At 67.5% G+C, this 219,892-nt stretch carries 224 protein-coding genes, 4 tRNA genes, 1 pseudogene and 1 riboswitch (1 of these 230 only partly in view); of the genes and pseudogenes, 145 read left to right on the forward strand and 84 right to left on the reverse strand.

Annotated elements, in window-relative coordinates:
- Positions 1–30: 30 nt before the first annotated feature.
- The 13 genes from putA to JMT67_RS12120 all read left to right on the forward strand — a co-directional run bounded on the left by putA (position 31) and on the right by JMT67_RS12120 (position 18,305).
- Positions 31–3,162, forward strand: a complete 3,132-nt coding sequence (putA, locus tag JMT67_RS12060) for a bifunctional proline dehydrogenase/L-glutamate gamma-semialdehyde dehydrogenase PutA (protein WP_201463582.1) — start codon at positions 31–33, stop codon at positions 3,160–3,162.
- An 83-nt stretch (positions 3,163–3,245) separates the two neighbouring features.
- Positions 3,246–4,040, forward strand: a complete 795-nt coding sequence (locus JMT67_RS12065; protein ID WP_201463583.1) for a class I SAM-dependent methyltransferase — start codon at positions 3,246–3,248, stop codon at positions 4,038–4,040.
- Positions 4,041–4,126: 86 nt separating this feature from the next.
- Positions 4,127–4,906 (forward strand): ABC transporter permease, encoded by a 780-nt coding sequence (locus tag JMT67_RS12070; RefSeq protein WP_182713359.1) that lies wholly within the window; start codon positions 4,127–4,129, stop codon positions 4,904–4,906.
- A gap of 26 nt (positions 4,907–4,932) precedes the next feature.
- Positions 4,933–6,090 (forward strand): chain-length determining protein, encoded by a 1,158-nt coding sequence (locus tag JMT67_RS12075; RefSeq protein ID WP_182713360.1) that lies wholly within the window; start codon positions 4,933–4,935, stop codon positions 6,088–6,090.
- Positions 6,091–6,098: 8 nt separating this feature from the next.
- Positions 6,099–6,764: an ABC transporter ATP-binding protein gene (locus JMT67_RS12080; protein WP_224764349.1), complete on the forward strand. Its 666-nt coding sequence runs from the start codon at positions 6,099–6,101 to the stop codon at positions 6,762–6,764.
- Entirely contained in the window at positions 6,764–7,654 is an 891-nt protein-coding gene (locus tag JMT67_RS12085) for a hypothetical protein (protein ID WP_182713362.1), read from the forward strand. The genes JMT67_RS12080 and JMT67_RS12085 overlap by 1 nt, the downstream gene beginning before the upstream one ends.
- 126 nt (positions 7,655–7,780) lie before the next feature.
- Complete coding sequence (gene rfbC / locus JMT67_RS12090; RefSeq protein ID WP_224764348.1) at positions 7,781–8,386, forward strand: dTDP-4-dehydrorhamnose 3,5-epimerase; 606 nt, start codon at positions 7,781–7,783, stop codon at positions 8,384–8,386.
- Positions 8,387–8,412: 26 nt separating this feature from the next.
- Positions 8,413–9,468, forward strand: coding sequence for a dTDP-glucose 4,6-dehydratase (rfbB, locus tag JMT67_RS12095; protein ID WP_183217458.1), 1,056 nt, complete (start codon positions 8,413–8,415; stop codon positions 9,466–9,468).
- Positions 9,461–10,363, forward strand: coding sequence for a dTDP-4-dehydrorhamnose reductase (rfbD, locus tag JMT67_RS12100; RefSeq protein ID WP_201463584.1), 903 nt, complete (start codon positions 9,461–9,463; stop codon positions 10,361–10,363). Before rfbB ends, rfbD begins: the two co-directional genes overlap by 8 nt.
- Positions 10,360–11,229, forward strand: coding sequence for a glucose-1-phosphate thymidylyltransferase RfbA (rfbA, locus tag JMT67_RS12105; RefSeq protein WP_201463585.1), 870 nt, complete (start codon positions 10,360–10,362; stop codon positions 11,227–11,229). Before rfbD ends, rfbA begins: the two co-directional genes overlap by 4 nt.
- Before the next feature lie 121 nt (positions 11,230–11,350).
- Positions 11,351–12,298 (forward strand): NAD-dependent epimerase/dehydratase family protein, encoded by a 948-nt coding sequence (locus JMT67_RS12110; RefSeq protein WP_182713366.1) that lies wholly within the window; start codon positions 11,351–11,353, stop codon positions 12,296–12,298.
- 49 nt (positions 12,299–12,347) lie between these two features.
- Positions 12,348–13,103: a class I SAM-dependent methyltransferase gene (locus tag JMT67_RS12115; RefSeq protein ID WP_201463586.1), complete on the forward strand. Its 756-nt coding sequence runs from the start codon at positions 12,348–12,350 to the stop codon at positions 13,101–13,103.
- A gap of 96 nt (positions 13,104–13,199) precedes the next feature.
- The gene (locus JMT67_RS12120) at positions 13,200–18,305 is read left to right on the forward strand and encodes a rhamnosyltransferase WsaF family glycosyltransferase (RefSeq protein WP_201463587.1); all 5,106 of its coding nucleotides are present in this window, start codon (positions 13,200–13,202) and stop codon (positions 18,303–18,305) included.
- Between the two features lie 13 nt (positions 18,306–18,318).
- Here the strand turns inward: JMT67_RS12120 and JMT67_RS12125 are convergent, their stop codons facing one another.
- Both JMT67_RS12125 and JMT67_RS12130 read right to left on the reverse strand, forming a co-directional pair.
- A complete protein-coding gene (locus tag JMT67_RS12125; protein ID WP_182713369.1) occupies positions 18,319–19,179 on the reverse strand; it encodes a class I SAM-dependent methyltransferase in 861 nt (286 codons plus the stop codon).
- A gap of 289 nt (positions 19,180–19,468) precedes the next feature.
- On the reverse strand, positions 19,469–20,821 hold the full coding sequence (locus JMT67_RS12130) for a glycosyltransferase family 4 protein (RefSeq protein ID WP_183217469.1): 1,353 nt from the start codon (positions 20,819–20,821) through the stop codon (positions 19,469–19,471).
- 156 nt (positions 20,822–20,977) lie between these two features.
- On the opposite strand from JMT67_RS12130, the gene argB reads away from it, so the two are divergent.
- From argB to JMT67_RS12155, 5 genes are all read left to right on the forward strand, one after another.
- Positions 20,978–21,907 (forward strand): acetylglutamate kinase, encoded by a 930-nt coding sequence (argB, locus tag JMT67_RS12135; protein ID WP_054764589.1) that lies wholly within the window; start codon positions 20,978–20,980, stop codon positions 21,905–21,907.
- The gene (locus JMT67_RS12140) at positions 21,904–22,563 is read left to right on the forward strand and encodes a pyrimidine 5'-nucleotidase (RefSeq protein ID WP_183217471.1); all 660 of its coding nucleotides are present in this window, start codon (positions 21,904–21,906) and stop codon (positions 22,561–22,563) included. Before argB ends, JMT67_RS12140 begins: the two co-directional genes overlap by 4 nt.
- A complete protein-coding gene (gene dapD / locus JMT67_RS12145; RefSeq protein WP_183217473.1) occupies positions 22,560–23,429 on the forward strand; it encodes a 2,3,4,5-tetrahydropyridine-2,6-dicarboxylate N-succinyltransferase in 870 nt (289 codons plus the stop codon). Before JMT67_RS12140 ends, dapD begins: the two co-directional genes overlap by 4 nt.
- A gap of 97 nt (positions 23,430–23,526) precedes the next feature.
- Positions 23,527–24,999 (forward strand): D-glycero-beta-D-manno-heptose-7-phosphate kinase, encoded by a 1,473-nt coding sequence (gene rfaE1 / locus JMT67_RS12150; protein ID WP_201463588.1) that lies wholly within the window; start codon positions 23,527–23,529, stop codon positions 24,997–24,999.
- A 2-nt stretch (positions 25,000–25,001) separates the two neighbouring features.
- Complete coding sequence (locus JMT67_RS12155) at positions 25,002–26,144, forward strand: AGE family epimerase/isomerase (protein WP_183217477.1); 1,143 nt, start codon at positions 25,002–25,004, stop codon at positions 26,142–26,144.
- Positions 26,145–26,196: 52 nt separating this feature from the next.
- Here the strand turns inward: JMT67_RS12155 and JMT67_RS12160 are convergent, their stop codons facing one another.
- From JMT67_RS12160 to JMT67_RS12185, 6 genes are all read right to left on the reverse strand, one after another.
- Positions 26,197–26,697, reverse strand: a complete 501-nt coding sequence (locus JMT67_RS12160) for a YciE/YciF ferroxidase family protein (protein ID WP_152949394.1) — start codon at positions 26,695–26,697, stop codon at positions 26,197–26,199.
- Between the two features lie 90 nt (positions 26,698–26,787).
- Entirely contained in the window at positions 26,788–28,722 is a 1,935-nt protein-coding gene (gene thrS / locus JMT67_RS12165; RefSeq protein ID WP_201463589.1) for a threonine--tRNA ligase, read from the reverse strand.
- A complete protein-coding gene (gene yidD / locus JMT67_RS12170) occupies positions 28,719–28,967 on the reverse strand; it encodes a membrane protein insertion efficiency factor YidD (RefSeq protein WP_054764596.1) in 249 nt (82 codons plus the stop codon). The genes thrS and yidD overlap by 4 nt, the downstream gene beginning before the upstream one ends.
- 79 nt (positions 28,968–29,046) lie before the next feature.
- Positions 29,047–29,502 (reverse strand): iron-sulfur cluster assembly scaffold protein, encoded by a 456-nt coding sequence (locus tag JMT67_RS12175; protein ID WP_182713376.1) that lies wholly within the window; start codon positions 29,500–29,502, stop codon positions 29,047–29,049.
- A gap of 50 nt (positions 29,503–29,552) precedes the next feature.
- Positions 29,553–30,218, reverse strand: a complete 666-nt coding sequence (locus tag JMT67_RS12180) for an HAD-IA family hydrolase (RefSeq protein WP_201463590.1) — start codon at positions 30,216–30,218, stop codon at positions 29,553–29,555.
- Between the two features lie 51 nt (positions 30,219–30,269).
- Positions 30,270–31,121, reverse strand: a complete 852-nt coding sequence (locus JMT67_RS12185; protein ID WP_201463591.1) for a tetratricopeptide repeat protein — start codon at positions 31,119–31,121, stop codon at positions 30,270–30,272.
- Between the two features lie 76 nt (positions 31,122–31,197).
- Here JMT67_RS12185 and JMT67_RS12190 point away from each other — a divergent pair, with 76 nt between their 5' ends.
- Entirely contained in the window at positions 31,198–32,580 is a 1,383-nt protein-coding gene (locus tag JMT67_RS12190; protein WP_201463592.1) for a leucyl aminopeptidase family protein, read from the forward strand.
- A 181-nt stretch (positions 32,581–32,761) separates the two neighbouring features.
- Positions 32,762–33,547, forward strand: a complete 786-nt coding sequence (locus tag JMT67_RS12195; RefSeq protein ID WP_201463593.1) for a C40 family peptidase — start codon at positions 32,762–32,764, stop codon at positions 33,545–33,547.
- A 297-nt stretch (positions 33,548–33,844) separates the two neighbouring features.
- On the opposite strand, the gene mmcB is transcribed toward JMT67_RS12195, so the two are convergent.
- The 5 genes from mmcB to JMT67_RS12220 form a co-directional block, all read right to left on the reverse strand.
- Positions 33,845–34,300: a DNA repair putative endonuclease MmcB gene (mmcB, locus tag JMT67_RS12200; protein WP_201463594.1), complete on the reverse strand. Its 456-nt coding sequence runs from the start codon at positions 34,298–34,300 to the stop codon at positions 33,845–33,847.
- 47 nt (positions 34,301–34,347) lie between these two features.
- On the reverse strand, positions 34,348–34,638 hold the full coding sequence (locus JMT67_RS12205) for a helix-turn-helix domain-containing protein (protein ID WP_201463595.1): 291 nt from the start codon (positions 34,636–34,638) through the stop codon (positions 34,348–34,350).
- Positions 34,635–34,994: a type II toxin-antitoxin system RelE/ParE family toxin gene (locus tag JMT67_RS12210; protein ID WP_182713382.1), complete on the reverse strand. Its 360-nt coding sequence runs from the start codon at positions 34,992–34,994 to the stop codon at positions 34,635–34,637. Before JMT67_RS12210 ends, JMT67_RS12205 begins: the two co-directional genes overlap by 4 nt.
- A gap of 109 nt (positions 34,995–35,103) precedes the next feature.
- The gene (locus JMT67_RS12215; protein WP_201463596.1) at positions 35,104–35,637 is read right to left on the reverse strand and encodes a carbonic anhydrase; all 534 of its coding nucleotides are present in this window, start codon (positions 35,635–35,637) and stop codon (positions 35,104–35,106) included.
- Positions 35,638–35,771: 134 nt separating this feature from the next.
- The gene (locus JMT67_RS12220; RefSeq protein WP_201463597.1) at positions 35,772–36,290 is read right to left on the reverse strand and encodes a lipocalin family protein; all 519 of its coding nucleotides are present in this window, start codon (positions 36,288–36,290) and stop codon (positions 35,772–35,774) included.
- Positions 36,291–36,594: 304 nt separating this feature from the next.
- Between JMT67_RS12220 and JMT67_RS12225 the strand changes: the two genes are divergently transcribed.
- Positions 36,595–38,139, forward strand: a complete 1,545-nt coding sequence (locus JMT67_RS12225; protein ID WP_201463598.1) for a methyl-accepting chemotaxis protein — start codon at positions 36,595–36,597, stop codon at positions 38,137–38,139.
- Positions 38,140–38,165: 26 nt separating this feature from the next.
- On the opposite strand, the gene JMT67_RS12230 is transcribed toward JMT67_RS12225, so the two are convergent.
- Complete coding sequence (locus JMT67_RS12230) at positions 38,166–38,714, reverse strand: GNAT family N-acetyltransferase (RefSeq protein WP_201463599.1); 549 nt, start codon at positions 38,712–38,714, stop codon at positions 38,166–38,168.
- On the reverse strand, positions 38,711–39,250 hold the full coding sequence (gene thpR / locus JMT67_RS12235; RefSeq protein WP_152949407.1) for an RNA 2',3'-cyclic phosphodiesterase: 540 nt from the start codon (positions 39,248–39,250) through the stop codon (positions 38,711–38,713). Before thpR ends, JMT67_RS12230 begins: the two co-directional genes overlap by 4 nt.
- A 131-nt stretch (positions 39,251–39,381) precedes the next feature.
- Here thpR and JMT67_RS12240 point away from each other — a divergent pair, with 131 nt between their 5' ends.
- Entirely contained in the window at positions 39,382–40,131 is a 750-nt protein-coding gene (locus tag JMT67_RS12240) for a Bax inhibitor-1/YccA family protein (protein ID WP_201463600.1), read from the forward strand.
- A gap of 52 nt (positions 40,132–40,183) precedes the next feature.
- Here the strand turns inward: JMT67_RS12240 and JMT67_RS12245 are convergent, their stop codons facing one another.
- Both JMT67_RS12245 and JMT67_RS12250 read right to left on the reverse strand, forming a co-directional pair.
- Positions 40,184–40,528 carry a DUF2794 domain-containing protein gene (locus JMT67_RS12245; RefSeq protein ID WP_201463601.1) on the reverse strand — a complete coding sequence of 115 codons (345 nt, stop codon included), beginning with the start codon at positions 40,526–40,528 and terminating at the stop codon, positions 40,184–40,186.
- Between the two features lie 295 nt (positions 40,529–40,823).
- Positions 40,824–42,194 carry a trypsin-like peptidase domain-containing protein gene (locus JMT67_RS12250; RefSeq protein ID WP_201463602.1) on the reverse strand — a complete coding sequence of 457 codons (1,371 nt, stop codon included), beginning with the start codon at positions 42,192–42,194 and terminating at the stop codon, positions 40,824–40,826.
- A 159-nt stretch (positions 42,195–42,353) separates the two neighbouring features.
- Here JMT67_RS12250 and JMT67_RS12255 point away from each other — a divergent pair, with 159 nt between their 5' ends.
- The 4 genes from JMT67_RS12255 (at position 42,354) to JMT67_RS12270 (ending at position 45,439) form a co-directional block, all read left to right on the forward strand.
- Entirely contained in the window at positions 42,354–42,653 is a 300-nt protein-coding gene (locus JMT67_RS12255) for a DUF6356 family protein (RefSeq protein ID WP_201463603.1), read from the forward strand.
- Positions 42,654–42,733: 80 nt separating this feature from the next.
- Positions 42,734–43,894 carry a 23S rRNA (adenine(2503)-C(2))-methyltransferase RlmN gene (rlmN, locus tag JMT67_RS12260; RefSeq protein ID WP_182713389.1) on the forward strand — a complete coding sequence of 387 codons (1,161 nt, stop codon included), beginning with the start codon at positions 42,734–42,736 and terminating at the stop codon, positions 43,892–43,894.
- 254 nt (positions 43,895–44,148) lie between these two features.
- Positions 44,149–44,589 carry a DUF350 domain-containing protein gene (locus JMT67_RS12265; protein WP_183217506.1) on the forward strand — a complete coding sequence of 147 codons (441 nt, stop codon included), beginning with the start codon at positions 44,149–44,151 and terminating at the stop codon, positions 44,587–44,589.
- Between the two features lie 19 nt (positions 44,590–44,608).
- Positions 44,609–45,439, forward strand: a complete 831-nt coding sequence (locus JMT67_RS12270; RefSeq protein WP_183217508.1) for a S1 family peptidase — start codon at positions 44,609–44,611, stop codon at positions 45,437–45,439.
- Positions 45,440–45,607: 168 nt separating this feature from the next.
- Here the strand turns inward: JMT67_RS12270 and JMT67_RS12275 are convergent, their stop codons facing one another.
- Complete coding sequence (locus JMT67_RS12275) at positions 45,608–48,487, reverse strand: M16 family metallopeptidase (protein WP_201463604.1); 2,880 nt, start codon at positions 48,485–48,487, stop codon at positions 45,608–45,610.
- A 77-nt stretch (positions 48,488–48,564) separates the two neighbouring features.
- Positions 48,565–49,437 carry an isoaspartyl peptidase/L-asparaginase family protein gene (locus JMT67_RS12280; RefSeq protein ID WP_201463605.1) on the reverse strand — a complete coding sequence of 291 codons (873 nt, stop codon included), beginning with the start codon at positions 49,435–49,437 and terminating at the stop codon, positions 48,565–48,567.
- Between the two features lie 144 nt (positions 49,438–49,581).
- Here JMT67_RS12280 and JMT67_RS12285 point away from each other — a divergent pair, with 144 nt between their 5' ends.
- On the forward strand, positions 49,582–50,583 hold the full coding sequence (locus JMT67_RS12285) for an NADPH:quinone oxidoreductase family protein (protein WP_201463606.1): 1,002 nt from the start codon (positions 49,582–49,584) through the stop codon (positions 50,581–50,583).
- A 153-nt stretch (positions 50,584–50,736) separates the two neighbouring features.
- On the opposite strand, the gene JMT67_RS12290 is transcribed toward JMT67_RS12285, so the two are convergent.
- Positions 50,737–51,135, reverse strand: coding sequence for a YkvA family protein (locus tag JMT67_RS12290; RefSeq protein WP_054764619.1), 399 nt, complete (start codon positions 51,133–51,135; stop codon positions 50,737–50,739).
- A gap of 55 nt (positions 51,136–51,190) precedes the next feature.
- Between JMT67_RS12290 and JMT67_RS12295 the strand changes: the two genes are divergently transcribed.
- Both JMT67_RS12295 and JMT67_RS12300 read left to right on the forward strand, forming a co-directional pair.
- Positions 51,191–51,973, forward strand: coding sequence for an SDR family NAD(P)-dependent oxidoreductase (locus JMT67_RS12295; RefSeq protein ID WP_201463607.1), 783 nt, complete (start codon positions 51,191–51,193; stop codon positions 51,971–51,973).
- 221 nt (positions 51,974–52,194) lie between these two features.
- Positions 52,195–52,269: transfer RNA gene (locus tag JMT67_RS12300), tRNA-Gly, on the forward strand.
- 72 nt (positions 52,270–52,341) lie between these two features.
- Here the strand turns inward: JMT67_RS12300 and JMT67_RS12305 are convergent.
- A complete protein-coding gene (locus JMT67_RS12305) occupies positions 52,342–52,803 on the reverse strand; it encodes a DUF3429 domain-containing protein (RefSeq protein WP_201463608.1) in 462 nt (153 codons plus the stop codon).
- 147 nt (positions 52,804–52,950) lie between these two features.
- On the opposite strand from JMT67_RS12305, the gene JMT67_RS12310 reads away from it, so the two are divergent.
- The 3 genes from JMT67_RS12310 (at position 52,951) to JMT67_RS12320 (ending at position 55,701) form a co-directional block, all read left to right on the forward strand.
- A complete protein-coding gene (locus JMT67_RS12310) occupies positions 52,951–53,307 on the forward strand; it encodes a thiol-disulfide oxidoreductase DCC family protein (protein ID WP_201463609.1) in 357 nt (118 codons plus the stop codon).
- Positions 53,308–53,310: 3 nt separating this feature from the next.
- On the forward strand, positions 53,311–54,849 hold the full coding sequence (locus JMT67_RS12315; RefSeq protein WP_201463610.1) for a cryptochrome/photolyase family protein: 1,539 nt from the start codon (positions 53,311–53,313) through the stop codon (positions 54,847–54,849).
- An 81-nt stretch (positions 54,850–54,930) separates the two neighbouring features.
- Complete coding sequence (locus JMT67_RS12320; RefSeq protein WP_201463611.1) at positions 54,931–55,701, forward strand: M48 family metallopeptidase; 771 nt, start codon at positions 54,931–54,933, stop codon at positions 55,699–55,701.
- On the opposite strand, the gene JMT67_RS12325 is transcribed toward JMT67_RS12320, so the two are convergent.
- From JMT67_RS12325 to ccmA, 6 genes are all read right to left on the reverse strand, one after another.
- Entirely contained in the window at positions 55,702–55,956 is a 255-nt protein-coding gene (locus JMT67_RS12325) for a hypothetical protein (protein WP_201463612.1), read from the reverse strand.
- 70 nt (positions 55,957–56,026) lie between these two features.
- A complete protein-coding gene (locus JMT67_RS12330; RefSeq protein WP_201463613.1) occupies positions 56,027–56,593 on the reverse strand; it encodes a DsbE family thiol:disulfide interchange protein in 567 nt (188 codons plus the stop codon).
- Complete coding sequence (ccmD, locus tag JMT67_RS12335) at positions 56,590–56,808, reverse strand: heme exporter protein CcmD (protein ID WP_182713397.1); 219 nt, start codon at positions 56,806–56,808, stop codon at positions 56,590–56,592. Before ccmD ends, JMT67_RS12330 begins: the two co-directional genes overlap by 4 nt.
- Position 56,809: 1 nt before the next feature.
- A complete protein-coding gene (locus JMT67_RS12340; protein WP_183217526.1) occupies positions 56,810–57,529 on the reverse strand; it encodes a heme ABC transporter permease in 720 nt (239 codons plus the stop codon).
- Between the two features lie 193 nt (positions 57,530–57,722).
- On the reverse strand, positions 57,723–58,430 hold the full coding sequence (gene ccmB, locus JMT67_RS12345; protein ID WP_191557908.1) for a heme exporter protein CcmB: 708 nt from the start codon (positions 58,428–58,430) through the stop codon (positions 57,723–57,725).
- Positions 58,427–59,050, reverse strand: coding sequence for a heme ABC exporter ATP-binding protein CcmA (gene ccmA, locus JMT67_RS12350; RefSeq protein ID WP_201463614.1), 624 nt, complete (start codon positions 59,048–59,050; stop codon positions 58,427–58,429). Before ccmA ends, ccmB begins: the two co-directional genes overlap by 4 nt.
- Before the next feature lie 235 nt (positions 59,051–59,285).
- On the opposite strand from ccmA, the gene acnA reads away from it, so the two are divergent.
- Complete coding sequence (gene acnA / locus JMT67_RS12355; RefSeq protein ID WP_183217532.1) at positions 59,286–62,012, forward strand: aconitate hydratase AcnA; 2,727 nt, start codon at positions 59,286–59,288, stop codon at positions 62,010–62,012.
- A 111-nt stretch (positions 62,013–62,123) separates the two neighbouring features.
- On the opposite strand, the gene JMT67_RS12360 is transcribed toward acnA, so the two are convergent.
- Entirely contained in the window at positions 62,124–62,585 is a 462-nt protein-coding gene (locus JMT67_RS12360) for a hypothetical protein (RefSeq protein ID WP_183217534.1), read from the reverse strand.
- A gap of 68 nt (positions 62,586–62,653) precedes the next feature.
- On the reverse strand, positions 62,654–63,553 hold the full coding sequence (locus JMT67_RS12365; protein WP_201464048.1) for a hydrogen peroxide-inducible genes activator: 900 nt from the start codon (positions 63,551–63,553) through the stop codon (positions 62,654–62,656).
- A 144-nt stretch (positions 63,554–63,697) separates the two neighbouring features.
- On the opposite strand from JMT67_RS12365, the gene katG reads away from it, so the two are divergent.
- Both katG and JMT67_RS12375 read left to right on the forward strand, forming a co-directional pair.
- Positions 63,698–65,968: a catalase/peroxidase HPI gene (gene katG / locus JMT67_RS12370; RefSeq protein ID WP_201463616.1), complete on the forward strand. Its 2,271-nt coding sequence runs from the start codon at positions 63,698–63,700 to the stop codon at positions 65,966–65,968.
- 113 nt (positions 65,969–66,081) lie between these two features.
- Positions 66,082–66,663 (forward strand): DJ-1/PfpI family protein, encoded by a 582-nt coding sequence (locus JMT67_RS12375; RefSeq protein WP_201463617.1) that lies wholly within the window; start codon positions 66,082–66,084, stop codon positions 66,661–66,663.
- On the opposite strand, the gene JMT67_RS12380 is transcribed toward JMT67_RS12375, so the two are convergent.
- The 3 genes from JMT67_RS12380 to JMT67_RS12390 form a co-directional block, all read right to left on the reverse strand.
- A complete protein-coding gene (locus JMT67_RS12380) occupies positions 66,650–67,423 on the reverse strand; it encodes a glutaminyl-peptide cyclotransferase (RefSeq protein ID WP_201463618.1) in 774 nt (257 codons plus the stop codon). The two genes, JMT67_RS12375 and JMT67_RS12380, sit on opposite strands and share 14 nt — an antisense overlap.
- 2 nt (positions 67,424–67,425) lie before the next feature.
- Positions 67,426–68,253 carry a TerC family protein gene (locus JMT67_RS12385; RefSeq protein WP_082382597.1) on the reverse strand — a complete coding sequence of 276 codons (828 nt, stop codon included), beginning with the start codon at positions 68,251–68,253 and terminating at the stop codon, positions 67,426–67,428.
- Positions 68,254–68,350: 97 nt separating this feature from the next.
- Positions 68,351–69,226 (reverse strand): endonuclease/exonuclease/phosphatase family protein, encoded by an 876-nt coding sequence (locus JMT67_RS12390; protein WP_233455873.1) that lies wholly within the window; start codon positions 69,224–69,226, stop codon positions 68,351–68,353.
- A 258-nt stretch (positions 69,227–69,484) separates the two neighbouring features.
- Here JMT67_RS12390 and JMT67_RS12395 point away from each other — a divergent pair, with 258 nt between their 5' ends.
- The 6 genes from JMT67_RS12395 (at position 69,485) to JMT67_RS12420 (ending at position 75,759) form a co-directional block, all read left to right on the forward strand.
- Positions 69,485–70,039, forward strand: a complete 555-nt coding sequence (locus JMT67_RS12395) for a F0F1 ATP synthase subunit delta (RefSeq protein WP_201463619.1) — start codon at positions 69,485–69,487, stop codon at positions 70,037–70,039.
- 72 nt (positions 70,040–70,111) lie between these two features.
- On the forward strand, positions 70,112–71,644 hold the full coding sequence (gene atpA, locus JMT67_RS12400; RefSeq protein WP_201463620.1) for a F0F1 ATP synthase subunit alpha: 1,533 nt from the start codon (positions 70,112–70,114) through the stop codon (positions 71,642–71,644).
- 33 nt (positions 71,645–71,677) lie between these two features.
- Positions 71,678–72,556 (forward strand): F0F1 ATP synthase subunit gamma, encoded by an 879-nt coding sequence (locus JMT67_RS12405; protein ID WP_201463621.1) that lies wholly within the window; start codon positions 71,678–71,680, stop codon positions 72,554–72,556.
- 37 nt (positions 72,557–72,593) lie between these two features.
- A complete protein-coding gene (atpD, locus tag JMT67_RS12410) occupies positions 72,594–74,129 on the forward strand; it encodes a F0F1 ATP synthase subunit beta (RefSeq protein WP_182713409.1) in 1,536 nt (511 codons plus the stop codon).
- A gap of 2 nt (positions 74,130–74,131) precedes the next feature.
- The gene (locus tag JMT67_RS12415) at positions 74,132–74,401 is read left to right on the forward strand and encodes an ATP synthase F1 subunit epsilon (RefSeq protein ID WP_054764641.1); all 270 of its coding nucleotides are present in this window, start codon (positions 74,132–74,134) and stop codon (positions 74,399–74,401) included.
- A 224-nt stretch (positions 74,402–74,625) separates the two neighbouring features.
- Complete coding sequence (locus JMT67_RS12420; protein ID WP_201463622.1) at positions 74,626–75,759, forward strand: serine hydrolase domain-containing protein; 1,134 nt, start codon at positions 74,626–74,628, stop codon at positions 75,757–75,759.
- Here the strand turns inward: JMT67_RS12420 and JMT67_RS16485 are convergent.
- From JMT67_RS16485 to JMT67_RS12430, 3 genes and pseudogenes are all read right to left on the reverse strand, one after another.
- On the reverse strand, positions 75,756–76,055 hold the full coding sequence (locus JMT67_RS16485; protein ID WP_325100335.1) for an EamA family transporter: 300 nt from the start codon (positions 76,053–76,055) through the stop codon (positions 75,756–75,758). The genes JMT67_RS12420 and JMT67_RS16485 overlap by 4 nt on opposite strands.
- Before the next feature lie 76 nt (positions 76,056–76,131).
- Positions 76,132–76,698 (reverse strand): annotated as a pseudogene (locus tag JMT67_RS16490) (EamA family transporter); the annotation flags it as partial.
- 179 nt (positions 76,699–76,877) lie between these two features.
- Positions 76,878–77,924: an aspartate-semialdehyde dehydrogenase gene (locus JMT67_RS12430; protein ID WP_201463623.1), complete on the reverse strand. Its 1,047-nt coding sequence runs from the start codon at positions 77,922–77,924 to the stop codon at positions 76,878–76,880.
- A gap of 146 nt (positions 77,925–78,070) precedes the next feature.
- Between JMT67_RS12430 and zapE the strand changes: the two genes are divergently transcribed.
- Positions 78,071–79,162, forward strand: coding sequence for a cell division protein ZapE (gene zapE / locus JMT67_RS12435; protein ID WP_201463624.1), 1,092 nt, complete (start codon positions 78,071–78,073; stop codon positions 79,160–79,162).
- A gap of 215 nt (positions 79,163–79,377) precedes the next feature.
- Here zapE and mdh read toward each other — a convergent pair whose 3' ends face one another.
- Positions 79,378–80,352: a malate dehydrogenase gene (gene mdh, locus JMT67_RS12440; RefSeq protein ID WP_201463625.1), complete on the reverse strand. Its 975-nt coding sequence runs from the start codon at positions 80,350–80,352 to the stop codon at positions 79,378–79,380.
- A 106-nt stretch (positions 80,353–80,458) separates the two neighbouring features.
- On the opposite strand from mdh, the gene JMT67_RS12445 reads away from it, so the two are divergent.
- Positions 80,459–80,860 (forward strand): HIT domain-containing protein, encoded by a 402-nt coding sequence (locus JMT67_RS12445; RefSeq protein WP_201463626.1) that lies wholly within the window; start codon positions 80,459–80,461, stop codon positions 80,858–80,860.
- A 104-nt stretch (positions 80,861–80,964) separates the two neighbouring features.
- Here JMT67_RS12445 and JMT67_RS12450 read toward each other — a convergent pair whose 3' ends face one another.
- A complete protein-coding gene (locus tag JMT67_RS12450) occupies positions 80,965–82,251 on the reverse strand; it encodes a HEPN/Toprim-associated domain-containing protein (RefSeq protein WP_201463627.1) in 1,287 nt (428 codons plus the stop codon).
- A gap of 89 nt (positions 82,252–82,340) precedes the next feature.
- Complete coding sequence (locus tag JMT67_RS12455; RefSeq protein ID WP_201463628.1) at positions 82,341–83,177, reverse strand: aldo/keto reductase; 837 nt, start codon at positions 83,175–83,177, stop codon at positions 82,341–82,343.
- A gap of 59 nt (positions 83,178–83,236) precedes the next feature.
- Between JMT67_RS12455 and JMT67_RS12460 the strand changes: the two genes are divergently transcribed.
- Both JMT67_RS12460 and JMT67_RS12465 read left to right on the forward strand, forming a co-directional pair.
- On the forward strand, positions 83,237–84,232 hold the full coding sequence (locus JMT67_RS12460; RefSeq protein WP_201463629.1) for an alpha/beta fold hydrolase: 996 nt from the start codon (positions 83,237–83,239) through the stop codon (positions 84,230–84,232).
- Positions 84,233–84,338: 106 nt separating this feature from the next.
- Complete coding sequence (locus tag JMT67_RS12465; RefSeq protein WP_152949436.1) at positions 84,339–84,947, forward strand: DUF1134 domain-containing protein; 609 nt, start codon at positions 84,339–84,341, stop codon at positions 84,945–84,947.
- A gap of 17 nt (positions 84,948–84,964) precedes the next feature.
- Here the strand turns inward: JMT67_RS12465 and prmC are convergent, their stop codons facing one another.
- The gene (gene prmC / locus JMT67_RS12470) at positions 84,965–85,879 is read right to left on the reverse strand and encodes a peptide chain release factor N(5)-glutamine methyltransferase (protein WP_054764650.1); all 915 of its coding nucleotides are present in this window, start codon (positions 85,877–85,879) and stop codon (positions 84,965–84,967) included.
- Positions 85,880–85,888: 9 nt separating this feature from the next.
- On the opposite strand from prmC, the gene JMT67_RS12475 reads away from it, so the two are divergent.
- A complete protein-coding gene (locus JMT67_RS12475) occupies positions 85,889–87,220 on the forward strand; it encodes a YihY/virulence factor BrkB family protein (RefSeq protein ID WP_233455874.1) in 1,332 nt (443 codons plus the stop codon).
- On the opposite strand, the gene hslU is transcribed toward JMT67_RS12475, so the two are convergent.
- Entirely contained in the window at positions 87,210–88,511 is a 1,302-nt protein-coding gene (gene hslU / locus JMT67_RS12480; protein ID WP_201463630.1) for an ATP-dependent protease ATPase subunit HslU, read from the reverse strand. The genes JMT67_RS12475 and hslU overlap by 11 nt on opposite strands.
- Positions 88,512–88,574: 63 nt before the next feature.
- Complete coding sequence (locus JMT67_RS12485) at positions 88,575–89,858, reverse strand: arsenic transporter (RefSeq protein WP_201463631.1); 1,284 nt, start codon at positions 89,856–89,858, stop codon at positions 88,575–88,577.
- A 79-nt stretch (positions 89,859–89,937) separates the two neighbouring features.
- On the opposite strand from JMT67_RS12485, the gene JMT67_RS12490 reads away from it, so the two are divergent.
- The 3 genes from JMT67_RS12490 to arsH are packed head-to-tail and all read left to right on the forward strand — an operon-like array spanning position 89,938 to position 91,458.
- Entirely contained in the window at positions 89,938–90,273 is a 336-nt protein-coding gene (locus JMT67_RS12490; protein WP_201463632.1) for an ArsR/SmtB family transcription factor, read from the forward strand.
- 7 nt (positions 90,274–90,280) lie between these two features.
- A complete protein-coding gene (gene arsC / locus JMT67_RS12495) occupies positions 90,281–90,718 on the forward strand; it encodes an arsenate reductase (glutaredoxin) (RefSeq protein ID WP_201463633.1) in 438 nt (145 codons plus the stop codon).
- The gene (gene arsH / locus JMT67_RS12500) at positions 90,715–91,458 is read left to right on the forward strand and encodes an arsenical resistance protein ArsH (protein WP_183217594.1); all 744 of its coding nucleotides are present in this window, start codon (positions 90,715–90,717) and stop codon (positions 91,456–91,458) included. The genes arsC and arsH overlap by 4 nt, the downstream gene beginning before the upstream one ends.
- A gap of 73 nt (positions 91,459–91,531) precedes the next feature.
- Here arsH and ppa read toward each other — a convergent pair whose 3' ends face one another.
- On the reverse strand, positions 91,532–92,092 hold the full coding sequence (gene ppa / locus JMT67_RS12505) for an inorganic diphosphatase (RefSeq protein ID WP_201463634.1): 561 nt from the start codon (positions 92,090–92,092) through the stop codon (positions 91,532–91,534).
- 127 nt (positions 92,093–92,219) lie between these two features.
- Here ppa and JMT67_RS12510 point away from each other — a divergent pair, with 127 nt between their 5' ends.
- A complete protein-coding gene (locus JMT67_RS12510) occupies positions 92,220–92,906 on the forward strand; it encodes a DUF599 domain-containing protein (protein ID WP_054764656.1) in 687 nt (228 codons plus the stop codon).
- Positions 92,907–93,167: 261 nt separating this feature from the next.
- Here JMT67_RS12510 and JMT67_RS12515 read toward each other — a convergent pair whose 3' ends face one another.
- The gene (locus tag JMT67_RS12515; protein ID WP_201463635.1) at positions 93,168–94,049 is read right to left on the reverse strand and encodes an N-formylglutamate amidohydrolase; all 882 of its coding nucleotides are present in this window, start codon (positions 94,047–94,049) and stop codon (positions 93,168–93,170) included.
- Positions 94,050–94,107: 58 nt separating this feature from the next.
- Between JMT67_RS12515 and cpdR the strand changes: the two genes are divergently transcribed.
- The gene (gene cpdR / locus JMT67_RS12520; protein WP_054764657.1) at positions 94,108–94,464 is read left to right on the forward strand and encodes a cell cycle two-component system response regulator CpdR; all 357 of its coding nucleotides are present in this window, start codon (positions 94,108–94,110) and stop codon (positions 94,462–94,464) included.
- A gap of 124 nt (positions 94,465–94,588) precedes the next feature.
- Positions 94,589–94,663 (forward strand) — tRNA-Val (locus tag JMT67_RS12525).
- Positions 94,664–94,913: 250 nt separating this feature from the next.
- On the opposite strand, the gene JMT67_RS12530 is transcribed toward JMT67_RS12525, so the two are convergent.
- Both JMT67_RS12530 and JMT67_RS12535 read right to left on the reverse strand, forming a co-directional pair.
- Positions 94,914–95,471 carry an ActR/PrrA/RegA family redox response regulator transcription factor gene (locus JMT67_RS12530; RefSeq protein WP_054764658.1) on the reverse strand — a complete coding sequence of 186 codons (558 nt, stop codon included), beginning with the start codon at positions 95,469–95,471 and terminating at the stop codon, positions 94,914–94,916.
- 108 nt (positions 95,472–95,579) lie between these two features.
- Positions 95,580–97,070 carry an ActS/PrrB/RegB family redox-sensitive histidine kinase gene (locus tag JMT67_RS12535; RefSeq protein WP_233455875.1) on the reverse strand — a complete coding sequence of 497 codons (1,491 nt, stop codon included), beginning with the start codon at positions 97,068–97,070 and terminating at the stop codon, positions 95,580–95,582.
- A gap of 44 nt (positions 97,071–97,114) precedes the next feature.
- On the opposite strand from JMT67_RS12535, the gene JMT67_RS12540 reads away from it, so the two are divergent.
- Positions 97,115–97,735 (forward strand): SCO family protein, encoded by a 621-nt coding sequence (locus tag JMT67_RS12540; RefSeq protein WP_201463636.1) that lies wholly within the window; start codon positions 97,115–97,117, stop codon positions 97,733–97,735.
- Here JMT67_RS12540 and JMT67_RS12545 read toward each other — a convergent pair.
- Positions 97,732–99,375: a peptide chain release factor 3 gene (locus tag JMT67_RS12545; protein WP_201463637.1), complete on the reverse strand. Its 1,644-nt coding sequence runs from the start codon at positions 99,373–99,375 to the stop codon at positions 97,732–97,734. The genes JMT67_RS12540 and JMT67_RS12545 overlap by 4 nt on opposite strands.
- A 31-nt stretch (positions 99,376–99,406) precedes the next feature.
- On the reverse strand, positions 99,407–100,981 hold the full coding sequence (locus JMT67_RS12550; protein WP_201463638.1) for a tetratricopeptide repeat protein: 1,575 nt from the start codon (positions 100,979–100,981) through the stop codon (positions 99,407–99,409).
- Between the two features lie 272 nt (positions 100,982–101,253).
- Between JMT67_RS12550 and JMT67_RS12555 the strand changes: the two genes are divergently transcribed.
- Positions 101,254–101,409 (forward strand): hypothetical protein, encoded by a 156-nt coding sequence (locus JMT67_RS12555; protein ID WP_183218296.1) that lies wholly within the window; start codon positions 101,254–101,256, stop codon positions 101,407–101,409.
- 22 nt (positions 101,410–101,431) lie between these two features.
- Here JMT67_RS12555 and JMT67_RS12560 read toward each other — a convergent pair whose 3' ends face one another.
- Positions 101,432–101,806, reverse strand: a complete 375-nt coding sequence (locus JMT67_RS12560; RefSeq protein WP_182713460.1) for a hypothetical protein — start codon at positions 101,804–101,806, stop codon at positions 101,432–101,434.
- Between the two features lie 139 nt (positions 101,807–101,945).
- Positions 101,946–102,596 carry a DUF1345 domain-containing protein gene (locus tag JMT67_RS12565; RefSeq protein WP_152949446.1) on the reverse strand — a complete coding sequence of 217 codons (651 nt, stop codon included), beginning with the start codon at positions 102,594–102,596 and terminating at the stop codon, positions 101,946–101,948.
- Between the two features lie 172 nt (positions 102,597–102,768).
- Here JMT67_RS12565 and JMT67_RS12570 point away from each other — a divergent pair, with 172 nt between their 5' ends.
- A complete protein-coding gene (locus JMT67_RS12570) occupies positions 102,769–104,886 on the forward strand; it encodes a malate synthase G (RefSeq protein ID WP_201463639.1) in 2,118 nt (705 codons plus the stop codon).
- 57 nt (positions 104,887–104,943) lie between these two features.
- Here JMT67_RS12570 and JMT67_RS12575 read toward each other — a convergent pair whose 3' ends face one another.
- Both JMT67_RS12575 and JMT67_RS12580 read right to left on the reverse strand, forming a co-directional pair.
- A complete protein-coding gene (locus tag JMT67_RS12575) occupies positions 104,944–106,023 on the reverse strand; it encodes a mechanosensitive ion channel family protein (RefSeq protein WP_183218292.1) in 1,080 nt (359 codons plus the stop codon).
- A 57-nt stretch (positions 106,024–106,080) separates the two neighbouring features.
- A complete protein-coding gene (locus JMT67_RS12580) occupies positions 106,081–107,955 on the reverse strand; it encodes a PAS domain-containing hybrid sensor histidine kinase/response regulator (protein ID WP_224761170.1) in 1,875 nt (624 codons plus the stop codon).
- A 191-nt stretch (positions 107,956–108,146) separates the two neighbouring features.
- Here JMT67_RS12580 and JMT67_RS12585 point away from each other — a divergent pair, with 191 nt between their 5' ends.
- The 9 genes from JMT67_RS12585 (at position 108,147) to JMT67_RS12625 (ending at position 117,873) form a co-directional block, all read left to right on the forward strand.
- Positions 108,147–108,452: an STAS domain-containing protein gene (locus JMT67_RS12585; RefSeq protein WP_082382600.1), complete on the forward strand. Its 306-nt coding sequence runs from the start codon at positions 108,147–108,149 to the stop codon at positions 108,450–108,452.
- The gene (locus JMT67_RS12590; protein ID WP_054764668.1) at positions 108,449–108,817 is read left to right on the forward strand and encodes a response regulator; all 369 of its coding nucleotides are present in this window, start codon (positions 108,449–108,451) and stop codon (positions 108,815–108,817) included. The genes JMT67_RS12585 and JMT67_RS12590 overlap by 4 nt, the downstream gene beginning before the upstream one ends.
- Positions 108,814–110,835, forward strand: coding sequence for a chemotaxis protein CheA (locus tag JMT67_RS12595; protein WP_201463640.1), 2,022 nt, complete (start codon positions 108,814–108,816; stop codon positions 110,833–110,835). Before JMT67_RS12590 ends, JMT67_RS12595 begins: the two co-directional genes overlap by 4 nt.
- On the forward strand, positions 110,832–111,344 hold the full coding sequence (locus tag JMT67_RS12600; RefSeq protein WP_201463641.1) for a chemotaxis protein CheW: 513 nt from the start codon (positions 110,832–110,834) through the stop codon (positions 111,342–111,344). The genes JMT67_RS12595 and JMT67_RS12600 overlap by 4 nt, the downstream gene beginning before the upstream one ends.
- A 23-nt stretch (positions 111,345–111,367) precedes the next feature.
- Positions 111,368–113,425: a HAMP domain-containing methyl-accepting chemotaxis protein gene (locus JMT67_RS12605; RefSeq protein ID WP_183218286.1), complete on the forward strand. Its 2,058-nt coding sequence runs from the start codon at positions 111,368–111,370 to the stop codon at positions 113,423–113,425.
- 129 nt (positions 113,426–113,554) lie between these two features.
- Positions 113,555–115,384, forward strand: coding sequence for a methyl-accepting chemotaxis protein (locus JMT67_RS12610; protein WP_183218284.1), 1,830 nt, complete (start codon positions 113,555–113,557; stop codon positions 115,382–115,384).
- The gene (locus JMT67_RS12615; RefSeq protein WP_054764672.1) at positions 115,384–115,896 is read left to right on the forward strand and encodes a chemotaxis protein CheW; all 513 of its coding nucleotides are present in this window, start codon (positions 115,384–115,386) and stop codon (positions 115,894–115,896) included. Before JMT67_RS12610 ends, JMT67_RS12615 begins: the two co-directional genes overlap by 1 nt.
- 41 nt (positions 115,897–115,937) lie before the next feature.
- Positions 115,938–116,792, forward strand: coding sequence for a CheR family methyltransferase (locus JMT67_RS12620; RefSeq protein ID WP_152949454.1), 855 nt, complete (start codon positions 115,938–115,940; stop codon positions 116,790–116,792).
- A 4-nt stretch (positions 116,793–116,796) separates the two neighbouring features.
- A complete protein-coding gene (locus JMT67_RS12625) occupies positions 116,797–117,873 on the forward strand; it encodes a protein-glutamate methylesterase/protein-glutamine glutaminase (RefSeq protein ID WP_054764674.1) in 1,077 nt (358 codons plus the stop codon).
- 89 nt (positions 117,874–117,962) lie between these two features.
- Here JMT67_RS12625 and JMT67_RS12630 read toward each other — a convergent pair whose 3' ends face one another.
- The 3 genes from JMT67_RS12630 to JMT67_RS12640 all read right to left on the reverse strand — a co-directional run bounded on the left by JMT67_RS12630 (position 117,963) and on the right by JMT67_RS12640 (position 120,627).
- Positions 117,963–119,720, reverse strand: coding sequence for a hypothetical protein (locus JMT67_RS12630; protein ID WP_201463642.1), 1,758 nt, complete (start codon positions 119,718–119,720; stop codon positions 117,963–117,965).
- 148 nt (positions 119,721–119,868) lie between these two features.
- Positions 119,869–119,944: transfer RNA gene (locus JMT67_RS12635), tRNA-Ala, on the reverse strand.
- Positions 119,945–120,165: 221 nt separating this feature from the next.
- Entirely contained in the window at positions 120,166–120,627 is a 462-nt protein-coding gene (locus JMT67_RS12640; RefSeq protein ID WP_054766821.1) for a TIGR02300 family protein, read from the reverse strand.
- A gap of 124 nt (positions 120,628–120,751) precedes the next feature.
- On the opposite strand from JMT67_RS12640, the gene aroA reads away from it, so the two are divergent.
- The 7 genes from aroA (at position 120,752) to mscL (ending at position 126,307) form a co-directional block, all read left to right on the forward strand.
- Positions 120,752–122,083 carry a 3-phosphoshikimate 1-carboxyvinyltransferase gene (gene aroA, locus JMT67_RS12645; protein ID WP_201463643.1) on the forward strand — a complete coding sequence of 444 codons (1,332 nt, stop codon included), beginning with the start codon at positions 120,752–120,754 and terminating at the stop codon, positions 122,081–122,083.
- Positions 122,084–122,087: 4 nt separating this feature from the next.
- Positions 122,088–122,414 carry a type II toxin-antitoxin system RelE/ParE family toxin gene (locus tag JMT67_RS12650; protein ID WP_201463644.1) on the forward strand — a complete coding sequence of 109 codons (327 nt, stop codon included), beginning with the start codon at positions 122,088–122,090 and terminating at the stop codon, positions 122,412–122,414.
- Positions 122,404–122,712, forward strand: a complete 309-nt coding sequence (locus JMT67_RS12655; RefSeq protein WP_191555001.1) for an addiction module antidote protein — start codon at positions 122,404–122,406, stop codon at positions 122,710–122,712. Before JMT67_RS12650 ends, JMT67_RS12655 begins: the two co-directional genes overlap by 11 nt.
- The gene (cmk, locus tag JMT67_RS12660; protein WP_201463645.1) at positions 122,712–123,356 is read left to right on the forward strand and encodes a (d)CMP kinase; all 645 of its coding nucleotides are present in this window, start codon (positions 122,712–122,714) and stop codon (positions 123,354–123,356) included. Before JMT67_RS12655 ends, cmk begins: the two co-directional genes overlap by 1 nt.
- A gap of 157 nt (positions 123,357–123,513) precedes the next feature.
- On the forward strand, positions 123,514–125,217 hold the full coding sequence (gene rpsA / locus JMT67_RS12665; protein ID WP_054764680.1) for a 30S ribosomal protein S1: 1,704 nt from the start codon (positions 123,514–123,516) through the stop codon (positions 125,215–125,217).
- 359 nt (positions 125,218–125,576) lie between these two features.
- Complete coding sequence (locus JMT67_RS12670; RefSeq protein WP_054766822.1) at positions 125,577–125,867, forward strand: integration host factor subunit beta; 291 nt, start codon at positions 125,577–125,579, stop codon at positions 125,865–125,867.
- Positions 125,868–125,890: 23 nt separating this feature from the next.
- Complete coding sequence (mscL, locus tag JMT67_RS12675) at positions 125,891–126,307, forward strand: large-conductance mechanosensitive channel protein MscL (RefSeq protein ID WP_152949462.1); 417 nt, start codon at positions 125,891–125,893, stop codon at positions 126,305–126,307.
- 323 nt (positions 126,308–126,630) lie between these two features.
- On the opposite strand, the gene JMT67_RS12680 is transcribed toward mscL, so the two are convergent.
- A complete protein-coding gene (locus JMT67_RS12680) occupies positions 126,631–127,767 on the reverse strand; it encodes an N-acetyltransferase (RefSeq protein WP_201463646.1) in 1,137 nt (378 codons plus the stop codon).
- 271 nt (positions 127,768–128,038) lie between these two features.
- Between JMT67_RS12680 and JMT67_RS12685 the strand changes: the two genes are divergently transcribed.
- Positions 128,039–129,802: a peptide MFS transporter gene (locus tag JMT67_RS12685; RefSeq protein WP_054764683.1), complete on the forward strand. Its 1,764-nt coding sequence runs from the start codon at positions 128,039–128,041 to the stop codon at positions 129,800–129,802.
- A 70-nt stretch (positions 129,803–129,872) separates the two neighbouring features.
- On the opposite strand, the gene JMT67_RS12690 is transcribed toward JMT67_RS12685, so the two are convergent.
- On the reverse strand, positions 129,873–131,945 hold the full coding sequence (locus JMT67_RS12690) for a TonB-dependent receptor plug domain-containing protein (RefSeq protein ID WP_201463647.1): 2,073 nt from the start codon (positions 131,943–131,945) through the stop codon (positions 129,873–129,875).
- Between the two features lie 144 nt (positions 131,946–132,089).
- Between JMT67_RS12690 and JMT67_RS12695 the strand changes: the two genes are divergently transcribed.
- Entirely contained in the window at positions 132,090–133,061 is a 972-nt protein-coding gene (locus JMT67_RS12695) for a TraB/GumN family protein (RefSeq protein ID WP_201463648.1), read from the forward strand.
- Positions 133,062–133,075: 14 nt separating this feature from the next.
- On the opposite strand, the gene JMT67_RS12700 is transcribed toward JMT67_RS12695, so the two are convergent.
- The 5 genes from JMT67_RS12700 to JMT67_RS12720 all read right to left on the reverse strand — a co-directional run bounded on the left by JMT67_RS12700 (position 133,076) and on the right by JMT67_RS12720 (position 136,886).
- Positions 133,076–133,381, reverse strand: coding sequence for a hypothetical protein (locus JMT67_RS12700; RefSeq protein ID WP_183218263.1), 306 nt, complete (start codon positions 133,379–133,381; stop codon positions 133,076–133,078).
- Positions 133,382–133,440: 59 nt separating this feature from the next.
- Positions 133,441–134,871 (reverse strand): metalloprotease TldD, encoded by a 1,431-nt coding sequence (gene tldD / locus JMT67_RS12705; protein ID WP_201463649.1) that lies wholly within the window; start codon positions 134,869–134,871, stop codon positions 133,441–133,443.
- 59 nt (positions 134,872–134,930) lie between these two features.
- Complete coding sequence (locus JMT67_RS12710) at positions 134,931–135,821, reverse strand: hypothetical protein (RefSeq protein ID WP_201463650.1); 891 nt, start codon at positions 135,819–135,821, stop codon at positions 134,931–134,933.
- Between the two features lie 339 nt (positions 135,822–136,160).
- The gene (locus tag JMT67_RS12715) at positions 136,161–136,340 is read right to left on the reverse strand and encodes a hypothetical protein (RefSeq protein ID WP_183218251.1); all 180 of its coding nucleotides are present in this window, start codon (positions 136,338–136,340) and stop codon (positions 136,161–136,163) included.
- Positions 136,341–136,412: 72 nt separating this feature from the next.
- The gene (locus tag JMT67_RS12720; RefSeq protein WP_201463651.1) at positions 136,413–136,886 is read right to left on the reverse strand and encodes an AAA family ATPase; all 474 of its coding nucleotides are present in this window, start codon (positions 136,884–136,886) and stop codon (positions 136,413–136,415) included.
- A gap of 98 nt (positions 136,887–136,984) precedes the next feature.
- On the opposite strand from JMT67_RS12720, the gene JMT67_RS12725 reads away from it, so the two are divergent.
- Both JMT67_RS12725 and JMT67_RS12730 read left to right on the forward strand, forming a co-directional pair.
- Positions 136,985–137,215 (forward strand): hypothetical protein, encoded by a 231-nt coding sequence (locus JMT67_RS12725; RefSeq protein WP_201463652.1) that lies wholly within the window; start codon positions 136,985–136,987, stop codon positions 137,213–137,215.
- A gap of 7 nt (positions 137,216–137,222) precedes the next feature.
- Entirely contained in the window at positions 137,223–139,043 is a 1,821-nt protein-coding gene (locus JMT67_RS12730; protein ID WP_201463653.1) for an ATP-binding protein, read from the forward strand.
- 3 nt (positions 139,044–139,046) lie between these two features.
- On the opposite strand, the gene thiC is transcribed toward JMT67_RS12730, so the two are convergent.
- A complete protein-coding gene (thiC, locus tag JMT67_RS12735) occupies positions 139,047–141,062 on the reverse strand; it encodes a phosphomethylpyrimidine synthase ThiC (RefSeq protein ID WP_233455877.1) in 2,016 nt (671 codons plus the stop codon).
- A gap of 58 nt (positions 141,063–141,120) precedes the next feature.
- Positions 141,121–141,230: riboswitch (TPP riboswitch) on the reverse strand.
- Between the two features lie 126 nt (positions 141,231–141,356).
- On the opposite strand from thiC, the gene JMT67_RS12740 reads away from it, so the two are divergent.
- The 5 genes from JMT67_RS12740 to JMT67_RS12760 all read left to right on the forward strand — a co-directional run bounded on the left by JMT67_RS12740 (position 141,357) and on the right by JMT67_RS12760 (position 149,515).
- Positions 141,357–142,322: a nucleoside hydrolase gene (locus tag JMT67_RS12740; RefSeq protein WP_201463654.1), complete on the forward strand. Its 966-nt coding sequence runs from the start codon at positions 141,357–141,359 to the stop codon at positions 142,320–142,322.
- Positions 142,319–143,164 (forward strand): ribokinase, encoded by an 846-nt coding sequence (locus tag JMT67_RS12745; RefSeq protein WP_201463655.1) that lies wholly within the window; start codon positions 142,319–142,321, stop codon positions 143,162–143,164. Before JMT67_RS12740 ends, JMT67_RS12745 begins: the two co-directional genes overlap by 4 nt.
- Positions 143,165–143,548: 384 nt before the next feature.
- Positions 143,549–144,580 (forward strand): trypsin-like serine protease, encoded by a 1,032-nt coding sequence (locus JMT67_RS12750; RefSeq protein WP_201463656.1) that lies wholly within the window; start codon positions 143,549–143,551, stop codon positions 144,578–144,580.
- The gene (locus JMT67_RS12755) at positions 144,577–146,871 is read left to right on the forward strand and encodes an autotransporter outer membrane beta-barrel domain-containing protein (RefSeq protein ID WP_201463657.1); all 2,295 of its coding nucleotides are present in this window, start codon (positions 144,577–144,579) and stop codon (positions 146,869–146,871) included. Before JMT67_RS12750 ends, JMT67_RS12755 begins: the two co-directional genes overlap by 4 nt.
- A gap of 175 nt (positions 146,872–147,046) precedes the next feature.
- Positions 147,047–149,515: a S9 family peptidase gene (locus tag JMT67_RS12760; RefSeq protein ID WP_201463658.1), complete on the forward strand. Its 2,469-nt coding sequence runs from the start codon at positions 147,047–147,049 to the stop codon at positions 149,513–149,515.
- Positions 149,516–149,519: 4 nt separating this feature from the next.
- Here JMT67_RS12760 and JMT67_RS12765 read toward each other — a convergent pair whose 3' ends face one another.
- Both JMT67_RS12765 and JMT67_RS12770 read right to left on the reverse strand, forming a co-directional pair.
- On the reverse strand, positions 149,520–150,140 hold the full coding sequence (locus JMT67_RS12765) for a hypothetical protein (RefSeq protein WP_191558743.1): 621 nt from the start codon (positions 150,138–150,140) through the stop codon (positions 149,520–149,522).
- Positions 150,141–150,218: 78 nt separating this feature from the next.
- Positions 150,219–151,349 (reverse strand): zinc-dependent alcohol dehydrogenase family protein, encoded by a 1,131-nt coding sequence (locus JMT67_RS12770; protein WP_201463659.1) that lies wholly within the window; start codon positions 151,347–151,349, stop codon positions 150,219–150,221.
- Positions 151,350–151,506: 157 nt separating this feature from the next.
- Here JMT67_RS12770 and JMT67_RS12775 point away from each other — a divergent pair, with 157 nt between their 5' ends.
- The 4 genes from JMT67_RS12775 to JMT67_RS12790 all read left to right on the forward strand — a co-directional run bounded on the left by JMT67_RS12775 (position 151,507) and on the right by JMT67_RS12790 (position 155,667).
- Complete coding sequence (locus JMT67_RS12775; RefSeq protein ID WP_201463660.1) at positions 151,507–151,941, forward strand: acyl-CoA thioesterase; 435 nt, start codon at positions 151,507–151,509, stop codon at positions 151,939–151,941.
- Between the two features lie 87 nt (positions 151,942–152,028).
- Positions 152,029–153,183, forward strand: coding sequence for a serine hydrolase domain-containing protein (locus JMT67_RS12780; RefSeq protein ID WP_201463661.1), 1,155 nt, complete (start codon positions 152,029–152,031; stop codon positions 153,181–153,183).
- A gap of 189 nt (positions 153,184–153,372) precedes the next feature.
- Positions 153,373–153,777 carry a hypothetical protein gene (locus JMT67_RS12785; RefSeq protein WP_182714879.1) on the forward strand — a complete coding sequence of 135 codons (405 nt, stop codon included), beginning with the start codon at positions 153,373–153,375 and terminating at the stop codon, positions 153,775–153,777.
- Positions 153,778–153,924: 147 nt separating this feature from the next.
- On the forward strand, positions 153,925–155,667 hold the full coding sequence (locus tag JMT67_RS12790) for a cellulase family glycosylhydrolase (RefSeq protein WP_201463662.1): 1,743 nt from the start codon (positions 153,925–153,927) through the stop codon (positions 155,665–155,667).
- 93 nt (positions 155,668–155,760) lie between these two features.
- Here JMT67_RS12790 and JMT67_RS12795 read toward each other — a convergent pair whose 3' ends face one another.
- Positions 155,761–155,958 (reverse strand): hypothetical protein, encoded by a 198-nt coding sequence (locus tag JMT67_RS12795; protein ID WP_152949480.1) that lies wholly within the window; start codon positions 155,956–155,958, stop codon positions 155,761–155,763.
- Positions 155,959–156,105: 147 nt separating this feature from the next.
- Between JMT67_RS12795 and JMT67_RS12800 the strand changes: the two genes are divergently transcribed.
- The 18 genes from JMT67_RS12800 (at position 156,106) to JMT67_RS12885 (ending at position 169,570) form a co-directional block, all read left to right on the forward strand.
- Positions 156,106–156,879 (forward strand): YebC/PmpR family DNA-binding transcriptional regulator, encoded by a 774-nt coding sequence (locus tag JMT67_RS12800; RefSeq protein WP_054764700.1) that lies wholly within the window; start codon positions 156,106–156,108, stop codon positions 156,877–156,879.
- A gap of 123 nt (positions 156,880–157,002) precedes the next feature.
- A complete protein-coding gene (locus JMT67_RS12805; protein WP_201463663.1) occupies positions 157,003–158,364 on the forward strand; it encodes a hypothetical protein in 1,362 nt (453 codons plus the stop codon).
- A gap of 58 nt (positions 158,365–158,422) precedes the next feature.
- Positions 158,423–159,118, forward strand: coding sequence for an MgtC/SapB family protein (locus tag JMT67_RS12810; RefSeq protein WP_407645739.1), 696 nt, complete (start codon positions 158,423–158,425; stop codon positions 159,116–159,118).
- Between the two features lie 94 nt (positions 159,119–159,212).
- Positions 159,213–159,731: a hemerythrin domain-containing protein gene (locus tag JMT67_RS12815; RefSeq protein WP_191555015.1), complete on the forward strand. Its 519-nt coding sequence runs from the start codon at positions 159,213–159,215 to the stop codon at positions 159,729–159,731.
- A 69-nt stretch (positions 159,732–159,800) separates the two neighbouring features.
- Entirely contained in the window at positions 159,801–160,319 is a 519-nt protein-coding gene (gene ruvC / locus JMT67_RS12820; RefSeq protein ID WP_191555016.1) for a crossover junction endodeoxyribonuclease RuvC, read from the forward strand.
- Positions 160,316–160,945 carry a Holliday junction branch migration protein RuvA gene (ruvA, locus tag JMT67_RS12825; protein ID WP_054766827.1) on the forward strand — a complete coding sequence of 210 codons (630 nt, stop codon included), beginning with the start codon at positions 160,316–160,318 and terminating at the stop codon, positions 160,943–160,945. The genes ruvC and ruvA overlap by 4 nt, the downstream gene beginning before the upstream one ends.
- A gap of 148 nt (positions 160,946–161,093) precedes the next feature.
- Entirely contained in the window at positions 161,094–162,125 is a 1,032-nt protein-coding gene (gene ruvB, locus JMT67_RS12830) for a Holliday junction branch migration DNA helicase RuvB (protein ID WP_054764704.1), read from the forward strand.
- Positions 162,122–162,382: a BrnT family toxin gene (locus tag JMT67_RS12835; protein WP_054764705.1), complete on the forward strand. Its 261-nt coding sequence runs from the start codon at positions 162,122–162,124 to the stop codon at positions 162,380–162,382. The genes ruvB and JMT67_RS12835 overlap by 4 nt, the downstream gene beginning before the upstream one ends.
- Complete coding sequence (locus JMT67_RS12840) at positions 162,375–162,650, forward strand: BrnA antitoxin family protein (RefSeq protein ID WP_054764706.1); 276 nt, start codon at positions 162,375–162,377, stop codon at positions 162,648–162,650. Before JMT67_RS12835 ends, JMT67_RS12840 begins: the two co-directional genes overlap by 8 nt.
- A 66-nt stretch (positions 162,651–162,716) precedes the next feature.
- Positions 162,717–164,183: an alpha/beta hydrolase gene (locus tag JMT67_RS12845; RefSeq protein ID WP_201463665.1), complete on the forward strand. Its 1,467-nt coding sequence runs from the start codon at positions 162,717–162,719 to the stop codon at positions 164,181–164,183.
- A gap of 3 nt (positions 164,184–164,186) precedes the next feature.
- Entirely contained in the window at positions 164,187–164,576 is a 390-nt protein-coding gene (locus JMT67_RS12850; RefSeq protein WP_201463666.1) for a hypothetical protein, read from the forward strand.
- Positions 164,573–165,043, forward strand: coding sequence for a tol-pal system-associated acyl-CoA thioesterase (gene ybgC / locus JMT67_RS12855; RefSeq protein WP_054764709.1), 471 nt, complete (start codon positions 164,573–164,575; stop codon positions 165,041–165,043). Before JMT67_RS12850 ends, ybgC begins: the two co-directional genes overlap by 4 nt.
- A gap of 29 nt (positions 165,044–165,072) precedes the next feature.
- Positions 165,073–165,498: a hypothetical protein gene (locus JMT67_RS12860; RefSeq protein ID WP_054764710.1), complete on the forward strand. Its 426-nt coding sequence runs from the start codon at positions 165,073–165,075 to the stop codon at positions 165,496–165,498.
- A gap of 35 nt (positions 165,499–165,533) precedes the next feature.
- Positions 165,534–166,631 carry a helix-turn-helix domain-containing protein gene (locus JMT67_RS12865; protein ID WP_201463667.1) on the forward strand — a complete coding sequence of 366 codons (1,098 nt, stop codon included), beginning with the start codon at positions 165,534–165,536 and terminating at the stop codon, positions 166,629–166,631.
- Between the two features lie 58 nt (positions 166,632–166,689).
- Positions 166,690–167,403 carry a CPBP family intramembrane glutamic endopeptidase, BDIM_20840 family gene (locus JMT67_RS12870; protein WP_054764712.1) on the forward strand — a complete coding sequence of 238 codons (714 nt, stop codon included), beginning with the start codon at positions 166,690–166,692 and terminating at the stop codon, positions 167,401–167,403.
- A gap of 124 nt (positions 167,404–167,527) precedes the next feature.
- Positions 167,528–168,283, forward strand: coding sequence for a protein TolQ (gene tolQ, locus JMT67_RS12875; protein WP_054764713.1), 756 nt, complete (start codon positions 167,528–167,530; stop codon positions 168,281–168,283).
- A 3-nt stretch (positions 168,284–168,286) separates the two neighbouring features.
- Positions 168,287–168,742, forward strand: a complete 456-nt coding sequence (gene tolR / locus JMT67_RS12880; RefSeq protein ID WP_183217762.1) for a protein TolR — start codon at positions 168,287–168,289, stop codon at positions 168,740–168,742.
- Positions 168,743–169,570, forward strand: a complete 828-nt coding sequence (locus JMT67_RS12885; RefSeq protein WP_201463668.1) for a hypothetical protein — start codon at positions 168,743–168,745, stop codon at positions 169,568–169,570.
- A gap of 3 nt (positions 169,571–169,573) precedes the next feature.
- On the opposite strand, the gene JMT67_RS12890 is transcribed toward JMT67_RS12885, so the two are convergent.
- The gene (locus JMT67_RS12890) at positions 169,574–170,011 is read right to left on the reverse strand and encodes a TA system VapC family ribonuclease toxin (RefSeq protein WP_054764716.1); all 438 of its coding nucleotides are present in this window, start codon (positions 170,009–170,011) and stop codon (positions 169,574–169,576) included.
- On the reverse strand, positions 170,008–170,235 hold the full coding sequence (locus tag JMT67_RS12895) for a hypothetical protein (protein ID WP_054764717.1): 228 nt from the start codon (positions 170,233–170,235) through the stop codon (positions 170,008–170,010). The genes JMT67_RS12890 and JMT67_RS12895 overlap by 4 nt, the downstream gene beginning before the upstream one ends.
- Before the next feature lie 144 nt (positions 170,236–170,379).
- Between JMT67_RS12895 and tolB the strand changes: the two genes are divergently transcribed.
- The 6 genes from tolB to ftsH all read left to right on the forward strand — a co-directional run bounded on the left by tolB (position 170,380) and on the right by ftsH (position 177,893).
- Positions 170,380–171,753 (forward strand): Tol-Pal system beta propeller repeat protein TolB, encoded by a 1,374-nt coding sequence (tolB, locus tag JMT67_RS12900; protein ID WP_152949498.1) that lies wholly within the window; start codon positions 170,380–170,382, stop codon positions 171,751–171,753.
- Between the two features lie 153 nt (positions 171,754–171,906).
- A complete protein-coding gene (gene pal, locus JMT67_RS12905; protein WP_152949499.1) occupies positions 171,907–172,464 on the forward strand; it encodes a peptidoglycan-associated lipoprotein Pal in 558 nt (185 codons plus the stop codon).
- 113 nt (positions 172,465–172,577) lie between these two features.
- A complete protein-coding gene (locus JMT67_RS12910; protein WP_152949500.1) occupies positions 172,578–173,687 on the forward strand; it encodes a DUF3667 domain-containing protein in 1,110 nt (369 codons plus the stop codon).
- A gap of 42 nt (positions 173,688–173,729) precedes the next feature.
- Complete coding sequence (locus JMT67_RS12915; RefSeq protein ID WP_201463669.1) at positions 173,730–174,572, forward strand: tetratricopeptide repeat protein; 843 nt, start codon at positions 173,730–173,732, stop codon at positions 174,570–174,572.
- Positions 174,563–175,879 (forward strand): tRNA lysidine(34) synthetase TilS, encoded by a 1,317-nt coding sequence (tilS, locus tag JMT67_RS12920; RefSeq protein WP_201463670.1) that lies wholly within the window; start codon positions 174,563–174,565, stop codon positions 175,877–175,879. Before JMT67_RS12915 ends, tilS begins: the two co-directional genes overlap by 10 nt.
- Before the next feature lie 49 nt (positions 175,880–175,928).
- Complete coding sequence (gene ftsH / locus JMT67_RS12925) at positions 175,929–177,893, forward strand: ATP-dependent zinc metalloprotease FtsH (RefSeq protein WP_054764722.1); 1,965 nt, start codon at positions 175,929–175,931, stop codon at positions 177,891–177,893.
- 72 nt (positions 177,894–177,965) lie between these two features.
- On the opposite strand, the gene JMT67_RS12930 is transcribed toward ftsH, so the two are convergent.
- The gene (locus tag JMT67_RS12930) at positions 177,966–178,580 is read right to left on the reverse strand and encodes a malonic semialdehyde reductase (RefSeq protein ID WP_054764723.1); all 615 of its coding nucleotides are present in this window, start codon (positions 178,578–178,580) and stop codon (positions 177,966–177,968) included.
- 161 nt (positions 178,581–178,741) lie between these two features.
- Here JMT67_RS12930 and JMT67_RS12935 point away from each other — a divergent pair, with 161 nt between their 5' ends.
- The 7 genes from JMT67_RS12935 (at position 178,742) to JMT67_RS12965 (ending at position 183,357) form a co-directional block, all read left to right on the forward strand.
- Positions 178,742–179,071: a YbaB/EbfC family nucleoid-associated protein gene (locus JMT67_RS12935; RefSeq protein ID WP_201463671.1), complete on the forward strand. Its 330-nt coding sequence runs from the start codon at positions 178,742–178,744 to the stop codon at positions 179,069–179,071.
- Positions 179,071–179,673 carry a recombination mediator RecR gene (recR, locus tag JMT67_RS12940; protein ID WP_201463672.1) on the forward strand — a complete coding sequence of 201 codons (603 nt, stop codon included), beginning with the start codon at positions 179,071–179,073 and terminating at the stop codon, positions 179,671–179,673. Before JMT67_RS12935 ends, recR begins: the two co-directional genes overlap by 1 nt.
- Positions 179,674–179,717: 44 nt before the next feature.
- Complete coding sequence (locus JMT67_RS12945; RefSeq protein ID WP_201463673.1) at positions 179,718–180,932, forward strand: DNA recombination protein RmuC; 1,215 nt, start codon at positions 179,718–179,720, stop codon at positions 180,930–180,932.
- 84 nt (positions 180,933–181,016) lie between these two features.
- A complete protein-coding gene (locus JMT67_RS12950; protein ID WP_201463674.1) occupies positions 181,017–181,475 on the forward strand; it encodes a hypothetical protein in 459 nt (152 codons plus the stop codon).
- Between the two features lie 11 nt (positions 181,476–181,486).
- Entirely contained in the window at positions 181,487–181,690 is a 204-nt protein-coding gene (locus JMT67_RS12955; protein WP_054764728.1) for a helix-turn-helix transcriptional regulator, read from the forward strand.
- On the forward strand, positions 181,687–182,340 hold the full coding sequence (locus JMT67_RS12960) for a hypothetical protein (protein ID WP_201463675.1): 654 nt from the start codon (positions 181,687–181,689) through the stop codon (positions 182,338–182,340). Before JMT67_RS12955 ends, JMT67_RS12960 begins: the two co-directional genes overlap by 4 nt.
- A 42-nt stretch (positions 182,341–182,382) precedes the next feature.
- Positions 182,383–183,357 carry a TraB/GumN family protein gene (locus tag JMT67_RS12965; RefSeq protein ID WP_183217783.1) on the forward strand — a complete coding sequence of 325 codons (975 nt, stop codon included), beginning with the start codon at positions 182,383–182,385 and terminating at the stop codon, positions 183,355–183,357.
- 18 nt (positions 183,358–183,375) lie between these two features.
- Here the strand turns inward: JMT67_RS12965 and JMT67_RS16415 are convergent, their stop codons facing one another.
- Positions 183,376–183,501, reverse strand: a complete 126-nt coding sequence (locus tag JMT67_RS16415; protein ID WP_255478930.1) for a hypothetical protein — start codon at positions 183,499–183,501, stop codon at positions 183,376–183,378.
- Positions 183,502–183,579: 78 nt separating this feature from the next.
- Between JMT67_RS16415 and JMT67_RS12970 the strand changes: the two genes are divergently transcribed.
- A tRNA-Gly gene (locus JMT67_RS12970) sits at positions 183,580–183,654 on the forward strand.
- 20 nt (positions 183,655–183,674) lie between these two features.
- Here the strand turns inward: JMT67_RS12970 and JMT67_RS12975 are convergent.
- The 12 genes from JMT67_RS12975 to JMT67_RS13025 form a co-directional block, all read right to left on the reverse strand.
- Positions 183,675–184,781, reverse strand: coding sequence for a tyrosine-type recombinase/integrase (locus JMT67_RS12975; RefSeq protein ID WP_201463676.1), 1,107 nt, complete (start codon positions 184,779–184,781; stop codon positions 183,675–183,677).
- A complete protein-coding gene (locus JMT67_RS12980) occupies positions 184,772–185,005 on the reverse strand; it encodes a hypothetical protein (RefSeq protein ID WP_201463677.1) in 234 nt (77 codons plus the stop codon). Before JMT67_RS12980 ends, JMT67_RS12975 begins: the two co-directional genes overlap by 10 nt.
- Positions 185,006–185,009: 4 nt before the next feature.
- A complete protein-coding gene (locus JMT67_RS12985; RefSeq protein WP_201463678.1) occupies positions 185,010–185,498 on the reverse strand; it encodes a class I SAM-dependent methyltransferase in 489 nt (162 codons plus the stop codon).
- Positions 185,495–186,490 carry a phage Gp37/Gp68 family protein gene (locus JMT67_RS12990; protein ID WP_201463679.1) on the reverse strand — a complete coding sequence of 332 codons (996 nt, stop codon included), beginning with the start codon at positions 186,488–186,490 and terminating at the stop codon, positions 185,495–185,497. The genes JMT67_RS12985 and JMT67_RS12990 overlap by 4 nt, the downstream gene beginning before the upstream one ends.
- Positions 186,483–187,433, reverse strand: a complete 951-nt coding sequence (locus tag JMT67_RS12995) for a MazG-like family protein (protein ID WP_201463680.1) — start codon at positions 187,431–187,433, stop codon at positions 186,483–186,485. Before JMT67_RS12995 ends, JMT67_RS12990 begins: the two co-directional genes overlap by 8 nt.
- Positions 187,433–187,849: a hypothetical protein gene (locus JMT67_RS13000; RefSeq protein WP_201463681.1), complete on the reverse strand. Its 417-nt coding sequence runs from the start codon at positions 187,847–187,849 to the stop codon at positions 187,433–187,435. The genes JMT67_RS12995 and JMT67_RS13000 overlap by 1 nt, the downstream gene beginning before the upstream one ends.
- Complete coding sequence (locus JMT67_RS13005) at positions 187,849–188,163, reverse strand: hypothetical protein (protein WP_201463682.1); 315 nt, start codon at positions 188,161–188,163, stop codon at positions 187,849–187,851. Before JMT67_RS13005 ends, JMT67_RS13000 begins: the two co-directional genes overlap by 1 nt.
- 79 nt (positions 188,164–188,242) lie before the next feature.
- The gene (locus JMT67_RS16285; RefSeq protein ID WP_407645745.1) at positions 188,243–188,617 is read right to left on the reverse strand and encodes a MucR family transcriptional regulator; all 375 of its coding nucleotides are present in this window, start codon (positions 188,615–188,617) and stop codon (positions 188,243–188,245) included.
- A gap of 1,667 nt (positions 188,618–190,284) precedes the next feature.
- Positions 190,285–190,749 carry a TetR/AcrR family transcriptional regulator gene (locus tag JMT67_RS13015; protein ID WP_201463684.1) on the reverse strand — a complete coding sequence of 155 codons (465 nt, stop codon included), beginning with the start codon at positions 190,747–190,749 and terminating at the stop codon, positions 190,285–190,287.
- Between the two features lie 19 nt (positions 190,750–190,768).
- Complete coding sequence (locus JMT67_RS16420) at positions 190,769–190,897, reverse strand: hypothetical protein (protein ID WP_267904151.1); 129 nt, start codon at positions 190,895–190,897, stop codon at positions 190,769–190,771.
- Entirely contained in the window at positions 190,897–191,325 is a 429-nt protein-coding gene (locus JMT67_RS13020; protein WP_201463685.1) for a hypothetical protein, read from the reverse strand. The genes JMT67_RS16420 and JMT67_RS13020 overlap by 1 nt, the downstream gene beginning before the upstream one ends.
- Complete coding sequence (locus JMT67_RS13025; RefSeq protein ID WP_201463686.1) at positions 191,322–191,765, reverse strand: hypothetical protein; 444 nt, start codon at positions 191,763–191,765, stop codon at positions 191,322–191,324. Before JMT67_RS13025 ends, JMT67_RS13020 begins: the two co-directional genes overlap by 4 nt.
- Before the next feature lie 204 nt (positions 191,766–191,969).
- Between JMT67_RS13025 and JMT67_RS13030 the strand changes: the two genes are divergently transcribed.
- Positions 191,970–192,632: a hypothetical protein gene (locus JMT67_RS13030; RefSeq protein WP_201463687.1), complete on the forward strand. Its 663-nt coding sequence runs from the start codon at positions 191,970–191,972 to the stop codon at positions 192,630–192,632.
- On the opposite strand, the gene JMT67_RS13035 is transcribed toward JMT67_RS13030, so the two are convergent.
- Positions 192,620–193,093: a S24 family peptidase gene (locus JMT67_RS13035; RefSeq protein ID WP_233455878.1), complete on the reverse strand. Its 474-nt coding sequence runs from the start codon at positions 193,091–193,093 to the stop codon at positions 192,620–192,622. The genes JMT67_RS13030 and JMT67_RS13035 overlap by 13 nt on opposite strands.
- 206 nt (positions 193,094–193,299) lie before the next feature.
- On the opposite strand from JMT67_RS13035, the gene JMT67_RS13040 reads away from it, so the two are divergent.
- Positions 193,300–193,581 carry a hypothetical protein gene (locus JMT67_RS13040; protein WP_201463689.1) on the forward strand — a complete coding sequence of 94 codons (282 nt, stop codon included), beginning with the start codon at positions 193,300–193,302 and terminating at the stop codon, positions 193,579–193,581.
- Positions 193,582–193,679: 98 nt separating this feature from the next.
- Here the strand turns inward: JMT67_RS13040 and JMT67_RS13045 are convergent, their stop codons facing one another.
- Together JMT67_RS13045 and JMT67_RS13050 are read right to left on the reverse strand one after the other, a co-directional pair.
- Entirely contained in the window at positions 193,680–193,874 is a 195-nt protein-coding gene (locus JMT67_RS13045) for a hypothetical protein (protein ID WP_201463690.1), read from the reverse strand.
- A gap of 48 nt (positions 193,875–193,922) precedes the next feature.
- Positions 193,923–194,135: a hypothetical protein gene (locus tag JMT67_RS13050; protein WP_201463691.1), complete on the reverse strand. Its 213-nt coding sequence runs from the start codon at positions 194,133–194,135 to the stop codon at positions 193,923–193,925.
- Between the two features lie 95 nt (positions 194,136–194,230).
- On the opposite strand from JMT67_RS13050, the gene JMT67_RS16565 reads away from it, so the two are divergent.
- The 27 genes from JMT67_RS16565 to JMT67_RS13190 form a co-directional block, all read left to right on the forward strand.
- A complete protein-coding gene (locus JMT67_RS16565; RefSeq protein WP_233455879.1) occupies positions 194,231–194,581 on the forward strand; it encodes a hypothetical protein in 351 nt (116 codons plus the stop codon).
- Positions 194,578–195,303: a hypothetical protein gene (locus tag JMT67_RS13065; RefSeq protein WP_201463693.1), complete on the forward strand. Its 726-nt coding sequence runs from the start codon at positions 194,578–194,580 to the stop codon at positions 195,301–195,303. The genes JMT67_RS16565 and JMT67_RS13065 overlap by 4 nt, the downstream gene beginning before the upstream one ends.
- On the forward strand, positions 195,300–196,013 hold the full coding sequence (locus tag JMT67_RS13070; protein ID WP_201463694.1) for a hypothetical protein: 714 nt from the start codon (positions 195,300–195,302) through the stop codon (positions 196,011–196,013). The genes JMT67_RS13065 and JMT67_RS13070 overlap by 4 nt, the downstream gene beginning before the upstream one ends.
- Positions 196,013–196,273, forward strand: a complete 261-nt coding sequence (locus tag JMT67_RS13075) for a hypothetical protein (RefSeq protein ID WP_201463695.1) — start codon at positions 196,013–196,015, stop codon at positions 196,271–196,273. The genes JMT67_RS13070 and JMT67_RS13075 overlap by 1 nt, the downstream gene beginning before the upstream one ends.
- On the forward strand, positions 196,273–196,569 hold the full coding sequence (locus tag JMT67_RS13080; RefSeq protein WP_201463696.1) for a hypothetical protein: 297 nt from the start codon (positions 196,273–196,275) through the stop codon (positions 196,567–196,569). Before JMT67_RS13075 ends, JMT67_RS13080 begins: the two co-directional genes overlap by 1 nt.
- Positions 196,569–197,870: a DUF7146 domain-containing protein gene (locus JMT67_RS13085; protein ID WP_201463697.1), complete on the forward strand. Its 1,302-nt coding sequence runs from the start codon at positions 196,569–196,571 to the stop codon at positions 197,868–197,870. Before JMT67_RS13080 ends, JMT67_RS13085 begins: the two co-directional genes overlap by 1 nt.
- Positions 197,867–199,735, forward strand: coding sequence for a hypothetical protein (locus JMT67_RS13090; protein ID WP_201463698.1), 1,869 nt, complete (start codon positions 197,867–197,869; stop codon positions 199,733–199,735). Before JMT67_RS13085 ends, JMT67_RS13090 begins: the two co-directional genes overlap by 4 nt.
- A 216-nt stretch (positions 199,736–199,951) precedes the next feature.
- On the forward strand, positions 199,952–200,524 hold the full coding sequence (locus JMT67_RS13095; RefSeq protein WP_201463699.1) for a transcription termination/antitermination NusG family protein: 573 nt from the start codon (positions 199,952–199,954) through the stop codon (positions 200,522–200,524).
- Positions 200,525–200,752: 228 nt separating this feature from the next.
- On the forward strand, positions 200,753–201,325 hold the full coding sequence (locus tag JMT67_RS13100) for a hypothetical protein (protein WP_201463700.1): 573 nt from the start codon (positions 200,753–200,755) through the stop codon (positions 201,323–201,325).
- A gap of 1 nt (position 201,326) precedes the next feature.
- The gene (locus JMT67_RS13105; protein WP_201463701.1) at positions 201,327–203,462 is read left to right on the forward strand and encodes a terminase gpA endonuclease subunit; all 2,136 of its coding nucleotides are present in this window, start codon (positions 201,327–201,329) and stop codon (positions 203,460–203,462) included.
- A gap of 1 nt (position 203,463) precedes the next feature.
- Complete coding sequence (gpW, locus tag JMT67_RS13110) at positions 203,464–203,694, forward strand: gpW family head-tail joining protein (protein ID WP_201463702.1); 231 nt, start codon at positions 203,464–203,466, stop codon at positions 203,692–203,694.
- A 158-nt stretch (positions 203,695–203,852) separates the two neighbouring features.
- A complete protein-coding gene (locus JMT67_RS13115; RefSeq protein WP_201463703.1) occupies positions 203,853–204,380 on the forward strand; it encodes a hypothetical protein in 528 nt (175 codons plus the stop codon).
- Between the two features lie 2 nt (positions 204,381–204,382).
- The gene (locus tag JMT67_RS13120; protein ID WP_201463704.1) at positions 204,383–206,032 is read left to right on the forward strand and encodes a phage portal protein; all 1,650 of its coding nucleotides are present in this window, start codon (positions 204,383–204,385) and stop codon (positions 206,030–206,032) included.
- 30 nt (positions 206,033–206,062) lie between these two features.
- A complete protein-coding gene (locus JMT67_RS13125; protein ID WP_201463705.1) occupies positions 206,063–207,547 on the forward strand; it encodes a S49 family peptidase in 1,485 nt (494 codons plus the stop codon).
- Between the two features lie 74 nt (positions 207,548–207,621).
- A complete protein-coding gene (locus JMT67_RS13130; protein ID WP_201463706.1) occupies positions 207,622–208,311 on the forward strand; it encodes a head decoration protein in 690 nt (229 codons plus the stop codon).
- Positions 208,312–208,380: 69 nt separating this feature from the next.
- Complete coding sequence (locus JMT67_RS13135; protein WP_201463707.1) at positions 208,381–209,460, forward strand: major capsid protein; 1,080 nt, start codon at positions 208,381–208,383, stop codon at positions 209,458–209,460.
- Positions 209,461–209,471: 11 nt separating this feature from the next.
- Entirely contained in the window at positions 209,472–209,792 is a 321-nt protein-coding gene (locus JMT67_RS13140; RefSeq protein WP_152949042.1) for a head-tail joining protein, read from the forward strand.
- A 15-nt stretch (positions 209,793–209,807) separates the two neighbouring features.
- Positions 209,808–210,497: a DUF6441 family protein gene (locus JMT67_RS13145; RefSeq protein ID WP_152949041.1), complete on the forward strand. Its 690-nt coding sequence runs from the start codon at positions 209,808–209,810 to the stop codon at positions 210,495–210,497.
- 1 nt (position 210,498) lies between these two features.
- Positions 210,499–210,933: a hypothetical protein gene (locus JMT67_RS13150; protein WP_201463708.1), complete on the forward strand. Its 435-nt coding sequence runs from the start codon at positions 210,499–210,501 to the stop codon at positions 210,931–210,933.
- A gap of 94 nt (positions 210,934–211,027) precedes the next feature.
- Positions 211,028–212,329 (forward strand): phage tail tube protein, encoded by a 1,302-nt coding sequence (locus JMT67_RS13155; RefSeq protein WP_201463709.1) that lies wholly within the window; start codon positions 211,028–211,030, stop codon positions 212,327–212,329.
- Positions 212,329–212,901, forward strand: coding sequence for a hypothetical protein (locus JMT67_RS13160; RefSeq protein ID WP_201463710.1), 573 nt, complete (start codon positions 212,329–212,331; stop codon positions 212,899–212,901). The genes JMT67_RS13155 and JMT67_RS13160 overlap by 1 nt, the downstream gene beginning before the upstream one ends.
- Before the next feature lie 8 nt (positions 212,902–212,909).
- Entirely contained in the window at positions 212,910–213,062 is a 153-nt protein-coding gene (locus tag JMT67_RS13165) for a hypothetical protein (RefSeq protein ID WP_201463711.1), read from the forward strand.
- Positions 213,063–213,112: 50 nt separating this feature from the next.
- Positions 213,113–215,728, forward strand: a complete 2,616-nt coding sequence (locus JMT67_RS13170; RefSeq protein WP_201463712.1) for a phage tail length tape measure family protein — start codon at positions 213,113–213,115, stop codon at positions 215,726–215,728.
- Positions 215,729–215,734: 6 nt separating this feature from the next.
- The gene (locus JMT67_RS13175) at positions 215,735–216,409 is read left to right on the forward strand and encodes a hypothetical protein (protein WP_201463713.1); all 675 of its coding nucleotides are present in this window, start codon (positions 215,735–215,737) and stop codon (positions 216,407–216,409) included.
- A gap of 33 nt (positions 216,410–216,442) precedes the next feature.
- Positions 216,443–217,105 carry a hypothetical protein gene (locus JMT67_RS13180; RefSeq protein ID WP_201463714.1) on the forward strand — a complete coding sequence of 221 codons (663 nt, stop codon included), beginning with the start codon at positions 216,443–216,445 and terminating at the stop codon, positions 217,103–217,105.
- Entirely contained in the window at positions 217,095–217,490 is a 396-nt protein-coding gene (locus JMT67_RS13185) for a DUF6950 family protein (RefSeq protein WP_201463715.1), read from the forward strand. Before JMT67_RS13180 ends, JMT67_RS13185 begins: the two co-directional genes overlap by 11 nt.
- On the forward strand, positions 217,490–219,892 hold the 5' portion of the coding sequence (locus JMT67_RS13190; protein WP_201463716.1) for a phage tail protein. It continues 1,419 nt past the right edge of the window; 2,403 of the gene's 3,822 nt are visible here — the first part of the coding sequence; its start codon is at positions 217,490–217,492; the stop codon falls past the right edge of the window. The genes JMT67_RS13185 and JMT67_RS13190 overlap by 1 nt, the downstream gene beginning before the upstream one ends.

The following is a 219,892-nucleotide window of genomic DNA, read 5'->3' on the forward strand; positions in this document are numbered from 1 at the left end:
TACGGCTAAAATCCACAGGATTTGTCGCCGATGACCCCGCCCGCCTTCTCACCCTCGTCCCTGGCCCTCTGGGACGAGCTGGACCATCACAAGTTCCGCGATGAAAAGGCCGTGGTCGCCGACAATCTGGCCCGCGTTCCGCTGGACGCCGCCGAACGCGCCGCGGTCGTCGCCGAAGCCGTGGCCTTGGTCGAACAGGCCCGCCGGAGCCAGAAGAAGCAGGGGGTGGTCGAAAGCTTCCTGCAGCAATTCAGCCTGGGCACCCGCGAAGGCCTGGCCCTGATGTGCCTGGCCGAGGCCCTGCTGCGCGTGCCGGACGAGGAGACGCGCGATCGGCTGATCGCCGAAAAGATCGGCTCGGCCGACTGGGCCGCGCACCTGGGCCAGTCGGACAGTCTCTTCGTCAACGCCTCCACCTGGGGGCTGATGCTGACCGGCAAGCTGGTGGATGTGGACGACCAGGCGCGCAGCGACCTGCCGGGCTTTCTGAAGCGGATCGCCGGTCGTCTGGGCGAGCCGGTGATCCGTCAGGCGGTGGCCACCGCCGTCAAGATCATGGGCGAGCAGTTCGTCGTCGGCCGCACGATCCAGAGCGCGCTGAAACGCTCGAATAGGGAAGGCTGGCTGTGCAGCTTCGACATGCTGGGCGAAGGCGCCCGGACCCTGGCCGACGCCGACCGCTATGAACGCATCTACGCCGACGCCATCGAGGCGGTGGGCAGGACGGCCAAGGGCCAAGGGCCGGAGCACGGCCATGGCGTGTCGGTCAAATTGTCGGCCCTCTCGCCCCGCTACGAGGCCACGCATGAGGACGAGGTCTGGACGAGCCTCTACCCCCGCATTCTCCACCTGGCCCAGATCGCGGCGAAGTACGACATCAACTTCACCATGGACGCCGAGGAGGCGGACCGTCTGGCCCTGTCGCTGAAACTGCTCGACCGGCTGGCGCACGAGCCGTCGCTCGGCGGCTGGACGGGGCTGGGCCTGGCGGTTCAGGCCTATCAGAAGCGCGGGCTGGAGACGATCGAGCGGGTCGCCGACCTGGCCCGCCGCTCGGGTCGCCGCTTGATGGTGCGCCTCGTCAAGGGCGCCTATTGGGACACGGAGATCAAGCGGGCCCAGGTCTTCGGCCGCACCGACTATCCGGTCTTCACCACAAAGGCGGCGACCGATCTGAACTATCTGGTCTGCGCCCGGGCCATGATCGAGGCGGCGCCGGCCCTCTATTCCCAGTTCGCCAGCCACAACGCCCATACCCTGGCCGCCGTCCGCCGCATGGCGCGGGATCGCGGCGTCGCCGTCGAGCATCAACGGCTGCACGGCATGGGCGAGGCTCTTTACGACGCGGCGCAGGAGGCGTGGAAGGACGAGACCGTCATCGTTCGCGCCTATGCTCCGGTCGGCGGACATGAGGAGCTTCTACCCTATCTGGTGCGGCGCCTGCTGGAAAACGGCGCCAACTCCTCCTTCGTCCACGCCCTGCTCGACGAGCGGGTGCCCGCCTCGGCCGTCGCGGCCGATCCCATCTCCCTGGTCGAGCAGGCGCCCGACCGCCACCCCAAGATTCCGGTTCCCAAAGACATGTACGGCGATCGTCAGAACTCCCTCGGCCGCGACTATTCCCAGGCCGCCGACCGCGAAGCCCATGCCAAGGCGCTGGAGACGGTCGACCGCGAGAAGCTGACCTCCGGCCCGATCATCGGCGGCAAGCTGCGCGCCGGGATCGACCCTCAGGCGGTGACCAATCCGTTCGACCGGTCCCAGGTGCTGGGCCATGTTTCGGAAGCGACGAGCACAGACATAGACGCCGCCGTCGAAGCCGCCGGCCGCGCCCAGATCGATTGGGACCGCCAAGGCGGAGCCAAACGCGCCGTCGTCCTTCGCGCCATGGCCGACGCCTTGGAGGCCGATCTGGACCGATTGGTCGCCCTGCTCAGCCGCGAAGCCGGCAAGACCCTGAACGACGGCGTCGCCGAGGTGCGCGAGGCCGCCGACTTCTGCCGATACTACGCCCTGCTGGCCGAGCGCGACTTCGCCGCGCCCCAGACCCTGAAGGGACCGACCGGCGAGACCAACCAGCTGATCCTGCACGGGCGCGGCGTCTTCGCCTGTATCAGCCCGTGGAACTTCCCCCTGGCCATCTTCACCGGCCAGATCGCCGCCGCCCTGGCCGCCGGCAACGCCGTCCTGGCCAAGCCGGCCGAACAGACGCCCCTGATCGCGGCGGAGGCGGTGCGCCTGTATCACAAGGCCGGCCTGAACCCCGATCTTCTGGCCCTGGTTCCCGGACGCGGCGAGACGGTCGGCGCGGCCCTGGTCGCCCATCCGGGCGTCGACGGCGTCGCCTTCACCGGCGGCACCGACACGGCCGGCGCCATCAACCGGTCGATCGCCGCCCGCCCCGGCGCCATCATTCCCTTCATCGCCGAGACCGGCGGACTGAACGGCATGTTCATCGACACCACGGCCCTAAAGGAGCAGGTGATCGACGACGTGATCCAGTCCGCCTTCGGCTCGGCCGGCCAGCGTTGCTCGGCCCTGCGCATCCTCTATGCGCCCAAGGAGTCGGCCGACGCCCTGATCGAGGGGCTGAAGGGCGCCCTGGCGGTCCAGACCGTCGGCGACCCCGCCGATCCCAAGACCGACATCGGCCCCGTCATCGACTCTGAATCGCGCCGCGCCCTGGAGGCCCACGTCGAACGTCTGGCCCGCGAAGCCAAGGTGATCGCCCGCGCCGCCCTGCCGCTGGGTTCGGAAAAGGGCGATCTGTTCGCCCCCACCATCGCCGAGATCCCCACGCCTGACTTCCTGGAGCGCGAGGTGTTCGGCCCGATCCTGCACATCTACCGCTACGAGCCGTCCGAGCTGCAATCGGTCGCCTCGCGCCTAGCCGCGCGCGGCTATGGCCTGACCCTGGGCGTCCACAGCCGTATCGAAGCCTTCGCCGCCGAGGTGACGGCCCTGGTCCCCGCCGGCAACGTCTACGTCAACCGCTCCATCACCGGCGCCGTCGTCGGCGTCCAGCCCTTCGGCGGCGAGGGCCTGTCGGGCACCGGCCCCAAGGCCGGAGGGCCGAACAGCCTGATCCGCTATGCGGCGGAAAAGGCCATCAGCGTGAACATCGCGGCCCAGGGCGGGGATCCGGCGCTGTTGAATTTGTAGGGGCGGGTTCCGGTGCTTTTCACCTTTAACCGTTCGGTTGAGCTTGTTATGGGCTGAAGCTGCTTACGCCAAAAGGATTTGGAATGTTCGGATTTTCCAGAAAGAAAGCCAGAGCCTCGGCCGGTTTCAAAAATAAAGAACATGCGGACTTAATAGCGGAAGTTAATCGGCTGAAGGCCGAGTTGGCTTTGCGTGAGCAGCAGCCTCACTTCGTTTCAGATTATACGGCCTATGTTCGCGACCTCATTCAGAAGCATCCGCTGGATGAGGCGATGTCCTATGCCGTTGGAGGCTCCTATGATGTGACCGGTTCGCTCCTGGTTGAGGTGATGGAACGGTGCGGCCTGAAGGATGGCATGTCCATCATCGACCTTGGCTGCGGTAGCGGGCGTCTCGCCAAGCACCTTGGAATAAGGTACCCAAATATTCAGTATTTGGGCATTGATATCGTGCAAGAGCTGTTGGATTATGCGGAACGGCAGTCACCAGATCATTTTCGTTTTATTCTCAATCAAACCTTGAAGCTCCCGGTCGAGGATTCGTCGGTTGATATGGTGGCGATTTTTAGCGTCATAACTCACTTGCTTCACCAAGAGAGTTTCATTTATCTCAAAGAAGCGCGTCGATCCTTGAAGCCTGGTGGGCGGATTGTTTTTTCCTTTTTGGAAAGCGATTTTAACTGGCCTATCTTCCAAGGAATGGTGGATCGTGCTGAGGCGGGGGTTCGGGACGATCAACTCAATATGATTACCGAACGCTCCCAAATCGAATCCTGGGCGCGCCATCTCCAGATGGACGTGATCAGCTACGATCTCGGCCTGCCGCATCAGGGGGACGGCCAGACGGTTGCCGTGCTCGCTGACAGGCGAGATTTCTGACCCTCGTCGAGGCTCTTGCTCTCTCCAATCGCAAGCCTATGGTGCGCCCCGCGGCGTAGTCCACGTCGTCGCATCAGCGCAGGGTCATGAGCGTTTCCAGTTTCACACGCCGTCAAGGCCGGATCATTGGCGCATTGATGATGCGCGAAATCGTGACCCGCTTTGGGCGGGAGGGGTTCGGCTTCCTGTGGCTTATTGGCGAACCTTTGCTGTTCTGCATGGGCGTGATTGTGATGTGGTCGATCATCAAGCCAGAATACGAGCACGGCATTCGCATTGCCCCATTCGTGATGACTGGGTATATGTGCCTGCTCTTGCTGCGGCATCAGATTTCGTACTCTCAGGGTGCAGTTCAAGGAAACGTAGGACTTCTTTTTCACAAGCAAATAGCAGTAATACATCTTTTTATAGCGCGTAATTTTTTGGAGTTTCTTGGTTCTACAGCCGCCTTTATTGTCGTTTACTTTGTGCTGGTGTGCCTTGGCCAGGTTTCTCCCCCGCAGAACGTTCTCTTGCTATATGCCGGGTGGGTAGTGCTCACACTCAACAGTGTCGGCCTCGCCACCGTGATGGCGGCTTTGGCGATCAGGTGGGACGTGATGGAGAGGATTGTGCCCTTGGTCACATATCTCTTAATCCCGCTGTCCGGAGCATTCTTCATGGTGTCTTGGCTGCCGAAGCAGTTCCAAGAACTCTATCTGCTGGTGCCCATACCTCATGGCATCGAGATGGTCCGTGCCGGCATATTCGGACCTTTTGTCGAGACGCATTACCATGCGCCCTATGCTTTGATATGGGCTGGGGTGCTGAATTTTATCGGCCTAACTTTGCTTGCTGACGCCCGTGATCGGGTTGATGTGGAGTAGCGTCGCTTCCTGGCCTGGAACAAGATATGACTGAGCCGAAACTCAATTACGTGGGCCCGCCGCCCGAAGCTCTGACCTACGAGCGTAGAACACCCCTGTGGAAACGCATACCATTGGCGTTCTTGCTCGTGGTCGTTGCGCCGACGGCCTTGGCGGCGGTGTATTTTCTGTTGATTGCGTCGCCTCTGTACGTATCGGAGGCACGTTTTGTTGTTCGTTCGGCCGGTCAGACGCCCAGTTCTCTAGGGCTGGCGCTTCAAGGTGTCGGATTGGGGCAGACGCATAGCGACGCATTCGCAGTTCACGAGTACATGACTTCCGCCGATGGATTGAAGGACCTCCAGAAGCGAATAGATGTGTCGTCCGTGTTGAGTCGCCCAGGTGCCGACCTGTTTTCGCGCTACCCAAGAATAGGGGAGGTTCCAAGCGAAGAAGGGCTGCTCAAGGCTTTGAACCGCTTTGTCGTAGTCGGTTACGATTCTTCGACGGGGATCAGCACTCTCGAAGTCAAGGCGTTTCGTCCCAAAGACGCTCAAAACATCGCCACTATACTGCTGGATGGCGGTGAAGGGCTGGTCAATCGGCTGAACGAGCGATCAGTAAATGATGCTGTTCGCCAAGCGCGACTGACGCGGGAGAACGCTATAAATAACCTGGCGCGCGCTCAGGCCGAGTTGACCGGCTTTCGTAACCGCCAAGCGTTCGTTGATCCGCAAACTCTTGTCACCGAGAACGCCGAACTGGTGGGTCAACTGAACGCGCGTATTGCGGAGCTCCAGGCCGAACGCAGTCAGGTAGCGTCTCAAACCCCTGAAAGTCCGCAACTTCCGGCCATTGACGCACGCATCGCCGCTTATCGCAGACAGGCGGACGCAGAGCGTTCTAAGGTGACCGGGGGGGCTGCTTCCTTGGCTCCTCAGGTCGGTGTCTATGAGGAGTTGTCATTCAACAGGGAACTCGCTACGCGCGAGGTGGCTACCGCGACCACAGCGTTGCTGGCTGCTGAACAGGAGGCGCGGCGGCAACAGGCATACCTTGAACGCGTCGTGTCGCCGAACCTGCCGCAAACCGCCCAAGAGCCCCGTCGATGGCTTTCGCTGCTGGCGGTATTCTCCACCGCAATGCTCCTCTATGGATTGGGCTGGCTGATCTGGGCTGGTGTGCGTGAACATAGGCAGGGCTGATGAGGGACTTGACCTCTTCTGTCGGTTTGTCGGTCCAAAACCTGAGCTTGACGTACCGGACTGCGATCAGTCCCGTGTTCAGTGACTTGAACTTCACCCTAGGTCGCCAAGATAGGTTGGCCATCCTGGGGCGGAATGGTCAGGGCAAATCCACCTTGATCAAACTCCTCGGCGGCGTCATGTCCCCGACGGGTGGGCGGGTCGATTGGCATATGAGCCAGTCGTGGCCTATCGGCTTCCACGGTGGTTTCCAAGGAAGCTTGTCGGGCCTCGACAACATCCGCTTCCTCGCGCGCATCTATGGGCGCCCCTTTAGGGAAGTGCGGGATAGGGTAGATGATTTTGCGGAGTTGGGCCGCTCATTGCGTCAGCCCGTGAAGCACTACTCCTCCGGTATGAGGGCGCGCTTAGCCTTCGGTTTATCTCTAGCGATCGAATTTGAATGTTATCTTATCGATGAACTGGTCGCGGTTGGCGATGCCCGCTTCCAACGCAAATGTCAGCACGAGCTTTTTGAGCGACGTGCAGAAAGAGCCTTTCTGCTTGCCTCCCACAATACAGATCTGATCTCCGGCTATTGTGATCGAGCGCTTCTGGTCGAAAGCGGCAAAACTAAGATATTTGAAGATATCGGTGAAGCTGTCGAAATCTATAAGTGGCTGAGGACTGCGTGATGCCTGAAGAGGACACTGCAGGCTGGATGCGGCGTTGTATACTGATCGGCGCTGCACGGCAGTCGGACAGATGGATATCGACACTGCAAGCTGCTGCGCTGAAAAGTGGACAAGATGTTGTTTTGCTCGATGATATACCAACCCGATCTGATTTCGGAGATGATTCGCGCATCTATCTATCTCGAGAACATCGACATTTCGCTCCGACAGAGAATGCTGATCGTGTAGTTGTGTTGGACGGCATAGACCGTTTCTCCGGAATGGGGGATATTCCTGAAGATCACGCTCGTATTCACTTGATCGAAGTTTCGCGCCAAGCAGTTGAAGCTTTATTGTGGGCGAAAACTGACGCTATTATAACCACTGCAACGGCCGATGCCGCCCGCAACGGTGAGCCGCTTGTCTTGCTAGGGTTATCGGTTGTTCCTCCGAGGTTGGAGGAATTTGGCGACGACCCGCGAGATCGCCGAGCTATTGCGGCTATAGCCTACCTTACCGGCGAGGCCCGAGAGGCTTATTGGTGTCCTGTTCATTTCATCTATGATCGCCAGCCCTTGAAGGCTAGCGAAGTCGCCGTCACTCTAGACATGACTGGGCCGCCTCGCGCTCTGTTGCGCGGGCCCTATCTTTGGGCCCCTATTGGACGCTGGAAAATTGTCGCTCGGTTTTCCATCGATGTCGATGGAGCCCGCCAAGAACTGCAGTTTCGCTGGGGGCCGCCGTTGAAACCGACCACCTTGAAAACGAGCGCAGAAAAACCTGGCATATACGAGGTAGAACTCGAAGCCGAGTGGGATGAGATTGACGGCATGGAGTTTACGATTGCTCTCGTCCACGGTTGCGTTTCTGGCGAATTAGTTTTTCTGGGGGCAACAGTATCAAGCGTATAGGGCTCGACGTCGCAAGGTTAGATGCGTCTCGCGCCTAGTTTAATTTGGCTGTACGGCCTGTATTATTTTCACCTCCGCAGTCGTTGTGTGTCTTAGGGATTTTTGAGAACTCGCCGACTCGTCGCCTTGCAGCTGCTGTTTGGATTATCTTTCGCCATGTTCTCATCGCCGATCGTTCCTCTCCAGGCGCGCCGCTTCGGCGATGCGCGAGGATGGTTCATGGAGACATACTCGGAGGCTGCCGCGTTGGCGGCAGGGATCGAGGTACGTTTCGTTCAGGACAATCAATCGTTTTCAGCCGCCGTTGGCACAATCCGCGGCTTGCACTTCCAGCGACCGCCACGCGCTCAAGCTAAGTTGGTGCGCTGCGTGCGGGGGTCGATCATGGACTATGCGGTGGATATCCGCCGAGGATCGCCGACCTATGGCCGGCATGTAGCGGCCAAGCTGACCGCCGAGGGCGGGGAGCAGTTGTTCGTGCCGGTGGGCTTCGCACACGCCTTTGTCACCCTCGAGCCGGATGTGGAGGTCGCCTACAAGGTGAGTGACGTCTATGCGCCCGATTGCGATGGCGGTATCGTCTGGAACGATCCGACCATCGGCATCGACTGGCCCCTCCCAGAAACTGGTGCGGTCCTGTCCGACAAGGACAGGCTTTTGCCGAACCTGGTCGATTTCGACAGTCCCTTTGAGTATGACGGCAGGCCGCTCGAACCCCTGCCCACGCGCTAACCTGAACACTGACTGAGAGACAATCGATGCGTATCCTGGTCACCGGCGGCGCCGGTTTCATCGGCTCGGCCCTGGTGCGGCGGCTGATCGCGCATACGGACCATGAGGTCCTGGTCTATGACAAGCTTACCTATGCGGGCGTGCTCAGTTCTCTGGAGCCGGTGGCGTCCAGCAACCGCTATTCCTTCGTCCAGGCCGACGTCTGCGACGCCGAGGCCGTGGCCAAGGCCCTGAGGGAGTTCAAGCCGGACGTGGTCGCCCACCTGGCGGCCGAGAGCCATGTGGATCGCTCGATCGACGGGCCGGGTGAGTTCATCCAGACCAATATGGTCGGGACTTTCGTCATGCTGAACCAGGCCCTGGGCTATTGGCGCGGCCTGGACGAGGCCGCCAAGGCGCGCTTCCGCTTTCACCACATCTCGACCGACGAGGTGTTCGGCTCGCTGGGCGAAGAGGGCTTCTTTACGGAAACCACCCCCTATGATCCCCGCTCGCCCTATTCGGCGTCCAAGGCGGGATCGGACCATCTGGTGCGGGCCTGGGGCCACACCTACGGCCTGCCGGTGCTGGTGACCAACTGCTCCAACAACTACGGCCCCTATCACTTCCCCGAGAAGCTGATCCCGCTGATCATCATTCGGGCCCTGAACGGCGAGCCCCTGCCGGTCTATGGCGACGGGTCGAACGTGCGCGACTGGCTGTTCGTCGATGACCACGCCCGCGCCCTTCAGGCCGTGTTCGAGACCGGAACCCCGGGCGAAACCTATAATGTCGGCGGCAACGCCGAGCGGAAGAATATTGAGGTGGTCACCGCCATCTGTTCGATCCTGGACCGGCTGCGGCCCAAGGCCGAGGGGAAGTACGCCGACCAGATCACCTATGTGACCGACCGGCCCGGCCATGATCACCGCTACGCCATCGACGCCTCGAAGATCCGCGCCGACCTGGGCTGGACCCCGTCGGTGACCTTCGAGGAGGGGATCGAGCGGACCGTGGTCTGGTATCTGGAGAACCAGGCCTGGTGGCAGGCCATTCTGGACGCTCGCTATGCGACCCAGCGACTCGGGGTCGCCCATGGCTGATCCGGTCCATATCCTGATCACGGGCGGGGCCGGTCAGGTGGGACTGGAGCTCCAGGCCGCCGCCTGGCCGGAAGGCGTCGTGCTGCACGCCCCGACGCGGGCCGAGCTGGACCTGGGCGACGCCGCCTCGGTGCGGGCCGCCTTCGCCGCCACCCCCTTCGCCGCCGTGATCAACTCCGGCGCCCATACGGCGGTCGATAAGGCCGAGGCCGAGGTCGCCGCCGCCTTCGCCGCCAACGCCATGGGCCCGGCGGTCCTGGCCGACGCCACGCGCGAGGCGGGGATCCCGCTGATCCAGGTCTCGACCGACTATGTGTTCGACGGGTCCAAGGACGGTCTCTATGTCGAGACCGATCCGGTCGGGCCTCTGGGCGTCTATGGCGCCTCCAAGCTGGCGGGCGAACTGGCGGTGCGGGCCGGCAATCCGCGCTCGGTCGTGCTGCGCACCGCCTGGGTGCTGAGCGTCCACCGCGCCAACTTCCTCAAGACCATGCTGCGGCTCGCCGCCGACCGGCCGACGTTGCGGGTGGTGGGCGACCAACACGGCTGCCCCACCTCGGCGCGCGACATCGCCCAAACGCTCCAGATCATCGCCCTGAAGATGATCGCCGACCCGGGCGCCCCGACCGGCGTCTATCAGTTCGTCAACGCCGGCGAGACCAGCTGGGCCGGACTGGCCAGCGAGATCTTCGCCCTCAGCGCCGCGACCGGCGGTCCGTCCGCCACGGTCGAGGCCATCCCTTCGTCCGAATACCCGACCCCGGCCCGGCGCCCGTCGAACTCTCGCCTGTCCACCGCCAAATTGACCCGACACTACGGAATCGCGCCCCGCCCCTGGCAGGTCGCCGTCGCCGAGATCGTCCACGAACTGCACGCCGAAAGGACCGCGCCATGAAGGGCATCATCCTGGCCGGAGGATCCGGCACCCGCCTGCATCCGATGACTCTGGTCACCTCCAAACAGCTGATGCCGGTCTACGACAAGCCGATGATCTATTATCCGCTGTCGACCCTAATGCTGGCCGGCATCCGTGAGGTGCTGATCATCTCCACCCCGCGCGACACGCCCAGTTTCCAGGCTCTGCTGGGCGACGGCTCGCAATGGGGCATGGAAATCCAGTATGCGGTCCAGCCCAGCCCCGACGGCTTGGCACAAGCCTATGTCATAGGCGCGGACTTCGTCGGCGACAGCCCCTCGGCCCTGATCTTGGGCGACAACATCTTCTACGGCCACGGCATCACCGATCTGTTCACCAGCGCCATGGCCCGGCCCGACGGGGCGACCGTCTTCGCCTATCATGTCAATGATCCGGAGCGGTACGGCGTGGTCGAGTTCGACGACCGCATGCGCGCCCTGTCGATTGAGGAGAAGCCAGCCGAACCCAAGTCGAACTGGGCGGTCACCGGCCTCTACTTCTACGACAAGGACGTGGTCGAGATCGCCCGCAGCCTGACGCCCTCAACACGGGGCGAGCTGGAGATCACTGACGTCAACCGGATCTATCTGGAGCGCGGCAAGCTTTCGGTCGAGATCATGGGGCGGGGCTACGCCTGGCTGGATACGGGCACCCCGGACAGCTTGCTGGAGGCGGCCGAGTTCGTACGTGTCCTCGAAAAGCGCCAGGGTTTCAAGATCGCCTGTCCCGAAGAGGTGGCCTTCCAGAAGGGCTTCATCGATGCCGCCAAGCTCGAAGAAATCGCAGCGAAACTAGGAAAAAGCTCATATGGCGCGTATCTAAAAAGCCTCGCTCTTCGGGCTTGAATAGATTCATGCAGCGTGGGACTACCTCGGCGTCTTGGGAATCTTCGGACAAGATATCGCCCGGCAGCTGCGGGTTTTGCATTCATTCTGAACGTATATTTATCTGCGGGCGGTCAATTTCATGGCGTTGTATGTCGTAACGGGCGGATACGGATTTATAGGTCGCGCCTTGGTGTCTCGCCTCAAAAAAGACGGTCACAGTGTCGTTATAGCATCTCGAGCGCACCATCGCGGCGATTCAAATGATGACTGGGTGGAATTTAACTTCAACGACCGCTCTACGGCCAATAACGTAACCAATGTCCGCCCAGACGGCGTTTTCCATCTTGCTTGGTCGACGACGCCGGGCACGGCGGAATCGGATCCGGTCGCCGACATCACCATCAATCTTGCCGGAACAATCGCATTGCTAGAAAGCCTTAGTGGTTTTTCAAGCATACCCATCGTTCTGATCTCTTCCGGCGGAGCAGTCTACGGTCGAACTGATGTAGAACGAATCCCAGAAGTACACCCGCTGAATCCGATTAGCATCTACGGAACAACCAAGCTCGCCATGGAGCGCTACGCACTCTCGTGCCAGAGAATGCAAGCGCTCGACATTCGCATAGCACGTATTAGCAATCCTTTTGGCCCAGGGCAGGCCCACGCCCGGCAGCAGGGAGCTGCGACTATATTCGCGCGCAAGATCCTACGCGGAGAGAAAATCGAGATCTGGGGCGACGGGAGCGTAGTTCGAGATTACATCGACGTCGACGATGTCGCTTCTGGCCTATCGGCGATCATGGCGTTGAAGGCAGAAAATCTGGATCCATACCCGGTCTTCAATGTCGGGGCGGGGCAGGGTTTGTCCTTAATGGGCTTGATTGGGCGCCTCGAGCTCGCTGCGGGCGTCAAAGCGAACCTGGCGTTTTCTGATCGTAGAGATTTTGATATTCCGAACAACGTCTTGAACGTCGAAAAGCTTCAGCTTAACGCCAAATGGAGACCTCGTGACGTGCAAGAGCGACTCGTTGCGCTTGTTAACTCGTTGCGCGATACTGACCAGCCCGAGCGCCCCACGGGCCGCTAGTGACATGGTAATTCGCCCTTCGTTTTTATGACAGTTGAATGGGAAAGCAATGAGAACTCTATTCGGTCGCGTTGCAGCTGAAGATCAAGGCGTAGATTACACGTGGTTTCGAAATAACGATTACGATCCGCCTTTTCTTCACGTGATCGACCAGGCGGATCATGAGGTCTTGGTGGCTTGGCGCGAACAGACCGCTGCTGAATGGCCTAACTCGGGATCGTCCGGCGTCGAGATGATGTCGATGCTGTCTGGCTTAATCATGTCGGCTGGGCTTTCCCGCATAGTTCAATGTGGACATTACGTCGGATTCTCGACGCTGGTGCTGGGCTTTATCTGCCGGAAAATGAATAGGAAAAAATTCCTTTACACGGTGGATTTGGATCCGAAACCTTCTGCCTACACACAGGAATGGGTAAATAGGGCGTCGTTAAACGACGACATCAAGATCGCAGTTCGCGATTCTGCGGACCCACAAAACGTCATCGAGGCGATCGAGCATTTGGGAGGACCACCCCAGCTGGTCTACATCGAGTCGTCTCATCAATACGAACATACGATGCAGGAGTTGAATTTGTGGTGGGGCGCCCTGCCACCTGGAGGCCTGATCGTCATGGACGACATCTCTCAATGGGCGGCGGAGTATGACCGAACGGGATTGGGTGGATCTCATCGTGCGGCTCTGGAATTTTGCCAGACCACGGCCGCTAACAGCGTCCTCATCAACGGGAATTTTGGGAGGGCGACCACCTACCCTATGATTTATACGGACGTTTGTGGGTTTGGATTGCTGCAGAAGCCTTATTGACCCATCATCGTATATGAACGCATGGCGAACATGCGTTAGGCAAGAGATGGCAGAGGCCGTAGTTGCCGCGCATAGAATTAAACATCGAGCAAATTTATGAGAAAAGTTGCGTTCTATGCGCCCGGTCCGATGAGAGGTTCCGGAGGGGTTGGTCGAATATACAATTTCGCCAAAGCGCTGAGTAAATCAAATTATGAATGCCATGTGTTCGTAACGAACAGCAATGGCAGGGACGCTGCGCAACTCGCACGGGAAGCAAACGACTTTTACGGAGCAACCGGATTCATCTGCCACCCGAGCACGGACGTCCCTTCCGGGGTGTTCGATCTTGCGATCGCCACGCAATGGGAAACTGCCATTTTGGTCCAGCGTATGGTCAGCCATGCAAAGGCTTACCTGATCCAAGACTTCGAAGCCTATTTCAATCCAGTTGGCGACGGCAGCGTTTTTGCGGAAAACTCATATATTCACGGTTTGAGGCCACTTACCTACGGTCGCTGGCTTGCACACAAACTGGAGACCGAGTTTGGTAGCGAGCCGTTCTTCTTCGAGTTCGCCTCCAATAACCAGGTCTTTCGATGCCAACGTCCTATGAAAGAGCGTCTGGAAGGGCCTGCTAGGATCGCCTTCGTCTTTCAAGGTGACAAGGCGCGCCGTTGTCCGCGCCTTGGCATCGAGGCGCTGGGTATCGTGAAGCATTACCGGCCCGATGCGGAAATCCTTTTTGTCGGGTCGGCCGAGCCCCCTCACCTTTGGTACGATTTCCAAAACTTGGGCAATCTGACGATTCAGGAACTGAACAGAGTTTATAATGAATGCTGCGTCGGCCTGAGTCTAAGTTCTACCAATCCCTCATGCAATCCATTCGATATGATGGCTGCGGGGCTGCCGTCGGTCGATCTTTATCGCCAGAATAATCTGTTCGACACGCCCTCGAAAGGCGTTCTGTTGGCGCTCCAGACTCCGGAATCGGTCGCGGAAGCAATACTGCATCTCCTCAATAATCCGAAAGAACTTCTCAAAAGATCAGAGTTCGGCATCAAATTTATGAAATCCAGGCCGCAAGAGCGGGAGGTCAAAAGCTTCCTCGCGGCGGTTGACGCCATTATGCGTGGTCAAGGCCACGGCGGTTCAAGGGCGGTCATCACCTCCTTGTTCTACGACAACCCTCCCGTTGTCGCGAAAGTAGACCGCAATGCATATTCGGCTAGCTTCCTTCAGAGGCAAGCGAGCGCCGGGGGCGGGTCTCGCGTGAAATCGCTGGCGCATTTCCAGTATTATCCTACTGACGAGCTAAGGTTCGAGGCGCCCGCACCGCTTGAAACGGAACAACATCTTGCACGCCAAGCTGCAATAGAGGTGGCGCCTGGAGTGCGCAGACGTCATGTGCGGATCCTGAATGCGCTAGTCCGAAAATACAATCTCGACAAACGACTTTCGCTCGACCTGTTTGACCGTGCCTACTATCTGGATGTGAACCATGATGTGATGGAGGCGGGTATGGACCCGTTCATCCATTTCGTGCGCTATGGTCATGCCGAGGGTCGTTCGCCATCGCCGTACTTCGATGCGAAGTGGTACGAAGACACTTACGCAGCGGCCTTGGCGCCCAAACTATCTGCCGTTGACCACTATCTGACAGAGGGCTCCGCGCTCAACCGTTCACCGAACGCGTTGTTCGACGCAACCTGGTATCTTGCCCGAAATCGTGACGTGGCCGAGGCTGGGCTGCATCCGCTGTTCCATTTCATACGGTATGGAGAAGCCGAGAATCGCGACCCGTCCGAGAAGTTCTCAACGGCGTGGTATCGTACGAACAATCTGGATGTCGTCGCTGCTAAACACCCGCTTTTGCTTCACTACATGCACCATGGAGAGCGGGAAGGCAGGCTACCCGTTCCTCGGACGGAGGTGCGGGGGGCGCTGCAGCGAAGCGCGCGTGAGGCGGCCCTAACGTTCGAAAACCTGTTCGATGCTGAAGTGTCGCCTAGAGATTTAGAGCCATCGACCGACCGCTCTTACGTTAATCTCTTTGAGAAAGGACCACCTTCCGGGCAGGTGTCCTTCGATATCTGGAGCACGATATTGCATCGTCGTTGCCATCCGGATGAGATCAAGCTCCGCTCCGCACGTTTTCTGCTGCTCCAGGCTTGGACCGACATCATTCCCGGGATGCGTGATGTCGTGACGCTGATGAATGCGAGGATGCGAGCCGAGAATGCGTCAGCGCCCAATGGGGATTACGAATACTCGTTCAACGTAGCTGTCCACTCTTGGCTTCAAAACGTTCTGAATACCTCATGCTCGCCGGAACGGCGCGCGCGATTAGCCAAATCCATAATCGCACACGAATTCGACGCCGAACGGGACGCTATTGAAGTCGATCCCAACACTGAGCGCACAATTCGCTCTTTGGAACAGCCAGCAATATTTATTTCCGACTTCTATATGTCGGCGCCCTTTTTAGAGAACCTTCTGCACAGCGTACAGTTGGGATCGGCTTTCTTCAGAGGCTACGTTTCCTGCGACGGCTATCAAAATAAGCGATCGGGCGCCCTTTTTGGCAAGGTGTTGAAGGACCTCAACCTTGCGCCGCATGAATTGACGCACGTAGGGGATAACCCGTTCTCGGACAAGGAACGCCCCGCATCGCTCGGCATCAACACCATCAGCTATGTGTCTTCCTCTGATGAGGAGCGCCTCAAGTGGTATGAGCAGGCCTTCCATGCCCTCTGTCTGGGCGATGTTTCCCAACACGAGCGACGCCTCCTGGCCTTGGCTAAAAGGCAATCCGCAGAGGCGTCTGGAGAGATGGAGGGGGAGGCTTTTGATCTCTACGCCGCCGGTTGTCACATCGGCCTCCTTGCATTCGGCTATTGCCTTAATGTCATGCAGGACGCGATAGTTCGACAGTCCAAGGAGGTGGTTTTCTTCACTCGAGAAGGCATTCTCTTTAAAAAGATCTATGATCTCATTGCAGAGCACAATCCATTCACGACCCCTCCGCCTCCCTCAAAGTTGCTGAGCGTAAGCCGCAGAGCCACTTTCGCGGCCTCGCTTCGATCCTTCGATACCGAAGAGCTCATGCGTCTTTGGACCATGTATTGGAAGCAGTCGCCGCTGACGTTTTCCGCCTCGCTCAACCTCGATCCAGCGATAACAGCGGCGGCGGCTAAGCGGGCGGGTCTGGATCCCCATCAGGTGGTGAAGGCGCCTTGGACAGACGCACGATTCAATAATTTGCTTTCGGACGAGAGCTTCCGCCGCCACGCCGAAGCTGAACTGGCGGCTCAGCGTGACCTGCTTCAACGCTATTTGGCGCAAGAGTTGGCTCCCGATCAGGATGAACTCCTGATCTGCGACATCGGCTGGCGCGGCACGATCCAAGACAATCTCGCGCACACGATCGGCAAGCCCGTCCGTGGCCACTACTTGGCCTTGCTCGGCTACCTCAACGAGCAGCCTGCATTTTCTAGCAAGGTCGGGTGGCTGAGCGACCTGAACAGAGGAACCGACTATCAAATCCCCGACCAGCTCGCTGTGATCGAGATGATCTTCAATGGGCTGGGCGGATCCACGGTCGGTTATGACGTGGACTCTGAAGGACAGGTCTTCCCGGTCAAGGAGATATTCGATGGTGAAGAGGCGGTGGTTCGAGCTCTAGAACCGTGCCGCGCCGGAATGACGGCGGTCGTGCGTGAACTTGCTCGCTACGTCAATCTTCACGGTCTTGTCGCCGAGAACCTCCAGAATCTCGGTCGCAAGATAGTCGACGACCTGATCGCCAGCCCTCCCTCGGCCATCGCCAACATGTTCGCGAAGCTGGAACACAACGAAACATTCGGCGCCGGCACTCTGGACGTCATGCAGAAATCGAGCTTCGAAGCGGCGATTGCGGAGCAACCAGGCGGCAGGATGCACGCTGCTTTGACGTCTTGGTTGGGGGGTCGTTGGCCAGAGGGTCTCAGTCGACAGGACATAGTGCAACAATGGTGGAAAGGCGCAACGCCTCAGGAGCGCGCGTCGGCGCCGCTTGCGATCACCAAGAGCGCGGCGCCGGCGATCATCCGATCGACCGGTTCCCGGCTTGCACTCTACCTTTCAGAAGACGGCCTTGCCCCTGAACGGCTGGACTCTGTTCTACGAACCACGCAGGGATTAGTTGATGCTGGTTTCCAAGCGGAAATCTATTGGCAAGGCGATGACGACATTACGGCCCGCCTAGACGCCAGTCTGGGGGACATGCCTGCCAGTGTAATCACCTCGTGGAGCAGCCATCGAAACGCCGGTTTGGCGTTAGCCACAGACGCTAGTTCTGCATCCTACGTCCATTCAAACGTGATTGCACAATCTCGCGGTTATCTTGTTCAAGATCACGACGGCTTGGCTGGCACGGTCGATGGATTGGTCCTTACCGAAAACAGCTACATCTACGGCCTCAGTCATTTCACCCTGGGAAATTGGCTGACCCACATGATCAGCAGCCGCTATTTCTCGCGCGCGTTTCCCGCAGGCCACGGCGTGGACACAGCAGTCTATAAATGTCGGTCGGACGTGAAGCGTGAATTGGCCGTCTGCATGCATTATCCGGCAGGACAGTCCGGCCCGTTGGCCCGGTTGGCTTTGGACGCCTTGGCTTTGCTTAAGAAAAGTCGCCCGGACGTGAGAATCATTCTTTTCGGAGCCGAAACGGGACCTCGGTTGAGTTTTGAATATGAGAATTTGGGGATGCTGCGCGACCCGAAGTTAATCAGTGATTTGTTCAACCAATGCGCAGCGGGACTGGCATTGGGGATGTCCAATCCCTCACGTATGGCTTTCGAGATGGCGGCTGCCGGATGCACTCCAGTGAGTCTTTATCGCTATAATAACGTTATGGATCTCGGTGATCGTTTCAGTGTACTAGCTTTCCAGAGCTCCCGTTCTATTGCTCAGGCGTTGTCTGATGTTCTTGAAAAGTCTCACGATGATCAAAGCTATGCGTCTTCGGTCGCAAGTCAGCTTAATGACAGAACGCTGATTTGGGAGCGGGATGCGGCGGTGGCCAACATCATTGGTGTGCTTGACGGAAAGCTCTGCGCAAGCTGGAATCCGCCAATTCTATATAAAGCAGAGCCAGTTATCGCTCCGGCAGATGACAACGCGGCCGTTCGTGCGTTTTGCCGTCAACAGCTTCCTTCTGAGGATAGGAACCTCTGGTGACGCCGAAGGCGCTTCAGCTCATTTTCGTCAGATGCAGCGCGTTTGACAAATTGCTGAATAAACTTCCGATCGCATCGTGAACATCTGAAACGCAAAATATATCCAGGCCACTGCTCGGGTGGTCTGGATTAGACAGCACAAAAGAAACAAACCGTTCCTCGGAGTGTGAATCAAGGAAAAGTAACTTCATGCCGAGTTGATTGGCTATCCATCCAATATTAGATTCTGAATGGAGGAATCTGTGTTCGGGGAATATGTAATTTTTGTCCAGCAAAGGTCCCTGTGCAATGATTATACCATCAGGCTTCATCAGGGCCTTTAATGATTCTAGGAGTGCGATTGGATCTTCTAGATGTTCTATTACATGCCACAGGAATATAGCTCCAACTTGGTGCGCGAGGGATGGTCTGTAGCTTTCAACAAAGCTGGCAATATCTTGGTTGACATAGACGTGATCTGGAAGGTCAAGGTGGGATCGGCCGATCTGAACGAGCTCGGCGCTTGCATCACATCCCATGGCTTCGTATCCGCAATCCAAAAGTGCTTTGGTGAGCAGGCCTCTACCACCTCCCAGATCAAGAACTGGCGATTCAACCCCGAAATAATCTAAATAATTTTTATAGAAATTCACCGTATTATTCATCGCCAAAGATTCACGTATTACATCTGTCTTTGTCGAGTTAGACCAATAATTGGCGTGAAAATCAGCTTGATGGCTGATTATCCCACCCTGACCTGGGGCGTAGTCGGGAACGAGCGCGCAGCAATTGGAGCAATGAAATATGGTTACAACCTTGTCCTGCTGATCCTGCGTTCGTAGGGCGACGACGAGACCCGTAAGGCCGCAGCACGGGCAGTTGTTCACTTCGGGCATTCTGAAATCACGCGCTCGGGTTTATCTGCACCGTCTAGCATCAACCTGAAAACGTTCATCTTGTCCACTTGACGTCGAAGGCGGGCTTCGCAGTCTGCAGCAATCGCACGTCAGTGGCGATATCGGGAAGCATACCAGATGATGGTCGCTTCCTTAAACGTCCTCGTCCCAGCGGTGCTTGTAGAAGCTATATTTCGCTCGTGCATTTGAAGTGGAGTAATTCGTTTCGCTCGAATAGCGTCGTCGGCCGAATCCGCCGCTTGCCCTCGGTTATATTAGAGATGCCTCGTTATCGCAGATAGACGCCCACCTTGCTGTACAGCGCTCTGAGGCGAGCATCGTAAGCATCATCGTTGAACTGCGCCGCCTGGGCTCGTCCGCGTAACGAGGCTTCCGCGCGCCAGCCGGCGTCCGCGTCGATCATCCTTATCGCTGTCGATAGGGCCTGCACGTCATAGGGATCGACCTGAATGGCGGCGTCGCCGGCGACCTCGGGCAGCGCCCCCTGGGTGGAAGTCAGCACGGGGGTGCCAAGGCTCATCGCTTCGAGAACGGGCAGGCCGAAACCCTCGTAGAGCGAGGGAAACAGTACGGCCCTGGCTCCTCGGATCAGACTGATCAGGGTGGCGAAGGACATGTATTCGTAGACGTGGATCCGATCTGAGCTTGGGCCTCCAATCGCCTTAACGTGGCTAAGCAGAGCGGTTTCAGGTTCGCTCAGCCAGCCTCGGCCGCCGACAATCACGAGAGGTGTTTTCACGCCGGACGCCAGATAGGCCTCGACCACACGTCCGAGGTTCTTTTTCGGCTCCACAGCGCCGAAATGCAGGAAATAGTCTCCCCATCCCAGCCGGAAGGTGGCCTCCAGTTCGATGACGACGTCGCGCTCCGATCGTTCGATCAGTGCCTTGGGCAGGCTAACGGCCTGATAGGTGTTGCTAACGCGATCTTCTGGAACGCCGAGCATCCGGATGACGTCCCGGCGAGTCGCTTCCGATACGACCGCGATATGATCGGCGCGCCGGGCAACCTCGCGACACAGGGCCATGAATACCGGCTTATTGTGCAGCGTCGTATGAGGAAGGCGCAACGGGATCAGATCGTGGATGGTGTAGATGTTCGGAACGTTTAGGGCCCTGAGCGGCAGCAGGGTGGTCCAGTGCATCACGCTAGGCGCCGGGGCGTCGCGAGTGGAGAAAAAACGCACCGGGGTGCTGCGGCCGTGTTTCTTGAAGGCGCGGTTGGCGTAGAAATAGAGTCGGTCGCCCGCCCAGAAACGGCTTGCGTTCGGTCGAGCCGCTTCGCCGCCGGGCCAGATGACGTCGGTGGACGGGCGCACGGGGAAGGCGGTTCGACCCGTCGGGCCGAGAAGTGTCCGAACGTCACGCTCGATCTTCTGCATAAAGCGGAGCGGTTCAGCGGGACGCTCTGGATCCAGGATGGCGACGTCGCCGAACGGCTTGACCGAGCCTATCGGGAGCGTCGGCCCGAATAGAGCCTCGGTTCTGAAGCCCAAGCGGCTCGCAGCGTCGAGCAGGTTGCGGCTGTAGGTCGCGATTCCTGTGCCTTGGGCGGCCGCCAGGTTGAAGCCGTCAATACAGATCGAGGGGCGGTCCGATCGATCAGGCGGGATTTGGGGCATTCAGTCGGGTCTCGAGCGGCGTGAGCTTGACGATCATCCCGCCTATCATGGGGCAAGACTGACTGACCAGCGATGCCTCTCCGTCTGAGCGCCCACGGCGGGACCGCTCCCTTTCCCAGTGACACCGCCGCCATCCCCCGCTATCTCGCGCCGGTGATGAACGAAACCGAGCGCCAATCCGAGGAACGCAGCTGGGAAACGGCGAAGACGCTCGCCGAGGCCCTGCCCTATATTCAGGTGTATGACCGCGAGACCGTGGTCATCAAATACGGCGGTCACGCCATGGGCGAGAGCGCCGTGGCGAAACAGTTCGCGGCCGATGTGGTGCTGCTGAAGCTGATGGGGGTGAACCCCGTGGTGGTGCACGGCGGCGGGCCGCAGATCAGCGCCATGCTGGACAAGGCGGGGGTCAAGTCGGCCTTTGTCGATGGTCTTCGCGTCACCGATCCGGCGACGATGGAGGTGGCCGAAATGGTCCTGTCCGGGGCGGTCAATAAGGAGATCGCCCACTGGATCACCATGGCGGGCAAGGAGGCGGACGTGCGCGGCGTCGGCCTGTCGGGCAAGGACGCCGGCCTGCTGACGGTCGAGAAGACCCGCCGGACCAAGCGCGATCCCGACAGTATGATCGAGCATGAGGTCGATCTGGGCTTCGTCGGGGAACCGACCAAGGTGGACCCCAAGCTGATCAAGGGGCTGATCGCCTCGGAGACCGAGGACTGGGTTCCGGTCATCGCCCCCATCGGGGTGGCCGAGGACGGCCAGACCTACAACGTCAACGCCGATACGGTGGCGGGCGCCGTGGCCGGTTCGCTGAACGCCAAGCGGATGCTGCTGCTGACCGACGTGCCGGGGGTCAAGGGGGCGGACGGCGAGATCATTCGCCAGATGACCCTGGAGGAGGCGCAAGGCCTGATCGACACCGGCGTCGCCTCGGGCGGCATGATCCCCAAGCTGGAGACGGCCATGGCGGCCGTGCGGGCCGGGGTGGAAGCCGTGGTGATTCTGGACGGCCGCCGGCCCCATGCGATGCTGGTGGAGCTGTTCACCGAATTCGGCGCCGGCACCCTGGTGAAGGCGTCTTGATCGACCTGTCGCACGTCAAGGCCTGGGTGTTCGACATGGACGACACCCTGTATCCACGCGAACAGGGGCTGATGTCCCTGGTTCAGGCGCGGATCAACGCCTATGTGGTCGAGGCCGTCGGCCTGGCGCCCCAGGAGGCGCGGCTGTTGCAGCGCCAGTTCCTGGACGAGCACGGCACCACCCTGGCCGGGCTGATGGCCAACTACACCATCGATCCCGAGGACTTTCTGAGGGTGGTGCATGAGGTGCCCCTGGACGGGGTGGAGCGAAATCCCCGTCTGGCCGAGCGGCTGAAGATTCTGCCCGGGCGCCGGTTCGTCTTCACCAATGGGGCCAGGGACTACGCCCACCGCGTTCTGGACCGGATCGGGATCGCCGACTGTTTCGACGGGGTCTTCGCCATCGAGGACGGCGATCTGACGCCCAAGCCGGCCCCGTCGGCCTTTCGTCGCATGATCGAGCGGTTCGACTTCGAGCCGCGCTGCGCCGCCTTCTTCGAGGACACGCCTAGGAATTTGGAGCCGGCCAAGGCCCTGGGGATGGCGACCGTCTTGATCGGCGACGGCCATGGAAAGCCCCTGGGCGATCATATCGACCATATCGCCCCCGATCTTCTCGACTTTCTCAACGCCCTGACTTTCAAGGACGCCGCATGACCGACCTGTCGCATCTCGAATCCGTCGTCGAGGCCGCCTGGGACAACCGGGCCGAGGTGTCGCCCGCCACAGGAGGCGAGGTCCGGGACGCGGTCGAGACCGCGCTCAACCTGCTCGATTCCGGCCAGGCCCGTGTGGCGTCGCGGGGGGCGGACGGCGCCTGGACCACGCACCAGTGGCTGAAGAAGGCGGTGCTGCTGTCCTTCCGCCTGAACGACAACCAGATCATGCGGGCCGGCCACGCCTCCACCATCCCTCTGTCGGCCGATCATCCGGCCGCCCTCGGCCCGTTCTGGGACAAGGTTGCGAACAAGTTCGGCGACTGGAGCGCGGGCGACTATCAGGCGGCCGGCTTCCGCTCGGTTCCCGGCGCCGTCGTCCGGCGGGGCGCGCACATCGCCAGGAACGTCGTCCTGATGCCGTCCTTCGTGAACATCGGCGCCTTCGTTGACGAGGGGTCGATGGTCGACGCCTGGGCCACGGTCGGCTCCTGCGCCCAGATCGGCAAGAACGTGCACCTGTCGGGCGGCGCCGGCATCGGCGGGGTTCTTGAACCGCTCCAGGCCAATCCGACCATCATCGAGGACGGCTGTTTCATCGGCGCCCGAGCCGAGGTGGCCGAGGGCGTGATCGTGCGCGAAGGCGCGGTGCTGGCCATGGGGGTCTATCTGTCCGCCTCGACCAAGATCGTCGATCGGGCGACCGGTCAGGTCTTCCGGGGCGAGGTGCCCGCCTATTCGGTGGTGGTGCCCGGCGCCCTGCCGGACGCCGACGGCGGGCCTTCGCTCTATTGCGCCGTCATCGTCAAACGGGTGGACGCCCAGACCCGCGCCAAGACCGGCGTCAATGAGCTACTGCGCGACTGATCGTCCGCCGCCCGCCTGGGCTTTGACGCCGCGGCGTCCGAGGGCGCACACTGCGTCGCGCCCGCCGTTCTGACCCCGCCTTCCGTTGAGACCTGCAATGACCGATCGGACTTCGCCGCTGGACCGTTTCACCAGTTTCGAGGGCGTGACGGTTGTGGTGATCGGCGACGTGATGCTCGACGCCTATCTCCAGGGCCACGTCAGCCGCATCTCGCCCGAGGCGCCGGTGCCGGTGGTGAAACATGCGCGGGACCGGTTCACGGCCGGCGGCGCGGCCAATGTGGCCTTGAACGCCGTGGCGCTCGGCGCTTCGGCGCGTTTGATCGGGGTGGTGGGCGATGACCAGGCCGCCGATCAGCTGCGCGCGATCGCCGAACAGGCGGGCGTCTCCTGCCGGCTGCTGGGACTGAAGGGCGGAGAGACCACGACCAAGACCCGGGTCCTGGCGGGCGCCCACCAGGTGGTCCGGATCGACCGCGAAGGCTCAAACGCCCTGTCGGCCGAGGATGAGGCCGCCCTGATCGCCCTGTTCGAACAGGCGCTGGATCAGGCGGATGCGGTGATCGTGTCGGATTACGCCAAGGGATGTCTGACCGATGCGGTTCTGGCGGCCGTGTTCGATCGGGCGCGCGAGGTCGGGGTTCCCGTCTTCGTCGATCCCAAACGTCCCGATTTTTCCGCCTATCGCGGCGCGGCCTATATCAAGCCGAACCGGTCGGAGCTGGCGGGCGCGACCGGTCGGCGCTGCGACGACGACGCGGCCGTGGGCGAGGCGGCCCGGCAGGTGGTGGACCAGACCGGCGCCAATCTGTTGGTGACCCGCTCCGAACAGGGCATGGCCTTCTATGGCGTGGACGGGGAGGCGATCCTGCTGGAGACGGAGGCGGCGGAGGTGTTCGACGTCTCGGGCGCCGGCGACACCGTCATGGCCGCCTTCGCCCTGGGTGTGGCCTCGGGCCTGCCGGTCGTGCGGGCGATGCGCCTGGCCAATACGGCGGCCAGCATCGTGGTGTCCAAGGCCGGGACGGCGGTGGTGTCCGCCGCGGAGCTGCGCACCGTGCTGAATCACCAGGATCAGCGCGACGACCATCGCGACGGACTGATCCTGTCGCGCGCAGACGCCCGGGCCGTCCGCGGCGCCTGGCGGGATCAGGGGCTTTCGGTCGGCTTCACCAACGGCTGTTTCGACCTGCTGCATCCTGGCCATGTGGCCCTGCTGCGTGAGGCCGCGAGCCATTGCGACCGGCTGATCGTCGGGCTGAACAGCGACGCCTCGGTGCGGCGGTTGAAGGGCGAGACTCGGCCGATCCAAAGCGAGGGGGCGCGCGCCGAGGTGATGGCCGCCATCCGACATGTGGACGCGGTGGTCCTGTTCGAAGAGGACACCCCCTATGAACTCATCGCCGCCCTGGAGCCCGATGTCCTGGTCAAGGGCGCGGACTATCAGGAGCATCAGATCGTCGGCGCCGGTCTGGTCAGGGCCAAGGGCGGGATCATCATCCGGGTCGAGCTGAGGGCCGGCCATTCCACCACCGGCCTGGTGGACCGCAGCCGCACGCCTTCGGCCTAGATATGAGCCCCGATCCCAGCACCGAGCTGAAGGCCGCGTCGCGCCAGGCGACGGCCTGGCTTTATGAGACGGCCCTGCCGCTGTGGCTGGAACACGGCGTCGATCGTCGGCGCGGGGGCTTCTATGAGGCCCTGTCTCACCACGACCTCAGCCCGGTCCACGACTATAAGCGGCTGCGGGTGTTGAGCCGCCAGATCTATGTCTTTTCCCAGGGGGCGCAGCGCGGCGTCTCGGACGCCGGCGCGGCGGTTGAGCATGGTCTGGATTTTTTGCTGAACCGCGCCCGCCATCCGGACGGCGGCTTCATCAGTCGACTGGACTTGGACGGGGAGGGCCTGGATCAGACGCGCGATCTGTACGACCTGGCCTTTGTCCTCTTCGCCCTGGCCCATGCCTATAGGCTGACGAGGGACGGTCGGTTGAAGGCCGAGGCCCTGGCGCTCTTGGACTTCATCCAAACGTCCATGCGCCATCCTGCAGGCGGCTATGTCGAGGCCCTGCCGCCGCGCGCCCCGCGTCGGCAGAATCCGCACATGCATCTGCTGGAGGCGGCCCTGGCCTGTGTCGAACATATGCCGGACCCTGCCTTCTCCGCCCTGGCGGCGGAACTGGTCGGCCTGTGTCGGCGACGGTTCATGGACGGGGCGCGGGGGCTTCTGTTTGAGTATTTTCAGGACGATCTGACGGCCCCGCTGCGGCCGAAAGGGCGGGCCGTGGTCGAGCCGGGTCATCAGATGGAATGGGCCTGGCTGTTGCGGGAGGCGCAGCGGCTGGGCATGGACACGAGCGCAGGCGCCGACGGCGAGGCCGAGCGGCTGGGGCGGTTCGCCCTTGCGCACGGCCTGGACCCGGCGTCGGGCCTGTTGCGGGGCGAGGTGTTCGAGGACGGCGCGATGGCCGTCGCGGGCGTCCGGCTTTGGCCGCACGGTGAATGGCTGAAGGCGGCTCTGCGTGTCCCGGCCTTGGCGCCAAGCTGGCCTGACGCCTGGGGGGCGCTGAGCCGGTTCCTGAACACCCCGACGCCCGGTCTCTGGTTCGAACAATGGGATCCGGGGGCGGGCGGCTTTTTGGACACGCCGGTTCCGGCCAGTTCGCTCTATCACATCGCCACGGCCGTGGCCGAGCTGGAGCGGGCGGACCTTTAGGACGAAGGGCGGGAGGGGGCGCAGTCCCGCCTCCCGCCTCGCTTCAAGGGTCTCAGGCGGCGCTCTTCATCGCATCCTTGTTGACGGCGGCGTCGGCGATGCCGGTCAGGTCTTCGTCGGTTTGGGATTCTTCCTGCAGGGTCTCGTCCAGCAGGGCGACGGCGTCCTTCAGACCCAGGACATTGGCCCAGCGCTTCAGCGTGCCGTAGCGGGTGATCTCATAGTGCTCCACCGCCTGGGCGGCGGCCAAGAGGCCGGCGTCGAGGGCCGGGTTGTCCTTGTATTCTTCCATGATCTCATCGCCCTCGGCCAGTATGCCTTCGATGGCGTCGCAGGTCTTGCCGCGCGGGGCCTTGCCGATGATTTCGAACACCTGCTGCAGGCGTTCGATCTGGCCTTCGGTCTGGTCCTTGTGCTTTTCGAAGGCCGCCTTCAGCTCGGGCGACTGGGCGGCGCGGGCCATCTTGGGCAGGGACTTCAGGATTTTGCGCTCGGCGTAATAGATGTCGCGAAGCGTGTCGTGGAACAGGGTGTCGAGGGTCTTCTCGGCCATGGGTCGTCTTTCGCAATGGTGATGGGGCGCGGGGGCGCACCCCATCACAAGCGATAAGGCCGGCTTATGTTCCTGTGTCGGACTCCGGGCTTAGGCGGCCGTCGCCCGCTTCAGATCCGGCGGCGTGGCCTCATCGGTCAGGATGCGAATGGCCTCCTCGACCGTCACTACCGTCTGCTCCTGGGAGCCCAGGCGGCGGATGGCGACCTTGCCCTCTTCGGCCTCCTTGCGGCCGACGACGGCGATGACCGGAACCTTGCCGACCGAGTGTTCGCGGACCTTGTAGCCGACCTTTTCGTTGCGCAGGTCGATCTCGGTGCGCAGGCCCGCCGCCTTGAATCGGTCCATGACCTCGCGGGCGTAGTCGTCGGCGTCCGAGGTGATGGTGGCCACCACCGCCTGGACCGGCGCCAGCCAGAGGGGGAAGGCGCCGGCGTAGTTTTCGATCATGATGCCGATGAACCGCTCGAACGATCCCAGGATCGCCCGGTGCAGCATGACCGGACGGTGCTTCTGGCCGTCCTCGGCGATATAGGTCGCATCCAGGCGTTCCGGCAGGACATAGTCCAGCTGGATCGTGCCGCAGGTCCATTCGCGGCCGATGGCGTCCTTGACGATGAAGTCCAGCTTGGGCGCGTAGAAGGCGCCGTCGCCCGGGGTTATGACCGGCTCGGAGCCGGCGGCGCGGGCGGCCTCCAGCATCTGGGCCTCGGCCTTGTCCCAGAACTCGTCGGTGCCGGCGCGCTGCTCGGGCCGTGTGCCCAGGCTGATGTAGGCCGTCTCCATGCCCAGATCCGCATGGACGCTGCGGCACAGTTTGATGAACTCGGCCGTCTCCTCGACGATCTGGTCCTCGCGGCAGAAGATGTGGGCGTCGTCCTGGGTAAAGCCGCGCACCCGCATCAGACCGTGCAGCGAGCCCGATGGCTCATAGCGGTGGCAGGCGCCGAACTCGGCCATGCGTAGCGGCAGTTCGCGATAGGAGCGCTGGCCCTGGTCGAAGATCTGGACGTGGCCGGGGCAGTTCATCGGCTTCAGGCTCAGGGTCTCGCCCTCGACCGTTTCGCAGACGAACATATTGGGCCGGTACTTGTCCCAGTGGCCCGAGGCCTCCCAGAATTTGCGGTCCAGAACCTGGGGCGTCTTGACCTCGACATAGCCGGCGGCGTCCAGGCGGCGGCGCATATAGGCCTCGAGCACCCGCCACAGCACCCAGCCCTTGGGATGCCAGAAGACCATGCCCCGGCCCTCTTCCTGCATGTGGAAGAGCTCCATCGCCTTGCCGACCTTGCGGTGGTCGCGCTTTTCGGCCTCTTCGAGCCGTTGCAGATAGGCGTCCAGGTCCTCCTTGGTCGCCCAGGCGGTGCCGTAGATGCGCTGAAGCTGTTCGCGCTTGGAGTCGCCGCGCCAGTAGGCGCCGGCCAGCTTGGTCAGTTTGAAGGCCTTGCCGACGTGGCGCGTCGAGGGAAAGTGCGGGCCCCGGCACAGGTCGATCCAGTCGCCCTGCTTGTACAGGGTGATGGTCTCGTTCTCGGGCAGGTCCTTGATCAGCTCGGCCTTGAACTTCTCGCCCCGCGCCTCGAAGAAGACGATGGCCTCGTCGCGGTCCCAGACCTCGCGCTCGAACTTGGCGTCGCGATCGACGATCCGGGCCATCTCCTTCTCGATGGCGGCGAAGTCGTCGGTCGAGAAGGGCTCTTCGCGGTAGAAGTCATAATAGAAGCCGTCCTCGATGGCCGGGCCGATGGTGACCTGGGTGCCGGGGAACAGGGTCTGGACCGCCTCGGCCAGGACGTGGGCCGTGTCGTGGCGGATGGTGTAGAGGGCCTCGGGATCGTCGCGCATGATCAGGCGGAAGTCGCCGCCCGTCTCCAGCACCCGGCCCATGTCGCGCTGCTCGCCGTTCAGCTCGGCCAGCACGGCCTTCTTGGCCAGGGACGGCGAGATCGAAGTCGCCACGTCCCGCGCCGTCGAACCGGCCGGATACTGACGCACCGCGCCGTCGGGGAATTTCAGATCGATCATGACTGTTCTTTTTCGTCGGTCTTCAAGGGCGGGACCGGGTCATAGCCCGAGCCGCCGAAGGGATGGCATTTACAGAGGCGGCGCACGGTGAGCCATCCCCCCTTGAGCGGTCCGTGCCGGATCAGGGCGTCGCGCCCATAGTCCGAACAGGTCGGCAGGAACCGGCACTGCTGGCCGATCAGGGGAGACAGCGTCAACTTGTAGCCTCGATGGGCCGCGCGGACGCCGCGTTCATAGAGAGACATTTGTCCCTTCGCCGGGGGCTGGATGGGTTCGCCGCGCTTATCCCCTGTCACAGCAGGGGGATCAACCGGTCAGAGCCCGTCAGGCCGCGCCGGCGAGACGAGTTCGCCCCGCCAGGGCCTGATCGACCGCCTCCAGCGTCGCCTCGATCGCCACCAGGGTCGAGGCGTGACGGGCGGGGTAGTCGGCGACCTGTTTCAGTACGCGGAGCCCTTCGAAACGACCGTCGGGGCCTTCGCCGCCGGACTTCAGCATGGCGGTCATGGCGTCGCGGGCCTCCCTGATCTCATCCGCCGAGGCGCCGAGGACGGACTGGCCCAGGACGCCGGCGGCCGCCTGGCCCAGGGCGCAGGCCTTCACGTCCTGGGCGAAGTCCATGACCCGTCCCTGGTCGTCCAGGCTCACATCGACGATCGCCCGCGAGCCGCACAATTTGGCGACCCGCTCGCCGGTCCCTTCCGGCGACGCCAGCCGACCGGCATGGGGCAGGTTGGCCGCCAGGGTCAGGATGCGCGCGCTGTAGAGGTCGTCGATCATGGCTGGAAGATAGGGGGCTGAAGGAGCGAGTGGAAGGCGTGAAACGTCCGCTAGACGCTCAGCGTCAGACCGCCGTCCGCCTCGACCACCAGGGTCGCGGTTCCATAGTCGGACAGCTGCGGGTGGTCCGTCTCCAGCGGGTGGGTCCAGGCGGCGGTCACCACCAGAACCTCCGCCCCGGCCGCCTCGCCGGCCGCGATGCCGGCCGGGGCGTCCTCGAACACCAGACAGTCGGCGACGTCCACGCCCAGCCTCTGCGCCGCCAGCCGATAGCCGGCGGGATCGGGCTTGCCGCGTTCCACGTCCTCGGCCGTGATCAGCACGGCGGGCGGTTCGACCCCTGCGGCCTTCAGCCGGGCCTGGGCCAGGGGCGCCGTAGCCGAGGTGACGACGGCCCAGCGGTCGGGCGGCAGGCGTTTGACGAAGTCGATCGCGCCGGGAATGGGGGCGACGCCCTCGACATCCTCGATCTCGCCCCGTTCGACCCAGGCGACCTCGGCCGCCAGGTCGACGCCCGGCAGGTTCTGGCGGCGGATGGTGTCGGCGGTGCGCACCCCGTGGATCGTGGGGATGAAGGCGACCGGGTCGATCCCGTGCCGTTCGGCCCAGCGGGTCCAGACGCGCTCGGCCGCCGCGGTGGAGGTGATCAGGGTGCCGTCCATGTCGAACAGGAAGGCGCGATAGGCGCGGGGGGCGGACCCGGGGGAGACGGTCATGCCCCTATCGAGCACGGCGCCGGCCGGGCGGCAAGCCGAGGTTCCTGCCGATCAGCCGCCTTTCAAGGAGGACCAGGTGCGGGCGGTGTCGCTGGTCGATGGGGCGGAGGCGACCTCCGGCTGGGGCGCGGCCGGCGTATTGCGCGCCGCCAGCCAAGCCAGGTTCTGATCGGCCAGCTCGGGGGGCAGTTCGCGGCGCAGGATCTGTTCGGCCTCGCCCATCTTGCCTTGCAGGCCCAGGGTCATGGCCAGGGTCTGGCGCACCTTGCTGGAGGCCGTCGGCTGGGCCGCAGCCCGTCGCAGCAGGGCCTCGGCGCCGGGGGCGTCGCCGTGGGTCAGGGCCGCCGTGGCGGCGTTGGTCAGGACGTCGGGATTGTCGGGCGACAGGACCAGGGCCTGGTTCCAGGCCGCGCGCGCGTCGTCGAACCGGCGCACCTGCTCATAGGCCACGCCCAGCAGGGAATAGGGCCGCCAGTCGCGGGGCGCCAGGTCGCGGGCCTTTTCCAGCGGGGCGATGCCGTAGAAGGCCTGGCCCCGGCCGATGTGGGCGCGGCCCAGCTCCAGCAGGGCGTCCAGATTGGCGGGCTGGAGGGCCAGCAGGGTCTCGGCCGTCTGGGCGGCCTGATCATAGCGGCCCAGTTCGCGCAGGGCCTGGGCCAGCTTGACCGCCGCCACGGGATCGGCCGGGTTCAGGTCGTGCTCGCCCGACCAGAAGACCGAGCGCGCCAGGGCGTCCATCCGGTCATAGGCGGCGCGGACCTCGGCCGAGGCGGGCGCGCGGGTCGCGCTTTGGACGGCGTTCTGGGGCGCGCCCTGGGTCTGAACCGGGGCGGCCGCGAGGGCGGGGCCCGCCGACAGGCTGAGAAGGGCGACGGTTGCGAGAAGGGCGGGCATGGGCGACATGGGGGGAGTCCTGACGGTTCCTCGGTCCGCCTCAGAATCGCCGGTTCGCGTCAACTCTTGGTTAAGAAGGTTCGCCATGCTCGCCCCCCATCCCCTGCTGGTCGCCGCGAACGCCGGAGAGCGGGCCGTTCCGATCCGCCTGTCGGCGCCGGGTGCGGTTCTGGACGGGGCGGCGAAGTCCTGGGCCGAACGGCACGGCTTTGCCGGCAAGGCCGGGGAACTGCTGATCGTGCCGGAGGGCGATGGGATCGGTCAGGTGCTGTTGGGGAGCGGCGCGGCCTTCGATCCGGTCCTGGCGCGCGGCCTGTCGGCGCGGCTGCCCGGCGGCTTGTACCGGCTGGAGGCCGAGCCTGAGACGGCGCGGGCGGCGGCCCTGGCCTTCCTCCTGGGGGCCTATGTCTTTGACCGCTACAAGGCCCGGCCGGATCGTCCGCCGGTTCGGCTGGTCGCGCCCGAGGGGCTGGACCTGGATGAGACGACGCGGATCGTCGCCGCCTGCGCCCTGGCGCGTGAGATGGTCGACACCCCGGCCGCCGACATGGGGCCCTTGCAGATCGAGACCATCGCCCGCGAGATCGCCGAGAGCGCCGGGGCGACCCTCACCGTGACCGAGGGCGAGGCCCTGCTGGACGAGAACTACCCCGCCGTCCACGCGGTCGGTCGGGCGGCGGCCCCGCACCGGGCGCCGCGGCTGATCGAGATCGGCTGGAAGCTGGACCAGACCGACCTGCCTCTGGTCGCCCTGGTCGGCAAGGGGGTGGTGTTCGACACCGGGGGGCTGGACCTGAAGCCCGCCGCCGGCATGCGCAACATGAAGAAGGACATGGGCGGGGCCGCCCACGCCCTGGCCCTGGGGCGGCTGGTCATGCAGGCCGATCTGCCGGTGCGGCTGGCGGTCATCGTGGCGGCGGGGGAGAATGCGGGTTCGGGCGACGCCTTCCGGCCGGGGGACATACTGAACAGCCGAAAAGGTCTGACGATCGAGATCGGCAATACGGATGCGGAGGGGCGGCTGATCCTAGCCGACGCCCTGACGCGGGCGGGGGAGCATTCCCCCGACCTGACCCTGGACTTCGCCACCCTGACGGGGGCGGCGCGGATCGCCCTGGGGCCGGAGCTGCCGCCCCTCTATACGGACGACGAGGCCCTGGCCGCCGATCTGCTGGCGGCGGGAGCCGAGGTGGGCGATCCCCTGTGGCGCATGCCCCTGTGGCCGGGCTATCGGGCGGCCCTGGACACCGAGATCGCCGACATCAAGAATGACGCCTCGGCCTGGGCGCAAGCCGGGTCGGTCACGGCCGCCCTGTTCCTGCAAAGGTTCGCCCCCGCCAGCGGCGCCTGGGCCCATATGGACATCTTCGCCTGGAATCCCCGCGCCCGGCCCGGCTTCCCCGAAGGGGGAGAGGCCCAGGCCATAAGGGCCTGCTACGCCGTGCTGAAGGCGCGCTACGGCGGTTGAGGTCAGGCCGGGCTCAGCCCGAAGGTCCACGCCCCCTGAGGCGCATCGTCGGGCGAGCCGGGGCGTAGACTGGGGGAAACGACGGGGCGCAGACAAGAATTCCACAGGAAGGCGACGCCCATTAACGGCCGATTCGGCTTCCGGGAATAAGACTGCCGCTTCAGCCAATGCGAGCCCAGGTTTGACTGACCGCCTCGATCTTCTTCCGCCCGGCGATCGTCTCGCCCGCCCGGACCTGGCCGAACAGGCGCTGGAGGGTCTGGTGCGGGCGACCGCCTATCGGGCGACCGAGGCCATGTCCTGTCGCGTGGCCGTCGCCGACGTCTGGTCGGACGGGGGCGAGCGGATCGACCAGCTTCTGCATGGCGAGATTTTCGACGTCCTGGATCGGGCGGACGGCCGGGCCTGGGGTCGGGCGCGCCGCGACGGCGTGGTCGGCTGGGTGGTTCTGGACAGTCTGTCGGCCGGCGCGGCCTTGCCGACGCGAAGGGTGGCTGCGGTCGATGCGGCCCTGCCGCTGAACGCCCTGGTGGTCGAGACGGCGGAGGGCGTTGCGGACGCCGACCTGGCGCCGATCGGAACCTTTGAGCGGGATCCTGTCTCCGTGGCCGAACGCCTGCTGGGCCGGCCGCATGAACTGGGCGCCCGGTCCTCGGTCTCGACCGACTGTTCGGGTCTGGTGCAGCAGGCCCTGCTGGCCTGCGGCCTGCCGGGGCCGCGCCGGTCCGACGCCCAGGCGGAGCTGGGCCGGGCCGTGTCGGCCGAGGCCCCGGCGCGCGGCGACCTGGTGATCTGGCTGGCGCCCGGCGGCGACCACGACTGGACCGGCCATTCGGCCCTGATGATCGACGCCGAACGGATCATCCACGCCACGGGCGGCAAGGGGGTCTTGATCGAACCCCTCGCAGAGGTCGAGGCCCGGCTGACCGCCGAAGGCTTTGCGACGGCGATCTTCCGCCGCCTCTGAGACCGGGCGGGACCGTCGGGGTTGTGACGCCCCTAAAAAGACTGTCCGATGTGTCCGATGTGTCCGATGTGTCCGATGTGTCCGATGTGTCCGATGTGTCCGGCGCCGGCCTCGGCCGGTCCTCTCGTTACTGAACTTTCAGCGCCGCTTGGAGCGATCGGAGCAGGGCCGCGCCGCCTCGGTCGGTCGGCGATGTCAAAGACCGGATCGCCAGCCTAGCCCCGGCTGCGCCCCGGTCGCGTCGAACCGCCGGCCTGTTTCGCAACCGATTGAATCGGCGGGGGACTCCTTGCGAAACTAGGGGCGTTCGTCGCGGAAGGTCCGCAGGGCGCCCAGGCGGGCGAAGGCCAGTGTCAGGGCCTTGCGTCGGGCCGGCGCCAGGGGGGTGGCCGGCGCCTCGCGCACCACCGCCCCGCCGAAGCCGTCGGCGACGATCAGCCCCGGCGCCTCGGGCAGAATCTCCTGGGGAAACTCGGGCGCCACGGCGAAATAGAAGGCGTCGCAGAAGGGGCCGTACGCCTGCCATTTGCGATCGACGCGATAGTCGTCGACGCCGGACTTCACCTCGCAGATGACGACGTCGCCGCGCGGCCCCAGGGCCATGACGTCGGCGCGTCGCCCATTGGGCAGGCCGACCTCCAGCAAGGGCGCATAGCCCAGGTCCAGCATCAGCCGCGCCGCCCCGCGCGTGACCGAAAGCGTGGTTTCCGGCCGGCTGAAGACCAGTTCGAGATGAAGGGCGGCGGCGGCCATGCCGACTTTATGTTCCGGCTATGTTCCGAACGCAAGCGGCAGATCATTCATGCCGCGCGCAGGGCGTCGCGGGCCTGGGACGGCAGTCGGGCGATGACCGACAGATAGGCGCTGGCGGTCGCATCCGGCTGACGGCGGCCCTGTTCCCAGCCCTTCAACGTCGCCAAGGGAATGCGATAGGCGGTCGCGAACGCCTGTTGCGACAGGCCCAGTCCCTCGCGGATCGCGCGCACGTCGGGAACGTCGATCGTGTGGAGGCCGGCCGGCTCGCCGGCGCCGCGCGCATGGTCGGCGGCCTCCTGCATCGCTGCGATCAGATCCTGTCCAAAGGTGCTCATTGCCTGTCTCCTTCTCTGTCCGCAGCGGCCTTGATGGCGCCGGCCAATGCGGACACCGTCCTTTTCTCATCCGACGTCAGATCGGTCGCCTGCGCCTTGGCGTAGGCCAGCAACAGGTACAGCGGGCAGTCGGGGCGATAATAGAAATAGATCACCCTGGCGCCGCCGCGCTTGCCGCTGCCCGATCGTCCCCAGCGCAGCTTGCGCACGCCGCCCGTGCCGGGGATCAGGTCGCCTGTTTCCGGATTGCGCGCCACGTAATCAATGAGCGCAGCCCGTTCCTCATCGCTCCAAATCGTTCCGGCCGAGCGCACGAAGGCCTGCGTCTCGGCGACGGTGATCGGGCGCGTCTGCATCGACCGAGATATACGTCAATGACGCCCACACTTCAATCCGGCGGCGACACTGAATCGGACCGAGAAGGACGGGGTGCGAGATTGCGCCCCGTCTTAGGCGATCTCCGCCTTACGCGATTTCCTCGACGTGGCCGTCCAGGTCCATCAGGGCCAGTTCGACCTCCAGATGGGGGTGGCGCTGTTTGATGGCGTCGCGCAGGGCGTGAAGCTCCTGCGTATGGACCGCCAGTTCCTTTTCGGGAGTGTCCACCGTCTCGGCGCCCAGGATGACCTTGTAGGCGCCGCAGTCGCGGTGGTCGATCACCACGACCTTGTGGATGTGATGCAGGTCGATGGCGACGTCCAGATGGCTCCAGAAGGTCTGGCCCCAGCTGGGGAATTTGTCGGTCAGGGCGCCCAGGGAGGCGCCGGCCAGAACGACGTGGTCGTATTTGTCGTGCAGACCGTGGCCTTCCATATAGGCGACGGTGTCGTCGGTGAGGCGGTAGTCCATGCAGGTCAGCAGCAGGATTTCCGTATGGCCCCGCGCCCGGGCTACGCCCGGCGCCAGGGTGGACAGAAGGCTGACCCCGCCGGCCATGGCCAAGAGGCCGAAGGCGCTGCGGCGGGACAGGGACGGGGTGTGGGCGCAGCAGTCGGGCATGGCGATCGCTCCGGATTGATCAGGCGATCACGGGTATCGGCGTTCGTTCAGTGCGCATAGTTCGTACCCTTCCGGAGCCGGTTGACAACCTGTCGTTAACGATCGCGCATCGGGTCCGCCTCAACCGATCAGGCTTAACGGCCGGTGCTGACGACCCGGCTCATGTCCAGCCCCAGGGCCCGGGCGCGGGCCAGCAGGCGGGCGCGATCCGCCGCCGAGGCGTTCTGGTCGCGATGCCAGATCCACCAGTCCGACTTGTTCGGGAGGGCCAGGATGGCCCAGTCGTAGTTCGGATCGTGATCCCAGACCCAGTAGTTCTGACCCGCCAGGCCGCCGAAGCTGAGCAGGCCTGGCAGGGTGAAGCGGAATTTGGCGTTGGTGGTCGTGTCGGTGATCCGGGCGTCGGCGCGCAGGGTTTCGTTGCGGCCGTCGGCGAGACGGGTGCAGGTGACGACCAGGCCGTACCGGTCGGGTCGGTCCAGGGGCGTGAAGTCGATCTGGGCCCGGCTGCAGTCCTTCTGGACGTCGTTGTGGCTGCGCTCGATCTCGAACCATCGGCCGTCGAACCGGTCCAGATCGACGGCGCGCGACTGGGCCAGGGCTGCGGACGGCGCAATGATGAGCGAGGCGGCGATTAGGGTGGCGCGAAGCATTGGGCGTTGTTCTCGTTGATCTCGCCTTGATACGCCCGACGGCGCGGCGCGGTTGCCCTCCACCCACAGCGACGCCTCAGCCGGGCGAAATCCGCAGCGAGGCGCCGGCCCGGGCCTGAAATCGAAAAATCCCGACACCTGTCGCAGTTCTGAGACAGGGGCGCTCCGCCATCTCGAACCTTGGTCTGCGGGGCAGGATGAAGTTCACGCCTCGTTAAGAGCGCCGATTGCCTCAGTAAATCGAAATAGAGACGCGAATATCGCATATGCTTAGGCCCAAAAGCATTTAGAAAGGCGAGACGAAATGTCTGACATCAGCGAGAAAATCGTCACCTGGAACGCGCAGCAGCGTGAAGTGGGCGAGGTGGTCTACAAGCGTGCAGGCAAACATCTCGAACAGGCCCTGCTGGACGCCTATCGCGTAATCGACCCGACGCTGGACGCCCTGCCTCGTGACGTGTGGGAGAACGAGAAGCGGAAGTTCGCCTTCATTTCGCGCGGCGACTTTCCGCCCGAATATTTCGAACAGCAGGCGGTGATTACCGAGAACATCTCGAGCAGCCTCGATTACGCGACCTATTTGAGCAAGACCTATGCGGCCTACGCCGCCGGCCTGGCCTCGGGGCTGATGAAGGAAAAGCCCTGGAACGAGAAGGCCGACCATGCCCTGATGCTCAGCCTGATGCGGTCGGTCTTTTCTGACGCCAGCGTCGTCATGTTCAACTATTTTCAGATCCTGAACGCCAAGGCCGACGAGGAGCGCGCCCTGGTCGAGGCGGAGCGGCGTCGCGTCGCCGAGGAGCAGGATGCGGTGGTCGCCGCCCTGGCCGACAGTCTGAACCGGCTGGCGCGCGGCGATCTGACGGCGGTGATCACCGCGCCCTTCAACGGGCGCTATCAGCAGATCAAGGACGATTTCAACGCGGCGATCGACAGTCTGCGCGAGGCCATGAGCGCGATTTCGACCTCCACCAGCGGGCTGCGGGCCGGCTCGGACGAGATCGCCTCGGCCTCGGACGACCTGTCGCGCCGCACCGAACAGCAGGCGGCCAGTCTGGAACAGACCGCCGCCGCCCTGGACCAGATCACCGCCACCGTGAAACGCAGCGCCGAGGGCGCAAAACAGGCCTCCGCCGCCGCCTCCGACGCCACCGTCGGCGCCGCCCGCTCAGGCGAGGAGATGCGCGAGGCGGTCGCCGCCATGGGCGAGATCGAGGAAAGCTCCAAACAGATCACCAACATCATCGGGGTGATCGACGAAATCGCCTTCCAGACTAATCTTCTGGCCCTGAACGCAGGCGTGGAGGCGGCGCGCGCCGGGGACGCCGGGCGCGGCTTCGCCGTGGTGGCCCAGGAGGTCCGGGCCCTGGCCCAGCGCTCGGCCGAGGCGGCGCGCGAGATCAAGGCCCTAATCGCCAACAGCACGGCCCAGGTCGAGCGCGGCGTCAAACTGGTCGGAGAGACAGGCAAGGCCCTGGGGGGGATCGTCAAGCGGATCGCCGACATCGACGGGCTGGTGTCCGAAATCGCCCAGTCGTCGCAGGAACAGTCCACGGGGCTGAACGAGGTCAACACCGCCGTCAATCAGATGGACCAGGTCACCCAGCAGAACGCGGCCATGGTGGAGGAGACCACCGCCGCCGCCGCCAATCTGCGCAACGAGGCGGGCGAGCTGGAGCGGCTGGTGGCGCGGTTCCAGACCGGAGAGGCCGCGAACCGGCCTCAGCCGGCCCAGGCCGGCCGCCACGCCCCGGCCGACAATCCGGTCGGCAAGGCCCAAAGACGGCTCGCGCTCGCCGTCGGGGCGACCCAGGGCAATGCTGCGCTCAAGGACTGGGAAGAGTTCTGACGGCGCCCCCGGGCGCCTGATCGGCTCTAGCCCGCCAGGGCGAGGCGGTTCCTGGCCCAGTCGGCGCGCGTCTGGCCCCACAGATGGACAGGCAGGTCGGCGAAGGGTTCTGGCAGGCGGGTGGGGCCGCGCGCCGTGGAGCTCAGCCGTTCAGCCAGCCGGATCGAGGCCGTATTGTCCAGGTCGATCGTGTGCACCACCTCGTCCCAGCCCAGGACGTCGAAGGCGTAGTCGATGGCTGCGGCGGCGGCTTCGAGCGCATAGCCCCGTCCCGTGGCGTCAGGGTGCAGGGACCAACCGACCTCCGGCCCCGGCCAGCCGTGGGGTCGCCACGGCCCGATCCGTCCGAGCCACCGGCCGGTGGTTTTCTCAAGCACCGAGAAGAAGCTTTCGCCGGTCAGGCTCCAGGCGCCGGCGACGGTCGCCATGATCCGCCAGGTTTCGGCCGGCGTCTTGGGGCCGCCGATGAAGCGCGTCGCATCGGGATCGGCCTGGAACTCGGCCCAACGCGGAAAGTCCTCCATCCTCGGGGGACGCAGGGTCAACCGTTCGGTCTCGATGCGGATCTCGGTCACAGCAGATACTCCCGCTCCAGCTCATAGTGACTGCCGTCGTCGGTCAGGACGCTGGAATAGAGGCCGAAACGGTCGATGCGGATCGGCGGCGAATGCAGCAGATTGTGGCCCGCCATCCAGGCGCCGATCCGGTCCGGATTGGTCTGGGGCTTAAGATAGGCCAGGGTGACGTGGGGGCGATAGTCGCGCTTCTCCAGGACGATGTTCGCCCGCTCGCCCGCCTTCCTGCAGCGACCGGCCAGGACCGACAGGGGTTCGTTGGGCGTCTCGACGCCGGCCCAAATCGTGTGGCTGCGATGGTTGTCGCCGAAGGCACCGACCCCCTTCAGCACGATCTCGAAGGGGGCGCCGGCCACGCGGGCCAGTTCGGACGCCAGGTCGTCGGCCCGCCGCTCGTCGGTCTCGCCGTAGAAGGCCAGGGTGACGTGAAGCGCCTCCAGCGGCCGCCAGCGGGCGCCGGGTAGGCCGGACTGACGCCGTTGCAGGGTCTCGCCGACGTCCGGCGGCAGGGTCAGGGCGGTAAACAGACGCAACATGCGACTGTTGGTAGCGGTCGGAACCGCCGCTTCCAAGTCCGGTTTTCCTTGCACTGGGAGCCTCGGCTTCCGATATTCAAGGCCTGTGACCGGGGAAGTCTCCCCGGCCGACTCGGAGAAGGTTCGTCGCCATGAGCGATTTCAACAACGGCTACGCCCGCCCGTTTCCGCAGACGGCCGACATGTCGGTCGACGCCGGCCTGCGCAGCTTCATGCTGGGCGTCTACAACAAGCTGGCTCTGGGCCTCGTTGTCGCGGCGGCCCTGGCCTATGTCACCGGCAATGTGCCGGCGGTGCAGCAACTGCTGTTCGGCGTGACGCCGGACGGCCGCGTCGGCCTGACGGTCCTGGGCATGGCGGTCCAGTTCTCGCCCCTGGTTCTGCTGTTCGGTTCGATGTTCTTCATGAAGAACCCCACGGCCAAGGGGGTGAACCTGCTCTATTGGGCCGTTGTCGCCTCGATCGGCGCGGGCCTGGGCATTCTGTTCCTGCGCTATACGGGCGCCTCGCTGGCCTCGACCTTCCTGGTCACGGCGGCGGCCTTCGGCGGTCTGAGCCTGGTGGGCTACACCACCAAGAAAGACCTGTCGGGCATGGGCACCTTCCTGATCATGGGCGTGATCGGCCTGATCATCGCCATGATCGTCAACATGTTCCTGCAATCCGGGACCTTCTATCTGATCATCTCGGGCCTGGGCGTGCTGATCTTCGCGGGCCTGATCGCCTATGACACCCAGCGTCTGAAGATGACCTATTACGCCCTGGGCGGTGACCAGAACGCCATGGGCGTGGCCACGGGCTTCGGCGCGCTGAGCCTGTTCATCAACTTCGTGAACCTGTTCCAGTTCCTGCTGGCCTTCATGGGCGGCAACCGGAACTGAGGTCGGTCGCAAGACGGATGCGGAAAGGGCCCCTCGCGGGGCCCTTTTTTGGTCAGTCCACCACCTGAAACTTCCGCCCGTCGAACACCTTGAGGGCCTGGGCCAGGTCGCGGCCGCGTTTCAGGATCTGGCCGCCCTCGCCGATGACGGCCCACTGGCCCTGGCGGGTCTGGAGCGCCGGGCGTTTTTCGATGCGGTACAGGGGGGCGTCGCCCGAGCGGCGGAAGACGGCGAATTCGGCGAAATCCTTGTGGCCGACCATGGCGTAGTCGCGCCAGTCGCCCTGGGCCACCATCCGGCCGTAGACCCGCAGGATCAGGTCCAACTCGCGCCGTTCGAAGAAGACCGGGCCGGCCTGTGGAGAGGGGGGCGGCGGCTCGTGCGGGGTCAGGCTCATGATCTGAACTTAGGCGCATCGGCGCGGGACGCCAGAGGGGGTGGAAAAAGCGCTTCAGACACCAAATGGCCCCGTTTCGGTCCTTCGCCCGCCCGTTTGGGCGGCGAAATAACGATCATCGGCTCGTCGGAGTTCGGAAGCGTCCGGATCCTGAACAGCCCCCCCAGCCCCCTGGATGTTTCCAACAAGGGCTCCGGCGGCCGATGCTTCCTCCAAGCGAGCGCCCGCCCTGCCGATCCCCTCCCCCTCCCAGGCAAGGCGGGCGTTTCGCTGTCTGGAGCCCGGCTGGAGCCGCTCAGGCGGGCGTCTTCTCCTCAGCCGTCTTCTCCCGGGGCGTCTTCTCCAATGTGATCGTTTGGGTGTCGCCGCCGCGCCGCACCTCCAGGGCGACGGAGCCGGCTGCGGCCTCCAGCGCCCGAGCCGCCGCGCGGATGTCCGCCGTCGCAACGCCGTCGATGGCGAGGACCAGGTCGCCGGCCAGCAGTCCGCCCTGGGCGGCGGGCGTGCCGGCCTCGACGGCCGAAACCTGAACCTCGCCCTCCACGTCCCGCAGGATGGCGCCATAGGCAAGGACGCGGTCCACGCCGACCTGGACCGGGGCCTCGACCGGCGGCTCGACGGCGAGGGCGGTCGTGGCCTCGCGCCCTCCGCGCAGATAGACGACGTTCAGGCTGGAGCCCGGCGCGGCGACGCCGACGGTGGCGTTGACGGAGCCGGCGTTGGCGACCGGTCGCCCCTGGAGGCGCAGTATGACGTCATCCTCGCGCAGGCCCGCGCGTTCGGCGGGCGAGCCGGGGGCCACATCGGCCACCACGGCGCCGCGCACGATGCCCAGCCGCATCCGGCGCGCCTGCTCGGGCGTCAGGGAGGCGAAGATGGCGCCGGTCTCGCCGCGCTTGACCTCGCCCTGGGTGCGCAGCTGGTCGGCGACATAGAGCATGATGCGGGTGGGGACGGCGAAGGCGATGCCGTCATTGCCCCCGCCCATGCCGCCCGACAGGATGGCGGTGTTGATGCCGATCAGCCGGCCCCGGCTGTCCAGCAGCGGCCCGCCCGAATTGCCCGAGTTCACGGCCGCATCGGTCTGGATATAGTCCTCCACCGCATCGCCCAGGCCCGATCGGTTCAGACCCGAGATCACCCCCATGGTCAGGGTCTGGTCCAGGCCCAGGGGGTAGCCCACGGCGAAGGCCAGGTCGCCGGTCCGCAGGGTGTCGGAATCCACCGTCTGCACCTGTTTCAGGTTCAGCGGCCGCCCGTCGGGCGTGATCCGCAGCACGGCGATGTCGGTGGCCTTGTCCGCCCCGACCAGGACGGCGTCGAACAGCCGGCCGTCGATCAGATCGACGGTGAATTTCCGCCCGTTCTCGACCACATGGTTGTTGGTGATCACCAGGCCCTGGGCCGCGTCGATGACGACGCCGGAGCCGGAGGCGTAGGGTTTGGGATCGTCCGCATCGGAACTGGGGCCGCGCGACTGGCCCAGGGTCGTCACCTTGACCACGGCCGGCAGCGAGCTTTCCAGACCTGCGGCGAAGCTGAAGACGCCGCGGCGCGCGTCATAGGGCAGGACGGTGGGCGCCGACTGGGCCAGGACGGGGCCGGCAGCGGCCAAAAGGGCGGTCGCAACAGTCAGGGAGGCGGCGGCCGAAAAGCGAAGCGTCATAGAATGTCCCTTGATCGAGCCGCGACCTTAGCCCGACTTGATCGACCTGACGATGGGCGCCGTCCCGATCGAAGGCCGTCGCGTCGGATGCGCGAAACAGGGCTTGCGCGGCGACCGTTCCCGCGTGACCATCGTCGGGCGAACACCGGGAGCCGCCGCATGAGCCAGACGACGATCGACCGCGCCCGCCGGGGCTCGACGGCGTTCGACCGCCTGTTCCGCGACCATCCGCGCGAGGTGGGCGAGACCTATCTCCAGCACATGGCCGCCTCGACCGCCTTCGCCTTTCGCCTGCTGCGGCTGGCGGGCGCCGCCTTCGCCCACGCCCTGATCCCCGGTGTGCACAAGACCACCGTCTCCACCGCCATCCGGGGCATGGCCCAGGAGATGGGCGGCCGGGCGGAGGAGGCGAAACAGAGTCGGATGCGCGACGCCGGGGTCTGGGACGTGGGGCTTTAGGGCGCTCCGACCGGCCCGGTCATGCAATTGCCGGGGTTTGTGCTATAGAGGCGGGCTAAACCGCATCCAGGATCGCCGCCTTGAGCATTACGCTCGATCTTTCCCGTGTCTCGAACGCGCCGGCCGTAAAGGCCCCCGTCAACCTGTCCGGTCTGACGCGCGCCGGCCTGCGCCAGGCCCTGATCGATGCGGGCGTCTGCCCGCCTGAAAAGGCCAAGATGCGCGCCAGCCAGGTGTGGAGCTGGATCCACCACTACGGCGTCACCGACTTCGCGGCCATGTCGAACGTCGCCAAGGACATGCAGGCCAGGCTGGCCGAGCATTTCACCCTGGCCCGGCCCGAGATCGTGGAACGCCAGGTGTCGAAGGACGGCACCCGCAAATGGCTGATCCGCACGGCGCCGGGCATAGAGATCGAGACCGTCTACATCCCCGACGTGGGTCGGGCCGGGGCGCTTTGCGTCTCGTCCCAGGTCGGCTGCACCCTGAACTGCACCTTCTGCCACACCGGCACCCAGAAGCTGGTCCGCAACCTGACCGCCGCCGAGATCGTGGCCCAGGTCCAGGTGGCCCGCGACGACCTGGAGGAATGGCCGTCGCCCAAGGAAGACCGCCGCCTGTCCAACATCGTCTTCATGGGCATGGGCGAGCCGCTCTACAATTTGGACAATGTCTCGGACGCGATCGACATCATCTCGGACAATGAGGGGATCGCCATTTCGCGGCGGCGGATCACCGTCTCGACCTCGGGCGTGGTGCCGATGATCCCCGAGCTGGGCGAGCGGACCGGGACCATGCTGGCCATCAGCCTGCACGCCACCAACGACCCGCTGCGCGACGTCCTGGTGCCGCTGAACAAGAAATATCCGCTGGACCAGCTGATGGCCGCCATCCGCGCCTATCCGGGCCTGGGCAACGCCAAGCGGGTGACGTTCGAATATGTCATGCTGAAGGGCGTCAACGACAGCCCGGATGAGGCGCGCGCCCTGGTCAAGCTGATCCAGGGCATACCGGCCAAGGTGAACCTGATCCCGTTCAACCCCTGGCCCGGCACGGACTACCAGTGCTCGGACTGGAAGACGATCGAGGCCTTCGCCGCCATCCTGAACCGCGCCGGCTACGCCAGCCCCATCCGCACCCCCCGCGGCCGCGACATCCTGGCCGCCTGCGGCCAGCTGAAGTCCGAGAGCGAGAAGCTGCGGGCGAGCGCAATCAGGAAGGCGGAGCAGGCGGCGGCGTAAGCGGCGTTTCAATCTTCCCCCGCTTGCGGGGGAAGTGTCAGTTCGTCGAGCGTAGCGAGACGGCTGACGATGGGGGAAGTCTATTTGCTTTAAGCAAGACTTCCCTCTCCGACCCTGGTCCGCTTGCGCGGACGCCGGGCCACCTCTCCCGCAAGCGGGAGAGGGTCTATGGACCGTCTCCGACACATAATGTCACCCAGTGTGTCTCAGTCGCGCTTGCGGATTAGGGCGGCAATCGGGCAAGGCGTGTGGACATGGACCCCTCACTGACGAACGTCCTGTCGAGCGCCGAGGTGCAGGCTTTCGCCTCGGGCTTTCCGGTCATGGTCACGCACCTGATCGTGACCCTGCTGCTGCTGGCGGCGGGGGCGACGGTCTACGCCCTGCTGACGCCGTGGAAGGAGATCGCCCTGATCCGCGAGGGCAATCCGGCCGCCGCCGTGGCCTTCGCGGGCATTCTGGTGGGTCTGGCCATTCCCTTGGCGGTGTCCCTGTCGGTCTCGACCTCGGTGCGGGACGTGGCCATCTGGGGCGTGGCGACCCTGGTGCTGCAGCTGCTGGCCTTCCGGATCGTGGACCTGATGCTGCACGGCCTGCCGCAGCGGATCAAGGACGGCGAGGTTGCGGCCTCGGTGGTCCTGGTCGGGGCCAAGCTGGCGACCGCCCTGATCCTGTCGGCCGCCCTGACCGGCTGAGCGGCGAACGGATCGCGTCATGCAATTTCCCCGCCTGCCGGACTGGGCCATCTACGGAGCGGTGGCGGGCGTGCTGCTGGCGGTGTCGCTGGGCCGGCGCGAGAACGCCGACGCCCCGCCCGCCCCGCCGCCGCCCGACGAGATCGAGGGCGCCCTGCTGGGCCCCATCACCCCCTTCGACACGGCCGTCACCCTGGACGCGCCGGACACGCCCTTTACGCCGAAATCCGGCACCGCCTTTTCGATCGCCGGGCGCGGTCGCTGGGTCACGGCCCGCCATGTGGTCGAGGGCTGTCGTCGGCCGGCCCTGGTGGTGGGCGGCGGCCGGGCGGTGGCGGCCGATGTGCGCCTGGCTCCCCGGGCCGACGTGGCCCTGCTGCTCACGGAAGGCGGGCCGCCCGCCCTGCCGGTCGCGGTCCAGGCCCCGCTGCGCAAGGGCCAGCGCGCCTTTCACCCCGGCTTTCCCCAGGGGCGGGCGGGCGAGGTGACCTCGCGCCTGCTGGGGCGCGAGACCCTGAAGGTGTTCGGCCGCGGCGCCCATGACGAACCGGTTCTGGCCTGGGCCGAGGTCGGGCGCACCGACGGGCTGGAGGGGACCCTGTCGGGACTGTCGGGCGCGCCGGTGATGGACGGGCGCGGGCGGGTGCTGGGCGTCACCATCGCCGAGGCGCCGCGCCGGGGCCGGATCTACACCACGGCCCCTGAATCCTTCGCCCCCGCCATTCGCGGCGAACAGCGGGCGGACGAGGCGGCGCTGGGCGAGCCGGTGACGATCGACAACTACGGCCGGGTGGCGGACGCCCTGCGCCGCGACCTGCGCGTGGCCCAGGTGGTGTGTCTGTCGGTTTGAGGCCTTCGTCTCCTCCCCATGAAATGGGGAGGGGGACCGCGCGAAGCGTGGTGGAGGGGTTGTCAACGCCGCACCGACCGTAGTGATGCGGAAAGAACCCCTCCGTCACGACGCGAAGAGCGTCGCGCCACCTCCCCGCAGAGCGGGGAGGAGACATGATGGCTGCGCCTACTTCAGCGAACCGCTGTTGAGGTTCAGTTCGCTCGCCTCGATGACCTCCAGGTTCGGGTGTTTGGTCCGCAGGGCGTCGAGGAACAGCGACCCGTCGCCGACGATCACCAAGCTGGCGCGATTGACCGGCAGGTGTTCGGCGAAGGCGGCCTGGACCTGTTCCGGCGTCACGGCGCGGACGCGGCCGGCGTAGTCGGCCAGATCGCTCATCGGCAGGTCGTAGAGGGCCAGGTTGGCGACCAGGGCGCCCAGGCCGTCGACCGTCTCCAGCGAGCGGCCGAAGCCGCCGATCAGGGTGGCCCGGCGCGGCGCCAGGTCGGCCTGGGTCGGGGTTTCCGCGCCCAGTTTGGCGATCTCGGCCAGGATCAGATCGGCCACCTCATCGGCGGTCTCGTTCTTGGTCTGGGTCGAGGCGGTGAACAGGCCCGCATCGGCGCGCGCGCCCAGGGAGGAGCCGGCGCCGTAGGACAGGCCGCGCTTGATGCGGATCTCCTGGTTCAGCCGCGACGAGAAGCCCCCGCCCAGCAGGGTATTGCCTAGAGTGAGCGGGAAATAGTCGGCGTCGGTGCGCGACACGCCGCTAATGGCGGCGACAACCGCAGCCTGACCCGCGCCGGGCTGGTTCACCACGACGATGCGCGGGGCCAGGGCCTGACCGGCCGGGGCGGCGACGGGCGCGGCCGCCTGACCCGCCGGGCGCCAGTCGCCGAACGCCTGTTGCGCCAGGGCGCGGGCGGCCGCCGGGGTGATGTCGCCGGAGAAGACCAGGGTGGCGTCCGAGGGGCGATAGCGGGCGGCGTGGAAGGCCGCGACGTCCGCCGGGGTGATGGCGGGCACCGACTGGACCGTGCCCGAGCCCGGCGCCCCGTAGGGGGCGTCGCCATAGACGACCCGGCCCACGGCCTGGCCGGCGATGGAGCCCGGCTGGCTGAGGGCGACGCGAAGATTGTCCAGGGTCTGAGCCTGCTGCCGCTCAAGCTCCTCGGCGGCGAAGGTCGGGTTCTTCACCAGATCGGCCATCAGGGCGACCGTCTGGGGGAAGGCGTTGGCCGGGGCGTTGGCGTAGACATTGGTGAAGTCCACGCCCGCGCCGGCGCCGATGGAGGCGCCCAGCTGTTCGATCTCGGTCGCGATCTCGGGCGCCGACTTGGTCTTGGTGCCCTGGGTCAGCAGGGCGGCGGTCATGGAGGCGATTCCGGCCTTGCCCGCCGGGTCGTCAGACGAGCCGGCGTCGAAGCTGAGGCGGGCCGAGACCAGCGGCACCCCGTCGGTCGGGGCGACCAGGACGCGAAGGCCGTTGTCCAGGCGGAAGTCGGCGACGGCGGGGGTGGCCGGGGCCACTTCCGCGCCGGGCTGCGGCAGAGGCGTGCGCTGGGCCTCCGGCAGCAGGACCGCCGGGGTTCCGGCCGGCGCCAGGTCGGCGACCTTGACGGGGGCGTCGACGTTCATCTTCTGAACCGAGGGCGGGTTCTGTTCGTCGGCGGGCAGATAGCGGATCGTCGACTGGCGCTGGGGCGTCAGATATTTGCGGGCGACGCGCTGGACGTCGGCGACGGTGACGGCCTGGATCTGGGCGATCTCGCGGTCGGCCGAGGCGGCGTCGCCGGTGTTGATCAGGGCGAAGCCCAGCGCCGAGGCGCGATCGTCCACTGTCTCGCGATTGCGCAGCGCGTCGGCGACGATCTCGTTCTTGGCCTCGGTCAGTTCGGCGGCGGTGACGGGGGCGTCGCGCAGCTTGGCGATCTCGGCGTTCAAGGCGGCGATCCCTTCGTCCGCCGTATGACCCTGGGCCATGATGGCCAGGGCGGTCAGATTGCCGGCCTGCTGGGCGAAGTCGGGGGTGGAGCCGATCTGGGCGGCGATCTGCTGATCATAGACCAGCGAACGGTACAGGCGGCTGCTTTCGCCGGTGGACAATATGCCGTCCAGCACGGTCAGGGCGGCGCGGTCGGCGTCGGCGTATTTGACCGTCGGCCAGCCGATCACCACGGCCGGCAGGGGGACGTTGGGGGCGTAGTAGGTGACGTCGCGCGGACCGGTCGGCTCGGGCTCGGCCACATTGTTGGCCGGCAGCGGCGTGGTCGGGTTCTTCAGCGGAACGAAATACTGATCGATCCAGCGGTCCAGCTGGGCCTGGTCGAAGTTGCCGGCGACGATCAGATAGGCGTTGTCGGGCCGGTAGTAGGTGGCGTGGAAGCGCAGGACGTCGTCCAGGGACGAGGCGTTCAACTCCTCGATCGAACCGATGCCGGGACGGCGATAGGGGCTTTCCTGATACAGGGTCTCGGGCACAAACAGGCCGAACAGACGGCCATAGGGGTTGGCCAGGACGCGCTGGCGATATTCTTCCTTCACCACGTCGCGCTCGGCGACGAAGGTCGGCTCGTCCACGACCAGGGAGCCCATCCGCTCGGCCTCGGCGAACAGCATCCGCTGCAGGTGGTTGGCGGGGACGGTCTCGAAATAGGCGGTGGTGTCGTCGGCGGTGAAGGCGTTGTTCGAACCGCCCACATCCTCGGTCAGCCGGTCGAAGGTTTCAGGCGGCAGGTTCCTGGTCGCCTTGAACATCAGATGTTCGAACAGGTGGGCGAAGCCCGAGCGGCCGGCCGGATCGTCCTTGGACCCGACCTTGTACCAGACCTGGACCGTCACGTTCGAGGTGTCGGCGTCGCGGGCGGTGTAGACCTCCAGCCCGTTCGGCAGGACCCGCTTGGTGAAGCCCAGCGGCGGGACGACCACGCCCTGCTGGGCCTGGGCCTGGGCCTGGGCCGTGGCAGGCGCAGGCGCGAGTGCGGCGGCCGGCGCCGCGAAGGCGGGCGCGGCGAGGCCCAGCAGCAGGGCCGAGGCGGCGACGGTGACGGTGAGGCGGACTTTCATCGAGATCTCCAGGCCCGGAACGCCGGGCGATGGGACCGTATCAGCCCTCGGCTGACATGCACCTTACCGAGCTGTAATTATCGTCGTTCAAACACCTCAACGCCGATCTCGCCGTCCGGCGTCAGCCAGGCGTGTTTCATTCCCTGGCTGTTGAAGGGGGCGGCGATGTTTCCGGCGGCGTCCAGGGCGATCAGGCCGCCGTCGCCGCCCATTTCGCCGATCTCGTCGATGACCGCCTGGGTCGCGGCGGCCAGGGTCTGACCCGCCGCGACGCGCCAGGCGACCTGGGCGGCGGCGGCGACGCGGATGAAATATTCGCCCTGGCCGGTGCAGGAGGTCGCGGCGTGACCGTCGGCCCAGGTTCCGGCGGCGGGGATGGGGGTGTCGCCGGCGCGGCCCGGCATCTTGCCGAAGACCCCGGCGGTCGAGGTGGCGGCGGCCAGGCGGCCGGCGGCGTCCAGCACGCAAGCGCCGACGGTGCCGTGGCTCAGGGTTCCGGGCGGATGATTGTCCTCGCCCTGACCGGCGCCCGTATACCAGGCGGCCTCGTCGGCGATCGGCTCCAGCCCCTGATCCTGGGCGAACAGGGCCGCGCCCTCGCCCACCAGCATGACGTGGGGGGTGCGCTCCATCACGGCGCGGGCCGCGACGACAGGGTTGCGAAAGCCCTGGAGGGCGGCGACGGACCCGGCCCGTTTCGTCGATCCGTCCATCAGGCTGGCGTCCAGCTCATAGGCGCCGGCCAGATTGGGCGAGGCGCCCTTGCCGGCGACATAGAGGCCGGAATCCTCCAGCATGACGACGGCGGCCGTGGCGACGTCCAGGGCGCTTTCGCCTGCGTCCAGACGCGGCTTCATGGCCTCGACCACCTGGCGCATGTGGGCGACTTCGGCGTCATAGTTGCGTTCGCGCCGGGCGCCGGCGCCGCCGTGGAGGATGAGGGCGGTCATGGTCTGTCTTTCCGAACCTGCTTTTCGTCGCCTCTTTCAATCGGGCGTGGCGCTCTTTAGCGTCGCGATGAAGGCCGCGCCATGTCGGTCGAAGACAAGCGGGCCTCAAGTCGCGCTAAGCGCGGTAGGCCCAAGGGAGGAATGATGCGTGCAGTTCTGTCCAAGGCCGCCGGCGGTCCCGAAACTCTCGTGGTCGAAGACGTGCTCGATCCGACGCCCAAGGCGGGGGAGGTGGTCATCGAGGTCAAGGCCGTGGGGATCAACTATCCCGATACGCTGATCATCGAGGACAAATACCAGTTCCGGCCCGAACGGCCCTTTTCGCCCGGCGCTGAGGTCGCGGGCGTGGTCGAGGCGGTGGGCGAGGGCGTCAAGGGCGTGGCCAAGGGCGACCGGGTTATCGCCGTGCCCGGCTGGGGCGGGCTGGTCGAACGGCTGGCGGTCCGGGCCGAGACGGTCATTCCCATGCCCGAGGCGATGAGCTTCGAGGAGGCGGCGGCCCTGATCATGACCTACGGCACCAGCTATTACGCCCTGAAGGACCGGGCGCAGCTGAAGCCGGGCGAGACCCTGCTGGTGCTGGGCGCCGCAGGCGGCGTCGGCGCCGCCGCCGTGGAGCTGGGCAAGGCCATGGGCGCCCGCGTGGTCGCCGCCGCCTCGACCAATGACAAGGTCGAGTTCGCCCTGGCGCTGGGGGCCGACAACGGCCTGATCTATCCGACGGGGCCGATGGACAAGGCGGCGCAGAAGGCGCTGTCGGGCGAGTTCAAACTGGCGACCGGCCGCGACGGCGCGGACGTCGTTTATGACGCGGTCGGCGGCGACTACGCCGATCCGGCGCTCAGGGCCATGGACTGGAACGGGCGCTATCTGGTCGTCGGCTTCCCGGCGGGCATCCCGGCCCTGCCGCTGAACCTGACCCTGCTGAAGTCGGTGTCGGTGATCGGGGTCTTCTGGGGCGCGGCCGTGGCGCGCGATCCCAAGGGCCACGCCGCCAACATGGCCGAACTGATGCAGATGTACGCCGAGGGCAAGATCAAGCCGCGCGTGTCCAAGACCTTCCCGCTGGAGAAGGCGGGGGCGGCGATCGCGGCCCTGGGCGACCGGCAGGCCCTGGGCAAGATCGTGGTGACGGTGGGGGATTAGATCAGACCCTCTCCCGCCTGCGGGAGAGGTGTCGCGGCGTCCGCGTAGCGGACCAGCGACGGAGAGGGGAGTTTCGCCGAAAGGAAGACTTGCCCCATCGTCAGGCGTGTCGCTTCGCGCCACGGCCTGACACTTGGAGCGGGGGAAGGTCGGTCATCCGCCCCTCAGCCGCTCCACCGCCTCTTCCGCCTGGTCGCGGTGGCGGCGCTTGATGTTGGCGCCCAGGGTGGCGATCAGGGCGGCGATGACGGCGGCGTCGTCGGTGTAGCCTATGCCGGCGAACAGGTCGGGAATGGCGTCCACCGGCATGACGAAATAGGCCAGGGCGGCGAAGATCATCCCCTTGGCCGGAAGCGGAGTCTGGGGATCGCGGGCGGCGTACCAGGCGGCCAGGGCCTGATCCGCGAAGGGGATGCGTGCCGCCGTGCGCTGGATCTTGGGCCAGAAGCCGCGCGTCACCCGCGCCTCATTGACCTTCACCACGGTCGGGACCAGGGCCTTTTTCGGGTCCAGGGCGTCTTCGGGCGAGACGGGTTTGGCTTTGGCGGTCATGGCCGCTAAATCCTCAAACGAAACTCAGGTTCATTACAACATAGGAAAGACCGGGATGAAACTCGACAGCAGCATCGCCGCCGTGGTCACGGGCGGGGCGTCCGGCCTCGGCGAAGGCACGGCCCGCGCCATCGCCGCCACGGGCGCCAAGGTGGCCCTGTTCGATCTGAACGCCGAAAAGGGCGAGGCCATTGCCGCCGAGATCGGCGGCGTCTTCTGCCAGGTGGACGTGACCGACGACGCCTCGGTGGCCGCCGCCTTCGAAAAGGCGCGCGCCGCCCACGGCCAGGAGCGGCTGACCGTCAACTGCGCCGGCATCGCCACCGGCATGAAGACCGTCTCGCGCAAGAAGGACACCGGCGAGATCAAGGCCCACGACATGGCCCAGTTCGAGCGCACCGTGCGGGTCAATCTGTTCGGCACCTTCCGCGTCCTGTCGCAGTCGGCGGCGGGCATGGTGACGCTGGAGCCCATGGCGGACGGCGAGCGCGGCCTGATCGTCAATACGGCCTCGGTGGCGGCCCAGGACGGCCAGATCGGCCAGGCGGCCTATTCGGCCTCCAAGGGCGGGGTCTACGCCATGACCCTGCCGATCGCGCGGGACCTGGCCCAGGAAGGGGTGCGCTGCAACACCATCCTGCCCGGCATCATGTGGACGCCGATGATGGCCGGCATGGATCAGAAGATCCAGGACAGCCTGGCCGCCGCCATTCCCTTCCCCAGCCGACTGGGCACGCCCGCCGACTACGCCTCCCTGGTGCTGGAACTGGCGCGCAACGTCTATATCAACGGCGAGTGCATCCGTCTGGACGGGGCCATACGTTTGGCGCCGCGCTGAGGCGCGGAAGGGCGCTACGCTCGCGACGCGGTCGCTCGCTGCTTGAGCGCCAAAGCACTCATGCGGCGAGCGTGGGGGCGTCCCGGCTTCGGCCGTTTAGGCGTGAATCCGGCTCAAGCAGCGCGAAGCGCGATAGCCGCAAAAAAGAGCTTGCGGTCCGCCGCAACCCTCCGCTATACGCCCCCTCCTCGACGGGGCGCACACGCGGCGCCTTACGGATTGCGGGCGTAGCTCAGGGGTAGAGCACAACCTTGCCAAGGTTGGGGTCGGGCGTTCGAATCGCCTCGCCCGCTCCATGTCGGGATGCAAAATCAGGGGCCTGTCGTTCTCGGCAGGCCCCGATTTTTTGCCTGAAACCCAGCGATGTCTCAGAGCAGGGCGGCCGCCAGCGTCAGGGCGCCGAGGCCCAGAGACAAGGGTAGCCGCAGCCCCAGCCAGCCCTGGGGCGTCAGGCCTAAGGCCTTCAGCCGGACATCGACCAGGACGCTGAGGGCGATGAAGCCGCCCAGCAGGCCCAGCGACAGTCGGAGATCGCTCTCGCCCGCCGCGAGGGGCCAGGCCGCAGCCAGGGCCAGCAGCGACGGAAGCACCGCCACGCTCCAGACCCAGGCCGGGGCCTTGCCGCGCGCGGCCGTCGCCAGGCCCCACCAGACCCCGCCCAGGAAGCTGAAGATCAGGGCGGCGTAACCAAAGGCCAAACCCAGGGCCAGGGGGCGCAGTTCGGCCCCGCCGCCGACCAGCAGGGCGACCGCCGCCGCCTGGGGCAGCAGGCCCGAGAAGCCCAGCAGGCGGGCGAGGGAGGGAAGGCGGGCGGGGGCGTTCGTGTCCATCTCGATCCGGCGTCTGTGCGGGGAGGCAAATCCGATCCCCGGCGCCGGTTCGTATATCACGATCACCGCGCGCCGCGCCTTCCGGAAGCTCTCCTCCCCGATGATCCGACGTTCAGCCCGCCCCGCGCCCTGTTCTGAACCAAGCCGATGAGCCGGCTGGTCGTCTGGCACGACGGGGCCTGCCCCCTGTGCCGCCGCGAGATCGCCCTGATGCGACGGCTGGACCGGCGCGGCGCCATCGAATTCGTCGATGTGGCGGGCGACGGGGATGTCGCCTGCCCGCTGGATCGCGAAACCTTGCTGGCCCGGTTTCATGCGCGCGAGGACGGGCGGATCCTGTCGGGGGCGGCGGCCTTTGCGGCCATGTGGCGGGCCATTCCCTTGTTGCGGCCCCTGGGCCTCGCGGCGCGGTCGCCGATTGTGCTGGCGGGGCTGGAGGCGGCCTATCGCCTGTTTCTGAAGGTGCGGCCCCGGCTTCAGGCCCTGGCGCGAAGGGCGGGGTGAGCCATGGCGGTGCTGAGACTGGTGCTGGGCGATCAGCTGTCGGACAGGCTGACCGCCCTGGAGGGGCTGGATCCCGCCGCCGATACGGTGCTGATGGCCGAGGTGCGCGCCGAGGCGACCTACGTCCGCCATCACAAGCAGAAGATCGCCCTGGTCTTCGCCGCCATGCGCAACCACGCCGAACGGCTGAGGGCCCGGGGCGTGCGGGTGCGCTATGTGGCGATCGACGACCCGGACAACAGCGGCTCCATCACCGGCGAACTGGCGCGGGCCCTGGATGCGGGTCCCTATGGCCGGGTCGTCCTGACCGAATGCGGGGAATGGCGCCTGGCCGAACATCTGGCGGCCTTCGCCGAAGGGGCGGGCCTGCCGGTGGAGATCCGCGAGGACCGGCGGTTCATCTGTTCCCACGACCGGTTCCGACGCTGGGCCTCGGGCAAGTCGCAGCTGCGGATGGAGTTCTTCTATCGCGAGATGCGGCGCGCGACCGGTCTGCTGATGGACGGCGATCAGCCGGAGGGCGGGCGCTGGAACTATGACGCCGAGAACCGCAAGAAGGCGCCGCGCGGGGTGAAGCCGCCCCAACGGCTGCGCATCACGCCCAACGCCATAGCCCAGGGGGCCATGGCGGACGTCGCCTGCCTGTTTCCCGATCATTTCGGCGCCCTGCACGACTTCGGCTGGCCGACGACGGCCGAGGAGGCCGAGACGGTTCTGGAGGATTTCCTGGCGAACATCCTGCCCGGCTTCGGCGACTGGCAGGACGCCATGGCGGAGGATCAGCCGTGGATGTGGCACGGGCTGATCTCGACGTCGTTGAACCTGGGCCTGCTTGATCCGGTGGACGTCTGCCGCCGGGCCGAGGCGGTCTATCGCGCCGGACGGGCGCCGTTGAACGCGGTCGAGGGCTTCATCCGCCAGATCCTGGGCTGGCGGGAGTTCGTGCGCGGAATCTACTGGCTGAAGGCGCCCGAATATCGGGCAAGGAACTTCCTGGACGCGGACCGGAATCTGCCCTGGTTCTACTGGTCGGGCGAAACCGACATGGCCTGCGTGGCCGATGTGGTGAGGACGACGCGGGAGAACGCCTATGCCCATCATATCCAGCGGCTGATGGTGACGGGCAATCTGGCCTTGCTGCTGGGCGTGCATCCGGATGCGGTCGATGACTGGTATATGGCCGTCTACGCCGACGCCTATGAGTGGGTGGAGATGCCCAATACGCGGGGCATGGCCCTGTTCGCGGACGGCGGGATCGTGGGGTCCAAGCCCTATGCGGCGTCGGGGGCCTATATCGACCGGATGAGCGACTACTGCGGCGGCTGCCGCTATGACGTGAAGAGCAAGAGCGGCGACGCGGCCTGCCCGTTCAACCGGCTGTACTGGGGCTTTCTGGAGCGGAATCGGGGCCGGCTCAGGGACAATCCGCGCCTGGCCATGCCCTACCGAACCCTGGACGGGTTCGGCGAGGCGAAACGGGCGGCCCTGGCGGCGGAAGCCGAGGCGTGTCGCACCCTGCTGGGCGCGACGCCCAGGGATTGAGCGCGAGCTTGGCTGGAACCTCGACGGGAGCTGCGGGATTTGCTTGGCTGTTTCCCCGTTCGAGCCAGAGAGGTCGCCTCCATGATCGCCCTTCGCCGCCCCGCCTCCCGTCTTCCTGTCCGTCTGCTGGCCGCCGCCGTCGCGGCCTCGGCCCTGTCGGCCTGCGCCTATAATGAGGCGCTCGGTCGCAACCAGCTGCTGCTGGTCGATAACGCCTCTCTGGCTCAGCAATCGAACGCCGCCTGGCGCGAGGCGATCAGCAAGCCGGGCGTCCAGACCTCGGGCGCCCAGGTCGATCGCATCCGTCGCGTCGGCAACCGTCTGGTCCAGGCGGCGGGCCTCGGCGACCGGACCTGGGACTATGCGGTCTTCAGCGAGAAGAGCCCGAACGCCTTCGTCCTGCCGTCCGGCCAGATCGGCGTGACCGACAGCCTGCTGGCCCTGGTCCAGAACGACGACCAGTTGGCGACCGTGATCGGCCATGAGATCGGCCATGTCGTCGCCAACCACGCCGCCGAGCGGGCGTCGAGCCAGGCGGCGACCTCCATCGGCCTGGCGGCCGTCGGCGGGGCGGCGGGGCGTTACGGCGACGCGGTCAACGCCTATGGCGGTCTGGCGGCCCAGTACGGTCTGCTGCTGCCCTATTCACGGCGCGACGAGCTGGAGGCCGACCGGCTGGGCGTGGACTATATGCAGGCCGCCGGTTTCCGCCCGTCCCAGGCCGTGGCCCTGTGGCGGCTGATGGCGGCCCAGCGTCAGGCCAGCATTCCGCAGTTCGCCTCGACCCACCCGTCGGACGCGACCCGGATCGACCTGCTGCAGCAATATATCGCCGGCAAGGGCTGGAGCTGATCAGACCTTGATGTCGAGATAGGTCCCCGGACGCATGATCCGGGGCGGCTGTCCGTCGGTCGATGGCGAGGGCGGGGTCGGAGGCGTCGGGCTTGCGGCGGGCGTCTGAGGCTGGATCGGAGCAGCCTGGATCGGATTGGCCTGGACCTGGTTCAGGGCCGCGCGGAAGAAGGCGGCCTGGGCGTTGCGCGCCGACGAGGTCTCGCCGCCGGACGGCGGAAGGGTCTGGGGCAAACCTGGACGAATCGCGCTCATAGCCAACCGTTAACGCATCGCGGGGCGCCAATCGTTAACAACGATCTCAGGAAAGAAGGTTAATCCCGGCTTAACGGCTGCTTTTTGAAGGCGGGGCGCGGGCCGGCGTCTGCATGGAGGCGACCAGCCGCTCGATATCGGCGTCGTTCAGCAGGGGGCCGGACTGTTTGGCGGTGATCCGGCCCATGGCGTCGACGGCGAAGGTCTCGGGCACGCCGGATATGCCCAGGTCCAGCCCGGCCCGACCTTCGCGATCGACCAGGACCATCGCATAGGGATCGCCCAGTTCGTCCAGGAAGGCGCGGGTGGCGACCGGCTCGTCCTTATAGGCCACGCCGACGACGGCGATCCCGCGCGCCTTCAGCGCCAGAAGTTTCGGATGTTCAATCCGGCAGGGGGCGCACCAGGAGGCGAAGACATTCACCAGCATGGGTCGGCCGACCCCGGCCGTCTTGAGGTCCAGATTGCCCGGGCCGGCGGTGTCGCCGGTCAGCATGGGCAGGACGGTCTCGGGGATGGGCTGGCCGACCAGGGCGTCAGGCTTGAAGGCCGGGTCGCGCTTCAGAGACCAGCCGGCGAACAGGGCGAACAGGGCGACCGCCACGACGAGCGGCAGCAGGGCCAGCCAGCGGTTCATTTTAAGGGCCCTATCGCGCTTTGCGCTGCTTGAGGACGCAGGGAGACAGCCGCGTCTGATGTCGCGCTCTGGTCTTTTTCCAGACGCTCGAGTTCCCGCTTCCATTTGCGCGAGGCGATCACGGCGCGGACCGTCAGGGCGGCCAGGACCAGGGCGCTGACGCCCCAGGCAGGCCAGACGAAGGCGGCGTAGGGCGCCATGTCGAGGTCGAGCATCTTAGGCCTCCAGCGCCTTTCGCGCGCGCAGGGTCAGGACGCGGCGGCGGCGGATCTCGGTGCGGATCGCCGTCAGCCACAGGGCCGCGAACAACACCCCATAGGCCGCCAGCATGGTCAGGAAGGGGGGCAGATAGACGGGATCCAGGCCCGAGGCGCCCGGCGTCAGGAAGCTGGCCGGCTGGTGCAGGGTGTTCCACCAGTCGACCGAGAATTTGACGATGGGCAGGTTGATCAGCCCGACCAGGCCCAGGACGGCGGCGGCGCGGGCGCCCTTCTGCTCGTCGTCGATCGAGGCCCGAAGCGCCATATAGCCGAGATAGAAGAGGAACAGCACCAGGACGCTGGTCAGGCGCGCGTCCCAGACCCACCAGGTTCCCCACATGGGCTGGCCCCACAGCGAGCCGGTGAAAAGAGCCAGGGCGGTGAAGGCGGCGCCGGGCAGGGCGGCGGCCCGGGCGGCGGCGTCGGCCAGGGCGTGGCGGAAGACCAGGGCGAAGAAGCTGGAGACCCCGAGCGCCGCATAGGCCCCCAGGCCCAGGCTGGCGGCGGGCACATGGACGAACATGATCCGCACCGTGTCGCCCTGCTGATAGTCGGCGGGCACGGTGAAGCTGAGCCAGGTTCCAACCGCCAGCAGGACGGCGGCGGCCGTCCACAGCACCGGCGTCAGCGGGCCGGTGAAGCGCATGAACCGCTGCGGATTGGACAGGCCGAACATGGTGTCAGCGATTACGCGGCGGGACGGCGGCGGGCAAGCGGCGTGTCACGGCGTCCCCTAGAGCCTGATCCGTTGAGGAGGAACCGCTTCGCGGTTCCGCTGAAACGGTGAATCAGGCTCCAGATTTAAAGCGAGAGCATGATTCACGCTTCTGTCGGAACCGCGAAGCGGTTCCGTCCGAAACGATCATGCTCTAGCCTTGGGCGTTCCTGACCGCCGCCGCCCCGGCGAAGGCGGCGACGACCCCGGCGAAGAGGACGTAGGCGGTGAGGAAGGCCAGGGCCGGGGCGGGCGACTGGCCGGACGCCGCCCGCTCCAGCGCGCCGGCGCCGAACACCACGGGCGGGATGAACAGGGGCAGCACCACGACGGCGATCAGCAGGCCGCCCCGCTTGGCGCCCAGGGCCAGGGCGGCGCCCAGGGCGCCGGTCAAGGCGAAGCCCGCCCCGCCGATCAGGGCCGACAGGGCGGCCAGGGGCGCCAGAGAAACCGGCAGGCCCAGGGCCAGGGCGGCGACCGGCGCGGTCAGGGCCAGGGGCAGGCCGACGGCGATCCACTGGGCCAGGGCCTTGATCAGAACCACCGATTCCAGCGGCAGATGGCCGATCGCCAACAGGTCCAGCGCCCCGTCCTCCAGGTCCCGTTCGAACAGCCGCTCCAGCGACAGCAGCGAGGCTAGCGCCAGGGCCAGCCAGGCGATCCCGCCCGCCACCGGCGAAAGCGTGCGCGGATCGCCCCCCGCCGCCAAGGGCAGGACGGCGGTCAGGCAGGCGAAGAAGCCGCAGGCCAGAAGCGGGCCCCCCCCGCCGCTCCAGGCCAGGTCCAGCTCCCGTTCCAGCAAGACGCGCGTCGCGCCCCGCAGGCCGGGCGGGCGGGGTTCGGCGTCCACCGGCCGGCTCACGCCAGACCTCCCAGGTCCAGGGTGCGGGCCGGGATGGGCAGGGGGTCGTGGACGGCGGCGAGGATCAGGCCGTCGGCGTCGAGATGGCGGCGCATCTGGTCGGCGAAGACCGCGCGCCAGCGGACGTCCAGCGGGGCCATGGGCTCGTCCAGCAGCCACAGGGCGCGGGGCGATCCGACCAGCCGGCCCATGGCCAGACGACGGCGCTGGCCGGCGGACAGGCGCCGAACCTCAAGGTCCAGCAGGGGCTCAAGGCCGAACGCCTCGACGGCGTGATCGAAGCCGGTCTGGGTGTGGCCCAGCCAGTCGCACTGGAAGCCCAGCTCCCGGCGCGCCGTGCGCCCGGTCTTCAGTCCGTCCTGGTGGCCGAGGAAATGCACTTCGCGCCCGCGCGCCAGATGGTCGTCCAGCCGATTGCCGTCGCCGTCGTGAAAGGCGATCTCGCCCGCGTCGGGGCGCAGCAGGCCGGCGACGGTCCGCAGCAGACTGGTCTTGCCCGCCCCGTTGGCGCCGGTCAGCGCCACGGCCTCTCCGGCCTGCAGGCGCAGGTCCAGGCCGGTGAACAACCGCCGTCCGCCGCGCGAGACGGTCAGGTCGGAGAGGGAGAGGGCGTGGATCATTGCGACATTCTCCCTCCCCCGCCGGGGGAGGGAGAGCCAGGCCGCTGTTTTGAGAACCTTTCTCAATGTCCACGTCGGGGGTGTGGACACATGGACGGTGCGATCGAGCGGGTCTATAGGCACGCTTGCCGCAGCAGGCTTTCGCCGCGCGCGCAGGGGCCCTGTGAGCCGCTGCGTCTGCCGCGCGAAGGCGCAACCGGATTGTCGGGCGGCGCTGACCAGAGGAAAACTCTCCATGCCGTCGATCGACAGCTTCAACACCCGCCAGGACCTTTCCGTCGGGCGCAAGAAATACGCCTATTACAGCCTTCCGGCCGCCGAGGAAGCGGGTCTGGCCGGGATTTCCCGCCTGCCGCGCTCGATGAAGGTGCTGCTGGAGAACCTGCTGCGCAACGAGGACGGCGTCTCGGTGACGCAGGACGACCTGAAGGCCATCGCCGCCTGGGTCGAGAACAAGGGTTCGGTCGAGCACGAGATCGCCTTCCGCCCCGCCCGCGTCCTGATGCAGGACTTCACGGGCGTGCCCGCCGTGGTCGATCTGGCCGCCATGCGCGACGCCATGAGCGCCCTGGGCGCCGACGCCGCCAAGATCAACCCGCTGGTGCCGGTCGATCTGGTCATCGACCACTCGGTCATGGTCGACCACTTCGGCACGCCCAAGGCCTTCGGCCAGAACGTCGAGCGCGAATATGAGCGCAACATCGAGCGCTACAACTTCCTGCGCTGGGGTTCGTCGGCCTTCAACAACTTCCGCGTCGTGCCCCCCGGCACCGGCATCTGCCACCAGGTGAACCTGGAGAACCTGGCCCAGACCGTCTGGACCCTGGAAGAGGGCAAGAAGACCGTCGCCTATCCCGACACCGTCGTCGGCACCGACAGCCACACCACCATGATCAACGGCCTGGCCGTTCTGGGCTGGGGCGTCGGCGGCATCGAGGCCGAGGCGGCCATGCTGGGCCAGCCGATCCCGATGCTGATCCCGGAAGTCATCGGCTTCAAACTGACCGGCCGTCTGCCGGAAGGCACGACCGCCACCGACCTGGTGCTGACCGTCACCCAGATGCTGCGCAAGAAGGGCGTGGTCGGCAAGTTCGTCGAATTCTTCGGCGACGCCCTGCCGAACATGACGATCGAAGACCAGGCGACCATCGCCAACATGGCCCCGGAATACGGCGCCACCTGCGGCTTCTTCCCCGTCTCGGCCGCCACCATCGGCTATCTGACCGCCACGGGCCGCGACAAGGCGCGCGTCGCCCTGGTCGAAGCCTACGCCAAGGCGCAAGGCCTGTGGATCGACGAGACCTCGGAAGACCCGGTCTTCACTGACGTGCTGGAGCTGGACCTGGCCACGGTCGTGCCGTCGCTGGCCGGCCCCAAGCGTCCCCAGGACCGCGTCGAACTGACCGCGGCCGCCCCGGCCTTCGAGACCGCCCTGACCGAGGTCTTCAACCGTCCCGCCGACGCTCCGCGCGCGGCCGTCGAGGGTGAAGGCTTCACCGTCGGCGACGGCGATGTGGTGATCGCCGCCATCACCTCCTGCACCAACACCTCCAACCCCTCGGTCCTGATCGCCGCCGGCCTGGTGGCGCGCAAGGCCAACGCCCTGGGCCTGAAGGCCAAGCCCTGGGTCAAGACCTCGCTGGCCCCCGGCTCGCAGGTCGTCACCGACTATCTGACCGACGCCGGCCTGCAGAAGGACCTGGACGCCCTGGGCTTCAACCTGGTCGGCTACGGCTGCACCACCTGCATCGGCAACTCGGGTCCGCTGGACCCGGCGATCTCCAAGGCGATCAACGACAACGCCCTGGTCGCCACCTCGGTCCTGTCGGGCAACCGCAACTTCGAAGGCCGGGTGAACCCCGACGTCCAGGCCAACTATCTGGCCTCGCCGCCTCTGGTCGTCGCCTACGCCATCGCCGGCTCGATGCGGATCGACATCACCAAGGATCCGATCGGTCAGGACAAGAACGGCAATGACGTCTTCCTGAAGGACATCTGGCCCACCACCCAGGAAATCGCCGACATTCAGCGCAAGTCGGTCACCCCGGCCATGTTCGCCAAACGTTACAAGGACGTGTTCAAGGGCGACAAGCACTGGCAGGCGATCAAGGTCGCCGGCGGCCAGACCTATGAGTGGGACGACGCCTCCACCTATGTGGCCAACCCGCCCTATTTCGACGGCCTGTCGATGGAGCTGACCCCGGTTCAGGACGTGGTCGAAGCCCGCGTCCTGGCCATCTTCGGCGACTCGATCACCACCGACCACATCTCCCCGGCCGGTTCGATCAAGAAGACCTCGCCCGCCGGCGTCTATCTGACGAACCACGGCGTCGAGGCGGCCGAGTTCAACAGCTACGGCGCCCGCCGCGGCAACCACGAAGTCATGATGCGCGGCACCTTCGCCAATATCCGCATCAAGAACCGAATCACGCCCGAGATCGAGGGCGGCGTGACCAAACACTTCCCGTCGGGCGACACCATGTCGATCTACGACGCCGCCATGCGGTATCAGTCGGAAGGCCGGCCGCTGGTCGTCTTCGCCGGCAAGGAATACGGCACCGGCTCGTCGCGCGACTGGGCGGCCAAGGGCACCCGCCTCTTGGGCGTTCGCGCCGTCATCGCCGAAAGCTTCGAACGCATCCACCGCTCGAACCTGGTCGGCATGGGCGTGGTGCCGCTGCAGTTCAAACAGGACGGCTGGCAGAAGCTGGGCCTGACCGGCGAGGAGATCGTCACCATCCGCGGCCTGTCCGACGCCAATGTCGGCAAGCTGCGCCCGCGTCAGGATCTGTGGGTCGAGCTGTTCCGCCCGTCGGACGGCAAGATGGCCCGCTTCCCGGTCCGCTGCCGCATCGATAACCAGACCGAGATGGACTATCTGCTGGCCGGCGGCGTCATGCCCTACGTCCTGCGCAACCTCGCGCGCGGCCCGGAAACCGAGGCGCCGATCGCGGCCGAATAGTCGGCGGCGCGCTGAGATAGAAAGAGGGCCGGCGGAGCGATCCGCCGGCCCTTTTTGTTGGGCGCCGTGCCGCGCCGGTTCTGCCTTGACGTCACGCGAACGGACCTCGCCTTACCGGACGGTCGATCCGAAGATTTGAGCACACAGGCCATGCCCGGTACGGGCGCCTGCGTCGCTTTGGTTCGGGGCTCCTGTGTAAAGCACCAGCGGCGCAACCTCGTCGATCCCAATGCGATAGCGGCCCACCACGCGATCATTGTCTGCTGGATCGGTCAACTCGAACGTGGTGACGAGATGGGCGCGATCCGGCTGTTCGATATGCGCTCTGAGGTCGAGTTCGCGATCCCCGGTGGCGCAATGGTTCAACGCCGCTCGCAGATCCTCGCTGAAATGGGGCAGGGGCATGTTGTAAAGGCTGGTCGAGGTTATGTTCATGTTGCGTACGCGCGCCTGGGCGGCGAGGTCGGAAGAAAGAGCGAATTCAGCGCCGCCGGAAATCGCTTTCGGCGTGGCGGCGCAGCCTGCGGCGCCGATAGCTAGCCCAAACATCAGCGCAACCCGATAGGCCGCCATCGCTGTCTCCGTGTGCAACCTCACCATGAAGATGTTGTAGCTCAAGCGCGAATGGCGCGCTACCGGTCTCAATCCAGCTTCAGCGCCTCGGCCAGCAGCCGGGCCTCGGCGGCGCGGCTGGAGCCGGAGCGCCAGGCGACGACGATTTCGCGGTGGGGCGGGGCGCCGTCGGCCTGGTTCTCGAACGGACGGATGGCGACGGCGGGGGTGTCGGCCAAGCCCGCCTGGACCGCCATCTTCGGCAGGAAGCTTACCCCGAGGCCCGAGCCGACCATCTGGACCAGGGTGTGCAGGCTGGTGGCGGCGAAGACGTCGTCGCCGCGCGGCGCCTCTATGTCCAGGGCCGCCAGGGCGTGGTCGCGCAGGCAATGGCCGTCCTCCAGCAGGATCAGGTCTTGGGATTTCAGCGAACCGGGACGGATCGGGCCGGGGGCCGCCAGGGCGTGGTCGGCCGGGGCGGCGGCCAGGATCTCGTCGTCGCCGATTCGGGCGTGTTCGATGCCCGGCGCCTCATAGGGCAGGGCGATGACGGCGGCGTCGATCTGACCCGCCTTGAGCGCGGCGATCAGACGCGGCGTCAGATCCTCGCGGATGAAGAGCTTCAGGTTCGGATAGGCCGTCTTCAGCGACGGTAATTTGGCGGGCAGCAGGAAGGGGGCGACGGTCGGGATGACGCCCAGCCGGAACCGCCCCGACAGCGGACGGCCGGCGTTCTGGGCAGCCTCGACCAGATCTTCGGTCCGGGCCAGGACGTCCTCGGCCCGGCGCACGGCCTCGGCGCCGACGGCGGTCATGATGACGGCGCCGCGCGCCCGCTCGACCACGGGTGCGCCCAGGATCCGCTCCAGCTCCTGCACCCCGGCGCTGAGGGCGGGCTGGCTGACGTGGGCGGCCTCGGCGGCGCGGGAGAAACTGCCGTGTTCGGCCAGAAGCTTCAGATACTGGAGTTGGCGCAGGGTGGGGAGCATGGCGCGATACATAGGCTTGGCCTATGCAAAATACAAAGACAATCGATTGGAGTTATTCTCGGCCGCGTGTCCAATATCCCTCACATCACAGGGGCCATTGAGGCGCGCCGCCCGGCGCCGTCTCGAAGCAGAAGGACACGCCGCATGACCACCGAAGCCAAATGCCCCTTTTCGGGCCGTACGACGGAGTCCGTCGCGGGCGGCGGCGTCCAAAACCGCGACTGGTGGCCAGGCCAGCTGCGCGTGGACCTGCTGAACCAGCATTCGTCCCGCTCCAATCCCCTGGGCGAGACGTTCAACTATCGCGAGGCCTTCGCCAAGCTGGACTATGAGGCGCTGAAGGCCGATCTGCGCGCCCTGATGACGGACTCCCAGGACTGGTGGCCGGCCGACTTCGGCCATTACGGGCCCCAGTTCATCCGCATGGCCTGGCACAGCGCCGGCACCTATCGCGTCGGCGACGGCCGGGGCGGCGGCGGACGCGGCCAGCAGAGGTTCGCCCCGCTGAACTCCTGGCCGGACAACGTCAATATCGACAAGTCGCGCCGTCTGCTGTGGCCGATCAAGCAGAAGTACGGCCAGGCCATCTCCTGGGCCGACCTGTTCATTCTGACCGGCAATGTGGCGCTGGAGACCATGGGCTTCCGCACCTTCGGCTTCTCCGGCGGGCGCGAGGACACCTGGGAGCCGGACCAGGACGTCTACTGGGGTCGCGAGACCACCTGGCTGGGCGGCGACGAACGCTATGCCCGCGGCTCGCACGGGGTGGACAAGCCGGCCGACGAGGCGGTTCTGGTCGCCGACGACACGGCCGACGGGGTCCAGCATACGCGCGATCTGGAGAACCCGCTGGCGGCGGTCCAGATGGGCCTGATCTACGTCAACCCGGAAGGCCCGGACGGCAATCCCGATCCGATCGCCGCCGCGCGCGACATCCGCGACACCTTCGCCCGCATGGCGATGAACGACGAGGAGACCGTCGCCCTGATCGCCGGGGGCCACACCTTCGGCAAGACCCACGGCGCCGGCCCGGCTGACCATGTCGGCCCCGAGCCCGAGGCCGACGAACTGGAGGCGCAAGGCTTGGGCTGGACCTCCAGCTACGGCAGCGGCAAGGCCGGCGACGCCATCACCAGCGGCCTGGAAGTCACCTGGACCCAGACCCCGGCCCAGTGGAGCAACTTCTTCTTCGAAAACCTGTTCGGCTTCGAATGGGAGCTGGAGAAGTCGCCGGCCGGCGCCCACCAGTGGGTGGCCAAGGACGCGGGCGAAATCATTCCCGACGCCCATGACCCGTCCAAGAAGCGTCGGCCGACCATGCTGACCACGGACCTGTCGCTGCGGTTCGATCCCGAATACGAGAAGATTTCGCGCCGTTTCCTGAACAATCCCCAGGCTTTCGCCGACGCCTTCGCCCGCGCCTGGTTCAAACTGACCCACCGCGATCTGGGCCCGCGCTCGCGCTACATCGGGCCGGAAGTCCCCAAGGAGGAGCTGGTCTGGCAGGACCCGGTTCCGGCCGTCGACCATCCGCTGATCGACGCCGCCGACGCGGCCGCCCTGAAGACGCAGATTCTGGCCACGGGTCTGAGCGTGTCCGAACTGGTCGGCGTCGCCTGGGCCTCGGCCTCGACCTTCCGGGGCGGGGACAAGCGCGGCGGCGCCAACGGCGCCCGCATCCGCCTGGCGCCGCAGAAGGACTGGGACGTCAACCAGCCTGAACAGCTCGACCGCGTCCTGAAGACCCTGGAGGGCGTCCAGTCCGCCTTCAACCAGGCCCAGGTCGGCGGCAAGAAGGTCTCGTTGGCCGATCTGATCGTCCTGGCCGGAAACGCCGGGGTCGAGGCGGCGGCGCGCGCGGCAGGCCATGAGACGACCGTCCCCTTCAATCCGGGTCGGACCGACGCCCGCCAGGACCAGACCGACGTCGAATCCTTCGCCTATCTGGAACCGGTGGCCGACGGCTTCCGCAACTATCAGAAGGCCCGCTACAGCGTCCCGGCCGAGGCCCTGCTGATCGACCAGGCCCAGCGGCTGACCCTGACGGCGCCGGAGATGACGGTGCTGATCGGGGGCCTGCGCGCCATCAACATCAATGTGCGCGGCTCGACCCACGGGGTGCTGACCGAACGGCCCGGCGTCCTGACCAACGACGTCTTCGTCAATCTGCTGGACATGGGGGTGAAGTGGACCCCGACCAGCCCGGCGCGCGACGTCTTCGAAGGCCGCGACCGCAACACCGGCGCCCTGCGCTGGACCGGGACGCGCGTGGATCTGGTGTTCGGTTCGAACGCCGTGTTGCGGGCCTTAGCCGAGGTCTACGCCGCCGCCGACGCCCAGAAGAAGTTCGTCGAGGATTTCGTGGCGGCCTGGACCAAGGTCATGGAACTGGACCGGTTCGACCTGCAAGCCTGATCGGGCGCAGAAGCAGAGGCGAAGGGGGCGGGCGTCGCAAGGCGTCCGCCCTTTTCCCTGTTCGATGAACTGTCACGCGGCGCCTCTAGACTGGGCGATAAAAGGAGGACGCCATGACCACCCTCGTAACGCTTCTGACGCCGGACTATGCGGATTGGGAGACCGCCCTGATCATGGCGGGGGCGCGCAGCCATTATGGGTTTGAGACCCTCTTCGCCTCGCCCGATGGGGAGGAGGTGGTGTCGGCCGGCGGCCTGTTGGTCGTTCCAAATCTCTCGATCGAAGACATCGAGGTGGACGAGATCGACGCCGTCCTGGTGAACGGCGGCTCCATCTGGCGCCAGCCCGGCGCGCCGGACGTCTCCGACCTGTTGCGCCGGGCGCATGAAGCCGGAAAGACGGTGGGCGGCATCTGCGACGGAACCCTGGCCCTGGCGCGCGCGGGCCTGCTGGACGACCGGCCCCATACCGCCAACGGGCCAGACAGCCTCTCCGTCACCGGCTACGGCGGGGCGGCCCATTACCGCGACCAGCCTCACGCCGTTCTGGCCGACCGGGTCGTCACGGCGGCGGGCACGGCGCCGGTCAGCTTCATGGGGGCGGTGCTGGACTCGCTGGGGCTGAAGAGCGCCGAGCTGGACGCCTATCTCAGCCTGTTCGGCGCGGAACACCTCGCCCCGGTCAGCGCAGCCTGATCTCGTACAGCTGGGGCCAGCGCTTGCCGGTGACGAACAGCCGCTTGCCCGCGGCGTCCCAGGCGATGCCGTTCAGGACGTCGTCGTTCGGGTCCAGGCCCGCGTCCTTGGGGACCAGGTCCGTCAGGTCGATGAAGGCCTTCACCACCCCGGTCTCCGGGTCGATGCGGGCGATGCGGTTGTCCTGCCACAGATTGGCGAAGACCTCGCCGTCGATCCATTCCAGCTCATTGATCTGGTCCAGCGGCCGGCCGTCGGCGGTGACGGAGATCCGGCCGGTCTCGGCCAGGGTGTCGGGATCGAGGAAGCGGATCTGATCGGTGCCGTCGCTCATGATCAGTCGGCGTCCGTCGGTGGTCAGCCCCCAACCCTCGCCCGGATAGGAGAAGCCGCCCAGGGGCGAGAAGTCCTCCAGCTTGAAGATGAAGCCGATGTGGTTGCGCCAGGTCAGATTATAGAGCTTGCCGTTCAGGGCGGCCAAACCCTCGCCGAAATAGACGGTGGGCAGGTCGTGGCGGCGCAGGATTTCGCCGTCCTCCAACCGCACCTGGCGCACCGACGACGGATAGAGGCCCGTGCTCTCGTAAAGGGCGCCGGCGTGGAAGAAGAGGCCCTCGGTGAAGGCCGTCCGGTCATGCGGATAGGCGTGCACCACCTGATAGGCCTGGGTCGGAACCTCGGCCCGAACGGGCAGGGTCGCGCCCGCCGCCAGCAGCAGGCCGACGATCAGGCCGGCGAAGCGCAGGGGCGGGCGCGGCATGGTCAGGCGCCTTCGGCGGCGGCTTCCGCCTCGGCCTTGCGGGCGCGGGCCTCGGCGCGTTCGGCTTCGGCGCGGGCGGCCTCGGCCTTTTCCTTCTTGGAGGCGGAGCGACGGCCCAGCATGTTCAGGGCCTCGACCCCGGCCGAGAAGGCCATGGCGGCGTAGATATAGCCCTTGGGCACATGATAGCCGAAGCCGTCGGCGATCAGCACCATGCCGATCATCAGCAGGAAGCCCAAGGCCAGCATGACGACGCTGGGGTTGTCGTTGATGAAGTTCGCCAGCGGGTCGGCGGCCAGCAGCATCACCGTCACGGCGACCAGGACGGCGACGACCATGATGGGCAGGTGCTCGGTCATGCCCACGGCGGTCAGGATGGAGTCGATCGAGAAGACCAGGTCCAGCAGGATGATCTGGAAGATGGCCGCCCCGGCGTTGGTGATCATCACGTCCTTCTTGTCCATGACGTCATGGGTGGGCGTGGGATCGACCGTGTGGTGGATCTCCTTGGTGGCTTTCCAGACCAGGAACAGGCCGCCCGCGATCAGGATCAGATCCTTCCACGAGAATTCGTTGCCCGCGACGGTGAAGACCGGCTGAACTAGGCCCACCAGCCAGGCGATGATCGACAGCAGGGCCAGGCGCATGACCAGGGCCAGGCCGATGCCGATGCGCCGCACCTTCTGGCGCTGATGCTCGGGCAGTTTGTTCGACAGGATCGAGATGAAGATCAGGTTGTCGATGCCGAGCACGACCTCCATCACCACCAGGGTCACCAGGGCCGCCCAGGCGGCCGGGTCGGAGAGAAGGGGCAGGATGCTGTCGAGCATGGAATGTCCAGGAGGGGAAAGGCGTCGGCGGGAACAGCTAGGCCCGGCTCAGGTTCCGATCAAGCGCGGGGGTGCGGCGCAATGGTCGCACCCTGGCTCACCGCGCGGCGAAGGTCACGTCGACCACCAAGGGGAAGTGGTCCGAGATCACCTGGCCCGAAAAGGAGTCCGTCAGGACGCCGAACCTTTCCACCGCCAGGCGGCGATCGACGAAGACATGGTCGATGGGCGCCCCGTCCGCGGCCTTGGCGAGGTCGAAGCCGTTATAGGTGGTCGAAGGGCCGAAGACGACGGGGCTGACGGTGCGGGCGTCACGCAGGCCGGCCGACACGATCCGGCGATAGGGGGCGCTGTCGGGCCCGGTGTTGAAGTCGCCCAGCAAGACCACGGCCGCCGTTTCGCCCTCGGCGGTCGCAGGCGGCAGGTCCGCAGCCAGGGCGGCGCACTGTTCACGGGCGACCACGCCGACATGGTCGAAATGGGCGTTGCGGACGTCCAGCAGACGACCGTCGGAACGGTCGCGCAGCACCACCCGCGTCAGGGTGCGGGGCAGGGCCGCGTCCCAGCCCTTCGAAGGGCGATCCGGGGTCGGCGAACACCAGAGAGTCTGTTTGCGGACGACCTCGAATCGGTCGCGTCGCCAGAACAGGGTGGTGGTCTCGCCCCCCTCGGCCCCGTCGTCGCGACCCAGGCCGTAGTGGTCGTAGTCCGGCGCTTGTTCGGCCAGATAGGCGACCATGGGAATCAGGGCCTCCTGAACGCCCAGCACGTCCGGGGCGAAGAAGGCGATCTGACGCGCCATGTGCGGGCGCCGTTCGGGCCAGTTCGGCCGATCGTCAGGGGCGTCGTAGCGGATGTTGTAGCTCATCAGCCGGATCGGCTGTGGCTCGGGCGCTGCGAAAGGCTCGGCGCGGGCGGCGGCCGTTCCCGTCAGGACGGTGACGAGAGCGATCATCAGGACGCGGAACTTCATGGCGAATCTCTAAGACGACGAGAAGAAAGACGAATGTCGCACGGGGCTATGACCGAGGTGCGACGCCGGGTGCGGCTTCTTCACCCTTCACGCAATGTTGCGAGCGGCAAAACCCCGTGCTATCAGGCGCCCGGCTTGAAGGGGGCGTATTCACCAATACGGCCTCTGTCGTGCTTTCCGCAAGCATTTCAAGCTTTTGACCGTTGCGACCCTCGCAGTCGGTCGCGACCCTGACACAACGACCTCGGACCCTAATCAGTGGCTGATGATTTCAGAACGACGGAAGTCGGCGATCGCTACGCACAGGCGCTGTTTGATCTGGCGCTGGAGACGGGGCGTCTGGACGCCGTTCGCGCCGACATCGTCTCGCTGAAGACCGCCTGGACGGAGAGCGCGGATCTGCGCCGCCTGGCGACCTCGCCGGTCATTTCGGCCGACGACCAGGTCAAGGGCCTGACCGCCGTCGCCGCCCAGGCCAGGTTCGAGCAGAACACCGTCACCTTCCTGGGCCTGCTGGCGCAGAACGGCCGCGCGCGTGATCTGGCCGCCGTGATCGCCGGTTTCGAGCGCCTTTACGCCAAACACGCCGGGATCGTGGCCGCCGAAGTGGTCTCGGCGCAGCCTCTGGACGCCAAACAGCTGGCCGCGATCAAGACCGCGCTGAACAAGAGCCTGGGCAAGGCGCCGGAACTGACCACGCGGGTCGATCCGGCCATCCTGGGCGGCCTGAAGGTCAAGGTCGGCTCGAAACTGTTCGACGCCTCGCTGAAGACCAAGCTCGACCAGATGAAGTTCGCCCTCAAGCGGGCGTAAGCCCGCTCCCGCCCAACGAATGCGCGCCTGAACGGCGCAACCGCAAAAAGACTGAAGAACAGAGAGCCCGTCATGGACATCCGCGCCGCTGAAATCTCGGCCATCCTCAAGTCGCAGATCGCCAACTTCGGCGTCGAAGCCGACGTTTCCGACGTCGGCAGCGTGCTGTCGGTCGGCGACGGCATCGCCCGCATCCACGGTCTGGACAATGTCCAGGCCGGCGAAATGGTCGAGTTCACCAAGGCCGGCGTGAAGGGCATGGCCCTGAACCTGGAACGCGACAACGTCGGCGCCGTGATCTTCGGCGCTGACGCCGCCATCGCCGAGGGCGACGACGTGCGTCGCCTGGGCGAGATCGTGGACGTGCCGGTCGGCAAGGGCCTCTTGGGCCGCGTCGTCAACCCGCTGGGCGAGCCGATCGACGGCAAGGGTCCGATCCAGTTCACCGAGCGCCGCCGCGTCGACGTCAAGGCTCCGGGCATCATCCCCCGCAAGTCGGTCCACGAGCCGATGCAGACCGGCCTGAAGGCCATCGACACCCTGATCCCCGTCGGCCGCGGCCAGCGCGAGCTGATCATCGGCGACCGTCAGGTCGGCAAGACCGCCGTCGCCGTCGACACCATCCTGAACCAGAAGAACGTCAACAAGTCCGACGACGAGAGCGCCAAGCTCTATTGCATCTACGTCGCCATCGGTCAGAAGCGTTCGACCGTCGCCCAGATCGTCAAGACCCTCGAAGAGTCGGGCGCGCTGGAATACACCATCGTCGTCGCCGCCACCGCCTCGGAACCGGCCCCGCTTCAGTTCCTGGCGCCCTTCGCCGGCACCGCCATGGGCGAGTTCTTCCGCGACAACGGCATGCACGCCCTGATCGTCTATGACGACCTGTCCAAACAGGCTGTTGCGTATCGTCAGATGTCGCTGCTGCTGCGCCGTCCGCCGGGCCGCGAAGCCTATCCGGGCGACGTCTTCTATCTGCACAGCCGTCTGCTGGAGCGTTCGGCCAAGCTGAACGAGGACTACGGTTCGGGCTCCATGACCGCCCTGCCGATCATCGAAACCCAGGCCAACGACGTCTCGGCCTATATTCCGACCAACGTGATCTCCATCACCGACGGCCAAATCTTCCTTGAGTCGGACCTGTTCTACCAAGGCATCCGTCCGGCCGTGAACGTCGGCATCTCGGTGTCGCGCGTCGGCTCCTCGGCCCAGACCAAGGCGATGAAGAAGGTCGCCGGCACCATCAAGGGCGAACTGGCCCAGTATCGCGAGATGGCCGCCTTCGCCAAGTTCGGCTCGGACCTGGACGCCTCGACCCAGAAGCTTCTGGCCCGCGGCGCCCGCCTGACCGAGCTGCTGAAGCAGCCCCAGTATTCGCCCCTGTCGATGGAAGAACAGGTCGTCTCGGTCTACGCCGGCACGCGCGGCTATATCGACGGCATCGCGGTCAGCGACGTCGGCCGGTTCGAGAAGGAGCTGCTGGCGCGCATCCACGCCAACCACGCCTCGCTGCTGGACGGCATTCGCACCAAGAAGGACCTGACCGCCGACCTCGAGGCCGAGCTGAAGGACATCCTGGCCGCCTTCGTCAAGACCTTCGCCTGAGTTCAACCGGATAAGCTGAGAGAGTAGCGCCGGATGGCCAGCCTCAAGGAAATGCGCAATCGGATCGGAAGCGTGAAAGCCACGCAGAAGATCACGAAAGCCATGCAGATGGTCGCCGCGGCCAAGCTGAAACGCGCCCAGGACCAGGCCGAAAGCGCCCGGCCCTATGCGAAGAAGATGGCCTCGGTCATCGCCAACCTGGCCGCCGGCGTCTCGGGCGCCGATGCGCCGCGCTTGCTGGCCGGCACGGGTCAGGACCAGCGTCACCTGATCGTGGTGGCGACGGCGGACAAGGGTCTGGCGGGCGGTTTCTCGACCAACGTCATCCGCGCCGCGCGCGAACGGATCAACAGCCTGATCGCGAACGGCAAGGACGTCCGGATCATCGCCGTCGGCCGCAAGTCGCGCGATCAGCTGTCGCGCCTGTACGGCGACAAGCTGGTCCGCACCTTCGAACTGAGCGAGCACAAGACGGTGGGCCTGCCCTCGGCCCAGCCCATCGCCGAGATGATCGCCACGGCTTTCGAGGACGGTCAGGCCGATGTGGTCACCCTGTTCTACAGCCAGTTCAAGTCGGTCATCTCCCAGGTTCCGACCGCCAAACAGCTGATCCCGGCGGTGGTCGAGGGCGACGCCGCCCCGATCGATCTGAACGGCGCGGTCTATGAATACGAGCCCTCGGAAGAGGAAATCCTCGAGACCCTGCTGCCGCGCAACCTGACGACCCAGATCCTGGCCGCCCTTTACGAGAACCAGGCGGGCTTCTTCGGATCGCAGATGGCGGCGATGGACAATGCGACGCGCAACGCCGGCGACCTCATCAACGCCCTGACGCTGCAGTACAACCGCAAGCGCCAAGCCCAGATCACCACCGAGCTGATCGAGATCATCGCCGGCGCCGAAGCCCTCTGATCCCGACCGAACAGACATTCCGATACGGACCCCAGCCATGACCGACACCGTCGCCCCCAAAAAGCCCGCCGCCCGCAAGCCGGCCGCCAAGAAGGTCGCTCCCGCAGCGGCCCCCGTCTCCGCCGCCGCCACGGGCCGCATCGCCCAGGTCATCGGCGCCGTCGTCGACGTCGAGTTTGACGGCCATCTGCCGGCCATCCTCAGCGCCCTGCACACCCAGAACGTCGATCAGAAGACGGGCGAGCCCTTCACCCTGGTTCTGGAAGTCGCCCAGCACCTGGGTGAGAACATGGTCCGCGCCATCGCCATGGACACGACCGAGGGCCTGACCCGCGGCCAGCCCGTCACCGACACAGGCTCCTCGATCCAGGCGCCGGTCGGCCCCGGCACCCTGGGCCGCATCATGAACGTCGTCGGCCAGCCGATCGACGAAGCCGGCCCGATCAAGACCGAGCTTTACCGTCCGATCCACAAGGAAGCCCCGAGCTTCGACGAGCAGTCGACCTCGGCCGAGATCCTGGTCACCGGCATCAAGGTCATCGACCTGATGTGCCCCTACACCAAGGGCGGCAAGATCGGCCTGTTCGGCGGCGCCGGCGTGGGCAAGACCGTGACCATGCAGGAACTGATCAACAATATCGCCAAGGCGTACGGCGGTTATTCGGTTCTGGCCGGCGTGGGCGAGCGCACCCGCGAAGGCAACGACCTGTATCACGAGATGATCGAGTCCAACGTGAACGTGGACCCGGCCAAGAACGGCGGTTCGACCGAGGGCTCCAAATGCGCCCTGGTCTACGGCCAGATGAACGAGCCCCCCGGCGCCCGCGCCCGCGTCGCCCTGACCGGCCTGTCGATCGCGGAATACTTCCGTGACGAGGAAGGCAAGGACGTGCTGCTGTTCGTCGACAACATCTTCCGCTTCACCCAGGCCGGCTCCGAAGTGTCGGCGCTTCTGGGCCGCATCCCCTCGGCCGTGGGCTATCAGCCGACGCTGGCGACCGAGATGGGCAACCTGCAAGAGCGGATCACCTCGACCAAGAAGGGTTCGATCACCTCGGTCCAGGCCATCTACGTCCCCGCCGACGACCTGACCGACCCGGCGCCCGCCGCCTCCTTCGCCCACCTGGACGCGACGACCGTTCTGAGCCGCGACATCGCCGCCCAGGCCATCTTCCCGGCCGTGGACCCGCTGGACTCCACCTCGCGGATCATGGACCCGCTGGTGATCGGCGAGGAGCACTATCAGGTCGCCCGTTCGGTTCAGGAAGTCCTGCAGCAGTACAAGGGCCTGAAGGACATCATCGCCATCCTGGGCATGGACGAGCTGTCGGAAGAGGACAAGCTGATCGTGGCCCGCGCCCGCAAGATCCAGCGCTTCCTTTCCCAGCCCTTCCACGTGGCTGAACAGTTCACCAACACCCCCGGCGCCTTCGTCGACCTGAAGGACACGATCCGCTCGTTCAAGGGCATCGTGGCCGGCGAGTACGACCACCTGCCGGAAGCGGCCTTCTACATGGTCGGCCCGATCGAAGAGGCCGTCGCCAAGGCCGAGAAGATGGCGGCGGAAGCCTGAACATGGCCGGCAAGCTGAACTTCTCCCTCGTCTCGCCGGAACGCGAGGTCTTTTCGGGCCTCGTGGACCAGGTGGATGCGCCGGGCGTCGAGGGCGACTTCGGCGTCCTGCCGGCCCACGCCCCCTTCATGACGGCCCTGCGCGAGGGCCTGGTGACCGTCTATGTCGGCGGGACCAGGACCCAGTACGACGTCAAGGGCGGCTTCGCCGACGTCAACGGCGAAGGCCTGACCATCCTGGCCGAACAGGCGACTGAGGTCGTCGCGGCCTGATCCTTTCTCAGGGTCGTAAAGAGTGAGGCCTCCCGTTTCGGCGGGGGGCCTTTTTCTTTGCCCTCTCCCGCTTGCGGGGGAGGTGTCGCGTCGATCGCGAAGCGATCCAGCGACGGAGGGGGAGGTTTCACTCCGGAAGAAGACTTCCCCCATCGTCAGCCGCCTCGCTCCGCTCGACGAGCTGACACTTCCCCCGCAAGCGGGGGAAGGGCTAGAACGCCTCCATGACCGAAGCTCTCGACATCCACGGCGTCTGCGATCCGCGTTTCGCATCGGTGAAGGACGCCTTCGCCGCCAACTTCACCGATGCGCCCGAGGGGCTGAACGAGGTGGGGGCGCGGTTCTGCTTGATGATCGAGGGGGCGCCGGTCGTCGATCTGTGGGCGGGGCACGCCGATACGGCCAAGACGACGCCCTTCGCCGAGGACACCCTGACCCCGGTCTTCTCGACCGGCAAGGCGGTGATGGCCCTGCTGATGGCCACGGCGGTCGAGGCGGGCAAGGTGGCCTATGACGAGAAGGTCTCCCATATCTGGCCCACCTTCGGCCAGGCCGGCAAGGACAAGGTCACCGTCGCCCAGCTGATGAGCCACCAGTCGGGCCTGCCCGGCTTCTCGGAGCCGGTGGAGCCGTCGCTGTGGTTCGATCCGGCGGCGGTCAACGCCCGGCTGTCGGCCCAGGCGCCCATGTGGGAACCGGGCACGGCCTCGGGCTATCATCCGGTCACGGTCGGCTATCTGGCCAATGAGGTGTTCCGCCTGACGACCGGCCGGACCATGGGCCAGGCCCTGCGCGCCGACTTCGCCGACCTGGACCTGTGGATCGGCCTGCCGGAGGACCAGCACGGGCGGGTGGCCCAGATGCGCAAACCCTCGGCCGCGCCCAGCCTGGGGACCATAGATCCGATCAAACAGGCGGCCTTCCTGGACCGGGGCTCGGCGCCGGGCGGGCGCGGCTCGGCCGAATGGCGCAAGATGGAGATCCCTTCGGCCAATATGCATGCCACGGCGGCGGGCCTGGCGCGGATGCTGGGCGTCGTGGCCAATGAGGGGATGCTGGGCGGGCGAAGGGTGCTGTCCAAGGGGGTGCTGCGCGACCTGACGCGCGAGCGGATCCACGGTCAGGACAAGGTGCTGCCCTATGTGATCAGCTGGGCGGCGGGCCTGATGCGAAACGACGGGCTGAACGTCTTCGGGCCGGGCGAGTCCCTGGGCCACTACGGCTGGGGCGGATCCATGGCCATGGCCGATCCGTCGCGGCGCCTGTCGGCCGCCTATGTGATGACGCGCCAGTCGCCGCACCTGATCGGCGACCCGCGCCCCCGGCGCCTGCTGGACGCCCTCTACGCCGCGGTCTAGACGGTTTCCGACAGGACGACTGCGCGTCGGGCGGCGCGCGACCGCTGCGCCGCGCCCAGGGCGAAGACGCCCGCTCCGGCCCAGATGAAGCCGAAGGAGACGATCCGCAGCGGGGTCAGGGGCTCGCCCGCCCAGACGCCGCAGGCGAACTGCAGCGTCGGCGCCAGAAACTGGATGAAGCCGACGGTGGACAGGGGCAGACGCCGCGCCGACCAGGCGAACAGCACCAGAGGAATGACCGTCGCCGGTCCGTTGACCAGGGCCCAGGCCAGTCCGGCGGGCGAGGAAAAGCCCATGGGCCGCCAGCCAGGCCAGGAACAGGCCGCCGAACGGCATCAGCACCAGACATTCGACGAACAGGCCGGTCTGGGCCGAGGCGGGCACGCGCTTTCTGATCACCGCATAGGCGCAGAAGGTGACGGCGAGCGTCAGTCCGATGATCGGCACATGGCCCAGGGCGACGGTCTGGACGGCCACCCCCACGGCGGCCAGGGCGATGGCGACGCCGCTCCAGCGGTCGATCTTCTCGCGGAACAGCAGGGCCCCTGCGGCCATGTTCAAGAGCGGGTTGATGTAATAGCCGAGGCTGGCCTCCAGCGTCGCATGATGGGTGGTGGCGAAGACATAGAGGCTCCAGTTGACCGCGATCATCGCCGCCGACAGGGCCAGCCAGCCGAAGACGCGCGGCGTCGCCAGCGCCTGTTTCGCCTCGTTCCACTGTCCCGCCAGCAGCAGGCCCAGCCCCGCCACGAAGACCGACCAGACCGCCCGGTGAGCCAGGATCTCGGGCGCGCTGAAGCCGTGGGCCGCCAGGGCCATGAACAGCAGGGGCAGAAGACCCCACAGGGTGTAGCAGGCGATGGCCGTGCCGACCGCGCGGGGATCGTTGGGGGAGGGGGAGGCGGTCATGGGGGAGCGCACGTGTTTTACTTTCGTCATCCTCCGGGCCGCGAAGCGGAACCGGGGGACCCAGCGGCGCGCGCGAGCGCGAACCTGTCGCAGAAGAGGTCTTTCGTATCCAGCGGCGGATGGATTTCGCCTTCGGCGCCGCTGGGTCCCCCGGTCTGCGCCGCGAAGACGCGGCTTGCCGGAGGATGACGAAAGCTAAGCGGAGCGGTTTAGACCGTGATCGAACGATACCCCGACGACGGCTTGATCGTGCCCGTCTCGTCCAGCAGTTGGGCGATCTGGACGGCGTTCAGGGCCGCGCCCTTGCGCAGATTGTCCGACACCACCCAGAAGCTCAGGCCGTTCTCGACCGTCGGATCCTTGCGGATGCGGCTGACGTAGACGGCGAACTCGCCGGCGGCGTCGACCGGAGTGATGTAGCCGTCGTGCTCCTGCTTATCGACGACCAGCACGCCCGGCGCCTCGCGCAGGACGGCGCGGGCCTCGTCCGGTTCGATGGGGCGATCGAACTCGACCGTCACCGCTTCCGAATGGCCGACGAAGACCGGCACCCGCACGCAGGTGACCGTCAGCTTGATGTTCGGATCCAGCATCTTGTGGGTCTCGTCCCACATCTTCTGCTCTTCGTCGGTATAGCCGTCCTCGTTGAAGGCGCCGATGAAGGGGATGACGTTGAAGGCGATCTGTTTGGGGAACTTCTTGGGCGTGGCGTCGCCCAGGCCGTAGATGGCCTTGGTCTGGTTCCACAGCTCGTCCATGCCTTCCTTGCCGGCGCCGGACACCGACTGATAGGTCGAGACCACCACCCGCTTGATTTTGGCCGCGTCATGCAGGGGCTTCAGCGCCACGACCAGCTGGGCGGTCGAGCAGTTGGGGTTGGCGATGATGTTCTTCTTCTTGGCGTCCTTGACCGCGTCGGGGTTCACCTCGGGCACGATCAGCGGCACGTCCGGGTCCTTGCGGAAGGCCGAGGAGTTGTCGATCACGATGGGGCCGGCCTTGCCGATCCTTTCGGACCATTCCCGCGACACCGCGCCGCCCGCCGACATCAGGACGATGTCGACCTTGGAAAAGTCGAACTGCTCGATGTCCTGGCATTTGACGGTCCGGTCGCCGAACGAGACCTCGACCCCCTTGGACTTGCGCGAGGCGATGGCGTGGATTTCATCGACGGGGAAGTTCAGCTCCTCGAGGATGTTCAGCATTTCGCGGCCCACATTGCCCGTGGCCCCGACGATCGCGACGCGATAACCCATGATGCTTGGTCCTTCGGACGCGCTACCGCTCGGCTCGGCGGAGCCTCGCTGCTTGAGCGCGATTTTGGTGATTGCGAAGTGCATTTAGGCGTTCGCAGCCGCGAAGCAATCGCTTTTCGGCGCCTGGGGCTTTAAGCAGGGCTCTCATGACCTCCCGCATCCGAAACGCCTACGACATCCGCGTGGAAGAGGGCGTTCTGACGCCCGATCCGGCCCAGGCCGAAGTCCTGGTCGCCCTTGAGCGGCTGGAGCGCGATCTGGCCCGGCGCGGCCTGTTCGGTCGCCCGCCCGAGGTGAAGGGGATCTACCTCTACGGCCCGCCGGGGCGGGGCAAGTCCATGCTGATGGACCTCTTCTATTCGGCCACGCCCGAGCCGCGTAAAAAGCGCGCCCATTTCCACGCCTTCATGGCCCGGATCCACGACCTGGTGCGCCAGTGGCGCGAGGGGGACTCCAAAAGCCGCAAGGCCGTGTTCGGAACCCACAAGGGCGACGATCCCATTCCGCCGATCGCCAAGCTGATCGCCTCCGAAGCCCGGCTGCTGTGTTTCGACGAGCTTCAGGTGACCGACATCGCCGACGCCATGATCCTGGGCCGGCTGTTCGAGGCCCTGTTCGAGGACAAGGTGGTGCTGGCCGTCACCTCGAACCGGGCGCCCGAGGACCTCTATAAGAACGGCATCAACCGCCAGCTCTTCACCCCCTTCATCGACATCATCCGCGACCGCTGCGACGTGGTGCAGACGGCGGGGGCGCGCGACTGGCGGCTGGACCGGCTCAGTTCGGCCCAGGTCTGGCACACGCCGGACGACCGCGCCGGGTTCGAGGCCCTGTGGCGCGAACTGAAGGGGGGCGAGCCGGAAGAGTCGGCGCACCTGACCGTCCTGGGGCGGGATGTCGTGGTGGAGCGGACCGTGGGGGCCATGGCGCGGGCCAGCTTTGCGGACCTGTGCGGCCGGCCGCTGGGGCCGCAGGACTATCTGGCGATCGCCGAGCGATTCCACACCCTGTTCCTGGAGGATGTGCCGATCCTGGGGCCCGCCAACCACCATGAGGCGCGCCGTCTGGTGACCCTGGTGGACGCGCTTTACGAGGCCAAGACCAAGCTGATCGTCCTGGCCGCCGCCCGGCCCGAGGCCCTCTATACCGAAGGCGTGGGGGCGTTCGAGTTCGAACGCACCGTGTCGCGGTTCAACGAGATGCAGAGCAGGGACTGGCTGGCCCACGTGCGGGAGTGACAGAAGACCCTCTCCCGCTTGCGGGAGAGGTGGGCCGGCGTCCGCGCAGCGGACCAGGGTCGGAGAGGGGAGTCTTGTTTCAACGAGAAGATTTCCCCCATCGTCAGGCGTGTCGCTGCGCGCCACGACCTGCTGCTTCCCCCGCAAGCGGGGGAAGGTCTGAGCATCCCAAAGAAAAGGGCCGCAGATCGCTCTGCGGCCCTTCGTCATCGAAATCAAGATGTGGCTTTAGCCAGCGAGGAATCGATGTCCTTGCACGCCTGGATCAGGCCCTGGACCGAGGCGACCGACTTGGCCAGCATCGCCTTTTCGTCGTCATTGGTGGTGAACTCGACCACCTTCTCGACGCCGTTCGCGCCGATCAGGGCCGGAACGCCGACGTAGAGGTCGGACAGGCCGTATTCGCCCGACAGCCAGACGGCGCAGGGCAGGACGCGCTTTTCGTCCTTCAGATAGGACTTGGCCATGGCGATGGCCGATTCAGCCGGGGCGTAGAAGGCCGAACCGGTCTTCAACAGGGCGACGATCTCGCCGCCGCCCTTGCGGGTGCGCTCGACGATGGCGTCCAGTTCGTCTTGGCTCAGGAAGCCGGCCGAGACGGCGTCGGGCAGGGGCAGGCCGCCGACGGTCGAGTGGCGCACCATCGGCACCATGTCGTCGCCGTGACCGCCCAGGGTCCAGGCGTGGATGTCCTGAACCGAGACGCCGGTCTTTTCAGCCAGGAAGTAGGCGAAGCGCGCCGAGTCGAGCACGCCGGCCATGCCGACGACCTTCTCCTTGGGGAGCCCTGAGAACTTCTGCAGCGCCCAGACCATGGCGTCCAGCGGGTTGGTGATGCAGATGACGAAGGCGTTGGGGGCGTGGGCCTTGATGCCCTCGCCGACGGCCTTCATGACCTTCAGATTGATGCCGATCAGGTCGTCGCGGCTCATGCCCGGCTTGCGCGGCACGCCGGCGGTGACGATGCAGACGTCGGCGCCCGCGATGTCGGCGTAGTCGTTCGCGCCCTTCAGGGCCACGTCCGAGCCGAAGACGGCGGTGGCCTCGGCGATGTCCAGCGCCTTGCCCTGGGGGGTGCCTTCGGCGATGTCGAACAGGATCACGTCGCCCAGCGCTTCGCGGGCGGCCACATGGGCCAGGGTGCCGCCGATCATGCCGGCGCCGATAAGGGCGATCTTCGCGCGAGCCATGGATGTCTCCGGTTATTGCGTGTGCGAAAGGGGATTAATCGTGCGGGCGGTCTAGACCCGCAAGGGCGGCGCTGCAAGGCTGGCCGACGTTCGATCAGGAGCCCCGATGACCGACTTTCGTCCAGACCCCGCCTTCGCCGCCGGCTCCATCGCCGCCGCTGAATGGCCGCTGTGTCATGTGCGGCTTCAGGACGACGCCCGCTTCCCCTGGCTGATCCTGATCCCGCGCGTCGAAGGCGCGGTGGAGCTGGAGGATCTGAGCGTCGAACAGCGGGCCGTGCTGATGGAGGAGACCGTGCGGGCCGGCGCCCTGCTGCGCCGACTGGGAGCGGTGCAGAAGCTGAACGTCGGGGCCATCGGCAATGTCACGGCCCAGCTGCACGTCCATGTGGTGGGCCGCCGCCGCGACGACGACCTGTGGCCCGATCCCGTCTGGGGGCGGGGACCGGCGGTCCCATATGCCGCTGACGAGCGGGCGCGCTTGTCGGCGTTAATCGCGGGCGGGTAGCCCACCGTCTGTTCCTTATAAGCCCCAAGTAATGGAGTTTCACCCGTTCCGATAAGCTCGGCGCTGGCGCTTGAGAGGGTACGTCCACCGATCCGGAAGGGTCACTAAAACTCCCGCTGAAGGCGGGTCCATGCCCGTAGAGAAGACGCTTCAGCTGCGCTCTCCACGAGGTTGATTAGGTGTTCCCATACGCCGACGAGATCGGCGAACTTTGCCACGGCCTCCTCCCGATTTTCGACCATTGCTAAGCCGTGGAGGAATGCCCTGGCAACGTCGGTCTTCCCCTGAACTTCGCCTTGATAAGCGTCGGCACCGGCGACGTATCCTGTCCAGCGCACCGGCCGCAATTCGTCGTTGAGGCTCAATGCTTCTGCGCCAAGGTAGAGCTCAATGCCGGCGGCAAGACCGTTGACGTTCATCGAGTGCCGGCCCTGCGGTCCGACAGTTGGATAATGACGAGCCGTTTCGCAGTCCGGCAGGCGCGTCACGATAATGTTCGGTGGCAGGGCGAGTGCCGACGCCTGTTTGAAGGAATGAACGCCAACAGTATCGTTGTCGAAGACCGCGATCATGCGGTTGGTGATGTTAGCGGCCGCGAACGCCTTTAGGAACTTCACTAGATAAACGGCACCGCCATCGACGGATAGTTCAGCATGATTGAAGAACGAGAAGTAATCGACGAGTTCCGGATATAGGATGGGAAGGGTCGCGCGGAAAATTGCAATGTCGGTGCTGCCCTCAGCGAGTATCAGGGTGGGCGTCAGCGGGTTGTAGGACTCGAAAACGCTGCGCCGTGCTTCCAATGCCAGCGGACTTTCGCTGTCATAGTATCCCGCGTCCACTAAGTCGGTCATGTCCAGCGTTACCCACTGAACATCTACGCAAGCCTCAAGCATTGCTCTTAGCGAGTAGAGAGACCCGTAGCCGTCAAAGTTCAGCCAGCCCTCGCCGCTATCATCACGAAGCTGTCTGTCGATTTCGTCGATGGGCTCTCGGTCAAAGTCGTCCTTTGCAAATCGGGTAGCCAGCACTTCAGGTACGCGGCGAATCCATTCCGCCGGCGTCAGCTGCTGCGCAGCGTTAGCGACGTCATGGCCCCAGCCATCCTTTGCATAGTCCCCCCAAGTTTCCCGCAATTCCTTCAGCCATCGGTCGAACGATTCAACGACAACTTCGCGAGTCGCGCCGAGAAGCGAAAGCCTGCGCAGGATCGTTTCGCGGGACGCTTTGTAGCGGAAGGTCGCCCGAGCCTCTCCGTTAGGTTCGTCGTCAGAGCGGTGAGACCGGTCGCGGTCGCCCTCCTGGAACAGGGCTGCGTAGTCGTCCGGCACGTAAGATTTCGCTGTGACGATCTCCATGTCATCAAACTGGATGGCGCAATAGCTCCCCATGGGCCTTCGGTCGTCCTAGCGTCTCAGTCATTCCGGAAAATTTGTACCCTAAGCCGAAGCTATGCGCTGGGTAAGTCTCCGCGCGCCCGTCAGATGATGTCCAGCGGCGTCACCCGCGTCGGCGGGGGGAAGGCGGCGTCCAGCCGCTCCAGGTCCTCGGCGTCGAACTGGATCTCCAGGGCGTCGGCGTTGGCCTCCACGTGCTCGACCGAGCTCGCCTTGGGAATGGCGATGACGCCGTCCTGGCGCAGGACGGCGGCCAGGGCCACCTGGGCCGGGTCGGCGTCGTGGCGGTTGGCGATGTCGCGGATCAGCGGATGGTCCAGCAGGCCGCCCCGCCCCAGGGGCGAATAGGCCATCATCGGCATGTCGCGCGCCTGCATCCAGGGCAACAGGTCGAACTCCACCCCGCGCGACCCCAGATGATAGAGGAGCTGATTGACGGCGCAGTCCTCGCCGCCTTCGATCTCCATCAGCCGCTCCATGGCCCGCAGGTCCAGATTGGACACGCCCCAGCGGACGATCATCCCTTCATCGACCAGTTCCTGGAAGGCGGCGACCGTCTCCTCCAGCGGGACGCGGCCCTCCCAGTGCAGCAGATAGAGGTCCAGACGGTCCGTCCCCAGCCGCTCCAGCGACTTTTCGCAAGCCAGCATCATCTTCAGTTCGGAGGCGTTCTCGGGTCGGACCTTGGACACCAGAAAGACCTCCTCGCGGCGGCCGGCGATCACCTCGCCCACCAGCCGTTCGGAGCGGCCGTCGCCGTACAGTTCGGCCGTGTCGATCAGGGTCAGGCCCAGGTCGATGCCGCGCGCCAGGGCCTGCTGTTCGGCGTCGCGCCGGGCGGGATGGTCGCCGATCTCCCACGTCCCTTGGCCCAGGGCGGGAACGGTCGTACCGTCTGCAAAGGTGACGAGGCGGGTCATGTCGGTCCTGTTCCATTCGCGGCGAAAGGCCGCCTTGGCTTGGGTATGGAGAGGTTGAGATGCGTACCCGGCTTATCAAGACCGACGGCCTTGTCCAACAGGTGCTGGAGGCGGGATATGATCAGCCTAACGCGCCCCTGGTCCTGCTGATCCACGGCTTCCCCGAACTGGGCGTCAGCTGGCGCGCCCAGGTCGAGGCCCTGTCCCTGGCGGGATACCATGTCGCGGCGCCGGACATGCGCGGTTACGGCGGCACGGACAAGCCCCAGGGCGCCGCCGCCTATTCGATCCTGCATCTGGTCGGGGACATGGTCGATCTGGTGCGGGCCCTGGGCGAACAGAGCGCCGTCGTCGTGGGCCACGACTGGGGCGCCCCGGTCGCCTGGCACTGCGCCCTGCTGCGGCCCGATCTTTTCACGGCTGTGGCCGGCCTGTCCGTGCCCTTCCAGCCGCGCCGACCCCAGGGACCGCCGACGACCGTCATGGCGGTTCTGTCCGAACGGGCCGGTATGGGCGACCTCTATATCAACCGGTTCCAGGCGGCCGACGCCCATCGGGCGCTGGAGGCCGATCCGGCGACGACGCTGAGGAAGCTGTTCTGGGCCTATGACGGGGCCACTCCGGCGTCGAAACGGGCTACCGGCTTCATGGCGCGGGGCGTCGGCCTGCTGGACAGTATCGATGACGCCGCCGACCTGCCGCCGTGGATGAGCCCGGCCCATTTCGCCGAATATGTGGAGGCCTTTTCGGCCGGCGGCTTTGACGCCCCGCTGAACTGGTACCGCGCCATCGACCTGAACTGGTCGCTGACGGCCTTTGCGCAGGAGCAGCGAATCCTCCAGCCGGCCCTGTTCATCGTCGGCGAGGACGACCCGGTGCGCCACTACGCCGGGTCGGCCGAGGCGGGGCTGAAGGACTGGGTTCCGAACCTGAGCCGGTCGGTGGTCGTGCCCGGCGCCGGTCACTGGATTCAGCAGGAAAAGGCCGAGGCGGTGAACGCCCTGCTGCTGGCCTTTCTGAAGGATCTGCCGGACGCGGACGGGGGCCAGACGTAAGCCTGCGTTAACCTTGAAGCCGCAAGTCTGCCGTAAAGGTCGGGGACGGTGCCGCGAACCTCGGCGGACCCGCCGACCCGTCTTCTCGCCGTTCTCGGAGCCCCCCATGCATCGCCGCCAAATGATCCTGTCCGGCCTGGCCACCGCCGCAGGGGCCTCGTCTCTGGGCGCCTGCGCCTCGGCGCCGGCCAATCCCAACTATCCGATCAGCTCCGACAATTCGGCGCCCGCCTACACCTTCGACGAACTGGTCGCGGCCGGGTCCAAGGAGCTGGGCATCGCCGCCGAGGTGGTGGGCGGGGCGATCGAGCGGGTCTTCGCCGACCAGGGCGATCGCCCCACCGCCTATATCGCGGGTGAGGAAGGCTCCGGGGCCGTGGTCGTCGGCGCCCGCTACGGGCGCGGCGCCCTGCACATGAAGGATCTGTCGGCGTCTCAGGAAGTGTTCTGGCAGGGGGCGTCTGTGGGTTGGGACTGGGGCGGCAACGCCAGCCGCGTCTTCACCCTGGTCTATGGCCTGTACCATCCGGACATGATCTATCGCCGCTTTCCGGGCGTCGAAGGTTCGGCCTATCTGATCGCGGGCCTGGGCGTAAACTATCAGCGGGCCGACGGCATCACCCTGGCCCCGATCCGCACCGGCGTGGGCCTGCGCCTGGGCGCCAATGTCGGCACCATGAGCTACAGCCGCCAGCGCAATCTTCTGCCCTTCTGAACCGGTTGAGGCCGACCCTATTCCTGCGGAATGGGGTTGGTGCGGGGGTCGGGGCCGTTGGTGACGACGCGGTCGCGGTCGCCCAGATCCTTGACGATCTTGACGTCCGCAAAGCCTTCCGCCTCGAACAGGGCCTTGACCTGCGGGCCCTGGTCCCAGCCGATCTCGACCGCGAAGACGCCGCCGGGCTTCAGGATGCGCCGGATCTCGGGGGCTAGGTCGCGATAGGCCTGCAAGCCATCGGGGCCGCCGTCCAGGGCCAGGTGCGGGTCGTGATCGCGCACCTCCGGGTCCAGGCCAGGGATATGGTCGGTCGGGATATAGGGCGGGTTGGACAGCACCAGGTCAAAGCTCGCGTCGCCGAAACCGGCCGCCCATTCCGTGCGCAGGAAGGTGGCGCGCTCGTTCAGATCCAGATTGGCGGCGTTCTCCTTGGCGACCGCCAGGGCCTCGGTGGAGATGTCGGTGCCCACCCCCTTGGCCGCCGTCCGCTCGGCCAGCAGGGCCAGCAGAATGGCGCCCGAGCCCGTGCCCAGGTCGACGGCGGTGAAGGCTTCGTGCCGGGCGAAGGCCAGGAGGGCGACGTCCAACAGGGTCTCGGTGTCGGGCCGGGGGCTGAGGACGTCGGGGGTGACGTTCAGCATGATCTTCCAAAAACCCTTCTTGCCGACGATGCGCGAGACCGGCTCGCGGCGCAGGCGGCGGTCGATCATGGCCGTATAGGCGGCCTGCTGCTCGGGGGTGACGATCCGATAGGGGTCGGTCAGTATGTCGGTGCGGCTGGCGCCGGCGGCGGCCTCCAGCAGCAGGCGGGCGTCGATGGCCGGGCTGTCGATGCGGCCGTCCTTCAGTCGGGCCTGGGCGGCCTTCCACACGGTCAACAGGGTCGCGGCGCCGTCGGCGGGCTTGGGGGAGAGGGGCTCGAGGGTCATGACGGCTGATTGGCCCTTCGCACAGGGGATTTCAAGCGCGACCGGGCGCCGTGGCCTGGGAACGCGGGGGGCGGCTTTCCCGTTCGCCTGCTGATGTTCAGGTTCAGATCTTCGCCGCAGCCCCGTCGTCGTCCCTGGTGGAGGTTCGTCGCCGCCGCCCTGGGCGGCCTGACCGCCGGGGCGGGCGCGGCCCATCTGCTCTACACCCAGGGGCACAAGGTGGGGGTGGAGCTGCGCCCCAAACGCCCCGAGCCCCTGCCGCCCAAGCCGCCGACGCCCGAAGACTATGAGGCCAGGGAGCCGGGCCGGGGCCGGCTGGCCAGACGGCCGGAACAGATTCCGCACAAGGGCTGGATCGACATACTGTGGCGGACGGGCGGCTCCTATTTCGGCGACCGGGTCGGTTTCGTCGCGGGGGGCGTGACCTTCTTCACCCTCTTGTCCCTGTTTCCGCTGCTGGGGAGTTTCGTCACCCTTTACGGCCTGTTCGCCGATCCGGCCGACGCCTGGAGCCGGTTGCGGTTCCTCTACGCCGTCATGCCCGACAGCATCGCCCAGTTCCTGGGCGGAGAGATGGAGCGGCTGGCCCGGAACTCCAGCGGCCAGCTGACCTTCACCCTCATCTGGACCCTGGCCCTGTCGCTGTGGACCGCCAACGGGGCGGTCAAGGTGCTGTTCTACGGGCTGAACGTCGCCTATCACGAGGTCGAGCGGCGCAACATCGTCCGCTATAATCTGCTGTGCATGGGCTTCACCATCGGGGCCATTCTGGCCCTGTTGCTGACCTCGGCCCTGGTGGTGGGGGCGCCGGTGGTGATCCGGCTGTTCGGCCTTCAGGAGGAGTGGGGCCTGTTCGCCCTTTTGCGCTGGCCCCTGCTGCTGGTCGGCTATGTCGCGGCCCTGACTCTGATCTATCGGTTCGGCCCCTGTCGGCAGAAGGCGCGCTGGCGCTGGTTGACGCCGGGCGCCCTCTTCGCCGCCTTGCTCAGCCTGACCGTCTCCTTCCTCTTCAGCTGGTATCTGACCAACTTCGTCCGCACCGACTCCTACGGCCCCCTGGCGGCCATTATGGGCTTTCTGCTGTGGACCTGGCTGTCGGTGCAGGTGATCCTGATGGGGGCGGAGCTGAACGCCGAGATCGAGCACCAGACGGCCATGGACACCACGACCGGAAAGCCTCAGCCGATCGGGGACCGGGGCGCCAAGGTCGCCGATACGGTGGGCGCGCGCCGGGGCAATCCGGCCGCCCTGGCCTTCACCCAGCGCCACGCCGAGGCCATGGCCGACCGGCTGACGCGCCGCCGCAGCCGCCGCGAGCGGGACGGGACCGCTACAGAATGAAGCGGCTCAGGTCGACGTCCTTGGTCAGCAGACTCAGCTTGTCGCGCACCGCCGCCCCGTCGAAAGTCACCGTCTGGCCCGCCAGGTCGGAGGCCTTGAAACTGGTCTCCTCCAGCACTCGCTCCAGCACGGTCTGAAGCCGCCGGGCGCCGATGTTCTCCACCGCCGAATTGGCCGCCACCGCCGCATCGGCCAGGGCCTCGATCGCGTCCTCGGTGAAGGTCAGGGTCACGTCCTCGGTCGCCAGCAGGGCCTGGTTCTGACGGATCAGATTGGCCTCGGGCTCGGTCAGGATCCGCTTGAAGTCGTCGCGCGTCAGGGCCTTCAGCTCGACCCGGATCGGCAGCCGCCCCTGCAATTCGGGCAGCAGGTCCGACGGCTTGGCCACATGGAAGGCGCCCGAGGCGATGAACAGCACATGGTCCGTCTTCACCGGCCCATACTTGGTCGAGACGGTGGTCCCCTCGATCAGGGGCAGAAGATCGCGTTGGACGCCCTCGCGGCTGACGTCGGCGCCCGAGGCCCCCTGGCGCGCCGCCACCTTGTCGATCTCGTCCAGGAAGACGATGCCCTCGTTCTCGGCCAGGATCAGGGCCTCCTTGGTCAGGCTGTCCTGATCCAAGAGCTTGTCGCCCTCTTCGGCGATCAGGGGGGCGACGGCGTCGCGGACCGTCAGCTTGACCGTCTTGGTCCGGCCGCCGCCCATCTTGCCCAGCATCTCCGACAGGTTCAGCAGGCCCACGGCCCCGCCGCCGGGGATGTCCAGCCCCTGGATCGGCGACCCCGTGTCGGCCAAGGCGATCTCGATCTCCTTGTCGTCCAGTTCCCCGGCCCGCAGCTTCTTCCTGAAGCTGTCGCGCGTCGCAGGCCCCGCGCCGGGCCCGACCAGGGCGTCCAGGATCCGGTCCTCGGCCGCCCCCTCGGCGCGGGCCCGCACCTCGCCGCGCCGCCGCTCGCGCACCATGACCAGGGCGCTCTCGACCAGGTCGCGCATGATCTGATCGACGTCGCGGCCGACATAGCCGACCTCGGTGAACTTGGTCGCCTCGACCTTCAGGAAGGGCGAACCGGCCAGTCGCGCCAGCCGCCGGGCGATCTCGGTCTTGCCGACGCCGGTCGGGCCGATCATCAGGATGTTCTTGGGCGTCACCTCGTCGCGCAGGTCCTCCGGGACCCGCTTGCGACGCCAGCGGTTGCGCAGGGCCACGGCCACGGCGCGCTTGGCGTCGTCCTGGCCGACGATATAGCGATCCAGTTCGGAGACGATTTCGCGGGGGGAAAGGTCAGTCATGGCGCTCACATAGGAGGCCGAGAACCGTTGCGGGAGAGGGCAGGGCGTCGCGGCGCTGTTTCGCTAGACCGCCAGCCTCAACGCCAGGGCGGTCAGGGTGACGGCGAGGACGGGGAGGGTCAGGATCAGGCCGATCTTGATGTAATAGACCCAGCCGATGCGGACGCCCTTTCGGGCCAGGACGTGCAGCCACAGCAGTGTGGCCAGGGAGCCGATGGGGGTCATCTTGGGGCCCAGGTCGCTGCCGATGACATTGGCGTAGATCATGGCCTCCCTCACCGGGCCGGTCGCCGAGGAGGCGTCGATGGACAGGGCGGCGATCAGGACCGTGGGCAGGTTGTTGGCGACGGCCGACAGGGCGGCGGTCAGGAAGCCGGTTCCGAAGGTCGCCCCCCAGACGCCGCCTTCGGCGAAGCCGTCCATCAACTGGGCCAGATGGCGCGTCAGCCCGGCGTTCCCCAGTCCATAGACCACCAGATACATGCCCAGCGAGAAGATCACGACCTGCCACGGCGCCTCGCGCAGGACCTTGGTCGTGCTGATCTTCGAGCCGCGCCCGGCGACGATCAGCAGCACGACGGCGCCGGCGGCGGCGATGGCCGAGACGGGAAGACCCCGAGGCTCCAGAACGAAGAAGCCCAGCAGCAGCAGACCCAGCACCAGCCAGCCGGCGATGAAGGTCGCCCGGTCCTTGATCGCAGTTCCCGGCCGGGGCAGGCGGTCCACCTCATAGGCCTTGGGGATGTCGCGCCCGAAGACGGCGAACAGGACCGCCAGGGTGGCGGCGACCGAGGCCAGGTTCACCGGAACCATGACCGCCGCATAGCGATCAAAGCCGATGTCGAAGAAGTCGGCCGAGACGATATTGACCAGATTAGAGACGACCAGCGGCAGGCTGGCCGTGTCGGCGATGAAGCCCGCCGCCATGACGAAGGCCAGGGTCGCCTTGGGCCCATAGCCCAGGGCCAGCAGCATGGCGATGACGATGGGCGTCAGGATCAGGGCCGCCCCGTCATTGGCGAACAGGGCCGAGACCGCCGCGCCGAGCAGGACCACCAGGCCGAACAGCCGCCGCCCGTGACCTGCGCCCCAGCGGCCGACATGCAGGGCCGCCCATTCGAAGAAGCCGGCCTCGTCCAGCAGCAGGCTGATGACGATGATGGCGACGAAGGCCGCCGTCGCATTCCAGACGATCCCCCAGACCACGGGGATGTCGTTCAGGGTCACCACGCCCAGCAGCAAAGCGGCCGCCGCCCCGCCCAGGGCGCTCCAGCCGATCTGCAGGCCCTTCGGCTGCCACAGCACCAGGACGATGGTGACGGCGAAGATCAGAAGGGCGACGATCATGGGGCGGATCCTAGCGCGGACCGGCGTCCGCAGCGAACCTGTAGCTTGCGCCGCGTCATATTTCTAGTATCTTGGAATAATGGAATTCGAACCCGCCATTCTCGCCCTCGCGGCCCTGGCCCAGCCCACGCGGCTGGAGGCCTTTCGCCTGCTGGTTCGCAGCGCGCCGGAGGGCCTGGCGGCCGGCGCGGTGGCGGATCGGCTGGCGGTGCCGGCCAATACGATGTCGGCCCATCTGGGCGTGCTGTCGCGGGCGGGGCTGATCCGCGCCCAGAGACGCAGCCGCTCGATCGTCTATCGCGCCGATCTGGATCGGCTGGGCGACCTGGTGCTGTTCCTGCTGAAGGACTGCTGTCAGGGCCGCGCCGAACTTTGCCAACCCCTGCTGGCCGAACTGGCCCCCTGCTGCGACTGAGGCCCCCATGGACGTCGTCATCTATCACAATCCCGCCTGCGGGACGTCTCGCAACACCCTGGCCCTGATCCGCCACGTCGGGATCGAGCCCCATGTGATCGACTATCTGAAGACCCCGCCCAGCCGGGCCCTGGTGGCGCAGATGGTCGAGCGGACGGGCGGATCGGTGCGCGACATCCTGCGCGAAAAGGGCACGCCCTATGCGGAGCTGGGCCTGGGCGACCCCGGCCTGTCGGACGATCAGCTGCTGGACGCGATCGAGGCTCATCCGATCCTGATGAACCGGCCCATCGTGGTCTCGCCCCGCGGCGTGAAACTGTGCCGGCCGTCCGAGGCGGTGCTGGACCTGCTGCCCCAGGAGGGGCTGAAACCCTTCACCAAGGAGGACGGCGAAGTGGTGATCGACGCCGACGGCCGCCGGGTCAGGGCCCCGGTCGCGGGATGAGCCGCCTTCGCCGCCTGCCCGACCCCGACCATCTTCCGGCGCTCGATCCGGCCTATCTGTCGGCGGCCCCGGCGGCGGGGCTGGGGCCGGGCGAGCCGCCGCCGCGCGTGCTGCTGCTGTACGGCTCGCTGCGCGAACGGTCCTTCTCGCGCCTGTGCGTGGAGGAGGCGGCGCGGCTGCTGCGGCGGATGGGGTGCGAGACCCGCATCTTCGACCCCTCCGACCTGCCCCTGACCGATCAGGTCGCCGGCGACGACCATCCCGCCGTCCACGAACTGCGCGAACACGCCATGTGGTCCGAGGCCATGGTCTGGTGCAGCCCGGAGCGGCACGGCCAGATCTCGGGGATCATGAAGCTGCAGATCGACCACCTGCCGCTGAACATCGGCGGACTGCGCCCGACCCAGGGCCGCACCCTGGCGGTGATGCAGGTGTCGGGCGGCTCCCAGAGCTTCAACGCCGTCAACACCCTGCGTCTGCTGGGCCGCTGGATGCGGATGATCACCATCCCCAACCAGTCCAGCGTCGCCAAGGCCTTCATGGAGTTCGACGACAACGACCGGATGAAGCCGTCGGCCTATTACGACCGTATCGTCGATGTGATGGAGGAACTGGTCCGGTTCACCGTCCTGACCCGCCCCCACGCCGCCCAACTGGTGGACCGCTATTCGGAACGCAAGGCGGCCGGCGTTCCGCTCGACCCCTCGACCGACCTGTCCGCCGTCGCCGGGCGTCGCTGACGTATCGCCCAGCAAAAAGGCGCCCTCCGGGGTCGGAGGGCGCCTGAATGCGTCTGTCTTAGTCGCCGCCCGATCAGGCGGCCTTGCCGGCCTTCTTGGCGGCCAGCTTGTCCTTGTGGGCCTTCATGCCGGCCGAGATCAGTTCGGCGGCCTCGCCGGCGTCGCCCCAGCCCTTGACCGTGACCGACTTGCCCTTCTCCAGATCCTTGTAGCGGGTGAAGAAGTGTTCGATCTGCTCGATCAGGATGGCCGGCAGCTGACGATAGCTGGCGATCTCGGTGTAGTAGGGGTTCAGCTTGTCGACCGGCACCGCCAGGATCTTTTCGTCGCCGCCGGCCTCGTCCACCATCTTCAGCACGCCGATCGGGCGCGAGCGGATGACGCAGCCGGGAACGACCGGCGTCGGGTTCAGAACGATCACGTCGCAGGGGTCGCCGTCGTCCGACAGGGTATGGGGAACGAAGCCGTAGTTGCCGGGATAGTACATGGCCGTGTGCAGGAAGCGGTCGACGAACAGGGCGCCGGACTCCTTGTCCATCTCATACTTCACCGGCAGACCGCCTTGCGGGATCTCGATGATGACATTGATGTCCCAGGGAGCGTTCGGGCCGACCGGAATGGCGTCGAGGTTCATGGCGGGTCTTTGCTGCGACTGCGAAAATCTTGAAAGCGAGGGGTGATAGGACGGGCGGGCCGCCTGGGCAAGGGCGACGTGCGTTCAGGCTCTTGCGCCCGGCGTCGGAGCGGGTTCACTAGGCGCCATGACCTGGATCGACTGGACCGCCCTGACCCTCTTTTTCGTCTGCTGGCTGGGCTATGGGCCGATCCTGAGATTCATCGCCCGGCACGGCGGCGCCCTGAACGAGGACATGGTCCATGTCCGCAATCGGTGGATGGCGGCCATGACCCACCGCGAGATCCGGCTGGTGGACAGCCAGCTGATGGGCCATTCGATCAATTCGGCCTCGTTTTTCGCCTCGACCAATCTGCTGCTGATCGCGGCGGTGGGGGGGATTCTGTTCGGCGGGGAGAGCAAGCTGGAAGGCTTCGCCGCCGTGGGGGCCGAAAACGTGCCGATCCGCATTCTGGAGGCCAAGCTGGCCCTGGTGCTGATGTGCCTGGCGCGCGGCTTTTTGGACTTCATCTGGGCCCTGCGTCAGATGAACTACGCCCTGGCCCTGATCGGGGCGGCGCCCGAGATCCAGTCCGAAACGGACCGCAAGGCCTATGGCCAGGCGGCGGGGGAGTTGCTGAACCCCGCGCTCAGCGCCTTCAGCCAGGGGGTTAGGGGCTATTATTTCGCCCTGGCGGCGGCGGCCTGGCTGTTCGGCCCGATGTGGCTGGCCCTGGGCGTGGCTTCGGCCTTCGGCCTTCTGATCTATCGCCAGGAGGCGTCGCCGGCCGCGCGCGCCATTCGCAACGCCCGCCGTCTGCTGGGAGAAGGCTGATCATTGTGCAGGCGCACAACGGGCTTCCCGCGCGGTGTGGCGCCTATGAGGCGAATTAGGACCGTAACCGCCGTAATTGCGTAACATCCTGTGACCGTCAGGACGCGCAGAGCCCTTGACCGTTTGTGCGTTGCAACCTAAGTTCTCCTCTGACGCCTCCGGGCGTCTTGCCCTTCCTGGGCGTTTCCTCCCTATAGACTTTCATGCCGCGCCTCCGGGCGCGGCTTTTTTTTTGGCTGATCGCCGATAAGTCGCGCCGGCCTAAACGCCCCAGGGCTCAGAGCACAGGGCGGCGATGACGCGGGTCAGGGCCTTGCGCGTCTTCTGATAGGCGGCGTTGGGCGCCTGGCGGCCCTCGTCCAGATACAGACGGCGGTTCAGTTCGATCTGGACGGCGTGAAACCCCTCCTGCGGCCGGCCCCAGACCTGGGTGGACCAGCCCCCGGCGTAGGGGTGGTTCAGGCCCACCCGCCAGCCCAGCCCCTGGAACAGGTCGCGCAGCCGCCGCGTCAGCCGCGGATCGCAGGCGGCGCCGTGTCGGTCGCCCAGCACCACCTCCACCCCGGCGGCCCGCGCCGGCATCGAATGCCAGTCGATCAGCAGGGCGCGCCCCTGGCGGGCCAGGGTCTGACGCATCAGGCCCTCCAGCGCCTGATGATAGGGCCGGTGGACCGCCGCGATCCGGGCCTCCGCCTCGGCCCGCGACAGGCGCCGGTCATAAAGCGGCAGGCCGTCGCCGCTGCGGCGGGGGATGACGCCGTATCCGGCTCGGGTCTTGGCCCCGACCGCACCGTCAGCCCCTTCGATCAGTTCGGGGTCCAGTTCGGCGGGGTCGCGGTTCAGATCCACATAGGCGCGGCCGATCCGGCCCTCGATCAGGGGCGCCCCGCACGCCGGCCCCGCCTGCACCAGGGCGTTGACCCGGGCGTCCTCCGCGCTCTTCAGACTGGCGTTCGCCAGGCCGGGGGCGGGCGCCATGTCCGCCGGATAGAGATCGCCCGAATGGGGCGAGGCGAAGACCAGGGCCGTCTGGGGCGCGTCCGCAGGCGGCGTCGTGATCGCGAAATTGGCGCCGGCCGGGGTCATGTCCACCGCATAGCGCGTTTCGCTGTGGAAGGAAGTCGTGCGACCGGCGAATTTCATCGCCGGTTTACCGTTGTGGGCCTAGCGTCGCTCCTCTGAATTCAAGGGGCCTTTTCGAATGGCGCGCATCCTCCTGGCCGAAGACGACAGTTCGCTGCGCGGGTTCCTGACCCGCGCCCTGGAGCGGGCGGGCCATCAGGTCATCGACTGCGAAAACGGCGACGACGCCATCGACGCCCTGGAGCACGGCCCCTACGACCTGCTGCTGACTGACATCGTCATGCCCGGCGCCGACGGGATCGAGGTGGCCCGCGTCGCCGCCGCCCGCCAGCCCGGCCTGCGCATCATGTTCATCACCGGCTTCGCCGCCGTCGCCCTGACCGCCGCCCAGGCTTCGCCCCAGGCCAAGGTCCTGTCCAAACCCGTCCATCTGCGCGACCTGGTCAATGAGGTCGAACGGATGGTGGCGGCCTGAGCGTTGAAATCGCGACGGTTTTCCAGAAATCTCGTTGCGGCGGTCAAAGCCGCTTGATGCGGGCCGGTCGTGCCGCTATACGACCGCCCTTCCCGCTCTCGAACCGATCGAGAGCCGCCACGGCGGACGCGTAGCTCAGCGGGAGAGCACTACGTTGACATCGTAGGGGTCACAGGTTCAATCCCTGTCGCGTCCACCATTCCTCCCCAAGACAATCGAAGACTTGTCGAGCCCTGCGGATGCGCCGCTCAGAGCTCCGGCTGTTATGCTGGTCGCAGCAGGGTCAGGTCGTAGCCCGGATCGCGGGCGCGGTTGATCAGGGCGTCGCGGACCTGGGGCGAAGGGTGGGGCGTGCCGACAGCAGCCACAGACAGCGGCCCGAAAGCTCGCTCACGATCGACCAGGAAGCGAAAACGACCGCTCCACGGCCCCGGCTCCGCCCTCGCCCCTTACCGCGGCGCGCGTTTCGCCAGGATGCGTTGCAGGGTGCGGCGGTGCATGCCAAGGCGGCGGGCGGTTTCCGAGACATTGTGGTCGCACAGCTCATAGACCCGCTGGATATGCTCCCAGCGCACCCGGTCGGCGCTCATCGGGTTTTCGGGCGGCTCGGGGGCCGCGTCGCCGCTCGCCAGCAGGGCCTTGACCACGTCGTCGGCGTCGGCGGGCTTGGACAGATAATCGACGGCGCCGGCCTTGACCGCCGCAACCGCCGTGGCGATGGCGCCGTAGCCGGTCAGCATCACGATCCGGGCGTCCTCGCGCCGCTCGCGCACCGCCTCGACGATCTTCAGCCCGTTGCCGTCCTCCAGCCGCATGTCCAGGACGGCGAAGGCCGGGGCCTTTTCGTTCAGCCGCAGCTGAGCCTCGGCGACCGAGGCGGCGGTGGTCACCTCGAAGCCGCGCGCCTCCAGCGCCCGCCCCATCCGGGTGCGCAGGGCCTGGTCGTCGTCCAGCAGCAGCAGGGACTTGTCGGGCAGGGCGGCGATGCGGGTCTCAAGCTCGGGCATTCTGTTCTCCTGCTGAATCAAGTCGGGGCCGGAAGTCGTTCGGTCAAGGGCGAGCGGCCGCCTGCGACGCTTCGACCCAATACGGGCGGGGACGGGGTTTGGACGCGCTCAGGCCGCCACCTCCAGCGCCGGACGGGCCCATCGCACCGCCACACGCGCGCCGCGCAGGGGGGCGCGGCCGTCGGGGGCGGCGCCCGGCCGCGGCAGGCCCTGGCCCACGCTGACCACCCCGCCGGTCCGCTCCAGCAGGGTGCGGGCGATGAAGAAGCCCAGGCCCATGCCGCCCTGGCTGGGGGCGACCGTGGTCTCCGGCCCGCCGCGCCCGGCGCCGGAGGCCGCAGCGGCGATCTGGGCCGCCAGGGCCAGGCGCGCCTTGCCGTGCGGGCGGCTGGTCACATAGGGCTCGCCCAGCCGGGGCAGGATGTCGCTGGGAAAGCCCGGCCCGTCGTCCAGAATGGCGATCTCGATCCAGCCGGCGTCGACCTGGGCCTGGACCCGCACGGTGGAGGCGGCGAAGTCGGCGGCGTTCTCGACCAGGGTCGACAGGCCGTGCACCACCTCGGGCAGGCGACGCACGCGCGGGGCCGGCTGGCCGGGCGGGGTCTTGACCAGGACCTCAAAGGCCAGGTCGAAGCCCCGGTGCGGCTCGACCACCTCCTCCAGCAGGGCCTTCAGGGCCACGTCGGCGTATAGGGCGTCGTCCCCCTCCGGCCGGCGCGACAGCTGGGCCAGTATGCCCCGGCACCGTTCGGCCTGTTGCAGGATCAGGGCCGCGTCCTCGGCGGCGTCGCTGTCGGGCGCCGAGGCGCGCTGAAGTTCCTTGGCTACGACCTGGATGGTGGCCAGCGGCGTGCCCAACTCATGGGCCGCGGCCGCCGCCAGACCGCCCAGGGCCGCCAGTCTCTGTTCGCGCTGCAGCACGTCCTGGGTCGTGGCCAGGGCCAGCTCCAGCTTCTCGGCGTCGGCCGCCACCCGCCAGGCGTAGCCGGCGGTGAAGACCACACCGGTCACCAGGGCCATGGCCATCCCCAGCCGATAGAGCAGGGGCAGGTGAAAATTCTCTCCCGGACGCCAGGGCAGGGGCTCGGACCAGAAGAACAGCACCCCCACGGCGATCAGGGCCAGAAGGCCCAGCGCCACGGCCTGGCGCGCGGGCAGGGCGGCGGCGGCGATCGTCACCGGCGCCACCAGCAGCAGGCAGAAGGGGTTCTCCAGCCCGCCGGTCAGGCCCAGCAGAAGGCTGAGCTGAAAAATGTCGAACCCCAGGTGCAGGGCCGTGGTGCGTCCGTCTGGCAGGCTGGCCTCCAGCCGCCGCACCCGCGCCATGGCGCCCACGTTCACCGCAGCGCTGACGGCGATGACGATCAGACAGGGCCACAGCGGCAGGGGGAAATGCAGCCCCTGAGACGCCGTCAGGATCGCCGCGCTCTGCCCCAATATGGTCAGCCAGCGCAGGACGATCAAAGTCCGCAGGGAAAAGCCGCGTCCCCGACGGGCGCCGTCGCCGGGGCCGGGCTGCGACAGGGCGCTGTCGACGGCCGCCGCCTCTGAAAGGGACGGCCGCCCGTGCGGCGCGATGTGGTCTTCTGTCGAGGTCACGGGCCTTCTATAGACCGGGGCCGAAGTTTTCGTCAGAGGTCGTCATGCCGCGTCGTTCCATCCTGCTGTTCGCCGGCGCCTGTCTCGCCATCGCCGCCGCCCTGGCCATCGTCACCGTGGTGGTGGTCGGCAATCGGCCCAGCGCGACCCGGGGCGAGATCGGCGCGACCGGCCAGCCCCTGGTCGGCGGCGACTTCCAACTGGTGAACCAGGACGGGCGTCCGGTGGATCAGACCATGCTGAACGGCAAATGGAGCCTTGTCTTCTTCGGCTTCACCTACTGCCCCGAATTCTGCCCCACCACCCTGGCCGAACTGGCCGCGGTGCAGCAGCGGCTGGGCGACAAGGCCGACGATCTCCAGATCGTCTTCGTCAGCGTCGATCCCGAGCGCGACACGCCTCAGCAGCTGAAGGACTATCTGTCCTCAGACGGCTTCCCCAAGGGGACCATCGGCCTGACCGGAACGCCGGACCAGGTGGCCCAGGCGGCCAAGGCCTACCGCGCCTATTATGAAAAGGTCGGCGAGGGGGAGGGCTATACGATGAACCACTCCCTGACCGTCTATCTGATGGGGCCCGACGGCCGGTTCCGCACCGCCGTCGCCTATGGCCTGGGGCCTGACAAGGCGACAAAGATCATCGAAGACGCCATGGCGCGGGGCTAACCCCGCTCCTTCGTCTTGGTGAAGGCCACCTTGGGGAAGCGTTCGCCGACATAGCCGGTCTCCCAGCTGGACTTGGCCAGGAAGACGGGGGCCTGGTCGATGTCGCGGGCCATCTGGGGGCGGTATTTGCCCATGAAGTCCTCCAGATCGGCGTCGGACGCGTCGGAGGTCGGGGCGATCCAGCGGGCCTCGGCATAGGGGCTGGGTTCGAAGACGACGTCCAGGCCGTATTCCTCGCCCAGCCGGTCGGCCATGACCTCGAACTGCAGCTGGCCCACGGCGCCGACGATGAAGTCGGCCCCGATCTCCGGGCGGAACAGCTGGGTCACGCCTTCCTCGGCCAGACCCTCCAGCGCCTTCTTCAGGTGTTTGGCCTTCAGCGGATCTTTCACCCGGACCCGTTGCAGGATTTCCGGCGCGAAATTGGGCAGGCCGGCGAACCGCACCACCCCGCTCTCCGACAGGCTGTCGCCGACCCGCAGCACCCCGTGGTTCGGAATGCCGATCACGTCGCCGGCGAAGGCGTCCTCGGCCAGTTCCCGGTCCGAGGCGAAGAACATGATCGGCGCATTGACCGACAGGGACTTGCCGGTGTTCTGCACCTTCAGCTTCATGCCGCGCTTGAAGGCGCCCGAGGCCATGCGGAACATGGCGATCCGGTCGCGGTGGTTGGGGTCCATATTGGCCTGGACCTTGAAGACGAAGCCGGTGACTTCGTCGGCGCCGGGCTCCACCGTCGTCTCCACCGGCGCCGGGGCGTTGCGGGTCTCGGGCGGGGCTTCTTTCCGGGCCTTCATGACCTTGGGCGCCGGCGCCCAGTCGCCGATCGCCTTCAGCAGTTCGTCTATGCCGAAATGGCGCAGGGCCGAACCCCACAGGACCGGGGTCATATGGCCCTCCAGGAAGGCCTGACGGTCAAAGGCCGGATAGCCGCCTTCGACCAGCTCCACCGCCTCGCTCAGGGCCTCCTGCTCGCCCGCCTCGAAATAGTGCGCCGCCTGGTCCAGGGGCAGGGCCGGGGGATGGTCGGGGTCTTCGGCGGCGCCGGCGGCCTTGCGGGCATAGGGCTGGAACCGGCCGGTCCCGACCTCGACCATGCCGCGCAGACGATTGCCGCTCTCGGCCGGCCACCAGATGGGCGCCGGGTCCAGTTGCAGCCGCGAGGCGATGTCGTCCAGCAGGGCCATCGGGTCCTGGGCCTCGCGGTCCAGCTTGTTGATGAAGGTGATGATCGGAATGTCCCGAAGACGACAGACCTCGAACAGTTTCAGCGTCTGCGGCTCGATCCCCTTGGCGGCGTCCAGCACCATGATGGCGCAGTCGGCGGCGGTCAGGGTGCGATAGGTGTCTTCCGAGAAGTCCTCGTGCCCGGGCGTATCGAGCAGGTTGAACATCTTGCCGTCGTGCTCGAACGTCATGACCGAGGCGCTGACGGAAATGCCCCGCTCCTTCTCGATCTTCATCCAGTCAGAGCGGGTGCGGCGGTTCTCGCCCCGCGCCCGCACGGCGCCGGCCGCCCGGATGGCGCCCCCGGCCAGCAGGATGTGTTCGGTCAGGGTCGTCTTGCCCGCATCCGGGTGGGCGATGATGGCGAAGGTCCGCCGGCGCGCGGCTTCTTCAGGCAGGGTCAGTGAGGACATGGCGCGCGACTAGCGCGCCCGGCGCAGAAAGTCACTCGCCGGCGGGCGCCGGGGGCGATTCCGGTTCGTCTTCCGGCGAAGGCTCGGGCTCGACGGCGGCGGCGTCCTCCGTAAGGCCGTCGAGGGTCGGCACGGCCTCGCCGTTGTTGAGCGCCGCGATCATCTGCGCCGCCCGGTCAGACGCCGCCCCGCCGTGGGGATTGTTCGCCAGGGGTTTCAGCACGGCGATCGCTTCATCCTTTTGATCCCGTTGGATCAGGGCGTCGGCATAGTTCAGACGAACCCCCGCCAACTGCGGCGCCCGCTCAAAGGCCAGACCGAGCGTGAGCATGTCGTTGTCGTTGGGATAGCCCGGCTCGCCGTGTCTCATCTCGGCGATCAGCATCAGGGTTCGATAATCGTTGTCCGTCGCGGCGTAGGCTCGACCCAGATAGACCCTGGCCTCTCGCTTCAGTGACACACGTTCCGCCTCATCCTCCGCTGCTTCCGCCAGGCGCAACCGTTCCTCGGCCAGGAATTGCAGGGCTTCGACATTGTCGGGCTCCAGTTCGACGAGCCGCTGCAGCGCCCGTTCGCCCGCCACCGTGTCGCCGAAATGCAGGCCGGCGTGACCGGCGGCCAAGAGGGCCAGGGGGTCATCGCCGTGACGCGCGGCGATCCGCGCCACCTCCTGGCCCAGGGCCGCACGATCCTCGTCCTTCACCCCGATCTTCAGTCTCTGATTGATGAGCAGCAGATCATTGGCGGATCGGGGCAGGCGCGTGACGACGATGTCGGCCGCCGGAAAGTCGCTCTTGATCACCCGCCCCATCAGCCGGCGGCTCATCAGATATTGGCGAAGCTCGGAGCGAAGCTGGGCCAGGCTCAGGCCAGTGGCGCTCTCCATGGCCTCAACCGGATCTTCACCGTCCGACACGGCCATCAGATAGGCGCTCAGCTGTCGCAGGCGGTCGGGGTCGCTGAAGAACCAGTGGGTCAGCAGCCAGGCGACCGGATAATAGGTCTCACGATAGCTGCTGCGCCTGACCTCGCCGGGACGAGAGCGCAACAGAACCTCAAGCGGCAGCCATGTGCCGTTGACCAGCCAATAGGCCCGATTCTCGCTGTAACCGCCCAGCTGAACCTCATCCGCCTCGATTTCCGCGGTCATATAGTATTCGGCGAAGCCTTCGACGAACCAACCCGGATAGGCGGCGGGGGCGCTTTCGAGCATGAAATGGTGCACATATTCGTGCAGCAGTATCTCGTTGTTTTCGCCTCGGATCGCGACGGCGAAGATGTCTTCCGAAGTGGGGAAATAGGTGCCCACGACATTCTGCGGCGTGGCGGGATTGACCCGAAGCATGCCGGAGCGTGAGCCGACCAGATAGATCGGCAGTTTGCGCAGCGGCGCCTGGTCCATGGGCAGGCCGGACCGATAGCGCATCACACGGTCGAAGGTCTCCAGCTTCTGGACATAGTCCCGGAGCGACCGTTCGCTGCCTTCGCTATGGACGATGAATCGCTCGCTTTCGGCCTTCAGCCAATCGGCGCGCGCCGCCGTCGCCGTCAGACTCAGCGTCGCTAAGGCGGCGGCCAATACGGCGACCAGTCCCGATCGTTTCATGGCTTGTTCCCCGTCCCCGCCGAATGGGACTGACGTCCATCCCGTCTCCCCCGACAACCTGAGTTGTCGCAAAGGTTGTGCGGGATCGTAAAGAGCCGCGTGCAGATTACGCGAAGAATCCTGCCCGTCGCTGCGCCTTTGCGCCACATCAAATAACCCCTCGCCATCAGCGGCTATTGGAGTCATGCTCGGCTCTGAGGAAGAGATCAGGCCGTCAGAGCCGGGCGTTCCTCTCCCGGAGCGATCCGGGTTCATAGGGAAAGGAAAAGACGATGGCTGTGATCCATCCACAAGACCGCGTTTCCGGCCTCGATCGCTCGTCCTACGAGCGCCCGCACAAGATGCACCCGGCCGTAGGGCTGGCGATGGGCTTCGGCTTCATCTTCGCCGTGGCCGCCGTCGTGCACATCCTGTTCACGGCGCTCTGACGCGGGTTTGAAGGCCGCCGCGTCAAGCGGCCAGACGGTTCCAGACGGCGCGATCGGCGGCGATCGCGTCGAGGCGACGGCCCTTGTCGTGCAGCTGTCCCATGACGGCGTCGGGCAGGGTGCAGAAGCGCGGCTCGACCAGATCGGGATTGCACCCGGCCTCGGGCGCGGCGAACAGGGCGGCGTTGACGTCCGGGCTGCGCTCGGCGATCAGCCAGGCCAGGCGGCGCGCCCGTGAGGGATCGTTGCGGTGCAGCAGCGGATCCTCGGCGAACAGCTCGCAACCCAGCTCCAGCACATAGTCGAAGCCCAGCTTCTCGAACCGGCGCGCGTCGGCGGGCGTGACCGGGCAGGCCTCGTCCAGGTCGAACACGACGTCGTTCAGAAGAAACAGCATGGGCGCGACGCCTTCGGCGATCCGGACGCGATGTCGTCCGTGATCCCCCTTCTAGCCGCCTGGGCTTGCAGTCCCGTTCACGGACGCGGTTAAGCCTTTGTGACCGGCGGGCTCAGTCCGCGCCCGTCACCCCGCCCCATCACCCCGCACCCAGGGCGCCCACCGCCAGATTGACCGCCAGGGCCACGATCACGGTGTTGAAGACGAAGGCGGTCAGGCTGTGGACGCTGGACAGCCGACGGACCCCCCGGTCGCTGATCTGCACATCAGCCGTCTGGCAGGCTACGCCGATGATCAGGGCGAAATGCAGAAAATCCCAATAGTCGGGCTGGGTCTCGCCGGGAAACATCAGGCCGCCGCGGTCCCCGCCCTCGTGGTCCCGCTGATAGAAGGCGTGGGCGTAGTGCAGGGCGAACATCAGATGGATGAAGGTCCAGGACAGGGCGACCGTCCCGAGGGCCAGCAGGCCGCCCGTCAGGGGAGAGCCGTGGCTCCGGGCCTCGCCGACCACCACGACGACGCTGGCCGCCGCCGCCAGAAGGCTGAGCGGCAGGACGGCCGCGCCGGTCTGATCCAGGGCGGCGGCGCGCCGGCGGATCGCATCGGCGTCCTGGGCCCGTGCCATCCGCGCCAGGGTGGCGGCGATGAAGACCGCGACCCCGGCGATCCAGCCATAGGCCGTCCGGGTCAAGGCGTCGTCGGCCACAGGGGTGAAGAGGGCGACGGCGATCACCACCCCCAGGCTGGCGAGGAGGACGCCGTAGAGGCGAAGGGGGCGAAACAGGCTCATGACCGCCGATCATGACGCCCGACGCGCCCTCGGCAAGGGGCCACCGAGCCCCCGCGCGCCCCTAGACGAAAAGCGAAGGGGCTGACGCGACGTGACCCTTGCGAAGCCCGGCGTGGTCGGCTTACGTGATCACGCATTGTTACAGCCTGGCCGCCGCCGGAAAGGGTTCCCCATGACCGTTTATGAAGATCGCGCTGGATTGCAGGTCGCGGCCGAACTCGCGGGCCTGATCGAACAGGAGGTCTTGCCGGGCCTGGGTCTGGACCCGGCGGGCTTCTGGTCGGGAACGGCGGCCGTCTTCGCCCGGTTCGCCCCGGAAAACCGCGCCCTTCTGGCCCATCGCGACGCCCTTCAGGCCCGGATCGACGACTGGCACGACGGGCGTCGAGGCCGGCCCTATGACGTCGCCGCCTCCCAGACCTTCCTGCGCGAGATCGGCTATCTGGTTGAAGAGCCTGAGCCCTTCACCATCGGCACGACCGGGGTGGACGCCGAGATCGCCCGGATGGCGGGGCCGCAGCTGGTGGTCCCGATTCTAAACGCCCGTTTCCTGCTGAACGCGGCCAACGCCCGCTGGGGCAGTCTGTATGACGCCCTTTACGGGACGGACGCCCTGGGCGACCTGCCGAAAGGCGGCGGCTATGATCCCGAACGCGGCGCCCGGGTCGTGGCCCGCGCCAAGGCGTTTCTGGACGAGGCCGTGCCTCTGGCCCAAGGCTCATGGTCCGATCTGACCGAGGCGGACGCCGTCGTGCTGAAGGATGCAGCCCAGTTCGTGGGACGGACGGAAGGCTCGCGCCTGTTCCGCCACAACGGCCTCCATATCGAGGTGATCGTCGATCGCGCCCATCCGGTCGGGCGCACCGATCCGGCCGGAATCGCCGATGTTGTGCTGGAATCGGCCCTGACCACCATCTGCGACCTGGAGGATTCGGTGGCCGCCGTCGATGCGGCGGACAAGGTCTGCGCCTATCGCAACTGGCTGGGTCTGATGAAGGGCGACCTGGTCGAGACCTTCGACAAGGGCGGCAAGACCCTGACCCGCCGCCTGAACCCGGACCGGGCCTTCATCGCGCCGGACGGTTCGACCCTGACGCTGAAGGGGCGTTCGCTGCTGTTCGTGCGCAACGTCGGCCATCTGATGACCACCCCCGCCGTCCGGCTGCCGGACGGGTCCGAGGCGCCGGAAGGGATTTTGGACGCCGTCGTCACCAGCCTGATCGCGCTCTACGACATCAAGGGGCTGGGCGGGCTGTCCAACAGCGCGACCGGCTCGGTCTATATCGTCAAGCCCAAGATGCACGGGCCGGACGAGTGCGGCTTCACCAACCGTCTGTTCGACGCGGTCGAGGATCTGCTGGCCCTGCCGCGCCACACGATCAAGGTCGGGGTGATGGACGAGGAGCGCCGCACCTCGGCCAATCTGGCCGCCTGCATCCATGCGGTGAGGGACCGGATCGTCTTCATCAACACCGGCTTCCTCGACCGCACCGGAGACGAGATCCACACCGCCATGCGGGCCGGCCCGGTGGTGCGAAAGGGCGACGTCAAGTCCAGCGCCTGGATCGCCGCCTATGAGGCGCGCAACGTCGCCATCGGCCTGAAATGCGGCCTGTCGGGCAAGGCCCAGATCGGCAAGGGCATGTGGGCCGCCCCCGACCGGATGGCCGACATGCTGGAGCAGAAGATCGGCCACCCCAGGACCGGCGCCAACACCGCCTGGACGCCCAGCCCGACGGCCGCGACCCTGCACGCGCTCCACTATCACGCGGTCGATGTCTTCGCCGTCCAGGCCGAGGTCGCGACGCGGCCGACGCCGGGGCTGGACGATCTGCTGACCCCGCCCCTGGCGAACGGCGTCAACTGGTCCGAGGAGGAGGTGAAGGCCGAGCTGGACAACAACGCCCAGGGCATTCTGGGCTATGTCGTCCGCTGGATCGACCAGGGGGTCGGCTGCTCCAAGGTGCCCGACATTCACGACATCGGCCTGATGGAGGACCGCGCCACCCTGCGGATCAGCTCCCAGCATATCGCCAACTGGCTGTTGCACGGCGTCTGCACCGCCGAACAGGTGGACGCGGCCCTTCTGAGAATGGCCGACAAGGTGGACGCCCAGAACGCCGGCGACCCGCTGTATCGTCCCATGGCGCCCGATCCGGACGCCAGCCCCGATACAAACCTGGCCTATCAGGCGGCCCGCGCCCTGGTGTTCCAAGGGGTGGAGCAGCCGAACGGCTATACCGAGCCCCTGCTTCACGCCTATCGACTTAAGGCGAAGGCCGCACACTGACGCCAATCAGCGTCCGTCGCCCTCGGGTGAGCGCCGGGTGTCGGGACGGAAAAGCCTTCAGCCCCCCGTTCGCCCCGGTGGGAGGTCGGGCGCGCGCTCCAGCGGCCCGTCCTCGTCTTCGGCCAGCATCAGGTCCTCGGCGGCGTCATTGTTGGCGCCGGAGGTCTGACCCTGGGCCGGACCGGGCGGCGGGGCGGGGCGGTTCGTCGCCGACCACGCACGATCGCCGTAGCCGAACCGGCCCAGCGCCTCGTCGCCCTCCAGGCCGAAGGCGCTGCGAATCCGCAGGTCGGTCTGGGGAAAGGGGACTTCGATGCCGGCGCCGTCCAGGGCGTCGGCGATCAGCCAAGTATAGGCGGCGTGCATGGCCGCCGGTCGCTTGACCGCCTCGCGCGTCGGCCAGACCAGCAGCTCGAACTCCAGCCCCTTGTCGCCGAACCCCACCAGCCAGACCTGGCTCTTGCGCGCCTCGGTCTCGGGCAGGGTGAAGGGGCTGGACCGGGCGCAGGCCAGCACCGCCTCGCGCACCCTGCCCCGATCCGATCCATAGGCGACGGCGAAGGGGACATGGATCCGCCGGGTGTCGCCCTTCAGCGTCCAGTTGGTGACCGGCTGTTCGATCAGCCGCGAATTGGGCACCAGGACATTGACGTTGTCATTGGTCCTGACCCGCGTCGCGCGCGGCCCGATCTCCATGATGGCGCCGCGAATGCCGATGTCCTCGATCTCGATATAGTCGCCGACAGAGACCATCCGGTCGAATATCAGGAACAGGCCCGAGACGAACTCCTTGACCACCCCTTGCAGGCCCAGACCCACGCCTATGCCCAGGGCGCCGGCGAAGACCGCCAGGGACGACAGGTTCAGCCCCGCCGTCGACAGGGCCGCCATGACGCCCAGTATGATCACCGCATAGCCGGACAGCCGCTCCAGCAGATACAGGGCCTGACGGCTGCGTTCGGCCCGTTCGCGCACGCGCCGCAGGGCGCGGGTGATCAGCCAGCTGACGCAGAAGGCGGCGATCAGGATCACGCCTGCGCCGACCAGACCGCCGACGGTCAGGCTGGCCCCGGCGATCCGCAGGACCGGCGACTGTTCGATCGCCTCCAGGTTCAGCTTCTCGATCGTAGAGACCATCCGCCTCAAGCGCGCGGCGAAAGGCCAAGGTTCCGCCCGCGATGACGCGCGTTTCCGTCAGTGACCCATGACGGCCTGGATTTCGCCGAACAGCCCGGCGGAGGTGAAGGGCTTGCCCAGGTGACGGTTCGCCCCGGCCTCCCGACAGGCGGCCACATGCTCCGCCTGGGTATTGGCCGTCAGCATGATGATGGGCGCCGGCGGCCGACCCGCAGCCTGTTCCCGGTCGCGAATGCGAGCGACCGCCGTGATTCCGTCCATCCGAGGCATCTGGATGTCCATCAGGATCAGGTCGAACCGTTCGCGCTCCACGGCCTCCACCGCCTCCACCCCGTCCTCCGCCATGACCACGTCGGCGACGCCGTCCAGCATCATCTCGACGATCCGCCGGTTGGTGGGGTGATCGTCGACGACCAGGACGTTCATTCGCCCTTGCGCCGCCGCAGCCCCCGGGTCGTCGCAGACGGCGGCGAGGGGGATGTCCAGCCAGAAGACCGAGCCCCCGCCCTCGCGCGGTTCGCCGTCCACCTCGCCGCCCATAGCCCTTGCCTGCTCGCGCGCCAGGGCCAGACCCAGCCCCATGCCGCCGAAGCGCCGCGTCAGGGCGTCGTCGCTCTGATGGAAGGGGGTGAACAGGGCGTCCTTCTTTTCAGGCGCGAAGCCGACGCCCGTATCCAGACAGGCGAAACGGATCACGCCGTTCTCGCGGCCTTCGATCCTCAGGCGGATCTCGCCCCGGTCGGTGAACTTCAGTCCATTCTGCAACAGGGGCGTCAGGATGCGCCCCAGGGCCTCCGCGTCGCCCAACAGCCGGGCCGGGAGGTCGGGCGAAATCTCGAGATGCAGGGCCAGACCCTTGGCCTCCGCCGCCGCGCGGTGGGGCGCGACAAGCTGTTCGGCGAAGGCGGTCGGCTCGAACGGCTCGGCCTTGGGCGCGCTGGGCGCAGCGCCCATGCGCGACACGGCCATCAGATCCTCGAAACGGTGCTGAAGCGACGTCGCCGAGGCCCGAATCATGGCGGCGATCTCGCGGATGTCGACGGTGTCGGCGCGACTGTCCAGAAGGTCGGCGCCGGCGATCACCCCGTTCAGCGGGGTGCGGATCTCGTGGGTGATGTTCGATATGAAGGCGCTGCGGGCGTGATTGGCGCGTTCGGCCTGCTCCAGGGCGGATCGCAGGGCGTCTGCGTCTCGCTGTCTCTGGGTCACGTCTTCCGCCAGGCCGATCAGATGGCGCAGACCGTCGTCGTCATAGGTGGCGACCTTGGTCGCCTCCAGATAGCGGACGCCGCCGCGGCCGTGATCCTCATGCACGGCGGTCTCTCGGCCTCTGGTCATGGCGGCGGCCGTCCATTCGGCCAGGCTCGAAGGCAGGACCTCGGCGGGCTTCAGCCCCGCCAGGCCCCCCACCCGGTCGAACAGGGTCTCTGCGGCCCTGTTGGCCAGGATGAAGCGTCCGGTTCGGGCGTCCTTGACCGTCAGGGCCAGGGGCAGGACATCGATGACCGTATTCAGAAAGGCGCTCGATTCCGTCTCGGCCGTCACGTCCTCCGACTTGGCCAACAGCCGCACGATCCGGCCTTGATCGTCGCGGACCGCGCTGACCAGGGTGTTCAGATAGAGGCCCGCGCCGTCCTCAGCGCCTTCGGACCTGGAAAGCCGGGCGCGGAAGGAGAAGGCGCGACCGGCCCGCGCCTCCCTGACCGCAAGATCCACCGAGGCGCGGCAGGCGGACGGCCATATGTCGCGCCAATCCTGGGCGGGGTCGTTCGGAGCGGAAGTTCGAAGTCGCCGCGCCGCGCTGTTGACGTAGACTATTCGCCCCGAGGGGTTAAGCAGCCATACATTCGCTGGACAAGCTTCTGCGAGTTGGGCGTGAAAAGCATCGCCTTCGTAAGCCGTCTCGGCTTGAGGAGCGAACCTGTTCAACATTGAACTCCTAAACACTCAACACGATTCAGCTCCTCAGTATGCCGCACGGAGATGAAGTCGGAGTAAATCGGGCCGGTGAAATATTGCCCGCGCAAGTCTAGGTACATCTGCGTATGGCAAGCTTGAGCGGCATTTAACCATCCACGTCAATGATGCTTCCAGTTGTAGCGCCATAGCCGTGCGGGGGATGGATGAGACGAGTGTTGGTGGATGCGGCCCTGGTGGTTCGCAATGTCGCGGGTCTGCGCCAGTCCATCCTGGACGCCTTCGAAGAGGACGACGCCGTCACCCTGGACCTGGTCGAGGATCAGGCCGTCGATCTGTGCGGCGTCCAGCTGATCGAGGCGGCGCGCCGTCAGGCCCAGGCCGTCGGCAAGACCTTGAGCCTGGCGCATCCGGGCGAGGCGTTTCGCCCGGTGCTGGAAGCGGCGGGTTTTCTGACCGAGGCGTCCGAGGACGACCTGCGGTTCTGGTTTCATGAAGGATCGGTTCAATGACGGCTTCCATCCTGACCGTTGACGACTCGCCCAGCATCCGCATGGCCTTGAAGATCGCCCTGACCGGCGCCGGCTATTCGGTCGCCGAGGCCGGCGACGGCGCCGAGGGCATCGCCAAGGCCAAGGCCAGCGCCTTCGACCTGATCATCACCGATCTGAACATGCCGGTCATGGACGGCCTGACCATGATCGAAGAGATGCGCCGCATGCCCGAACAGATGGGCGTGCCGATCGTCTTCCTGACCACCGAGTCCGACGAGGGCATGAAGGCGCGGGCCAAGGCCGCGGGCGCCACGGGCTGGCTGACCAAACCGTTCGATCCCGACCAGCTGGTGCGGATCGCTAAGAAGGTGCTGGGCCGATGAACGAAGCCATCGCCATCTTCCAGGTTGAGGCGCGCGAGAACCTGGAACTGATCGAACAGGGCCTGCTGGACCTGCTGGATCGTCCCGAAGACCGGGATCTGGTCGACGCCGTCTTCCGCGGCCTGCACACGCTGAAGGGGTCGGGGGCCATGTTCGGCTTCGACGCCTTGGCCGGCTTCACCCACCATTGCGAAACCGCCTTCGACCGGGTCCGCAAGGGCGAGGTGGCGGCGACCACGGATCTGGTCTCTGCGGTTCTGGCCGCCCGCGACCACATGCGACAGCTGCTGGAGGATCCGTCGGGCGATCACGGCGCCGCAGGCGACGCCCTGCTGGCCGATCTGGAGCGCGCAGTGCGCGAGGCTGACGGCGCCGCCGCGCCGGAGACCCCGAAGGCCGGCGCGACGACCTGGCGCGTGAAGTTCGAACTGCCCGCCGACGCCTTCCGCAACGGCGCCAACCCCCTGGCCCTGCTGAACGAGCTGCGCGACCTGGGCGAGGCCCAGGTGGTGGTCGATACCTCGCGGGTGCCGCCGCTCAGCCGGATGGAGCCGACCGACCTCCATCTGGGCTGGACCGTCACCCTGACGACCGAGCACGGCCGCTCGGCGATCGAGGACGTCTTCATCTTCGTCATGGACGAGATGACCCTGAGCATCGAAGCGGTGGACGCCGAAGCCGCCGCCCCGCAAGAGGCTCTCCAAGACGCCCCCCAAGACGCCCCGGTCCAGGCCGCCGCCGAGCCGGCTCAGGCTCCGGTTTCGGCGGCCAAGCCCGCCGCCGTCGCCCCTGCTGCGCCCGCCGCCGAACCGGCTGAAGCAGGCGGCGCCAAGGCCGCCAAGGCTGCCGAGAGCGTGCGCGTTCCGGCCGACCGCCTGGATGAGCTGATGGACCGGGTCGGCGAACTGGTCATCGCCCAGTCCCGCCTGAGCCAGATCGCCGCCGGCGGGACCGACGTGGCCCTGCGCGCCGTGTCGGAAGAAATCGAGCGCCTGTCCGGCGAACTGCGCGACACCATGATGGTGCTGCGGATGGTGCCCGTCTCGACCCTGTTCGGCCGTTTCCGCCGCCTGGTCCACGACCTGGCGCGCGAGACGGGCAAGGCGATCGAACTGTCGACCGACGGCGAGAGCACCGAGATCGACAAGACCGTCATCGAGCGTCTGGCCGACCCCCTGGTCCACCTGATCCGCAACGCCGCCGACCACGGTCTGGAGACGGCCGAGGATCGCGCCGCCGCCGGCAAGCCGGCTACGGGTCGCATCCGCCTGTCGGCCCATCAGTCGGGCGGCGAAGTGGTCATCACCATTCGCGACGACGGCCGCGGCATCGACCGCGACCGCGTCCGCGCCAAGGCCGAGAGCCAGGGGCTGATCGAGCCCGGCGCGGCGATCAGCGACCATGACCTGCTGCAGATGATCTTCCACCCCGGCTTCTCGACGGCGGCGGCGGTGACCAATCTGTCGGGTCGCGGCGTCGGCATGGATGTGGTCAAACGCACCATTGAGGGCCTGCGCGGCTCCATCGACATCGCCAGCCGGCCCGGAGAGGGGTCGGAGGTGTCGCTGCGCATCCCCCTGACCCTGGCCATCATCGACGGCCTTCTGGTTCGCGTCGGCCACGGCCGCTACGTCATTCCGCTCGACGCGGTCGAGGAGTGTCTGGAGCTGTCGCTGGACGAGGATCTGCGTTCGCGCGGCCGCAGCTTCATCTCCCTGCGCAACAGCCTGGTGCCCTTCCTGCGCCTGCGCGAGATGTTCGATACCGGCACCCCGCCCGAACTGCATCAGAAGGTGGTGGTCGTCTCGACCGGCGCCGAGCGGATCGGCCTGGTCGTCGATCAGATCATCGGCGACCACCAGACGGTGATCAAGTCGATGTCCAAGCTTCATTCCGGCCTGCCGACCTTCTCGGGGGCCACCATCCTGGGCGACGGCGGCGTCGCCCTGATCCTGGACGTGGGCCACCTGGTCGCCAAGGGCCAGCAGCAGGAGGCGCAGATGCGTGAGGCGGTATGAGCGAGACGGCTGAAACCACCGGCTGGACCGGCGCGGAGCAGATCGAGGTCCTGACCTTCGAGCTGAACGGCGAACTGTTCGCCCTGGAGGCCGTCGCGGTTCAGGAGATCATGGACCTGGCGCCAGAGACGGTGGTGCCGGGGGCCGGCGCCTTCGCCGGCGCCGTGATCAACTTCCGCGGCAAGGTCATTCCCTTGTCGGACCTGCGCGTCGCCTTCGCCATGGAGCGGGGCGAGCCCACCATCGACAGCCGCATCGTCGTCATTGAGATCGACCTGGACGGAGAGCCGACCCTGGTCGGCCTACGCACCGACAAGGTCCATGAGGTCACCACCCTGGCCCGCGCCGACGCCGAGGCTCCGCCCAGCGTCGGCATGCGCTGGCGGCCCGAGTTCATCCAATGCCTGGTCAAGCGCGACGGCGAATTCATCGTCGTCCCCGCCCTCCAGACCCTCTTCAACCAACAGCACGACGCTCGCCAGTCGACCGCGTCCGCCACCCGTCATTGACCGGTCCAGAAAGGACTCCCGCCATGCGCTTCACCATCAAGGCCAAACTGGCCGCCGGCTTCGGACTGATGATCGCCCTGCTTATCGGCGTGGCCGTTCTGGGGATGCACAGCCTGGGGCGGCTCGATGAGACGATGCATGAGGTGATCTCGGGCCCGGCCAAACGGCTGGAGACGTCGCAGTCGGCCAATATCCGTCTGCTGGAATCGATCCGGGCCGAAAAGAACCTGATCCTTTCCACAACCACGGAAGAGATGCGCCGGCATGTCGAGGCGGGCGATGCGGCGCGCAAGTCGATGGCCGAGCTTCTCGCCGTCGGCGAGGAAAAGGCGGCTGAGGCCAACAAGCCCGATTGGCAGAGGCTGAAAACTCTTTTGGCGCAAATGGGCGCTATGGAAGGCCGCATGGCCGATCTGGTCCGCGCCGGCCAGAACAGCCAGGCCGTGGCCCTGTCCAATGGTGAAGGCCGCGAGATCGCGGTCGAGATGAGCGAAATTTTCGACAAGATCGTCACGCGCAATGAGGCCGCCATGGTCAAGGCGGACGAGGACGCCAAGGCGCAATACGCCGAAACCCGCAACCTGGTCATCGGTCTGACGATCGCGGCCCTGGCCATGGCCGTCGCCTTCGCCCTGTGGATCGCCCTGGGCGTCAGCGCCGGCCTCAGCCGTCTGATGACGGTCGCCGACGCCGTCGCCATCGGCGATCTGGATCAGCGGATCGAAATTAAGTCGAACGATGAGATCAAGGATCTGGTCGAGGTGTTCAACACCATGACCGACAATCTGCGGGCCACGGCCGCCATGGCCGATCAGATCGCCATGGGCGACCTGAGCGTCGAGCCCAAGCCCCTGTCGGACAAGGACACCCTAGGTCTCTCGCTGCAAGGCATGACCCGGAACCTGCGCGCCACGGCCGCCATGGCCGATCAGATCGCCGTGGGCGACCTGAGCGTCGAGCCCAAGCCCCTGTCGGACAAGGACATCCTGGGCCAGGCCCTGCAACGGATGACGCTGAACCTGCGCACGACGGCGGCGATCGCCGACGAGATCGCCCAGGGCGATCTGACGGTTCAGCCCAAGCCGCTGTCGGACAAGGACACCCTGGGCCTGTCGCTGCAGTCGATGGTGGAGCGTCTGCGCGGCGTGGTCGCCGACGCCCTGTCGGCCGCCGACAACGTCTCCTCGGGCAGCCAGGAACTGTCGGCCACCTCCGAACAGATGAGCCAGGGCGCGACCGAACAGGCCGCCGCCGCCGAACAGGCCTCGGCCTCGATGGAGCAGATGGCCGCCAACATCAAACAGAACGCCGACAACGCCGCCCAGACCGAGAAGATCTCGCGTCAGTCGTCGAGGGACGCTGAGGCCAGCGGCGAGGCGGTCAACCGCGCCGTGGACGCCATGCGCACCATCGCCGACAAGATCGGCATCGTGCAGGAGATCGCGCGCCAGACCGACCTGCTGGCCCTGAACGCGGCGGTCGAGGCCGCCCGCGCCGGGGAACACGGCAAGGGCTTCGCGGTCGTGGCTTCGGAAGTGCGCAAACTGGCCGAACGCAGCCAGACGGCCGCCGCCGAGATCAGCGCGGTCTCGGGCGACACGGTCAAGGCCGCCCAGGAAGCGGGCGAGATGCTGCAACGTCTGGTGCCGGACATCCGCAAGACCGCCGAACTGGTCTCGGAAATCTCCGCCGCCTGCCGTGAACAGGACGTCGGCGCCAGCCAGATCAACGAGGCCATCCAGCAGCTGGACAAGGTGACGCAACAGAATGCGGGCGCCTCGGAAGAGATGTCGGCCACCTCGGAAGAACTGGCGGCCCAGGCCGAAGAGCTTCAGACCTCGATCGCCTTCTTCCGCACCGACTCGGCCGGCGGTCGCGGCGGACGGGCTCCGGCCCGCGCCCCCGCCCGCACCTCGACCTTCAAGGCGCCCGCCAAGTCCGCCGCCCGTCCGGTCGGCAAGTCGGCGTCCCCTGCGAAATCCCCGGTCCACGCCCAACAGGCCCGGGCCAAGGGCTTCGCCCTGGACCTGACCAGCGGCGGCGCCGACGCCGAGGACATGGACTTCCGGGAGAGCGCCTGATGGCAGGCCCATCGCCTTCGCCCGGTTCACGCGATCCGCGCCTGTGCCTTGCAACCACGACCGGACGAACGTCGTCCGCATCCACCTTCGGACCTTCACCGGCCTGACATCAGAAAAAGGGGCTATGAAATGCGCTTAACGATCAAAGCAAAACTGGCCGGCGCCTTCGCCGCCGTCCTGGCGATCTCCCTCATTCTCGGCGTCGTCGGCGTCATGAAGATGAGCGCGGTCAACGACCAGTCGACCGTCATCACCGAAAACTGGATGCCGAGCATCGACGCCATCCACAGCATCAATACGGCGACTTCGGACCTGCGGGCCCAGCAGTACGCCCACATCACCTCGACCGATCCGGCGCGCATGGCCGAGGTCGAAAAGGACATCGCCGCCACGCTCGACACGATCAAGAGCGAACGGGCGAAGTATGAGACCCTCATCTCCTCGGACGACGAGCGGGCGCTCTACAATCAGTTCGCCGGCAAGTTCGAAAACTATCTGCGGGACGGCGAGCGGATGCTGACCTTCTCGCGCGTCAATCAGAACGAGGCCGCCGCCCAGGCCATGCTTTCCAGCAAGCCGCTGTATGACGACATGTCGGCCGACCTGCTGAAGCTCGTGAACCTGAACGTCGACGGCGGCAAGGCCGCCAGCGTCGAAGGCGACAAGGTCTTCGCCGAAGCCCGGACGATGTTCATCGCCCTGGTGGTCGCCGGACTGGTCATCGGCGTGGTCGCCGCCCTGTGGATTTCGCGCACCGTCACCCTGGGCCTGCGCAAGGTCTCCACGGCCATTGAGGCGGTCGCCATCGGCGACCTGGATCAGGACATCAAGGTCACGACCAATGACGAGATCAAGGATCTGGTCGATACGGTCGATCGCATGACGGCCAATCTGCGCGCCACCGCCGCCATGGCCGACGAGATCGCCCAAGGCGACCTGACGGTCCAGCCCAAGCCCCTGTCGGACAAGGACACCCTGGGCCTGTCGCTGCAGTCGATGGTGGAACGCCTGCGCGGCGTGGTCGCCGACGCCCTGTCGGCCGCCGACAACGTCTCCTCGGGCAGCCAGGAACTGTCGGCCACCTCCGAGCAGATGAGCCAGGGCGCGACCGAACAGGCCGCCGCCGCCGAACAGGCCTCGGCCTCGATGGAGGAGATGGCTGCCAACATCAAACAGAACGCCGACAACGCCGCCCAGACCGAAAAGATCTCGCGCCAGTCGGCCAAGGACGCCGAACTGAGCGGCGAGGCCGTGACCCGCGCGGTGGACGCCATGCGCACCATCGCCGACAAGATCGGCATCGTGCAGGAGATCGCGCGTCAGACCGATCTGCTGGCCCTGAACGCGGCGGTCGAGGCCGCCCGCGCCGGGGAACACGGCAAGGGCTTCGCGGTCGTGGCTTCGGAAGTGCGCAAACTGGCCGAACGCAGCCAGACGGCCGCCGCCGAGATCAGCGCGGTCTCGGGCGACACGGTCAAGGCCGCTCAAGAGGCCGGCGACATGCTGCAGCGCCTGGTGCCGGACATCCGCAAGACCGCCGAACTGGTCTCGGAAATCTCCGCCGCCTGCCGCGAACAGGACGTCGGCGCCAACCAGATCAACGAGGCCATTCAGCAGCTCGACAAGGTGACGCAACAGAATGCGGGCGCCTCGGAAGAGATGTCGGCGACCTCGGAAGAACTGGCGGCCCAGGCCGAAGAGCTTCAGGCCTCCATCGCCTTCTTCCGCACCGACTCGGCCGGCGGCCGCAGCGGACGGGCTCCGGCCCGAGCTCCCGCCCGCGCCTCGACCTTCAAGTCGCCGCCCAAGCCCGCCGCCCGTCCGGTCGCCAAATCGGCGGCCCCGTCTTCGGCCAAGTCTCCGGTCCACGCCCAGCAGGCCCGGGCCCAGGGCTTCGCCCTGGACCTGACCAGCGGCGGCGCCGACGCCGAGGACATGGACTTCCGGGAGAGCGCCTGATGTCCGGCCCCGTGGAAAAAGCGGGTGCGGCTGAAGGTCAATACGTCACCTTCGGCCTGGGCGAGGAGGTCTTCGCCGCCCCGGTCGGGCTGGTGCGGGAGATCCTGACCTATCAGCCCCCGTCGCGCATCCCCAACAGCCCCGCCTATCTGATGGGTCTGACCGATGTGCGCGGCCAGGGCGTTCCCACGGCGGATCTGCGGATCCGCCTGGGGATGGCGCCGGTCGAACCGACCCTGAACACCCGGATCCTGGTCCTGGACATCCCGCTGGAGGACCGGACCCTGAGCCTGGGTCTGGTCGCCGACCGGGTGTTCGAGGTGACCAGCTTCGCCGCCGACCAGATCGAGCCCTCGCCCGACATCGGCATCAAATGGCGCTCGGACTATATCTCCGGCGTGGTGCGGCGCGACGACGGCTTCGTCGTCCTGATCGACCTGCCTCGCCTCCTGTCCACCACTGGCGATGCGGCCGATCTCGCCGCCTTCGCCCCTGTCGAACGCGCCGCCTGAGGGCGGCGCGAACGGCCCATAAAAAAGAAGAGAGAAACGCCTTGTCCCAAGCGGCGCTAGAACGGTCCGCCCCCACGCTTGATCAGATCAGCGCCCGCAACTTCGAACGGTTGGCGCGCTACATCTACGACTACAGCGGCATCAAGATGCCCTCGTCCAAACGCACCATGCTGGAGGGACGGCTGCGTCGCCGGCTGCGCGTCACCGGCCATGAGACCTTCGACCGCTATTGCGACTATCTGTTCAAGGACGGCGGTCTGGAGACCGAGTCCGTCTTCCTGATCGACGCGGTCACGACCAACAAGACCGACTTCTTCCGCGAGCCGCGCCATTTCGACTATATGGCCAGCCACGTCCTGCCCGAGTTCAAGGCCGCCGGGCAGCGTCGCATCCGCGCCTGGAGCGCGGCCTGTTCCACGGGCGCCGAGCCCTATACGATGGCCATGGTCCTGCAGAAGTTCGCCGACGAAGAGGGCGGGCCGGACTATCAGATCCTGGGCACCGATCTGTCGACCGAGGTGCTGGAGACGGCCCTGCGCGGCGTCTATCCCGACGAAATGCTGACGCCCGTGCCGGCGGACATGAAGCGCTGGGTGATGAGGGCGCGCGACGCCAGCCGCCGCGAAAGCCGCATTCATCCGTCCCTGCGGTCCAAGCTGTCGCTGGCGCGGCTGAACCTGATGGACGAGGCCTATTCGGTCGGCGATCCTTTCGACATGATCATGTGCCGCAACGTCATGATCTATTTCGACAAACAGACCCAGGCCAAGGTTCTGAACCGTCTGTGCGCCCGTCTGCGGCCCGGCGGCTATCTGTTCATCGGCCATTCGGAAAGCATCACCGGCATCGAACTGCCGCTGGTCACCGTCGCCAACACCATCTTCCGGAAGACCTGACCTCATGCCCAAGGTTCGTGTTCTGGTGATCGACGATTCCGCCAGCGTGCGCCAGACCCTGGTGGACGTGCTGTCGGCGGATCCGCAGATCGAAGTCATGGGGGTGGCGTCCGATCCCTTCGTCGCCGCCCGCCGCATCGCCGAGGACGTGCCCGACGTCATCACCCTGGATGTGGAAATGCCGCGCATGGACGGCATCACCTTCCTTCGGAAACTGATGTCTCAGCGCCCGATCCCGGTGGTCATGTGCTCCTCCCTGACCGAGGCGGGCTCCGAGACCCTGATGCAGGCGCTCGAAGCCGGCGCCGTCGACATCATCCTGAAGCCGCGGATCGGGGCGGCGGACCATCTGGCCGAGAGCGGCGACCGCATCCGCGACGTGGTCAAGGCCGCCGCCCGCGCCCGCGTCGGCGCCCGCCGCCCGACCGCCCGGACGCTGGATCCCGGCACCAAGCTGACGGCCGACGCCATGCTGCCGCCGCCCAGCGGCGCGGCCATGGCCCGCACCACCGAAATGGTCGCCTGTCTGGGCGCCTCGACCGGCGGCACCGAAGCCCTCCGCGAAGTCCTGCAGGCCCTGCCGGCCAATGCGCCGGGGATCGTCATCGTCCAGCACATGCCGGCCGGCTTCACCGCCGCCTTCTCCAAACGGCTGAACAGCCTGTGCGAGGTCGAGGTCAAGGAGGCCCAGCACGGCGATCCCGTCCTGCGCGGCCACGTCCTGATCGCGCCGGGCGACAAACACATGCTGCTGGAACGCCAGGGCGCCCGCTATCAGGTGGCGATCAAGGACGGTCCGCCCGTGTCGCGTCACCGGCCCTCGGTGGACGTCCTGTTCCGCTCGGCAGCCCGCGCCGCCGGCCGCAACGCCATGGGGGTCATCATGACCGGCATGGGCGACGACGGGGCGCGCGGCCTGCTGGAGATGAAGGAGGCCGGCGCCGTGACCGTGGCCCAGGACGAGGCCAGCTCGATCGTCTTCGGCATGCCCAAGGAGGCCATCGCCCGGGGCGCCGCCCAAAAGATCATGGCGCTGGAACATATCGCGCGCGAAATCATGGCGGTCGATCGGTCGCGCTGAACCAGGCCTGGTCTTCGGCCTGTTCGACAGTTGACGCCGCGCCGACGGAGACGTCGGCGCGGCGTTCTCATTTCAGGGCTGCGTGATCTTCAGAACAGCAGGTCGGCGAACTCGTCCGCCTCGGCCGGCGCCGCTTCGACGGCCGCCGTCTCGGCCTGAGCCTCTTCGCCTTCCGGCGCAGCGTCCTTGGGAACGGCGTATTCGGCATGGATCAGCCGTTCGCGCGCCATCGTATAGCAGCGCCCGATCTCGTTCATCGCCTCGTCCAGGGCGGCTTCGATCTGGGACAGGTCGTCCACCTCGGGCCCTGCGGCCTCGACCAGGGCGGCGGCGGCGGCGTGAAGGGCGTCGCCCATGTCGGCCTTCAGCCCCAGCTGTTCGGCGGCGACGGTCAGGGACCGCGCCGTGGCGGCGCCCTGGTCGCTGAGGCCGCTCAGGTCGTGCTCGACCACGTCGGCGGCCTGGCGCAGACGGCTGCGCACCCCGTTCAGGCGACCGGCGTCCACCCGCCCGTCCTGATCGCCGCCCGCCTGCCTGTCATTGGCGACGCCCGCCAGGGCGTTCAGGGAGCTGAGCGTCAGATCGGCCTCTTCCTCCAGCTGGCCGGCGTGGCTGCTCAGCTCGATGGCGATCACGCTCAAAGGCTTGCCGATGTCGCCCAGGCGGTTGGAGCGCAGGCTGCTGTTGATGGCCATCTGCTGGATGTCACGCTTGACGCCCTGGATGGCGCCGACCCGGCGCGACAGGGCCTCGACCGCCGAGACGGTTTCGTTGCTGATCCTGTGGGCGTTGGCCATGGCCGCAGTCACGTCGCCGACCAGAAGGCCCGCGTGTCCCAGGCTCTCTTCCAGTTCGCGCAATCCGCCCTTGCCGCCTCGGCCGCCCAGGGCGTTGACCGCCAGGATCTGGGCCGTGTCCGCCGCCATGCCGTTCAGGCTCTGGGTCACCTTGACCGCTTCGGCCTCGAAATCGGCCGCGATGTCGCACATTTGGGCGGCCAGCATGTGCAACAGCCGACGTTCGGCGCGGTCGCGCGCCTCCTCGGCCAGGTCCGACTGGGCCGCCAGGCGGCTGGCGACGCGCAGACCCAGCTGGACGTGTTCGATGCGCTGACGGGTGATGTCGCCGATCTGAAGGGCCATCAGGGCCTTGCTGACCTTGGTCTGGATGTCGCGGGCGATGGCCGCGATCGAACGGGCGACGTCGGCGATCTGGGTGTGCTGTTGCTGAAGGGCGCGGGCGTCGCCCGCCAGCCGGTCCGGCACGGCGGGGATCAGGGCGGCGTATTTGCCGCTCAGGGTCTGTTCGAACTCCAGGGCCTGTTGCAGGCGGGTCGACAGATCCGTCAGCTGATCGGCCAGTTCGTCCAGCTGGCCGACGCCCAGGTCCAGCTGGCTGCACATGCGCTCGGCGAAGCCGGCGAACTCGTCCGACGCGCGGATGGTGGACCCGGCCGTGATCTTGACGTTCAGCGCAAAGGCCCGGAGGTAGCGCAGCGTTGTGCGCATCGACTCGATATTGGCCTGAAGCTGGGCGCCGGCGACCTTGATGTTGGCGAAATAGGCGATCCGGTCGCGTTGCGCCTCGGGCAGGGCGTTCAGTCCCTCGGCCGTGGACAACAGGTCCTGGGTCGTGTCCGACACGGATTTGGCGTCCAGGGTGACCTCAAGCCGATCCAGGGATTCGATCAGTCGTCCCACCATTTCCAACGACCCCGCCAGCCGGCCCCCGGCGTCGGAGAAGCGGCTTTCGATCAGCGCACGCGCTGTTTCGAGCTGGTCGATGATGGCTGTCGGTTGGACGGGGAGACCGGCCGTGACGGCGAAGTCATGATGCTGGATGTTCACTAACCGTCTCGTTCTGAGCGTCGTTCGGTGAAACATAGGCCGCAACTTACCAACTGAGGGTAAACGCCGTTGCGGCGGGCGGGCGGAGTCGATCAGGGTCCGGAAAATCAAAAGGGGCCGGCTGCGTCGCAGCCGGCCCCTTGGAAACTGGTGGAGCTTAGCGGAGTCGAACCGCTGACCTCTTGCATGCCATGCAAGCGCTCTACCAACTGAGCTAAAGCCCCGGACCTTGCGGTCTGGTTCGCCCGGTTCATCTTGCGATGGCCCCCGGCGAGGCGGCGGAACCTATGTCAGAGCTTTTTTAGGATCAAGCCCGTTTCGACATTTATTTTCACATCGGTTCCGGATGTGAAAAAAGGCAGGGATTTCAAACCGCAAGGGTCCGAAAGCCTGTCCGCCCGCCGCGTCTCCCTAAAGGGAAATACGGCGGGCGCAACAAAAAAGATCAGTCGTCGTCGTCGCGCGACGGCTTGGCGATTTCGTCGTCCAGGTCGTCGTCGTCTTCGTCCTCGATGAAGGGCACCGAGTCGTCGTCATCGTCGCCCAGGTCGTCATCGTCGCCGTCGGTCGAACCCATGCCCGGCTCGTCCGCGGCGTCGGCGGGGGAATCGTCGTCGTCGTCAGGCGTCAGGATCGGCTCGTGGCCTTCCTCGTCGATTTCCGGGGCGCGGATCTCTTCGTCCTCGTCCTCTTCGCCGTCGGCCGCCTTGTCCTTGACCTGATCTTCGGCGTCCTCGTCGTCGGTCGGATAGCCGGGACGGGCGCGGCGGCTGCGCAGCTTCAGGGCTTCTTCGGGATCGAAGTCCGTGCCGCATTTGGGGCAGTGGGCGGGGCGGCGGTTCAGGTCGTAGAACTTAGCCTGGCAGTTCGGGCAAACCTGTTTGGCGCCCAGTTCGGGATTGGCCACGTTTGGAACCTTCAACGGGTTGAATTCGGGGCGGTCCCTTGCCACCCCTCGGAGCCGCTGTCAAAAGCTGTCTTTCGCGCCGCCCGCGCGGCCCTTTCGACAAGCCAGCCTGAAGCGGGTGAAAATGCCGTCCCAACTGACCGCCAGCCGTTCGAACGCTCTCGCCGGAACGGTGCGGGCGCCGGGCGACAAGTCCATGTCCCACCGTTCGATGATCCTGGGCGGCATGGCCTCGGGCGTGACCGAGGTCGAGGGCCTTTTGGAGGGCGACGACGTCCTGGCCACCGCCCGGGCGGTCCAGGCCTTCGGCGCCAAGGTCGAACGGATCGGCGAGGGGCGCTGGCGGATCGAAGGGGCGGGGGGCTTCAAGACGCCCGCCTCGGTGATCGACTGCGGCAACGCCGGCACCGGTGTTCGCCTGCTGATGGGGGCGGCGGCGGGCTATCCGCTGACGGCGACCTTCGACGGCGACGCCTCCCTGAGAAGGCGGCCGATGAAGCGCGTCACCGGCCCGCTGGCCGACATGGGCGCCCGGTTCGACTGGCGGGCCGCCGAGGATCGGCTGCCGGTCGCCCTGACCGGCGGGACGCTGACGGCGATCGACTATGTGCAGACCGTGGCCTCGGCCCAGATCAAGTCGGCCATACTGCTGGCCGGACTGAACGCCCAGGGCGTCACCTCGGTGACCGAGCCGGAAAAGAGCCGCGACCACACCGAGCGGATGCTGCGCGCCTTCGGCGCCGAAGTCGGGGTGCAAGACCTTCACGAGTCTGGGGGCGAGGGCTGGGTCGTCACCCTGAAGGGCGGTCAGGCCCTGACCGGAACCTTCGTCGCCGTGCCGGGCGATCCGTCGTCCGCCGCCTTCCCCCTGGCCGCCGGCCTGATCGTTCCGGGTTCGGCGGTGACGGTCGAGGGGGTCATGCTGAATCCCCTCCGCACCGGCCTGTTCGCTGCCTGGCGCGACATGGGCGCCGACCTGACGATATCGAACCGGCGCGAGGCCGGCGGGGAAGCGGTCGGCGACGTCACCGCCCGGCATTCGGCGCTCAAGGGCGTGGTCGTGCCCGAAGACCGCGCCGCCTCGATGATCGACGAATATCCGATCCTGGCCGCCACGGCCGCCTTTGCGGAAGGCGTCACCGTCATGCGCGGGGTGGGCGAAATGCGGGTCAAGGAAAGCGACCGGATCTCGCTGATGGTCGAGGGCCTGCGCGCCTGCGGCGTCCAGGTGGAGGAGGAGCCGGAGGGCTTCATCGTCACGGGCGCCGGGGAGGGCGGGTCGGTGCGCGGCGGCGGCCTTGTCCACACCGCCCACGACCACCGCATCGCCATGAGCCATCTGATCCTGGGCTTGGCTTCGGATCAGCCCGTCTCGGTCGATGAGCCCGGCATGATCGCCACCAGCTTCCCTGGCTTTGTCGAGATGATGAACGGGCTGGGCGGGCGGATCGCTTGACGAAATGTCGCCTATAGACGACAGTGGGGATGTTGAGATTGAACTGACGCCGCAGTTCGTCGCTTGGCGCGCTAGGCTGCGGGACGCACGGGCGTTGGCGAAGATCGCCGATCGGCTGACAAGGCTTCAGTTCGGGCACTGGGGCGACGTCAAACCCATCGGGGAGGGCGTCAGCGAACTGCGGATCGACGTCGGTCCCGGCTACCGCGTGTACGCGTTCCAACGGAACCGCACCTGGGTCGTCGTGCCTGGCGGAGGCGACAAGTCGTCCCAAAGGCGGGACATAGAGGCGGCCTTGCTTCTGGCGAGAGAGTTGAGAAATGCCGATTGAGACTGTCCCCTTCGACGCCGCCGACTTTCTCGACACGCCGGAGGCGGTTGAAGAGTTTCTGGTGGCGTCGTTTGAATCCGCCGCCGAACTGGGCGATCCGCGCCTGATCACAAATGCGCTCGGCGTGGTCGCCCGCGCCAAAGGCATGAGCCAGATGGCGCGCGACGCCGAACTGTCGCGCACCGCCCTCTATCGCGCCCTCAGCGAAGAAGGACGGCCCGAGCTTTCGACCATCTTCAAGGTGATGCAGGCCCTGGGTCTTCGCCTCGCCCCGGTTCGCGTGGACTCCGCCGCCTGATGTCCCTGATCATCGCCGTCGACGGCCCGGCCGCCTCGGGCAAGGGCACCATCGCCGCGCGTCTGGCGCGGACCTATGGCCTGCCGCATCTGGACACGGGCCTGCTGTACCGCGCCGTGGGCGTGAAACTGCTGGAGGCCGGCCGGTCTCTCGATGACGAGGCGGCCGCGACCGAGGCTGCGCGGTCCCTGGATGTCGCCGGCCTGTCCGACGATCCCCGCCTGACGACCGGCGAGGCGGGCGAGGCGGCCAGCCGCGTGGCGGGCCATCCCGGCGTCCGCGCCGCCCTGTTGGACCTGCAGCAGGCCTTTGCGGCCCAGGCGGGCGGGGCGGTTCTGGACGGGCGCGACATCGGCACGGTCATCGCGCCCGACGCCCCCGCCAAACTGTTCGTCACCGCGACGCCCGAGGTGCGCGCGACGCGCCGCTGGAGACAGCTGACGGCGCGCGGCTTCGACATCGGCTTCGAAGAGATGCTGGCCGATATCCAGCGTCGGGACGCGCGCGACGCCGGCCGGGGCGCGGCCCCCATGGTCCAGGCCGAAGACGCGGTCTTGCTGGACACGACCGATATGGATATAGAGGCCGCCTTCGATGCGGCCCGCCGTATCGTCGAGACGGCGCGCGCGAAACACGGTCTCTGACCGGTTTTGCAAATCCAACGCTTCGTCCTCGGCTTCCGCGGGCGTTCTGACCGATCCGGCCTCGCATCCTGACGACCTGCCTATCCTTTTTGACGTCCACCTCGCGCGGGGCCGTTCGGCCGCGCGCCACAGCCCCTACGGAACGCTTTTCAGCTCCATGACTGACACCCTCACCCCCACCCGCGACGATTTCGCCGCCCTGCTTGACGAACAACTGTCGGGCCGCGACTTCGGCGAAGGCCAGGTCGTTCACGGCCGCGTCGTCGGCATCGAAAAAGACATCGTCATCATCGACGTCGGTCTGAAGACCGAAGGCCGCATCGCCATGCGCGAATTCGGCCAGGGCGAAGACGGCGCCCTGCCCAAGGTCGGCGACAATGTCGAAGTCTATCTGGAGCGCGTCGAAAACGCCCTGGGCGAGGCGGTCATCAGCCGCGACAAGGCCCGCCGCGAAGAAGCCTGGACCCGTCTGGAAGCCGTGTTCGCCGAAGGTCATCCGGTCAACGGCGCCATCGTCGGCCGCGTCAAGGGCGGCTTCACCGTCGACCTGGGCGGCGCCTCGGCCTTCCTGCCGGGCTCGCAGGTCGACATCCGTCCGGTCCGCGACGTCGGCCCGCTGATGGGCAAGGAACAGCCGTTCCAGATCCTGAAGATGGACCGCCCGCGCGGCAATATCGTCGTCTCGCGTCGCGCCATCCTGGAAGAGGCCCGCGCCGAACAGCGCACCGAGCTGGTCGGCCAGCTGCAAGAGGGCGAAGTCCGCGACGGCGTCGTCAAGAACATCACCGACTACGGCGCCTTCGTGGATCTGGGCGGCATCGACGGCCTGCTGCACGTCACCGACATGTCGTGGAAGCGCGTCTCGCACCCGTCGCAGGTTCTCGCCGTCGGCGACACCGTCAAGGTCCAGATCGTCAAGATCAACCCGGACACACAACGTATCTCGCTGGGCATGAAGCAGCTGCAGTCGGACCCCTGGGACGGCGTGGAAGCCAAATATCCGGTCGGCGCCAAATACACGGGCCGCATCACCAACATCACCGACTACGGCGCCTTCGTGGAGCTGGAAGCCGGGGTCGAGGGCCTGGTGCACGTCTCGGAAATGTCCTGGACCAAGAAGAACGTCCATCCGGGCAAGATCGTCTCCACCTCTCAGGAAGTGGACGTGGTCGTCCTGGACGTCGACGCCTCCAAGCGCCGCATCTCGCTGGGCCTGAAACAGGCTCAGGACAATCCGTGGGACGCCTTCGTCGCCAACCACCCGATCGGCTCGACCGTCGAGGGCGAGGTCAAGAACGCCACCGAGTTCGGCCTGTTCATCGGCCTGGACAACGACATCGACGGCATGGTCCACCTGTCCGACCTCGACTGGTCGGTCTCGGGTGAAGAAGCCATCCAGCGTTACCGCAAGGGCGAGATGGTCAAGGCCAAGGTCCTGGACGTCGACGTCGAGAAGGAGCGCGTCTCCCTGGGCATCAAACAGCTGGGCGGCGATCCGATCGGCGAGGGCGATGCGTACCGTCGCGGCCAGCAGATCACCGTCACCGTGACGGCGATCGAATCTGGCGGCATCGAGGTCAAGTTCGGTGAAGACGACGCCCCGGTCACCGCCTTCATCCGCAAGTCGGACCTGTCGCGCGACCGCAACGAGCAACGTCCGGAACGCTTCGCCGTCGGCGACCGCGCCGACGCCATGATCACCGCCGTGGACAAGGCCTCGCGCCGCATCTCGGTCTCGATCAAGGCGCTGGAAATGAAGGACGAACAGGAAGCGATCGAACAGTTCGGCTCGTCCGACTCGGGCGCTTCCCTGGGCGACATCCTGGGCGCCGCGCTGAAGAACGCCGGCTCCAAGGAGTAAGGCGCTCGCCGCAAGGCGTCAGGCGCTTCGCTCAAGCAGCGGAGCGCCGCGCGCTTCGCGATAGCGGACCTCGCTCAAGCAGCGGAGCGCCGCGCGCTTCGCGATAGCGGACCTCGCTCAAGCAGCGAAGCGCCGCGCGCTTCGCGGTAGCGACGAAAAAAGACCAAGGCGGCGGGAGCGATCCCGCCGCCTTTTTCCTGTGCGGCGGCGGCCAATGACCGGAACCGGACATAATTCATGCAAATCCGAGGGCTCGGGGCCCGATAGGGGCTTTTTAGAGGGGCGGGCGGCGGTTAGGGTGCCGTACAGTGGATCATCGGCGGGCGCGGCCTGCCGATCATGAGCTGGCAGGGGCCCTGATGATCAAATCCGAGCTGATCGAGAAGCTTGCGGCGGAAAACACCCACCTGACCCATGCGGAGGTGGAGCGGCTGGTCAATGTCATCCTGGGCGAAATGACCGGCGCCCTGGCCGACGGCGGCCGGGTCGAACTGCGCGGCTTCGGGGCCTTTTCCGTCCGTTCGCGACCGGCCCGCGTCGGTCGCAATCCCCGCACCGGCGAGACCGTGGACGTTCCCGCCAAGGCCGTGCCCTTCTTCAAGAGCGGCAAGGAACTGCGCGAACGTCTGAACGCTTCTGGGGACGCCTAAGCCTAACGACCGAAAGACCCCGCATGAGCCTTCTGTCCGAGTTCCGCGAGTTCGCGATCAAGGGTAACGTCGTCGATCTGGCGGTCGGCGTCATCATCGGCGCCGCCTTCAACGGCATCGTCAAAAGCCTGGTGGATCAGGTGGTGATGCCCCCGATCGGTCTGCTGACCGGCGGGGTCGATTTTTCCGAGCTGGAATGGGTGCTGCGGCCTGAAAACCCGGCGACCGAAGAGGTCGAGAAGGTGGCGATCCAATACGGCGCCTTCGCCAATACGGTGATCCAGTTCCTGATCGTGGCCTTCGTCGTCTTCCTGCTGGTCAAGGGGATCAACAGCCTGCGCCGCCAGGAAGCCGCCAAGCCGGATCCGGCGCCCTCGGCCCCGACCCCGACCGAGGCCCTGCTGACCGAGATCCGCGACACGCTGAAGGCCCGGCCTTAAGGTCTGATCGGCTGAGCGACGCCGCGACCGGCTCCGCGCTTCGCCTTCGAACCGACGTCCCTATAGATTCGGGCGAGAAGCTCTCTATTTTTCAACGCCTTGCGGATTGAGCCGCCCAATCGGCCGTCGGTCCTTCCGACGCGCCTAGACTGGCGTTTCGGTCTTTGACATCGCAAGGGACAGCGCGACGGTTCGCCGACGGACTGTCCGATCGACGGCGGATTATTCTTCAGTAAAATCAAAGGGCGTCGGACAGATCGGACACATCGGACACCTTTTTTCGTGTCCGATCGCCGGCCCGACCCGGAGCAAGACCGGTCGGCTCAGACGGCGGCCGTCTCGCCTGGTTTCGCGCCGGATCGACGATCGGCGGGCGCCGGCACGGGGCGCAGGCAGACGGCGTAGTCGCCGTCGAACGGGGTGGGGCTCCATTCCTCGGCGGAGACGGGATCGCGGAAGACGGCGTGGCAGTGGCCCCATCCGCCCTCGCGCCGGGCCTTGGCGGTCAGGGCGCCCAGACGCTCAAGCATCTCTGGCGTCGTCACCTGCAGCCTGACCTTGGCCGCGCCCAGGCCCCGCGCATTGTCGATCAGGGTCCGCGCCAGGATTTCGATCGCATCGCCTGCCCCGTCCAGCGCCGCCAGATCCAGTATGTCCAGACAGGGCGGATCGATCAGACGGGTCTTGTTCATCTGGGCCAGGGCGAAGCCTTGCAGCCGGCCCTGGCGGAAAAGGCCCAGAACCACGGGCGCCAGGGTCATGTCCGGGTCGGTCATGCGCCAGGCCATGATCTCGGGGCTGCGATCGGCGATCAGCCGGCCTTCGGCGACCAGGGCCCGCCAGAAGTCGTCATAGGGCGAACCCTCGCCCAGGTCGGTCAGCACCCGGACCCCGTCCGGCAGCTTCAGGCGGCGGGGTTTGAACAGGCGGCGGTTCATCAGCCGGTCGCCCAACCGCCGGGCCGTCTCCGCCGACACTCCGCCCAGCAGTCCGCGCAGCAGCCGGCCCTTCGCACAGGTCAGGGGATCGACCCTCCAGGCCAGCTTCAGGGCGTGGGTCTGGGCCGGCGCTGGCTTGAAGCCGAACAGGGGATAGAGCGGCGCCGACCGGGCGTTGGCGTTCAGCGTGTAGCAGGCGAACAGGCCCGACTGGGCCAATATGGCCTTGATCAGGGGCCGGCTGGCGCCCCGTCGTTCGGGCGGAACGATGATGGAAAAACCGGTGGCGGCGTAAAGAACCTCGGGGCCGCGCCGAAACCTCTGGACCAGATTGCCCAGCATGGCCCGGGGCGCATCGGCCTCATCGACGACGACCCAGCCGGTCGGGGCGTCCAGGTCCCGTCGCGCCGGATTGGCCTCCAGCCACCGCCACCCCGCCTCGGACCGCTCGGGCCAGCCGACCTGGCGGTGCAGGGCGTTCAGCGCCGCATAGTCGGATCGGCGGATCGGCCGCACAGCCATTCAACACTCCCTCCCGTCCTCGACCGGGCCATATTGGCGCCCCGGCGGCGGGATGCGGGAACCTCTGCATATCGGGCGCCAGTTCGGCGCATCGCCGGGTGCGGCGAGGGGGCGCATAACCTTAACTCTTGTTCGGGTTTGCTCCCTGTGCTGGGTATGCGCCTTTCGCGCGCCCCGTTGAGGCGCGGCAGTTGGGAGTGAGCCGTTGACAGTGACGGATGGGGGGGCGCTCGCGCCTCGTAAGACTTTCCTAGGGCACCCGCGGGGGCTGGTGATCCTGTTCTTCACGGAAATGTGGGAGCGTTTTTCCTACTATGGCATGCGGGCCCTGCTGGTCCTCTATCTGACCCAGCACTTCCTGTTCGGCCCGGCCGAGGCCCAAGGCATCTACGCCGCCTACGCCGCCCTCGTTTATCTGATGCCGGTCCTCGGCGGCCTGATCGCCGACCGCTATCTCGGATCGCGCAAGGCCGTCATCATCGGCGCCGTTCTGCTGGTCCTGGGGCACTTCACCATGGCTTTCGAAGGCACGGGCGGTCGCGAGCGCCTGACCATCGGTGACACCACCTATGAGCTGCAGGTCGAGGGCCGCGACCAGAACCGCCGCATCTTCGCCGTCAACGGCGATGAACGGGTCCAGGTCGCCATATCGCCCGAAGGCGTCTCCGCCGTCGGCGCCGAGCCCTCCGCCGCCAACGCCTCCGATGTGGCGGCCGTCGCCACGGGAGCGGCGATCAACGCCCAGCCGACCGGAGCGCTGGATCCGGCGACCGCGGCCGCGCCCGAGGCCGCCGCCAAGGCCGGCTTCCCCGCCTTCACCGCGACCGGCGCCTATACGCTGGAGACCACGCGGGATTTGGCGCTCGGCGAGCCGGTTCTTTTCCTGGCCCTGTCCCTGATCATCGTGGGCGTCGGCTTCCTGAAAGCCAACATCTCAACCGTCGTCGGCGCTCTCTATGAAGAGAACGACCCGCGTCGCGACGGCGGCTTCACCATCTTCTACGTGGGGATCAACCTCGGTTCCTTCCTGGCGACCATCGCCTGCTCCTATCTGGGCATCAAATACGGCTGGGCCTACGGCTTCGGCCTGGCCGGCATCGGCATGCTGTTCGGCCTGCTGACCTTCGTCCTGGGCCAGTCCTGGCTCGAAGGCCGCGGCGCGCCGCCGGTCCCCGTTCAGGGCCGTTCCATCCTGGGCGTGCCGCTGGTGCCTTTCTTCTGGATCGCCGGCATCGTCGCCGTCATCCCGACCTGGCTGCTGATGCAGCGCCACGAGATCATCGAGACGGCCCTGCCGTGGATCGCGGGCGTCATCTTCGCCGCCGTGGTGGGCTTCACGGTCTTCCGGCTCAAGGGCGCCGAGCGGTCGCGCATGCTGGTCGCCCAGGTGCTGATCTTCTTCTCGGTCCTGTTCTGGGCCCTGTTCGAACAGGCAGGGTCGTCCCTGACCCTGTTCGCAGACCAGTCCACCCAGATGCCGTCATGGTTCAACGCCGCCATGACCCAGACCTTCAACCCCGGCATCATCGTGCTGGGCGGGCCGATCATCGCCGCCCTCTGGGTCTGGCTGGCCAAGCGCAAGCTGGAGCCTTCGACCCCGGTCAAATTCTCCTTCGGCCTGGTCTTCGTCGGTCTGGGCTTCCTGGTGCTGACCTGGGCTGCCGCGACCCAGGCCAACGACGCCTTCCGGGTGCCGCTGATCTTCCTGTTCCTGACCTACTTCTTCCACACGATCGGCGAGCTGTGCCTGTCGCCGGTCGGCCTGTCGATGATCACCAAATTGTCGGTGGCGCGGGTGGTCGGGATGATGATGGGCGTCTGGTTCCTGTCCAGCTCCGTCGCCCATATCGTCGCCGGCATCATCGCCAAGGCGACGGCGACCGACACCGTCGCCGGCGTCGTCACCAGCCCCGAGCTGGCGCTTCAGACCTATGGGTCGATCTTCGGCACCATCGGCTGGACGGGCGTCGGCGTCGGCGTCTTCCTGCTGCTGATGTCGCCCCTGCTCAAGAAGGGCATGGCCGGGATCCACTAAAGCCTGCCTGTTCGACGCAAGAAGCCCCGGCGGAGCGATCCGCCGGGGCTTTTCGTTGGCGTCAGCCGCCTCAGAAGGTCTTGCGGACCCGGATGGAGGCGAAGGTGCGCGGGTCGACGACGCTGTCCTCGACGAAGGCCACCGCGCGGGTGTCGCGGTCGGCGAAGACGGTGCGGCTTTGGGTGAAGTCGTCCCACAGGTTCAGCTGGGCCCGGATCGCCAGGGTCGGGCTGGGCTTGTATTCGGCGAACAGCTCGAAATAGTCGGTTCCGCGCCAGCGCGAGACCTGATCGGGCGAATAGCTGGGCTGGCCCAGATAGGGCAGCCAGTTCACCCCCCATTGCAGCTTCAGGCGCGTGATGTCCTGCTCGAGGCCGACATTGGCCTGGGTCGGACGAACGCCGGAGATGGGCCGCGTCTCGCCCGTGGTCGGATCGGTGACCTCGGTCTTGTTCCAGTCGTTTCTGAAGGTGAAGCGGGCGCCCGTGACGCCCAGCTTGTCCAGCGGCACGGTCACGTTCAGCGACAGCCGGTCCAGCGTCCCCTCGCCGATATTGCCCACCGCCGACAGGCCGCCGGCCAGGGGGATGCGGTCGATGGCGTCGATGATCTCGTCGTGGCGATAGCCGATGGAGACCACGCCCTCGCCCCAGAAGCGGCGCTCATAGGTCAGCTCGGAGATCCAGCGCTGCTCGGGCTCCAGATCGACGTTGCCGCCGTAGACGTTCTGTTCCTCCAGGTCGGCCGAGGCGGCGAAGTCGGAGAAGTCGAGCTGGCCCAGTTCACGCTCGAAGCGGAAGCGCAGCTGGTTGTTCGGCATCGGCGTCCAGGTGGCCATGAAGCGGGGCTTGGCGAAGAAGAAGCTCTTCTCCTGATCGGCGTCGCCCGACTGGCTGATGGTCGAGGCTTCCAGGCGCAGCCCCGCCTCCAGCGTCAGGTCCGGGTGCAGCCGCCAGGTGCCCTTGGAGAAGACCTCGCCCCGCGTCTCCTCCACCTTGACCGAGGCGCTGGGCAGGGCCACCGGGGCGCCGCCCACGCTATAGGCCTGATCGGTCTGGCGCATGTTGTAGGCCACCTCGCCGCCGGTCTCGATCGTCAGCTTGGGCGACCGCTCGTGACGGATCAGGGCCCGCAGGATGGTCTCGGACCGCTCGCCCGAATAGACGAACCGCTCTTCCGGGGCGTCCAGACCGTTGCTGAGGACGTTGTAGGTCGAGACCCCGTCCCAGCTGCCGAACTCATGCATCAGCCGGGTTTCCAGCTTGAACCGGTCGTTCAGCGGGCGCTCCCAGGTGACGCCGAACTCGCCGCTCTTGTTGTCCTCCTGGTCGAGGCTTTCACGGAAGGCGGTCGCTGACCGGCTGTTGTAGTAGCCGTTCCAGTCGTTGATCCCATAGCGGGCGGTCAGGTCGATCTTGCCGCCGGCGATCGGACCCGCATAGGTCCCGCGGATCGAATTGCCGCCGCCGTAGCCGTCAGTGTCGGTAACCTCGTCGCGCAGCACATCGCCTGCGGCGTTGCGGCGGACGGTTCGGCCGGGGCCGTTGGAATCGCTCATACTGATGCCGTCGGACAGGGTCACGCCCCAGCTGCGGTCGCCGTCTCGGGCGGTGAACTGATAGCTGCCGCCGTAGAGATCCTGGCCCGCGCCTTCGAACTGGGTCGTGTTCCACGTCAGGATCGACTGGCGGCTGGCCTCGGTCTTCAGGATGACGTTCACCACCACCGAGAAGCCCTGCATGTCGATGCCGGGAGCGCCGCCGCGGATCAGCTCGATCCGTTCCACCTGACGCGCCGGGGTGCGGCTCAGCACATTGGAGCCGCCGTCGTTCTTGGAGGCCGGACGGGCGTTGTTGATCAGCACATTGCCGACCGCCCCTTCAAAGCCCCGCGCCCCGGAACCGTCGTCGACCTCGAAGCCCGGCACGCGATTGACCATGTCGAGCGCCGTATTGGGGCGCTGGGACGCGAAGAAGTCGGGCGTGAAGACCAGAACGCCGCGCTGGGTCGCGTCGGCCAGCGGCGCCTGGCTCGCCGGGCCGGTCGGAACCGGCGCCTGGGCCACCTGGGGTTCGTCCCCCGCGAAGGCCGATGCGGCCGACAGGAACAGGGCGGTGCTGGCCAGCAGCAAGGTCTTCGTCATCGGTCTTCCCCTCGAATGTTGTCGAGGGATGTGCCGTCAGCGGACGTTCATCTCCAGTTACAAGGCGGAAAGGTGGATTAAATCGCCGCCATCATTACAGACATTTCATTACGAAACCGAAAGGCGCGCGAATACAGTGAAGTCATGAACCGTATCCCCGCTCTTCTCTGTTCTATTCTGCTTGCCGCAAGCGCAGGCTGGCGGGCGACAGCCCAGGAGGCGGACCCGCCGGCCGATGCGGTGGAGGACATCGTCGTCACCGCCCGTCGGATCGAGGGGCCGATGTGGGAGATCCGGCGCGGGGACGCGACCCTGATCCTGGTCGGGTCGATCGACGGCCTGTCGCGCGACATGGATTGGCGGACCGAAGCCCTGACGACGGCGGTGGAGCGGGCGGATCGGGTGCTGTTCCCGGTGCAGGGGCGGGCGTCCCTGGCCGATCTGGGGCGAGTCATCTGGCGGGCGCGGACCCTGACCCGCCTGCCCGAGGGCCGGACCACGGCCGACTATCTGCCGCCGGAGCTGGAGGCGCGGCTGGAGCGGGTCACGGGCGAGGGGCCCAGCCGCACCAGCCTGCTGCTGCTGTCAGCCGAGCTGATGGAGCGGGGCGGCTACGCCCGGCGCGAGCGGCCGGTCTCGGACGTGGTGCGGCGGGCGGCGCGGACCAACCGCAAGCCGGCCGAGCCGGTCGGCACCCTGCGGGGGGACGAGATCATCGACCGGGTGCTGACGACCCCGCCCGAGCGCTATCTCGACTGTATGACGCGGGCGGTGACGGCGGCCGAGCTGGGCGAGGCGGAGGGCGAGCGGCGGGCCGAGGCCTGGCGCCGGCGCCGCGTCGCCGAGGTGCTGGCCTCGCCCCTGGATCAGGCGGTCAGCGCCTGCTCCTACTGGGCGGTTATGGATCAGGGGGCGGCGCTGGAGACCCTGTGGGGCCAGGCCGTGGACGACGCCCTGGCCGAGGGCGGGACGACGGTCGCCATCGCCCCGCTTCGCCTGCTGGCCCAGCCGGGCGGCCTGTTGGACCGGCTGGAGGCCCAGGGGCTGGAGCCTCTGGGCCCCGACTGGCGGCCGCAGCCGCCGGCCGAGGCCCCAGGCGGCGCGCCTATTTCGTAAGCATTATCAATGGGTTAGTTGGCGGGCGTCGCACGTTCCGGCACGGCGTCGCGGGCGGCCTCGCCGATGTTGTCGGCGGCGTTGCCGACGCTTTCGGCCGCCCCGGCCACGGCGTTGGACTCGATGGCGTCATTGCGGTTCATGTTCATCAGGAACCAGCCGATGACCAGGACCAGGGCCAGGCCGATGATCAGGGCCACGATCCCGCCCATGCCGCCGCCGCTGCGGCGCTCGACGATGGTGGGGGCGGGGGCGCGGTCGTTTTCGGTGATCCGTTCGACCCGGCCGTCGGGATGTTCGACAGTGCGTTCAGTGGACATGGTGTTTCCTCTCCTGTGTGGCGGGGAAACACCCGTTCGTCCGATCCGGTTCCTTTCCCCTAGACCGCCGTTCCGCCGACGGTCAGGCCGCCGATCTTGAGGCTGGGCTGGCCGATGCCGACGGGCACGCCCTGTCCGGCCTTGCCGCAGACGCCGACGCCGGGGTCGAAGGCGAAGTCGTCGCCGATCATCTGAATCCGGGTCAGGGCCGTGGCCCCGTCGCCGATCAGGGTGGCGCCGCGCACGGGGGCGGTGATCACCCCGTCCTCGATCAGATAGGCCTCATTGCACTGGAAGACGAACTTGCCGTTGGTGATGTCGACCTGACCGCCCGAGAAGTTGGCGGCGTAGAGGCCGCGCTTCGTATTGGCGATCATGTCGGCCTTGGAATCCCGCCCCCCCTCCATGAAGGTGTTGGTCATGCGCGGCATGGGCATGTGGGCGAAGGACTGGCGCCGGCCGTTGCCGGTGGCCGCGACCCCCAGCTGACGCGCCGACAGCCGGTCGTGCATCAGCCCGACCATGATCCCGTCCTCGATCAGGACGGTGCGGCCCGTGGGCGTGCCCTCGTCATCCACCGACAGGGAGCCGCGCCGCCCGGCGATGGAGCCGTCGTCGACCACGGTCACGCCCGGCGCCGCCACCCGCTTGCCCATCATGCCGTTGAAGACGGATGAGCCCTTGCGGTGAAAGTCGCCCTCGAAGCCGTGGCCGATGGCCTCGTGCAGCAAAACGCCGGGCCAGCCGGCGCCCAGGACCACGTCCATCTCGCCCGCCGGACAGTCGACTGCGTCGAGGTTGACCAGGGCCTGGCGCAGGGCCTCGTCCACCTGGGCCTGCCAGCGTTCGGGCGCCACCCAGGCCTCGAAGCCCGCCCGGCCCCCGGCGCCGGAGGAGGCGCTCTCGCGTCGGCCGTTCTGCTCGACCGTGACCGAGACGTTCAGCCGCACCAGGGGCCGCACGTCCCGCACCGCCCGGTCGTCGGCCCTCAGGATCTCGATCGCGCGCCGCTCGCCGACCAGGGAGGCCGAGACCTGGACCACGCGCGGATCGCGAGCCCGGGCCCAGGCGTCGATCTCGGCCAACAGGGCGATCTTGTCGGAAAAGGCGGGCGAGGCCAGGGGATCGACCTCGCCGTACAGTTTCTGATTGGTGGCGCGCGGCCCCTCGGCGACGCGGGCCTCATGCCCCGCCTTGGCCAGGGCGGCGCTGTCGGCGGCGCGGCCCAGGGCGGCGGCCGAAATCTCATGGGCGTGGGCATAGCCGGCGGTCTCGCCCGCCACGACCCGCAGGCCGAACCCCTCGGTGGCGTCATAGGCGGCCGATTTCAGCCGCCCGTCGTCGAACACCAGGCTCTCGCTCTCGGAGCGTTCCAGAAACAGCTCCCCGTCGTCCGCCCCGGCTAAGGCGGACTTCAGGATCGACAGGGCGTCGTCGGTCGAAACGCCGGCGGCGTCGAGGAGGGGCGGCGGGGCGGCATGAAGGGTCATGACGCCTAGGTAGGGGGTGAAGGGCCCTTCGTCACCTGTTCAGGACCGGATCGGAACCGTCAGGAGGGGACGGGCGTGGAAAAAACAGTGTCCGATGTGTCCGGTGTGTCCGGTTGGTCCGGCGCCGGATCGACCGGATCGGGTCCGCCCATCAGGGCGACCGCCTCCAGCCCCTTTTCCAGCAGGCGGCGATAGACGGGATCGCTCAGGTCCAGGCCGGCGAAGGACCGCTCCAGGTCGTTCAGGGCCTGGGTCTGGCGTTCCAGCACCTCGAACGGATCGCAGTCCGACAGGGGTTTGGGGCCGGAGCGGCGCCTGGGCGCGGGCGGTTGGGGCGCAGGCGGTTTGGGCGCAAGAGCAGGGGCGGGGGCGGTCGCGGCCTGGGCCGACGGCGGATTGAGGGTCTGGGCCTCCGCCTCCGCCTTCGCCGCCGCTTCCGCCTGGGCCATGGCCGTCAACTGGGCGTGCAGCCGCATCCAGCGCCCGGCCTCCACCCCTCGGCCCGCCAGAATCGCCCGCTGCATCCGCACCCGGGCGTGACCCGCCAACAGGCCGTAGTCGCACAGGCCCGCCGCCGTCTCGGCCTCCAGGTCCACGGGCGCGTCCGCCCCGTCCGCCTCGAAGCCATGGTCCAGAGGTTCGGTCTGATCCTGATCTTGGCGCAGCCACCCCTCGTCGCGGGCGCGGGCGTAAAGGGTCGATCGCGCCAGGCCGAACCGCCGACAGACCGAGGCCCCCGGCTCGCCCGCCGCATAGGCCCGCTGGATCGCGTCCCACCGGTCCTCCGATATCCGGCTGTACCCCCCGCCCCTCTGATAGGGATCGCGCACCCGCCGCCCGTCATACAGGGGCCGGTCGTTCAGGGGTTCATCGTCCCAGGCCCGCTCGGCGCCCGGCTCCGGACCCTCCGGGCGCCAGTCCTCGTCCCAGCCGCCTGCCGTCGCCTCCATCCGTCCCTCCCAACCTATCCGCCCCGATGCGGAGCCGCGCCAGTATGATGTCGGGGGAAAGGGGTGATGGGTCGATTGTCGGAAAGCGCCGAAAAGCCGTGGGGAATCAGAGGGCGGTGTGGCGGGCAGGGTGGGGGCAGGGGAATTCGCACCCGACTTTCGTCATCCTCCGGGCCGCGCAGCGGAACCGGGGGACCCAGCGGCGCGCGAGAGCGCGAACCTGTCGCGGACCAGGTCTTCCCGCAGCGTGCGGCGGGCGGATTTCGCCTGACGGCGCCGCTGGGTCCCCCGGTCTGCGCCGCGAAGACGCGGCTTGCCGGAGGATGACGAAAGGGAGGGTTAGGCCGTCTTCTTTTTCCGGGGCGCGGCCGGAACGTCGGCGGCCGTGACCAGACGCCCCTTCCAGCCGGGCGGCGGCAGGAACTTGCCGGACTTCTCCTCGCGCGTGCCTTCGCGCGCGATCCGGGCGGCGTCGCGCAGGGCCTTCAGGGTGGTTTCGCGGTCGAAGATGCTGCTCATTTCGGTCCCCAATCTAACAGATCGGGCTCGCCGTCGCTAACCCCATAGACCTCCCATTGGTCCACCAGGGGCTTATAGACCGTCTCCAGATAGTCGAGGCTGAGCTGAAAGCGGCGGCGCAGCGTGTCTTCGGGAATGCCGTGCCCGCCCCATTCTGAAGTCCGCGAAGGCGAAGCCTTCGCTGGGGGCCACCCGCCGCGCCACCCGCATGACCGAGAAGTCGGCCGAGGGCGGGCGCAGATAGACCAGTTCGACCCGGTATCCCGCCGCCCGCCAGCGACGGATGCGCCCGGCGTGAGATCGGGTCGCCAAGGTGGTCTCCAGAACCACATCGGCCCGTTCCGCAAACAGGGCCTCCAGCCGCTCCAGCACCAATCGTCCGGCCGCCAGATCGCGCGAAGCGCCGTCCCCCTCCAGATCGCGCGCCACCTCGTCCGGATTCACGAACCGAAACGCCTCCGCCCGCTGACGCAGGAAGCGGTTGATGAAGGTGGTCTTGCCGGCGCCGTTGGGTCCGGCGAGGAGGACGAGGGTGGGCGGTTTCACAGCGTTCTGGTCCAGTGAGTGTCAAAATATTCGACGATATTTGCATCGAAATATGCGGGCGTATTTACAACGAGATTTATGGTTGATAGAACGCTGAGATGGAGAAAAATACAACCAAACACATCAAGTTCAGGGAGCTCGCTGAGAGCCGGACCAACAAGGCTATCGATGCGATTGCTCGGATCGGCAACCTGTCCAATCGGCAAGTCTACGACTTTGACGAGGCCGAGGTGCGTAAGGTGATCAAGGCTCTGAGAGACGCTGTTTCGTCGGTCGAAGCTCGGTTTGACGCGCCCAAGTCGCGTGCCGAGCGCTCATTCAAACTCTGAGGTCCGTATGCAGTCCGATCAAATCTCGCCGCTGAAGATTGGTGACACAGACTTCCTCGTCGCGAGCACGATCGAGCGGTGTCCGAAGATAATGATGATCCGCGAGCTTGTGCGAAACGCTATTGAAGCGGCAGAGCATGACGAAACTGGCCACGGCCTCGTCGAGTTTTCCGCCGTCCAGGAACTCGGAGCGACTAAGCTCGTGATCTGGAACAACGGCCCCGGTATGTCGGCCGACGAACTCTACAACATGTGCGACCTAGCTTCCTCCATAGGCAAGGAAAAAGGTTTGGATGCCAACTTCGGCATGGGGGCAAAAGTCGCATCGCTACCCTCAAACAAGCTCGGGCTGCGTTATAGGTCCTGTAAGGCGGGGCGCGTCTCTCAGGTTGTCATTGGCTACCGTGAAGGAGTGTATGGCCGCCTTAAGATCGAGCTTGCTGACGGCACCACTCAAGAGGTGCTTGACGTAACAGAAGACGCCGTTTTGACCGGCAGAAATGCCCAGTCCGACTGGACTGAAGTGACGCTGTTTGGCAACCGGCCAGATCAAGATACCGTTCGTGATCCCTATGACGGCGATCCTCCAGTCGATATTCAATGGCTGGCCAGCTACCTCTATCATCGGTTCTACCGCGTTCCTGCAAACGTGCGCCTGCGCATGGTGGACGGTACGCACAAGCTGAATGGTAACCGGCATTTCGAGACGCTTAGCAGTCGGATATCTGCAAACGTATTTGGTCGGTATGAAGCAGTGGATGCCGGAAATGGCGTAGTAATCCACTATCTTTTCGATCCGCCTTACGAGAAGGCACCTAGCCACAATCAGTCTATCAGTGGCTCCTTACAGACAGCAGTAAGTACCTCGGGCATCGTCTACAAAGATGAACTATATGATCTGAAGTCGGGTCGTGCTTGGACGATCAACGCCCCGCTCTTTGGCATCCCGTTCGGTGCTCGCCATATCTCGATCCATGTCGAGCTTCCGGACGATGCTCGTGTCCGCCCTGAAGGATATCGGCAATTCCTTCGCTATATGGGAGCCGAGCAGGATCAAGTGGCGACACAGCATTTCGCTGATCGCGTTGCTGCGCTTCGACCGCAGTGGCTGATTGACGCCATTCGCTCCTTCGCGCCCGATACCCGATCCAATGACGATGTCCGCGACGAGCTTCAGAAGTTGCTCAACGATCTACGCGTTCGAAAAACCGCACCGCGGATTGCAGTCGATGGTTCAGAGTTGGTCACGGCCGATGCCGGGGTTGGCTTTACAAGCACACGAGACGGCTCCGGGTCGAACAGCGGGTCTACCCCCCGGACGGGCCATACAAACATCTCGTTTGCTCCGACCGGAGCAAAGGCGGCCGATCTCTGGCAAGGCAGAGAGAGGGCACCAGAAATCATGTTGGTAACGACCAAAGAAGAGGTCGAAGAGAAAAGCCTCAAAGGCCGGGCTGCGCGCTACTACGATACCGGCCAGCTTTTCGTGAATATGCTCTACCCGGCTATCGAGGAGATGCGGACCAAGCTGATCGACGAGTATGCCTCGGCTCAAGACATCGAAAGCATGAGGGATCATGCCCAACAAGCGGCTGAACAGAGCATGATCCTGCGCGTTGGACGTGCGGTAGTCTATGCCCTCGCGAAACAGCTCAACCACGAGTGGGACGCTGAGGCTGTAGGCATCGCTCTCCGTCCGGAAAGCCTAAGTCTGGCTGCTGACGACTATCTCTCGTCACTCCAGCCTGCTCGCCGAAGCATGGGGCGTTTGTTCAGACCGAATCGCGAGGACAATGAAGACGAAGCGGAGATCGAACTCGTCGCCTAGTTCTCACACCTTCACCTCCACCACCCCGCCGCCGGCGCGGAACTTCGCGCTCATCTCCGCCATCCCGGCCTCCGCCTCCGCCAGGCTCGCCCCCGCGTCGTTCTGCGCCGCCGCCGCATCCCGGATGTCCTGGCTGATCTTCATCGAGCAGAATTTCGGGCCGCACATGGAGCAGAAGTGGGCGGTCTTGTGGGCTTCCTTGGGCAGGGTGGCGTCGTGGTATTTGCGGGCGGTTTCGGGGTCCAGCCCCAGGTTGAACTGGTCCTCCCAGCGGAACTCGAACCGGGCGCGTGACAGGGCGTCGTCATGTAACCGGGCGGCGGGGTGGCCCTTGGCCAGGTCGGCGGCGTGGGCGGCGATCTTGTAGGTGATGACGCCGTCCTTGACGTCCTGACGGTCCGGCAGGCCCAGATGCTCCTTGGGCGTGACGTAGCAGAGCATGGCCGTGCCGAACCAGCCGATCATGGCCGCCCCGATGGCCGAGGTGATGTGGTCATAGCCCGGCGCGATGTCGGTGGTCAGCGGCCCCAGCGTATAGAAGGGCGCCTCGTGGCAGTGCTTCAGCTGCTCGTCCATATTCTGTTTGATCTTGTGCATCGGCACATGGCCGGGGCCTTCGATCATCACCTGGCAGCCCTTGGACCAGGCGATCTGGGTCAGTTCGCCCAGCGTCCGCAGCTCGGCGAACTGGGCCTCGTCATTGGCGTCGGCGATGGAGCCGGGGCGCAGACCGTCGCCCAGGCTGAAGGAGACGTCATAGGCCCGCATGATGTCGCAGATGTCTTCGAAATGCTCATACAGGAAGCTCTCCCTGTGGTGGGCCAGGCACCATTTGGCCATGATGGAGCCGCCGCGCGAGACGATGCCGGTGACGCGTTTCGCCGTCATCGGCACGAAGGGCAGGCGCACCCCGGCGTGGATGGTGAAATAGTCGACGCCCTGTTCCGCCTGTTCGATCAATGTGTCGCGGAACACCTCCCACGTCAGGTCCTCGGCAATGCCGCCGACCTTCTCCAGCGCCTGATAGATGGGGACGGTGCCGATCGGGACGGACGAGTTCCTGATGATCCAGTCGCGGATGTTGTGGATGTTCCTGCCCGTCGACAGGTCCATGACATTGTCCGCGCCCCAGCGGGTGGCCCAGACCAGCTTGTCGACCTCGTCGTCCACCGACGACAGGACCGCGCTGTTGCCGATGTTGGCGTTGATCTTCACCAGGAAGTTGCGGCCGATGATCATCGGCTCGACCTCGGGGTGGTTGATGTTGTGCGGGATGATGGCGCGGCCGCGGGCGATCTCGGAGCGCACGAACTCGGGCGTCACATAGTCGGGGATGCTGGCGCCGAAGGATTCGCCGTCGCGCTCCAGTGGCGAGTGGCGAGTGGCGAGTGGCGAGGTCGATGCGGGAAGCGGCACGGTCGAACCGTCGGCCAGGGTGACGGCCTGTCCCTCGCTCGCCACTCGCCACTCGCCACTCGCCACTGCCTCCCGCCGCAGATTCTCCCGGATCGCCACATATTCCATCTCGGGCGTGATGATCCCGGCCTTGGCGTATTCGTACTGCGTCACCGGGCGGCCCTCGACGCCCTTGAAGACGCGGTGGTTGGAGGTGTCGAAGCGGGGGGCCAGGTGGCGGCCCGAGGCATGGCCGTTGTCCTCGGGCTTGACCTCGCGCGGGTTCAGGACGGGGGCGATGTCGCCGCGGTCCAGCTGCCAGCGGGATTTGACGTGGGGCAGGCCCTTCTTGATGTCGATGACCACGTTCGGGTCGGTGTAGGGGCCCGAGGAGTCATAGACCGTCACCGGCGGCTCGTTCGCCGACGGATGCAGGGCGATCTCGCGGAAGGGGACGCGGATATCCGGATAGAGGACGCCCTGGACATAGACCTTGCGGCTGCCGGCCCGTTCGCCGGTCGGGATACGGCCGGTCTCAGCCTCGACCGCCTTGCGCGCCTCGGCCAGGGCCAGATCCACATTGGGCTCTTCGGGCAGGACGGGCGGGGTGACTTGGATGTTCATGGCGGCCTCAAACGGTTTGAGGTCCGCCGACGTCGGGCGCGAGGGTCCTGTGGCGCATGGACCTAAAGCGTACTCATCCCTTCGCCGGCATGACCCGGATCAGGTTCGACGGGTCAGAGGAGGAACCTCTATCTCAGCCGCTCGATTGCGACACCCCGGAGAACGGCCTCAGGGTGACGCCGGGGGAGGCGGACGTCAAGCCGGGCGCGCGGCGCCGGAAAAAGACGCCCCTTCCCACAGGCTTAGCCATGAAACGGACTTGCCCCCCGGCGTCGGGACGGCCAAACCACGGGGGTGACTGTCCAATCCCTGATCATCGACTGCGACCCCGGCGTGGATGACGCCGCAGCGCTCTTCCTGGCCTTCGCCGCCCCCGAGCTGGAGCTGCTGGCCGTCACCACCGTGGGCGGCAACGTCCCCGCCCATCTGACCCAGCGCAATGCGCGCATGCTGCGCCAGATCGCCGGCCGAGAGGACGTGCCCGTCTTCGGCGGGGCCGAACGGCCGCTGAAACGCCCGCCCGCCGGCGCCGGCGACTTCCACGGGCCGGAGGGTCTGGGCGACCTGGAGCCGTTCGAGCCCCAGGGCATCATCGGCGACGGACCGGCGGCCAACGCCATCGTCGACCTGGTGATGAAGCGCCCGGCCGGATCGGTGGCGATCGCCGTCCTGGGACCGATGACCAATCTGGCCCTGGCGATGAAGCGCGAACGGCGGCTGGCCGACCACCTTGGCCCGGTCGTGGTCATGGGCGGGGCGCGGTCGGAGGGCGGCAACATCACGGCTTCCGCCGAGTTCAACATCTGGGCCGACCCGGACGCGGCGGCGGTCGTCTTCGGCTCGGGCTGTCAGGTGATCGCCTTCGGTCTGGATGCGACGCATCAGGTGCGGGCGACCGAGGCCCGCATCCGCGCCATAGAGACGATCCGCACCGAACCGGCCCGCACCATGGCCGCCCTGCTGCGCTTTTCCCAGAGGACTGAACGGACCCTGGTCGGCTGGCCCAGCCCGGACTGGGGCGCCCCCCTGCACGACCCCTGTCCGATCGCCTGGCTGATGAAGCCCGACCTGTTCAGCCTGAAGCCCTGCCGGATCGAGGTCGAGACCGGATCGGACCTGACGCGCGGCCATACGGCGGTGGAGTTCCGGGTCGATCCGGAGACGGCCCGCCATCGCTGGGCGGTCGCGGCGGACGCTCAAGGGGTGTTCGACCTGATCGCCGAAACCTTGAAGGGCGCTGAAAGGGCGCGAGGGGGATGAGGATCACCGTCGTCGGCTCGATCAATCTGGACCTGGTGGCGACGGCGCCGCGCCTGCCGGCGCCGGGCGAGACGGTGACGGGGGCGACGCTCGCCCGCTATCCCGGCGGCAAGGGCGCCAACCAGGCCTATGCCGCCGAAAAGCTGGGGGCCGAGGTCAGCCTGATCGGCCGGGTCGGAAACGACGCCATGGCCGGCGAGGCCCTGGCCCTCATGTCGGAGCTGGGGGTCGATCTGGCGGGGGTGGAGGTCGATGTGGCGGCGCCCACGGGGGTGGCCCTGATCGCCGTCGATCCGACGGGCGAGAACCAGATCGTGGTGGCGGCCGGGGCCAATCATCGGGTCACGCCCGAACAGCTGCCCCAGCGGATCGAGGGCGCCTTGATCGTGCAACTGGAGCTGCCGGTCGAGACGGTCGAGGCGGCGGTCGGCCGGGCCACGGGCTTCGTCTGCGCCAATCTGGCGCCCGCCCAGCCCGTTTCAGAGGCCCTGCTGCGCCGCGCCGATCTGATCGTGGTCAATGAGACCGAGGCCGCCTTCTATGGGGAGGCCCTGCACCGGGGCGGCGGCCGGGTGGTGGTGACGAAGGGGGCTCAAGGCGCGGCCATGTATCAGCGCGGGGTGGAGACGGCCTGGGCCAGGCCGCCCGCAGTCGAGGCTGTGGATGCGACCGGCGCCGGCGACGCCTTCGTGGCGGCGATCACCATGGCCCTGCTGGAGGAGACGGCGCCGGACGAGGCCCTGCGGTTCGCCTGTGCGGCGGGGGCCTTTGCGGCGACCCGGCCGGGCGCCCAGCCCTCGGCGCCGGAACGGGATCAGGTCGAGGCCCTGCTGGGGGGCTAGGGGCGGCCCCCTCCGTCGCCTTCGGCGCCACCTCCCCCAGAGGGGGAGGATTTCAGTCATCGCAAAGGGAACTGCGAACCGGTGGAGGCGCGCGCCTGGACTGGCGGCGGGCCCGCGGGCGCAGGGAAGGCGTGGGCGCCAAGGCGCAATGCGTCCCTGGCTGTCGTCGCCCCGCGGCCGAGTCCCCACACGGGGCCGCCAGCACTAAGGCCGCCGCTTTGTTGCTCAGCTAAGGTTGTGTAGGAAAGTGTGTGTCGTTGAAACATCGCGACGAAAAAATGACAATTTTGACTATTGCAGCAAGGATTTATTGCGTCACGGTAACGTCCTCATCTGGAGGGGATGATTATGGCATATCCGATAAATATCGCGCACAAGTTGTTCATGGCCTCGGCGTCTGTCCTGGGCCTCATGGCGTGGGGGGGCGCGGCTTTGGCCGAGGTTCCGAACGACAACTACAATCCCAATCGACCGCCTATCCTTGCGGACCCGAATGCGGTCAACGGAATCGGCGCCGTCATCACCGACACGGGGGGCGGCTATGTGGGGGTCTGCACCGGCAGTCTGATCAATCCGCGCACGGTCCTGTTCGCCGCCCACTGCGTCAATATGCGACGGGCCACCGACTACGGCTCGCTGGGGGGCGGGACGCCGATCAGCGTCGGCTTCAAGGGCAATGCATTTACGGGCATGCGCGGCTGGTTCAACAGCGACTACGCCACCAGCTATGTGAATCAACATTATAATATGAGCCGGGTCTTTTATGATCCGCTGTCGCTTCAGGACGTGCGCAAGGCCGGCTTCTATGAGGCGGATATGGCCATCGGGGTGCTGGATTCTCCGGCCAAGAACGTGCCGACCTGGGCCATGCTGTTTTCCCCCCTGACGGGGGCGGAGAACCGCCATGTCACCACCGGCGGCTATGGGCGCAGCGGCATCGGCTCCCTGGGCCAGGTCCAGGGGATCGACTTCCGTCGCCGCGCGGCCGAGAACATGATCGGCGCCCTGGCCTCGCTGGACGATATTGCGCTGTGGTTCTACGGCGAGGAAGACGTCGCCGGTCTGAGCCAGAACCTCTATATGGTCGATTTCGACGACCCGAAGGGCAAGGCGGTCTATGACATCAACGTCTTCGGCGACGACCTGGCCCTGCCGCGAGAGGGGATGACGGCGCCGGGCGATTCCGGCGGGCCGCTGATTCTGGACCAGGCGTTCGACACGCCCGTGATCGCCGGCGTCCTGTCGCTGGACTCCTGGTATTTCCGCGACCAGCCGCGCGGCAGCTACGGCGCCACGGCCGGCTATCAGCCCCTTTATCTGTTCACCGACTGGATCGTCGCCAACAACCCCTACAAATATGTGGCGGCCAAGGGGGGGACGGCGACTGGTTCGACCCCGCCCACTGGGTCCAGATGATGGACCCCAATTACAAGATCATCGGACCGGACGGGAAGCTGATGACGGGCCTGCCCGACACCCCTTCCGAGGGCGTGGGCTCGCGCGGCGGCGAATGGGGCAGCATCTGCTGGCGCGGCGACTGCGCCTCGGCCAAGGAATTGGCCGATTACAATCACGCGCGTGAGGACCGGCTGGCCCAGGGCGGCAGCCGGCGTTCCTCGGACGAGCAGCACGCCAACAACGCCCTGATCGTTGACGTCCATGAGCTGGTCGGTGCGGCCTCGGGCCGGTCGCGGTCGGAGGCGGGCGCGGCCGGCGACGAAGGCGGCGGGGTCGAGGCGGCCGCCGTCGGCACGGCGCCGGGCGCGACCCGGTCGTTCGAACTCCTGCCCGGCGGGCCGGGCTCGACCAACTTCGTACCCTACAACGTCAACGGCGACGTCCGCGCCAGTGAAAATCCGCTGTTCTATGACGTCAATCTGACCTCGGCGGGCGTGACGACCCTGAAGCAGAAGGCCGTCATCGATCGTTTGACGGTGGGCGCGACGGGCGCGGTTCTGGACATCGCCAAGAGCGGCATGCTGTACGCCGAAAACGACGTCAGCGTCTGGGGCGGCCGACTGAATGTGGACGGGGCGCTGGCGACCTATGAGATGCTGCTGGCCGGCGGGATGCTGAGCGGTTCCGGGGTGGTGGATTCCACTGTCCTGACCTCCGTTCTGGGTTCGATCGCGCCGGGCGGCCAGGGTCAGGTCGGGCAGTTGACCCTGCTCAGCGATCTGGTGCTGGCGTCCGGCTCGCGCCTGTTCATCGACATCGGCGGAGACGGGGCCGATCGCTTGGTGGTGCGGGCCGACGCCCTGGAGAACACGACCGGCGCGGCGTCGCTGGGCGGCCTTCTGGGGTTGAGCCTGATCAGCGCCCCCCAGTATGGCCGGACCTATACGGTGCTGACGGCCGAAGGCGGGGTGCAGGGCCGGTTCTCTTCGGTGACGGACGTGCCGGGGGTTCTGTATCCGGTGCTGAACTATAGGGCCAACGCCGTCGACGTGCAGATGAAGGCGGCCTCCTATCTGGACTTCATCAATCCCGCCTCGCCCGCCCAGCGGACCGTCGGCGGCCTGTTGGACGCGGCCCGCGACACCCGCTACGCCGCCCTGGGCGATGTTTACGCCCAGACGGACGTGCTGGAAGGCGAGGTTCTGGGCGCCGGGCTGGAAAGCCTGTCGCCCTATGGCGCCCATTCCGGCGTGACCCTGATGAGCGCCCAGACCGAGGCCCTGCGCGCGGTGGTGGACGGACGGATCACGCGCGACCGTTCGCAGCCGGCCGCAGAAGGGCTGGCCCTGATCGGCTCGGGCGTTCAGGTGGCCGCGCTGAACCCGGCGGCGACGGCGGAGGCGGCCGCACTGGCGGTGCGCCAGGCCGAGGCCCAGGCGGAACGGGCCCGCTGGAGCGGATGGAAGCCGGGCGTCTCGGCCTATTTCGGCGTCGGCGCCATAGAGGGTGAGGCGGCCCAACTGCGCGGAACCCTGGGCGACGGCCGCAGCGACGACCAGAACGCCTGGTATGTGGTCGGGGGGCTGGAGCGGACTGTGGACGCCCTGACCCTGGGGGCCGGCCTGGCCTATGCCGAGGGGGAATCCGACTTCGCCGAAGGGGTCAGCAAGACCGACAGCCGCCAGCTCCAGGCCAATCTGTACGGGGCGCTGGATCTGTCCCACGGCGCCTATGTCGGGGCCAAACTGGGCTATGCGGTCGCGGATCTGGACACCGAAAGGACCGCGACGGTCGGAGGCGCCGCCTTCCGCGCCAAGGGCGAAACCGACGGGACGGTGGTCAGCGGCGGGGCTGAACTGGGCTTCAACCTGAAGAGCGGCCCGTTGAAGTTCCAGCCGAATATCGGGGTGGACGCCTATTCGGTCGATCTGGACGGCTACAGCGAGACCGGCGGGGCGGCCGCCCTGGCGGTCGCGGACCAGTCGTTCGAGTCCCTTCAGCATCACCTCGGCCTGCGCATCGGCGGCCAGACCAAGGTCCGGCGCTGGACGATCACCCCCGCCCTGGACCTGCGCTGGGTGCATGAACTGGCCGGCGACGACCGCTCGGTCGAGGCCGGCTTTGTTGCGGCCGACGCCTTCCGCGGCGTCTTCACCGGCGCCGCCCAGGACCAGGAATGGGCCGAGGCGGGCGGGACGGTGGCGATCCAGGGCGACCGGTTCGGCGTGGTCCTGAAGGCCGCCTCCATGATCGACCGTGAGGATCTGGACTATCAGACCTACAGCGCCACGATGACGATGCGGTTCTGATCCGTCCTTACGATCGAACGGAGAAACGGCGGCTCTGCGCGAGCCGCCGTTTTTCGTGGGCGGGGGCGGGATCGCGCCTCGGGGACGCGATTGTGACAGTGTAACGTCGAAACGGCTTGCCGCCGTCTTTGGGGCGTCGTTAGTCTGGTGCCCAGACCTGTGGGGAGTTCAGACGATGATGATGCGGATTCGCGGCGCCGGGCTTTTGCTGGCGACGGTGTTGATGAGCGGGGCGGCGGGCGCGGCCCTGGCCCAAAGCGCGGCGCCGGCCGCCGGGCCGATGGTCTATCAGCAACCGCCCCAGCCGATCGCGGACATTCTGGACGCCAAGCCTACGCCGTCGTCGATGCTGAGCCCGGACCGCAAGACCCTGGTCCTGATGGACCGGTCGAACCTGCCCAGCATCCAGGCCCTGGCCGAGCCGATGCTGCGGCTGGCGGGGTCGCGGATCAATCCGCGCAACAACGGGCCGGCCGAGAGCCGGGTCTCGTGGCTGACGGGGCTGACGCTTCAGGCCGTGGACGGAGGATCGCCCCGGGTCGTGGCCCTGCCGGCGGGGGCGCGGTTCACGGGGGCGCGCTTCTCGCCCGATGCGAAACACCTGGCCTTCGTCATGGACCGGCCGACGGGGCTGGAGCTGTGGGTCGTAGACGTGGCGAGCGCGCAGGCGCGCAAGCTGACCGAGCCGGTGGTCAATATGACGGGCGGGGCCGGCTATGACTGGCTGCCGGACAGTTCGGGCCTGCTGGTCGAGGCGGTTCCGGCCGGGCGGGGGGCTGCGCCGGACGTGACGGCGGCACCGACCGGGCCTAACATCGAGGAGACGGCCGGGCGTGCGGCGCCGGTCCGGACCTATCAGGACCTCTTGTCCAATCCGGGCGACGAGGCCCTGTTCGACCACTATTTCACCAGCCAGCTGACCCTGGTTCCGCTGAACGGCCGTGCACGGACGATCGGCGCCCCGGCCGTCTATCTGGACGCCTCGCTGTCGCCCGACGGGAAATACATTCTGCACGAGATCGCCAAACGGCCCTATTCCTACGCCGTGCCGGCGGGCCTGTTCCCGACCGAGATCGTGGTGACGGACATGGCCGGCCGGGAGGTGCGCCGGGTGGCCGACCTGCCGCTGCGCGACGACGTGCCGACCGCCTTCGACGCCGTGGCGCCGGGGCCGCGTTCGGTCGGCTGGCGCGCCGATGCGCCGGCGACCCTGACCTGGGTCGAGGCCCTGGACGGCGGGGACATCCGCCGCGAGGCCGAGTTCCGCGACCGGGTCTTCATGCAGGCCGCCCCCTTCACGGCCGAGCCGGTCAAGCTGATCGACCTGAAGGAGCGGTACGCCGGGATCGTCTGGGGCCGGGACGATCTGGCTGTGGTCAACAGCCGCTGGTTCAACACCCGGCATGAGAGCCGCTTCCTGGTTGATCCGTCCAATCCCGGCGCGGGGCGGCTGCTGCTGGAGCGGAACTATCAGGCGCGCTACGACAATCCGGGCCAGCCGGTGACCCAGCCGAATGCGGCAGGCCGGTCGGTGATCCGCTTCACCCCCGACGGCAAGATCCTGATGCAGGGGGCGGGCGCCACGCCCCAGGGCGAATTCCCCTTCCTGGCCGCCCTGGACCCGGCGACGGGCGAGAGCCGGCGCCTGTGGACCTCGGCCCAGACCGACTATGAATATGTGGTCGGCTTCCTGGATGCGGACGGCAAGCGGGTGGTGACCCAGCGCGAGACGCGGCTGGATCCGCCGAACCTGCAGATCCGCGACCTGACGACGGGCCAGACCACGGCCCTGACGAACTTCCCCGATCCGGCGCCGCAGCTGGCCGGGGCGACACGGCAGCTGGTGACCTATGAGCGGGCCGACGGGGTCAAGCTGTCGGGAACCCTGTATCTGCCGGCCGGTTACGACAAAGACCGCGACGGGCCCCTGCCGATGCTGATGTGGGCCTATCCGGCCGAGTTCACCGATGCGGCGGTGGCGGGCCAGACGGTGGATGTGCAGAACCGGTTCGTGCGGCCGGGCGGGTCCAGCCATCTGTTCCTGCTGACCCAGGGCTATGCGATCTTCGACAATCCTTCCATGCCCATCATCGGCAAGGACGGGGCCGAGCCGAACGACACCTATGTGCAGCAGCTGGTCGCCGACGCCCAGGCCGCGGTCGATGCGGTGGTCGGCATGGGGGTGGCGGACCGCGACCGGATCGCCGTCGGGGGCCACAGCTACGGCGCCTTCATGACGGCGAACCTGCTGGTTCACAGCGACCTGTTCAGGACCGGGATCGCGCGGTCGGGCGCCTATAACCGCACCCTGACCCCGTTCGGCTTCCAGTCGGAACAGCGCAACTATTGGGAGGCGACCGAGGTCTATACGGAGATGTCGCCCTTCACCTACGCCGACCGGATGAATGAGCCGATCCTGCTGATCCACGGCGAGGCCGACGACAACTCCGGCACCTTCCCGATCCAGTCCGAACGCTTCTATGCGGCGCTGAAGGGGCTGGGGGCGACGGCGCGGTACGTCACCCTGCCGCTGGAGGCGCACGGATACCGGGCGCGGGAATCGGTGGGCCATACCCTGTGGGAGATGACCCGTTGGCTGGACCAGTATGTGAAGAACGCGCCGCCGAAACCGGCGGCGAACTGAGCGATCAGGGCTTTGGCGTCGCGGCTTCGGTCGCGGCGTTGACGGCGGCGAGCCGGGCGTCCTGTTCCGCCTGGGGCGGGACGCCGAAGACCGCGCGTAGGCTGTCGGGGACAAGGGCGCGGTCGTAGGGTTCGAGGGTCGCCGGGGCGTCGCGGGTCTTGCGGGTCTGGGTGCCGTAGATCTGGGGCTTGTCCGTCATCTGCAGATAGCGGTCCAGGGTGGCGGCGGCGATCCAGGCGGCGTCCGCATCGCCCTTGGCCACCGCTGCGACGGCCAGGCTGTGGGCCAGCAGATAGTCCTCGGGCGTCGAGCCGTGCTGGAAGACGAAGGCGGCGGCGCGATAGTCGGCGCCGGTCTTCAGCGCCCCGGCGTCCAGCAGGGCGCGGGTCTGAACGCGCCGGGCGGCGTCGGCGGCGTGCATCTGCTCGACGAAGGCGCGGTCGCGAAACTTCTGGGGGTCGATGTTCTGGCGGACGGCCTGGTCGGCGGCGAAGATGGCCGCCATTTCGGCATTGTCCTGCCCCCGGGCGTTGTCGGATGGGGCGTCCTGGGCGAAGGCCGGGGCGGCGAAGGCGAGGACGACGGCCGACATGGCGGCGGCCAAGGACGGGCGGGACAGGCGCATGGTAATCTCCGCTGAAGCTTGGGCCGGGATTGGCGCTCGGCTTTGCGGCGGAAAACGGGCGCCGGAATTACCGTCTCTTCACGGGCGAACGATCAGCCGCACCACCTCCCCGGCGTGAAGCCGGTCGAAGCCGGCGTTGATCTCGTCCAGCGGGATGACGCCGCTCATCAGCCGGTCCACCGGCAGGCGGCCCTGGCGGTAGAGGGCGACATAGCGGGGGATGTCGCGGCTGGGGACGCAGGTTCCGATGTAGGAGCCCTTCAGGGTGCGTTCCTCCCCGACCAGGGAGACGATGTTGACGGCGAGCGCCGCCTCGGGCGGGGGCAGGCCGGCGGTGACGGTGGTTCCGCCGCGCCGGGTCATCTTCCAGGCGTTCTCCAGGGCGCGGGCCGAGCCGGCCATTTCGAAGGCGAAGTCGGCGCCGCCGTGGGTCAGGGCGCGGACCTGGTCGACGGCGCCGTGATCGGCGGCTTGGACGGTGTGGACGGGCCCCAGGGTGCGGGCCAGGGCCAGTTTCTCTTCCGACAGATCCACGGCGACGACGGGCGAGGCGCCGCAGGCCAGGGCGCCCAGGACGCTGGCCAGGCCCACGCCGCCCAGGCCGACGACGACGACGCTCTGGCCCGCCTTGACCCCGGCGGTGTTCACCACGGCGCCGACCCCGGTCAGGACGGCGCAGCCGAACAGGGCCGCCTCTTCGAACGACAGCTCCGGGTCGATCTTCACCAGGGACCGGCGCGACACCACGGCCCGTTCGGCGAAGGCGGAGCAGCCCAGGTGGTGGTTGACCGGCTCGCCTTCGCGAAAGAGGCGGCGGGCGCCGGACAGAAGCTCGCCCCGGCCGTTGGCGGCGGCGCCCGGCTCGCACAGGGCGGGACGGCCGCCGGCGCACGGGTCGCAATGGCCGCAGGACGGCATAAAGACCATGACGACATGATCGCCGACGGCGAGATCCGTCACCCCTTCGCCCAGGGCCTCGACCACGCCTGCGGCCTCATGCCCCAGGGCCATGGGCAGGGGGCGGGGACGGTCGCCGTTGATGACGCTGAGGTCCGAGTGGCACAGGCCGGCGGCCTTGACGGCGACCCGCACCTCGCCGGAGCCGGGCGGGTCGAGCGTCACCGTCTCGAGCGACAGGGGGCGGCTGTCGGCGTAGGGAAGGGCGGCGTCGCTCCTCGACAAAACGGCCGCGCGGGTCGTGATGCTCATAGTCAAGCTTCTCCTTGCGCTATCGCCGAGGACGCGGTCGTCAGCCGCTTGAGCGCTTGTGATCGTCCGCCTACCGATAGGCGCTTGACGCCGCGTCGTCCAAGCCCGAGCGTCACCTGGACGGCGACACGGACGATCGCCGGGGAGGATGACGACGATGCCGAAACAGGACCTGGGCCCCCTGGCCGAACGCGCGACCTATCGCGCCTTTCACATGGTCTCGACCCGCTGGGCCGACAACGACCAGTACGGCCATATCAACAACGCCAAATTCTACGAGTTCGTGGACTCGGCGGTGAACGCCCATCTGCTGATCGCCGACGCCCTGAACGAGTCCATCGGCCTGGTGGTGGACAGCGGCTGCCGATACACCTCGGCGCTGAAGTTTCCCGATGTGATCGAGGTCGGGATCAAGGTCGACCGGATCGGCACCTCCAGCGTCACCTACGGCTTTGCGGTGTTCAAGCGCAGCGTCGACATCCCCGCCGCCGTCGGCCATTTCGTCCACGTCTATGTCGACGCCGAAACCCGCCGGCCCAAGCCCCTGCCGGCGAAACTGAGGGCGGTGGTGGAGAATCTGAGGGCGGGGTGAGGCCGCGCTGACAGGTCGTATTACCGAAGCTTCATTGGCCCCGCGCGGGGCGGCGTGGTGGACTGGGGGCCTATCGGAGCAGCCAGCATGACGTTTCGCCTTCCTGTCGGTTCGGCCGGCGCCCTTGCGCTGGCCTGCGTCGCCGTCTGGACGCCGCTCGCCGCCTGTTCGGCCCAGCCTGTCCAGAGCGCGGCGACGGAGCCCTCACAGGGGACGGCGATCTTGGGCGAAGCGGCGATCCTGGCGGCGGCCGCCGCGGAGGTGACGCCGCTGATGGCGGATGGGCGCTATCAGTCCGTGTCGGGCGCCGTGGTCTATCAGGGGCGGGTCCATACCTTCCACTACGGCCGATCGCCGTCCGGGCGGGCGCCGGACGACCAAACCCTTTATGAGATCGGCTCCCTGACCAAGACCTTTACCGGCCTGCTGCTGGCCCAGGCGGTGCGCGACGGCAAGGTCGCGTTGGACGCGCCGGCCGCCCTCTATCTGCCGCAGGTCGATCCCTCGCGGCTGACCCGCAACGGCAAGCCCGTCACCGTCCGTCATCTGGCCACCCACATGTCGGGCCTGCCGATGCTTCTGGCGTGCGAAGACCAGCCAGCCGATCCGGCCCGCATCGCCTGTCTGGCGGCCCATGACGATCGGGATTTTCTGAGGCGGCTGAACGCGGTCGAGCTGCGGTCCGATCCCGGCGACACCTATCTGTACAGCAACGCCGGCGCCCGGCTGATCGGCCTGATTCTGGAAGGAGTCTACGGCGCCCCCTATCCCGAACTGGTGCGGCGGTTCCTTCAGACCCGCGACGGGGGGATCGACGTTCGATGCGGCGCTGCGGTCGAGGATCCCGCGCGTCTGGCGGTGCGCGACCGGGCCGCCGAAACCTGCGACGGGGCCGGCGGCCTGGTCGCCACGACCGCCGACATGGGGCGATATCTCGCCCTCTATTTCGACCGGCGGGACCCGATCCCTGCCCAGGCGACGACGCCCCTGTTTCAGGACGGCGACTTCGGCCGCGCCTATTTCTGGAACACCTACAGACCCGAAACCGAGGGGCAGCTGTACCATGGCGGCGGCACCTTCAACACCTCGTCCTGGATCTCGCTTTATCCGCGCCAGGGCCTGGCCGTCTTCCTGATCTCGCCAACGGTGGCTGAGGGCGCCCAGGGCGCGCTGAACGAAAGGGCCAACGCCATTGCCGACCGCGTTCGGGCGGCGGCGGGCGAGCCGCAGGCTGGGCGCTAGGCGACACGACGGCCCTAAGCTTCGGGTCGCCTGATGTGGGACTGGTGCGCCACCAAAGCCGCCCGTCTTTGAAGCTGAGAATATACGGCCGAGCTCATGCCGGAAGCGGCGAGCCTTTGTCGATCTTCTCGCTTGCTGGTTGCCGAAAGGATCACCAAATGGAGGTGAGGATCAAGGAGACGTCATCAGATGCTGAACCCGTATGAGGCCGTTCTGGCTCTTCAGAAGCTCATTCTGCTTCACCACAAGCCGCGCGACGGCGACGAACTTAGTCCCTTCATTGTCTGCTTCGACAAGGATGGTACAGCGCTGGATATCGGTGAAGTCTCAGCGGCGCATCCAAAAGAGATGGTCGGGAATTTGGAGACATGGACCCCGACGCCCGGCGCCGGCTATTACGCCCACATTCGGCAGAGTGGTTCGAATACCAATAGACACACCGGATCCGTCACGCGCTGGGAGGTCGAAGGGCCCGACTGGAACGCCTTCGTCGATGTGTATGAACCTCTGAATCAGAGCATATCGGCCGCAGTGAACATACCCTCGTTGACGGTAGGAGCCCTGACCTTTTTGGAGCGTTATCGCGCGGTTTGAGAGGAGTCGACGGTTTTCCTTGGGCTCTGAGGGGCCGTCTGCCATCGCCTCATCTCGGACAAGGCACGGCGCCAATCTGAGGCCCCCGCCCTAGCCAATCGGCCCTGCGCGTGAGAACGTTCCCATAAAAGCGCGTGGAGGAACGCCATGAGGACGGGATGGATCGCGGCCTTGGCCGCGAGCGCGGTGCTTTGCGCCGGCGGCGCGGCGGCCCAGACGGCGGCGCAGACGGGCGGGTTTTTGAGGGCGGAGGGGACGCGGATCGTCGATGAGACGGGGGCGCCGGTCATTCTGCGCGGCATGGGTCTGGGCGGCTGGGTGCTTCAGGAAGGCTATATGCTTCAGCTCGGCGCCCTGGGTCAGCAGCATGTCATCCGGGGGCGGATCGCCGATCTGATCGGCGAGGAGAAGACCGAAGCCTTCTACGCCGCCTGGCGCGCCAACCATACGACCAAGGCCGACATCGACGCCATGGGACGGTGGGGATTCAACTCGGTGCGGCTGCCGATGCATTACGACCGGCTGACCCTGCCGGTGGATCAGGAGCCGGTCGCGGGGCGGGACACCTGGAAGGAGGAGGGCTTCGCCGAGATCGACGCCCTGCTGGCCTGGGTCAAGGCCAATGGGATGTACCTGATCCTGGACCTGCACGCCGCGCCGGGCGGGCAGGGGAGCGACCTGGCCATATCGGACCGGGATCCGGCAAAGCCGTCGCTGTGGGACAGCGCGGAGAACCGCAGGAAGACCGTGGCCCTGTGGCGGCGGCTGGCCGAACGCTATGCGGACGAGCCGGCCATCGGCGCCTATGACCTGATCAACGAACCCAACTGGGATTTCGAAAAGCCCGGCGGCGGCCACGGCTGCGAGCAGACGGCCAACGTCCCGCTGCGGTCGCTGATGATGGAGATCACAGCGGCGATCCGCGAGGTCGATCAGCGGCACATGATCGTCATCGAGGGGAACTGCTGGGGCAACAACTATCGCGGCGTCACGCCTCTGTGGGACGACAATACGGTCATCAGCTTCCACAAATATTGGAACGCGACTGACCGGGCCTCGATCGCCGAGATGCTGCGGTTGAGAGAGGAGACCGGCGCGCCGCTGTGGCTGGGCGAATCCGGCGAGAACTCCAACACCTGGTTCACGCAGACCGTGGCCCTGGTCGAGGGCGAGGGGATCGGCTGGGCCTTCTGGCCGCTGAAGAAGATCGGCTTCAACCAGCCGCTGGAGATCAAACCCAATCCCGGCTGGGCTCGGCTGGTCGCCTATTGGACCGGCAAGGGAGAGCGGCCGTCGGCGGCGGAGGCGGAGGCGACCCTGATGCGGCTGGCGACCCAGGACGTCCGGTTCGAGAACACCGTCAAACATCGCGACGTGGTCGACGCCCTGCTGCGCCGGCCCCATTCGGACGCGGCGGTCCCCTTTGCCGATCACCGCATCGGGACGTCGGGGGCGACGATCCGGGCGGCGGACTATGACCTGGGCCGGGCGGGCGCGGCCTGGTCGGACGTCTATGATTCCGACATCGACGGGCCGGGTGAGCGCGTGCCCTGGTGGAACACCGGCCGGACCTTCAGGAACGACGGGGTGGACATCGCCGTGGTCGAGGGCGAGCCGGTCGTGGCCGAGTTCGAGACGGGGGAGTGGCTGCGCTATACCGTGACGGCGGAAACGGCCGGGACGCGGGCGCTTACGGTGGTCGGAACCGGCGGCCGGGTGTCGGTGTCGCTGAACGGCGGCGCGGCGACGCCGGTCGATCTTCCGGCGGGCGACGGCTGGGGCCAGGCGACGATGCCGGCCCTGTCCTTTCTGGAAGGGACCAACACCCTGATCGTGCGGGCGGAGGATTGCGAGGACTGCCGGGTAAAGGCGTTTCGCGTGGAGCCTTGAGCGTCGGTCGAGCCCGAGGATCACGGCGGGAGCGTTGCTGCGCGCCGAAAGGGCTGGTCCCGGCTTTCGCCGGGATTGGCGGAGAGGCTGACTTCAGTCGTCCAGCTGTCCCGTCAGGAACAGAACGCCGACGGCGGTCAGGGCGCCCAGGGTGAAGGCGGCGATGATGGAGCCGGCGGCGACGGCGGCGGGGACGGTGACGGGGCGGGTCTCGTACCATTCGACGATGTCGGCCTCGTGCAGGTCGTCGTCGGCGCGGCCCTCGGCTTCATAGATGTCGGTCGCGTTCATCGGGGGTTCCTTATCGGCTTGAGGGATCAATACCCCCAAATGGTTGAGGTTCCACTGCGCTTCTTCGTCCGCCGCCGCATCGTGACAGCCTGCCGCGCATCGGCTAGGAGGCGCGGCTCAGGTTTCAGACTGTCGAAGACGATCCCCATGGCCGGCCACTCGAAATTCAAGAACATCATGCACCGCAAGGGGCGCGCGGACGCGCAGCGCTCCAAGCTGTTCTCCAAACTGTCGCGCGACATCACCGTGGCGGCCAAGTCGGGCCTGCCGGACCCGGCGGCCAATCCGCGCCTGCGCCTGGCCATCAACAACGCCAAGGCCGAAAGCCTGCCCAAGGACGTGATCCAGCGGGCGATCAACAAGGCCTCGGGCGGCGACGTCGATACGATGGAAGAGGTCCGCTACGAGGGCCGGGGCCCCGGCGGCGTCGGCATCATCGTGGAAGCCCTGACCGACAACCGCAACCGCGCGGCGTCCAACATCGGCACGGCCTTCAAGAAGAACGGCGGCGCCCTGGGCGAGATGAACTCGGTCGCCTTCATGTGGGACAAGGTGGGCAAGATCGTCTATCCGGCCGAGGCGGGCACCGAGGACGCCGTGATGGAGGCCGCCATCGAGGCCGGCGCCCAGGACGTCGAGAGCGATCTGGTCAAGCCGGACATCTATGAGGACGCGCCGGGCCACACCATCTGGACCGCCTTCGAGGACCTGAACGAGGTGGCCGAGGCCATGTCCAAGGTGCTGGGCGACCCCAAGTCCACCGCCATCGTCTGGAAGCCCCAGTCGGAGGTGACGGTGACGGGCGAGGCGGTCGGAACCCTGTTCAAACTGCTGGACGCCCTGGACGCCGAGGACGACGTGTCCGCCGTCTATTCCAATGAGGATATTTCCGACGAGGATGCGGCGAAATACGCCGGCTGATCGGCGAACGCGGGTCTCGACTTGGGCGCGCCTCGCGCTTAACCTTTCGTCAACGCTTGGGGCGCGGCTGATTCGACCAGGGGTCGAGCCGGCTCGCCGGAGCGAAGACGGAGGGGCGCGATCATGAAGTTGACCAGAATAGACCGGGTTCTGTCCCGCGGCGGCAAGGCCCAGAGCAATGAGGCCCCGGCCGCGCCCGCCTCCGCCCTCGCCTCCCGGGCGGAGGAGCAGGACGTCGCCGGCCTGATCGGCGAACGGTTCGAAACCATCCAGGACAGTCTGGATCAGCTGGCCGAAATGGCCCAGCGGTTCGGGACCTTCGAGACCCTGCTGGGTCAGCTGCGCGATCCGCTGGAGGCCGAGTTCCGGTCGCGGCGCGACAACCACGTCGAACTGGTCAATCTGCGCAACGCCCATGACGAGGCGGCCCGGCAGCTGGGTCTGGCCAACGCCGAGGTCCGCCGCCTGTCCGAGGCCCTGGCGGAGGCCGAGGCCAAGGTGGACGATCTGGAGGCGCGCGGCGCCGAGAGCGCGGCCAATCTGCAGGAGGCCCGGGTCGAGATCGGCCGTCTGCGCGCCGACCTGGCCCAGTCCGCCACCCGGATCGAAGGCTTCGAGGCGGTCGATCGCGCCGCCGTCCAGCGCATTCGCGAACTGGAGCAGGACCAGGAGTCGCTGCGCATCCAGCTGACCCAGGCCGAGACGGCGCGGTCCGAGCTGGAGGCCGCCCGCGCCCAGATCCAGCGCGACCACGCCCTGGTGCTGGAAGAGAACACCGTGCTGCGCCGCCGCGTGGACGAGGTGGGGACCGAGGTGGCCGCCCTGGCGCGGGCCGCAGCGACCGGCGAGGGCCAGCTGGCGACCGAACGCGCCCGCGCCGCCTCCGAACAGGCCGAGGCCGCCCGCGCCATCCGCACTCTGGAAAGCCAGGTCGAGGCCGCCCGCGCCGAGGCCGCCTCCCTGACCGCGCGCCTGGACACGGCCACGGCCCGGGCCAACGGCCTGGAGGTGCTGAACAGCGAACTGACCTCGCGGCTGGGCGAACTTCAGACCGGGGGCCATGCGGCCGAGCGCCGGGCGGACACGCTGCAGATCAATCTGGACCGCGCCGTGGAGCGGGTGCGCGCCCTGGAGAGCGAGATCGAGGAGGCGCGTCAGCGTCAGGCCGCCATGGAGGTCGCCCGCGTGGCGGCCGTGGACCGCGCCGACGCCCTGGCCAAGGCGGCCGCCGGCCACGACAAGGCCATCGCCCGGGCCGAGGACCGGATGGTCAAGCTGCAGGCCAAGCTGAGCGCGGCCCAGGACGAGCATGAGAAGCGCGTCCAGACCCTGAACCAGCAGATCAGCGCCCTGCGCGAAGATCTGGAAAGCGTGCGGGCCGAGGCCGCCATGTCGGCCGCCGCCCTGGACGCCGCCCGTCGGGGCCGGGGCGGCCGTCCCAGCATCGCCGACGCCGCCGCCCAGCTTCAGGCCATCGTCGGCTGATCGTCCGAAATAGGACGCGCCCGGAACATTCGGGCGCTCCCGTCGCTTGATCGGCATGATGAGCGACCTGTTGAACGGCGCGCTCTGGCCGATCCTCGGGGCGGTCGTCGCCGGCGGGACGATCGGGCTGGAGCGCGAATGGCGCGGCCGCGCGGCCGGGTTCAGAACCCACATCCTGGTCAGTCTGGCCTCGGCCCTTCTGATGCTGGCGGCCATGCGTCAGGCCGACTGGGCCTTTCGCGCCCTGCCCGATGAGAACATCGTCACCGATCCGACGCGGATGGCCCATGGGGTGCTGACCGGCATCGGCTTTCTGTGCGCCGGGGTGATCTTCCGCACCGGGTTTTCAGTGCACGGCCTGACCACCGCCGCCTCCCTGTGGATCACCTCGGCCATAGGGCTGCTGTTCGGGGCGGGGCTTTACGGCCTGGGCGCCCTGGGGACCGGGGTGACGGCCCTGATCCTGGGCGGGCTGCGGCTGATCGACCTGCGCCTGCCCGACCGCAAGGTGGTGGATGTGGTCGTGGCCTGGGACCGGGCGGCGCCGTCGCCGGAGGATCAGGTCCAGGCGGCCATTCGCGCCATCGACCCCCAGGCCCATTCCGGGCGGCTGGAGCTGATCCATGACGGGCGCCGAATCCGGCGATCCTGGCGGCTGAAGGCGGCGACGGACGATGAGCTGGAGCGGCTGGCCGGCCTGTTGTGCGCCGCGCCGGGCGTCGCCGCCTACCGGCTGAATCCGCGCGACGGCTGAGCGGGGCGGGAACCGTAGCGGGCCGCGCGGATTAGCCGGTGGACCGTCAGACCCGCCATGCCCGGCGACGCTCTGGTCGAAGGATGCAGACCCGATGGACATCACCCAGCTGATCTTGGACGACCACGCCGAACAGCGCCGCCTGTTCTCGATCATCGAACAGATCGACCCGAAGGACGTGGACGCCCTGAGCGCGGTCTGGCTGAGGCTGTCGGCCTTTCTGGACGTCCATGCCGAGGCCGAGGAGCGGTTCTTCTATCCTGACCTGATCAAGCTGGGCGAAGGCGCCAACGACGCCGACGACGGGACGGTGGAGGGCGAGACCGAAGACGCCATCGAGGACCACAACAAGCTGCGCGATGCGGTCAAGGCGGTGGAACGGCATCCGGTCGGCAGTCCGGACTGGTTCGCGGCGGTGGGCCGGGCCAATGTGGTCAACTCCAAACATATGGGCGAGGAGGAGCGGCAGGGCCTGACCGACTTCCGCCTGAACGCCGACGTGGCCCTGCGCCACGACCTGGCGGTCCGGTTCGCCGCCTTCGAGGCCGAACACATCACCGGGGTGAAGCCGGTCAACAAGGATCCGGACGCCTATGTGGAGGCCCACGGCTGAGGTCGATCCGGCCGGGTTTCTGAAGCTGTTCATTGCCCGCTAACCCTCTTTGCGGCATGAGGGGAACGGATGGCGAACGAAACAGTCAGAATCATCGGCCTGGACCCCGGTCTGCGGCGCACCGGCTGGGGTGTGATCACAGCCGACGGCGCGCGCCTGCGCTGGGTGGCGCACGGGGTGGTGGCCCCGCCCGAGGCCGCGCCCTTTTCCGAACGTCTGCTGTTCCTGTTCGAAGCGCTGGGGACCATCTTGGCCGACCACGGCTGCGAGGAGGCGGCGGTGGAGGAGGTGTTCGTCAACGTCAACCCGTCCTCGACCCTGAAGCTGGGCCATGCGCGGGCGGCGGTCATGCTGGCGCCGGCCCAAAGGGGCTTAAGGGTCGCGGAATATTCGCCGAACCTGATCAAGAAGGCCGTGGTGGGCGCCGGCCACGCCGACAAGGGCCAGATCGGCTTCATGGTCAAACGACTGCTGCCGACAGCCGGGGATGTGAAGGCGGACGCCGCCGACGCCCTGGCCGTGGCGATCACCCATGCGCAACTGAGGAAACGGTCCTTGCTGGAAGCCATGCACCGGGGGGCGGCGTGATCGGGCGGTTGAGAGGCGTGCTGGCCGAGGTCGGGGAGGCGGACTGCCTGATCGACTGCGGCGGGGTGGGCTATGTAGTGTCGTGCGGGGCGCGGACCCTGGGCCGGCTGCCGGCGCCGGGGGACGAGACGACCCTGCATGTCCATTCGCAGTGGAGCGAGGACGCGGGCCCGCGCCTGTACGGATTCCTGACCCGCGACGAGCGGCGGGCCTTCACGACCCTGCTGGCCATTCAGGGCGTGGGGCCCAAGGCGGCCCTGGCGGTGCTGGACGTGTTGCCGCCCGGCGAACTGGCGTCGGCTGTGGCGCGCGAAGACAAGGCGGCGGTGGCGCGGGCCAACGGCGTGGGGCCGAAACTGGCGCTGCGGATCGTCACCGAGCTGAAGGGTAAGCCCCTAAGCAGTATAGTGGGTGACGTCAGCTTTGCGCCGGCCGCACCCGGCATGCACGTCGAGATCGCACCGCCGGTTCCGTCCATCACCGGCGAGGCCGTGTCGGCCCTGCTCGGGCTGGGCGTCGCCGAGGTCAATGCGCGCCGCGCCGTGGATCAGGCGTTGATCCGTTTGGGCGAAGAGGCCGAACTGTCGGCGGTGATCCGCGCGGCCCTGCAGGAGCTGGGGCGGTGATTGGAAGGGAGTGGCGAGTGGCGAGTGGCGAGTGGCGAGCGCTGTCGTGTGGCCTCACCGGACTGTACGCCGCTTTTGCCGATGATGGGCCGAAAGCGGGGAGGCTTTCTCGCCACTCGCCACTCGCCACTCGTCACTCGAGCCAATTATGACGCGCATCATCTCCCCCGAGGCCGAAACGGGCGAAGCTTTCGACCGCGCCCTGCGGCCCCAGACCCTGGCGGAGTTCGTCGGTCAGTCTCAGGCCAAGGGCAATCTGAAGGTCTTCATCGACGCCGCGCGCGGCCGGGCCGAGGCCCTGGATCATGTGCTGCTGTTCGGCCCGCCCGGTCTGGGCAAGACGACTTTGGCGCAGATCGTGGCGCGCGAGCTGGGGGTGGGCTTTCGGGCCACGTCCGGACCGATCCTGGCCAAGGCGGGCGACCTGGCGGCGATCCTGACCAATCTGGAGCCGCGCGACGTCCTGTTCATCGACGAAATCCACCGCTTAAGCCCCCAGGTCGAGGAGATCCTGTATCCGGCCATGGAGGACCATGTGCTGGACCTGATCATCGGCGAGGGGCCGTCGGCGCGGTCGGTGCGGATCGACCTGGCGCCCTTCACCCTGGTGGGAGCCACGACCCGGGCGGGCCTCCTGGCCACGCCGCTGCGGGACCGGTTCGGCATTCCGCTGAGGCTGGAGTTCTATACCCCCGACGAACTGACGGCGGTGGTGCGCGGCACGGCGCGCAAGATGGGCGCCGGGATCGACGAGGGCGGGGCGCGCGAGATCGCCTCTCGCGCGCGGGGCACGCCCCGGATCGCCGGGCGGCTGCTGCGCCGGGTGCGCGACTTCGCCTCGGCCGAAGGGGCGGAGACCATCTCGAAGTTGGTGGCGGCGCGGGCCCTGGCGCGGCTGGAGGTGGACGAGGCCGGGCTGGACAGTCTGGACCGGCGGTTCCTGAAGGCCCTGATCGAAAACTACGGCGGCGGGCCGGTGGGAATGGACACCTTGGCGGCGGCCATCGCCGAGGCGCGCGACGCGGTCGAGGACGTGATCGAACCCTATCTGCTGCAACAGGGCTTCATCATGCGCACCCCGCGCGGCCGCATGGCCTGCGCCAAGGCCTATGCCCACCTGGGGCTGACCCCGCCGCCGAACCCGAGCGCCGGACCCGTGCCGGGCGACCTGTTTGAATGACGATCGCCTTCGATCCGGGCAAGGATGGGATCAACCGCGAGAAACACGGGCTGTCTTTGGCGCGCGCCAGCGAAATCGATCTCCGCACCGCTTATGTGCTGGTGGATGACCGTCAGGATTACGGCGAGCCACGCTGGCGCGCCTATGGTATGTTGGACGGACGGCTGCATATGCTGGCCTTCACCGTCCGCGACGGCGTAATAAGGGCCATCAGTCTGCGGCGCGCGAACGTCAAGGAGGTCCGACGCTATGGCTGATCCCGAATTCAGCCTCGATCCGAACGACTATGAGGATGGCGAGATCGACGATCCCCAGAATCCGGAGTGGACGGATGAGGATTTCGCCAGGGCGCGGCCTTTGCGGGAAGCCTTGCCTGAGCTTTACGCCCAGATCGTCGCCGAGCGCGAAGTCGGTCTGAAACTGCCTGCCGACACCATTCGCGCCTTCGCCGAAGAGGGCGAAGACTGGAAGGAGCGGATGGCCCAGACCCTGACCGAGGCGGCGCGCAAGAAACACGCGGCCTGATCGTCGATAGGCGTTGCCAAGCGAGGCGGGCGGGGGTTTGCTGGGACGAACCGGAGCCCTCGACCCATGATCCTGCGCACCCTGGCCTTAGTGGCGTTTGCGGCCGGCCTGACCAGTCTGGCGCCGCCTGCGAAAGCAGCCGCCCCCGTCTTCACCGAAAAGGCCTGTCCGGCCGATTGGCCGACCGAGGTGCGCCAGGTGAGGTGCGGAAGCCTGACGGTGGACGAGGCGCGCGACGGGACGGGCAGCGACCGGCGCATCGACCTGGCCCTGGTCATCATCAAGGCCGCCGCCCCCTATAGGGACGCCTCGGGTCAGGCCCTGCCGACGGTGGTGATGTTCCACGGCGGGCCGGGCGGGGCCATGGTCGGCGGGGCCGGGCGGATGCTGACGGCCCTGCGTCGCAATCCGGAAGCCTTTGCGGTGGATCAGGACGTGATCCTGTTCGATCAGCGCGGCGGCGGGGCCGGCGCCCCGTCGATGGACTGTCCGGGGGTGCAGCTGACCGATGCGGGGCCGCCGTCGGATGCGGATCGCGACGGACTGATCGCCTGTCTGAAGGGGTATCAGGCCCAAGGCGTCGATCTGAACCAGTACAACGCCGCCGCCACCGCCGCCGACGTCAAGGACATGGTCCAGGCCCTGGGCCTGTCGAAGATCGACCTGTGGGGCGGCTCCTACGGCCCGCGCATCGAGGCGGCGGTCATCACCCACCAGCCTCAGATCGTCCGCGCCGCCGTGATGGACAGCCCCTGGCCGCCCGAGGGCAACTGGGCGGTTGGAACCCCGGAACAGGTGTCGACGGCGGTCAAGATCATCCTGGGCAAATGCCAGGCCCAGGCGGACTGCGCGGCGCGCCATCCGGACCTTCAGGCGCGGTTCGAGGCCGAGGCGCGCAAATGGCTGGCCGGCCCCGTGACGGGCAAGGACGGTAAGACCTTCACCGTCGACGACCTGTCGGCCTTTCTGATGGACACCACCTACAGCGCGCGGGGCGTGCGCAGCCTGCCGGCCGATCTGGAGAAGATCATCGCCGGGGACCTGAGCCCGGTCGCAGAGATCGCCGAGGACCGGACCTATTATTTCGAGGGTCAGCACATGGCCCATCTGTGCAAGGAAGAACTGCCGTTCGAATCCAAGGCGCGGCTGGCGGCGGGCGCCGCAGGCGATCCGGTCGCCGAGGTGCTGGTCCCCTCGCTGTCGCGGCTGTTCGACGTCTGCGCGGCGGTAGGGGAACGGCCCGCGCTGCCGATCGAGAACCTGCCGGTCCAGACCGACGTCCCGACCCTGTTCGTCGCCGCCGAGATCGATCCGGGCTGCCCGCCGCCCCTGACCGAGGCGGCGGCCAAGGGCTACTCCAACAGCCAGGTGGTGATCGTGACCAATGCGACCCACGGCGTCATCAACGCCAGCCCCTGCACCCGCAAGATGGCGCGCGACTTCCTGCGCGATCCATCGGCGCCGGTGGATCGCAGCTGCCTGCCACCGGCGGACACGCCGCTGAACTTCATCGAGGCCGCGACGGCGGGCTGAGACATGGGGCGGGCCTGGGTCTTTCCGTCCTCTTCCCGTGCGGTCGCCGCCCTGTTCGTCGCGGCGGCGCTGGCGGCGGCCGGGGCGGGACTGTGGATGATGACCCACCGGTCGCGGATTGCGCCGCCCGAGACGCCGTCGCATCGGGTCGTGCGCCAGATCGGCGAACAGCTGGGGCCCGGAGCCGAGCTGCGCTACGCCGAGGCGGGCGAGAAGCGGGCCGTCTGCGGCTATGTGGGCCGGTCCAGGGGCGGGGCGGCGGTGGGTTTCATCTCCGTGCCCAACCGCATCCTGTTCAGCGACGATCCCCTGCCGACCGAGTTCCGCGAGATGCGCCGACGCTATTGCCCCGGCTTCCTGACGCCGCCGCCCAGCGTTAGGCTGGGGACATGACCGATCTTCCAAGCGATCTTCCGACGGCGGGCCGTTTCGACGGGCGCGACCACCTGCTGCCGGTGCGGGTCTATTATGAGGACACCGACTTCACCGGCCTGGTCTATCACGCCAACTATGTCCGCTATTTCGAGCGGGGGCGGTCCGACTTTCTGCGCGCCGTCGGGGTGGGGCACGCCGACCTGCTGGAGGAGGATCAACCCCTGGCCTTCGTCGTGGCCGAGCTGAACATCCGCTATCTGAAGCCGGCGCGGATCGACGACGCCCTGGTGGTGCGGACCCAGTATGAGGCGATCCGGGGGCCGCGGCTGATCATTCGACAGACGGTGGAGCGCGGGGGCGAGGTGCTGTGCCGGGCCGAGGTGACGGCGGTCTGCATCCATCTGGACGGACGGCCGCGTCGCCCGACGAAGGGGCTGGTCGAGAAGGTGACGCCGTGGCTGGCGAAAGCCACGGGCGCCGATTAGGATTGGATGAACTCGGGGGAGGCTAGACCATGGAAAATCAGGGAATCACCGCCAGCGCGGTCATCGTGAGCTTCCTGCTGCTGGTTCTTGTGATCGGCGGCGGTCTGGTCGGCTGTCCCTATTACAAGGTCTGGGAGCGCAAGATGGCGGGCCAGGCCGAGCTGCAATATCAGCAGGGGGCGCGTCAGGCCCTGATCGCCCAGGCCGCCGCAGAAGACGAGGCGGCGATCAAACGGGCCGAGGCGGCGACGCGCCGGGTCCTGGGCTGGACCGATGCGGCCAAGCGCGGCTGCGAGGCCCTGGGCCGTCCGGGCGACCGCCAGTGCGAGGAACAGCTGCTGAAGGACGCCGCCACCTATTCCATCGCCAAGGAAGGCCATGAGGGCGTCATCATCAGCGTCGGCGCCCCCGTGTCGGTCGCTGTCGATCCGAACCGGCGGCCGAGCGCCGAGTGAGGCGCTGAGGCGAGCGATCGGCCCAAGGCAAGGCCATGATCATCGACCAGTTGGACGTCGCCGTCCGGGCCGCGGCGGCGTCGACCCTGCTTTTGCCCGCCGCCCTGCTGCTGCGGCAATGGCGGCGGATCGGCCTGCCCGCCCTGCTGTTGGCGCCCCTGGCCCTGTGTCTGACGGGCTTCGTCCTGGGCAATACGCCCCTGACGCTCAAACCCGACGGACCGGTCGGCGCCGCAGCTCGGGTGCTGAGCGGCTTTACGGTCATCTTCCTGTGGTGGTTCTGTCTGTCATGTTTCGACCGGCGGTTCCGGGTGCGGGGGCCGGTCCTTGTGGTCGGCTTGATCTGGGGGCTGATCGCCGCCCTGGATCGGGGCCTGTTCGGTGCGGCCCTGGGACAGTGGGAATGGTCGCGGCTGCTGTTGCCGCTGGGGTTCGCCATCGTCGGCCATCTGGTCTGGCGGCTTCTGGCCGAACGGGAGGACGACCTGATCCAGCAGAGGCACGACGCCCGCGTCCTGACCGCAGTCGGGCTGGGCGGGATGTTGTTCGTCGATCTGTCGGCCGACCTGCTGTTCGGCTTCGACTGGCGGCCGCTGGCCTTCGCCCTGAGCCAAAATCTGATGATCCTGATCTTCGGCCTTTGGCTGGCCGGGCGGCTGCTGACCGTGCGGCCCGAGGCCCTGACCTTCGGCGTGACGAACGCCGAGCGGGCGCCGGCCGAAGCGCCCGACCCGGGGGTAAGGGATGCGGCCCTTCATCGCCGTCTGACCGATCTGATGGAGGGCGAACGGGTCTTTCTGGATCCCGAACTGACCTTCGCCGCCTTTGTGGCCCGCATGGGGGCGTCGGAGCGGGCCGTGCGGACCCTGATCAACCACGAACTGGGCCATGACCATTTCCGCAGCTTCCTGAACCATTATCGGGTGGCCGAGGCGCGGCGGCGGCTGAGCGCGCCGTCGCACGCCGAAGACAAGCTGATCGCCGTCGCCCTGGACAGCGGCTTCGCCTCCCTGGCCAGTTTCAACCGGGCCTTCCGCGCGGTCGAGGGCTGCGCTCCGAGCCGCTACAGGGCGACCGCCCGCGCCGCCTTCTCGACAAAGGCAGGTTCTGAGGAGCCGAAAGCCGGGTTCTGAGGAGACGGCGCCGTCCCTGGGGCCCTAGTGCGGGCGGGTCTGACACAAGGGGACTAAAGTGAACGGATTGATCGGTTTGGCGGGGGTTCTGGCGCTTCTGCTGGGGCTGGGGACCGCGATCGGCTTGATGGACCGGCGCGGCTTTTCGTTTCGGTGGCTGCTGATCGCGGCCGGGCTGGTGGCGGTGAACGACGCCCTGCTCACCAATCTCTACGGCCTCTTGCCCGATGTGATCGGCGGGTCGTGGAACTGGCAGGGCAAGATATTGGCCCTGGCCGCCACCCTGGCGATCGCGGCCTGCCCCGGCTTCGGCCGGCGCCGCAGCGGCCTGACCCTGGTCCAGGCGCCGGGCAGTCTGAAAGCGGCCCTGCCGGTCGGCCTGCTCTATTGCGCCTTCTTCCTGGTCCTGGCCCTGGCCTTTTCGGGGGAGAGGGCCACGGGCGAAGAGATCGCCTTCCAGCTGACGATGCCGGGCCTGGAGGAGGAGCCCTTCTATCGCGGCGTGCTGTTGCTGGCGCTTTGCCAGGCCTTCACCGGGACCAAGCGCGTCCTGGGCGTGGATTGGAGCTGGGGGGCGGTTCTGTCGTGCCTGTTGTTCGGCCTGGCGCACGCCTTCGGCTTTTCGAAGGGCAGCTTTTCCTTCGATCCGCTGACGATGGCCATGACCGCCCTGCCCGCCTTCATCGCCGTCTGGCTGCGTCTGCGCACCGGAAGCCTGCTGGCGCCTGTCCTGCTGCACAATTTCGGAAACGCCGTGTCCCTGTTCCTCTGACGGGGCGCGCCTTTCTGGTGACGGCGGCGCGTGGGGCGGCTAAACGGGCGGGACGCCACACAATGGTCACGGCCGCTGGGTCGAAGAGGACGTGACCGATCCTGATCTCGCCCGGAGCGCCTGAATGACTACGCCCGTCGACGCCTCGATGATGAACCCCGTCGAGCTGTTCATGACCGCCGACTGGGTGGTGAAGTCGGTGATGGTGGGGCTGGCGGCGGCCTCGATCTGGTCCTGGACCATCATCATCGACAAGGCCTTCCGCTTCACCGCCCTGAACCGCCAGGCCGACGACTTCGACAAGGCGGTGCAGTCGGGCCGGTCGCTGGAGGATGTGGCGGCCCAGGCGGGACCGCAGCCGGAACACGCCCTGCCGCGCATGCTGGTGATCGCCTTGTCCGACTGGCGCGAGGCGCGTCAGAAGGGGGCGCTGAACGAACACCAGGGCGACCTGCTGATGACCCGGATCGACCGGGCCATGAACAGCCTGATCCAGCGCGAGGGCCAGAGGATCGAAAACGGCCTGGGCGTGCTGTCGGTCGTGGCGACGGCCTCGCCCTTCATCGGCCTGTTCGGCACGGTCTGGGGCATTATGAACGCCTTCGGCCGCATCGCCGCGGCGGGCAACACCAATCTGACCACGGTGGCGCCGGCAATCGCCGAGGCCCTGTTCGCCACGGCCATCGGCCTGGGCGCGGCCATTCCGGCCTATATCGCCTACAACAAGTTCTCGATCGACGCGGGCAAGTTCACCGGCCGGCTGGAAGCCTTCGCCGACGATCTTCAGGCGGCGGTGGCGCGGCGTCTGGGGGCTCCGTCCGCCCCGCCGCCCCCTCCGGTCGAGCCCGCCTCGGGCCTGAACCTGAAGCGGGGCGTCTGAGCCATGGCCTTGGGAGGCGGTTCGAGCGGCGGCGGGTCGCGTCGCGGGCGGCGGGGGCGCAAAGGCCCCCTGACCGAGATCAACGTCACGCCCCTGGTGGACGTGATGCTGGTGCTGCTGATCATCTTCATGATCTCGGCGCCGCTTCTGACCGTGGGCGTGCCGGTGGAGCTGCCCAAGACCGAGGCTAGCGCGGTCGAGACGAATAACGAACCCCTGTCGGTCAGCATCGACCAGCAGGGGGCGATCTTCATCGGCGACAGCGAGACGTCGTTCGACGATCTGGCGGTGCGTCTGCTGACCGAGGCCGGCGGATCGGACAAGGCGTCCGAGCGGCCGGTCTTCGTGCGGGCCGACGGCCGGGCGCCCTATCAGGCGGTGGCGCGGGTGATGGCGCGGCTGAGCGCCTCGGGCTTCACCAAGCTGAACCTGATCACCGACACGGCCCCGGAGGCCTGATTGCGCCGTCCGAGCCCCGCGATCCTCGGCTCCATCGCCCTGCACGCCGGGGTGGTCGCGCTCGCCTTCGTGTCGTTCTCGCAGAAGGCCGAGGAGGCGCCGCCGCTGGTGAACTCCGTGCCGGTGTCGATCGTGTCCGAGACCGTGATCGCGGCGGCAGCCGCCGACAATCCGCAGCCCGAGCCCTCGCCTGACGACGCCGCCACCGCCCCGGTCAGCGCGCCGGAAGAGCCGCCCCCGCCGGTCCCTGAGCCGACCCCGCCGCCGCCGACGCCTGCGCCCGCATTGAGACCCGCGCCCAAGCCCACGCCGACCCCGACGCCCCGGCCGACCCCGCGGCCTGCGCCCCCGACGCCGGAAAAGGCCCGGCCGACGCCGCCGCGACCGACCCCGCCGACCCCGACCCGACCGGCGCCGAAGCGCGAGGAGCCGAGCCTGGACTTGGACGCCCTGGCGGGCCCGACGCGCCCGACCAACAATCGCGGCCGCCCGGCGACCGGTCAGCAGGGGTCGGGAACCGCCTCCCAGGCCACGGGGCCGCAGGTCACGGCCATCTTCAACCAGGTCTATCCGAACTGGATTCTGCCCTGCGACATCCCCGGGGCGGACCAGTTGCGCATTCAGGTCGAACTGACCCTGTCGGCCGACGGGCGGATTACGCGCGGCCCGACCCTGGTCAATCCGCAGTCGTCCTCGGTCTATCGGGCGGCGGCGGACGGGGCGCTGCGGGCCCTGCGCCAGACCGCCCCCTTCGACGTGCCCCAGGGCTTTCCCGGCGGCGCCTATCGCCCGACCTTCAACACCGAACGGGCCTGCCGGAACCGGTGAGGCTCAGGTGTCCGTGATCAGGTGAAGGGCCGATCGTCCGCCTTTGACGGCGTCTGGGGACAGTCGGCGATCGAAGGTCGCAAGCCGGCCCCCGTTCGAGACCGCCAGAGCCAGGAGATAGGCGTCTGTGATCTGTTCCGGCTTGGTCAGGGCCGAGGGCTCGAACAGGCGTTCGTCGGCCAGGCTGACGGCATCCGGCCAAAAGACGTGACCAGCCATGTCTCGCAGCAGAGCGAGAATCCGAACGACATCGGAAGGCGGGCCGACCGGATTGCGATAGCGGCTGCTGCCGACGATGCGGACCAAACCGTTCTCGGTTATCGGACAGGTGGCCCAGGACGGAGCGGCTTCGCGTTGGAACCAGGTATTGGCAGGATGGTGAAAGACGTGGCGGGGATCGACGAGGGCGATCAGCACGTTCACGTCCAACAGATAGGTCAAGGCAGCTCGTCACGCAGGGCGTTGACGTCTTCCAGCGTGACCATGGGCCCAGGCCGATCTGGCAGAAGAGGAACCCCGTTGCGGAAGCGCACCGTGCTCTCACGCTTTTGCAGCGCCTGACGAGCGAGTTCAGACATCACCTCACCCACCGTGCGGTCCTGGTGGGCGGCAAGGGCGCGAGCCGCATTCAGCACGTCGTCGTCTATGGCGAGGGTGGTGCGCATGCCGCCGAAGATAATGCATCACGCATCACGCATCAATGTGAGGCGCGCCTCCTCAAAGTCGCCCCATTCGCCGTGAGAAGCTGGCGATTGTCATACGAACCGGCGATAAGGTCGGCGATCTTTCGAGATTTACGGGAGCATTTGATGCGTCTGAACCTCCTTCTGGCCTCGGTCGCCGCCGTGGCGACGACCGTCTCTTCCGCCCAGGCCCAGAACGTCGCAGCCGCGCCCCAGCAGAGCCAGCCGGTCGAGGTCGAGATCGACCAGGGGGTGCTGCGCCCGCTCCAGATCGCCATAGTGCCCTTCAGCGGCGATCATGGGGCCGACATCTCCAGCGTGATCAGCGGCAATCTGAAACGGTCGGGCTTCTTCGAACCGCTGAACCCGGCCGGCTTCATCGAGACCGGCCTGACCCTGGCCAATGCGCCCAACTTCCCCCAGTGGACCCAGATCGGCGCCCAGGCGGTGCTGTATGGGGCGGTGACGCCGCGGGCCGACAATCGGGTGGACGTGGGCTTCCGCCTCTATGACCCGTACCGCCAGTGCCAGCTGGTCAGCTATCAGTTCACCGCCACGGCCGAGCAGTGGCGCCGGATCGCGCACAAGATTTCCGACGTCATCTATCAGCGGATGACCGGCGAGGCCGGCTTCTTCGATTCCCGCGTCATCTTCGTCTCCGAAGAGGGGACGCAGCTGAACCGGATCAACCGCCTGACCATCGCCGACCAGGACGGGTTCAACCCGGTCTATCTGACCCAGGGCGACGAGGTGATCATGTCGCCGCGCTTTTCGGCCTCCCAGCCGGACGAGATCACCTATGTGGCGCTGGGCAAGGATTACAGCCGGATCTATCTGTACAATCTGACCACGGGGCGGCGCGAAAGCCTGGGTCAGTTCGACGGCCAGGTGCTGGCGCCGCGCTTCTCCAACGACGGCAACAAGATCGCCTTTTCGATCATCCGGGGCGGCAATACCGACATCTATGTGATGGACCTGCGCAGCCGCCAGCTGTCGCGGCTGACGTCGGACCCCGGCATCGACACCTCGCCCTCCTTCAGCCCGGACGGCAGCCAGATCGTGTTCAACTCGGACCGGTCGGGGACGGCGCGCCTCTATGTCATGCGGGCCGACGGCTCGGGCCAGCGGCCGATCTCGCGCGGCGGCGGCGTCTATACGGCGCCGTCCTGGAGCCCCACCGGCGACCTGATCGCCTTCACCAAACAGTCGGGCGGCCGGTTCTCGACGGGGGTGATGAACTCTGACGGCTCGGGCGAGCGCATCCTGTCGTCCAGCTATTTCGAAGAGGGGCCCAACTGGGCGCCCAACGGCCGCTATGTGATGTTCGCCCGCCAGACGCGGGGCGGGGACACCCGGCTGTGGACGGTGGACCTGTCGGGTCGGGTGGTGGCCCAGGCGGGCTACAACGGCCGCGGCACCGACCCGGCCTGGTCGCCGCTGTTGGATGCGCCGCCGTCGAACCTGGGCTTCGGCCAGGGCCCCGACAGCTGCCCGGCCTGAGGTCGGCCGGCGTCGCGTGACGCCGTTCGCCGTCAGACGGAGCCATTCGGCTCAACACTGCGTTATCGCCCCTGGCGCCCAAAATCCGCCAAGGGCAGAACTTAAGGCCAAGCTTGAGGCCGCCGTCCTCATAATCCTTCAGGAGACGACCCGATGAAAAAATCCCGCATCATGACCGTGGCCATGGTCGGCTGCGCCGTCGCCGCCATGGCCGCCTGCGCCCGCAAGCCGGTCGAGGGCGTCGTGCCGACCGAACCCGCGACCACCGCCCCGACCGGCCCGGCCTATCCGACCGCCCCGACCGGCCCGGTGTCCGGCGGCAATATGGGCGCCGCCGCCCCCGGCACGGAACAGGACTTCGTCGTCAATGTCGGCGACCGGATCTATTTCGACCTGGATTCCTATGAGGTCCGGCCCGAGGCCATGCCGCGCCTGGACGCCCAGGCCCAGTGGCTGCAACGCTATCCGTCGGTCACGGTGCGGATCGAGGGCAACGCCGACGAACGCGGCACCCGCGAATACAACCTGGCCCTGGGCGCCCGCCGCGCCGAGGCCGTCCGCACCTATCTGATCAATCGCGGCGTGCCCGCCGGCCGGATCGACACCATCAGCTTCGGCAAGGAGCGCCCGATCGCCGAAGGCTCGAACGAAGAGGCCTGGGCCCGCAACCGCAACGCCCACACCGCCATCGTCTCGGGCGCCGCGCGCTAAGGGGCGAGAGCCGAAATCGAGACCGGAGAGGCGTCGGCGAAGGCCGGCGCCTCTTTTCTTTTCCGCCCGCCCTCCGCAAGGTGGCCTTCGCAAGACGACGGGGGATCAAGGGCGTGGATATCGAAGGAGCCGGCGGGGCCATCACCGGCGGGCTGATCGCGGGGGCGATCGAGAAACCGGCGGGCCAGGCGGGCGAGGCCGGCCACGGCGTCTGTTCGGACTGCGGGGCCGAGACCAGCGGAAACTTCTGCGCCCACTGCGGCCAGCCGACCCATGTCCACCGCACCTTGCTGCATCTGGGCGAGGAGCTGCTGCACGGAGTCATGCATTTCGACGCCCGGGTCTGGCGCACCCTGCCGCTGTTGGCCTTGAACCCCGGCCGTCTCACGCGCGAATGGGTTCAGGGCAAACGCACCCGCTATGTCTCGCCCCTGGCGATCTTTCTGTGCACCCTCTTCATCATGTTCTTCGCCCTCAGCTTCATGCCCCAGCCGGGGGCGCATGAGGGTGAGGCGGAACGCACCGCCCGTCTCCAGGCCGAGGTCGCCGAACAGCGGCTGGGTCTGGTCGAGGCGGAAAAGACCGTCGCCGAACTGCGCGCCGACCCCGAAGTGAACGACAGTCCGATCGCCGCCCAGACCCTGAAGACCGCCGAGGGGGTGGTGGAGAACCGCCGCCAGTCGCTGAACCGGCTGGAGACCGAGCTGCGCGACGGCCGGTCCGACGGCCTGGCCCCCGGCACCTGGCAGGCCCAGGTCAAGGACTTGGCCGCCGACGGCAAGGTCAAGGGCCACGGCCTGGGCGCCGTGCTGCTGAAGAAGCTCCAGAACCCGGACCTGGCCCTCTATAAGCTGCAGCAGACCCTCTATAAGTTCGCCTTCCTGCTGGTGCCCTTCTCCCTGCCGTTCGTGGCCCTGCTGTTCCTGTGGAAGCGGGGCTTCACCCTGTACGACCACGGCGTCTTCATCCTGTATTCCCTGACCTTCATGGCCCTGCTGCTGATGGTCATGGTCCTGGCCGGGACGATCAACGGCGTCCTGGGCGGCTTCGTCGGCCTGATCGGGCTGGCGGTCATACCGGCGCATATGTTCGCCCAGTTGAAGGGCGCCTATGGTCTGTCGATCTTTTCGGCCCTGTGGCGGACGGCGGCCCTGCTGTTCTTCTGCAACATCGTCATCGGCCTGTTCGTCACGGCCATCGTCTATCTGGGTCTGGGTCATTAGGTCCGCCTTGCGGCGGCCCCAAATCGGTGAAAGCTAGAAGCCATGATCAAGCTGTCCTTCCCCCGTCTCCTGGCCCTGACGGCCGTCGGCCTGGTTCTGGCCGGGGGCGGCGTCGCCGTCGCCCAGCAGGCCGCGCCCAACATCATGCAGCCCATTGAATGGGACAAGCGCCGGCTGGACCAGCTGGACCGCAATGTGCGTCGGCTGGAACGCGCCCTGACCCAGAGGAACGCCGCCGGTCAGCCGGTGCTGGTCGAGCCCGACCCCGAGGTGGTCACCCTCCAGGGCCAGTTCGGCCTGTTGAGCCAGAGGCTGGAGGATCTGGAGGCCACGGTGCGCCGGATCAACGGCGACAATGAGCGGCTGACCTTCCAGCTGGACGAGGCCCAGCGCGACAATGCGGCGCTGAGAACCCGGATCGTGGACGCCGAGGGCCGGATCGAGAAGCTGGAGCGGGCGGCCGAGCTGAACGCCCCGATCGAGGCCAATTCCCCGACCGGCGACGCCGGGCAGGACCTGGCGGCGGCCGTGCGGCTGATGGGCGAGGACCGGGCGCGCGGCGCGCGGGCGCTGGAGACGGTGGTCGTGACCTGGCCCGACACCCCCCAGGCGCGCGAGGCCAACTCCCGCCTGGGCGACATCCGCGTCTCGGCCAATGACAAGGCGGGGGCCGTGGCCTTCTACGCGGCGGCCCTGAAGGACTGGCCGCGCATCGGCTGGGCGGCCGATACGACGCTGAAACTGGCCGACGCCCTGTTCGCCCCCGACCGCAAGACTCAGGGTTGTGCGGCCCTGGCGGAGTTCACACGCCGCTACGCCCCCTCGGCCTCGGATCCGCAGAAGGCCCGCGCCGCCCAGATGAAGACCGCCGGCGGGTGCAGCTGACGATCCCGCCGGACGGCGGGACCGGAGGTCTCCAGTCCCGGCTGTTCGCGCGGCTGGACGATCGGCTGACGGTCGATGACGACCGACCCGTCGCCCTGGCCCTGTCCGGGGGCGGGGATTCCATCGCCCTGATGCGGATGACGGCGGCCTGGGCCCAGAAGCGGGGCCGGCCGGTTCTGGCCCTGACGGTGGATCACGGACTGAACCCCGACAGCCCCGCCTGGACCCGGTTCGCGGGCGAGGCGGCCCAGGCTGCGGGCTGCGCCTGGCGGGGTCTGGTCTGGACCGGGGACAAGCCTGTTGCGGGCCTGACGGCGGCGGCGCGGGCGGCCCGGCACCGGCTGATCGCCGAGGCCGCGCGGGCCGCCGGGGCGCGGGTCGTGCTGATGGCCCACACCGCCGACGACGCAGCCGAGGCCGATCTGATGCGGGCCGAGGGCTCGACCCTGGGGCGGGTGCGCGAATGGGCGCCCTCGCCGGCCTGGCCCGAGGGGCGGGGGCTGATGCTGCTGCGGCCCCTCTTGGACGAACGGCGCGAGACCCTGCGGGCCTGGCTGAGAGATCAGGGCGCCGGCTGGATCGAAGACCCCGCCAACGCCGATCCGCGTTTCGGCCGCAGCCGGGCGCGGCAAGCCTTGGCCGATCGGGCCGTAGCGGACCTCCCTGCCGAAGCCCCCCCGGCCACAGCTCCCAGAAAGTCCGGCGCCGTCCAGCCTGTGCGTTTTTCTTCGGAGGGCTTGATCCAGACCTCGCGCGACATCGAGCCTCGCGTCCTGGCCACGGCCCTGGTCTGTATCGGGGGCGGATCGACCCCGCCGCGGGGCGAGCGGCTGGCGCGGCTGATCAGGCGATTGCGCGCGGGCGAGGATTTCGCCGTCGTCCTGTGCGGGACGCGGGTCGAGGCCGAGGGGCGGACGGTCCTGATGATGCGCGAAGCCGGAGAACTGGCGCGGACGGCGCGGGCCGACCTGGCCCTGGTCCCAGGGGCGGAGACGGTCTGGGACGGCCGGTTCGCCTTTGAGGCCCTGGCGCCGGGCTGGCGCGTGGGCGCCGCGCGGGGGCGTCTGGCGCAACTGCCCGCGTCGGATCGGGCGGCCCTGGGGCGGCTGCCGCCTGCGGCGCGGGGGGCGCAGCCTGTGCTGTTCCGGCCGGACGGGACCGGGCCGGTTCTTGCAAGCCCGGCCGTGCGACGACGCGATCTGGCGCCCGAACGGCTCAGACTGGCGCTGGGCGAAACGACGCATGAGGACGATCTGATCGCGCCGCCATGGCGTAACGCGGCGGAAGCGCCTATTTTCCGAGACTGACAATCCAGCCGTCGGGCCAGAGGGCGCCGGCGGACGACCGAGGACCTCAATGAACCTGCGTAATCTGGCGATCACGGGCGTCATCATCCTGGCCCTGCTGGCGGTCTATGCGGCGGTGTCGCAGGGCGGCGCCATGACCGGCATGGCGGCCCAGGGCGGCCCCGGCGCCGGCCGGCCCGAGACCATCACCTATTCCCAGCTGGTGCAGCGGGTCGAGGCCGGCGACATCAAGGAAGCCACCGTGCGCGGCGACCAGGTGACCGGCGTCTATAAGAACGACGGCCGCTTCTCCGCCACCACCCCCTATCCGAACGAGCAGCTGGTCAACTCCATGCTGGCCAACGGCGTCAACGTCGACGCCAAGACCACGCGCCAGTCGATCTGGATGAGCCTGTTGATGGGCATCCTGCCCATCGCCCTGCTGGTCGGGGTGTGGATCTTCTTCATGCGCCAGATGCAGGGCGGGGCGCGCGGCGCCATGGGCTTCGGCAAGTCCAAGGCCAAGCTGCTGACCGAGCACAAGGGGCGCAAGACCTTTGACGACGTCGCCGGCGTGGACGAGGCCAAGGAAGAACTGACCGAGGTGGTCGAATTCCTGAAGGATCCGGGCAAGTTCCAGCGCCTGGGCGGCAAGATTCCCAAGGGCGCCCTGCTGGTCGGCCCTCCCGGCACCGGCAAGACGCTTCTGGCCCGTGCGGTCGCGGGCGAGGCGGGCGTGCCCTTCTTCTCCATCTCGGGCTCCGACTTCGTCGAGATGTTCGTCGGCGTCGGCGCGTCGCGGGTCCGCGACATGTTCGAACAGGCCAAGAAGAACGCCCCCTGCATCATCTTCATCGACGAGATCGACGCGGTGGGTCGCCATCGCGGCGCCGGCCTGGGCGGCGGCAATGACGAGCGCGAACAGACGCTGAACCAGCTGCTGGTCGAGATGGACGGTTTTGAAGCCTCCGAGAACATCATCCTGATCGCCGCCACCAACCGTCCGGACGTGCTGGACCCGGCCCTGCTGCGCCCCGGCCGGTTCGACCGTCAGGTGGTGGTGCCCAACCCCGACGTCTCGGGGCGCGAGCGTATTCTGCGCGTGCACATGAAGGACGTGCCCCTGGCCGCCGACGTCAACGTCAAGACCATCGCACGCGGCACGCCGGGCTTCTCGGGCGCCGACCTGGCCAATCTGGTCAATGAGGCGGCCCTGATGGCGGCGCGCAAGGACCGTCGCATGGTCACGCACCGCGATTTCGAAGACGCCAAGGACAAGGTGCTGATGGGCTCGGAACGTCGCTCCATGGCGATGAACGAGGAAGAAAAGCGCCTGACCGCCTATCACGAGGCCGGTCACGCCATCGTCGCCATGAACGTCAAGATGGCCGACCCCGTGCACAAGGCCACCATCGTGCCGCGCGGCCGGGCCCTGGGCATGGTCATGCAGCTGCCGGAAGGCGACCGTTATTCGATGAAGTACCAGCAGATGATCGACCGGATCGCCATCATGGCCGGCGGTCGGGTGGCGGAAGAGCTGATCTTCGGCAAGGAGAACATCACCTCCGGCGCCTCGTCCGACATCGAACAGGCGACCAAGCTTGCAAGGGCGATGGTCACCCGCTGGGGCTTTTCCGAAAAGCTGGGCACCGTGGCCTATGGCGAGAACCAGGAGGAGGTCTTCCTGGGCCATTCGGTCGCGCGCAGCCAAAACGTGTCCGAGGAGACGGCCCGCACCATCGACGAGGAGGTCCGCCGTCTGGTCGCCTCGGGCTGGGACGAGGCGCGCAAGATACTGACCGAAAAGGCCGAGCATCACGAGAAACTGTCGCAGGCCCTGCTGGAGTACGAGACCCTGTCGGGCGAAGAGATCAAGGACCTGCTGGAGAAGGGGGTCGCGCCGAACCGCGACGAGAACAACTTCCCCAACGCCGGGCCTTCGGTCTCGGTGCCGGTGACGCCGGTGTCGGACGGGACCGAGATCGAGATCCCGGTCGAAAAGCCCGCCGTGACCAGTGTGCCGACGGTCCACTGAGGCTCAGGCGCAGACAAAGAAGAAGGGGCGGCCTGCGAAGGCCGCCCCTTTTTTTTTGACGTCGGGCAGGGCTCAGAGAATCTGCGCCGCCTGGTCGAAGCTCAGGCGCGGCGAGCGGGGGAACAGGTTCTCGTCCGTGCCGTAACCCAGGTTCAGAATGTAGTTGGGTTCGACATGGCTGTCGGGGAAGAACTCGGCCTTCACCCCCGCGGCGTCGAAGCCCGACATGGGGCCGACGTCCAGACCCAGGGCGCGAGCCGCGATGGTCAGATAGCCGCCCTGGAGCGAGGCGTTGCGGAAGGCGGTCTCGCGCCGTCCGGCCTCGTCGGCGAACCAGTCGCGGGCGCCCGGCGCATGGGGAAACAGGGTCGGCAGATGGTCGTGGAAGTCCAGATCCTGAGCCAGGATCAGATTGACCGGCGCCTGCTGGGTCTTGGCGCGATTGCCCTCGCTCATCAGCGGGATCAGCCGGGCCTTGGCCTCGGGCGAGGTGACGAAGACGAACCGGGCCGGGCCGGCGTTGACGGCCGTAGGGCCGAACTTGGTCAGGTCGTAAAGTTTCTTCAGCAGCTCGGGCGCGACCGGCCGGTCGCTCCAGGCGTTGCGGGTGCGCGCCTCGGTGAAGAGTTGCGCCAGGGCGGCGTCCGACAGAGGGAGGTCGCGGGGGGAGAGAGCGTCATAGGCCATGGGAGGGCGTCCTGATCTGCAAAAGCAACAAAGTCTGGTGCTTATTTAGGCCCTTCAGCAACTGTCACAAGTGCAAATACGGCAATCCATCGTTTCTGAATCTGGACCGGCGCGCCCGCCGCCCCCTGTCGCAAGACGCGGCTTCGTCCTATCTAGGCAGGATGAAAGACCTGACCCAACTGATGCAGCAGGCCCAGGCGATGCAGCAAAAGCTGCAGGACGCCCAGGCCAAGATGGCCGAAACCACCGCCGAGGGCTCCTCCGGCGGCGGGCTGGTGAGCGTGGCCCTGAGGGGCGCGGGCGAGATCACGGCGATCAAGATCGACGACAGCCTGCTTACCCCCGGCGAGGGCGAGATCCTGGCCGATCTGATCGTGGCGGCCCATGCCGACGCCAAGCGCAAGCTGGACGAGGTGAACGCCGCCCTGATGCGCGAGGCCGCCGGCCCCATGGCCGGGATGAATATTCCCGGAATGCCGAAACTGTTCTGATGGCCGCCTCCGCCGGGCCGGAGATCGAGCGGCTCATCTCCCTTCTCGCCAAGCTTCCGGGCCTGGGACCGCGCTCGGCCCGGCGCGCGGCCCTGGCCCTGCTGAAGCGGCGCGAGCAGCTGCTCGTGCCGCTGGCGGCGTCTCTGGCCGAGACGGCCGACAAGGTGGTCTCCTGCTCGGTCTGCGGCGCGCCCGATACGCGCGACCCCTGCGCCGTCTGTTCGGACGGGGCCCGCGACAACGGCCTGATCTGCGTGGTCGAGGAGGCCGGCGCCCTGTGGGCCATGGAGCGGTCCGGCGCCTTCCGCGGCAAATATCATGTGCTGGGCGGCCTGCTGTCCGCCCTTGACGGCGTCGGCCCCGAACATCTGCGCATCGCCGAACTGGTCGGCCGTGTGAAGGGCGGCCATGTGCGCGAGGTCGTCCTGGCCCTGCCCGCTACCGTCGACGGCCAGACCACAGCCCACTATGTCGCCGAGCGGATCGCCGGCCCGGACGTCCAGGTCACCTCCCTGGCGCGCGGCGTGCCGGTGGGCGGCGAACTGGACTGGCTGGACGACGGCACCATTGTTCAAGCGCTGCGGGCGCGGCGGCCGGCCTAGGCTCGCGTCTTCCCCGAGCCGCCGACTCCGGCTAGGAACGGAGCATGAACATGTTCGTGCTGATCCTCGCCGTCGTCGCTCTTGCCTTCGGGGGCGGTTTTCTGTGGGCCTTTATGGGGTGGCAGAGGGCGCGGGGAGAGCTGGCGGCGGCCCAGGCTCGGATCGACCTGGTCGAGGAGAGCCGCGTCACGATGGGCGAGCTGCTGAAGGCCCAGGCGGCCCAGTCGGCCCAGGCGGTGGCGGATCAGATGGTCAGCCGCGCCACCGAGACCTTCCGGGCCCAGGACCAGCTGGCGCGCGAGCGGATGGCGGCCCAGCTGAAGCCGGTGGCCGACACCCTGACGAAGTTTCAGGAACATGTGGCGGCGCTGGAAAAGGCCCGGGCCGAGGAGACCGGCGGCCTGAAGGAACAGCTGACCCAGCTGATGGCCGCCTCCTCGGCCACGCGGGACGAGGCGCGCAAACTGACCGAGGCCCTGCGCGGCAATACCGGGCGGCGCGGCCGCTGGGGCGAACAGACCTGCCGCAATGTGCTGGAGGCCGCGGGCATGGCCGGGCGGTTCGACTTCACCGAACAGACCTCGAGCGCCGACGACGAGGGGCGCCAGAACCGGCCCGACTTCCTGGTGCGGTTGCCCGGCGGCGGCCTGTTCGTGATCGACGCCAAGGTGCCCCTGGCCTTTGACGAGGAGGAGGGGGACGAGGAGACGCGCGCCCGGTCGATGGGCCTGCGGATCGCCGCCAGCCTGAAGACCCATGTGCGCCAGCTGTCGTCCAAGGCCTATCAGGACCAGTTCAAGCCCAGCCCCGACTTCGTCGTCCTGTTCGTGCCGGGCGACAGCTTTCTGTCCACCGCGCTCGACCATGCGCCGAACCTGCTGTCGGACGCGATGGAATCGCGGGTGGTGATCGCCACCCCCTCCACCCTGTTCGCCCTGTGCAAGGCCGTCGCCTACGGCTGGCGGGCCGAGGAACAGGCGGCCAACGCCGACAAGGTCGCGGCCCTGGGGCGCGAACTCTACAAGCGTCTGTCGGTCATGGGCGGCCATGCCTCGGCGGTCGGCCGGGCGCTGGATCAGGCGGTCGGGAAATACAACCAGTTCGTCGGCTCGCTGGAGAGCCAGGTCATGGTCTCCGCCCGCCGGTTCGAGGATCTGCACGTCGACCACGAGGGCAAGGAAATCCCCGCCCTGGCCCAGGTCGAAACCCAGCCCCGCACCATCACCCGGCCCGAGCTGACGGCGCCGTCAGACAACTGAACTTGTCTCTTTGACAAGGGGGCTTGACATGTCGCTCGCTCTGGTGAGACAAGTATCCTTGTCATAACGACAAGGGAGATTGTCATGGCCAAAGGCCTCTGGAAAATCCTCGCCCTGTCCCTCGCGGGGATTCTGGCGATCATGGTGCTGGTCGTGATCGGCGCTGCGGCGGCCGTCCTGGCCTCGGAGCGCGGTCTGGTCCAGAAGGACGCCGCCCTACTGGCCGTGGTCGCGACGATGGCGGTTCTGATGATGGCCCTGTCCCTGTGGCTGGGCGTCGCCTGGATGGTCCGCATCGACGAGGCCGCGCGCGAGGCGCACAAGGCCGCCTGGTTCTACGGCGGTTCGGGCGGTCTGGCGGTGGGCGGGGTCTTCATCATCCTGGCCTCAACGCCGACGGCCGGCCGGTTGCAGCTTCCCGCCTGGTTCGCCGGGCGGGCCGACCCGGCCGCCTACGCGGCAAGCGGCGCCGTGGGTCTGATGACCCTGATGCTGATCGGCTATGGCGTCGTCTGGGGCTGGTGGTGGCTGGCGCGGCGGTGAGGAGCTGAACCATGAACAACCGCCTCAAGGTGCTGCGGGCCGAGCGCGACTGGTCCCAGGCCCATCTCGCCGAACTGCTGGGCGTGTCGCGTCAGACGGTCAATGCACTGGAGACGGGGCGTTACGACCCCTCCCTGCCGTTGGCCTTCAAGATCGCCCGCATCTTCGAACAACCCATCGAATCCATCTTTTCGGAACCGGAGACCCACGGATGACCGTCTCTTCTCCCAAGACTTCCCGTATCCCGCGTCGCATCCTGGTCGCCTTCGGCATCGGGGCGGTGCTGGGCGCGGCCGGCTATGTCTTCGGCCGCTCCGTCCTGCCGCAGCTTATCGGGCCGGACGCCCTGGAGGGCGTGGAGCTTCGCTGGTCCGACGCCATGGCCGCCCTGACCGGGGTCGCCCTGATGGTCGGCGCCGCCGCCGTCATCCTGATCAGCTTCGACCTGCGTCGTCTGGCGCAGATGTACGGGATGGAGGAGCCGGCCTCGGCCGAGGAGGGCCGGCAGGCGCGGCTGCAGGCGGCGGTTATGGGCTTCTCCGGCTTCATCCTGCTGCTGCCCATGGTCTTCGCCGTCATCGGACTGGCGCCGGCGATCGCCCTGGGCCTGATCGTCCTGCTGTTCGCCGCCCACACGGCCCTGAACCTCAAGGTCTGGGGCAGCGTCGACGAACTGCTGCGCCGCGCCACCCTTGAGGCTGCGACGGCCACCTTCTTCCTGGGCCAGGGGCTGCTGTTCCTGTGGGCGGCGGGCGAACGGCTGGGTCTGCTGGCGCCCATCACCGCCTGGGACGTCTACGCCGTCCTGATGACCCTCTATCTTTTCGTCTCCGCCGTCGTGTCCACCCGACGCGGCCTGGCCTGACCCCCCTGTCCACCCCTGTCTTTTTAAACGAAGGAAACACCCATGACTCTCGCCAAACGCCTGAAATCCTCCGTCTCCAACCTGGCCCAGGGCGCCGTCGGCGTCGCCGCCGGACTGGCCCTGGTCTTCGCCATCGCCGGCGCCCCGACCCAGGTTCTGGCCCAGGCCGCCCCGGCGCCCGCCGCCCCGGCCGCCGCGCCCGCCATCCAGGGGCAGGGCCCGGCCCTGTGGGTGATCAAGGACGCGGACTCGACCCTGTATCTGTTCGGCTCGGTCCATGTGCTGCGCCCGACCACCGGCTGGGCCAGCCCCCGCGTCAACGCCGCCTTCGACAGCGCCTCGGACATCTGGTTCGAGATCACCAATCCGGAAGACCAGGCGGCCATGATGCCCCTGATCCAGCAGTACGGCCTGTCGCCCCAGACGCCCCTGTCCAGCCGTCTGACGCCGGAAGAAGTGGCCCAGCTGGACGTCGCCGCCAAGACCATCGGCGCCTCGGCCGCTCAGCTGGATCCGCTGAAACCCTGGCTGGCCGCCCTGTCCCTCTCGGTCGCGCCTCTGGTCAAGGCAGGTTATGATCCTCAGTCGGGCGTCGAACTGGCCCTGAAGGCCCGCGCCCAGGCCGCCGGCAAGCGCCTGCACGGCTTCGAGACCCTGGAGAAACAGGTCGGCATGCTGGCCACACTGCCGGACGACGTCCAACTGGAGTTCCTGCGCGAAACCCTGAAGGACTTCGACGAGGCGGTGGAGATGCTCGACTCCATGGTCGAGGCCTGGGCCAAGGGCGACGTCCAGGCTCTGGACCGCATCGTGGTCGAAGAAATGAAGACCGATGCGCCGGAACTGTACAAGGTGCTGCTGGTCGACCGGAACACCGACTGGGCCAATCAGATCCAGACCCTGCTGCAAGGCTCCGGCACCGCCTTCATCGCCGTGGGCGCCGCCCACCTGACCGGCGACGACAGCGTCCAGTCCATCCTGCAATCGCGCGGCGTGGCGGTCGAAACGGTCGAATAGGGCGACAGGCGGCGGCGCTCAGGCCTGGTTGACGTCCCAGACGAAGACCACCCACAGCGCCGCCGCCGCCGCTGCGGCCGTCAGGGCCGCCGCCAGACAGCCGAAGGCCAGGCCCTGCGGCCCCTGTCCGTCACCCTGGTTCATGCTCTGGCGCTCCCCTGCGCGCCCATACTGCCCCAAGCCCTTGAGCCCCGCCACCGCCCCGTCTATGGAAACAGGCGCGCGGGCGTAGTTCAGAGGTAGAACGTCAGCTTCCCAAGCTGAATGTCGTGGGTTCGATTCCCATCGCCCGCTCCAACACTTAGCTGATTTTCGGATCAGCTTTTTTCCGCAGTTTTTTCCGAATCCGTTCTGCGGTCGTTCCGGTCCATGCGGCGGATCATGTCGCGCAGCAGGGCGTCGCGCTGCACATAACGGCGGATAATCCGGTCCACGCTGTCTTCGTCCCAGGCCAGGGCTTCGGCGATTTCGCGGTTGGTCCAGCCGGCCAGGTGCATGCGCGTGGCGGCCGTGCCCCGGAAGTCGTGATAGTGCAGATCCTCGCCCTGCAGCCCGGCCGCGATCAGGGCCTTGTTCCAGCTGGACCCGAATCCGGACTTCCACGGCAGGCCGTCGCTGTTGTTCAGAACAAGGGTCGAGGCTGTGCGGGGGATTTCCTTCAGCAGGGCCTTCAGCTCGCCGTACAGCGGGATCAACGCGCCCGTGCCGGTCTTGCCGGTCGACGGCAGTTCGATGGCCAGCTTGCCCACATGGCTCCAGGACAGGCGCAGCAGATCCCCGCGCCGCAGGCCGGTCAGGGCCGCGAGGCGCGCGGCCAGCATGATCTGCGGCGGGGCCTTGGCGGCGAGGCGCGCCATGTCCGCCTCGGTCCAGATGCGGTCGGCGCGGTCGCTGCTGTAGCGGTTCTTCATGCCGAGGCAGGGATTGGACGCCAGAAGATCCTGGTCGACGGCGAACGACAGCATGGCCGACAGCACCTGTTTGGCCATGTCGGCCTGCCGTGGGTGATCTTTCCATCGCCTGTCCAGCCAGCGCTTGATGATCGGCCGGATCACCGTGGCGCGGTCGAACTGGATGATGCGCAGGGCGCCGAAGTCGGTCTGGATCGCCTTCACGAAGGGCTTCCAGTTCTTCTTGGTGCTGTCGGCCATGCCGCCCTGGCCGCGCGGCTTCGTCCAGGCGTCCGACGCAAGCCACAGATGGGTTAGGCCCAGCATCTTTGATCGGTCGCCGTTGCGGCGGGTGGCCAATGCGGCGGCCAATTCCTCGACGAAGGCGGCCGAGCCGGGCTCCGCCTTCAGGCGCGGCGCGCCCTTGCCCTTCCAGGCGTAGTAGTAGGCGATCCCGCTCTTGGCGACGACGCGATAGACCGAATCCAGATTGACGGTGGCGGCCATGCCCAGCCCGGATGTGGTCAGCCCCATTGGCGTTCCTGCCATTCCCCCAACTCTCGATCGAGGTCCGCGTCAAGGTCGGCGGCCGGATCCGTCGGGCGCACGACGTTCGCAGCGGGCCCGGCGCCAGGCAGGATCAACAGGTCGCCCGTCGCCCGATCGATCCGCACATGCCATTCGCCCACGGCCTTGGCCGCCGCGCGCAAGGCGCGGGCGACGTCGGTCTGTTTGAAGGCGAGAGGACCGGAGGGCATGGCGTCAGGCGCCGCCCTTCATGAAGACGATCCAGTGGCTCTTCGCCGCCTTGCCGCAGCGGTTGCCGAAGAGCGGGCGCTCAGGCGTCAGGGCGAGGATCTCGGCGACCCGGACCTCTTGCTCGTTCCATTTGAAGATCAGGGCGCCATGTGGCCGCAGGACGCGGAAGCACTCGGCGAAACCCGCGCGGATATCCTCGCGCCAGTCCTGGCCCAGCTTGCCGTACTTCTTGGCCAGCCAGCCCGCGCGGCCGTTCTGGATCAGGTGCGGAGGATCGAAGACGACCAGGTGGAAACTGGCGTCGCCATAGGGCAGGGCGCGAAAGTCCATCTGGACGTCCGGCGCGATGATCAGCTCGCGCGCTCCGCCGGCCGACGAGCGGTCGGTCAGCTTGTGGGTCTCGCGCCGGATGTCGCCGAAGACGGCGCGGGGGTCGTTCCGGTCGAACCAGAACATCCGACTGCCGCAGCAGGGATCGAGGACGGCGGTCATGCCCGCACCTCCGGATAGGCGTCGTGCAGGACGCCGTCGAGGCGGCGGCCGGCGACCTTCTTGCCGATGCGGATGCTGGCGAAGCCCTGGGGTTCCCAGTCATAGTTGCGCGGGTCCGAATGGCCCGCGACCCATTCCAGGCCGGAAGCGTCGGTCTGATCCTGGGGCAGGTAGTCGCCCCACTGTTTGAACAGGAAAGGGACCTCTGCGCCCGCGCACAGGTCCCGCAGGGCTCGCGCCCAGTCGGGGTGCATGGGGCGGGCGCCGGGGCCGCTTTCGCCGCCGGCGACGACCCAGTCGATCGAGGCGTCCAGGTTGGCGGCAGGGTCGCCCTCGCCCGCCCACATGGCGTCGCGGATGGTCACCGGCCCCAGCAGCGGCTCGGCCGAGATCCAGCGGACGGCGGCGGGCGTGTCCAAGAGGACCGGAATCCGTTCATCGGCGCGGGCCTGGTCCTCGACGCTGACGCCCAGCCAGACGTTGGGGAGGGGCCACCAGGGCGAGCCGGGGGCCACATGGGCGAGCGGGGCCAGGACCATGTCCCGATCGCCGCGCGCGCGGCGCATGGCGATGATGCGGTCGGCGATACGGCCACAGGCCTGGGTCAGGTAGTCGCGCATCCGCTCGGGCCGCTTGGTCAGGATCTGGAAGGCGTGCTGGGGGCACAGGGCCATGACGGCGAAGATCTGATCCAGCCAGTCGTCGGAGACGCCGTCATGGAACAGGTCGCCGTGGGCGCAGACGAAGATCTTGCGCGGCTTGGTCCAGCGCAGGGGCTGGTCCAGCCATTGGGCGTTGAACCGCACCTGGCCGTTCCAGACCGGCCCGGCCTTGCTGTCGTCCGTCAGGCCCTGGCGGGACGGGTGGTCGCGCAGCCGCGTGCCCGCCAGCTTCATCGCATAGCAGTTCGTGCAGCCCGGCGAGACGAGGCTGCAGCCCGTGACGATGTTCCAGGTGGCGTCGGTCCATTCGATGGGAGTGTGGTCAGCCATGGCCGGCGGCCTCCCCGTCTTTTGGAGCGGCGGTCGATTTCAGGGCGCCGAGGACCTCCTCGGCGAGCGAAGAGACGTCGATGGTCAGGAACGCCTTTGGCGTCGGGATCGCCAGGGTCGCGTTGCCGTCTTCCTCAACGGACGCATCGGGGTTCTGACGCAGCAGGTCGCCGTGGATCGCGTCCATGATGGCGGTGTGCAGGTCGCCAGGTCGCACCCTGTCAGTATGGGCGACTGGGGTCGGACGGATTTCGCCGCCAACCGTGCTCTCGTTGAACGACCGCTGGAACCGCTCCACGGAGATGCCGAAGGTGTGGGGCGTCCCGCTGTCGTCAGCCCACGGGAAGCTGATCGCGTCTGAAATCGCGTTGAGGGTGCGCTGGTACGGGAGGTCGAACGCCACAGGGGCGGGCGCCGCCCCTTCGTCGAAGGCGGGGGCGGTGGAAAGAGAAATCTCGGAGAGCGCCCCATGGATCGCGTCGATCAGGAGGGCGCGTTCCTTATCGGTCGGCGTGTAGCAGCCGCCTTCGCCGTCGGCGCGGAACTCGTATTCGGCTACATAGGCTTCGACGTCGAAGCTGTTCGCCCTGGCTGTTTCGAGAGGCTGCGGCGGGGCGGTAAGCCGTGTCTGCAGTCCGTGGTTCTCCGACGTCAGGTTGAACTTGCGGGCGATGGCCTGGTCAAGGTCGATGCCTACGGCCATGGCGATCAGGTCGGCGCAAATGACGACGTCGGCCAGTTCCTCGGCCAGGTCCTGGATCGTGGCGCGCGAGCCTCTGATGCCCAGGCGTTCCCGCTCCAGCTTTTTGATGACGTTCTGCGCCTCGCCGCACTCGCCGCCCATTTCATTGCCGCGATAGGCGAGGGTGATCCGGTCGTCGGGGTCCCATTCGGCCTGACGGGCGAGGTTGGCGGCGCGGAGGGTGGGGAAGGTCTGGGTCATCACGCGGCGTCCTGCATGGCGGCGGGCAGGACCAGGCGGTTGCGGCGCAGGGCGGCCTGGAGCGTCTCGCGGCCCCGGCCGTCGAGGTAGGCGTGGCCGATCAGGCGGTCGCGGTCGTTGGCGGCGTCCAGGGTGAAGACGGTGACGGCGCGGCGGGGCTGGGGATCGTCCTGGATCTCCAGATCCTCGGTCTCGACCAGCTCCAGGGCCTGAAGGCCGCGTTCGCGCTGGATGTGGCGGGCCAGGGCCTCCAGGTCGGGGAAGACCCTGGGCTTGGCGGCGGGGTCGGCGAACAGAATGGCGTAGCGGGCGTCGGCGGGCATGACGGGTCTCCGGCGATAAAGGTCGGCTGGGATGGCGGCGGGGTGGTGATGGGCCGCCAGCAGGGCGGCGGCCTCGGTCCAGGGCGGGCGCATCAGGCGGCCTCGTCCTGAGTGTCGTCGTCCTGGTCGGGGTCGCCCTGGTTCAGGTCGGCGTTCTCGGCTGCGCGCTGCTGAGGGGTGGGTTCGGCCATCCACAGGTTCAGCCGGTTGCGGCAGGCGGCCGGCGCCGGGCGGGCGGCCAGTTCGGCCAGAACCTCGGACGCGCCCTGGGCCAGGGCGGCCAGGCGTCGGGCGCGCGGGCCCAGCCGGGCGTCGGCGGCATGGCGGCGGGCCAGGCGGCGCTGGCGTTCGGCCTCGGCCCGCGCCCAGTCGATCTGGCGTTGAAGCCGTGAGGGGCGGGCGGTCACAGCAGGCGCTCCCTGTGGGTGAGGGCGAGGATCAGCCGATGAGCCGTGATCAGGACCTGGGCGAGGGCGAGGGCGGCGGTCATTGGCGGCCCCGCAGCGACACGCCCATCTGGCGGGCCAGATCCTCGCGCGCCTTGGCGTAGTTGGGGGCGACCATCGGATAGTCGGCGGGCAGGCCCCATTTGGCGCGGTATTCGTCGGGCGACATGTCGTAGCGGGTGCGCAGGTGGCGCTTCAGCGACTTGAACTTCCGGCCGTCGAACAGGCAGACGACATAGTCGGGGTGGATGCTCTGGCGGATCGGCACGGCGGGGGAGCCGATGTCGGGGCGGGCGATCTCTTCGCCCGGCAGGGGGTCGAAGGCGCCGACGACGGCCAAGGCGTCCTCGCCCCAGCGCACAGCCTCGGTCAGCTGGTCGTGGAAATAATCGGCGTCGTCGGCCGTGATCGTCACATCTCCGTCGCCGTTCAGGGCGGTCAACACCGGCTCCAGACGTTCGATCAGCACCTCCAGCGCGGCGCGCAGGCCTTGGCGTTTCTGGTCGGCCGCTTCATCGGCCAATCCCTTCAGATGGGCGCTCATCAAGGTGGGCGGCGGCGCAGGGAGGGGCCGGGGCTCGGCGCCGACGATGACGGCCGCGTCCGCCGTCTTCTGCGGATCGTCCGTGCCGCGCGCGGCGCCGCCGTAGTTGGGCGCGGGCAGGGGCGGGAGGATGCCCAGCGCACGGCGCGCCTCGTTGGCGCGGGTGGCGTTGCCGTAGTCGACGCCGTTGACGACGTGGGGGCCGACCGGCGGCTCGGACGTAGCGCCGGACGGGGTTTCGCCGGTGATCTGCTGCAGCCACGCCTCGACATCCTTGGGCAGCCCATTGCGGAGATTTCCTCCCGCGCTCTCCCTGATGCGCTGGGCGGCGGCGGCCAGGGCTGAGGAGCGGCCGGGGTAGGCCGCAGTTTGGCCGGAGTAGACTCCTTCGAGCGTCGCGTGGTGGCCAATGTCGCCCAGGCTGTAGCCGGACTGTTCGACCCAGCCGTTGGAGCCCTTGATCCGAGCGATTTCGATCTGGGCGCGAGGGTAGCCGTAGTTTCGCGCGCCGGGGGGCAGCGGGAGGACGAAGCGCTCCTTGGTGGCGAGATCCAGCCACTCCGCCGCCCGATGATGACCTTCCTGCGGCGAGATGTCGCGGCCGTGGGCCCTGAAGTCGGAGGGGACGCCGAAGTCGGAAGCCTTCATGGGTCCGGCGGTCTGCGGTCTGAGCACCGCCGGGCCGTGGTCGGCGATCTGATCGGACAGGGTCGGCGCCTTGGGCGTCGTGACGCTGGCGCGCAGGGCGTCCCAGCTGCCGGTGCGTTCGTAGTCGGCGATCGCCTGGGGCGTGGCCTCGCGGGCGATCTTCAGCTTTTGCTGGACGTCGCGCAGGCCGGAGGTCTCGCCCTCTTTCACCCGCCCGATCTGGCGGGCCAGTTCGGCGGCGCTCCAGTCCGTGGCCTGTTGCAGTTTCAGCAGCTGCTGGGCGTCTTCCCAGGGCGACATGTCGGCGCGGCGGGCGTTGGCGACCAGGGTGATGACCAGGGCGGTGGCGGGGTCGGCCCGGCCCTCTTCGAAGGGCAGACCCTCGGCCAGCCAGTCGGGCAGGTCGGCGCCTTCCTCGAACGCCTGGTTCAGCAGCAGTTTGGCGGCCTCCCATCGGTGTTCGCCGTCGATCAGCATGCGCACGCCGTTCGCGTCCGGCTCCGTGGCGATGACGCGCTGGACCAGGCCGGCCGGGCCGCGCATGGAGGCGGCCATGTCGGCCAGAACCTCGCGGCGGACGGGGCGGTTCAGCGGGTTGGGGCGGAACTTGTCGATCGGCCACTGGCCCCGCGCGCGGCGCTTTTCGCCGCCGTGCTGGGCGCGGCGATAGGCGGCCAGCTGGTCGCGGCCGGCGTCGGTCAGGCCGTTGGCCAGGGGTTCGGGCTTGATCAGGTCTTCGTCGGTCAGGCGTTTCAAGGTCTTGCGCAGGTTCGACGGGTCGCGCCCGGCGGCGGCGGCCAGGCCGTCGGTGGTGGTGATCCGGCGTTCGTCGGCGTCGTCGATCAGGGCCAGAAGGTCGGCGTTCTGAAAGGCCAGGATGTTGGGCTCGGTCATTGGTCGGCGCCCTCCTGGTTCAGGCCGGGAGCGGCGACGGGCGCGCGCGTGCGCCAGTCGGGATCCAGCCGGTTCAGCAGGGTCAGGCCGTGGTTCAGTCGGGCGGCGGCGACGTCGCCATCGACGATCAGGCCCTGGATGATCCAGGCCAGGGCGACCACGGCCGCCCGGCCCTGTTCCGGCGTCAAGGGATCATGGCCGTGCGCCTCGCGGTACAGGGCCGCCTTGTCCGGCCAGTTGCCGAAGACGCTGCCGGTGGACAGGCCCGCGGCCGCCGCGATGGCGCGGAGCGTGGCCTGTTCATAGCCGACCTGGGCGAACAGTTTGGTCGCGGCGGCCAGGACGCGGGCGCGGGTGACGGTCTTGTTCTGCTGGCGGCGGCAGTCGGGCGAATGGCGGCGGCGCGCACGCGACTCCGGCGGATTGGCCAAGGCGGCGTTGAGAGCGGCGAGAGGGGACATGGTTCGATCTCCGAGGGTGTCAGGCGCCGCCGAACAGGCGGGCGCAGATCAGGGCGACGACGGCGCAGACGATCAGGGCGCCCAGGCCGTGGGGCGTCAGGGTGCGGGCGAAGCGGGGGCGGCGGGCCGGCGACCAACGGCGGCGCATCACAGCCTCCCCCCGGCCTCTGGCGCCGGTTGGTACAGGCCGTCCTTGACCAGGGCGGCGATGCGGGCGGCGCGGCGGTCGGGCCGGTCCAGCACGGCGACGCTGAGAACCGCGTCGATGAAGGCGTCCAGGGTGACGCCATAGACGCGGGCGATGCGCCGTTCCTGATGGAGGACGTAGAAGACGTGGGGGTTGTCGGTCGTGGTGTCGGGTTCGGCGTCCAGCCGGGCGGCGGCGACGCCCGCGTGACGGGCGATGGAGCGGACCGCGTCGCCGGCGCGCGGGCCGACGACGCCGTTCAGAATCTCGGCCCGCTGAATCCGGCCGACGCCGGGGGCGAAGTCGATCAGGATGCAGGGGCCGGCCAGCTGGTCCGCCAGGGACAGCAGGCGGTCGCGGGCGTCGGCGAGGTTGGCGGAGGGCATCATTCGACGTCCTGGGTCGGGCGGACGCCGGCGGACCAGTCGTGCAGGGCGGTCAGCCGGTCCTCGGCCTTGCGCCCCGCCAGGGTGAAGACGTCGGCGAACAGGTCGGCTGCGCGCAGGTTCGGCTCCAGCCGGATGCGCAGAGCCAGAAGCGCCGCCTCCAGCGTCGGCAGGCTCCAGCTCTGTCCGTCCATGCGGACCACCACGATCGGCTGCATGACCGAACCGGTGATGACCACGGTTCCGTCGATGTCGAAGCTGCGGGCCGGGCCTTGGTGCAGGGCCTGGATGATCTGATCCGCCGCCAGATCATGGGCGTCGCCGGGGTCGGGGATGAAGCCCAGGCGCGAGAAGAGGGACGGGCGCGAGAAGACGGACGGGGCGCGAACGCCGTGCGCGTCCGGAACTGACGTAGGCGGGGGCGAGAAAGGCGTGACGGCCATGGGGCGCTCCTGTGAAGAGGGCGCCCGCACCGGCGGGTGGAGGGATGGCGACCGTCAGACTATACGCGGCGTGTCGCGCCCCGCCGGTGCGGGAGCGTCGTCGCGCGCATCGCGACAACAGCGCGACAATGTCGCGCGATTCGCGATACGTCAACCGTGTTGTTGAGTGCGATGCTGTGACCGTAAACATGGCGGGGGTCGCGAATGGCGCGATTTGTCAAGTTCGGAGACCGGATCCCGGAGACGAAGGAGGATGAGCTGGTGGGGCCCCGCTCGGCCGATGGTCTCAGTTGCCCCATGACCTTCGATTATGATGACGGTCGCCGTCGCACGGTCATGATCGCAGCACTCTATGGGCCGCTCGAGGGTCCAGAGTATTTCCGAGGGGAGGTGCAGGGGCTGGGCGAGGACCGCACTTTCAAGGTGTCTCGGGTGCAGTGTCTGTGGTTGGATGGACAGGCGCATACGGCGCAGATCGGGTGGCGGATCGGGCATGCCATTCGCCAGGCGCATGGTCTTCCGACGATTGCCGCCCCATACAGCATCGAGCTAGCGGACGTGCCGATCTTCCTGCGGTTCAGCGAGACGGTTTACGACTTCGATGAAGCCGATCTCAATCATGTCCAGGAGCGCCAAATGGTCCGTGAGTATGAAGGCGTGGCGAAGCGGTTGACCCTGGAGTATCGCTGGGACGGGCCGCGCCATGTTCTGACCGTCAGCGGACGCCCGCTGGACGGTTCAAAGCGAAAATCGACATTCAGAGTCGCGACTTATGGCTCTAGGGTAGTGGAAAGCATTCAGTCCAAGATTTCGGGCGAGTGGGTCGCAGACTGGGTGACCTGGCTAGAGCAGTGTCAGCGCCGATAGGCGACCGCATGGATCGCCTTGACCGTTGAGGCATCCACGCGGACCTCTTTGTCGGGATTGTACTGGTGCAGAAAGACGACGCCGTCGCGCTGACCCTTGTACTGTTTCACGATCCCCGTTCCGTCGTGGAACTCGACCACACAGTCGCGATCACGCTGGGGCGACATGTTCAAGCCGATGATTACGGTTTCGCCGCTGTAGAGGCGAGGCTCCATGCTGTCGCCGGCGACGCGAACGCCGATCGCGCGGCCCCGAACCAGACCGGCCGGAACCTCGATCCGATCGATCACCTGGTCTGACGCCAGGCCGATGCGATCCTCTCCGCCCGCCTGGGCGTAGCCATAGACGTCGATCAACTCGAACGCGGGCCCGGCGGGTTCATCGCCCGCAAAGAAGCTTTCGATCTTTTCAGCCTCTTCCGCCGTCATGCGGCGTCCGCCCTTGGTGTCGGGGCCTTTCATCAAGCGGCTGATGGAGTCTTTCGACACGCCGAGGTGCCGCGCCAGATCAGACTGGCGGCGTCCGGACGTCCTTAGGCGGCGATGCACGTCTTCAACCTTCATACGCGAAGGTGTCGCGAAAAAAGCGACGCGCTGGTATTGCAGATTTTCGCGAATCACGCGCGACATATATCGCGATTAACGCGACACTGACAAGAAGCTGCGCAATGAACGCGACCCATCCCACGCCGGCGGCCCGATTCATCGCCCGTTATGGCGTCCAGAGACTGTCGAAATGGTCCCGTCGGGACCGGTCCCGCATCCATGCCTGGACGTGGCCCAAAAGCCGGGGCGGCACAGGCGGGGTCATTCCTCATGCCGTGCGTGATCCGATCATTACGGGGGCGAGGGACGACCTGAACGAGGAGATCGCCTTCTCGGACTTCGAGCCTCGAGAGGGCGAATCCTACCTATCGGAGTGCGGGGCGTCCCAGGAGCCCCAGCCATGAGCCGCCCTCTGTCCGTTATTTTCGGCCGCGTGCTCTGCGCCGCCGGCCCCCACGGGACCGTGACCTTCGACCTGCCCGACGATCCGTCGGTTCGCGCCCTATGCCTGAAGGTGCTTCAAGCCCTGAGCGATGTAGTCGCGCAGCAGGGCGGCCTGACGGGCGGGCAGGATGAAGACGCCCCGGCCGTCAGCGGTCGTGAAGGTGATCTCCATGCGGGGCTCGCGGTCCCCGTCGCGGCCGACGGCGCGCAGGCCCTCGACGGCGGTGATGAGGGTTTCGCCGATGAACTTCATTCGTCTGTCTCTCCTGTTTCGCGTTTCTTCCGATCCCTGGCGCGCGCCCTAGAACTTGAAGCTCTTGGCGAGGTCCGCGACCGCCTTGTCCACCTCCTTAAGGTCCCGGAGAAGCTGTTTCGCGTCGACGTCGAAGTCGTGCCCGGCGCGGCATCGCAGTGTCGGGCTTCGCTTCAGCTTTCCGATGCGGGCCATGGTCTTGAGGCCGCACTCGGGGCAGGGGACGTCGATCTTCTGGTCGTCAAACAGGCCCTGGGCCATCCGTCTTTCTCCTGTGTGTTGGAACCGGGAGTTGAGGGCGAGTCGTCGGCGGACGCGAGTCCGCCGACGACGGACCGCTCTGCGGAGCCCCAGCCATGAACCGCTACGGCAATCTGAAGGCCGGGCCGGACAACCGTATGACCGACGACGACGAACGGTGCTGGCGCGATCTGATCGCGGCGGCGGAAGGCGCGGCCCAGGGCGCGCCGTCGGCGGCGGTTCCCGAGCTGAAGCGGGTGGCGGACGCGGCCCGCAACGCCTGCGCCCCCGGCGTGGTGACGCGGGACAATCCGTGCGTCGTCCTGGCCAAGCTGTCCCGCCGCTATGTCGGGGAGACGACGGCCGGGCGGCGCGCACTGCAGACCCCGCTGGCGACGGCGGCGGAGGCCGCGCGCGAGGCGCTGAACGCCGGCGGGCGGCGCGAACGCAGGGACATCGACGGATGAGCGGCGCGGTTGGAAGCGCGGGCCGGGTGACGTCGGCCCTGGGCCGGTCGGCGAACCGACCCCAGCCCAGCGCGGCGCAGTTGGCCCTGGCCCTGGCAGCGGCGGCGCGGATCATGGGGGTGGCGCCGGAGGCGGTGTTCGACGGACGACAGTCGGCGCGGCGGGCGCGGATCTTGGCCGGGGCGGCGCTGAAAGCCTCCACCGGCTGTGTCGCCCATACGCTGGCGGCGGCGCTGCGTCTGTCGGGACCGGAACTGTCGCCGTCGATGGTGGCGCGGGCCGGGGTGACGACGGACATGATGCTGGAGGTGGTCGAGGCGGTGAACGGCGTGACGCCGACCGCCGCCGTCAGGCCCGCCCGCGACGGCGAGGCGCGCCCTCTTCCTGCGGCGGCGGGGGCGGAAAGCCCTGCGCGTAAGGCCGCGTCGAAGCCGGCGGCTGTTGCGGAGCGCCGCGAAGTTCGGCCTGGTCCGGCGCCTGAGGCGCGTCCGGCGGCGTCTGGCCCGGCGTCTGGACCAACGTCAGTCTCGACCACAGGACCGGCTGCACGCCGGGCGCGGCGGTCGGAGGCGGTTCAAAGGTTGAGGCCGATGACGGCCGCGCGCCTGCGGTTCGCGCGCTGGTTCGTTCAGGCGGGCTGGGCGATCGAGGAGGTCGCGGATCTGTTCGACGCCCACCCGGACGCCCTGGCCGATGCGCTCGAGTTCGGGGTGGCGGCATGAGCGAACGTCCCGCCGGCTTCACCGCCGTCATGGCGCAGCGCGCGCCAATCGACCCCGACAGCCTGGATTATTTCCCCACGCCGCCCTGGGCCGCGCGGGCCGGAGGGGAGATCGTGCGGCGTCTCGATCCCTTGGCGCAGACGTGCTGGGAGCCGGCGGCGGGCGGCGGTCATATGGCCTGGGGCCTGTCAGACTATTTCGCCGAAGTCAGCATCAGCGACATCCATGACCACGGCGGCGCGATGTCGCCCCGGTTCCTGCTGGGCGATTTCCTGGACCCGACGTTCGCGCCGGCCATCCGGCCCGACTGGATCATCACCAACCCGCCGTTCGTGAAGGGCGAGGCCTTTGTGCGCCAAGCCTGGAGGCGGGCGCGGCGCGGCGTCGCCATGCTGCTGCGCCTGCAGTTCCTGGAAGGGGCGGCGCGGTATCGGCTGTTCCACGAACTGCCGCTGCACGCCTGTGCGCCGTTCGCCGAGCGCGTGCCGATGGTGAAGGGCCGTTGGGATCCGACCGCGTCCAGTGCGACGGCCTATGCCTGGTTCATCTGGCTGAAGCCGGGGGTGGACGGCTACGGGTCCGGTCCCGGCCTGTCGTTCATCGCGCCTGGGACGAAGGCGCGGCTGACGAAGGCTGACGACGCGGCTCGGTTCGGCGTCGTCGAGAAGGATCCGCGACAGTCGGAGCTGGTGGCGGAGCGGCCGGGTTGATGGCGAAGTGGCCTATCAAAATTGCGCCGGGGCAGGACCTGACGCCGTTCAAGGCGAAGGTGCTGAAGATCGTCGGAGACGCCGGCGAGGCCGGTATGGCCGCGACGCCGATGACGCCGGGCGGGACCCTGGGCGCGCTGGCGCAGTTCGGCCTGTTGGAGCGGGCGCCGGCACCTGCCGGCGACGTGCTGGGCGGCAGCCGGTATCGGGCGACCGAGGCGGGTCGGACGATGCTGACGCGGCTGAAGGGGCGGGTTTGATGGCCCGCCGCAAGCCGAAGATCTATTGCGCGGACTGGGCCTGCCCTTCGCATCAGGTCTGCGCGCGGTCGTGGTTCCGAGCCGAGGAATACTGGAACTTCAACCAGGACGACTTCGACCAGGGACGGGTCGAGACGCGCGTGTTCGCGCGGCGCGCCGGCGTCGATTCCTGCGACGACTATGAGCGTGACGTGGCCCGCGAATGGCTGAAAGACGCCTTCACCGCCCAATTCCCGATGACGCCGCCGCCGCGCGGCTATCCGCTGCACCTGGTCAAGTGTGAGGTGCGGGCCTGATGGACGACCGTCTGTTCGACCAGGCCCGTGAGCGCGTCCGCTGCGAAGAGGTGGCGGGGCGTCGGGTGAAGCTGGCCAAGGTGGGGGCCGGGTGGCGCGGGGTGTGCCCGCTGAAGGATTGCGGATCCAAGAGCAAGGCTGCGCCCTTCGCCGTGTTCGGCGACGGCCGGAAGTGGAAATGCTGGAGCTGCGACCCGCGCGGCGGGGACGTGGTGGATCTGGAGCACCGGCTGTTCGGCCGGGGCGATGAGACGGTGCGCGATGCGGCGCTGCGCCTGGTCGGCGGGATCGTGGCGGAAGAGACCGAGGAATCGCGCGAACGGCGTGCGCAGGCGGCCGAGGCGCGCGAACGCCAGGCCAAGGCCGATGCGGCGTGGAAGGCCGAGCTGGCGGCGCGGCTGTGGCGCGAGGCGGGGCCGTCTGGAGGCACCCTGGTTCAGACCTATCTGGAATCCCGGGCGATCCGGGGGCCGGTGCTGGCCCGGGCGCTGAAGATCCTGAGGTTTCACCCGGCGGCCTATCACAGCGGGGATCCGGAGGCGGGGGTTCGCCTGCCGGCCATGATCAACATCTGCATGACCGAGCTGGGGCCGACCGGCGGGATCCACGCGACCTATCTGAGCCCCAACGGCCGGAGCAAGACGCACCGGGCGCCGGCGAAGCGGATGTGGGGGCCGCAGGGCCTGTTCCTGTCGGCCCGCCGCGACGGGGGGTATGGACCGCCGGTCCGGGTGCGGGGCGAGCCGATCGAGGGCTATGTGCTGCGCGGCGGATATTGGCTGAGCCGCCCGGACGCGGCGGGGCCGCTGGCCGTGGCGGAAGGGCAGGAGAACGCCCTGAGCCGGGCCATGATGCTGGCCGGGGAGCTGAGCCTGCCGGTGCGGGCCGTGGCGGCGGGGTCGCTGAATTCGCTGCAGGGCTATGAGCTGACGGACGGCGAAGGGGTGTTGGTCGACGTCTGGGGCGGGACCGGCGACCCGATGCGGCCGCCCTTCACCTGGCCCGAGGACCCCCGCGCCCCCTGGGGCGTCGTGGACATCGCCTGCGACAGCGACATGAGCCCGATCACCGTCCAGGGGCGCAGCGGCAAGAACCGGGTGGGGCGCAGCCGCGCGATCGGCGTGCGGCGGGAGGCGGCCGGCCGGGCGCGGGTGTGCGGACGGCTGGCCGTCGCGGCGTGGAAGCGGCGGCTGGCGCCGGGATCGGAGACCGGGGTGAGGGCCAGCGCCCCGCCGCCGGGTCTGGACTTCAACGACATGATCAGAGCGGCCGAAGCCGCCGGGGACGAGGCGGCGGCGTGAGCGACGATTTCGTGATTTCAGAGAGCGACGCCGAGGGCGCGGACAAGGGGACGACGGCCTACGTCAACCCCAAGGTCGAGGACTGTCCGGTGATTCCGCTGGGCTTCCTGGGGGGCGACGTCGTCTTCGCCCTGCCCGAAGGTTCGATCCGGCGCGAGAAGGCGGCGCGGATCGCCCAGATGTTGAGGACCGACATCTACGCCAGCGTGGCGGGGGCGATGTTCCTCGGAAACTGGCGCGACGAAGAGGGCAAGATCCAGCTGCAGGAGGCGGCGCGGTGGCTGGTTCGGCAGTGCCGCGAGCGCGGGGTCTGGGACGAGAACCGGCAGGAACGCGGATACGGCGTCTGGGCCGGGGACGACGGGCCGATCGTCCATTGCGGCGACGCCGTGGGACGGTGGCCGTTCGGGCCCGACGACTGGCGTCCGGTGGCCGCGGCCCTGCGCGAGGATATCGACGGGCCTCTGTGGCTGCTGAGGCCCCGGACGGCGCGGCCGGCGAAACCCGCCACGGTCAAGGACGCCAAGAACCTGAGAGCCGCGCTGAACCTGTGGTCGTTCAGCCCCCTGGACCCCCGCGCCCCCGAGGGGTTGAGCCAGGCCGACGCCCTGTTCGGCTGGCTGGGGGTGCAGCTGCTGGGGGCGTGGCCGCGCTTCCGTCCGACCGTGAACGTCAGCGGCGGGGCGGGGACCGGCAAGACGACCCTGTCGCGCCTGATGCAGGCGGCCGGGAGTGCGAACGCCGGAGATCTGCTGGACAGTTTCTCGGAAGCGGGGCTGAAAAACAGCCTGTCGGGCGAGGCGCGGGGCCTGTTCCTGGACGAGGCCGAACCCAGCACGGACGGCCAGCCGGGGCCGGTGGAGAAGGCGCTGGAAGTCTTGCGCCGGATGGCGACCGGCGAGGGCAGTTCGGGGCGCAAGGGCTCGATCAACGGCGGGACGGTTTCGACCTCGGCCGTCGGGTGCGCCTATCTGGCCAGCATCTTCCCCGTGCCCCTGGGGGACGCCATGGCGACGCGGACGCTGGAGATCCGCATGGGGCGGCTGGACGGTCGGAAGGGGACGACGGACGACGACCTGGAGGCCGCCATCGAGGCGGCGCGGGCCGCGTCACCCGGCCTGCTGGCGCGGGCGTTGAGGGAGGCGAAGCGGTTCAGGGCCGACGTGGCCGCGATCAAGGCGGCCCTGGTCGAGACGAAGCAGGCGCCACGGGCGGCGGACCTGATCGCCAGTCTGGCGGCGGGGCGAAGGCTGCTGCTGCACGATACGGCCCTGACCGAAGAGGAGGCGCGGGAGGAGGCCCGGATCTGGATGGGCCTGGCCCAGGCGCGGGACGAACGGTCGTCGGCGCTGAACCCTGGGCAGGGGTGTCTGCAATACATCTGGGCGCTGAACTCGGGCCACCTGGGGCATGACAGGGCGCTGACCATAGGCGAGCTGATCCAGGAGGAGTTGGAGAGCCCCGGCGCACGGGCGGGAAAGGTGCTGAAAGCCTGGGGCCTGATCGTCGAGAACGGGCATGCGGGGACCGACAGGCCAGGGCCTTGGCTGTTGGTCGCCAACAATCACCCGGCCCTGGAGAAGGCTCTGCACGGGACGCAGTACGCCAACTGGCGCGGGGTGCTGGAGCATCTGGCGGACCTCGGCCCGTCGGTGGCGCCCAGGCCCGGCGACGGGCCGAAGCGGTTCGGCATGCACCAGAGCCGCGTGCTGTGCGTCCCCCTCACCCCCTGGTTGGACAGGCCCGTCGCGGTCGGGGCGGACCCCAGAGAGCCGCACCCCTTCGAGCCGCCGCGTTGGGGCAGGAGCGAGCCCGCGTCCCATGATTCGTCCCACCCTGCGTCCCACGGGGAAACCCATGACTGACGGGGCTTTGAGGGGGCGTTGGGACGCTGGGACGCTTGGGACGCTCAGTCCGCCTCATGTGTGCGTGCGTAGGCGTAGGCGCATGACGCCACAGGTGCGTCCCATGCGTCCCGCGCGTCCCATGAGTTATTTTTACGAGATTAAACAAAAGAATAGATGGGACGCCCCGATGGTACGGCTTGGGACGGCCCGCTCAGCAGAGAAGGGGCTCTACCAGTGACCGCGTCCGCCGTTCAAACCTCCGGCCAGGGTCGGGCCTGGTACGTGGTGGTGACCCACGTCCACCAGGAAAAGCACGCCCGCTATCAGCTGGAGCAGCAGGGGTTCACCGTCTATCTGCCGATGGTCCCGCCGCCTGTTCGGGCGCGCGCCCGGAACGGCGTGGCGCCCGGTCCGCGCCCGATGATCCCGCGCTATCTGTTCATCGAGATGGATCTGGACCAGGACCGTTGGCGCGCCGTGTTCTCGACCATGGGCGTGACCGAGGTGATCATGCGCGGTTCGGGCGAGGCCGCTCGGCCCAGCCCGATTCCGAGCCGCTTCATCGAAGAGCTGAAAAAGCGCGAGATCAACGGCCTGGTCGTGTTGCAGCATGCCCGCAATGACAACGGAAAGGGCGGGCAGGCGTCCGCTCGGTTCAAGCGTGGCGACAAGCTGCGGGTCGCGGGGCAGACCGCCGACTACGACGTCATCTTCGAAGAGATGGTTGACGGCGACAGGGCTGCGGTCATATTCACGCTCCTAGGCCGCGATTCGCGCCAGATCATTTCACTGCCGTCAGAAGACTGACGCGCAGTGCGGTAGCCATCCAGAGCCCCGCCATCCCAAGCACCCGCCCAGGCATCGCGCCGGGCGGGTTTTTCGTTCCCGCTCAATGACTTAGGTCGGCCGCCCGCGATCGCGGGTCCTTCCCCCCGACCCCAACGCTATACGGTGCGGCAGAGCGTTTTCGTTCCCTAGTGAGCGATGTTGCGAGGGGTGCAACGGGTGTTGCTAGGCAACGCGGAGTGCAACGGCATGGAACAGCCCTTCCTCCTCGAACAATCGGGCCGCCGGTGGGTGAGCGTCAGCGAGGCGGCGGCGCTGGAGACCCAGGCGGGCCGGCCGATCAACAAATCTTCGATCTCGCGATTCATCGCGCGGAACGAGGATCTGCCCGTGAAGCGGGACGGGCAGGGGCGGGTGAAAGAGGTCGATTACGACGCCCTGATCAAGGCGCGCGGCGAGTCGCTATCGGTGCTGGACAGTCGCGAGGCTGCGCCGGCGGCGCCGAAGGCGGCGGCTGCGCCGGCGGGGTCCCGAAAGCGTCAGCTCGAGGAAGAGAAACTTGAGCTGGATCTTGCGGACCGAAAGCGCGAGCTGCTGTCGAAGGCGGCGGTGACGATGGCGGTGGAGGCCATGGGCGTGGCTTTCACTCAGGCGCTGGAGCGCCGGCGTCGAACGCTGGCGACGGAGATCGCCGGGTTAGGAGACGTCCGCCAGGCCGAGCTGGCGCTGAAGACGGCGGATCGGAAGCTGCTGAACAATCTGGTCGCCGAACTGACCAAGCTGGCCGGCGGCTTCGAAGAGCCGGAGCAGGCGGCGGCCTGAAATGAGCCTGTTCTCCGCGCAGGAGATCGCGCGCCAGGCGGCGACGCTGGTCTTGGCCATGGCGGCCGCCGTGACGCCGGCGCCGGATCAGACGATCAGCGCCTGGGCTGAAGGCCGGATCAATATTCCGGGCGAGACCGGCACGACCCGCGAGGGCGAGCTGTCCTGGGACGGGTTCGAATATCTGATCGAGCCTCTGGACCGGCTGCATCCAGACGATCCGGCCCGGACGGTCACCTTCGTCGGGTCGGCGCAGATCGCCAAGACGACGGTCGGCGTGATCGCGACCCTGTACTATTCGACGGTGATCGCCCGGCCTTGGGGCGTGGCGCTGCCGAGCGGCGACGAGGCCCTGAAGTACAACCGCACCAAGTGGCAGCCGCTGGTGGATGCGACGCCGGAACTGCGGCGCAAGATCCGGGCGGTCACTTCGCGGGACGAGCAGGGCTCGACCAACACCTACAAGCGGTTCCCCGGCGGCTACGGCCAGTTCTTCGGAACGACCAGCGCCAAGCCGCTGCAGATGGTCACCTTCTGCCTGGTCGTGAAGGAGGAGACGCCGAACTGGAGCCTTTCGGTCGGCGACCGGGGCGACCCGCACAAACAGATCGAGGTGCGCCAGCTGCAGTGGGAGTTGGCGGGCGCGAAAACCTTCCACAATTCGACGCCGGGACTTGTCCGCCGATCCGAGGAAGGGACAGGCGAGGCGACCGGATGCCCGGTGACCGCCGACTTCCTGGCGGGAGATCAGCGCCGGCTCTATCTGCCCTGCCCGCATTGCGCCCACCTGCCCGGCGGGGTGCTGATCCGGCTGGATCGGGAGGCGATGCTGGGGGTGGAGAAGGGCGAGACGCCGCACTTCTGCTGCCCGTCCTGCGGCGGGGTGATCGAACACCGGCACAAGCGCGGCATGGTCGCCGCCTGCCGTCCGGACCGCCAGCCCGCGAACGGCGTGCGCGGCGGCTGGATCCCGTGCTTCCCCTCGGAAGACCCGACCAATCCAGCGCCGGGGAGCTTCATCCCGGCCGCAGAGTACGAGGCCTGGCGCGCGAGGCCCCTGGAAGGGCGTCAGCCCAGCTATCACGCCTGGCAGGTGGTCTCAGACGCGGTCGACTGGGCCTATATCGCCAAACAGATCCAGGACGCCGACGACGAAGAGGCCAAGATCGCGCTGCACCAGCAGATCTTCGGCGAGGCCTATGAGGTCACGGTCCAGCAGGCGGACGTCGATAAGCTGCTGGAGCGGCGGGACAACCGGCTGACCAAGGGCGTCGTGCCGTCGGGCTATGAGATCGTCACCGTGGCGGTCGACCTGAACGGCGACTGGGCGCAATGGACGGCCTACGCCTGGGGCCCCGAGGCGGAACACGTCATGGTGGACAAGGGCAGGATCGACGGCGGGCCGTCCGAACCGCAGATTTGGGCCGAACTGGCGGAGCTGGAGCGGCGGCGTTGGCCGCATGAGGATGGCGGGTTCGTCTCGACTGAAGTCCAGGGCGTCGACTCCGGATACGGGACCTATCACGTCTACGCCTTCTGTTCGTCGCACGCGAAGTCGAAGGCCCTGGATGGGGCCAAGGGCTGGGGACTGACGCCGCTTCGCCGCAGCACCGGCAAGCCCCAGAAGCTGGAGGGGCCTGAAGGTCGGGTCGTGACCTGCCGCACTTGGCGGGTCGGGACGTGGGATCTGAAGCGGACCCTGATGAACGAGGCCATTCCCCTGAGTCTGGAAGGCGAGAAGGGGGCGCGGGCGCCGCGTCGTCCGCATTGGCCGGGCTGGATTGAGCGGGATTTCTTCGAGGAGCTGACGGGCGAAGCCCTGGTCTCTGTTCAGGACAGCAAGACGGGCGTCGTCAAGGACGAGGCCTGGGTGCGGGTCCGCCGGCGGAACGAGGAACTGGACCTCTGGGTCTACAACAAGGCCCTGGCGGCCTCTCTGGGCATCGGGGTTCCCGGCGCCGAACCCGATTGGCTGGAGCTGGCGCGTCGTCGCCAAGCGCAGCAGGCGGGCCTCGAGGCGCTGTGGGAGCGTCCGCCGTCTGCGGGCGCCCGCTCGGGGTCCGCGCCGCCCGCCACCGCCAACACGGCGCCTGCCTCGCCCGACGTCGAGGCCGCGAAGAGGAAGTGGAGCTTCTGACATGGCCCTGACGCCCCAACAGCAGACGTTGCTGAACGACTATCGCGCCGCCTACGGCCGATTGAGCACCGGCGGTCAGGTGACCGAGATCACCAGCAACGGCCGCACGGTCAAATACGCCAAGGGCGACATCGCCCGGCTGGAGCGCGACATCGCCGAACTGGAAGCCCTGGCCGCCCGACCCTCGGATCTGCCGATCCGCCGTCGCGGCGCGCTGAGCATCCGCCTGTAAGTCTTCTCCGCGCCGTTCCCCACGCCCTGCCCCGGGTTCGAGGGCGCCGGCGATCCTGCGATCCCTGATCGTCAACACCGGGCGCGGACGTCGGCATGCCGGCGGTTCTGAGCGGTGAAGGTCGTCACACCCGGACATCATTCACCAAGGAGGCCCTCATGAGCCGATCCCCCAAGACACCCGCCGCCGAACCGACCCCGCCGACTGAGGCTCCGACCGAGGGCCTGCCTGTGGCGACCCTCAACCTGGGCGAGGTTCCCGCCGTCGCCGCCCTGGTCGGCCTGATCGGCGCCGTCGCGGCCCTGGCCGGCTTTCCCAGCCGCCCTGTTCCGGACTCGCTGCTGCAGAACCTGTCCAAGGCCCGTGAAGCCTTCATGGACGCCCTGGCTGAACCACTGGCCTTTCCGGCCGTGGCGGTCGATGGCGCTTCTCCCGATGACGCCTCTCCCGCCGGGGCCGCTCCAGCCTATGACGACACCTGGATCAAGGCCGCGTTCGAGAGCCTGAACGAACAGCTGAAGGCCCGCTTCGAAGGCCTGGAAGCGTCGCTTCAGAAACTCGCTGACTTCGAAGCCTCGACCCGCGCGCCTCTGGCCGAACGGCTCTCTGCGCTTGAAGCGGCCCAGTCGGCGGCCCAGGCGGTGGAAACGGCCGTCGCCGATCCTCAGGCCGCCGCCGAAGCCTGATCATGCGCACGCCGTTCGCCCCTTCCGGTCTGGTCGCGCCCTCGGGCCGGTCGATCTCGCGTCTCGAGGTCGCCCGCGTCCGCGCCGGCGCGATGACGGCCGAGCCCGTTTCGGCGGGCTATCCCCTGGCCTATGAGGGGGCGAGCGGTTCGGGCACCTATTTTGCCGAATGGCCGGCGGCCCTGCGCTCAGCAGACAAGGACTGGCTGCCCAACCGCGCGCCGGTGACGGCGCGGGTGCGCGAGCGGGTCCGCAACGATCCGGTCGCCGCCTCGGCCCGGTCGCGAAAGGTCAACGCCGCCGTCGGACGGGGCTGGCGGGTCAAGTTCCGCCCCAACGCGCGGGCTCTGGGCATCGACATCGAGACCGCGCGCCAGCTGGGCGCCGATCTCAGCACCGAGTTTCAGCTGTACGCCTATGGCCACGCCTTCGCCTCGGACGCCGAACGGCGGCTGACCTGGGGCCAGCAGCTGCGCCTGGCGGTTTCGCACATCGTCGTGGACGGCGAGGCCCTGGGCCTGGCCGAATGGGCCGAAGACGAGGCCACCCGCTACAAGACCCGCCTGCGCCTGGTCGATCCTGACCGTCTGTGCAATCCGAACGGCCGCCCGGATCGTGACGATCTGAAGGGCGGGGTCGAGTTCGACAGCTGGGGCGCGCCGTCGGCCTACCACATCCGCGAGCGGCACCCGACCGACTACGGCGGTCCCGGCCAGTTCGCCTGGACGCGGTTCGAGCGCTGGACCGAATGGGGCCGGCCTCAGGTGTTCCACGCCTTCGAGCCTGAGCGGGCTGGTCAGACGCGGGGCATCAGCCGTTTCGCCGCCTCGCTGAAGAGTTTCCGCGCCCTGTCGCGCTTCACCGACGCCACCCTGCAGAGCGCCACGGTCAACGCCTTGATCGTGGCCTTCATGAAGTCGAACGCCGGGCCCGGTGCGGTCAGCGAGAACTTCGAAGCCAAGGACGTCCGCGAGTTCGAGACCTGGCGCCAGGACCATTACAAGGAACACCCGGTCAATCTGGCCAACGGCGCGCAGATCCCCGTCCTGCCCTATGGCGACGAACTGACGCTGCAGACGGCGTCCAAGGACGTCGGCAGTTTCGACGCCTTCGTCCGGTCCATCCTGCGGCTGATCGCAGCCTCGCTGGGCGTGACCTACGAAGAATTGTCAATGGACTATTCGCAGACGAACTATTCGTCCGCGCGGGCCGCGATGATCCATGCCTGGTCCGAAACCGTCGCCTTGATGGGTCTGTTGGAGGATCAGCTGGTCCGACCCTTCGTCGTGGCCTGGGCGGAAGAGGCCTTCGACCGGGGCTATGTGCAGATCCCGGACGGCGCGCCTGACTTCTACGACGCCGTCGACGCCTTCTGTCAGATCCACTGCATCGGTCCGGGGCGTGGGTTCATCGATCCGACCAAGGAAATCGACGCCGCCGCCGCTCGTGTAGAGGCCGACGTCAGCACCCTGGAAGACGAGTGCGACGACCAGGGCAAGGACTGGGAAGAGGTTCTGGAGCAGCGGGCCCGCGAACGGGCCAAGTACCAAGAGCTGGGCCTGCCCCTGCCCGAAGGCGCCCTGGCCCAAGCAGCCCGCACCAGCCGCGATCCTGCGCACCAGACGGCTCTGGACCAGCGCCCCGCCGCCTGACGCACGTCAGGCCTCATCCCCTGAGGTTCCATGCGAAATCCCGCCCAACTGGCGGCCGCCCTGTCCGGCCGTCCCCTTCTGATGCGCGAAGCCTCGGTTCCCGCCCTGGCGCGGGAGCTGGGCATCGCCGGCGGCGAGCGGGGTTCGCCCCTGACCGCCTTCTTCGGCCGGGCGCGGCGCGCCATCGCCGGCCGTGGCGAGGCCGAAATGCGGACCGAGCCCCTGGCCACGGCGCCGCGCTTCGTCGGCGAACCCGACGCGGTCGGCTACGGCTGGGTGCTGAAGGACGGGGTCGGGATTCTGGAGATCGACGGCCCGTTGATGGCCGAAGGCTTCGGCTGGGGCGACACCTGGTACCACGGCTACGACACCCTGCACGTCGCCTATGAGGAGATGATCGCCGACGCCCGCGTGGGCGCCATCTGGGAGGTGGTTCGGTCGCCCGGAGGCGTGGTCGATCAGGGTCTGCCCGAACTGGCGGCCCTGAAGCGCGACCATCGGGCCGCCAGCGGCGGCAAGCCGATTCACAGCTTCATCCGCGACGGCTACAGCGCCGCCTATTGGGCGACCAGCGCGTCGGACCAGATCACGGCCGCCCGCGAAAGCGGCGTCGGCTCGATCGGGGCGGTGGTGACCCACTGCGATTTCTCGGGCGCCTTCGCCAAGGACGGGATCGTCATCACCCCGTTCAAGTTCGGCAAGCGCAAGACGGACGGCAGCTGGATGGAGCCCCTGTCGGAAACCGCCAGCGCCTCGCTGCAGGCCGAGATCGACCAGTGCGGCCGGTGGTTCGTGTCCGATGTCCTGGAAGGCCGAGCGAACCTGACGGAAGAGGCCGTGCTGGCGACCGAGGCCGGCTGTTACTTCGGCGATTCCGACGATCCGGAGCTGTCCGGCCTGGCCAAGGGCCTGATCGACACGGTGGCGACCGAGCGCACGGCGTTCGCAACCATCCGCGAGTTGGCGCGCGAGCGTCTGGCGTCTTCCGCAGCGGGCCCGGCGCCGTCCGCATCCAAACCCGCATCCACCCAGGAGAGTGAAATGAAGCGTTCCGCCGTACTCGCGGCCGCCAAGAAGGCCGGCCTGCCCGAAAACCACATCAAGGCCCTGTCCGAGGCCCTGCCCAAGGCCGAGGCGGCCGAGGACACGCCGTCCGACAAGGACGACGACGAAGAGGACGTCCCCGCCGACGAAGCCGAAGGCGACGACGCGGCCGAAGGCGCATCCCAGGACAATAAGGACGACGACGACAAGGCCGAGGGCGAGGCCTCGGCCATCGCCGCCTCGCCCGAGGCCAAGAAGCACCCGGCGCTGGCCCTGGCGGCCATTCAGTCGGGTCAGACCCTGGCCCAGTTCCGCGCCTCGGCGGCCGTCGCCGCGCCCGCCCGGACCAGCCGCCTGGATCAGGTCATGGCCGGCGCCAACCGTCTGAAGCCGGACGCCGCCAAGGCGACGAAGGGCCTGTCCGGCGCCGTCCAGGCGCGGATCGAGAAGAATCGGGGCGCCCAGGCCTAGGCCCGGATCCCGCCAGCCCGCCGGAGCTGGTCGCGATCCGGCCCCATCCACCTTTCTGAGCAGAGGAGGCCGTCATGAAGGCCTATACTTTCGAGACCGGCCTGCCCGGCCTCAGCGATCTGATCCATTCGGAGTATGATCCGACCTATACGACCGACAAGCGCGTCGGACGGGGCGGCGTCGGCACGGCGCGCACCTTCCCCGCCTTCGCCCTTACCGCCACGGTCCTGATCGGCGCGGCGACCGTCACGTCCGCTGCGGTCGTCGGCACGGGCAACGGCGCCATCGGCGCGGTGACGGCCGACGCCGGGGCGGCGGCCGGCGTCTATCAGGTCGTCATCATCGAACCGGCGGCGAACGGCGGGACCTTCCAGGTCATCCGTCCGGACGGCGTGCTGGACGGGACCGGCGTGATCGGGACCGCCTACAACGGTACGATCAACTTCACCCTGGCGGACGGTTCGACCGATTTCGTCGCCGGGGACCGGATCGGGGTCACCGTGGCCTATGGATCGGGCGTCGTCGCTAAGGACGTGCCCTGGGCGCCGGCGGGAACCGACGGTTCGCAGACGATCACCGGCATCAACCTGGTCGAGGCGGAAGCCCCGGTCGGGGTCGATATCGAACTGACCGTCCTGGCGCGCGGCCCGGTGATCATCCGCCGCGAAGCCATCGCCTGGCCCGCGGGCGTCACCGACGCCCAGAAGGCCGCCGCCTACGCTCGCCTCGCCGAACTGGGCATCCAGCCGCGCATCAGCGGCTGACGTCCAAACCCACGGGCCGCTCTCCGGGGGCCCTCTTCTGCAAAACCTGAATGAAAAGGAGGGCTCCCTATGGATCCCGAAGAACTGGCCTCCGGCGCCTCGCTGCTGCCGCTGACCGCCGCCGAACACACCGGCCTGATCAACTCCGTCCCCGATCAGTTCGGCCAGCTGAACGCCGACGGCATGTTTCCGACCGAAGGCCTCGACACCCCTTACGTTCGCATCGACATCGACGACGGCGTCATCACCGCCCTGCCGGTGACCGAGAATGGCCGTCCCTCGACCATCGCCCGGCACGGGAAGGGCAAGGGCGTCATTTTCGAGGTCCCGAACGTCAGCCATGAAGACTCGGTTCTCGCCGGCGACATCCGCAAATGGCTGGCCTACGCCAAGCGGACGCGCACGCCGGACGAAGCGCTGATCAACAAGATCGAGACGCGCCACAAGCGGAACCGGCTGAAATTCTCGATCACCCTCGAGATCATGAAGCTGTCATCGCTGAAGGGCCTGATCGTCGATGGCGCCAACACCCTGATCTATGACCTTTACGACGCGTTCGGGGTGACCAAGCGTACCGTCTATTTCGACTTGGACGATCCCGATTTCGACGTTCCCGAAGCGATCGAAGCCGTTCTGTCCGGCACCGAGGAAAATCTGGTCAACGACACCATGACCGGCCTCGAGGTCCGGATGGCACCGGAGTTCTATACCAAGCTCATCCGCCACCCGTCGGTCGAAAAGTACTTCGCCAATACCCCCGCCATGCTGCAGTTGCTGAACCAGCAGCGCGAGAAGACCGTCAACAGCTTCCGGCGGGTTATCGAGATCGCCGGCGTCACGATCCGCGAATATCGGGCGCGGGTGAAGCTGTGGGGGGAGGAGGGCACGACCAGACTGCTGTCGGCGACTGAAGGGGTATCCTATCCGACCGGCACCATCGAATCGCACGTGACCTATGCGGCGCCGCCGCTGGACATCCGCGAACTCGACGGTTCGGAGGCCTCGTCTTCAGACGAAGACCTGATTCACTTCTCGGAGGAGGTGATGAAGCATGGAGCCGGTTTGGAATGGAAGTACCAGATGAACGCCCTGCCGATCTGGCGGAAGCCCGCGCTGACGACCGAATGGGTCTACGGCGCAGCGCCGTAAGGGCAGGGAGGATGGGCTTCGACAAACATCTGTCGGCCCTGGTCGCCGAGGTGGATGACCACCTCGGCGACCGCGCCCGTTGGAGCGGGGTGGAGGGCGAGGTGCGCATCCATCCTTTCGACGGGGACGAGACGGCGCGCCTGGGCGCGACCGAAATATTCATTACGGGGCGGATGATCCAGGTGCATCGGCGCTGGGTCGCGGATCCGCGCCCAAACGACATCATCGAGCGGCTGGATGACGACGGCGTCACGGTCGAGACGCTGAGAGTGACGGCTGAGCCCGAAATCGACGGCGACGGCTATTGGCGCTGCGTCGTGACGGGCGCCTAGGGTCGAGGGTCTGACATGCGGCATTCGGTCGGGGGGCGGGAGAGCCTGGACGGGCTGGAGCGCGGGCTGGAGGATGAGATCGCCGGTTTCGTGACCAAGGCGATCCGCGAGGGGGCGGACGAGGTCAAACAGGACTGGCGCGACCAGATCATGGATGCGGGCCTGGGGCAGAGGCTGGCCAACACCATTCGAACCGAGATTTATCCTCGCGCCCAGAACAGCCTGGACGCCGCCGGCCTGATCTCGACGAAGGCGCCCAAGATCATCGATTCCTATGCGCGGGGCGCGACGATCCGCCCGGCGAACGGCGGGCGCTATCTGTGGATCCCGACCGACGAGGTCCCGAAGATGCGGAACGGGCGGGCGCTGGACCCGCGCGAGGTCGAGGCCCGTTTCGGCAAGCGCTTCGTGATCATCAATCCGCAGGACTGGCGGATGCGGACGTCCAGCACCGCGGTGAAGCGGGGCGTGGCCTATGCCGGGTTCACCGGTCTGGCGATCCGAAGGGCCTCGGGCCGCTGGCGCACCGCGACGCGGAATCAGATGACGCCGGGCCACCGGTCCTACCGCGAAACCACCCGCCAGTTCGTGATCATGTTCACCCTGGTGCCGATGGTGAAGGTCAGCAAGCGGCTGGACCTGGACGCCATCGCCGCCGCCGCCGACGCCCGGTTCGACGGGCTGCTGAGCAAGCACTGGAGATAGGATGGCCAGTCGGCGCGAGGAGGTCGTTCAGGCCGTGCTGCAGCTGGTGCGGGACGCCCTGCCGAATGCGGAGGTGGAGCGCGACGCGCCCTGGCCCCAGAGGGCCCAGCCCGGCGGGCTGGTGATCGTTCGCGACGGCGATCCCGGCCCGGCGGAAGAGTGTTTCTCGCCCCGCAGCTACACCTATCGCCATGAGATCGAGGTGGAGGTCTTCGGCCCGGAGGGCGCGGCGGACCGCCACGAGGTTCTGGACTCCATGCTGGTCGCCCTGGGCGTCGCCGTCGCGGCCGATCCGAGCCTGGGCGGCCTGTGCGACTGGTTCGAAGTGGCCGGCGCGCCGTCGCCCGACGATGTGACGACCCAGAACGGTCAACCGGTGCGGGCCGCCACCGTGGCCCTGACGGCTGAATATACGACGACGAACCCTCTCGCCTGAGAGCTTCCGCTGAGACTTTCCGCCTGAGATCGGCCGCCTGAGACTTCGCGTCTGAGGCGGCGGTCGGGCGACCCCCTTCACATGGAGAACTGACATGGCGCGCGCACGCGGCTCCAACGCCCTCATGGCCCTGGGCCTTGAGGCTTCTTACGGCTCGGCCGCCTCGGTCGAGACCTGGTTTCAGATGCCGTTCGTCAGCGCCAATCTGGGCGACGAACAGGGTCTGGTCGAAAGCGACGTTCTGGGCCAGGGGCGCAACGCCCAGCAGCCGGGCCGGGACGCGGTCAACAACGCCGGCGACGTGGTCACGCCCCTGTGCGCTCGGAATGTCGGCCTGATGCTGACCCTGCTGCTGGGCGCGCCGACCACGACCCAGGGGCTGGCGGCGCAAGGGTCGATCAGCTTTTCGGCCCAGCCGGCGAACAACGCCACGATCACCCTCGCGGGCCAGGCCTTCACCTTCGTTTCCGGCACGCCGACGACGAACCAGATCAAGATCGGCCCCACCCTGGCCCAGACGGTCGCGAACGCCGTTCGCGTGCTGAACACCAGCGCGGTGACGGCGGTCGCCGCCGCCACCTATTGGGGCGACGCGGACGGCAAGACGATCCGCATCGCCCATGACGCCCTGGGCGTGTCGGGCAACAGTTTCGCCCTGGCGGCCGGATCCTCGCCTGCGTCAAACGCCGTCGTCTCCGGATCGACGCTGGCGGGCGGGGCGGCCAGCGGCGGCTATCGCCACGTCTGGACTTCGGGCGGCCTGACCCTGCCCAGCGCCTCGGCCGAAATCGGCATGCCCGAGGTGCCCAGCTTCTCGACCAACTATGGGCTGAAGGCCAACACCCTGGGTCTGCCCCTGCAGCGCAGTGGCAATCTGAACGCCACCTGGGGACTGATCGGCCAAGGCGAGACGCCGGTCTCGGCGACGACGGCGACGGAGGACGTTCAGACCCTGGGCTTGCGCAAGTTCAGCAGCTTCTCGGGCGTTGCGCGCCGCAACGGCGCGGCCTTCGGCGCGGATCTGGTGTCCGGCCAGTTCAACTATTCCAATGGGCTGGAAGCGGTGCCGACGGTCGGGCGCGGCGACGGCCGGGTGGGGGGCGTCGACGAAGGCATGGTCAGCGTCAGCGGAACCCTGGGCATCCGCTATTCCAGCACCGAAATGCAGACCCAGGCGGAGAACGGCGAGGCCTGCGAACTGACCTTCGCCTGGGCCATCCCGGCGACCCTGTTCGCGCTGCGGGCGACGGTGGCCAATGTCTATCTGCCGAAGGTCAAGCGGCCGGTCACCGGCCCCGGCGCGGTCCAGGCCGACTATAACTGGCAAGGGGCGGGCGCCGTGACCTTCGTCCTGGACAACGACGTCGCCGAATACGTCGTGCCGGAGCCCGCCTGATGCTGAGGCTCGAACATCCCCGCGCGCCCGAGTGGATCGACCTGGCGCCGGGCGTCCGGGGCCGTTTCCGCTATGGACCTTCCGAAGCCCTCGTCTTCGCGCGCCGCTTCATGCGCCAGGCATTGGAGGCTGATGATCGAACCGATCCCCACTTCGCTTTCGTCGTGGGCTGCACGGTCTGGGGATTGTTGGAGTGGGACGGGGTTGGGGCGCCGGCGCCGGTCCCGCCCGACGACGTCCTGAACGGCCCTGCCGAGGCTTTGGCGGCCTGGCGGGACGCCAATCCACCGCCGGAGGGTAATGCGCCCGTCACCGCCGACTACATCGCCGCCCTGCTGCGGCACAATCCGGCGATCTATGCAGAAGTCGATGATCGTTACGTCACGTCGATCTTCCTGGCGGGTGAGGAAAAAAAAGGATCAGGGCCCTCGCCGAATGGCATTTCGGCGGAGGCCCCGCCTTCTGCGACGCCTGCGGCGACTGCGCCGAATGCCCCTATCGCGAGCACGAGCCCCGCACCGAAGCGGGCCAGGCGGTCTGGCGCATCGTTCAAAGCTGCGCCGGCCAGCTGAGGGTCGGGATGAACGGGGTGATCGGGCTGGATTACCCAGCCTGGATCGCCTTCGCCCAGCTCACGCCGCTGCCGGCGGGGGCGGCGGACCTGTTGTCGGCCTGTCTGCCTGAAGTTGAGGTCGAGGTCCTGAAGGGCTTCAGAAGGGATGACGAGGAATGAGCACCCGCAACGTCGGGGTCCGCATCCAGGTAGACGGCAGGACAGAGGTCATGCGTGCCGTCAAAGAACTGGGCGATGGGCTACAGTCTGCTTATGGGCGGGGGGAGAAGGCCGCCGCTGCGGCCACGGCCGCCGCTGAAACCCATGCGCGCAAGCTGAAGTCTCAGACTGCCGAGATGACGGCGATGCAGCGGCAGATTGAGGCTCTTGCCGGATCATCGACCCGTCTGTCGCTTCAGGATCAGGGTGGCCTGCCGTCAGACCGCCGCGCCAAACAGTCGGCGATGATCTTCATTGCTCAGGACAAGGCTTACACGGAGCGTGCCGAAAAGCTGCGTGACGTCCTAGATCCTGTGGCAGCGGCGCAGAACAAGCTGAACCACGAGCTGCGCGAGTATCAGACCCTGGCCAACGCCGGTAAGATCACGACCGGCGAACTGGCCCAGCTGCAGGCGCAGGCCAAGACCCGGTTCGACGAGACGGCGGCGGCCATCAAGCGGAACGAGCAGGGCCTGACCCGGCTGGCCTTGGCTTCGCGGCTGAACCTGGGTCGCCAGGGCGCCGACGTCCTGGTGACGGCGGCCATGGGGATGAACCCGGCCATGATCGCGCTGCAGCAGGGGCCGCAGATCCTGGACGCCCTGGCGACCAGCGGGATCAAGGCGCGGGGTTCGCTCGTTCTGCTGGGCGGCGCCCTCGCGGCTGCGGGGGCGGCGGCCGCGACGGCGGTTGCGGCCTGGTCTGAAGGCGAAAAGGCGGCGGGTCGGTTGGAAAGCGCCGCCAGCGGTCTGGGCCGGGCGTCCGGCGTCACGGCGGCGCAGTTGGCCCGTGTCGCTGACGCCAACAATGAAGCCGGGCGCGTGACGGTCGGCGCGGCCGAAGACATGGCTGCCGCCTATGTCCGCCTGGCGGGCACGAACGAAGCCGAAATCGGCCGGATGATCAGCCTGACGCGCGGTTTCGCTGAGCTGACGGGCGTGGACGCCAAACAGGCCGTCGAGGCGCTGACTAAGGCGGTCGGTGATCCGTTGAAGACGGCGACGGACCTGACGCGCTCCTCTCTGGGTCTGTTCACTCAGGCCGAGTTGGACAATATCGAGGCCTTGCAGGAATCCGGCGACCTGCTGGCGGCGCGAGGCGCGCTGCTGGACGGCCTGAAGGGCGCGATCGACAGCCATGTCCGTGACGCGGGCGCCATTGAAAGCGCCTGGGACGCGGTGGCCCTGTCGATCAAGGGCGCCTGGGAGTGGCTGGGTCGCTATCTCTATCGGGATGAGTCGGAGCGTCTTCAGGACGTGATCGACCGGCGTCGCGACATCGAGCAGGGGCAGAGGGCCAACGGCCGTCCGTTGGATGCCCGCACCCAGGGCATCTACGATACGCTGGGCCGCGAGGGCCAGGCGATCCTGGACGCCCGCGAGACTCGCGCCCGCGAGGCCGAGCGCGCCGCCGCCAACCAGCGCGCCCAACTGGATGAGGATCGGCGCGAGCGAAGCCAGACTCGTCGAAGCAGCGGGGCAGGGCCTTCTTCCAGCGGCCGAGATGAATCGGCGGCCCAAGCGCGGCGCGACGCGGCGGAGGCGGATCGGGTCATGGCGGATCTGGCGAAAGAGGAAGTGAACGTCCGTCGCGATCGTCTGAACCGCTGGCTGGAGGGCGGCCCCTCGCCTGAAACCCGCGCCACGCTGGAGCGGGAACTCTATCGGATCGACGTCGAGGCCAGGGACGCGGCCCTGGCGGCCCAGGAAGCCACCTTGGAAAAGGCGGGCCGCCTCGATGAAGAGGCTCGGCTGGCGCTGGACCGGCTGCGTTCGGCCTATGCCGAAACCGACGCGGCTAAGGACGCGGAGATCGCCACGCGCGAGCGAGCCGATCTGGAGCGACAGCGCCGCGAGGCCGCGCAAAAGGTGCTGGATCGCGAGGTCGCGGCTCTGACACGACAGGCCGACTTGGCGCGCCTGCGCGGCGACCGTGCGGCCTATGACACGGCGGACCGCGCCGTAAGGGTTGCGGAAGAGCGTCAGCGGCTGATGGGCGATCCGAACTTCAAGGGCGGCGCCTTGGCGGCGCAGGCTCTGGCTGAAGCCAAGGTGGCGGAAGAAATCCGGGCGCAGACGGTCGGCGCGTTTCGCGAGGGGCTCGGCGATTTCATCGACGATTTTCGTCGCAGCGGCAGTCTGCGCGAGGCCGTGGTGGAGCAGCTGTTCGACGCCGGCGAACGTTGGCTGGATCGGCTGTTCGACCGGATGAGCAAGGTGGACTGGTCGCAGTTCTTCAAGGGCGGATCGGACGGCGAGGGCGGCAGCAACCTCATCGCCAAGGGGCTGAACTTCCTGTTCGGTCGCCAGAACGCCCATGGCACGGACTTCTGGACCGGGGGGCCGACCTGGGTCGGAGAGCGGGGGCCGGAGCTGCTGGACCTGCCGCGCGGATCGCGGGTGATCGAAAACGCGCGGTCCCTGGACATGATGCGCCGGGCGGCGAGCGTCGCCGGATCGGCGGCGGGGTCGGCGCCGGTGAGCCTGGTCTATGCGCCGGCGCACACGATCAGCGGGGTCGATACGGCCCGGATCGAAGAGATCCTGCGCCAGGACCGCGAAGAGTTCCGGTCCAAGGTGGTGTCCGTGGTCAAGGACGCCTCGGCCCGTTTCGAACTGTCGGAGTAGGCGGCGATGGCCCTGGTCTTTCCGCGCGCCATGCCCCTGGTCGGGCCGTCCAGCCAGTATTTCGAGATCGAACGGTTCGACGCCCTGTCGCCGACCTCGGACGGACGGGTGGACGGGGTGACGATGGGGGCGCCCCGCTGGACCGCACGCTGGACGTTGAGCGAAAAACTGATGCTGGCCCAGTCGGACGAATGGCGGGCCTTCGTCGACAGCCTGAGGGGCGCGCAACGGACCTTTCTGGCGCGGGATTACGACCGGCCCTATCCGCGTTCCACGCCGAACGGTTTCGGCGGGCTGAGCCGGGCGGGCGGCGGCGCCTTCGACGGCTCGGCCGCCAGCTGGTCCGTCAACGCCGATCGGGACACGCCGACCTTGAGCGGCCTGTCTGCGGGCCTGGTTCTGAGCCCGACCGACTATGTGATGTGGCGCTGGACGTCCGGAGGAATCCAGCGGCGATCGCTGCATCGGGTAATCGAGCCCGCCGCCGCCACCGGATCGGGCGTCGTCGCCGTCGTCGTCGAACCGCCCCTGCCGACCCTGATCCCCAGCGACGCCGTGGCCGACCTGAACCGGCCCGAATGCGTGATGAAGCTGGACGTCAGCCAGACCAAGCTGGGCGAACGGACCCGCGCCGGCCGCGTCGGCGGGGTGATCGCGGGCGTGCAGGATCTGCGCGCCTGAAGGCGTGCGAACGCCGTTCGCATCGGAGGCTCCATGAAGATCTACAGTGCGGAGGCCGTCGCCGAGATCGAGGCGGGGACGGCCCTGGTTTCGGGCGCGGCCTGGTTCGGCGGCGATGATCAGATCGGCCTTTGGAGCGGCGACGGTCCCTTGGCCTTTTCGGTCAACGGCGTGAGCCGGGCCTTCATCGGCATCGGCGAACGCGCCCTGGCGGGGGTGGCGGCCGGGGCGCTGGGGGGCGCCGAACAGGGGATCAGTCTGACGCTGTCCGGCATCGATGCGGATGTGGCCGGACAGCTGGACCTGGACAGTCTGCGCGGCCTGCCGGTCATCCTGTGGCGGCTGGTGTTCAACAGCACGGGCGCGCGTCTGCTGGACGCACGGGTGCACCTGAGAGGCCGAGTGGACACCGCCCCTCTGGAGGATCAGATCGGCGGCGCATCGACGCTGACGATCAATATCGAGGGCGCCGCGCGCGGACAGGGTCGCCGTTCGGAACGGATGCGGACCGATGCGGACCAGCGGCTGATCAGCGCGACCGACACCGGGCTGAGCCGCGTCTCCTACGCCGGCGAAAAGACCATCTATGCCGGCGGCAAGCCGCCTGAGCGGGCGGGAACGGCCCTGGGCGGCGTCAGCGCCAGCCAGGCCGCCGCCCTGTCGCTGATGACCAAGGGGGTGTTCCGTGTCGCGTGATCCGCATGCCCTGATCGCGTTCCTGGAGGCGCGCGCCGACTGGACCTTCGGCTATGGGGCGGAGCCCCGGACGCATGACTGCGCCCGCTTCTTCTCGGCCGGCGTCGCGGCCGTCACCGGGGTGGCGCCGCTGGATCGGTTCGCCGGGCGCTGGACGACGGAACTGGGGGCGGCGCGGGTGCTGCGGCGGGCCGGCGGGCTGGACGCGGCGGTCAGCCGCATCATGACCGAAATCCCGATCACCCTAGCCCAGCGCGGCGACGGCGGGCTAACGTCCGGCGACGCCCTGGTCCTGATCGAAGGCGAGACGGTCGTGGGTCTGAGCGAGCGGGGCTATTACCGCCTGCCGCGCCACGCCCTGCTGAAGGCCTGGACCATCGCCTGATGTCCAAGGTCGCGAAGTGGATTTTCCCCGCCGCCGGCGGCAAGGACGGCATCGTCGGCACGGCCAAGGCGGTGGTCGGCTTCATGACCGGCAACGCCGGCCTGGTCATGGACGGTTTTCGCCAGGTGGCGGGCATGGGCCGCAAGGGCGACGCCCAGGCCCGGCAGGCCAGCATTCTGACGCTCACGCTGGGGGAGACGCCGCGTGAAGCGGTGCTGGGACGGGTCTGCACGGCGGGGTCGCTGATCGACGTCTTCAACTTCGGCGGTCAGTACGGCACGGACAAGGTCACGCGCTGCGTCGCCCTGGCGGACCACGCCATCGACGGGATCGAGGGCTTCTACGTCAATGAGGTCTATTACCCCTGGGTCGGGGAAGGGCAGCAGGCGGCGTTCAGCAACAAGCTGAGCTTTCACTTCCGCAATGCTTCGCCCGACGGCTATGAGCCGCCGCTGCACGTGCAGCAGAACGGCGGCTGGACCGCGACCGACCGCCTGTGCGGCGTCACCCACATCTGGATCGACTGGTATGTGGACGACAAGGTCTGGCCCCAGGGGCATCCGGAGTTCCGGTTCGTGCTGCGGGGCCTGCGCGTCTATGATCCCCGTTTCGACCCCCAGTTCGGCTATACGGGGCCCAACCCCCAGACCTGGGCGGATCGGTCCAGCCACCGGTTCAGCCGCAACGCCAAACTGCTGCGCTACGCCTATACGCGCGGGATCTTCGCCGAAGGCCACCACGGCGATCCGGCATATCTGCTGATCGGGCGCGGTCTGAGCGAGGAAGAGGCGCCGGCCGACCGGGTGATCGCCGACGCCAATCTGTGCGACGAATTGGTGGACGGGGTGGCCCGATACTGCGCCGACGGCGTGATCTCGGCGTCCCAGCCCTTCATCGAAGTTGACGGCATGTTCGCCGCCGCCATGGCCGGGCAGATCGTCCAGCGCGAGGGCACGGTGGACGTGGAGGCGGGGCAGGCCAAGGCCGTCGTCGCCACCATAACCGACGCGGACCTGGTGACGGGCGAGAAGGTCGGTTTCTCGCGCTTCCTGGGCGACCAGGACGGGGGGCGGCTGAACACCTTCATCGGCCGCTATATCGAGCCCCTGCTGGGGTGGAAGGATCACAGCGCGCCGGTCCTGCGCGATCTGAGCGACATACAGGCGGACGGCGGGCCGCGCCCATCGACCCTGTCTTTGGCGCTGGTGACCGAGGTCAAGCAGTCGCTGCGGGTGACCGAGATCGCCCGTCGTCTGGCCCGGCTGGAGCGGCGCGGCAACATCGTCCTGCCGCCCCGGTTCGCGGGGTTGGAAGAAGGCGACTGGATCGCCTGGCAGAGCGCCCGCCGGCACAAGGGGGCGACGGTCCGTTACCGGATCGAAGCCTATCGCCAGCCCGAAAACTGGCGGCTGTATCTGACGCTGCGCGAGATCGCCTCGTCCGCATACGGCGTGCCCGATCCGGTCGAGGCCGTGGTGACGCCACCCCCGGCGCCGGTCCCCATCGACGCTCTGGCGCTGAGCGGCGTCACGGCGGAGGCGATCACCCTGCCGGGCGAGGACAGCGCCCTGCCGGCGGTTCGGCTGCGCTGGGACGCGCCGGTCGATGCGGCGGTTCTTGCCATTCGGGCCGAGGTTCGCCGGGTCGGAGAGACGGAAATCGCCCCGACCCGGACCGAGGCGGTCAACGACGGGATCATGGTGGCGACGAACGGGGTGGCGCCGAAGGCGTCGCTGGAGTGTCGCCTGGTTCCCATCGGCGATCCCTCGCGGCCCGTCCTGCCGTCGAACTGGATCACGGTCTCGACGTCCGGCGTCGTGGCGGGGGATCTGGGGCCGGGCAGTCCGGTCGTGAAGCGCATCGATGACATTGTGGTCGATGTGCAGGGGTTGATCGCCACCTATGGCCAGACCTCGGCGGCGGCCGTGAGCGCGGCGGCGGCGGACACGGCACGCGCCCTGGCTGAGACCGCGAAACAGGGGGCAATCGACGCCAAGAACGAGAGCGCCGCCCAGGCCGTGGCCTCTCAGACCGCGCGTCAGGGCAGCGAGACGGCGGCGGCGGCCTCTCAGTCCTCGGCCCAGACCGCCAGCGCCAAGGCCGATGAGGCGGGTCAAAAGGCGTCGGCGGCTGAGGTGGCGCGGGCGGCGGCGGCGACCGAACGCGCTTTGGCGGAAGCGGCGCGTACGACGGCCGTGGGCGCCGCCGACACGGCGACTGGGGCCAGCGCCTCGGCGGGCGCATCGGCCGCCCTGTCCGCGCGCCTGGGCTTCGGTCAGGCCATGAACCTGAACCCGGTCTTTTCGCAAGGCTGGACCAACGGTCAACTGCCGCCGGGCTGGCAGGACTGGTTCGGCGCCGCCAACGGGGGCGACAACAAGCGGGCGGGCATAGAGAGCGAC

This window comes from Brevundimonas aurantiaca, assembly GCF_904830995.1.
GTDB classification, from domain to species: Bacteria; Pseudomonadota; Alphaproteobacteria; order Caulobacterales; family Caulobacteraceae; genus Brevundimonas; species Brevundimonas aurantiaca.

Bases quoted from the DNA above. Each gene is read 5' to 3' on its own strand.
- JMT67_RS12560 (WP_182713460.1), bottom strand. From the start codon at position 101,806: ATGCTGTTTCTTCTGAACGACGTCGTGTTCGACCTGGACGAGGCCTGC.
- JMT67_RS12225 (WP_201463598.1), top strand. From the start codon at position 36,595: ATGTCTGACATCAGCGAGAAAATCGTCACCTGGAACGCGCAGCAGCGT.
- JMT67_RS16420 (WP_267904151.1), bottom strand. From the start codon at position 190,897: ATGCGCCGCCGTTGGTCGCCGGCCCGCCGCCCCCGCTTCGCCCGCACC.
- JMT67_RS12160 (WP_152949394.1), bottom strand. From the start codon at position 26,697: ATGGCCGAGAAGACCCTCGACACCCTGTTCCACGACACGCTTCGCGAC.
- JMT67_RS12790 (WP_201463662.1), top strand. From the start codon at position 153,925: ATGAGGACGGGATGGATCGCGGCCTTGGCCGCGAGCGCGGTGCTTTGC.
- thiC (WP_233455877.1), bottom strand. From the start codon at position 141,062: ATGAACATCCAAGTCACCCCGCCCGTCCTGCCCGAAGAGCCCAATGTG.
- JMT67_RS12070 (WP_182713359.1), top strand. From the start codon at position 4,127: ATGAGCGTTTCCAGTTTCACACGCCGTCAAGGCCGGATCATTGGCGCA.
- JMT67_RS12575 (WP_183218292.1), bottom strand. From the start codon at position 106,023: ATGGTCTCTACGATCGAGAAGCTGAACCTGGAGGCGATCGAACAGTCG.
- JMT67_RS12995 (WP_201463680.1), bottom strand. From the start codon at position 187,433: ATGACCCAGACCTTCCCCACCCTCCGCGCCGCCAACCTCGCCCGTCAG.
- JMT67_RS12845 (WP_201463665.1), top strand. From the start codon at position 162,717: ATGATCCTGCGCACCCTGGCCTTAGTGGCGTTTGCGGCCGGCCTGACC.
- JMT67_RS12265 (WP_183217506.1), top strand. From the start codon at position 44,149: ATGGACCCCTCACTGACGAACGTCCTGTCGAGCGCCGAGGTGCAGGCT.
- yidD (WP_054764596.1), bottom strand. From the start codon at position 28,967: ATGTCTCTCTATGAACGCGGCGTCCGCGCGGCCCATCGAGGCTACAAG.
- JMT67_RS12540 (WP_201463636.1), top strand. From the start codon at position 97,115: ATGCCGCGTCGTTCCATCCTGCTGTTCGCCGGCGCCTGTCTCGCCATC.
- JMT67_RS13085 (WP_201463697.1), top strand. From the start codon at position 196,569: ATGGACGACCGTCTGTTCGACCAGGCCCGTGAGCGCGTCCGCTGCGAA.
- JMT67_RS13070 (WP_201463694.1), top strand. From the start codon at position 195,300: ATGAGCGAACGTCCCGCCGGCTTCACCGCCGTCATGGCGCAGCGCGCG.
- ruvB (WP_054764704.1), top strand. From the start codon at position 161,094: ATGACGCGCATCATCTCCCCCGAGGCCGAAACGGGCGAAGCTTTCGAC.
- JMT67_RS12950 (WP_201463674.1), top strand. From the start codon at position 181,017: ATGGCCAAAGGCCTCTGGAAAATCCTCGCCCTGTCCCTCGCGGGGATT.
- JMT67_RS12760 (WP_201463658.1), top strand. From the start codon at position 147,047: ATGATGATGCGGATTCGCGGCGCCGGGCTTTTGCTGGCGACGGTGTTG.
- JMT67_RS12795 (WP_152949480.1), bottom strand. From the start codon at position 155,958: ATGAACGCGACCGACATCTATGAAGCCGAGGGCCGCGCCGACGACGAC.
- JMT67_RS12460 (WP_201463629.1), top strand. From the start codon at position 83,237: ATGCGTACCCGGCTTATCAAGACCGACGGCCTTGTCCAACAGGTGCTG.
- JMT67_RS12590 (WP_054764668.1), top strand. From the start codon at position 108,449: ATGACGGCTTCCATCCTGACCGTTGACGACTCGCCCAGCATCCGCATG.
- JMT67_RS12955 (WP_054764728.1), top strand. From the start codon at position 181,487: ATGAACAACCGCCTCAAGGTGCTGCGGGCCGAGCGCGACTGGTCCCAG.
- JMT67_RS16485 (WP_325100335.1), bottom strand. From the start codon at position 76,055: ATGGGCTTTTCCTCGCCCGCCGGACTGGCCTGGGCCCTGGTCAACGGA.
- JMT67_RS12280 (WP_201463605.1), bottom strand. From the start codon at position 49,437: ATGACCGCCCTCATCCTCCACGGCGGCGCCGGCGCCCGGCGCGAACGC.
- JMT67_RS12775 (WP_201463660.1), top strand. From the start codon at position 151,507: ATGCCGAAACAGGACCTGGGCCCCCTGGCCGAACGCGCGACCTATCGC.
- JMT67_RS12810 (WP_407645739.1), top strand. From the start codon at position 158,423: ATGAGCGACCTGTTGAACGGCGCGCTCTGGCCGATCCTCGGGGCGGTC.
- JMT67_RS12405 (WP_201463621.1), top strand. From the start codon at position 71,678: ATGGCCAGCCTCAAGGAAATGCGCAATCGGATCGGAAGCGTGAAAGCC.
- rfbD (WP_201463584.1), top strand. From the start codon at position 9,461: ATGGCTGATCCGGTCCATATCCTGATCACGGGCGGGGCCGGTCAGGTG.
- JMT67_RS12290 (WP_054764619.1), bottom strand. From the start codon at position 51,135: ATGACCGCCAAAGCCAAACCCGTCTCGCCCGAAGACGCCCTGGACCCG.
- JMT67_RS12565 (WP_152949446.1), bottom strand. From the start codon at position 102,596: ATGAGCCTGTTTCGCCCCCTTCGCCTCTACGGCGTCCTCCTCGCCAGC.
- ccmA (WP_201463614.1), bottom strand. From the start codon at position 59,050: ATGATCCACGCCCTCTCCCTCTCCGACCTGACCGTCTCGCGCGGCGGA.
- JMT67_RS13040 (WP_201463689.1), top strand. From the start codon at position 193,300: ATGAACGCGACCCATCCCACGCCGGCGGCCCGATTCATCGCCCGTTAT.
- JMT67_RS12380 (WP_201463618.1), bottom strand. From the start codon at position 67,423: ATGCCGCGCCCGCCCCTGCGCTTCGCCGGCCTGATCGTCGGCCTGCTG.
- JMT67_RS12275 (WP_201463604.1), bottom strand. From the start codon at position 48,487: ATGAAAGTCCGCCTCACCGTCACCGTCGCCGCCTCGGCCCTGCTGCTG.
- JMT67_RS12545 (WP_201463637.1), bottom strand. From the start codon at position 99,375: ATGTCCTCACTGACCCTGCCTGAAGAAGCCGCGCGCCGGCGGACCTTC.
- JMT67_RS12485 (WP_201463631.1), bottom strand. From the start codon at position 89,858: ATGATCGTCGCCCTTCTGATCTTCGCCGTCACCATCGTCCTGGTGCTG.
- JMT67_RS12600 (WP_201463641.1), top strand. From the start codon at position 110,832: ATGAGCGAGACGGCTGAAACCACCGGCTGGACCGGCGCGGAGCAGATC.
- JMT67_RS12330 (WP_201463613.1), bottom strand. From the start codon at position 56,593: ATGAACCGCTGGCTGGCCCTGCTGCCGCTCGTCGTGGCGGTCGCCCTG.
- JMT67_RS12340 (WP_183217526.1), bottom strand. From the start codon at position 57,529: ATGTTCGGCCTGTCCAATCCGCAGCGGTTCATGCGCTTCACCGGCCCG.
- ftsH (WP_054764722.1), top strand. From the start codon at position 175,929: ATGAACCTGCGTAATCTGGCGATCACGGGCGTCATCATCCTGGCCCTG.
- JMT67_RS12190 (WP_201463592.1), top strand. From the start codon at position 31,198: ATGCTCGCCCCCCATCCCCTGCTGGTCGCCGCGAACGCCGGAGAGCGG.
- JMT67_RS12655 (WP_191555001.1), top strand. From the start codon at position 122,404: ATGCCGATTGAGACTGTCCCCTTCGACGCCGCCGACTTTCTCGACACG.
- JMT67_RS13175 (WP_201463713.1), top strand. From the start codon at position 215,735: ATGGCCCTGGTCTTTCCGCGCGCCATGCCCCTGGTCGGGCCGTCCAGC.
- JMT67_RS12220 (WP_201463597.1), bottom strand. From the start codon at position 36,290: ATGCTTCGCGCCACCCTAATCGCCGCCTCGCTCATCATTGCGCCGTCC.
- JMT67_RS12360 (WP_183217534.1), bottom strand. From the start codon at position 62,585: ATGGCGGCCTATCGGGTTGCGCTGATGTTTGGGCTAGCTATCGGCGCC.
- JMT67_RS12965 (WP_183217783.1), top strand. From the start codon at position 182,383: ATGACTCTCGCCAAACGCCTGAAATCCTCCGTCTCCAACCTGGCCCAG.
- JMT67_RS12755 (WP_201463657.1), top strand. From the start codon at position 144,577: ATGATGGACCCCAATTACAAGATCATCGGACCGGACGGGAAGCTGATG.
- JMT67_RS12850 (WP_201463666.1), top strand. From the start codon at position 164,187: ATGGGGCGGGCCTGGGTCTTTCCGTCCTCTTCCCGTGCGGTCGCCGCC.
- gpW (WP_201463702.1), top strand. From the start codon at position 203,464: ATGGCCCTGACGCCCCAACAGCAGACGTTGCTGAACGACTATCGCGCC.
- JMT67_RS12670 (WP_054766822.1), top strand. From the start codon at position 125,577: ATGATCAAATCCGAGCTGATCGAGAAGCTTGCGGCGGAAAACACCCAC.
- JMT67_RS12800 (WP_054764700.1), top strand. From the start codon at position 156,106: ATGGCCGGCCACTCGAAATTCAAGAACATCATGCACCGCAAGGGGCGC.
- JMT67_RS12430 (WP_201463623.1), bottom strand. From the start codon at position 77,924: ATGGGTTATCGCGTCGCGATCGTCGGGGCCACGGGCAATGTGGGCCGC.
- cmk (WP_201463645.1), top strand. From the start codon at position 122,712: ATGTCCCTGATCATCGCCGTCGACGGCCCGGCCGCCTCGGGCAAGGGC.
- JMT67_RS12155 (WP_183217477.1), top strand. From the start codon at position 25,002: ATGAGCCCCGATCCCAGCACCGAGCTGAAGGCCGCGTCGCGCCAGGCG.
- JMT67_RS12610 (WP_183218284.1), top strand. From the start codon at position 113,555: ATGCGCTTAACGATCAAAGCAAAACTGGCCGGCGCCTTCGCCGCCGTC.
- JMT67_RS12210 (WP_182713382.1), bottom strand. From the start codon at position 34,994: ATGCAGACGCGCCCGATCACCGTCGCCGAGACGCAGGCCTTCGTGCGC.
- tolQ (WP_054764713.1), top strand. From the start codon at position 167,528: ATGACTACGCCCGTCGACGCCTCGATGATGAACCCCGTCGAGCTGTTC.
- JMT67_RS12250 (WP_201463602.1), bottom strand. From the start codon at position 42,194: ATGACGCTTCGCTTTTCGGCCGCCGCCTCCCTGACTGTTGCGACCGCC.
- JMT67_RS12085 (WP_182713362.1), top strand. From the start codon at position 6,764: ATGCCTGAAGAGGACACTGCAGGCTGGATGCGGCGTTGTATACTGATC.
- JMT67_RS12445 (WP_201463626.1), top strand. From the start codon at position 80,459: ATGACCGACTTTCGTCCAGACCCCGCCTTCGCCGCCGGCTCCATCGCC.
- JMT67_RS12205 (WP_201463595.1), bottom strand. From the start codon at position 34,638: ATGAGCACCTTTGGACAGGATCTGATCGCAGCGATGCAGGAGGCCGCC.
- ppa (WP_201463634.1), bottom strand. From the start codon at position 92,092: ATGAACCTCGACGCCATTCCGGTCGGCCCGAACGCTCCCTGGGACATC.
- JMT67_RS12420 (WP_201463622.1), top strand. From the start codon at position 74,626: ATGACCGAAGCTCTCGACATCCACGGCGTCTGCGATCCGCGTTTCGCA.
- mdh (WP_201463625.1), bottom strand. From the start codon at position 80,352: ATGGCTCGCGCGAAGATCGCCCTTATCGGCGCCGGCATGATCGGCGGC.
- JMT67_RS12580 (WP_224761170.1), bottom strand. From the start codon at position 107,955: ATGTTGAACAGGTTCGCTCCTCAAGCCGAGACGGCTTACGAAGGCGAT.
- JMT67_RS13065 (WP_201463693.1), top strand. From the start codon at position 194,578: ATGAGCGGCGCGGTTGGAAGCGCGGGCCGGGTGACGTCGGCCCTGGGC.
- JMT67_RS12515 (WP_201463635.1), bottom strand. From the start codon at position 94,049: ATGAAATTCGCCGGTCGCACGACTTCCTTCCACAGCGAAACGCGCTAT.
- hslU (WP_201463630.1), bottom strand. From the start codon at position 88,511: ATGACTGACCTTTCCCCCCGCGAAATCGTCTCCGAACTGGATCGCTAT.
- aroA (WP_201463643.1), top strand. From the start codon at position 120,752: ATGCCGTCCCAACTGACCGCCAGCCGTTCGAACGCTCTCGCCGGAACG.
- JMT67_RS12310 (WP_201463609.1), top strand. From the start codon at position 52,951: ATGAGCCGGCTGGTCGTCTGGCACGACGGGGCCTGCCCCCTGTGCCGC.
- atpD (WP_182713409.1), top strand. From the start codon at position 72,594: ATGACCGACACCGTCGCCCCCAAAAAGCCCGCCGCCCGCAAGCCGGCC.
- JMT67_RS12710 (WP_201463650.1), bottom strand. From the start codon at position 135,821: ATGGAGGCGACGGCAGGCGGCTGGGACGAGGACTGGCGCCCGGAGGGT.
- JMT67_RS13120 (WP_201463704.1), top strand. From the start codon at position 204,383: ATGCGCACGCCGTTCGCCCCTTCCGGTCTGGTCGCGCCCTCGGGCCGG.
- JMT67_RS12765 (WP_191558743.1), bottom strand. From the start codon at position 150,140: ATGCGCCTGTCCCGCCCGTCCTTGGCCGCCGCCATGTCGGCCGTCGTC.
- JMT67_RS12255 (WP_201463603.1), top strand. From the start codon at position 42,354: ATGAGCCAGACGACGATCGACCGCGCCCGCCGGGGCTCGACGGCGTTC.
- thpR (WP_152949407.1), bottom strand. From the start codon at position 39,250: ATGTTGCGTCTGTTTACCGCCCTGACCCTGCCGCCGGACGTCGGCGAG.
- JMT67_RS12125 (WP_182713369.1), bottom strand. From the start codon at position 19,179: ATGCCCGAAGTGAACAACTGCCCGTGCTGCGGCCTTACGGGTCTCGTC.
- JMT67_RS13150 (WP_201463708.1), top strand. From the start codon at position 210,499: ATGGCCAGTCGGCGCGAGGAGGTCGTTCAGGCCGTGCTGCAGCTGGTG.
- zapE (WP_201463624.1), top strand. From the start codon at position 78,071: ATGACCTCCCGCATCCGAAACGCCTACGACATCCGCGTGGAAGAGGGC.
- JMT67_RS12185 (WP_201463591.1), bottom strand. From the start codon at position 31,121: ATGTCGCCCATGCCCGCCCTTCTCGCAACCGTCGCCCTTCTCAGCCTG.
- arsC (WP_201463633.1), top strand. From the start codon at position 90,281: ATGGACGTCGTCATCTATCACAATCCCGCCTGCGGGACGTCTCGCAAC.
- recR (WP_201463672.1), top strand. From the start codon at position 179,071: ATGGCCGCCTCCGCCGGGCCGGAGATCGAGCGGCTCATCTCCCTTCTC.
- JMT67_RS13130 (WP_201463706.1), top strand. From the start codon at position 207,622: ATGAAGGCCTATACTTTCGAGACCGGCCTGCCCGGCCTCAGCGATCTG.
- JMT67_RS13000 (WP_201463681.1), bottom strand. From the start codon at position 187,849: ATGCGCCCGCCCTGGACCGAGGCCGCCGCCCTGCTGGCGGCCCATCAC.
- JMT67_RS13170 (WP_201463712.1), top strand. From the start codon at position 213,113: ATGCGTGCCGTCAAAGAACTGGGCGATGGGCTACAGTCTGCTTATGGG.
- JMT67_RS13155 (WP_201463709.1), top strand. From the start codon at position 211,028: ATGGCGCGCGCACGCGGCTCCAACGCCCTCATGGCCCTGGGCCTTGAG.
- prmC (WP_054764650.1), bottom strand. From the start codon at position 85,879: ATGACCCTCGAGCCCCTCTCCCCCAAGCCCGCCGACGGCGCCGCGACC.
- JMT67_RS12680 (WP_201463646.1), bottom strand. From the start codon at position 127,767: ATGGCTGTGCGGCCGATCCGCCGATCCGACTATGCGGCGCTGAACGCC.
- JMT67_RS12935 (WP_201463671.1), top strand. From the start codon at position 178,742: ATGAAAGACCTGACCCAACTGATGCAGCAGGCCCAGGCGATGCAGCAA.
- arsH (WP_183217594.1), top strand. From the start codon at position 90,715: ATGAGCCGCCTTCGCCGCCTGCCCGACCCCGACCATCTTCCGGCGCTC.
- JMT67_RS12065 (WP_201463583.1), top strand. From the start codon at position 3,246: ATGTTCGGATTTTCCAGAAAGAAAGCCAGAGCCTCGGCCGGTTTCAAA.
- JMT67_RS12785 (WP_182714879.1), top strand. From the start codon at position 153,373: ATGCTGAACCCGTATGAGGCCGTTCTGGCTCTTCAGAAGCTCATTCTG.
- JMT67_RS12930 (WP_054764723.1), bottom strand. From the start codon at position 178,580: ATGGCCTATGACGCTCTCTCCCCCCGCGACCTCCCTCTGTCGGACGCC.
- argB (WP_054764589.1), top strand. From the start codon at position 20,978: ATGAACGAAACCGAGCGCCAATCCGAGGAACGCAGCTGGGAAACGGCG.
- JMT67_RS12365 (WP_201464048.1), bottom strand. From the start codon at position 63,553: ATGCTCCCCACCCTGCGCCAACTCCAGTATCTGAAGCTTCTGGCCGAA.
- JMT67_RS12865 (WP_201463667.1), top strand. From the start codon at position 165,534: ATGATCATCGACCAGTTGGACGTCGCCGTCCGGGCCGCGGCGGCGTCG.
- JMT67_RS12625 (WP_054764674.1), top strand. From the start codon at position 116,797: ATGCCCAAGGTTCGTGTTCTGGTGATCGACGATTCCGCCAGCGTGCGC.
- JMT67_RS13025 (WP_201463686.1), bottom strand. From the start codon at position 191,765: ATGGCCGTCACGCCTTTCTCGCCCCCGCCTACGTCAGTTCCGGACGCG.
- JMT67_RS12115 (WP_201463586.1), top strand. From the start codon at position 12,348: ATGAGAACTCTATTCGGTCGCGTTGCAGCTGAAGATCAAGGCGTAGAT.
- JMT67_RS12770 (WP_201463659.1), bottom strand. From the start codon at position 151,349: ATGAGCATCACGACCCGCGCGGCCGTTTTGTCGAGGAGCGACGCCGCC.
- JMT67_RS12555 (WP_183218296.1), top strand. From the start codon at position 101,254: ATGGCTGTGATCCATCCACAAGACCGCGTTTCCGGCCTCGATCGCTCG.
- JMT67_RS13145 (WP_152949041.1), top strand. From the start codon at position 209,808: ATGCGGCATTCGGTCGGGGGGCGGGAGAGCCTGGACGGGCTGGAGCGC.
- JMT67_RS13160 (WP_201463710.1), top strand. From the start codon at position 212,329: ATGCTGAGGCTCGAACATCCCCGCGCGCCCGAGTGGATCGACCTGGCG.
- tolB (WP_152949498.1), top strand. From the start codon at position 170,380: ATGCGTCTGAACCTCCTTCTGGCCTCGGTCGCCGCCGTGGCGACGACC.
- mmcB (WP_201463594.1), bottom strand. From the start codon at position 34,300: ATGGCCGCCGCCGCCCTTCATCTCGAACTGGTCTTCAGCCGGCCGGAA.
- JMT67_RS12615 (WP_054764672.1), top strand. From the start codon at position 115,384: ATGTCCGGCCCCGTGGAAAAAGCGGGTGCGGCTGAAGGTCAATACGTC.
- JMT67_RS12700 (WP_183218263.1), bottom strand. From the start codon at position 133,381: ATGTCCACTGAACGCACTGTCGAACATCCCGACGGCCGGGTCGAACGG.
- JMT67_RS12585 (WP_082382600.1), top strand. From the start codon at position 108,147: ATGAGACGAGTGTTGGTGGATGCGGCCCTGGTGGTTCGCAATGTCGCG.
- ruvC (WP_191555016.1), top strand. From the start codon at position 159,801: ATGGCGAACGAAACAGTCAGAATCATCGGCCTGGACCCCGGTCTGCGG.
- JMT67_RS12745 (WP_201463655.1), top strand. From the start codon at position 142,319: ATGAGGATCACCGTCGTCGGCTCGATCAATCTGGACCTGGTGGCGACG.
- tolR (WP_183217762.1), top strand. From the start codon at position 168,287: ATGGCCTTGGGAGGCGGTTCGAGCGGCGGCGGGTCGCGTCGCGGGCGG.
- JMT67_RS13125 (WP_201463705.1), top strand. From the start codon at position 206,063: ATGCGAAATCCCGCCCAACTGGCGGCCGCCCTGTCCGGCCGTCCCCTT.
- atpA (WP_201463620.1), top strand. From the start codon at position 70,112: ATGGACATCCGCGCCGCTGAAATCTCGGCCATCCTCAAGTCGCAGATC.
- JMT67_RS12075 (WP_182713360.1), top strand. From the start codon at position 4,933: ATGACTGAGCCGAAACTCAATTACGTGGGCCCGCCGCCCGAAGCTCTG.
- rfaE1 (WP_201463588.1), top strand. From the start codon at position 23,527: ATGACCGATCGGACTTCGCCGCTGGACCGTTTCACCAGTTTCGAGGGC.
- JMT67_RS12690 (WP_201463647.1), bottom strand. From the start codon at position 131,945: ATGACGAAGACCTTGCTGCTGGCCAGCACCGCCCTGTTCCTGTCGGCC.
- JMT67_RS13100 (WP_201463700.1), top strand. From the start codon at position 200,753: ATGGAACAGCCCTTCCTCCTCGAACAATCGGGCCGCCGGTGGGTGAGC.
- JMT67_RS16565 (WP_233455879.1), top strand. From the start codon at position 194,231: ATGAACCGCTACGGCAATCTGAAGGCCGGGCCGGACAACCGTATGACC.
- JMT67_RS12325 (WP_201463612.1), bottom strand. From the start codon at position 55,956: ATGAGCGCGATTCGTCCAGGTTTGCCCCAGACCCTTCCGCCGTCCGGC.
- JMT67_RS13020 (WP_201463685.1), bottom strand. From the start codon at position 191,325: ATGATGCCCTCCGCCAACCTCGCCGACGCCCGCGACCGCCTGCTGTCC.
- pal (WP_152949499.1), top strand. From the start codon at position 171,907: ATGAAAAAATCCCGCATCATGACCGTGGCCATGGTCGGCTGCGCCGTC.
- dapD (WP_183217473.1), top strand. From the start codon at position 22,560: ATGACCGACCTGTCGCATCTCGAATCCGTCGTCGAGGCCGCCTGGGAC.
- JMT67_RS12985 (WP_201463678.1), bottom strand. From the start codon at position 185,498: ATGACCGCCGTCCTCGATCCCTGCTGCGGCAGTCGGATGTTCTGGTTC.
- JMT67_RS12570 (WP_201463639.1), top strand. From the start codon at position 102,769: ATGACCGTTTATGAAGATCGCGCTGGATTGCAGGTCGCGGCCGAACTC.
- mscL (WP_152949462.1), top strand. From the start codon at position 125,891: ATGAGCCTTCTGTCCGAGTTCCGCGAGTTCGCGATCAAGGGTAACGTC.
- JMT67_RS12840 (WP_054764706.1), top strand. From the start codon at position 162,375: ATGGCTGATCCCGAATTCAGCCTCGATCCGAACGACTATGAGGATGGC.
- JMT67_RS12730 (WP_201463653.1), top strand. From the start codon at position 137,223: ATGCAGTCCGATCAAATCTCGCCGCTGAAGATTGGTGACACAGACTTC.
- JMT67_RS12110 (WP_182713366.1), top strand. From the start codon at position 11,351: ATGGCGTTGTATGTCGTAACGGGCGGATACGGATTTATAGGTCGCGCC.
- JMT67_RS12120 (WP_201463587.1), top strand. From the start codon at position 13,200: ATGAGAAAAGTTGCGTTCTATGCGCCCGGTCCGATGAGAGGTTCCGGA.
- JMT67_RS12245 (WP_201463601.1), bottom strand. From the start codon at position 40,528: ATGAGCCTGACCCCGCACGAGCCGCCGCCCCCCTCTCCACAGGCCGGC.
- acnA (WP_183217532.1), top strand. From the start codon at position 59,286: ATGCCGTCGATCGACAGCTTCAACACCCGCCAGGACCTTTCCGTCGGG.
- JMT67_RS12455 (WP_201463628.1), bottom strand. From the start codon at position 83,177: ATGACCCGCCTCGTCACCTTTGCAGACGGTACGACCGTTCCCGCCCTG.
- JMT67_RS13015 (WP_201463684.1), bottom strand. From the start codon at position 190,749: ATGTCCCCTCTCGCCGCTCTCAACGCCGCCTTGGCCAATCCGCCGGAG.
- JMT67_RS12490 (WP_201463632.1), top strand. From the start codon at position 89,938: ATGGAATTCGAACCCGCCATTCTCGCCCTCGCGGCCCTGGCCCAGCCC.
- rpsA (WP_054764680.1), top strand. From the start codon at position 123,514: ATGACTGACACCCTCACCCCCACCCGCGACGATTTCGCCGCCCTGCTT.
- JMT67_RS12835 (WP_054764705.1), top strand. From the start codon at position 162,122: ATGACGATCGCCTTCGATCCGGGCAAGGATGGGATCAACCGCGAGAAA.
- JMT67_RS12530 (WP_054764658.1), bottom strand. From the start codon at position 95,471: ATGCCCGAGCTTGAGACCCGCATCGCCGCCCTGCCCGACAAGTCCCTG.
- JMT67_RS12315 (WP_201463610.1), top strand. From the start codon at position 53,311: ATGGCGGTGCTGAGACTGGTGCTGGGCGATCAGCTGTCGGACAGGCTG.
- JMT67_RS12960 (WP_201463675.1), top strand. From the start codon at position 181,687: ATGACCGTCTCTTCTCCCAAGACTTCCCGTATCCCGCGTCGCATCCTG.
- JMT67_RS12595 (WP_201463640.1), top strand. From the start codon at position 108,814: ATGAACGAAGCCATCGCCATCTTCCAGGTTGAGGCGCGCGAGAACCTG.
- JMT67_RS13135 (WP_201463707.1), top strand. From the start codon at position 208,381: ATGGATCCCGAAGAACTGGCCTCCGGCGCCTCGCTGCTGCCGCTGACC.
- JMT67_RS12715 (WP_183218251.1), bottom strand. From the start codon at position 136,340: ATGAGCAGCATCTTCGACCGCGAAACCACCCTGAAGGCCCTGCGCGAC.
- JMT67_RS12450 (WP_201463627.1), bottom strand. From the start codon at position 82,251: ATGGGGAGCTATTGCGCCATCCAGTTTGATGACATGGAGATCGTCACA.
- JMT67_RS12270 (WP_183217508.1), top strand. From the start codon at position 44,609: ATGCAATTTCCCCGCCTGCCGGACTGGGCCATCTACGGAGCGGTGGCG.
- JMT67_RS16415 (WP_255478930.1), bottom strand. From the start codon at position 183,501: ATGAACCAGGGTGACGGACAGGGGCCGCAGGGCCTGGCCTTCGGCTGT.
- rfbA (WP_201463585.1), top strand. From the start codon at position 10,360: ATGAAGGGCATCATCCTGGCCGGAGGATCCGGCACCCGCCTGCATCCG.
- JMT67_RS13030 (WP_201463687.1), top strand. From the start codon at position 191,970: ATGGCGCGATTTGTCAAGTTCGGAGACCGGATCCCGGAGACGAAGGAG.
- JMT67_RS13180 (WP_201463714.1), top strand. From the start codon at position 216,443: ATGAAGATCTACAGTGCGGAGGCCGTCGCCGAGATCGAGGCGGGGACG.
- JMT67_RS12215 (WP_201463596.1), bottom strand. From the start codon at position 35,637: ATGCCCGACTGCTGCGCCCACACCCCGTCCCTGTCCCGCCGCAGCGCC.
- tldD (WP_201463649.1), bottom strand. From the start codon at position 134,871: ATGACCCTTCATGCCGCCCCGCCGCCCCTCCTCGACGCCGCCGGCGTT.
- JMT67_RS12990 (WP_201463679.1), bottom strand. From the start codon at position 186,490: ATGGCTGACCACACTCCCATCGAATGGACCGACGCCACCTGGAACATC.
- ccmD (WP_182713397.1), bottom strand. From the start codon at position 56,808: ATGCTCGACCTCGACATGGCGCCCTACGCCGCCTTCGTCTGGCCTGCC.
- JMT67_RS12240 (WP_201463600.1), top strand. From the start codon at position 39,382: ATGAGCGATTTCAACAACGGCTACGCCCGCCCGTTTCCGCAGACGGCC.
- JMT67_RS12180 (WP_201463590.1), bottom strand. From the start codon at position 30,218: ATGACCGTCTCCCCCGGGTCCGCCCCCCGCGCCTATCGCGCCTTCCTG.
- JMT67_RS12725 (WP_201463652.1), top strand. From the start codon at position 136,985: ATGGAGAAAAATACAACCAAACACATCAAGTTCAGGGAGCTCGCTGAG.
- JMT67_RS13035 (WP_233455878.1), bottom strand. From the start codon at position 193,093: ATGAAAGGCCCCGACACCAAGGGCGGACGCCGCATGACGGCGGAAGAG.
- ybgC (WP_054764709.1), top strand. From the start codon at position 164,573: ATGACCGATCTTCCAAGCGATCTTCCGACGGCGGGCCGTTTCGACGGG.
- JMT67_RS12980 (WP_201463677.1), bottom strand. From the start codon at position 185,005: ATGCCCTCCGGTCCTCTCGCCTTCAAACAGACCGACGTCGCCCGCGCC.
- JMT67_RS12550 (WP_201463638.1), bottom strand. From the start codon at position 100,981: ATGAAACGATCGGGACTGGTCGCCGTATTGGCCGCCGCCTTAGCGACG.
- JMT67_RS13115 (WP_201463703.1), top strand. From the start codon at position 203,853: ATGAGCCGATCCCCCAAGACACCCGCCGCCGAACCGACCCCGCCGACT.
- JMT67_RS13075 (WP_201463695.1), top strand. From the start codon at position 196,013: ATGGCGAAGTGGCCTATCAAAATTGCGCCGGGGCAGGACCTGACGCCG.
- JMT67_RS12945 (WP_201463673.1), top strand. From the start codon at position 179,718: ATGAACATGTTCGTGCTGATCCTCGCCGTCGTCGCTCTTGCCTTCGGG.
- JMT67_RS12415 (WP_054764641.1), top strand. From the start codon at position 74,132: ATGGCCGGCAAGCTGAACTTCTCCCTCGTCTCGCCGGAACGCGAGGTC.
- JMT67_RS12385 (WP_082382597.1), bottom strand. From the start codon at position 68,253: ATGCTCGACAGCATCCTGCCCCTTCTCTCCGACCCGGCCGCCTGGGCG.
- putA (WP_201463582.1), top strand. From the start codon at position 31: ATGACCCCGCCCGCCTTCTCACCCTCGTCCCTGGCCCTCTGGGACGAG.
- cpdR (WP_054764657.1), top strand. From the start codon at position 94,108: ATGGCGCGCATCCTCCTGGCCGAAGACGACAGTTCGCTGCGCGGGTTC.
- JMT67_RS12175 (WP_182713376.1), bottom strand. From the start codon at position 29,502: ATGATCGACGACCTCTACAGCGCGCGCATCCTGACCCTGGCGGCCAAC.
- JMT67_RS12295 (WP_201463607.1), top strand. From the start codon at position 51,191: ATGAAACTCGACAGCAGCATCGCCGCCGTGGTCACGGGCGGGGCGTCC.
- JMT67_RS12650 (WP_201463644.1), top strand. From the start codon at position 122,088: ATGTCGCCTATAGACGACAGTGGGGATGTTGAGATTGAACTGACGCCG.
- JMT67_RS13080 (WP_201463696.1), top strand. From the start codon at position 196,273: ATGGCCCGCCGCAAGCCGAAGATCTATTGCGCGGACTGGGCCTGCCCT.
- JMT67_RS12465 (WP_152949436.1), top strand. From the start codon at position 84,339: ATGCATCGCCGCCAAATGATCCTGTCCGGCCTGGCCACCGCCGCAGGG.
- JMT67_RS13050 (WP_201463691.1), bottom strand. From the start codon at position 194,135: ATGGCCCAGGGCCTGTTTGACGACCAGAAGATCGACGTCCCCTGCCCC.
- JMT67_RS12805 (WP_201463663.1), top strand. From the start codon at position 157,003: ATGAAGTTGACCAGAATAGACCGGGTTCTGTCCCGCGGCGGCAAGGCC.
- JMT67_RS12860 (WP_054764710.1), top strand. From the start codon at position 165,073: ATGGAAAATCAGGGAATCACCGCCAGCGCGGTCATCGTGAGCTTCCTG.
- thrS (WP_201463589.1), bottom strand. From the start codon at position 28,722: ATGATCGATCTGAAATTCCCCGACGGCGCGGTGCGTCAGTATCCGGCC.
- JMT67_RS12375 (WP_201463617.1), top strand. From the start codon at position 66,082: ATGACCACCCTCGTAACGCTTCTGACGCCGGACTATGCGGATTGGGAG.
- JMT67_RS12780 (WP_201463661.1), top strand. From the start codon at position 152,029: ATGACGTTTCGCCTTCCTGTCGGTTCGGCCGGCGCCCTTGCGCTGGCC.
- rfbB (WP_183217458.1), top strand. From the start codon at position 8,413: ATGCGTATCCTGGTCACCGGCGGCGCCGGTTTCATCGGCTCGGCCCTG.
- JMT67_RS13165 (WP_201463711.1), top strand. From the start codon at position 212,910: ATGAACGGGGTGATCGGGCTGGATTACCCAGCCTGGATCGCCTTCGCC.
- JMT67_RS13045 (WP_201463690.1), bottom strand. From the start codon at position 193,874: ATGAAGTTCATCGGCGAAACCCTCATCACCGCCGTCGAGGGCCTGCGC.
- JMT67_RS13105 (WP_201463701.1), top strand. From the start codon at position 201,327: ATGAGCCTGTTCTCCGCGCAGGAGATCGCGCGCCAGGCGGCGACGCTG.
- JMT67_RS12605 (WP_183218286.1), top strand. From the start codon at position 111,368: ATGCGCTTCACCATCAAGGCCAAACTGGCCGCCGGCTTCGGACTGATG.
- JMT67_RS12895 (WP_054764717.1), bottom strand. From the start codon at position 170,235: ATGCGCACCACCCTCGCCATAGACGACGACGTGCTGAATGCGGCTCGC.
- JMT67_RS12130 (WP_183217469.1), bottom strand. From the start codon at position 20,821: ATGCCCCAAATCCCGCCTGATCGATCGGACCGCCCCTCGATCTGTATT.
- JMT67_RS12390 (WP_233455873.1), bottom strand. From the start codon at position 69,226: ATGAAGTTCCGCGTCCTGATGATCGCTCTCGTCACCGTCCTGACGGGA.
- katG (WP_201463616.1), top strand. From the start codon at position 63,698: ATGACCACCGAAGCCAAATGCCCCTTTTCGGGCCGTACGACGGAGTCC.
- JMT67_RS12750 (WP_201463656.1), top strand. From the start codon at position 143,549: ATGGCCTCGGCGTCTGTCCTGGGCCTCATGGCGTGGGGGGGCGCGGCT.
- JMT67_RS12815 (WP_191555015.1), top strand. From the start codon at position 159,213: ATGGACATCACCCAGCTGATCTTGGACGACCACGCCGAACAGCGCCGC.
- JMT67_RS12915 (WP_201463669.1), top strand. From the start codon at position 173,730: ATGATCAAGCTGTCCTTCCCCCGTCTCCTGGCCCTGACGGCCGTCGGC.
- JMT67_RS12695 (WP_201463648.1), top strand. From the start codon at position 132,090: ATGAACCGTATCCCCGCTCTTCTCTGTTCTATTCTGCTTGCCGCAAGC.
- JMT67_RS12975 (WP_201463676.1), bottom strand. From the start codon at position 184,781: ATGGGGCTGACCACATCCGGGCTGGGCATGGCCGCCACCGTCAATCTG.
- JMT67_RS12305 (WP_201463608.1), bottom strand. From the start codon at position 52,803: ATGGACACGAACGCCCCCGCCCGCCTTCCCTCCCTCGCCCGCCTGCTG.
- JMT67_RS12285 (WP_201463606.1), top strand. From the start codon at position 49,582: ATGCGTGCAGTTCTGTCCAAGGCCGCCGGCGGTCCCGAAACTCTCGTG.
- JMT67_RS12510 (WP_054764656.1), top strand. From the start codon at position 92,220: ATGACCTGGATCGACTGGACCGCCCTGACCCTCTTTTTCGTCTGCTGG.
- JMT67_RS12320 (WP_201463611.1), top strand. From the start codon at position 54,931: ATGATCGCCCTTCGCCGCCCCGCCTCCCGTCTTCCTGTCCGTCTGCTG.
- JMT67_RS13140 (WP_152949042.1), top strand. From the start codon at position 209,472: ATGGGCTTCGACAAACATCTGTCGGCCCTGGTCGCCGAGGTGGATGAC.